Annotated in this window: 197 protein-coding genes, 6 tRNA genes and 1 pseudogene (1 of these 204 only partly in view); 113 read left to right on the forward strand and 91 right to left on the reverse strand. The window is 69.3% G+C overall.

The features are described from left to right. Positions 1–367: 367 nt before the first annotated feature. From B7K23_RS08110 to B7K23_RS08120, 3 genes are all read left to right on the forward strand, one after another. Positions 368–1,360 (forward strand): methionine ABC transporter ATP-binding protein, encoded by a 993-nt coding sequence (locus tag B7K23_RS08110; RefSeq protein ID WP_084125834.1) that lies wholly within the window; start codon positions 368–370, stop codon positions 1,358–1,360. Then, positions 1,357–2,109, forward strand: a complete 753-nt coding sequence (locus B7K23_RS08115; RefSeq protein ID WP_084125835.1) for a methionine ABC transporter permease — start codon at positions 1,357–1,359, stop codon at positions 2,107–2,109. Before B7K23_RS08110 ends, B7K23_RS08115 begins: the two co-directional genes overlap by 4 nt. An 81-nt stretch (positions 2,110–2,190) precedes the next feature. Beyond that, complete coding sequence (locus tag B7K23_RS08120) at positions 2,191–3,024, forward strand: MetQ/NlpA family ABC transporter substrate-binding protein (protein WP_143338159.1); 834 nt, start codon at positions 2,191–2,193, stop codon at positions 3,022–3,024. Between the two features lie 135 nt (positions 3,025–3,159). On the opposite strand, the gene B7K23_RS08125 is transcribed toward B7K23_RS08120, so the two are convergent. Together B7K23_RS08125 and B7K23_RS08130 are read right to left on the reverse strand one after the other, a co-directional pair. Beyond that, on the reverse strand, positions 3,160–4,224 hold the full coding sequence (locus B7K23_RS08125) for an acyl-CoA desaturase (RefSeq protein WP_200809782.1): 1,065 nt from the start codon (positions 4,222–4,224) through the stop codon (positions 3,160–3,162). A gap of 168 nt (positions 4,225–4,392) precedes the next feature. Continuing rightward, the gene (locus tag B7K23_RS08130; protein WP_159451361.1) at positions 4,393–6,120 is read right to left on the reverse strand and encodes an EAL domain-containing protein; all 1,728 of its coding nucleotides are present in this window, start codon (positions 6,118–6,120) and stop codon (positions 4,393–4,395) included. A 104-nt stretch (positions 6,121–6,224) separates the two neighbouring features. Between B7K23_RS08130 and B7K23_RS08135 the strand changes: the two genes are divergently transcribed. From B7K23_RS08135 to rdgB, 10 genes are all read left to right on the forward strand, one after another. Continuing rightward, positions 6,225–7,178, forward strand: coding sequence for a calcium/sodium antiporter (locus B7K23_RS08135; RefSeq protein ID WP_084125839.1), 954 nt, complete (start codon positions 6,225–6,227; stop codon positions 7,176–7,178). A 64-nt stretch (positions 7,179–7,242) separates the two neighbouring features. Beyond that, positions 7,243–7,998 (forward strand): ABC transporter ATP-binding protein, encoded by a 756-nt coding sequence (locus B7K23_RS08140; RefSeq protein ID WP_084125840.1) that lies wholly within the window; start codon positions 7,243–7,245, stop codon positions 7,996–7,998. Then, entirely contained in the window at positions 7,980–9,635 is a 1,656-nt protein-coding gene (locus B7K23_RS08145; protein ID WP_084125841.1) for a hypothetical protein, read from the forward strand. The genes B7K23_RS08140 and B7K23_RS08145 overlap by 19 nt, the downstream gene beginning before the upstream one ends. Positions 9,636–9,747: 112 nt before the next feature. Further along, complete coding sequence (locus B7K23_RS08150; RefSeq protein ID WP_084125842.1) at positions 9,748–10,029, forward strand: DUF3039 domain-containing protein; 282 nt, start codon at positions 9,748–9,750, stop codon at positions 10,027–10,029. 46 nt (positions 10,030–10,075) lie between these two features. Beyond that, positions 10,076–10,363, forward strand: a complete 288-nt coding sequence (gene clpS, locus B7K23_RS08155) for an ATP-dependent Clp protease adapter ClpS (RefSeq protein ID WP_084125843.1) — start codon at positions 10,076–10,078, stop codon at positions 10,361–10,363. Continuing rightward, positions 10,360–10,998, forward strand: coding sequence for a DUF2017 family protein (locus B7K23_RS08160; protein ID WP_084125844.1), 639 nt, complete (start codon positions 10,360–10,362; stop codon positions 10,996–10,998). The genes clpS and B7K23_RS08160 overlap by 4 nt, the downstream gene beginning before the upstream one ends. Continuing rightward, positions 10,991–11,815: a glutamate racemase gene (gene murI, locus B7K23_RS08165; RefSeq protein ID WP_084125845.1), complete on the forward strand. Its 825-nt coding sequence runs from the start codon at positions 10,991–10,993 to the stop codon at positions 11,813–11,815. Before B7K23_RS08160 ends, murI begins: the two co-directional genes overlap by 8 nt. After that, positions 11,812–12,582: an MBL fold metallo-hydrolase gene (locus B7K23_RS08170; RefSeq protein WP_084125846.1), complete on the forward strand. Its 771-nt coding sequence runs from the start codon at positions 11,812–11,814 to the stop codon at positions 12,580–12,582. The genes murI and B7K23_RS08170 overlap by 4 nt, the downstream gene beginning before the upstream one ends. Positions 12,583–12,642: 60 nt before the next feature. After that, a complete protein-coding gene (gene rph / locus B7K23_RS08175) occupies positions 12,643–13,377 on the forward strand; it encodes a ribonuclease PH (protein WP_084125847.1) in 735 nt (244 codons plus the stop codon). Between the two features lie 4 nt (positions 13,378–13,381). Further along, a complete protein-coding gene (rdgB, locus tag B7K23_RS08180; RefSeq protein WP_084125848.1) occupies positions 13,382–14,011 on the forward strand; it encodes an RdgB/HAM1 family non-canonical purine NTP pyrophosphatase in 630 nt (209 codons plus the stop codon). A gap of 118 nt (positions 14,012–14,129) precedes the next feature. On the opposite strand, the gene B7K23_RS08185 is transcribed toward rdgB, so the two are convergent. Beyond that, positions 14,130–14,672 carry an NUDIX hydrolase family protein gene (locus B7K23_RS08185; RefSeq protein WP_084125849.1) on the reverse strand — a complete coding sequence of 181 codons (543 nt, stop codon included), beginning with the start codon at positions 14,670–14,672 and terminating at the stop codon, positions 14,130–14,132. A 136-nt stretch (positions 14,673–14,808) separates the two neighbouring features. Between B7K23_RS08185 and trxA the strand changes: the two genes are divergently transcribed. Beyond that, positions 14,809–15,177: a thioredoxin gene (gene trxA, locus B7K23_RS08190; RefSeq protein WP_084125850.1), complete on the forward strand. Its 369-nt coding sequence runs from the start codon at positions 14,809–14,811 to the stop codon at positions 15,175–15,177. A 137-nt stretch (positions 15,178–15,314) separates the two neighbouring features. Here the strand turns inward: trxA and B7K23_RS08195 are convergent. Beyond that, positions 15,315–15,396 (reverse strand) — tRNA-Leu (locus B7K23_RS08195). A gap of 115 nt (positions 15,397–15,511) precedes the next feature. Between B7K23_RS08195 and B7K23_RS08200 the strand changes: the two genes are divergently transcribed. Further along, entirely contained in the window at positions 15,512–16,291 is a 780-nt protein-coding gene (locus B7K23_RS08200; protein WP_084125851.1) for an EAL domain-containing protein, read from the forward strand. 12 nt (positions 16,292–16,303) lie between these two features. On the opposite strand, the gene B7K23_RS08205 is transcribed toward B7K23_RS08200, so the two are convergent. After that, positions 16,304–16,774, reverse strand: a complete 471-nt coding sequence (locus tag B7K23_RS08205) for a peroxiredoxin (protein ID WP_084125852.1) — start codon at positions 16,772–16,774, stop codon at positions 16,304–16,306. A 151-nt stretch (positions 16,775–16,925) separates the two neighbouring features. Between B7K23_RS08205 and B7K23_RS08210 the strand changes: the two genes are divergently transcribed. Both B7K23_RS08210 and B7K23_RS08215 read left to right on the forward strand, forming a co-directional pair. Further along, entirely contained in the window at positions 16,926–20,708 is a 3,783-nt protein-coding gene (locus tag B7K23_RS08210) for an SCO7613 C-terminal domain-containing membrane protein (protein ID WP_084125853.1), read from the forward strand. Positions 20,709–20,781: 73 nt separating this feature from the next. After that, positions 20,782–20,857, forward strand: a tRNA-Lys gene (locus B7K23_RS08215). Between the two features lie 74 nt (positions 20,858–20,931). Here the strand turns inward: B7K23_RS08215 and B7K23_RS08220 are convergent. From B7K23_RS08220 to B7K23_RS08235, 4 genes are all read right to left on the reverse strand, one after another. Continuing rightward, positions 20,932–21,444: an LURP-one-related/scramblase family protein gene (locus B7K23_RS08220; protein WP_084125854.1), complete on the reverse strand. Its 513-nt coding sequence runs from the start codon at positions 21,442–21,444 to the stop codon at positions 20,932–20,934. Positions 21,445–21,518: 74 nt separating this feature from the next. After that, the gene (locus tag B7K23_RS08225; protein WP_084125855.1) at positions 21,519–22,526 is read right to left on the reverse strand and encodes a glycine betaine ABC transporter substrate-binding protein; all 1,008 of its coding nucleotides are present in this window, start codon (positions 22,524–22,526) and stop codon (positions 21,519–21,521) included. A gap of 73 nt (positions 22,527–22,599) precedes the next feature. Next, a complete protein-coding gene (locus tag B7K23_RS08230; protein ID WP_084125856.1) occupies positions 22,600–23,331 on the reverse strand; it encodes an ABC transporter permease in 732 nt (243 codons plus the stop codon). After that, on the reverse strand, positions 23,328–23,993 hold the full coding sequence (locus B7K23_RS08235) for an ABC transporter permease (protein WP_084126253.1): 666 nt from the start codon (positions 23,991–23,993) through the stop codon (positions 23,328–23,330). Before B7K23_RS08235 ends, B7K23_RS08230 begins: the two co-directional genes overlap by 4 nt. A gap of 44 nt (positions 23,994–24,037) precedes the next feature. Between B7K23_RS08235 and B7K23_RS08240 the strand changes: the two genes are divergently transcribed. Then, positions 24,038–24,802 (forward strand): ATP-binding cassette domain-containing protein, encoded by a 765-nt coding sequence (locus B7K23_RS08240; RefSeq protein WP_084126255.1) that lies wholly within the window; start codon positions 24,038–24,040, stop codon positions 24,800–24,802. On the opposite strand, the gene B7K23_RS08245 is transcribed toward B7K23_RS08240, so the two are convergent. The 3 genes from B7K23_RS08245 to orn all read right to left on the reverse strand — a co-directional run bounded on the left by B7K23_RS08245 (position 24,787) and on the right by orn (position 26,501). Continuing rightward, positions 24,787–25,578, reverse strand: a complete 792-nt coding sequence (locus B7K23_RS08245; RefSeq protein WP_084125857.1) for a DUF4126 domain-containing protein — start codon at positions 25,576–25,578, stop codon at positions 24,787–24,789. The genes B7K23_RS08240 and B7K23_RS08245 overlap by 16 nt on opposite strands. Positions 25,579–25,704: 126 nt before the next feature. Beyond that, positions 25,705–25,780, reverse strand: a tRNA-His gene (locus tag B7K23_RS08250). Positions 25,781–25,850: 70 nt separating this feature from the next. Beyond that, positions 25,851–26,501, reverse strand: a complete 651-nt coding sequence (orn, locus tag B7K23_RS08255; protein ID WP_084125858.1) for an oligoribonuclease — start codon at positions 26,499–26,501, stop codon at positions 25,851–25,853. Positions 26,502–26,595: 94 nt separating this feature from the next. Here orn and B7K23_RS08260 point away from each other — a divergent pair, with 94 nt between their 5' ends. Genes B7K23_RS08260 through B7K23_RS08270 form a run of 3 tightly spaced genes read left to right on the forward strand, consistent with a single transcriptional unit; the run spans position 26,596 to position 28,612 of the window. Then, positions 26,596–26,952 carry a GntR family transcriptional regulator gene (locus B7K23_RS08260; protein WP_084125859.1) on the forward strand — a complete coding sequence of 119 codons (357 nt, stop codon included), beginning with the start codon at positions 26,596–26,598 and terminating at the stop codon, positions 26,950–26,952. Then, positions 26,949–27,836 carry an ABC transporter ATP-binding protein gene (locus tag B7K23_RS08265; RefSeq protein WP_084125860.1) on the forward strand — a complete coding sequence of 296 codons (888 nt, stop codon included), beginning with the start codon at positions 26,949–26,951 and terminating at the stop codon, positions 27,834–27,836. Before B7K23_RS08260 ends, B7K23_RS08265 begins: the two co-directional genes overlap by 4 nt. After that, positions 27,833–28,612 carry a hypothetical protein gene (locus tag B7K23_RS08270; protein WP_084125861.1) on the forward strand — a complete coding sequence of 260 codons (780 nt, stop codon included), beginning with the start codon at positions 27,833–27,835 and terminating at the stop codon, positions 28,610–28,612. The genes B7K23_RS08265 and B7K23_RS08270 overlap by 4 nt, the downstream gene beginning before the upstream one ends. An 84-nt stretch (positions 28,613–28,696) precedes the next feature. Here the strand turns inward: B7K23_RS08270 and B7K23_RS08275 are convergent, their stop codons facing one another. The 4 genes from B7K23_RS08275 to B7K23_RS08290 all read right to left on the reverse strand — a co-directional run bounded on the left by B7K23_RS08275 (position 28,697) and on the right by B7K23_RS08290 (position 33,534). Beyond that, positions 28,697–29,806 carry an NADH:flavin oxidoreductase/NADH oxidase gene (locus tag B7K23_RS08275; RefSeq protein WP_084125862.1) on the reverse strand — a complete coding sequence of 370 codons (1,110 nt, stop codon included), beginning with the start codon at positions 29,804–29,806 and terminating at the stop codon, positions 28,697–28,699. Between the two features lie 70 nt (positions 29,807–29,876). Continuing rightward, a complete protein-coding gene (locus B7K23_RS08280; RefSeq protein WP_084125863.1) occupies positions 29,877–30,482 on the reverse strand; it encodes a TetR/AcrR family transcriptional regulator in 606 nt (201 codons plus the stop codon). Between the two features lie 86 nt (positions 30,483–30,568). Continuing rightward, positions 30,569–31,972, reverse strand: a complete 1,404-nt coding sequence (gene pntB / locus B7K23_RS08285) for a Re/Si-specific NAD(P)(+) transhydrogenase subunit beta (RefSeq protein WP_084125864.1) — start codon at positions 31,970–31,972, stop codon at positions 30,569–30,571. Then, a complete protein-coding gene (locus B7K23_RS08290; protein ID WP_084125865.1) occupies positions 31,972–33,534 on the reverse strand; it encodes a Re/Si-specific NAD(P)(+) transhydrogenase subunit alpha in 1,563 nt (520 codons plus the stop codon). Before B7K23_RS08290 ends, pntB begins: the two co-directional genes overlap by 1 nt. 440 nt (positions 33,535–33,974) lie before the next feature. Between B7K23_RS08290 and B7K23_RS08295 the strand changes: the two genes are divergently transcribed. After that, positions 33,975–37,967 carry a hypothetical protein gene (locus B7K23_RS08295; protein ID WP_084125866.1) on the forward strand — a complete coding sequence of 1,331 codons (3,993 nt, stop codon included), beginning with the start codon at positions 33,975–33,977 and terminating at the stop codon, positions 37,965–37,967. Between the two features lie 42 nt (positions 37,968–38,009). Here B7K23_RS08295 and B7K23_RS08300 read toward each other — a convergent pair. After that, positions 38,010–38,083: transfer RNA gene (locus B7K23_RS08300), tRNA-Arg, on the reverse strand. A 191-nt stretch (positions 38,084–38,274) separates the two neighbouring features. On the opposite strand from B7K23_RS08300, the gene B7K23_RS08305 reads away from it, so the two are divergent. From B7K23_RS08305 to ettA, 13 genes are all read left to right on the forward strand, one after another. After that, positions 38,275–39,792, forward strand: a complete 1,518-nt coding sequence (locus B7K23_RS08305) for a methyl-accepting chemotaxis protein (protein WP_143338160.1) — start codon at positions 38,275–38,277, stop codon at positions 39,790–39,792. A gap of 244 nt (positions 39,793–40,036) precedes the next feature. Then, entirely contained in the window at positions 40,037–41,035 is a 999-nt protein-coding gene (locus B7K23_RS08310; RefSeq protein ID WP_084125868.1) for an ABC transporter substrate-binding protein, read from the forward strand. Between the two features lie 96 nt (positions 41,036–41,131). Then, positions 41,132–42,667 carry a sugar ABC transporter ATP-binding protein gene (locus tag B7K23_RS08315; RefSeq protein WP_084125869.1) on the forward strand — a complete coding sequence of 512 codons (1,536 nt, stop codon included), beginning with the start codon at positions 41,132–41,134 and terminating at the stop codon, positions 42,665–42,667. Then, complete coding sequence (locus B7K23_RS08320; RefSeq protein WP_084125870.1) at positions 42,664–43,716, forward strand: ABC transporter permease; 1,053 nt, start codon at positions 42,664–42,666, stop codon at positions 43,714–43,716. The genes B7K23_RS08315 and B7K23_RS08320 overlap by 4 nt, the downstream gene beginning before the upstream one ends. Further along, positions 43,713–44,735, forward strand: a complete 1,023-nt coding sequence (locus B7K23_RS08325; RefSeq protein ID WP_084125871.1) for a hypothetical protein — start codon at positions 43,713–43,715, stop codon at positions 44,733–44,735. Before B7K23_RS08320 ends, B7K23_RS08325 begins: the two co-directional genes overlap by 4 nt. Positions 44,736–44,782: 47 nt before the next feature. After that, positions 44,783–46,303: a sugar ABC transporter ATP-binding protein gene (locus B7K23_RS08330; RefSeq protein WP_084125872.1), complete on the forward strand. Its 1,521-nt coding sequence runs from the start codon at positions 44,783–44,785 to the stop codon at positions 46,301–46,303. A gap of 3 nt (positions 46,304–46,306) precedes the next feature. Further along, positions 46,307–47,326: a LacI family DNA-binding transcriptional regulator gene (locus B7K23_RS08335; RefSeq protein ID WP_084125873.1), complete on the forward strand. Its 1,020-nt coding sequence runs from the start codon at positions 46,307–46,309 to the stop codon at positions 47,324–47,326. 100 nt (positions 47,327–47,426) lie between these two features. Next, the gene (locus B7K23_RS08340) at positions 47,427–49,016 is read left to right on the forward strand and encodes a dynamin family protein (RefSeq protein ID WP_084125874.1); all 1,590 of its coding nucleotides are present in this window, start codon (positions 47,427–47,429) and stop codon (positions 49,014–49,016) included. Beyond that, positions 49,013–50,326 carry a GTPase gene (locus B7K23_RS08345; protein WP_084125875.1) on the forward strand — a complete coding sequence of 438 codons (1,314 nt, stop codon included), beginning with the start codon at positions 49,013–49,015 and terminating at the stop codon, positions 50,324–50,326. Before B7K23_RS08340 ends, B7K23_RS08345 begins: the two co-directional genes overlap by 4 nt. A 225-nt stretch (positions 50,327–50,551) precedes the next feature. After that, positions 50,552–52,069: an Ig-like domain-containing protein gene (locus B7K23_RS08350; RefSeq protein WP_084125876.1), complete on the forward strand. Its 1,518-nt coding sequence runs from the start codon at positions 50,552–50,554 to the stop codon at positions 52,067–52,069. 37 nt (positions 52,070–52,106) lie between these two features. Beyond that, positions 52,107–54,776, forward strand: a complete 2,670-nt coding sequence (locus B7K23_RS08355; protein WP_084125877.1) for a metallophosphoesterase — start codon at positions 52,107–52,109, stop codon at positions 54,774–54,776. 202 nt (positions 54,777–54,978) lie between these two features. After that, positions 54,979–55,515, forward strand: coding sequence for a single-stranded DNA-binding protein (locus B7K23_RS08360; protein WP_084125878.1), 537 nt, complete (start codon positions 54,979–54,981; stop codon positions 55,513–55,515). A 142-nt stretch (positions 55,516–55,657) separates the two neighbouring features. After that, a complete protein-coding gene (gene ettA, locus B7K23_RS08365; protein ID WP_084125879.1) occupies positions 55,658–57,340 on the forward strand; it encodes an energy-dependent translational throttle protein EttA in 1,683 nt (560 codons plus the stop codon). Positions 57,341–57,496: 156 nt separating this feature from the next. Here the strand turns inward: ettA and B7K23_RS08370 are convergent, their stop codons facing one another. Next, the gene (locus tag B7K23_RS08370; RefSeq protein ID WP_084125880.1) at positions 57,497–57,907 is read right to left on the reverse strand and encodes a glyoxalase/bleomycin resistance/extradiol dioxygenase family protein; all 411 of its coding nucleotides are present in this window, start codon (positions 57,905–57,907) and stop codon (positions 57,497–57,499) included. A gap of 49 nt (positions 57,908–57,956) precedes the next feature. Between B7K23_RS08370 and B7K23_RS08375 the strand changes: the two genes are divergently transcribed. Next, positions 57,957–58,268, forward strand: coding sequence for a hypothetical protein (locus B7K23_RS08375; RefSeq protein ID WP_084125881.1), 312 nt, complete (start codon positions 57,957–57,959; stop codon positions 58,266–58,268). Positions 58,269–58,373: 105 nt separating this feature from the next. Next, a complete protein-coding gene (locus B7K23_RS08380; RefSeq protein ID WP_084125882.1) occupies positions 58,374–59,282 on the forward strand; it encodes a sulfotransferase in 909 nt (302 codons plus the stop codon). Positions 59,283–59,369: 87 nt separating this feature from the next. On the opposite strand, the gene B7K23_RS08385 is transcribed toward B7K23_RS08380, so the two are convergent. The 4 genes from B7K23_RS08385 to B7K23_RS08400 all read right to left on the reverse strand — a co-directional run bounded on the left by B7K23_RS08385 (position 59,370) and on the right by B7K23_RS08400 (position 64,140). After that, the gene (locus B7K23_RS08385; RefSeq protein ID WP_084125883.1) at positions 59,370–60,269 is read right to left on the reverse strand and encodes a glycine betaine ABC transporter substrate-binding protein; all 900 of its coding nucleotides are present in this window, start codon (positions 60,267–60,269) and stop codon (positions 59,370–59,372) included. A 113-nt stretch (positions 60,270–60,382) separates the two neighbouring features. Beyond that, entirely contained in the window at positions 60,383–61,333 is a 951-nt protein-coding gene (locus B7K23_RS08390; RefSeq protein ID WP_084125884.1) for a proline/glycine betaine ABC transporter permease, read from the reverse strand. Beyond that, positions 61,333–62,628, reverse strand: coding sequence for a glycine betaine/L-proline ABC transporter ATP-binding protein (locus tag B7K23_RS08395; RefSeq protein WP_143338161.1), 1,296 nt, complete (start codon positions 62,626–62,628; stop codon positions 61,333–61,335). The genes B7K23_RS08390 and B7K23_RS08395 overlap by 1 nt, the downstream gene beginning before the upstream one ends. Before the next feature lie 489 nt (positions 62,629–63,117). Beyond that, on the reverse strand, positions 63,118–64,140 hold the full coding sequence (locus B7K23_RS08400) for a glycosyltransferase family 2 protein (RefSeq protein ID WP_084125885.1): 1,023 nt from the start codon (positions 64,138–64,140) through the stop codon (positions 63,118–63,120). Positions 64,141–64,304: 164 nt separating this feature from the next. Here B7K23_RS08400 and B7K23_RS08405 point away from each other — a divergent pair, with 164 nt between their 5' ends. Genes B7K23_RS08405 through B7K23_RS08415 form a run of 3 tightly spaced genes read left to right on the forward strand, consistent with a single transcriptional unit; the run spans position 64,305 to position 67,362 of the window. After that, complete coding sequence (locus B7K23_RS08405; RefSeq protein ID WP_084125886.1) at positions 64,305–65,366, forward strand: hypothetical protein; 1,062 nt, start codon at positions 64,305–64,307, stop codon at positions 65,364–65,366. 41 nt (positions 65,367–65,407) lie between these two features. Then, entirely contained in the window at positions 65,408–66,394 is a 987-nt protein-coding gene (locus B7K23_RS08410) for a DUF6473 family protein (protein WP_200809783.1), read from the forward strand. Then, the gene (locus tag B7K23_RS08415; protein ID WP_084125887.1) at positions 66,391–67,362 is read left to right on the forward strand and encodes a sulfotransferase; all 972 of its coding nucleotides are present in this window, start codon (positions 66,391–66,393) and stop codon (positions 67,360–67,362) included. The genes B7K23_RS08410 and B7K23_RS08415 overlap by 4 nt, the downstream gene beginning before the upstream one ends. 65 nt (positions 67,363–67,427) lie before the next feature. Here the strand turns inward: B7K23_RS08415 and B7K23_RS08420 are convergent, their stop codons facing one another. Beyond that, positions 67,428–68,756, reverse strand: coding sequence for a lipopolysaccharide biosynthesis protein (locus B7K23_RS08420; protein WP_084125888.1), 1,329 nt, complete (start codon positions 68,754–68,756; stop codon positions 67,428–67,430). A gap of 182 nt (positions 68,757–68,938) precedes the next feature. Between B7K23_RS08420 and B7K23_RS08425 the strand changes: the two genes are divergently transcribed. Beyond that, entirely contained in the window at positions 68,939–69,958 is a 1,020-nt protein-coding gene (locus B7K23_RS08425; protein ID WP_084125889.1) for a glycosyltransferase family A protein, read from the forward strand. 43 nt (positions 69,959–70,001) lie between these two features. On the opposite strand, the gene B7K23_RS08430 is transcribed toward B7K23_RS08425, so the two are convergent. Both B7K23_RS08430 and B7K23_RS08435 read right to left on the reverse strand, forming a co-directional pair. Continuing rightward, positions 70,002–72,086, reverse strand: coding sequence for a family 16 glycosylhydrolase (locus B7K23_RS08430; RefSeq protein WP_084125890.1), 2,085 nt, complete (start codon positions 72,084–72,086; stop codon positions 70,002–70,004). A gap of 184 nt (positions 72,087–72,270) precedes the next feature. Beyond that, positions 72,271–73,332, reverse strand: coding sequence for a YveK family protein (locus tag B7K23_RS08435; protein WP_084125891.1), 1,062 nt, complete (start codon positions 73,330–73,332; stop codon positions 72,271–72,273). A gap of 69 nt (positions 73,333–73,401) precedes the next feature. On the opposite strand from B7K23_RS08435, the gene B7K23_RS08440 reads away from it, so the two are divergent. Beyond that, a complete protein-coding gene (locus B7K23_RS08440) occupies positions 73,402–74,763 on the forward strand; it encodes a hypothetical protein (RefSeq protein ID WP_084125892.1) in 1,362 nt (453 codons plus the stop codon). Between the two features lie 169 nt (positions 74,764–74,932). After that, positions 74,933–76,138 (forward strand): glycosyltransferase family 4 protein, encoded by a 1,206-nt coding sequence (locus tag B7K23_RS08445; protein WP_159451362.1) that lies wholly within the window; start codon positions 74,933–74,935, stop codon positions 76,136–76,138. Here the strand turns inward: B7K23_RS08445 and B7K23_RS08450 are convergent. The 3 genes from B7K23_RS08450 to B7K23_RS08460 are packed head-to-tail and all read right to left on the reverse strand — an operon-like array spanning position 76,135 to position 78,668. Continuing rightward, positions 76,135–77,007, reverse strand: a complete 873-nt coding sequence (locus tag B7K23_RS08450) for an acyl-CoA thioesterase II (protein ID WP_084125894.1) — start codon at positions 77,005–77,007, stop codon at positions 76,135–76,137. The two genes, B7K23_RS08445 and B7K23_RS08450, sit on opposite strands and share 4 nt — an antisense overlap. A 42-nt stretch (positions 77,008–77,049) precedes the next feature. After that, complete coding sequence (locus tag B7K23_RS08455; RefSeq protein WP_304441564.1) at positions 77,050–77,490, reverse strand: globin; 441 nt, start codon at positions 77,488–77,490, stop codon at positions 77,050–77,052. Further along, positions 77,487–78,668 (reverse strand): mechanosensitive ion channel family protein, encoded by a 1,182-nt coding sequence (locus tag B7K23_RS08460; RefSeq protein WP_084125896.1) that lies wholly within the window; start codon positions 78,666–78,668, stop codon positions 77,487–77,489. The genes B7K23_RS08455 and B7K23_RS08460 overlap by 4 nt, the downstream gene beginning before the upstream one ends. Positions 78,669–78,750: 82 nt before the next feature. Between B7K23_RS08460 and malQ the strand changes: the two genes are divergently transcribed. Next, positions 78,751–80,898, forward strand: coding sequence for a 4-alpha-glucanotransferase (gene malQ, locus B7K23_RS08465; RefSeq protein ID WP_084125897.1), 2,148 nt, complete (start codon positions 78,751–78,753; stop codon positions 80,896–80,898). A gap of 88 nt (positions 80,899–80,986) precedes the next feature. Here the strand turns inward: malQ and pepN (B7K23_RS08470) are convergent, their stop codons facing one another. Together pepN (B7K23_RS08470) and pepN (B7K23_RS08475) are read right to left on the reverse strand one after the other, a co-directional pair. Continuing rightward, complete coding sequence (gene pepN / locus B7K23_RS08470; protein ID WP_084125898.1) at positions 80,987–83,569, reverse strand: aminopeptidase N; 2,583 nt, start codon at positions 83,567–83,569, stop codon at positions 80,987–80,989. 138 nt (positions 83,570–83,707) lie between these two features. Next, positions 83,708–86,314: an aminopeptidase N gene (pepN, locus tag B7K23_RS08475; protein ID WP_084125899.1), complete on the reverse strand. Its 2,607-nt coding sequence runs from the start codon at positions 86,312–86,314 to the stop codon at positions 83,708–83,710. A gap of 155 nt (positions 86,315–86,469) precedes the next feature. Here pepN (B7K23_RS08475) and B7K23_RS08480 point away from each other — a divergent pair, with 155 nt between their 5' ends. Then, positions 86,470–87,795, forward strand: a complete 1,326-nt coding sequence (locus B7K23_RS08480) for a carboxylesterase family protein (RefSeq protein ID WP_084125900.1) — start codon at positions 86,470–86,472, stop codon at positions 87,793–87,795. Positions 87,796–87,858: 63 nt separating this feature from the next. On the opposite strand, the gene B7K23_RS08485 is transcribed toward B7K23_RS08480, so the two are convergent. The 4 genes from B7K23_RS08485 to B7K23_RS08500 form a co-directional block, all read right to left on the reverse strand. Continuing rightward, entirely contained in the window at positions 87,859–89,331 is a 1,473-nt protein-coding gene (locus B7K23_RS08485; RefSeq protein ID WP_084125901.1) for a GGDEF domain-containing protein, read from the reverse strand. A 174-nt stretch (positions 89,332–89,505) separates the two neighbouring features. Beyond that, complete coding sequence (locus B7K23_RS08490) at positions 89,506–90,972, reverse strand: GGDEF domain-containing protein (protein ID WP_159451363.1); 1,467 nt, start codon at positions 90,970–90,972, stop codon at positions 89,506–89,508. Positions 90,973–91,070: 98 nt separating this feature from the next. Continuing rightward, entirely contained in the window at positions 91,071–92,540 is a 1,470-nt protein-coding gene (locus B7K23_RS08495; protein WP_084125903.1) for a GGDEF domain-containing protein, read from the reverse strand. Between the two features lie 43 nt (positions 92,541–92,583). After that, positions 92,584–94,056 carry a GGDEF domain-containing protein gene (locus B7K23_RS08500; protein WP_084125904.1) on the reverse strand — a complete coding sequence of 491 codons (1,473 nt, stop codon included), beginning with the start codon at positions 94,054–94,056 and terminating at the stop codon, positions 92,584–92,586. A gap of 174 nt (positions 94,057–94,230) precedes the next feature. Here B7K23_RS08500 and B7K23_RS08505 point away from each other — a divergent pair, with 174 nt between their 5' ends. The 4 genes from B7K23_RS08505 (at position 94,231) to B7K23_RS08520 (ending at position 98,437) form a co-directional block, all read left to right on the forward strand. Further along, complete coding sequence (locus tag B7K23_RS08505; protein WP_084125905.1) at positions 94,231–95,439, forward strand: SPFH domain-containing protein; 1,209 nt, start codon at positions 94,231–94,233, stop codon at positions 95,437–95,439. A 6-nt stretch (positions 95,440–95,445) separates the two neighbouring features. Then, entirely contained in the window at positions 95,446–96,612 is a 1,167-nt protein-coding gene (locus B7K23_RS08510; RefSeq protein WP_084125906.1) for a hypothetical protein, read from the forward strand. Beyond that, the gene (locus B7K23_RS08515) at positions 96,612–97,016 is read left to right on the forward strand and encodes a hypothetical protein (RefSeq protein ID WP_084125907.1); all 405 of its coding nucleotides are present in this window, start codon (positions 96,612–96,614) and stop codon (positions 97,014–97,016) included. The genes B7K23_RS08510 and B7K23_RS08515 overlap by 1 nt, the downstream gene beginning before the upstream one ends. A gap of 74 nt (positions 97,017–97,090) precedes the next feature. Continuing rightward, positions 97,091–98,437 (forward strand): MFS transporter, encoded by a 1,347-nt coding sequence (locus tag B7K23_RS08520; RefSeq protein WP_200809784.1) that lies wholly within the window; start codon positions 97,091–97,093, stop codon positions 98,435–98,437. Positions 98,438–98,455: 18 nt separating this feature from the next. Here the strand turns inward: B7K23_RS08520 and B7K23_RS08525 are convergent, their stop codons facing one another. Next, positions 98,456–99,037: a hypothetical protein gene (locus B7K23_RS08525; RefSeq protein ID WP_084125908.1), complete on the reverse strand. Its 582-nt coding sequence runs from the start codon at positions 99,035–99,037 to the stop codon at positions 98,456–98,458. 181 nt (positions 99,038–99,218) lie between these two features. On the opposite strand from B7K23_RS08525, the gene B7K23_RS08530 reads away from it, so the two are divergent. Beyond that, positions 99,219–99,791, forward strand: coding sequence for a dihydrofolate reductase family protein (locus B7K23_RS08530; RefSeq protein ID WP_159451364.1), 573 nt, complete (start codon positions 99,219–99,221; stop codon positions 99,789–99,791). Positions 99,792–99,839: 48 nt separating this feature from the next. On the opposite strand, the gene B7K23_RS08535 is transcribed toward B7K23_RS08530, so the two are convergent. Together B7K23_RS08535 and B7K23_RS08540 are read right to left on the reverse strand one after the other, a co-directional pair. Further along, positions 99,840–100,313 (reverse strand): tRNA (cytidine(34)-2'-O)-methyltransferase, encoded by a 474-nt coding sequence (locus tag B7K23_RS08535; protein WP_084125910.1) that lies wholly within the window; start codon positions 100,311–100,313, stop codon positions 99,840–99,842. Positions 100,314–100,658: 345 nt separating this feature from the next. Continuing rightward, complete coding sequence (locus B7K23_RS08540; RefSeq protein ID WP_200809785.1) at positions 100,659–102,413, reverse strand: chloride channel protein; 1,755 nt, start codon at positions 102,411–102,413, stop codon at positions 100,659–100,661. 67 nt (positions 102,414–102,480) lie between these two features. Between B7K23_RS08540 and B7K23_RS08545 the strand changes: the two genes are divergently transcribed. The 3 genes from B7K23_RS08545 (at position 102,481) to B7K23_RS08555 (ending at position 106,728) form a co-directional block, all read left to right on the forward strand. Next, complete coding sequence (locus tag B7K23_RS08545; RefSeq protein ID WP_084125911.1) at positions 102,481–102,960, forward strand: MarR family winged helix-turn-helix transcriptional regulator; 480 nt, start codon at positions 102,481–102,483, stop codon at positions 102,958–102,960. 69 nt (positions 102,961–103,029) lie between these two features. Then, entirely contained in the window at positions 103,030–104,877 is a 1,848-nt protein-coding gene (locus B7K23_RS08550) for an ABC transporter ATP-binding protein (RefSeq protein ID WP_084126263.1), read from the forward strand. A gap of 135 nt (positions 104,878–105,012) precedes the next feature. After that, the gene (locus tag B7K23_RS08555; RefSeq protein ID WP_084125912.1) at positions 105,013–106,728 is read left to right on the forward strand and encodes an alpha-glucosidase; all 1,716 of its coding nucleotides are present in this window, start codon (positions 105,013–105,015) and stop codon (positions 106,726–106,728) included. A 363-nt stretch (positions 106,729–107,091) separates the two neighbouring features. Here the strand turns inward: B7K23_RS08555 and B7K23_RS08560 are convergent, their stop codons facing one another. Continuing rightward, positions 107,092–109,029: a M13 family metallopeptidase gene (locus tag B7K23_RS08560; protein ID WP_084125913.1), complete on the reverse strand. Its 1,938-nt coding sequence runs from the start codon at positions 109,027–109,029 to the stop codon at positions 107,092–107,094. 192 nt (positions 109,030–109,221) lie between these two features. Between B7K23_RS08560 and B7K23_RS08565 the strand changes: the two genes are divergently transcribed. Then, positions 109,222–109,671, forward strand: coding sequence for a ribose-5-phosphate isomerase (locus B7K23_RS08565; protein WP_084125914.1), 450 nt, complete (start codon positions 109,222–109,224; stop codon positions 109,669–109,671). 93 nt (positions 109,672–109,764) lie between these two features. On the opposite strand, the gene B7K23_RS08570 is transcribed toward B7K23_RS08565, so the two are convergent. Next, positions 109,765–110,985 carry an EAL domain-containing protein gene (locus tag B7K23_RS08570; protein ID WP_084125915.1) on the reverse strand — a complete coding sequence of 407 codons (1,221 nt, stop codon included), beginning with the start codon at positions 110,983–110,985 and terminating at the stop codon, positions 109,765–109,767. Beyond that, positions 110,982–113,240 (reverse strand): PAS domain-containing sensor histidine kinase, encoded by a 2,259-nt coding sequence (locus B7K23_RS08575; protein WP_159451365.1) that lies wholly within the window; start codon positions 113,238–113,240, stop codon positions 110,982–110,984. Before B7K23_RS08575 ends, B7K23_RS08570 begins: the two co-directional genes overlap by 4 nt. A 379-nt stretch (positions 113,241–113,619) precedes the next feature. Between B7K23_RS08575 and cimA the strand changes: the two genes are divergently transcribed. Further along, entirely contained in the window at positions 113,620–115,218 is a 1,599-nt protein-coding gene (gene cimA / locus B7K23_RS08580; RefSeq protein ID WP_084125917.1) for a citramalate synthase, read from the forward strand. Positions 115,219–115,287: 69 nt separating this feature from the next. Here the strand turns inward: cimA and B7K23_RS08585 are convergent, their stop codons facing one another. After that, on the reverse strand, positions 115,288–118,014 hold the full coding sequence (locus B7K23_RS08585; protein ID WP_084125918.1) for a PAS domain-containing sensor histidine kinase: 2,727 nt from the start codon (positions 118,012–118,014) through the stop codon (positions 115,288–115,290). A gap of 168 nt (positions 118,015–118,182) precedes the next feature. Between B7K23_RS08585 and B7K23_RS08590 the strand changes: the two genes are divergently transcribed. Further along, positions 118,183–119,253: a biotin/lipoate A/B protein ligase family protein gene (locus B7K23_RS08590; protein WP_084126265.1), complete on the forward strand. Its 1,071-nt coding sequence runs from the start codon at positions 118,183–118,185 to the stop codon at positions 119,251–119,253. Positions 119,254–119,276: 23 nt separating this feature from the next. On the opposite strand, the gene B7K23_RS08595 is transcribed toward B7K23_RS08590, so the two are convergent. The 3 genes from B7K23_RS08595 to ybaK all read right to left on the reverse strand — a co-directional run bounded on the left by B7K23_RS08595 (position 119,277) and on the right by ybaK (position 121,354). Next, positions 119,277–119,999 (reverse strand): VIT family protein, encoded by a 723-nt coding sequence (locus tag B7K23_RS08595; RefSeq protein WP_084125919.1) that lies wholly within the window; start codon positions 119,997–119,999, stop codon positions 119,277–119,279. A 120-nt stretch (positions 120,000–120,119) separates the two neighbouring features. Next, positions 120,120–120,854 (reverse strand): YggS family pyridoxal phosphate-dependent enzyme, encoded by a 735-nt coding sequence (locus B7K23_RS08600; protein WP_084125920.1) that lies wholly within the window; start codon positions 120,852–120,854, stop codon positions 120,120–120,122. Then, positions 120,854–121,354, reverse strand: coding sequence for a Cys-tRNA(Pro) deacylase (ybaK, locus tag B7K23_RS08605; protein ID WP_084125921.1), 501 nt, complete (start codon positions 121,352–121,354; stop codon positions 120,854–120,856). Before ybaK ends, B7K23_RS08600 begins: the two co-directional genes overlap by 1 nt. Before the next feature lie 117 nt (positions 121,355–121,471). Between ybaK and rnhA the strand changes: the two genes are divergently transcribed. Both rnhA and B7K23_RS08615 read left to right on the forward strand, forming a co-directional pair. Next, positions 121,472–121,888 (forward strand): ribonuclease HI, encoded by a 417-nt coding sequence (rnhA, locus tag B7K23_RS08610; RefSeq protein ID WP_143338212.1) that lies wholly within the window; start codon positions 121,472–121,474, stop codon positions 121,886–121,888. An 80-nt stretch (positions 121,889–121,968) separates the two neighbouring features. Continuing rightward, entirely contained in the window at positions 121,969–122,895 is a 927-nt protein-coding gene (locus tag B7K23_RS08615) for a DMT family transporter (protein ID WP_234996446.1), read from the forward strand. A gap of 42 nt (positions 122,896–122,937) precedes the next feature. Here the strand turns inward: B7K23_RS08615 and B7K23_RS08620 are convergent, their stop codons facing one another. Next, on the reverse strand, positions 122,938–123,879 hold the full coding sequence (locus tag B7K23_RS08620) for a hypothetical protein (RefSeq protein ID WP_084125923.1): 942 nt from the start codon (positions 123,877–123,879) through the stop codon (positions 122,938–122,940). A 306-nt stretch (positions 123,880–124,185) separates the two neighbouring features. Between B7K23_RS08620 and B7K23_RS08625 the strand changes: the two genes are divergently transcribed. The 9 genes from B7K23_RS08625 (at position 124,186) to B7K23_RS08665 (ending at position 133,355) form a co-directional block, all read left to right on the forward strand. Further along, positions 124,186–125,391 (forward strand): mechanosensitive ion channel family protein, encoded by a 1,206-nt coding sequence (locus tag B7K23_RS08625; protein ID WP_084125924.1) that lies wholly within the window; start codon positions 124,186–124,188, stop codon positions 125,389–125,391. Between the two features lie 30 nt (positions 125,392–125,421). Next, positions 125,422–126,075, forward strand: coding sequence for a YigZ family protein (locus B7K23_RS08630; RefSeq protein ID WP_084125925.1), 654 nt, complete (start codon positions 125,422–125,424; stop codon positions 126,073–126,075). A gap of 102 nt (positions 126,076–126,177) precedes the next feature. Further along, positions 126,178–127,161, forward strand: a complete 984-nt coding sequence (locus B7K23_RS08635) for a Gfo/Idh/MocA family protein (RefSeq protein WP_084125926.1) — start codon at positions 126,178–126,180, stop codon at positions 127,159–127,161. Between the two features lie 28 nt (positions 127,162–127,189). Then, complete coding sequence (locus B7K23_RS15835; protein WP_084125927.1) at positions 127,190–129,757, forward strand: LuxR C-terminal-related transcriptional regulator; 2,568 nt, start codon at positions 127,190–127,192, stop codon at positions 129,755–129,757. Between the two features lie 108 nt (positions 129,758–129,865). Then, complete coding sequence (locus B7K23_RS08645; RefSeq protein WP_084125928.1) at positions 129,866–130,549, forward strand: hypothetical protein; 684 nt, start codon at positions 129,866–129,868, stop codon at positions 130,547–130,549. After that, on the forward strand, positions 130,546–131,220 hold the full coding sequence (locus tag B7K23_RS08650; protein WP_084125929.1) for a DUF2306 domain-containing protein: 675 nt from the start codon (positions 130,546–130,548) through the stop codon (positions 131,218–131,220). The genes B7K23_RS08645 and B7K23_RS08650 overlap by 4 nt, the downstream gene beginning before the upstream one ends. Next, on the forward strand, positions 131,217–131,435 hold the full coding sequence (locus tag B7K23_RS08655) for a hypothetical protein (protein WP_084125930.1): 219 nt from the start codon (positions 131,217–131,219) through the stop codon (positions 131,433–131,435). Before B7K23_RS08650 ends, B7K23_RS08655 begins: the two co-directional genes overlap by 4 nt. 49 nt (positions 131,436–131,484) lie before the next feature. Then, on the forward strand, positions 131,485–132,378 hold the full coding sequence (locus tag B7K23_RS08660; RefSeq protein ID WP_084125931.1) for a DMT family transporter: 894 nt from the start codon (positions 131,485–131,487) through the stop codon (positions 132,376–132,378). A gap of 179 nt (positions 132,379–132,557) precedes the next feature. Continuing rightward, positions 132,558–133,355 (forward strand): phosphatase PAP2 family protein, encoded by a 798-nt coding sequence (locus B7K23_RS08665; protein WP_084125932.1) that lies wholly within the window; start codon positions 132,558–132,560, stop codon positions 133,353–133,355. Here B7K23_RS08665 and B7K23_RS08670 read toward each other — a convergent pair. From B7K23_RS08670 to B7K23_RS08700, 7 genes are all read right to left on the reverse strand, one after another. Next, on the reverse strand, positions 133,352–134,008 hold the full coding sequence (locus tag B7K23_RS08670) for a TetR/AcrR family transcriptional regulator (protein ID WP_084125933.1): 657 nt from the start codon (positions 134,006–134,008) through the stop codon (positions 133,352–133,354). The genes B7K23_RS08665 and B7K23_RS08670 overlap by 4 nt on opposite strands. Beyond that, the gene (locus tag B7K23_RS08675; protein ID WP_084125934.1) at positions 134,005–134,907 is read right to left on the reverse strand and encodes a CPBP family intramembrane glutamic endopeptidase; all 903 of its coding nucleotides are present in this window, start codon (positions 134,905–134,907) and stop codon (positions 134,005–134,007) included. Before B7K23_RS08675 ends, B7K23_RS08670 begins: the two co-directional genes overlap by 4 nt. A gap of 219 nt (positions 134,908–135,126) precedes the next feature. Further along, on the reverse strand, positions 135,127–135,852 hold the full coding sequence (locus B7K23_RS08680; RefSeq protein WP_084125935.1) for an NYN domain-containing protein: 726 nt from the start codon (positions 135,850–135,852) through the stop codon (positions 135,127–135,129). 30 nt (positions 135,853–135,882) lie between these two features. Next, positions 135,883–136,101, reverse strand: a complete 219-nt coding sequence (locus B7K23_RS08685) for a PLD nuclease N-terminal domain-containing protein (RefSeq protein WP_084125936.1) — start codon at positions 136,099–136,101, stop codon at positions 135,883–135,885. Between the two features lie 164 nt (positions 136,102–136,265). Beyond that, the gene (locus B7K23_RS08690) at positions 136,266–138,959 is read right to left on the reverse strand and encodes an RNA helicase (protein WP_084126269.1); all 2,694 of its coding nucleotides are present in this window, start codon (positions 138,957–138,959) and stop codon (positions 136,266–136,268) included. A gap of 43 nt (positions 138,960–139,002) precedes the next feature. Then, a complete protein-coding gene (locus B7K23_RS08695; protein ID WP_084125937.1) occupies positions 139,003–139,491 on the reverse strand; it encodes a nitroreductase/quinone reductase family protein in 489 nt (162 codons plus the stop codon). A gap of 2 nt (positions 139,492–139,493) precedes the next feature. Beyond that, a complete protein-coding gene (locus B7K23_RS08700; RefSeq protein ID WP_084125938.1) occupies positions 139,494–139,874 on the reverse strand; it encodes a hypothetical protein in 381 nt (126 codons plus the stop codon). Between the two features lie 116 nt (positions 139,875–139,990). Here B7K23_RS08700 and B7K23_RS08705 point away from each other — a divergent pair, with 116 nt between their 5' ends. The 3 genes from B7K23_RS08705 (at position 139,991) to B7K23_RS08715 (ending at position 142,443) form a co-directional block, all read left to right on the forward strand. Further along, positions 139,991–140,584, forward strand: coding sequence for a TetR family transcriptional regulator (locus B7K23_RS08705; RefSeq protein WP_084125939.1), 594 nt, complete (start codon positions 139,991–139,993; stop codon positions 140,582–140,584). A 99-nt stretch (positions 140,585–140,683) separates the two neighbouring features. Next, the gene (locus B7K23_RS08710) at positions 140,684–141,742 is read left to right on the forward strand and encodes an LLM class flavin-dependent oxidoreductase (RefSeq protein WP_084125940.1); all 1,059 of its coding nucleotides are present in this window, start codon (positions 140,684–140,686) and stop codon (positions 141,740–141,742) included. A gap of 17 nt (positions 141,743–141,759) precedes the next feature. Then, positions 141,760–142,443, forward strand: a complete 684-nt coding sequence (locus tag B7K23_RS08715; protein WP_084126271.1) for an NADPH-dependent F420 reductase — start codon at positions 141,760–141,762, stop codon at positions 142,441–142,443. On the opposite strand, the gene B7K23_RS08720 is transcribed toward B7K23_RS08715, so the two are convergent. The 4 genes from B7K23_RS08720 to B7K23_RS08735 are packed head-to-tail and all read right to left on the reverse strand — an operon-like array spanning position 142,406 to position 146,419. After that, positions 142,406–143,314 (reverse strand): 3-methyladenine DNA glycosylase, encoded by a 909-nt coding sequence (locus B7K23_RS08720; protein WP_375730878.1) that lies wholly within the window; start codon positions 143,312–143,314, stop codon positions 142,406–142,408. The genes B7K23_RS08715 and B7K23_RS08720 overlap by 38 nt on opposite strands. 46 nt (positions 143,315–143,360) lie before the next feature. Further along, complete coding sequence (locus B7K23_RS08725) at positions 143,361–144,275, reverse strand: NADP-dependent oxidoreductase (protein WP_084125942.1); 915 nt, start codon at positions 144,273–144,275, stop codon at positions 143,361–143,363. A gap of 13 nt (positions 144,276–144,288) precedes the next feature. Beyond that, the gene (locus tag B7K23_RS08730; RefSeq protein ID WP_084125943.1) at positions 144,289–145,404 is read right to left on the reverse strand and encodes a heparan-alpha-glucosaminide N-acetyltransferase domain-containing protein; all 1,116 of its coding nucleotides are present in this window, start codon (positions 145,402–145,404) and stop codon (positions 144,289–144,291) included. 4 nt (positions 145,405–145,408) lie between these two features. Beyond that, the gene (locus B7K23_RS08735) at positions 145,409–146,419 is read right to left on the reverse strand and encodes an SDR family NAD(P)-dependent oxidoreductase (protein ID WP_084125944.1); all 1,011 of its coding nucleotides are present in this window, start codon (positions 146,417–146,419) and stop codon (positions 145,409–145,411) included. A 78-nt stretch (positions 146,420–146,497) separates the two neighbouring features. Here B7K23_RS08735 and B7K23_RS08740 point away from each other — a divergent pair, with 78 nt between their 5' ends. Both B7K23_RS08740 and gltX read left to right on the forward strand, forming a co-directional pair. Then, the gene (locus B7K23_RS08740) at positions 146,498–147,286 is read left to right on the forward strand and encodes a fumarylacetoacetate hydrolase family protein (RefSeq protein WP_084125945.1); all 789 of its coding nucleotides are present in this window, start codon (positions 146,498–146,500) and stop codon (positions 147,284–147,286) included. A 91-nt stretch (positions 147,287–147,377) separates the two neighbouring features. Then, positions 147,378–148,859 carry a glutamate--tRNA ligase gene (gltX, locus tag B7K23_RS08745; RefSeq protein WP_084125946.1) on the forward strand — a complete coding sequence of 494 codons (1,482 nt, stop codon included), beginning with the start codon at positions 147,378–147,380 and terminating at the stop codon, positions 148,857–148,859. 70 nt (positions 148,860–148,929) lie between these two features. On the opposite strand, the gene B7K23_RS08750 is transcribed toward gltX, so the two are convergent. Next, positions 148,930–150,204, reverse strand: a complete 1,275-nt coding sequence (locus tag B7K23_RS08750; RefSeq protein WP_234996447.1) for a hypothetical protein — start codon at positions 150,202–150,204, stop codon at positions 148,930–148,932. 147 nt (positions 150,205–150,351) lie between these two features. Here B7K23_RS08750 and B7K23_RS08755 point away from each other — a divergent pair, with 147 nt between their 5' ends. Then, positions 150,352–151,086 carry an HAD family hydrolase gene (locus B7K23_RS08755; RefSeq protein WP_084125948.1) on the forward strand — a complete coding sequence of 245 codons (735 nt, stop codon included), beginning with the start codon at positions 150,352–150,354 and terminating at the stop codon, positions 151,084–151,086. A 24-nt stretch (positions 151,087–151,110) separates the two neighbouring features. Here B7K23_RS08755 and B7K23_RS08760 read toward each other — a convergent pair whose 3' ends face one another. After that, positions 151,111–151,527, reverse strand: a complete 417-nt coding sequence (locus B7K23_RS08760) for a hypothetical protein (RefSeq protein ID WP_084125949.1) — start codon at positions 151,525–151,527, stop codon at positions 151,111–151,113. A 291-nt stretch (positions 151,528–151,818) separates the two neighbouring features. On the opposite strand from B7K23_RS08760, the gene B7K23_RS08765 reads away from it, so the two are divergent. Next, positions 151,819–151,890, forward strand: a tRNA-Gln gene (locus B7K23_RS08765). A gap of 226 nt (positions 151,891–152,116) precedes the next feature. Here B7K23_RS08765 and B7K23_RS08770 read toward each other — a convergent pair. The 5 genes from B7K23_RS08770 to B7K23_RS08790 all read right to left on the reverse strand — a co-directional run bounded on the left by B7K23_RS08770 (position 152,117) and on the right by B7K23_RS08790 (position 159,409). Beyond that, entirely contained in the window at positions 152,117–154,282 is a 2,166-nt protein-coding gene (locus B7K23_RS08770; RefSeq protein ID WP_084125950.1) for an ATP-dependent Clp protease ATP-binding subunit, read from the reverse strand. 234 nt (positions 154,283–154,516) lie between these two features. Further along, positions 154,517–156,169 (reverse strand): DUF885 family protein, encoded by a 1,653-nt coding sequence (locus tag B7K23_RS08775; RefSeq protein WP_084125951.1) that lies wholly within the window; start codon positions 156,167–156,169, stop codon positions 154,517–154,519. Then, positions 156,166–157,179, reverse strand: coding sequence for an LLM class flavin-dependent oxidoreductase (locus tag B7K23_RS08780; protein ID WP_084125952.1), 1,014 nt, complete (start codon positions 157,177–157,179; stop codon positions 156,166–156,168). The genes B7K23_RS08775 and B7K23_RS08780 overlap by 4 nt, the downstream gene beginning before the upstream one ends. Next, entirely contained in the window at positions 157,176–158,261 is a 1,086-nt protein-coding gene (locus B7K23_RS08785) for an LLM class flavin-dependent oxidoreductase (RefSeq protein WP_084125953.1), read from the reverse strand. Before B7K23_RS08785 ends, B7K23_RS08780 begins: the two co-directional genes overlap by 4 nt. Beyond that, positions 158,258–159,409, reverse strand: coding sequence for a pyridoxal phosphate-dependent aminotransferase (locus B7K23_RS08790; protein WP_084125954.1), 1,152 nt, complete (start codon positions 159,407–159,409; stop codon positions 158,258–158,260). Before B7K23_RS08790 ends, B7K23_RS08785 begins: the two co-directional genes overlap by 4 nt. A gap of 88 nt (positions 159,410–159,497) precedes the next feature. Between B7K23_RS08790 and B7K23_RS08795 the strand changes: the two genes are divergently transcribed. Further along, positions 159,498–160,253 (forward strand): aldolase/citrate lyase family protein, encoded by a 756-nt coding sequence (locus B7K23_RS08795; protein ID WP_159451366.1) that lies wholly within the window; start codon positions 159,498–159,500, stop codon positions 160,251–160,253. Here B7K23_RS08795 and B7K23_RS08800 read toward each other — a convergent pair. The 12 genes from B7K23_RS08800 to B7K23_RS08855 form a co-directional block, all read right to left on the reverse strand. Continuing rightward, positions 160,250–160,834 (reverse strand): Lrp/AsnC family transcriptional regulator, encoded by a 585-nt coding sequence (locus B7K23_RS08800; RefSeq protein ID WP_159451367.1) that lies wholly within the window; start codon positions 160,832–160,834, stop codon positions 160,250–160,252. The genes B7K23_RS08795 and B7K23_RS08800 overlap by 4 nt on opposite strands. A gap of 39 nt (positions 160,835–160,873) precedes the next feature. Then, positions 160,874–161,272 (reverse strand): PPOX class F420-dependent oxidoreductase, encoded by a 399-nt coding sequence (locus tag B7K23_RS08805; RefSeq protein WP_084126273.1) that lies wholly within the window; start codon positions 161,270–161,272, stop codon positions 160,874–160,876. Next, the gene (locus B7K23_RS08810) at positions 161,269–162,435 is read right to left on the reverse strand and encodes a M24 family metallopeptidase (RefSeq protein WP_084125957.1); all 1,167 of its coding nucleotides are present in this window, start codon (positions 162,433–162,435) and stop codon (positions 161,269–161,271) included. The genes B7K23_RS08805 and B7K23_RS08810 overlap by 4 nt, the downstream gene beginning before the upstream one ends. 13 nt (positions 162,436–162,448) lie before the next feature. Then, complete coding sequence (locus B7K23_RS08815; protein WP_234996448.1) at positions 162,449–163,462, reverse strand: LLM class flavin-dependent oxidoreductase; 1,014 nt, start codon at positions 163,460–163,462, stop codon at positions 162,449–162,451. Continuing rightward, the gene (locus B7K23_RS08820; RefSeq protein WP_084125958.1) at positions 163,459–163,779 is read right to left on the reverse strand and encodes a TIGR04076 family protein; all 321 of its coding nucleotides are present in this window, start codon (positions 163,777–163,779) and stop codon (positions 163,459–163,461) included. Before B7K23_RS08820 ends, B7K23_RS08815 begins: the two co-directional genes overlap by 4 nt. Then, the gene (locus B7K23_RS08825; RefSeq protein ID WP_084125959.1) at positions 163,776–165,014 is read right to left on the reverse strand and encodes an amidohydrolase family protein; all 1,239 of its coding nucleotides are present in this window, start codon (positions 165,012–165,014) and stop codon (positions 163,776–163,778) included. The genes B7K23_RS08820 and B7K23_RS08825 overlap by 4 nt, the downstream gene beginning before the upstream one ends. Beyond that, on the reverse strand, positions 165,011–165,889 hold the full coding sequence (locus B7K23_RS08830) for an ABC transporter ATP-binding protein (RefSeq protein WP_084125960.1): 879 nt from the start codon (positions 165,887–165,889) through the stop codon (positions 165,011–165,013). The genes B7K23_RS08825 and B7K23_RS08830 overlap by 4 nt, the downstream gene beginning before the upstream one ends. Then, entirely contained in the window at positions 165,889–166,665 is a 777-nt protein-coding gene (locus tag B7K23_RS08835; RefSeq protein ID WP_084125961.1) for an ABC transporter ATP-binding protein, read from the reverse strand. The genes B7K23_RS08830 and B7K23_RS08835 overlap by 1 nt, the downstream gene beginning before the upstream one ends. Next, positions 166,662–167,567, reverse strand: coding sequence for an ABC transporter permease (locus B7K23_RS08840; protein ID WP_084125962.1), 906 nt, complete (start codon positions 167,565–167,567; stop codon positions 166,662–166,664). The genes B7K23_RS08835 and B7K23_RS08840 overlap by 4 nt, the downstream gene beginning before the upstream one ends. Then, complete coding sequence (locus B7K23_RS08845; RefSeq protein WP_084126277.1) at positions 167,564–168,580, reverse strand: ABC transporter permease; 1,017 nt, start codon at positions 168,578–168,580, stop codon at positions 167,564–167,566. Before B7K23_RS08845 ends, B7K23_RS08840 begins: the two co-directional genes overlap by 4 nt. Positions 168,581–168,646: 66 nt before the next feature. Beyond that, positions 168,647–170,251, reverse strand: a complete 1,605-nt coding sequence (locus B7K23_RS08850) for an ABC transporter substrate-binding protein (protein WP_143338166.1) — start codon at positions 170,249–170,251, stop codon at positions 168,647–168,649. 40 nt (positions 170,252–170,291) lie between these two features. Further along, the gene (locus B7K23_RS08855; protein WP_159451368.1) at positions 170,292–170,708 is read right to left on the reverse strand and encodes a nuclear transport factor 2 family protein; all 417 of its coding nucleotides are present in this window, start codon (positions 170,706–170,708) and stop codon (positions 170,292–170,294) included. Positions 170,709–171,020: 312 nt separating this feature from the next. Here B7K23_RS08855 and B7K23_RS08860 point away from each other — a divergent pair. Further along, positions 171,021–171,093, forward strand: a tRNA-Glu gene (locus B7K23_RS08860). Positions 171,094–171,343: 250 nt separating this feature from the next. Here B7K23_RS08860 and B7K23_RS08865 read toward each other — a convergent pair. Next, on the reverse strand, positions 171,344–173,386 hold the full coding sequence (locus B7K23_RS08865; protein WP_084125965.1) for a hypothetical protein: 2,043 nt from the start codon (positions 173,384–173,386) through the stop codon (positions 171,344–171,346). Continuing rightward, positions 173,383–174,300, reverse strand: coding sequence for a hypothetical protein (locus B7K23_RS08870; protein WP_084125966.1), 918 nt, complete (start codon positions 174,298–174,300; stop codon positions 173,383–173,385). The genes B7K23_RS08865 and B7K23_RS08870 overlap by 4 nt, the downstream gene beginning before the upstream one ends. 192 nt (positions 174,301–174,492) lie before the next feature. Here B7K23_RS08870 and B7K23_RS08875 point away from each other — a divergent pair, with 192 nt between their 5' ends. Further along, on the forward strand, positions 174,493–174,813 hold the full coding sequence (locus tag B7K23_RS08875) for a helix-turn-helix transcriptional regulator (RefSeq protein ID WP_084125967.1): 321 nt from the start codon (positions 174,493–174,495) through the stop codon (positions 174,811–174,813). A gap of 519 nt (positions 174,814–175,332) precedes the next feature. Here the strand turns inward: B7K23_RS08875 and B7K23_RS08880 are convergent. Next, the gene (locus tag B7K23_RS08880) at positions 175,333–176,046 is read right to left on the reverse strand and encodes a hypothetical protein (protein ID WP_143338167.1); all 714 of its coding nucleotides are present in this window, start codon (positions 176,044–176,046) and stop codon (positions 175,333–175,335) included. An 877-nt stretch (positions 176,047–176,923) separates the two neighbouring features. Between B7K23_RS08880 and B7K23_RS08890 the strand changes: the two genes are divergently transcribed. From B7K23_RS08890 to B7K23_RS08945, 12 genes are all read left to right on the forward strand, one after another. After that, a complete protein-coding gene (locus B7K23_RS08890) occupies positions 176,924–177,346 on the forward strand; it encodes a hypothetical protein (RefSeq protein ID WP_084125970.1) in 423 nt (140 codons plus the stop codon). Next, the gene (locus B7K23_RS08895; protein WP_143338168.1) at positions 177,343–178,488 is read left to right on the forward strand and encodes a hypothetical protein; all 1,146 of its coding nucleotides are present in this window, start codon (positions 177,343–177,345) and stop codon (positions 178,486–178,488) included. The genes B7K23_RS08890 and B7K23_RS08895 overlap by 4 nt, the downstream gene beginning before the upstream one ends. Next, on the forward strand, positions 178,485–178,940 hold the full coding sequence (locus tag B7K23_RS08900) for a hypothetical protein (protein ID WP_084125972.1): 456 nt from the start codon (positions 178,485–178,487) through the stop codon (positions 178,938–178,940). The genes B7K23_RS08895 and B7K23_RS08900 overlap by 4 nt, the downstream gene beginning before the upstream one ends. 8 nt (positions 178,941–178,948) lie before the next feature. Beyond that, positions 178,949–179,494: a hypothetical protein gene (locus B7K23_RS08905; RefSeq protein WP_143338169.1), complete on the forward strand. Its 546-nt coding sequence runs from the start codon at positions 178,949–178,951 to the stop codon at positions 179,492–179,494. 71 nt (positions 179,495–179,565) lie between these two features. Then, on the forward strand, positions 179,566–179,946 hold the full coding sequence (locus B7K23_RS08910) for a hypothetical protein (protein ID WP_084125974.1): 381 nt from the start codon (positions 179,566–179,568) through the stop codon (positions 179,944–179,946). Next, a complete protein-coding gene (locus B7K23_RS08915; RefSeq protein WP_143338170.1) occupies positions 179,876–180,433 on the forward strand; it encodes a hypothetical protein in 558 nt (185 codons plus the stop codon). Before B7K23_RS08910 ends, B7K23_RS08915 begins: the two co-directional genes overlap by 71 nt. A gap of 3 nt (positions 180,434–180,436) precedes the next feature. Beyond that, positions 180,437–180,802, forward strand: a complete 366-nt coding sequence (locus B7K23_RS08920) for a hypothetical protein (RefSeq protein ID WP_084125976.1) — start codon at positions 180,437–180,439, stop codon at positions 180,800–180,802. 1,381 nt (positions 180,803–182,183) lie between these two features. Further along, positions 182,184–184,586, forward strand: coding sequence for a DNRLRE domain-containing protein (locus B7K23_RS08925; RefSeq protein WP_143338171.1), 2,403 nt, complete (start codon positions 182,184–182,186; stop codon positions 184,584–184,586). Between the two features lie 2 nt (positions 184,587–184,588). After that, positions 184,589–191,857, forward strand: coding sequence for an RHS repeat-associated core domain-containing protein (locus B7K23_RS08930; protein WP_084125978.1), 7,269 nt, complete (start codon positions 184,589–184,591; stop codon positions 191,855–191,857). Then, positions 191,854–192,468, forward strand: a complete 615-nt coding sequence (locus B7K23_RS08935; RefSeq protein WP_084125979.1) for a hypothetical protein — start codon at positions 191,854–191,856, stop codon at positions 192,466–192,468. The genes B7K23_RS08930 and B7K23_RS08935 overlap by 4 nt, the downstream gene beginning before the upstream one ends. A 1,168-nt stretch (positions 192,469–193,636) precedes the next feature. Continuing rightward, positions 193,637–193,876, forward strand: a complete 240-nt coding sequence (locus tag B7K23_RS08940) for a hypothetical protein (protein WP_084125980.1) — start codon at positions 193,637–193,639, stop codon at positions 193,874–193,876. Between the two features lie 31 nt (positions 193,877–193,907). After that, positions 193,908–195,152, forward strand: a complete 1,245-nt coding sequence (locus tag B7K23_RS08945; RefSeq protein WP_143338172.1) for a hypothetical protein — start codon at positions 193,908–193,910, stop codon at positions 195,150–195,152. A 119-nt stretch (positions 195,153–195,271) separates the two neighbouring features. Here the strand turns inward: B7K23_RS08945 and B7K23_RS08950 are convergent, their stop codons facing one another. Continuing rightward, positions 195,272–196,693, reverse strand: coding sequence for a DUF4041 domain-containing protein (locus B7K23_RS08950; RefSeq protein ID WP_084125982.1), 1,422 nt, complete (start codon positions 196,691–196,693; stop codon positions 195,272–195,274). Between the two features lie 393 nt (positions 196,694–197,086). On the opposite strand from B7K23_RS08950, the gene B7K23_RS08955 reads away from it, so the two are divergent. Both B7K23_RS08955 and B7K23_RS08960 read left to right on the forward strand, forming a co-directional pair. Next, the gene (locus B7K23_RS08955; protein ID WP_084125983.1) at positions 197,087–199,258 is read left to right on the forward strand and encodes a hypothetical protein; all 2,172 of its coding nucleotides are present in this window, start codon (positions 197,087–197,089) and stop codon (positions 199,256–199,258) included. A 119-nt stretch (positions 199,259–199,377) separates the two neighbouring features. Further along, positions 199,378–200,715 carry a hypothetical protein gene (locus B7K23_RS08960; RefSeq protein ID WP_084125984.1) on the forward strand — a complete coding sequence of 446 codons (1,338 nt, stop codon included), beginning with the start codon at positions 199,378–199,380 and terminating at the stop codon, positions 200,713–200,715. 173 nt (positions 200,716–200,888) lie between these two features. Here B7K23_RS08960 and B7K23_RS08965 read toward each other — a convergent pair whose 3' ends face one another. Genes B7K23_RS08965 through B7K23_RS08980 form a run of 4 tightly spaced genes read right to left on the reverse strand, consistent with a single transcriptional unit; the run spans position 200,889 to position 204,559 of the window. Continuing rightward, complete coding sequence (locus B7K23_RS08965) at positions 200,889–201,656, reverse strand: DUF6602 domain-containing protein (RefSeq protein WP_084125985.1); 768 nt, start codon at positions 201,654–201,656, stop codon at positions 200,889–200,891. Then, positions 201,653–202,138 (reverse strand): Mov34/MPN/PAD-1 family protein, encoded by a 486-nt coding sequence (locus B7K23_RS16145; protein WP_084125986.1) that lies wholly within the window; start codon positions 202,136–202,138, stop codon positions 201,653–201,655. Before B7K23_RS16145 ends, B7K23_RS08965 begins: the two co-directional genes overlap by 4 nt. Next, entirely contained in the window at positions 202,125–203,552 is a 1,428-nt protein-coding gene (locus B7K23_RS08975) for a ThiF family adenylyltransferase (RefSeq protein WP_084125987.1), read from the reverse strand. Before B7K23_RS08975 ends, B7K23_RS16145 begins: the two co-directional genes overlap by 14 nt. Next, a complete protein-coding gene (locus B7K23_RS08980) occupies positions 203,549–204,559 on the reverse strand; it encodes a nucleotidyltransferase (protein ID WP_084125988.1) in 1,011 nt (336 codons plus the stop codon). The genes B7K23_RS08975 and B7K23_RS08980 overlap by 4 nt, the downstream gene beginning before the upstream one ends. A 277-nt stretch (positions 204,560–204,836) precedes the next feature. Here B7K23_RS08980 and B7K23_RS08985 point away from each other — a divergent pair, with 277 nt between their 5' ends. The 5 genes and pseudogenes from B7K23_RS08985 (at position 204,837) to B7K23_RS09000 (ending at position 208,478) form a co-directional block, all read left to right on the forward strand. Next, positions 204,837–205,445, forward strand: coding sequence for a hypothetical protein (locus tag B7K23_RS08985; protein ID WP_143338173.1), 609 nt, complete (start codon positions 204,837–204,839; stop codon positions 205,443–205,445). Continuing rightward, positions 205,445–205,939 (forward strand): annotated as a pseudogene (locus B7K23_RS16150) (glycosyltransferase); the annotation flags it as partial. The gene B7K23_RS08985 and the pseudogene B7K23_RS16150, both read left to right, overlap by 1 nt. 42 nt (positions 205,940–205,981) lie before the next feature. After that, positions 205,982–206,551, forward strand: coding sequence for a glycosyltransferase (locus B7K23_RS15960; protein WP_234996449.1), 570 nt, complete (start codon positions 205,982–205,984; stop codon positions 206,549–206,551). Positions 206,552–207,009: 458 nt separating this feature from the next. Then, on the forward strand, positions 207,010–207,426 hold the full coding sequence (locus tag B7K23_RS08995; RefSeq protein ID WP_234996450.1) for a hypothetical protein: 417 nt from the start codon (positions 207,010–207,012) through the stop codon (positions 207,424–207,426). Between the two features lie 155 nt (positions 207,427–207,581). Further along, the gene (locus B7K23_RS09000) at positions 207,582–208,478 is read left to right on the forward strand and encodes a glycoside hydrolase family 43 protein (RefSeq protein WP_084125992.1); all 897 of its coding nucleotides are present in this window, start codon (positions 207,582–207,584) and stop codon (positions 208,476–208,478) included. Between the two features lie 32 nt (positions 208,479–208,510). On the opposite strand, the gene B7K23_RS09005 is transcribed toward B7K23_RS09000, so the two are convergent. Continuing rightward, positions 208,511–209,752 carry a TIGR03862 family flavoprotein gene (locus B7K23_RS09005; protein WP_084125993.1) on the reverse strand — a complete coding sequence of 414 codons (1,242 nt, stop codon included), beginning with the start codon at positions 209,750–209,752 and terminating at the stop codon, positions 208,511–208,513. 134 nt (positions 209,753–209,886) lie between these two features. Next, positions 209,887–210,309: a thiol-disulfide oxidoreductase DCC family protein gene (locus B7K23_RS09010; protein ID WP_084125994.1), complete on the reverse strand. Its 423-nt coding sequence runs from the start codon at positions 210,307–210,309 to the stop codon at positions 209,887–209,889. 133 nt (positions 210,310–210,442) lie between these two features. Here B7K23_RS09010 and B7K23_RS09015 point away from each other — a divergent pair, with 133 nt between their 5' ends. Both B7K23_RS09015 and B7K23_RS15730 read left to right on the forward strand, forming a co-directional pair. Further along, the gene (locus B7K23_RS09015) at positions 210,443–211,021 is read left to right on the forward strand and encodes an RNA polymerase sigma factor (RefSeq protein WP_084125995.1); all 579 of its coding nucleotides are present in this window, start codon (positions 210,443–210,445) and stop codon (positions 211,019–211,021) included. A gap of 10 nt (positions 211,022–211,031) precedes the next feature. Then, positions 211,032–212,102 (forward strand): hypothetical protein, encoded by a 1,071-nt coding sequence (locus B7K23_RS15730; protein ID WP_084125996.1) that lies wholly within the window; start codon positions 211,032–211,034, stop codon positions 212,100–212,102. 6 nt (positions 212,103–212,108) lie between these two features. Here the strand turns inward: B7K23_RS15730 and B7K23_RS09025 are convergent, their stop codons facing one another. Next, a complete protein-coding gene (locus B7K23_RS09025; protein WP_084125997.1) occupies positions 212,109–212,642 on the reverse strand; it encodes a flavodoxin domain-containing protein in 534 nt (177 codons plus the stop codon). A gap of 101 nt (positions 212,643–212,743) precedes the next feature. After that, positions 212,744–213,784 (reverse strand): adenosine deaminase, encoded by a 1,041-nt coding sequence (add, locus tag B7K23_RS09030; protein WP_084125998.1) that lies wholly within the window; start codon positions 213,782–213,784, stop codon positions 212,744–212,746. Positions 213,785–214,085: 301 nt separating this feature from the next. Here add and B7K23_RS09035 point away from each other — a divergent pair, with 301 nt between their 5' ends. The 4 genes from B7K23_RS09035 to B7K23_RS15495 all read left to right on the forward strand — a co-directional run bounded on the left by B7K23_RS09035 (position 214,086) and on the right by B7K23_RS15495 (position 215,819). Next, positions 214,086–214,451: a hypothetical protein gene (locus B7K23_RS09035; protein ID WP_084125999.1), complete on the forward strand. Its 366-nt coding sequence runs from the start codon at positions 214,086–214,088 to the stop codon at positions 214,449–214,451. Positions 214,452–214,516: 65 nt separating this feature from the next. After that, positions 214,517–215,062: an ATP/GTP-binding protein gene (locus B7K23_RS09040; protein ID WP_084126000.1), complete on the forward strand. Its 546-nt coding sequence runs from the start codon at positions 214,517–214,519 to the stop codon at positions 215,060–215,062. Then, complete coding sequence (locus tag B7K23_RS09045) at positions 215,059–215,442, forward strand: roadblock/LC7 domain-containing protein (RefSeq protein ID WP_084126001.1); 384 nt, start codon at positions 215,059–215,061, stop codon at positions 215,440–215,442. The genes B7K23_RS09040 and B7K23_RS09045 overlap by 4 nt, the downstream gene beginning before the upstream one ends. Further along, a complete protein-coding gene (locus tag B7K23_RS15495; protein WP_159451370.1) occupies positions 215,439–215,819 on the forward strand; it encodes a roadblock/LC7 domain-containing protein in 381 nt (126 codons plus the stop codon). The genes B7K23_RS09045 and B7K23_RS15495 overlap by 4 nt, the downstream gene beginning before the upstream one ends. Positions 215,820–215,853: 34 nt before the next feature. Here the strand turns inward: B7K23_RS15495 and B7K23_RS09055 are convergent, their stop codons facing one another. Beyond that, a complete protein-coding gene (locus tag B7K23_RS09055) occupies positions 215,854–216,573 on the reverse strand; it encodes an IclR family transcriptional regulator (protein WP_084126003.1) in 720 nt (239 codons plus the stop codon). Between the two features lie 58 nt (positions 216,574–216,631). Here B7K23_RS09055 and leuC point away from each other — a divergent pair, with 58 nt between their 5' ends. Both leuC and leuD read left to right on the forward strand, forming a co-directional pair. After that, complete coding sequence (gene leuC, locus B7K23_RS09060; RefSeq protein ID WP_084126004.1) at positions 216,632–218,056, forward strand: 3-isopropylmalate dehydratase large subunit; 1,425 nt, start codon at positions 216,632–216,634, stop codon at positions 218,054–218,056. 12 nt (positions 218,057–218,068) lie between these two features. Next, positions 218,069–218,707: a 3-isopropylmalate dehydratase small subunit gene (leuD, locus tag B7K23_RS09065; protein ID WP_084126005.1), complete on the forward strand. Its 639-nt coding sequence runs from the start codon at positions 218,069–218,071 to the stop codon at positions 218,705–218,707. 14 nt (positions 218,708–218,721) lie between these two features. On the opposite strand, the gene B7K23_RS09070 is transcribed toward leuD, so the two are convergent. After that, positions 218,722–219,405, reverse strand: coding sequence for a CPBP family intramembrane glutamic endopeptidase (locus B7K23_RS09070; protein ID WP_159451371.1), 684 nt, complete (start codon positions 219,403–219,405; stop codon positions 218,722–218,724). A 211-nt stretch (positions 219,406–219,616) separates the two neighbouring features. Here B7K23_RS09070 and B7K23_RS09075 point away from each other — a divergent pair, with 211 nt between their 5' ends. Genes B7K23_RS09075 through B7K23_RS09085 form a run of 3 tightly spaced genes read left to right on the forward strand, consistent with a single transcriptional unit; the run spans position 219,617 to position 221,723 of the window. Further along, positions 219,617–220,216 carry a TetR/AcrR family transcriptional regulator gene (locus B7K23_RS09075; RefSeq protein ID WP_143338177.1) on the forward strand — a complete coding sequence of 200 codons (600 nt, stop codon included), beginning with the start codon at positions 219,617–219,619 and terminating at the stop codon, positions 220,214–220,216. A 5-nt stretch (positions 220,217–220,221) separates the two neighbouring features. Further along, positions 220,222–221,055, forward strand: a complete 834-nt coding sequence (locus B7K23_RS09080) for a CPBP family intramembrane glutamic endopeptidase (RefSeq protein ID WP_143338216.1) — start codon at positions 220,222–220,224, stop codon at positions 221,053–221,055. Beyond that, a complete protein-coding gene (locus B7K23_RS09085) occupies positions 221,052–221,723 on the forward strand; it encodes a hypothetical protein (RefSeq protein ID WP_084126008.1) in 672 nt (223 codons plus the stop codon). The genes B7K23_RS09080 and B7K23_RS09085 overlap by 4 nt, the downstream gene beginning before the upstream one ends. Before the next feature lie 3 nt (positions 221,724–221,726). On the opposite strand, the gene B7K23_RS09090 is transcribed toward B7K23_RS09085, so the two are convergent. Then, positions 221,727–222,635 carry a PfkB family carbohydrate kinase gene (locus B7K23_RS09090; protein WP_084126009.1) on the reverse strand — a complete coding sequence of 303 codons (909 nt, stop codon included), beginning with the start codon at positions 222,633–222,635 and terminating at the stop codon, positions 221,727–221,729. 102 nt (positions 222,636–222,737) lie between these two features. Here B7K23_RS09090 and murA point away from each other — a divergent pair, with 102 nt between their 5' ends. From murA to B7K23_RS09115, 5 genes are all read left to right on the forward strand, one after another. Next, positions 222,738–224,048 (forward strand): UDP-N-acetylglucosamine 1-carboxyvinyltransferase, encoded by a 1,311-nt coding sequence (gene murA, locus B7K23_RS09095; RefSeq protein ID WP_084126010.1) that lies wholly within the window; start codon positions 222,738–222,740, stop codon positions 224,046–224,048. Continuing rightward, positions 224,048–224,770, forward strand: a complete 723-nt coding sequence (locus B7K23_RS09100; RefSeq protein WP_084126011.1) for a 1-acyl-sn-glycerol-3-phosphate acyltransferase — start codon at positions 224,048–224,050, stop codon at positions 224,768–224,770. The genes murA and B7K23_RS09100 overlap by 1 nt, the downstream gene beginning before the upstream one ends. Further along, complete coding sequence (locus B7K23_RS09105; protein ID WP_084126012.1) at positions 224,767–225,768, forward strand: NAD(P)H-dependent glycerol-3-phosphate dehydrogenase; 1,002 nt, start codon at positions 224,767–224,769, stop codon at positions 225,766–225,768. Before B7K23_RS09100 ends, B7K23_RS09105 begins: the two co-directional genes overlap by 4 nt. 31 nt (positions 225,769–225,799) lie before the next feature. After that, positions 225,800–226,891: a D-alanine--D-alanine ligase family protein gene (locus B7K23_RS09110; protein ID WP_084126013.1), complete on the forward strand. Its 1,092-nt coding sequence runs from the start codon at positions 225,800–225,802 to the stop codon at positions 226,889–226,891. Between the two features lie 138 nt (positions 226,892–227,029). Then, the gene (locus B7K23_RS09115) at positions 227,030–227,698 is read left to right on the forward strand and encodes an SDR family NAD(P)-dependent oxidoreductase (protein ID WP_084126014.1); all 669 of its coding nucleotides are present in this window, start codon (positions 227,030–227,032) and stop codon (positions 227,696–227,698) included. 83 nt (positions 227,699–227,781) lie between these two features. Here the strand turns inward: B7K23_RS09115 and B7K23_RS09120 are convergent, their stop codons facing one another. Beyond that, positions 227,782–228,249, reverse strand: coding sequence for a DUF3515 family protein (locus B7K23_RS09120; RefSeq protein ID WP_084126015.1), 468 nt, complete (start codon positions 228,247–228,249; stop codon positions 227,782–227,784). A 47-nt stretch (positions 228,250–228,296) separates the two neighbouring features. On the opposite strand from B7K23_RS09120, the gene B7K23_RS09125 reads away from it, so the two are divergent. Beyond that, positions 228,297–228,447: the start of a hypothetical protein gene (locus tag B7K23_RS09125; RefSeq protein WP_084126016.1), read on the forward strand. The gene runs 353 nt beyond the window's last position; 151 of the gene's 504 nt are visible here — the first part of the coding sequence; it begins with the start codon at positions 228,297–228,299; its stop codon lies beyond the right edge, outside the window.

A 228,447-nucleotide genomic window follows, 5' to 3' on the forward strand; every position in this document is an offset into this window, starting at 1 on the left:
GGTGCTGCTGTCTCTCGATGCCTCGAACCTAGCCCTCGCGAAGCGGCGTTCCCGACAGTACGAACCACTCTCAGCGGCGACACCCCGCAGATCGGTCTCCGGCAACTGGTTGAGCGGCGTGTCGTGGTTCAGATTGGTTCAAAGTGTCGATGGTGCGTGGGCGGTGGAGGGACGACGCGGGACGCGACGGGACCCGGATAGAGCGGCGGCAGGGGCCAGTTGGCACGCGGTGGCGTGTTCCTGGTCACACTTGATGCCCCCGCAGGTATCACATCGTGGACGCGCTGTCTCACGTAGCGGTAAGGTCTCCCCATCCCCGCGCTCGATGCTGTGCGCTTGCCATCATCAGCGCACCCCTGAGGAAGTCATGATCACGCTCGAGCAGGTCTCCAAGACCTTCGCCGCCCGCTCCGGGCCTGTGCGCGCGCTCGACGACGTGAGCCTCCAGGTGGAGCAGGGCGAGATCTACGGCGTCATCGGCCGCTCCGGCGCTGGCAAGTCCACGCTGATCCGCACGGTCAACATGCTCGAGCGCCCCGACTCGGGGACCGTGACAGTCGGCGGCCGCGAGCTCACCGGGCTCGAGGGCGCGGAGCTGCGCAAGGCCCGTCAGCGCATCGGCATGATCTTCCAGCAGTTCAACCTGCTCGAGTCCCGCACGGTCAAGGGCAACGTCGAGCTCGCGCTCGAGATCGCGGGCCACGACCGCGCGGCCAGGCATGCACGCAGCGCCGAGATCCTCGAGCTCGTGGGCCTGAGCGACCGGGCGGGTGCGCGAGTCTTCGAGCTCTCCGGCGGGCAGAAGCAGCGTGTCGGCATCGCCCGCGCGCTCGCGGCCGACCCCCAGGTGCTCCTGTCGGACGAGGCGACGAGCGCGCTCGACCCCGAGACGACCGCCTCGATCCTCGAGCTGCTGCGCGACCTCAACAAGGAGCTCGGCCTCACGATCCTGCTCATCACGCACGAGATGGACGTCGTCAAGACGCTGTGCGACTCCGCCGCGCTCATGCGCGAGGGCCGGATCATCGAGCAGGGACGCCTCGACGACATCGTCGTGCGCACCGAGTCGCAGATGTCGCGCGACCTGTTCCCGCTCGGCGAGCTGCCCGAGCCCCGCGGGACGACGATCATCGAGATCACCTTCGTGGGCCTCGCCTCCGAGGAGCCCGTCATCTCGCGCCTCGCGCGCACCCACGAGCTCGACGTGAGCCTGCTCGGTGCTGCGATCGAGACGATCCACGGCAAGCAGACCGGCCGCACGCGCCTCGAGCTCAGCGGCTCGGGCGCGCAGGTCGACGCCGCCGTCGCGGACCTGCGCGAGCAGGGTCTCACCGTCGACCGGGTGAGGGAGGCGCGATGATCGACAGCACCGATCCCGACTTCTGGCCCGACCTGTTCGCGACCGTGTGGCAGGCCACCGGCGAGACGCTCTACCAGGTGGGCTGGACGCTCCTCCTGACCGCGATCCTCGGCACGATCATCGGTGTCCTGCTCGTCGTCACGGACAAGGGCGGGATGCTCGAGGCGCCGTTGGGCTCGCGCGCATTCGGCAAGGTCCTCAACGTCGTGCTGCAGCTGATCGTGAACCTGGGGCGGTCGATCCCGTTCCTCATCCTCATGATCGCGCTCATCCCGTTCACGAGGCTCATCCTCGGCACCGCATTCGGCGTCACCGCCGCGATCGTGCCGCTCACCGTCGCCGCCGTGCCGTTCTTCTCCCGCATCGTCGAGATGTCGCTGCGCGAGGTTCCCGAGGGGCTCCTCGAGGCAGGCGCCTCGCTCGGCGCGACCCGCTGGCACCTGGTCTCCAAGGTGCTGCTGCCCGAGGCCCTTCCCGGGCTCATCCTCGGCTTCACCACCACCGCTGTCTCGGTGGTCAACTACTCCGCGATCGTCGGCACGATCGGCGGTGGTGGCCTCGGCGACGTCGCCGTCCGCTACGGCTACCAGCGCTACTCGACCGAGTACATCGTCGTCGTCATCATCGTGCTCGTCGCCATCGTGGCCTGTCTCCAGGGCCTCGGCGGCTGGATGTCCATGCGAATGCGCCGGGGCGGCACCCCTTCCGCGCGCTCTGCCGCCGCGGTGCCGCCCGCCCGGGACGCCTGACCGCTCAGGTCCCGGACCCGCAGCCTTCTTCTCGCCGCACCGCGCGGCACACCTTCACCCTTCACGAAAGCAGACATCATCGTGCGCAAGCCCATCCTCTCCACTGCCCTCGTCGCGACCGCGGCCCTGACCCTCGCCGCGTGCTCCGGCTCGACCGACGCCGACACCTCGGAGTCGGCCGCTTCGTCCGGGGAGCTGCAGACCCTCACCGTGGGCGCGACCGCCGTCCCAGCCGGCGAGATCGTGCAGTACGTGATCGACTCCGGACAGGCCGAGGCCGCCGGGCTCGAGATCGAGATCACCGAGTTCTCCGACTACAACACGCCGAACCCGGCGCTGTCCGAGGGCGCGACCGACGTCAACCTGTTCCAGCACCTGCCGTTCCTCGAGGACTACAACGAGAACGCCGGCGACGACCTGATCAGCGTCGGCGAGGTCTACCTGCCGCCGCTCGCGCTGTACTCGAAGACCGTCGACGCGCTCGAGGACCTGCCCGAGGGCGCCTCGATCGCCCTGCCGAACGACGCGTCGAACGAGTCGCGCGCGCTGCTGCTGCTTCAGGATGCGGGCCTGATCGAGGTCGCCGACGGCGCCTCGACCGTGTCCGACATCACCTCGAACCCGAGCGACTTCGAGTTCCTCGAGATCGACGCGGCGAGCCTGCCCGCCGCGCTCGACGATCAGGACGCCGCGATCGTGAACTTCTCGTTCGCATCCGCAGCAGGCCTGTCGTCGGACCTGCAGCTCGTCGCCGAGGGTGACGAGTCGCCGTACTTCAACATCCTCGCGACCCGCGCCGAGCTCGCCGACGACGAGCGCGTCGCCGCCTTCTACGCGGCGCTCACCTCGGAGGAGACTCAGGAGTGGATCCTCGAGACCTACAGCGGTCTCGTGGTCCCCGCGTCGGTCTCGTAAGACCTGTCACGCGAAGCGGCCCCCGTCCTCCTGGTGAGGGCGGGGGCCGCTTCGCGTCCGGGTGAGGGACGATGCAGGTGCCGGGGCGGGCGCGAGGGGTCGTCGGGTGCGCGCGGCGCAGGAACGATGCCGGTGTCAGCGCCCCATCGCGACGCGCTCGGGGCAGTCGAAAGGATCGCGGGCCGCGAGGCCGACGCGGTTGAGGTACGCGATCACGATGCCGTACGACTCGACGAGGCTCGTCTCCGTGTAGGGCATGTCGAGCGAGGCGCAGTGCTCGCGCACGATCTCACGGGCGTGCGCGAGGTGCGGGCGCGCCATGTTCGGGAACAGGTGGTGCTCGATCTGATAGTTGAGCCCGCCCATGAGGATGTTCATGGCCCAGCCACCGCGGATGTTGCGGCTCGTGAGCACCTGCTTGGACAGGAAGTCGAGGCGTGCGTCGGCGGGGACGAGTGCCATGCCCTTGTGGTTCGGGGCGAAGGAGGCGCCCATGTAGACGCCGAACACGGCCATCTGCACGCCGACGAACGCGAAGGCCATGCCGAGCGGCAGGAACCAGAAGACGGGCACCAGGTAGAGGCCGAAGTGCAGGGCGATCGACGGCAGCTCGGTCCAGCGCTGACGGGGGGACCCGTGCGTGATCAGCGACGCGATCGACCGGTAGTGGAGGTTGAGCCCCTCGAGCGTGAGCAGAGGGAAGAACAGCCAGCCCTGGCGCCGCGTGATCCAGCGGATGAGCCCGCGGGACTCAGCGGCGTCCTCCTCGACGAACGAGATGGTGTCCTTCTCGATGTCGGGGTCGGCGCCGCGCTTGTTCGGGTTCGCATGGTGGCGGGTGTGCTTGGTCATCCACCACTGGTGGCTGATGCCGACCACGACGGTGCTGAGCACTCGCCCGAGCCGGTCGTTCGCAGGACCGGTGCGCAGCACGGCACGATGGGAGGCCTCATGGCCGAGGAATGCGACCTGGGTCAGGACGAGGCCGAGGCCCGCCGCGATGAGCAGCTGGAACCACGAGTCGCCGAGGATCACGAAGCCGGTGACGACGCCTCCCAGGGCGAGCGTCAGCGCGAGCCCGTAGACGGCGTAGAAGACAGGTGCCCGGCGCAGGAGGCCGGTCTCTCTGACGGTGGAGGCGAGCTCGGTGAACGAGCGCGTGACGTGATTGACGGGGGGCTTCGGCAGCGAAGCGGCCACGGGATCTCCAGATGACGAGGGGGACGTCGACTTCCCAGCCGAGGACCGGGCGCGGGGCGCCCGCCGTGCGGATGCGGCCACCCTACGTCACCGTAGGTTAGGTGTCACGGGCCTGTGATGTCGGACACGCGGAGTTCATTCTCGGGCCGTCCGCTCGCCGTGCAGGAGTCAGTACGAACGCACGCGCAGCGGGGGAGCCGTCGCGGCCGCGATGCGCGCGCGCAGCAGCGGCTCCGACATCGGCCGGTAGTGCAGGAAGCCCTGCTGGAGGCCGATGCCGGCCTCCCTCACCGCGTCGTACTCGAGGTTCGTCTCGATGCCCTCGGCGATCACCGCGACGTCCAGCTCGCCCGCGATGCGCGAGATCACGGAGAGCACCTCGGCGTCGACGGCGCTGCCGCGGCCCGCGCCGTGGACGATCGTGCGGTCCACCTTGATGACGCTGAACGGCAGCGGCTGCTGGAGGAAGCGCAGGGTGTCGAGGGAGACGCCGACGTCGTCGAGGGCGAGCCGCACTCCCGCGGCGTCCAGGGCGGCGAGCTCGGTCCTGGCGGCGGTGAGGTCGCCGAGCCGCGACAGCTCCGACAGCTCGAGGACGATCCGGTGGGTCGCGATGCCCGCGCCCTTGATCGTGGACAGGAGCGTGTCGGCCAGCCCCGGGACCACGAGCGACTCTGCGGAGAGGTTGACGTGCATGCTGATGTCCGCGGCGGGCTTGAAGCCATCGGCCTCCCAGTGGCGCAGGGCCTTGCAGGCCCGCCCCAGCACCCAGCGGTCGAGCTCGAGCGTCGCGCCGAGCCGAGCCGCCCGCATCTTGATGTCCGCGGGGAAGCGCTCGTCGTCGACGCCGCCATGGATGCGCAGCAGCGCCTCGACGGCCGTGGGCCGGCCCGTCACCGTGTCGATGATCGGCTGATACATGAGATGGAGGGCCTCGGTGAGGATCTGGTCCACGCCCTGAGCCGTGCGACGTCCGAACTGCACCTTGTTGCCGCCGGACAGCTTCGCGGAGTACATCGCGGCGTCGGCCAGCTGGAGGAGCTCCTCGGTGTCCGCGTCCGCGTTGTCGGCGACGACGACGCCGATGCTGGCGTCCGCCTGAGCATTGTCCGGGAGCGCCGGGTCCCGCTGCGAGAGGGCGAGCCGCAGCCTCTCGCCGAAGGCGAGCGCCGCGTCCTCTGCGGTGACCGTCGCGGGGAGCCTCAGTCGGCTGACCACGGCGAACTCGTCGCCGCCGATCCGTCCGACGACGTCAGCGCCCGCCGCGGCGATCAGCATGCGACGCGCGGCGGAGCGCAGCAGCGCATCGCCCTGCTTGTGGCCGAGGGTGTCGTTCGTGACCTTGAGGCGATCGAGCGTGAGGTAGGCGACGATGACGCGTGCGTCGCCGCCGTCGAGCGAGGCCATCGTGTCCTCGAGGACTGTCATGAGCCGTTCGCGCGTGGCGAGGCCCGTCATGCCGTCCGTCTCGGCGCTGCGACCCGCGTGGTCCGCAAGGGCACGCATCACGCGCACGGGCCTGACGACCGCGAACGCCTTGCCCTCTCCGTCCGCCACGGGGAGGTCGTGGAAGTCATCGGCGCTGTCGGCGCCCATCATGTGCGCCGCGGCCGAGGCCAGGGGCGTCTTGGGGCTCAGCAGCGGCAGGCCCCACGAGGCCAGCTCGCCGATGCCCTGGCTCGCGACGACCGCGCGCGCGGTGCCTGCGGAGCCCGCCATGGTGTTCAGGAAGCGCTCGCGGCTGATGACGCCGATCTCGCCGGTCGCACGCTGCACGAGCAGGTTGTGACGGCTGCCGCGGCTGAAGATGTGGGTGGCGACCTCGGAGCAAGGGGTGTCCGCGGGCACGAGCAGGCAGAGCTCGATCAGCGGCTCGATCGTCGGTTCTGTCGTCATATCGAAATGTCCCTCCCGTTCACCTTTCGGCTCGCGCAGGGCTGAGGTGAGCATTCCGGGCGGGGACATCGCGGCCCTCGCAAGCGCGGCGATAGGCTCGCGGCATGCTCATCGCCATCGCCGCCACCGTGGTGGGCCTCGCGGCGCTCGCGTGGAGCGCCGATCACTTCGTCGCCGGAGCATCGGCGGTCGCGCGCTACGCGGGCATGGCGCCTCTGCTCGTTGGCATGCTCGTCATCGGCTTCGGCACCTCGGCCCCCGAGCTCGTCGTCTCGGCCTTCGCGGCGGCCGGCGGCAATCCCGAGCTCGCGATCGGCAATGCGTTCGGCTCGAACGTGGCCAACATCGGACTCATCCTGGGCATCACGGCGATGGTGCTGCCGATCATGGTGCACCGTGGAGTGCTCCGCCGCGAGCTGCCTGTCCTCATCGTCGTCACGCTGATCGCATGGCTGTTGCTCGCGGACGGCACCCTGTCCAGGCTCGACGCTGCGGTGCTCGGCGGCGTGCTCCTTGCGCAGATCACCTGGGCGATCGTCGTCGGCCGACGCAACCCGTCCGACGAGCTCGCCCGCGAGGTCGAGGAGTCGGCCACGATGACGAGGTCGCGCGCGTGGCTGTCGCTCCTGGCCGGACTCGTGCTGCTCGTGCTGTCCTCCCGGGTGCTCGTGTGGGGCGCCGTCGACATCGCCGAGCGACTCGGCTGGTCGGATCTCGTCATCGGTCTCACGGTCGTCGCGATCGGGACGTCGGCTCCCGAGCTCGCCTCCGCGCTCGCGGCTGTCCGACGCGGCGAGAACGACCTCGCGCTCGGCAACGTCATCGGATCCAACCTTTTCAACACCCTCGGCGTGCTCGCCGTCGCAGGCCTGGTCGCGCCCGCGACCGTGGACCCTGCGATCCTCACGCGCGACCTGCCGTTCGTCCTGTCCCTCACGATCCTGCTCGTCGTCTTCGCGCTGTGGCCGTGGCACCGCGGCAGCATCTCCCGCTCCGAGGGCGGCGTCCTGTTCGTTCTGTGGCTGTCGTACACAGGGTTCCTGCTCGTGACCGCGTGAGCGGGCGAGTGGGGTACCCCACGAAGGCCTGTCTCCCGCGAAGCACCAGGGCTAACCTGTCCGCGTGGAACCAGCCCTCGTCCTCACCGGACTGAAGAAGACCTTCGGCGCGACCGTGGCAGTAGCCGGGATCGATCTCGAGATCCCCCAGGGCTCGTTCTACGGGATGGTCGGCCCGAACGGCGCGGGCAAGACGACGACCCTGTCCATGGCGACGGGCCTGCTCACCCCGGACGAGGGCATCGTCCATGTGCATGGGATCGATCTGTGGCGCCGGCCCGACGACGCGAAGCCGTTGCTCGGAGTCCTCCCTGACGGCCTGCACACCTTCGACAGGCTCACCGGCGCCGAGCTGATCTCCTACGCGGGTCTCCTGCGAGGGCTTCCGGCCGAGGAGGCGCGGCGCCGCCGCGACGACCTCCTCGCGGCGCTCGATCTCGAATCCGCCGGCCGCACCCTCGTGACGGACTACTCGGCCGGCATGAAGAAGAAGGTCGCGCTCGCGTGCGCGCTCGTCCACGCGCCCCGGGTGCTCGTGCTCGACGAGCCGTTCGAGGCCGTCGACCCCGTGAGCGCCGGCGCGATCCGGCGCATCCTGCTCACCTTCGTCGACGACGGGGGCACCGTCATCATGTCCTCGCATGTCATGGCGCTCGTCGAGCGGCTGTGCGATCGCGTGGCGATCGTCGGCTCGGGTCGCGTGCTCGCGGAGGGCACGCTCGAGGACGTGCGCGCGGGCCGCGACCTCGAGGACCGCTTCGTGGAGCTCGTCGGCGATGTCGAGGACCAGAGGGACCTGTCGTGGTTGCGGCGATCCTGAGCCTGCGCTGGCGCACGACGCTCCACTCCCTGCGGCGCGACTGGTGGCGCATGCTCGTGGTCGTCGCCGGTGGCGTGTGGTCGATCTCGCTCGTGCCGAGCCTGGTCTGGGCCGAGCACATCCTGTGGTTCCAGCCCGTCGATCTTCGCGCGGACGCGCTGATCGTCGCCGGCTCGGTGCTGATGCTCGGCTGGGTCACGGTGCCGCTCCTGGTCACCGGCCTCGACGACACGCTCGACCCCTCGCGTTTCGCCTCGCTCGGCGTCCCGGTGCGCAGGATCATGCCGGGGCTCGCGATCGCCGCGTTCCTCACCGTGCCCGCGCTGTTCACCCTGCTGGCGATGCTGCTGCTCGTCTTCTCGTGGAGGGACGACGGGGCGACCCTGGCCGTCGCGCTCGTCGGAGCGGCGCTCACCGCCGCCGTGATGGTGCTGTCGGGGAGGGTCGCCGTCGCGTGGGCGGGCCGTGCCCTCGCCGGTCGCCGGTCGCGCATCGCCGCTGCGGCGGCCTCCGTGGCTGGCATCGCGGTCGTGGCGGTCGCGGGGCGCGCGCTGCTGAGCAAGGGCCTCGAGAGCGTGCTCGAGGACGACGTGCCGACGATCATCGCGGCGCTGGGCACGACGCCGATCGCCGCGGGCCTCGCGGCTCCCGAGTTCGCGAGCCGCGGGGACTGGCTGCCCGTGGCCTGGCGCCTGGGCCTCGTGGCGGCGTGGTGCGTGCTGCTCGCGCTGGTGTGGAGGGACAGCGTCGCCCGCGTGCTCGTGACGCCACCCGCCAGATCCGCGGGGGTCTCGCGCCGGGACGACCGCATTCTCGCGCACGCCGACGTCGCGGCGGCCCTGCGGGGGCGGATCGAGGCCGCGACCGACGCTCCTGGTGGGGCGGTCGCGCGCCTCCTGATCCGTGCGCTGCCGAGCCCCCAGGTGCGGGCGGTGAGGAGCAGGATGCTCCGCTCGTGGTCGAGCGACCCGCGCTACCTCGCGGCGGCCGTCGGCGCGCTCGTGGGGCCCGTGCTGCTGTTCGGGATCCTGCTGCCCGCGCTCGGGGCCCCCGGCTGGGTCGCGTTCCTCATGCCCGCGACGGTCGCGACCTCGATCGCGTGGGGTCGCCACAACGATGTCGCCTACGACTCGACGGCGCTGTGGCTCGACGTCGTCTCCGGCAGGATCGGTCGAGCGATCATGCGGGGGAGGGTCGAGGGCCTGCTCGCGTGGGCCGCTCCCGTCGTCGTGATCACGTCGCTCGCGGCGGCTCAGGTGGCCGACCGCTGGGACCTCGCCCTGGCGCTCTGCGCGGCCTCGCTCGGGGTGCTCGGCACGACCATGGGGGTGTCCGCCGTGCTGTCGGTGTGGATGCCGTACCGGGCCCCGCAGCCGGGCTCGAACCCGTTCGGCGCGGAGGTGGGGTCCGTCGGCGCGGGTCTTGCGGCACAGGTGGTGTCCTCGCTCGCCTCGCTCGTGACCGCACCCCTCGTGATGGTGCCGTTCGCGCTCGCGTACCTCGTCCATCCGGGCTGGGCGTGGGTCGCGACGGTCTTCGGCCTCGGCCTCGGCATCGCCGGCATCGCGCTCGGCACGCGGTTCTCGGGCGATCTGTACGACGCGCGCTCCGGGCGGCTGCTCGGCGCCGTCGTATGAATGCAGGCACGTGAGCGCTGTCGCCCGCGCGACGCCTTGTGGGCATCGTTGTCGGCGCGCGAGCGCTGGGGATACGGGGGCGTGGAGCGCGACGGCGACTACCATGGAACGCATGAGCGAGCCGAACATCCCCGTCGAGCAGCCGCAGGGCGGCACCGCGACGATCGAGCGCACCGACACGCAGGAGCTCATCGAGCCCGGCGACGCCGAGCGCTTCGCGCACTACGTGCGCAAGGAGAAGATCCTCGAGTCCGCCATGAGCGGCGAGCCGGTGATCGCGCTGTGCGGCAAGGTGTGGGTGCCCGGCCGTGACCCCAACCGCTTCCCGGTGTGCCCGGCGTGCAAGGAGATCATCGAGGGTCGCTTCGGACCCGAGGACGGCGACGACTCCTGACGCGCGCCTCATGTCCGTTTTCGGGTGATCCCCGTAGGCTGGGCACGTGGAATTCCAGGAGGATCTCTCGCCTGAGGGAAACGTGGCGACCAGGCCGGACGATGCTTGGGTGACGATCGTCTGGAACGATCCGGTCAATCTCATGTCGTACGTGACCTACGTCTTCCAGACCTACTTCGGCTTCACGCGCGCCGTCGCGGAGCAGCGGATGCGCGAGGTCCACGAGCGCGGGCGCTCGGTCGTCAGCTCGGGCAGCCGCGAGCGGATGGAGGTCGACGTGCAGGCGATGCACTCGTACGGACTCTGGGCGACGCTGCAGCGGAGCGGCGAGTGAGGGGCTTCGAGCACGACGGCGACCGCGTCGTCGCGCTCATGGACGAGGAGGAGCGGACCGTCATCGCGCGGATCGTGGCCGACGTCGGCCTGCTCCTCGGCGAGGTCCGCTTCGGTGCGGAGGACGAGGACGACGAGGCACCCGAGGCCGATGCGGAGCGCGAGCTCTTCGAGGGACTCAGGGGCCTCGACGGATCCGCCTCGGCTCCGACCGACCCCGCGGTGCTGAGGCTGCTGCCGAATGCCGCGCCCGACTCTCCCGAGATCTCCGACGAGTTCCGACGCCTCACCGAGGGAGACCTGCGCTCTCTCAAGATCGAGCGCCTTCGCACCATGTGGGAGCAGCTCTCCGAGGACGAGCCCGAGTGGTCGCTGACACTCGAGGAGGCGGGCCCCACCGCCGCGGCCCTCACCGACGTGCGTCTCGTGCTCGCGACGCGCCTCGGGCTCGACTCCGACGCGGATGTGGACCTGCTCCACGCGGAGATCGACGCCGGCGTGCGCGCCCTCGACGAGGACGAGGAGGCCCCCGTCGATCACGAGAGGGTCTGGCTCGGCATGCTCTATCAGGCGCTCAGCTGGCTTCAGGAGACGCTCGTGGCGTGCCTCGCTGACGGGGAGGAAGGCGATGTCTGACGCGCCCATCGGGGTGTTCGACTCGGGCGTCGGCGGGCTCACCGTGGCGCGCGCGATCATGGACATGCTTCCCCATGAGTCGATCCACTACGTCGGAGACACCGAGTTCGGGCCCTACGGTCCGCTGCCGATCCACGAGGTGCGTCAGCACGCGCTCGACATCATGGACACGCTTGTCGAGGACGGCGTGAAGATGCTCGTGATCGCCTGCAACACCGCGTCCGCGGCGGTTCTGCGCGACGCCCGCGAGAGGTTCTCGCGCGAGCGCGGCGTCCCCGTCGTCGAGGTGATCATCCCCGCAGCCAGGCGCGCCGCCGCCCTGACCAAGGAGGGGCGCGTCGGCGTCGTCGGCACCGTGGCGACCGTGACGTCGGGGGCCTACTCCGACGCGCTCGCCGCGGCCCCCTCGATCAAGGTGACGAGCCAGGCCTGCCCCCGGTTCGTCGAGCTCGTGGAGGCTGGCATCACGTCCGGTCCCGAGGTCATCGAGGTGGCGGAGGAGTACCTCGCGCCCCTCAAGGAGGCGCAGGTCGACACCGTGATCCTCGGCTGCACGCACTATCCGATGCTCGCTGGCGCTATCGGCTACGTCATGGGACCCGAGGTGACGCTCGTCGACTCCGCGCGCGAGACGGCGCTCGACGTCTATCGGGGCCTGGTGCAGGCCGGGCTCGAGCGCTCGCCCGACGCGGTGCCCGAGCATCGCTTCTTCGCGACGGGGGAGCGTGACAGGTTTGAGGCTCTCGCGCAGCGCTTCCTGGGGCCGCTGGTCGGTGCGGTGGAGCCGCTGACGGGCTCGGTGGAGCCGCGGCCGTGAGGCTCGTGATCGTCGGCGCGTCGGGCTCGGTTCCGGGCCCGGCCTCGGCGGCGTCCTGCTACCTCGTCGAGGCCGAGGATGAGAACGGCCGCACGTGGCACGTGGTCCTCGACCTGGGATCCGGGGCGGCCGGCTCTCTGCAGCGCTACCTGGATCCGCGCGAGCTCGATGCGATCGCTATCTCGCACGCCCATGCGGACCACTGCGCGGACCTCGCGGTGATGGACGTCTACCTCCGCTACGCGAGCCCCGACGAGCCCGTCTCCGTACCCGTGCACGGCCCGTTCGGCCTTGCGGGCCGCATCGCCGAGATGCGCGGCGTCGCCGAGCACTCCGAGGTGCTGCCGACGATCGCGTGGCAGCCCGGGGTCCCGGTGCGGATCGGGCCGATGACGATCACGTGCGCCGCCGTCGAGCATCCCATCCCGGCCTACGCGATCCGCGTCGAGGGTCCGTCCGAGCGGGGAGGCGACGCCGTCCTCGCCTACTCGGGTGACACGGACGCGTGCGAGGGTCTCGAGGCGATCGCCGAGGGGGCTGACCTGCTGCTGTGCGAGGCGTCGTTCCTGGAGCGCGAGGATCGACCGCTCGGCATGCACCTCACAGGGGCGCGCGCGGGCCAGGTCGCCGAACGGTCGGGCGTCGGTCGGCTGCTGCTGACGCACATTCCGCCGTGGACCGAGCCGTACGAGACCGTCGCGGAGGCGGCCGCGGAGTACTCCGGGCCGCTCGGCGCTGCGCACGCCGGCATGCGGGTGTATCTGTAGCTCGTGGCGGGTGGCGGCGGCATTCCGCGCCGCCGCGCGCGGCGGGTAGTCTCGGGGGTCATGACCTCACGCGCCGATGGCCGCCGCCCAGACCAGCTCCGACCCGTCTCGCTCGAGCGAGGCTTCCAGACGAACGCCGAGGGCTCCTGCATGGTGACCTTCGGGGGCACCCGGGTGCTCTGCTCCGCATCGTTCACCGTCGGTGTTCCGCGCTGGAAGAAGGGCTCGGGCGAGGGGTGGGTGACCGCCGAGTACGCGATGCTTCCGCGCGCGACCAACACCCGCAACGACCGCGAGAGTGTCCGCGGCAAGATCGGCGGCCGGACCATGGAGATCTCGCGCCTGATCGGTCGCTCGCTCCGTGCGGTCGTCGACGTCAAGGAGCTCGGTGAGAACACCATCGTCCTCGACTGCGACGTGATCGACGCCGACGGCGGCACGCGCACCGCGGCGATCACCGGCGCGTACGTCGCTTTGGCCGACGCGATCGCCTGGGGGCGCGCCAACCGGGCGATCGCCCTCGACGCGAAGCCGCTCACCGGCTCGGTGTCCGCGATCTCCGTCGGGATCATCGACGGCACGCCGATGCTCGACCTTCCCTACGTCGAGGACGTCCGCGCCGAGACCGACATGAACGTCGTCATGACCGGTGACGGAGGCTTCGTCGAGGTCCAGGGCACCGCCGAGGGCAAGCCGTTCAGCAAGGCCGAGCTCGACGAGCTGCTGGCTCTCGCGACCGCTGGCAACGCCGAGCTCGCGCGGATCCAGCGCGACGCGCTCGCTGCGGAGGACTGAGCGGATGGCCGAGGACGTCCGCCCGATCGTCGCCTTCGCGACGCACAACGCCCACAAGATCGACGAGGTCTACGACATCCTGCGCGAGCGCGTGCCTGGCCTCGAGCGCGGACATCTGCTCAGCGCGGCCGACGCCGACGCGCCCGCCCCTGTCGAGTGCGGGATCTCGTATCAGGAGAACGCGCTGATCAAGGCGCGCGCGCTCGCCGAGCGCACGGGGCTGCCCGCGATCGCGGACGACTCGGGCCTGAGCGTCGATGTCATGGGCGGAGCGCCCGGGATCTTCTCCGCGCTCTGGAGCGGCCGTCACGGCGACGACCGCGCGAACCTCGAGCTTCTGCTCGCGCAGATGGAGGACATCCCCGACGCGAACCGCCAGGCGGCATTCGTCTGCGCCGCGGTCATGGTCCAGCCCGACGGCCGCGAGATCGTCGAGATGGGCATCATGGGCGGCCGGCTCACGCGCGAGCCCGCGGGCGCGGCAGGGTTCGGCTACGACCCGATCTTCGTCGCGTCGGGCCAGTGCGTCACCAACGCTGAGCTCGAGCCCGACGTCAAGAACGCGATCTCACACCGCGGCGGCGCCTTCCGCGCCCTCGCGCCGCACGTCGCGGCACTCTTGCCGCGCAGATAGGGCGGTGCGGCACTCTTGCCGCGCAGATAGGGCGGTGCGGCACTCTTGCCGCGCAGATAGGGCGGTGCGGCACTCTTGCCGCGCGGGCAGGGCGGTGCGGCAGGACCGCCGCGCCGGCTCAGCGCAGCACGCCGCAGTGGGCGAGCGCCTGCCGCAGCAGCACGTCCTGGCCGCCCATCATGTCCTGCGTGATCTCCTCCGAGGCGGCCTCCTCCGGGGTCAGCCACGCGATGTCGAGCGCGTTCTGGCTCGGCTCGCAGTCGCCGTCCACTGGCACGATGAAGGCGAGCGCGACCGCGTGCTGACGCGAGTCGTGGAAGGCCGTGACGCCCGGGGTCGGGAAGTACTCGGCGACCGCGAACGGCGTGGGGCTGATCGGCAGGCGGGGCAGCGCGACCGGGCCGAGGTCCTTCTCGAGGTTGCGCAGCAGCGCGTCGCGGACGGTCTCGTGGTACATCACGCGGCCCGCGACGATCGCGCGGGAGATCACTCCGTCGTCGGCCCGCAGGAGCAGTCCCACGTGCGTGAGCTCGCCCGTGGGACTGTTTCGCACGGGTACTGCGTTGACGTAGAGCAAAGGGAGCTCGCCTCGGACGTGGTTCAGTTCTCTGTCGCTGAGCCAGCCCGACGGCTCGGGGGGCAGTTCGGCCATGTCCGTCATGAGTCAGTTGTACCCCGGCGCGAGTCTCCCTTCACATATGCGCGCCGGGCGTGACAACCTGAATATTGGGAAATGAAGTCCGAACCAAGTGCGTTATTATACCCCCTAGGGTATATAGAACGCCGAGAGAGGAAACATGGCTACCGTCAACCTGACCACTGACACCTTCGACGAGACCGTCTCCAAGGACGGCATCGTCCTCGTCGACTTCTGGGCCGACTGGTGCGGTCCGTGCAAGCGCTTCGCGCCGATCTTCGAGAAGTCCTCCGAGGAGCACGGCGACGTCGTGCACGCCAAGGTGGACACCGAGGCCCACCAGGAGCTGAGCATCAAGTACGGGATCACCGCGATCCCGACGCTGATGGCCTTCCGCGACGGCATCATGGTCTTCAACCAGGCCGGTGCGCTTCCCGGCCCCGCGCTCGAGCAGCTCGTGGGCGCGGTCGAGGGGCTCGACATGGAAGAGGTCCGTCAGAAGATCGCCGAGCACGAGTCGAACGCCTGACACGAGGCTCGTTCGCACTGACTCCACGCGGGGTCGATCCTTCGGGATCGGCCCCGCGTCGTCGTCTCCGAGCCCTGCCGTCTGTGAAGGCACGGCCATCGCTCTCGCCTGCCGGGCCCGCATCGTCCCGGCCACAGTGCGCGAGGGGGGACTTGAACCCCCACGTCCGAGGACACTGGAACCTAAATCCAGCGCGTCTGCCAATTCCGCCACTCGCGCGCCTCGACAGTGTACGGGCAGTACGGGTACTGGGAATGGCTTTCCGCGTCATCCTCGCTGCCGATGGGGCTCTCATGAGGCGAGCGGCCGAGGGACGGTCGCGAAGGGAGTCAGGATGCTGACGACGTCGGGCTACGACGCGCGCTGGACCACGCTTCTCGACGATGCGATCGCGGGGGTGGGCGTGGGGGTCCACGTCCAGCCCGTCGTGGATCTCACGAACGGAGACGTGGTCGCGTACGAGACGCTCGCGCGCTTCAGCCACGAGGACGCCGGCGGTGTCAGCCCCGATGTGTGGTTCCGTCGCGCGCGCTCGCACGGCCTCGCCGCGCCCCTCCAGGCCACCGTGCTGCGCACCGCGCTCGGCCTGCTCCCGACCCTGCCCGAGGGGGCGCTCCTCGGCCTGAACGTCGAGCCCGACACGATCGCCCACCCAGAGGTGCGAGCGGCGCTCCTCGACCACGCGGACCTGTCGAGCGTGGTGGTCGAGCTCACCGAGCGCGGCTCATGGTCGTGGGAGGAGATCGGGACGACCATCGAGGAGATCAAGGCGCGCGGCGCACGCACCGCCATCGACGACGCGGGGGCCGGCTATGCGGTGATCCACCAGATCGCCAAGCTGCAGCCCCACGCGCTCAAGCTCGACCGCGTGATCGTCGACGGCGTCTCTCAGGATGTGGGTCGGCAGGCGCTCGTGTCGATGATCGTCGGGATGGCGACCCGCGCGGGCGCGAACGTGGTGGCCGAGGGCGTCGAGCACCTGGTCGACGCGCAGCGCCTCATCGCGGCGGGCGTCACCTATGCGCAGGGGTACTTGTTTGCGGCGCCCGGCGAGCCGTGGCCGCAGCCGGACACGGAGAGTCTGCGCGTCCTGGCTGCGGCGGCGGAGCAGTAGCCCGCTCGGCTGTCAGTCGATCTTGAGGTCGCGGCGCAGCTTCGCGACGTGGCCAGTGGCCTTGACGTTGTACTGCGCGAGCTCGACGGCGCCCTCGGGGTCCACGACCACGGTGGAGCGGATGCTGCCGACGACCTTGCGGCCGTAGTTGTTCTTCTCGCCCCAGGCCGCGTACGCCTCCTGGACGGACTTGTCCTCGTCGGACACGAGCGTGAAGGTGAGGCCCTCCTTCTCGCGGAACTCCGCAAGCTTGCCCGGCGAGTCCTTCGAGATGCCGACCACGGTGTAGCCCGCGGCGTTCAGAGCGTCGAGGGAGTCGCGGAAGTCGCAGGCCTCCGTGGTGCAGCCGGGGGTCATCGCGGCGGGGTAGAAGTACAGGATGACGTGCTCGCCGCGGTGGTCGGACAGCGTGAACGTGCCCGTGTCGGTCGCCGCGGTGAAGTCGGGTGCGGCCTGGCCCTTGGTCAGTCGGTTGTCGCTCATGATGTGCGCAACGCTACCCGGGCGTGGGGTGTTCCCTCGCGGGGAGCCCTATCGCAAAGCGCGAGAGCGGCGTGCCATCGCGTGTCGTCCCCAGCCGGCGCGAATCGTCAACGAGTGCCGCTACTGTGACGCCAGGGAACTGGGGGACACGATGACCGAGCCGACGCCCGAGGTGCGCTGCCCGATATGCGGCGCCGTGTGCGCACCTGCGATCACTCCGCGGTGTCGGCGCTGCTATGCCGATCTGACCGATTCGGCGTTCGCGGAGATCGTCGAGGCGGACGCGCGGATCGCGGGTTTCCGCGCCGAGTACGATGCGCTCGCAAGGCGGTGGCAGGACGCCCTCGGGAGGCGCGAGGCCGCGTACGCGGCCCTCAACCGGACGCGGGCTGACTCTGCGCCGGCTCCCGTGGCCGCTCGCGAGGAGTCTGAGCCCGTTCCCACGGCGGGATCTCGGCCGGGCCCCACTGTCGTCGGCGCGCCTCCGTCGGCAGGAGCGCCGACGCCCGAGCCGCGACGCCGAAGCGCGCTGCGGGAGTCGCTCACGGCGCCGATGCTGCTGGGCCTGGGCGGCGCCGCGCTGCTGGTCGCCTCTGCCGTCGTCTTCGTCGCCGTCACGTGGGAGACGTTCTTCCCGCCCGCGCAGGCGCTCCTGCTCGTCGCGCTCTCCGCAGCGACGGGCTGGCTCGGCGTGTGGCTCACCCGCCGCGGGCTCGGGGTCTCCGCCGGGGCCGTCGGCGTGGTGTCGATGGCCTTCGCCGGCACCTCGGTCGTCGCCCTCGCGCGCGCTCTCACGGTGCTCGGCCCGTTCACGATGTCCGCGGCTGCGCTCGCGGCGGCCGCCGCCGGCACGGTGCTGGCCAGGCGCAGCCTCGCCTGGGTCGGGGTCGCCTCGACGGCGGCGCTCGGGTTCGCCGGCGTGGGAGCCGCGGTCGCGGGCGGCGCTGACGCCGGCACGGCCGGGTGGACGCTGTGGGGCACCGGGTCGATCGTGGCGATCTCGGCGCTGTCTCGACGGTGGCTCGGCGCCGTGCTGAGCACCGCGCTGAGATACACCGCGGCGGGCATGGTGGTCCTGGTGTCGCTGGGGGCGATCGCCTGGGGATGGGGAGCAGACGACGTGCTCTGGGCCTGGCTTCCGGTCGCCTCGGGTGTCGGCCTGGCGGCGATCGCGCCGCCGGTCGCGCTCACGGCCACTGTCGCGGTCGCGTCCGCGGCAGCCGCGGCGACCGCAAGCGTGCTGCCCGAGCCCGGCCTTGCGATGCTCCCCGTCGCGGCTGTCGTCGCGGTCGCTCTTGCGGTCGGGCGCCGGTGGTCGCAGCAGCGCCACCGCGTGGTCCGCGGGCTATGGCCCGCAGGACTCGGCGCGCTGCTCGCGGCGCTGGCGGCGCTCGCGGGGGTGCCCGCCCTCGTGGCCGACCCCGACGCGGGAGAAGGGTCCGCATGGCTGCTGGTCGGGCTCGCGGCGACCGCGCTCACCTCACTCGTGGTGCGCCTGTGGACTCATCGGGACGATGCGTCGGTCGCGCTCGCGGATCGCGTCCTGCTCACCGGCGCGGCACTGTTCGTCATGGTCCTGCCGAGCGCTGTCACACTCCTGTGGCCGCGGCCCGAGCCCGCCGCGCTCGCGGTGACCGCGCTCGTCGTCGCGCATCTCGCCGCGGCGTCTTCGCTCGCCTGGCCGTCCGGTCCAGCGCGCCTCACGATCCTCAGCGTCGCCGTCGTGATCGGCGGGATCAGCGCGGTCGGCGGTGCGTTCGCGTGGTCCGACCCCACGTCCCACGTCGCGTGGGCGGCGGTCGCCGGATTCGCGCCTGTCGTGCTCGCGGCGTTGCTCGCGCGTCGTTTCCCCCGCTCCCTAGGGGGGCTCGCGGTGCTGCTTCCGACGCTCGTCGCCGGTGGTTCGGTGCTGAGGCTCGCCGAGGGATCGCTGTGGGCGGCCGCAGCCATGGTGGCGGCCGCAGCGGCAGCCTCGTGGATCCTCGCGCGCGTGCCGGTCGCCATTCGCCTCTGGGCGTCGCCTGGGCTTCTGCCCGCTGCCGTGGTCGTCGTGATGGCAGGACTCGCGACGATCGCCCAGGCCTCCGACACCTTCTTGGGCGACGAGCTCATGCCACGCCTCGGGGGCCACGGGGCGTTCGCCGCGACTCTGCTTGCGGCGGCCGTCGCCGCCGGTGCGGTCCGAGTCCGGGTACAGCCCGGCGAGAGCGGGCTTCCTGAGGGATCCGCGACATGGGTCGAGGCGATCGGGGTGCTCGCGCTGCTGGGCGCGTCGGTGCAGGCGACCCTCACCGTCAGCGTCGGCGGGGGAGGGGCGCTCGGCTCCTCGCTCGTGGGCATCGCCGCGGCCGTCGCGGTCGCCTCCTCGTCCCGGTGGTGGGAGTCGCGCGGGGCGACGCTCACGGCATTCGCGGGCGCGACGGCGTGGACGGCGTGGCTCGCCCTCGTGGCACTGTTCGAGGTCGCCGTACGCGCGATGCCCCTCTGGCCTGGCACCGCCGTCGCGGCAGTGGCCATCGCGGTCCTCGCTCTCGGCGCGCGCTGGCGGGCAACGATCACCATGCCGGCGATCGTCGCGATCGCGACGCTGGTGCCGCCCGCGATCGTCGCAGCCCGGGTGGACGGGGCTCTCGCCTTCTCGCTTACGGCGGCGGCCTCGGTCGCGGCCGCGTGCTGGCTGCTTGCTCCCCTCTCTCCGCGGGTCCGAGGGTGGGCCTCGCTAGGGCTTCTCGTCGCGGTGCTCCCCGCCTTGCCCGCGTTCGCGATCGCCGCATGGCGGTGGTTCGTCAGGCTCGGTGAGGCGTGGGAGGTCGGCGAGGCGGCATCGTCCTCGTTCGCGCCGCTGCTTCTCGTGCTCGCGGTGGCCGCGGCTGCGCTGTCCACCCGGCGCGGCCGCGCGAGCATCGTGTCGCTCGCCGTGGCGGTGGCCATCGCATCGCTCGCAGCTCCCCCGGTGGGGTGGGCGTGGGTGGTCGGAGCCGTCGCGGCGCTCGTTGCTGCCTCGCTTGGAGGGTCGGCGCTCGGCCGCGGGCTCGTCACGCGACCCGCGCATCAGCTCGCGCTCGCGTCGTCGGCGGTCGTCTGGGCAGGACCGCACGCGTGGATGCAGGCGGGGGCGCTCGCCGTGACGGCCATCGTCCTCGGACTGCTAGCGGCGCGCGGGGAAGCGCCGCGGTTCGTCTACGGGCACGCGGCCGTCGTGTCGCTCGCAGCTGCGGGCTGGGCCGCATGCGTCGGTGCGGACGCGTCGACTCTCGCCCCCGCGCTCGCGCTCGGACTGTACGGGGCGGGTCTCTCGGCTCTGCTGCGGCTCGAGCTGATCGCCCGCCGCGATGCTGCGTCAGGGCTCGCCGCCGCGTCGCTCCTCGCCGGTGTCTTCGTGCGAGTCCAGCACGACATGGTCGGGGTTGCGCTCGCCGCGCTCGTGACCTCCGCGGCGTGGCTCGTCCTGCGGCGCGACCTGGGTCGGTGGGCTCGGTGGGCGGCCGCTGCGTATGCGAGCGTCGGCGTCGCACTGCTGATCCACGTCGCGGGAGTCGCCATCCTCGAGGCGTACACGGTGCTTCCCGCGGTGTGGGCGCTGGCTGAGGGCGTCGCGTGGATGCGGCGTGACGCGGAGGTTCCGAGTGTGACCGCGATCGGGGGAGGGCTCGCCCTCGTGCTCGCGCCGAGTATCGTCGCGCTTGCGCTCCAGCCCGGCGCGCTCATCCGCACGCTCGTGCTCACCCTCGCGATCGCAGGACTCGCGTTCGCGACGGTGATGCTGAGGTGGCTCGCGCCCGCCGTCGCGGCGGCGTCGACGGCGATCGCGGTGGCGCTTGCGCAGCTGTTCGTGGACGAGCAGCTCCTGCCGCGGTGGGTGTCTTTCGCCGTGGTGGGAGCCGTGCTGATCGCGCTCGCTGCTACGTATGAGAGGCTCAAGGAGCTCCGCTGAGCGTCCGAGGGCGTGCTTGCGTGCTCGATTTCGCGCATCGTCCAGGGTCTGCTAATGTTGTCTCTCGGCGCAAGCGCCTCTAGCTCAATTGGCAGAGCAGCTGACTCTTAATCAGCGGGTTCGGGGTTCGAGTCCCCGGGGGCGTACCAAGCGCGAAGGCCCGGTCCATCTGGACCGGGCCTTCGTCGTCTCCGCAGTGCTTCCTGCGGACTGCGGGGAGTGCTCAGTCCCGCTCGATCCAGCGGTCGATCGACCACGTGAGCGCGAGGGCGATCGGCACCGCGAAGCCGTCAGCGACATCGAGCGTGTACCTGTCGCGGACCGCCATCCACTTCTGGGTGATCTGTACCATCACGTGCCCGTGCTCGTCCTTGAGGGAGTAGTCCTTCTCGATGAGGTTGCCCTCCATAAGCAGGCTCTTGCCGCCCTCGAGCGTGACCTCGATCTTGTCCTTGACGAACGAGAATGGCTTCGCGTGCAGATATGCGAGCGGGTGGCCGTCGGCGTCGGAGATCTCGATGCGCTTGGGGAAGGCCAGCATCTCCCCACGCGCGGTCGCGACGATCGTGCCGGAAGCATCGAGGATGTCCGCCTTGGGACGTATCCCGATCTTGCCGTCGACGACGTAGACCTCCGCCTCCGTCTCCGGCTCGAGCACCGTGAAGTCGCGGCCCGCGCCGAACCTGCTCTTCATGATCAGGCGCGTGTAGCCGGCCGGTGCGGTGGGAACGTCCATCGTCGGGATCCTTCCGTGATCGTCGTTCCCGACGCTACCGGGTGCGATGCCCGGATGTCAGCGCTGTGGCCGTGTCAGCCAAGCGCTCCATCCGAGGAGAACACGAGACCGAGCGCGATCTCGCCTTCCGTGATCGCAGTCTTGGTCAGGGGGCCGCCCGCATCGAGAGACAGGAAGGAGTCGATCTCGATCCCGTAGACGTCCTCGAGCCCGATCTGGCAGAACGCCCGCTCGGGGCACTCGGCGGGGCCTCCGAGCACGATCGGTCCGCAGATCTCGGCGAGCTCCGACAGCGTCGAGACGCCATAGGCGTCGACGAAGCCCTGGGTGGTCGCGAAGGCGTTCTGGTCCTGGGCCGCCGAGGCCTCGCCGAAGGTCAGCCCGACCTCCTCGGCCAGAGGCTCGAGCGCGGCCACGGTCGCGTCGATGTCGGACTGCGCGACGGTCTCCGCATCGGCTCCGTTGATCTGCAGGTTGAGGTACTCCGTGACGGTCGCGGCGTACTCGGGGACGATGTCGACCTCGCCCGACTGCAGGGCCGGCATGTAGGTCTCGCGGTTGCCGATCGTGCGGACCTCGACGTCGTAGCCCGCGTCGGTGAGCACGTCGCCGTAGATCTCGGCCACGGTGATGTTCTCCGAGAAGTTGGCGGCGCCGATCACGAGGCTGCCCTCGCCGCTCGATGGCGCCGTGAGCCCGTTGTCGTCGACGAACTGCTGGGCGACGTCGGTGGAGGTCTGGCGCTCGACGTCGACGGCCTTGTTGAGCTGGATCAGGGACTCGGTGTCGAGCGCCTCCGACACGACGGCGAGCGCGGCCAGCACCTCGTCGCTCGCGGAGTCCGCGTTGACCGCGGGGATGATGTTGTCGGACAGCTGCAGGCCCATGTCGTCGTCGAGGACCACGAGCGTGTCTCCAGCGACGGCGGTGCACGCCGCGGGCTCCATGGCCTCGGACGATGCAGTGGTCGAGGATCCGGAGGAGGACGAGCCTGATGCCTCCGACTCCTCGTAGGTGGTACAGCCTGCGAGGGCGATCGTCGAGATCGCGGCGGCCGCGAGAATGCCGGAACGGGTGCGCATGGGAGCTCCTCGTCGTCGGGGGTGCTGTCGGGTCAGGAACCCCGAATGACTCGGGATTGTTCCCAGTCAACCGTCACGCGGTGGCCCGCGCACGTTCTCGCAGGGGACGGGGAGTGAGCCGCGTCTGCACGCGGCCGAGGATCCAGTCCACGGCGAGGCACACCACCGCGACGATCAGGCCCCCCGCGAGCACCTGTCCGTAGCGCTGCGTCGCGAGTCCCGTGTTGATGATGACGCCCAGTCCGCCACCCGCGACGAGGGCCGCGAGCGGGACGGTCGCGACCGTCTGCACGGCCGCGGTGCGCAGCCCTGCCGCGATGAGCGGCATCGCGAGCGGCAGCTCCACGCGGGTGGCCACCTGGAACCGCGTGAGCCCCTGGCCGAGCGCCGCCTCGCGCAGGTCGGCGTCGACCGACGCCATGCCGGTGAACGTGTTGGTGAGGATGGGCGGGAACGCGAAGATCGCGGCGGCGAGCACGACGGCGCGGTTGCCGAAGCCGATCGCCGATGCTGCGAACAGAGTGAGGAGGGCGAGCGTGGGCATCGCGCGGGTGACGTTCGAGACGACGACGGTCGCGCCGCCTCCCCGTCGCAGGTGACCGAGCCACAGGCCCACGGGGAAGGCGACCGCGGAGGCGAGGAGCACAGCCCCGAGCGACATCCCGAGGTGCTCGATCGTGAGTGCGAGGATCGAGTCCTGCGGCAGCACCCACTCGCCCGGCGCGACCTCGCGCAGGACGCCGTACTGCCCGAGCCAGCTCGTGGGGTCGGTGAGGTAGTCCCACGCGTCGGAGATCACGCTCATGCGGCGGCCCTCCCGCGGTTCCACGGCATCGCGAGGCGCCCGACGAGCACGAGTGCCAGGTCGAGCACGAGCGCGAGCGCGAGGCACAGCAGCGACGCGGTCATGATCTGCGCGCGATAGTCGGACTGGAAGCCGCGGAACATCAGCTGCCCGAGGCCTCCGTACCCGACGACGACCCCGACCGTCACCATCGCCACGGTGCTCACGGTCGCGATCCGCAGGCCCGCGAGGATCGCGGGCAGCGCGATGGGCAGCTCCACCGCGAACAGCAGGCGGGTGGGGGAGTAGCCGAGCCCGCGCGCGGCGTCGACGACGTCCGCGTCGACGCTCTGCAGCCCGACCAGCGTGTTGCGCACGAGCACGAGCAGCGCGTACATGACGAGGCCGATGAGCACCGTCGTGCGGCCGATGCCCGTGAAGGGTGCGAGCAGAGCGAACAGCGCGAATGACGGGATCGTGTAGAGGACGCCGCTCACGCCCATGATCGGCGCGGCCAGGCGCGGGTACCGGCGGGCGATCACTGCCATCGGAAGCGCGACGAGCGCCGCGATCGCGATCGCCTGGAGCGTCAGCGTCGTGTGGATCGACAGCTGGTGCGCGACCTCGTCCCAGTTCCGCTCGAGGTACTCCCACGAGAACCACGGGTTGGGGACGTCGTCCATCGTGCCAGGGTACACAGGGTGACGTGATCGGCTACGGTGGCCGGATGGAACGCACCGGCATCGTCTTCAGCGACGTGCGCAAGCAGTATGGCGACGGCGCCGTCGCGGTCGGATCGCTCGATCTCGAGGTGCGTGCGGGCGAGATCCTGGCGCTCGTGGGGCCCTCGGGCTGCGGCAAGTCGACGACGCTGCGCATGGTGAACCGGCTCGTGGAGCCGACCTCGGGATCGATCACCGTGGACGGCAGGAACGTCATGGACGCGGACCCCGTCGAGCTGCGCAGGAGCATCGGCTACGTGATCCAGCACGTGGGCCTGTTCCCACATCGGACCGTCGCCCAGAACGTCGGCACCGTCCCGGGGCTGCTCGGCTGGTCGAAGGCCGATACGCAGGCAAGGGTGGACGAGCTGCTCGCGCTCGTAGGGCTGCCTCGCGAGGAGTACGGTGCGCGCTACCCGCACGAGCTGTCGGGAGGCGAGCGTCAGCGCGTCGGTGTGGCCCGCGCGCTCGCGGTCCGGCCTCCGGTGCTGCTCATGGACGAGCCGTTCGGCGCGGTGGACCCGCAGGGCAGGCGCAGGCTCCAGCGCGAGTTCGCGGCGATCCAGGCCGAGCTCGGCACCACCGTGATGATGGTGACGCACGACATCCGCGAGGCCGTGCTCCTCGCCGACCGCATCGCGGTGCTGAGCCGCGGAGGTGTGCTCGAGCAGCTCGGCACTCCGGATGAGGTGACGACGACGCCCGCGAACGCCTTCGTGGAGGACTTCCTCGCCGACTTCGACGTCGAGCCGCGTCAGGCCGGCGACTGATCCTTCGGAGCGGCGGCCTGTGAGGGCATGTCGGGCTCCTCGGCCGGCTCGTCCGGCGTCTCGGCGCTCGCGCCGTTGCCGCGCGAGCCCATGCGCTCGCGGTACTCGGTGGTCCACGTCTTCCAGCGCTCGCGCCGCGAGCCGCGCCCGGCCTCCTGCTCGGCCTCGCGCTCGAGCCGCTTGCTCGTCTGCAGCAGGCCCTTGTGCTTGCGGCGGCGGCGACCGTTGGAGACGATCCGGTACAGCGCGGCGATGAGCACGATGAAAACCACGACGACGAGCGCCGGGATGAAGATCGCGAGGAAGGACAGGCCGACCGCGATCGCGTCCTCGGCGAAGGACGCGAGCGGTGCTCCCGTGCCGCCTGTCGACGCGTTGATCGTGGGCCTGGACGCGGTCTTGGAGACATGGACGATGCCGGCGATGACCGCGCCGACGATGCCAGCGATGAGCGGGTTCTCGGTCCAGAAGACGTGGCCGTCGAACTCTGCGGCGGCCGCGCTGGCGGCGAAGATCACGCCGCCGACGAGCGGGCGCACCGCGGTCTGGATCAGGTCGTTGACGGTGTCGACGCCGGGGATCTTGTCGAGCACGATCTCGGCGGCGAGCAGGATGAGCCCGATGATGATCGCCGGCCAGGACTGGAGCCACATCAGCTGGTCGGGGAGCTCCATCACATCCGTGAAGCGCGCGAAGATGCCCACCATGACGAGGGGGATGAAGGCGTTGAGGCCCGCCGCGGCCGAGAGGCCGGCTCCGGTGAGTGCGGCGAACATGTGAACCTCCTGGATAGGTCGCCCCCGCGGGCGTGCACGGCACCACGATATCGTCCGGTCGGCGCGCGAGGCAGCGCCGGACACACGAGAGGCCCCCGGCCTGAGCCGGGGGCCTCTCGTGATTCCTGGGGTGGCTGACGGGACTTGAACCCGCGGCCCTCGCGACCACAACGCGATGCTCTACCTGCTGAGCTACAGCCACCATCGGCCCCTGCGAACAAGGGCCAGCGAAAAGTGTACCGTGCCTGCGCGGGTGCTGAGGACCGTCCGCCTCAACCGGTGGCTTCTGAGGCCTCCGGCGTCGGCGCCGCGGCGCCCTCCGTGGACGGGTGCACGACCCGCTCCGAGGCGGCGCGCGACTCGTCCGAGTCGGGGCCCGGGAGCGGGACCAGGATGGTCTCCCGGTAGTAGCGCAGCTCCGCGATCGAGTCCTGGATGTCGCCGAGCGCGCGGTGGTTGCCGGTCTTGTCCGGGGCGTGGAAGAACACCCGCGGGTACCAGCGCCGCACGAGCTCCTTGAGGGAGCTGACGTCCACGACGCGGTAGTGCAGGCGCTCCATCAGCTGCGGCATGTCGCGCTCGAGGAATGCCTTGTCCATGCCGACGGTGTTGCCCGCGAGCGGGGGACGGGCTCCCGCCGGGATGTGGGCGTTGATGTAGGCGAGGACCTGCTGCTGCGCGTCCTGCATCGTGGTGCCGTGCTCGAGCTCGGGGAGCAGTCCGGACGTCTCGTGCATCTTCGTCACGAAGTCGTTCATCTGCTCGAGCGCGGCGGCCGGTGGGCGGATCACGACGGAGACGCCTTCGCCGAGCACGTTGAGCTCGGCGTCGGTCACCAGGCACGCGACCTCGACGAGCGCGTCGTTCTCGAGGTCCAGCCCGGTCATCTCGCAGTCGATCCAGACGAGGTGATCAGAAGCCATGCGTTCACTCTAGAGGGTGGGAAGGACATCTCCGGTTGACGCGACGTTGGTTACATGGTTAGTTAGTTGAGTAACTAACCAATGTGGAGGGTCAATGGACGACGGAAGGCCGCTGTTCCTTCAGATCGCCGAGGCGCTCGAGTCGGCGATCCTCGACGGCTCGATGCCGGAGGGCTCCCAGGTGCCCTCGATCAACGAGCTGGCGACCTTCCACCGGATCAACCCGGCGACCGCGCTGAAGGGCGTGAACCGCCTGGTCGACGCGGAGATCCTGCACAAGAGAAGGGGAGTGGGCATGTTCGTCACCGAGGGGGCCAGGGCACGACTGCTCGCGGCGCGACGCGGCGACTTCGTGACCTTGCACGTGGCGCCGCTGGCCGCCCGTGCGAAGGCGCTCGGGATCGACGCGGCGGAGCTTGCCGACATGCTCAAGGAGGAGATGGAGCGATGACGCACACACTCGAGGCGACGGGCCTCACCAAGCGATTCGGGGACGTCACGGCGCTCGGCGATGTGAGCTTCCGGCTCGACGAGCCCGGGATCCACGGCCTGCTGGGCAGGAACGGCGCGGGCAAGACGACCCTGATGAACCTGCTCACGGGACAGGACTTCCCGACCGAGGGCCGCGTCCGGCTGCACGGGCACGACCCCGCCGTCGGTGCCCAGGGCTTCGGCCGCGTCGCGTTCATCAAGGAGTCGCAGGCCTATCCCGAGGGGTTCAAGGGTCGCCACGTCCTCAAGGCCGCGGCCGCGGTGTACTCCCGATGGGACGACGACTACGCGTCGCGCCTTGTCGAGGAGTTCCAGGCCCCGCTCGATCGCTACATGAAGAAGCTCTCGCGAGGACAGCGATCCGCGGTCGGTGCGATCGTCGCGCTCGCGTCGCGCGCCGACGTCACCCTGCTCGACGAGCCCTATGCGGGCCTCGACGCGGTCGCGCGGCAGATGCTCTACGACCGCCTGATCGAGGACTTCGCCGCGCACCCGCGGGTGATCCTCATGTCGACGCACCTCATCGACGAGGCGGCCGATCTCTTCGAGCGCGTGCTCGTGCTCGACAAGGGGGCGCTCCTCATCGACGATGACGCCGATTCCCTCCGTGGCACGGCGGTGCGGATCGTCGGCGCCGTCGAATCCGTCGAGCGCGTCGCCGCGGGTCGCGACGTGCTGCACAGGGAGACGCTCGGCGGCACCGCCGCGCTCACCCTGGACGGCGTGGACGAGGCCTTCCGCGCCGACGCCCTTGCCGCGGGCCTCGAGCTCGCGCCCGTGTCCCTTCAGCAGCTCATCGTGCGCCGCACCGGTGCGCCCACCTCTCAGGAGATGTCGCTATGACCACCATCGACGCCACCGGCGCGCCGCTCGCCGACCGTTCGATCGCCTCGCTGGGCCACCGCCTCGGCGCCGTCCTGCGGATCCACCTCGCGGGCCCGTTCCTCACCCTGATCCAGCCGTGGATCGTGACCGCGGTGATCTTCGCCGTCAACCTCGCCGTGTACGGGATGATCGCCTACGCGGCAGGCGGGGTCTCGGCGATCGACGACGACGCCTTCAAGCACGGAGGCTCGGTGAGCTGGGTCTTCGTCTTCATGATCGTGGTCGCGGTCCAGGCGATGCACTTCACGTTCCGGTTCGCCCTGGGACTCTCGATCGACCGCCGCGACTACTACCTGGGCACCATCGGGTTCTTCGGACTGCTGTCGCTCGTGTACTCGCTCGGACTGACCCTGCTGGTCGTGCTCGAGAGGCTCACCGGAGGCTGGTGGCTCAATGCCGCGTTCTTCGCGCCGATCCCGCTCGACTCCGCGCCGCTGACGACGGTCGCGTACGTGTTCGTGGTCGGGTTCCTGCTCGCCTTCGGTGCGGGCGCGTTCTCTGCATCAGTGTGGGTCCGCTGGGGTGCGCGAGGGCTCTACTGGTACTTCGGCATCCTCGCCTTCGGCGTCGTCGCGTTCCTGTGGAGCGTCACCGCCGCCGAGGCGTGGCCCGACGTGTGGTCCTTCCTCGCGGACACGTCCCTCGCGGGGCTCGCGACCTGGGCGCTGCCGGTCGTGGCGCTGTGCGTCGCGGGCGGGTGGGCCCTGCTGCGAAGGGCGCCGCTCCGGTCCTAGGCCCAGGCGTCGCCGTCGGCGGCATCGGGGCGATCCCGGGTCGTCGGCGAGACGCCGCAGACCCGGGCCGTCGACCCTCCGGCCTCAGCCCTCGAGGTCGGAGGGCACGCGACGCGCGGCGAACGTGCCGCGCAGGAACTGCCGCGGCCAGTAGCCGATCTCGACACCCAGCTCGTGCGCTGCGCGCAGCGGGAAGTGCGGGTCGCGGAGGAACTCGCGTCCCGCGAACACGGCGGACGCCTTCCCCTCGGAGATGATGCTGTCCGCCTGCTTCGCGTCCACGATCTCGCCGACGGCGCCCGTGATGATCCCCGCGCGGTCGTAGACCGCGGCGGCGTGAGGCACCTGGTAGCCGGGGCCGGTGGGGATCTGTGCCCCGGGGACGAGCCCGCCGGTCGAGACGTCGATCATGTCGACGCCCGCCTCGCGCAGCCACGTCGCGACGGTCACGGTGTCCTCGAGGGTCCAGCCCTCCGGCTCCATCCAGTCGGTCGCGGACATGCGGACCAGGACCGGGACGTCGGGACCCGCGATCGCGCGCACCTCCTTGGCGATGTCGAGCAGGAGGCGCGAGCGGTTCACGATCGAGCCGCCGTACTCGTCCTCGCGGTCGTTCGACAGCGGCGAGAGGAACTGGTGGATCAGGTAGCCGTGCGCCGCGTGGATCTCCAGCACGTCGAAGCCCGCGGCGAGCGCCCGTGCGGCCGACTGGCCGAACGCGTAGACGATGTCGTTGATCTCGTCGGAGGACAGCCCGTTGGGCTCGCGGTAGCCCGGGTAGGCGATCGGCGACGGCGCGACGGTGGTCCACCCGCCGTCCTCCTTCGGGACGCTGCCGTTGCCGTCCCACGGGCGCATCGTCGACGCCTTGCGACCCGCGTGCGCGAGCTGGATGCCGGCCTTCGCGCCCTGGGAGTGGATGAAGTCCACGATCCGGGTCCACGACGCCTGCTGCTCATCGCACCACAGGCCCGGGCACCACGGCGTGATGCGTCCCTCGGGAACCACTCCGGTCGCCTCGGCCATCACCAGGCCGGCCCCGCCCTGCGCGTACGAGCCGAGCTCGACGAGGTGCCAGTCGGTCGGCACGCCGTCCTGCGCGTCGCACGAGTACTGGCACATCGGGCTGACCCACAGGCGGTTGCGGAACTCGACTGTGCGGATCGTCAGGGGGGAGAACAGCGTGGAGGTCATGCGCACATCCTGTCGTACATCGCTCGATTTGCGAACAGTCGCGCGCCGATGAGGTGGAAGGGGCGGCCCCTCAGTCCTTCGAGTCCGCGAGCGCGAACCAGTAGCGAGGCGTCGCCTCGATCAGGAAATCCGAGGCCGCGTCGCGATCGCGAGGCTCGGGCGACATCAGCCACGCGCGCAGCGCGCCGACCAGTCCGTGGCTCGTGAAGGCGACCTCCATCTCGAGTCTCAGCCGCTCCTCCGGGTCGTTGACGCGGTGCGGGGCGCTCCTCTCGGCGAACTCGAGCAGGGAGCCCTCGATGTGGCGCGCGAGCATCGCCGACATCGCGGTGCCGCGGTTGGCCTTGGTGGGTGCGAGCGCCATGCGGTAGACGTCCTGGTGCTCCTCGACGTGCGCGAGCAGCGCCGACTCGGAGTTGCGCCATTCGGTCAGGAGGTCACCCTCGACGAAGCTGCCGAGGAAGTTCGCGCGGACCGTGTCCAGTCCGGCGGAGAGCACGCGTCCCAGGAGCTCCTCGGGGGACTCCGCGTGGTTGTAGAAGGTGGCGCGCGAGACATGGGCCGCGCGCGCGATCTCACTCACGGAGAGGTCCTCGATGGGACGCTCGGCGGCGAGCTGGAGCACTGCGGTCTCGAGCGCCGCGGCACTGCGGGCGAAGCGAGGGTCGACGGTCATATTTGACACCCTAGCGCTATCTGTCGCGTGTATGGCAGAGGCCCCCCGCCCGATGTGGACAGGAGGCCTCTGCGAACTGGTTCGCCTCAGGCGTGCGCGCCCTCGTTCGACCGCACCTCGGTGAGGATCTCCTCGACCTTCGCCTTGGCGTCGCCGAAGAGCATCGCCGAGTTCTCGCGGAAGAACAGCGGGTTCTGCACTCCGGCGTACCCGGTGGCCATGGAGCGCTTGAAGACGATGCACTGCTTCGCCTTCCACACCTCCAAGACGGGCATGCCGGCGAGCGGCGAGCCCGGGTCCTCGAGCGCCGAGGGGTTCACCACGTCGTTGGCGCCGATGACGAGGACCACGTCCGTCTCGGGGAAGTCGTCGTTGATCTCGTCCATCTCCAGGACGATGTCGTAGGGCACCTTGGCCTCGGCCAGCAGCACGTTCATGTGGCCGGGCAGGCGACCCGCGACCGGGTGGACGCCGAAGCGGACCTCGATGCCGTGCGCGCGCAGGTTCGACACGAGGTCGGCGACCGGGTACTGCGCCTTCGCGACGGCCATGCCGTAGCCGGGCACGATCACGACGGACTTCGCCTCGGTGAGCATCTCCGCGACGTCGGCCGCCTGGACCTCGGTGTGCTCGCCCTGCTCGACATCGGTCGACGAGCTCGCCTCGGTGCCGAAGCCTCCGAGGATCACGGAGATGAACGCGCGGTTCATCGCCTTGCACATGAGGTAGGAGAGGATCGCACCGGACGAGCCGACGAGCGCGCCCGTGACGATGAGCAGGTCGTTGCTCAGCATGAGGCCGGCCGCTGCCGCCGCCCATCCCGAGTACGAGTTGAGCATCGACACGACGACGGGCATGTCGCCGCCGCCGATCGCGGCCACCAGGTGGAAGCCGAGCAGCAGCGCGATCACGGTCATGAGTAGCACAGGGACGATGCTTCCTGTCGCCATGTAGACGAACATCAGGACCAGGCTGACGACGATCGCGCCGAGGTTCAGCCAGTTGCGTCCGGGCAGCGTCAGGGGGCTGGACTTCATCTTCGCGGACAGCTTGAGGTACGCGACGATCGAGCCGGTGAGAGTCACCGCACCGATGAAGATGCCGAGGAACACCTCGATCTGGTGGACCGCGTCGGCGTGGGTCTCGGTGAGGTGGGAGTTGAAGCCCACGAGCACCGCGGCCGCTCCCACGAAGCTGTGCAGCATCGCGATGAGCTCGGGCATCTGGGTCATCTCGACCGTACGCGCCCGCCAGGTGCCGATCGCCGCGCCGATCGCGAAGACCATGGCGATGAGGAGCGCCGCCTGGAGGGGGCGGTCCGAGGTGTCGAGCGAGAGGATGATCGTCGCGGCGAGGGCGAGCCCCATGCCGACCATGCCGAGCATGTTGCCGCGACGGGCCGTCTCCTGCTTGGACAGGCCCGCGAGAGACAGGACGAAGAGGACGGCGGCGACGAGGTACGTGGCCTGGGCGAGCGAGGTGAGCGTCATCACGCGTCCTTCCTGAACATGCCGAGCATTCGGTAGGTCACGAGGAAGCCACCGAAGATGTTGATGCTCGCGACGGCTGCGGCGATGAACGACAGCGTGGCCACGAGGGGGTCGGCCGAGCCGATCTGGAGCAGCGCGCCTACCAGGATGATCCCGGAGATCGCGTTGGTCTGCGCCATCAGCGGGGTGTGCAGCGAGTGCTTGACGTTGCTGATGACATAGAAGCCGACGATCACCGCGAGCGCGAACACCGTGAGGTGCTGGACCGTCGCGGAGTCGGCGAACGAGAGGAGCAGGAGCGACGCGACGGCGCCGAGGCCGTAGCGCATGTTGCGTCGCTTGGCCTTCGCCTCGGCCTCGGCCGCGGCGACGCGCGCCTGCTCGGCCAGTTCCTCCTCGGTGGGGCCGGCGGGGACCGCGGGCGTGGGCGCCGCGGCGGACACGGACACGGCGGGCGGCGGCCACATGACCTCGCCCTGGTGCGCGACGGTCATGCCGCGCTGGACGACGTCGTCGAGATCCAGGACCATCGCGCCGTCCTTGGCCGGCGTGAGCAGGGCCATGAGGTGCACGATGTTGGTGCCGAACAGCGTGGACGTGTGGCGGGGCATGCGGCTCGTGAGGTCGCTGTAGCCGACCACCACTACGCCGTTGTCCGTCGTGATCGTCTTGCCAGGCACGGTGAGCTCGCAGTTGCCTCCGCCCGAGGCGGCGAGGTCCACGACCACGGAGCCGGGCTTCATCGACGCGACCATCTCGGCGGTGATGGTCGTCGGCGCCGAGCCGCGCACGAGCGCGGTCGTGATCACGACGTCGGCGTTCGCCGCCTCCTTCGCGTAGACGTCCATCGCGGCGGCCTGCTGCTCCTCGGTGAGGGGCTTCGCGTAGCCGTCCGCGCTGATCTCCTGCTGCGCCTCGGGCGCGACGACGAACTCGCCGCCCATCGAGCCGATCTGCTCGGCGACCTCGGGTCGCACGTCGAAGGCGCGCACCTGGGCGCCGAGCGAGCTGGCGGCACCGATCGCCGCGAGTCCGGCTACTCCCGCGCCGATGACGAACACGGTCGCGGGGCGTGTCTTGCCCGCCGCCGTGACCTGGCCGGTGAACATGCCGCCGTAGGCCTCGGCCGCCTCGATCACGGCGCGGTAGCCGGCGACGTTGGACATCGTCGAGAGCACGTCGATCGACTGCGCGCGAGAGATGCGCGGCACCGCGTCGAGCGCGAGCGCGGTCACGCCCTTCTTCGCGAGCGCGGCGAGAAGCTTCTCATTGGACTGCGGCGCCATCGTCGCGACGAGCGTCGCGCCCTCACGGAGCTGCTTGATCTGCGTGGCCGTCGGCGCGTTCACGCACGTGACGATGTCCGCCGCCCATGCGTCGGCCGCGGCGACGAGCGTCGCCCCTGCCTCCACGTACTGCTCGTCAGGGAAGGACGCGCCCTTGCCTGCGCCCTCCTGCACGAGCACCTCGTAGCCGAGCTTGATCAGCTGCGCGACCGAGGCGGGACTGGCCGCGACCAGCCTCTCGCCGCGGCGGGTCTCTGCCGGGACCCCTATCTTCATCGTCGATCCTTGTCCGCCGCCGCGTGACCGACCGCCGATGGCGCGGCGAGGGTCCGGGGCGACCAGTGCGTCGGCCGACCGCCCGCGTGGAGCGGGGGCCGGATGAGTTCCGTCGGTCGCACTCTAGCCAACCATGCACCGGGGGTACGTGGTACCTAGTACCCGGCTCTGGCAGAACCTGCCGCGCACGGTGTCCTCGGCCGGCGCCGGATCGCCGCTCAGGTCCACCGCGGTGCCCGTTTCCGTCCGTCCCTGTGGAGTCCAGTGAGTTCTCGAACCGGTTTTCCTCACGCGCGAGGAACCCCGGTCGATGAGGAGGTTGCTCCCGCGTGGCCGGAGCGGTTGCGTGGGGCACCGGAGCCTCCGGCGCCGGTCCCGAGCGAGCAGCCGTCCTGACAGAACCGTGTGCCATGCCCTGTGGCCGCTGAGGGAGCCGAGCGATGATCGAGCCACGTCGACTGCGTGCGCCTGCGGGCGTCCTGCTCGCCGCCACGATGCTCGGCATGACCGCGCTCCTCGCGGAGGCCGCGGGGTCTGGCGATCTGCTCCTGGACGAGACCTTCGCGGACGGCGTGGTGCACAACCCGCACGCGATCGGGCTCGGGATCGCGTGCCTCACGGCGGCGACCACGGCCCCTTCCTCGGGCGACTCGAACCTCGGCGTGTGCGCCTCGAGCGTGGGTGCGCCGGCGAGCGCGGAAGGCGACGGGTACCTGCAGCTCACGGACGCGCAGGGCAGCCAGGTCGGCTCCGTCGTCTACGACCATGCCTTGCCGTCGTCGGCGGGCCTCGAGGTGGAGTTCGATCAGTATCAGTACGGAGGCAACGGGGCCGACGGCATCGGCTTCTTCCTGTCGGACGGCTCGTATCTGCTCGAGCAGACCGGCGCGACCGGTGGCGCGCTGGGATACGCCCAGCAGACATGGGGCGGCGTCGACGGGGTGGTCGGCGGCTATCTCGGCGTCGGGCTCGACGCCTTCGGCAACTTCGCGGTCGACGGCGACTGGGAGGGCCGGGGCAACGGCTGCGCGACCCCGTCGCCGTACGGCTTCGTGCCCAACGCGGTCACGCTGCGCGGCCCGGGCTCGGGCCAGGACGGCTACTGCGTGCTGACCTCGACCGCGGCGGACGGCGATGGAGACGGGACCTTCACGTCGACCTTGCCGGGAAACCTGCGCGGCAGCACCCTCGCCGACGCGGTGCGCAACGTGCGCGTCTCGGTCACGCCGGAAGTCCACCCCACGGTGACCGTCGAGATCGACTTCGACGGCGGTCGCGACTCGTACGTCACCGTGCTGTCGCACACGATGGCCGACGAGGCCCCCGAGACCTACAAGTTCGGATTCTCGTCCTCGACGGGCGGCTACAACGACGTGCACCTCGTCAGGAATGTCGTGATCGCGACGGTCGATTCTCTGGGGGAGCTCGACCTCGTCGCACAGATCGACAACTCGACCGCGCAGCCGGACGCCTATGGGGAGGGCGAGGTCGTCCCGCTGAAGTTCCTCGTCACGAACACCGGCGTCGACGAGATGACCGACGTCGCCGTGACGGCCCCCGGGGTCGACGGCCTCGTATGCGACGCCACGACGCTCGGCGCCGCGGGCACCCCGACGGCCTCCACCCGGTGCACCGGCACGGTGACGATCACCGATGACGATGTGAAGAGTCCCCGGCTCGTCGTCCACGCGACAGCGACGGGCGTCAACTCGCTGAGCGAGACGCTCACCGACACCGACGATGTCACGATCGACCTGGTGCAGGTGCCCGCCATGGCGGTCGACGGCACCGCGACCCTCGCGACGGACGTCGACGGGGACGGCGTCGCGGAGCCTGGCGACGCCGTGACCTACTCATACCTGGTGACCAACACCGGCGACGTCACCCTCACGGAGGTGGCGCTCGCGGGCTCGCTCGGCGGCGCGGTCGCCTGCACCCCGACGGTCCTCGCGCCTGGGGAGTCGGTGACGTGCACCGCCGCAGACCCGTACACCGTGACGGAGGACGATGCGGCGGCAGGGGCCTTCGACGACGTGGTCACGGGCTCGGCGACCGCGCCCGTCGGCGTCGCCGCGCTCGCGGACGTCGTGGCGACGACGTGGACGACCGCCGAGGGATACGCGGCGCTCGCGGTCGACGTCAGCGCCGCGATCGTGGACGACGACGGAGACGGCAAGGCGAACCCCGGCGAGGAGGTCGAGTTCACCTACACCGTGGGCAACCTCGGCGATGTGTCGCTGAGCGACCTGTCGGTCGGCTCGGGCCTGGGGCTGTCGCTCGCGTGCGCTGCGACGAACCTCCCCGCGCCCCCCGGTCCCGGCGACGTCGTGGTCTGCACCGCGATCCATCCGGTCACCGTGGACGACGCCGTCGCGGGCGCCGTCGACGAGTCCGCGACCGCGGACGCCTCTGCGCCCGGCATGGTCGCCGACCCGGCGCAGGCGACGGATGCCACGTCGGTGGAGTCCGTCTCGGTCCCGGGGATCGTGATCGCGGTCGCGGCGGATCTCGACGATGCGAGCGGCGACGGCATGGCGAATCCCGGCGAGGAGATCACGTACAGGTCCACCGTGACGAACACCGGCGACGTGACGCTCGCGAGCGTCGTCGTTGCCAGTGCGCACGGGCTCGCGGTGACGTGCGAGGCGACCACGTTGGAACCGGGTGGCGTCACGGCGTGCACGAGCGAGGCGTACACGGTGGCGGTGTCGGACGCCGTCGCCGGCAGCGTCGACGAGACCGCGACGGCAGACGGCGCTGCGCCGGCGGGGATCCCGGACCCCGCGCAGGCGTCGGATAGCGCGGCTACCGCCGTGGTCTCCGTGCCCGCCATGTCCGTCGTGGGCTCGGCGGTGCTGACCGACGACGCCGACGGCGACGCGATGGTGTCGCCCGGCGACTCCCTGGCGTACTCGTACCTGGTGACCAACACCGGGGACGTCACGCTCTCCGACGTCGCCATCGCCGGCTCGCTCGGTGGCGATGTGACGTGCGAGCCGTCGGTGCTCGCACCGGGCGAGTCGGTGACCTGCGTCGCGGCCGGTCCCTACGTGGTCACCGAGGACGATGCGGCGGCGGGAGAGGTGAACGACGCGGTCACCGGCTCCGCGACCACCCCTGACGGGATCCCCCCGCTCGCGGATGTGGCTGCGGCGACCGCTACCGAGGCCGACGGCACCGCCGCGCTCGCGATCGCCGTCGCGGCGCAGCTCGAGGACGTGAACGGCGACGGCAAGGCCAACGCCGGCGAGACGATCGCGTACGCGTACACCGTGACGAACAGCGGGGCGGTGACCGTCTCGGGCATCGTCGCCGCGGGTGAGCTCGGAGGAGCGCTCGCGTGTCCCTCGGCGTCGCTGGTCCCAGGCGCCGCGCAGGTCTGCACCGCCGAGGATGCGTACTCGGTGACCCTTGAGGATGCTGCCCACGGCATCGTCCAGGAGACGGCGACCGCCGACGCGACCGCCCCCGGTGCGGTGGAGGACCCCGCACGGGCGACCGGCGGCGCCGCCACGGTCGCGGTGCTGCTCGCGGACCTCGACATCGTCGGAGCGGCGGTGCTCGCTCTTGACGTCAACGGCGACGGCCGTCCCGGTCCGCGGGACCTCCTGACGTACGTGTACTCGGTCTCGAACCCGGGTGAGGCGGCGCTCACGGAGATCGCGCTCGAGGGTTCGCGTGGAGGCGAGGTGGCCTGCCTGTCCCACGCGCTCGCGCCGGGCGAGTCGACGGTCTGCGTCGCCGTCGAGCGGTACGCGGTGACCCAGGACGATGCCGTCGCCGGGCAGATCATCGACGAGATCAGCGGTCTCGCGGAGGTGCCCGCGGGGGTGGCCGCAATCGGACCCGTTCCCGTGGCCACGGTGGTCGACGTCCACGCGAAGGTCTCGATCGCGGTCGTGTCGCGTCCCCGTCTCCTCGACCTCAACGGAGACGGCGTGGCCAACCTAGGAGAGCAGGTCACGTTCTCCTACGTCGTCACGAACACGAGCGACGTCACGCTGTTCGGGGTCGGCGTCGATGGTTCCCTCGGCGGCGAGGTCTCATGCGGCTCTACGACTCTCTTCCCTGGTGAGTCGACCGTGTGCGTCGCGGCCGTGCCGTACACCGTGAGCTCCGCCGACATCCTGGCGGGCAGGATCGAGCACGCGGTCGTGGGAAGCGGGGCGGCCCCTGGCGCCCTCGGCGAGGCCCTCGCGGAGGCCGTCGAGCTCCAGGCGACGCTTGCAGAGATCGAGGCCGACGACGAGCCCGAGCCCCCGGACGGAGATGGCTCGACCACCGGCGACACGACGACCGCCGACGACGCGACCTCGCTCGCGGTCACGGGGGCGGGGGCCGCTTGGCTTGCGTGGATGGCCGCGGCGACCGCGGCGATGGGCGTCGGATTGGTCCTCTTCGTGCGCGAGCGCGTCCGCCGACGCATCGTCTGAGCTCGCGCTGCCCGCCACGCGGGTCAGAGGCCTGGCAGAGGGTGCCCCCGGCAGGATTCGAACCTGCGACCTGCGGATTAGAAGTCCGATGCTCTATCCAGCTGAGCTACGAGGGCCTGGCGCTGATCGCGCATGTACAAGGGTAGCCGTGCCGAGCACAGCGCAGATTCGTTCACGTAAGCCAAAACATCGGGACCATCGTCCCGTCCCATTGCGAGGTGCCCGGCCGACTGGGGGAGCGACCACGGACGGTCGCCACGCGGAAAAAGGGGCCGCGGGCCGCCGGGTCGAGAGGAGCCTCACGCCCATGCTCAGCTTCCGGGGACAGATGATCCTTGGCGCCGCGGTCACGGCCGCGATCGCCGCCGCGTGCGCCATCTCCGCGCTCGTCGCGCTCGGCTCGGTCGACTCCGCCCCTGCATGGGCGCCGCCGACGATCGTGGCGCTCGGCTCGGCCGCGGTGCTCATGTCGATCGGCTGGGTCGCGTGGCTCGGCGTGCAGCTTGGCGCGCCGTGGGAGGAGCTCGCGGGGCTGCTCGGCGCTGCGGCGGACGGCGACCTCAGTGGACGCGCCGCGGCATCCGCCCGGGGCCCCCTCGCACCTCTCGCGCGTGACTACGACCGCATGGCCGACAGTGTCGGCGCGAGCCTCGACACGATCGGCGACGACGTGCTCGCCCTGTCGGCGGCGATGGAGGAGCTCTCCGCCGCGACCAGGGAGATCTCCACCGGCGTGGCCGAGTCGTCGTCCGAGGCGACCTCGGTCGCCGCAGCGGCAGAACAGGTGTCGACGAGCTCGCAGACCGTCGCGACAGCGACCGAGGAGATGACCGCGTCGATCCGAGAGATCGCGTCGAGCACGAATGCAGGCGCGGCCGTTGCGGCGCAGGCGGTCGAGGCCGTGGAGACGGCGAGCAGCACCGTCGCGCAGCTCGGGGATTCGTCAGCACAGATCGGCGACGTCGTGAAGCTCATCACGCAGATCGCGGAGCAGACGAACCTGCTCGCCCTCAACGCCACGATCGAGGCCGCTCGCGCTGGCGAGGCGGGCAAGGGCTTCGCCGTGGTCGCTTCCGAGGTGAAGGACCTCGCGCAGGCCACCGCGAGGGCGACAGGGGAGATCGGCGACCGCATCGAGGCGATCCAGTCCGGCGTGGGAGCCGCGGCCTCGGCCATCGGCCGCATCACCGGCGTGATCGAGGAGGTCAGCGAGAGCCAGGGCGCGGTCGCCACCGCGCTCGAGGAGCAGACCTCCGTCACCGAGGAGATGAGCCGCTCCATCACGGAGGCCGCCGCCGGCGCGGAGGCCATCGCGGAGTCGATCCACCGCATCGCCCAGGCGTCGGCGTTGTCGAGCGAGGCGGTGTCCGACACGACCGCGGCGCAGGGTGACGCGGCGCGGATGACCGATCACCTCACGGCGCTGCTCGCGCGATTCACGAGCGCGGAGTCGAACGCGGCGGAGACGTCGACCGAGCGTCAGATCACGCGGGCGATCGGCGCGCACGGCCTGTGGAAGAAGCGAGTCCGTGAGGCGATCTCGGCGGGCCGCCACAGCGAGGACCTGACGAAGGTCGGTCGCGACGACGCGTGCGCCTTCGGCCGCTGGCTCGCGACCGATGGCAGCCGCGACTCGAACGGGTTCCACGAGACGAGCCGGGCGCAGCACGCGACCTTCCACCGGGAGGCGGCGGCCGTGCTCCGCATGCTGGACTCGGGACGCCGCGCCGAGGCGGCCGCCGCGCTCGAGCCCGGGGGTGCGCTCGCCGAGGCGTCCCGACTGCTCACCGCGACGATGCTGCAGTGGCGGCGTCAGGTGGCCTGACGCGGGTGCGACCGAACCGGGTGCGCGGGTAGCGACTCCCCAATTGTGAACACTCACATTTCGGGACCTTGGAGCCATTGAAGGATCTTTCCCACAGTGGGACTTTATTCAATCGTGACCTTCCTCGGGTTGAGAACATCAGAATTGTGAGCGCTAATATGCAGTAAGCGGCGTCATAGGGGACGCCGTGAGGCAATGCGCTCTACCCGGCAAAGGAGCCGGACAGAACGAGGAGGTTCTGACTATGAGGAAGCGTTTTCTGTCAACACTTGCACTGGCGGGGGTCGCCGCATTCGCGCTGACCGCCTGCTCAAGCGATGGAGGGGAGACCGAGTCGTCGGAGATGGCTGCCGGCGACACCGCTGGCGACGTCGTCACCGTCGGATTCGCACAGACCGGATCGGAGAGCGGCTGGCGTTCGGCGAACACCGAGTCCATGAAGGCGGCGTTCTCCGAGGAGAACGGGTTCGAGCTCGTGTTCAACGCCGCCGACAACGACACGGCGGCGCAGATCCAGGCGGTGCGTTCGTTCATCAACCAGGGCGTCGACGCGATCGTGATCGCGCCGATCGTCGAGGACGGCTGGGACGATGTGCTCCAGGAGGCCGCGGACGCGAACATCCCGGTGATCCTCGAGGACCGCACGGTCTCGGCGTCGGATGACCTGTATGCCGCGTGGGTCGGTCTGGACTTCGAGCTCGAGGGCGTCAAGGCGGGCGAGTGGGCCGCCGCGGAGTACGGCGACACCGAGACCAAGATGGTGGTGCTCGAGGGCACGACCGGATCGGCCCCGGCCAACGACCGCGCCACGGGCTTCGACTCGGCGATCGAGGGCACGATGATCGAGAAGATCGACTCGCAGACCGGCGACTTCACCCGAGACGGCGGCAAGACCGTGATGGAGGGCTTCCTCCAGAAGTACGGGGTCGACGGCATCGACCTGGTCTACGCGCACAACGACGACATGGCGCTCGGCGCGATCGAGGCCATCGAGGCTGCGGGCGCGGTCCCCGGCGAGGACATCAAGATCATCTCGATCGACGCGGTCCACGACGGCATGCAGGCGCTCGTGGACGGCAAGATCAACTACATCGTCGAGTGCAACCCGCTGCTCGGCGACCTCGCGGCCGGTCTCGTCACGGACGTGCTCGCCGGCAACGACGTCGAGAAGACCGTCTACGTCGAGGACCAGGCGTTCGACCAGGCGGCGGCCGAGGCCGCGCTGCCCGATCGCGCGTACTGATCCAGCACACAGTCAGGATCCACGGAGCCCTGTCGGGGGTCGGCGCAGGCCGGCCCCCGACCGGGCAGCCCCCTCGACCAGAAAGCTGCACACGACATGACAGCGGACAACGTCGTCCCCCCCATCGTCGAGATGACGGGGATCACCATCCGATTCCCCGGCGTCCTCGCGCTCGACCGCGTCGACTTCGCGCTGCGCCCCGGTGAGGTGCACTCGCTCATGGGCGAGAACGGCGCGGGCAAGTCGACCCTCATCAAGGCACTCACCGGCGTGTATGCGATCGACGCGGGATCGATCGTCGTCGCGGGGGAGCGCCAGACCTTCTCGTCCGCGGCCGACGCGCAGGCCGCCGGCATCTCCACGGTGTACCAGGAGGTCAATCTCTGCACGAACCTCACCGTCGGCGAGAACGTGATGCTCGGCCACGAGCTCCGCCGCGGCAGCGCGATCGACTGGAAGGCCACGCACCGCGCCGCGACCGCGCACCTCGAGGGGCTCGGGCTCGCGGTCGACCCGCGCACGATGCTCTCGAGCCACTCGATCGCGATCCAGCAGCTGGTCGCCATCAGCCGTGCGATGGTCCTCGACGCGAAGGTGCTGATCCTCGACGAGCCGACCTCGAGCCTCGACCGCGGAGAGGTCGACCAGCTCTTCGGCGTGATCCGCGACCTGCGTGACAAGGGCGTGGCGATCCTCTTCGTTTCCCACTTCCTCGACCAGGTCTACGAGATCTCAGACCGCATCACGGTACTGCGCAACGGCGCGCTCGTGGGCGAGTACCCGGTGGCCGAGCTGCCCAGGGATCTCCTCGTCACCAAGATGATCGGGCGCGAGCTCGACGACCTCGCCGCGATCGCGACCTCGTCGCATCGCGTGATCGATCGCTCGGGCACCCCGGTGGTCCGCGCCGAGGCGCTCGGCAAGCGAGGTGTGCTCGAACCCGCCGACCTCGAGGTCTACGAGGGTGAGGTCGTCGGCATCGCGGGGCTCCTCGGCTCGGGGCGCACCGAGCTCGTGAGGCTGCTCTACGGTGCCGACCGCCCGGACTCGGGCGCGATCCAGGTCCACGGCGAGCACGCGAAGGTGCACCAGCCGCGGCACGCGATCGAGAAGCGCATCTCGTTCTCGTCCGAGAACAGGCGCGAGGAGGGAGTCGTCGCCGACCTCACGGTCGCCGAGAACATCGTCCTGGGGATGCAGGCAAGGCTCGGATGGCTGCGCAAGGTGCCGAAGAAGGACCAGGACGCGGTCGTCCAGGAGTACATCGAGGCGCTCGGGGTGCGCCCCGCGAACCCGAACGCGCTCGTCGGCAACCTCTCGGGGGGCAACCAGCAGAAGGTGCTCCTCGCCCGCTGGCTCGCCACGGCGCCCGAGCTGCTCGTCCTCGACGAGCCCACGCGCGGCATCGACGTGGGCGCGAAGGCTGACATCCAGCGGAAGGTCGCCGAGCTCTCGGCTCAGGGACTCTCCGTCATCTTCATCTCCTCGGAGCTCGAGGAGGTGCTTCGATTGGCGCAAAGGGTGGTGGTCCTGCGGGATCGACGGAAGATCGGAGAGCTCGACTCGTCTGCGACCGATCTCGACGGGCTGATCGACTACATCGCCAACGCTGGCGAAGGGAGCGCGGCATGAACGCGATCATGAAGAGCAGGCTCGTGTGGCCCGCATCGGCGCTGATCCTGCTGATCCTGGTCAACACGATCGCCCGGCCTCAGTTCATCAAGGTCACGGTCCGCGACGGGGAGCTCTACGGCGCGCTGATCGACATCCTGCGCAACTCCGCGCCGCTCATGCTCGTGGCGCTCGGAATGACGATTGTCATCGCCACGCGAGGCATCGACCTCTCGGTCGGGGCCATCATGGCGGTGTCCGGCGCGGTGGCCCTCACCATCATCGATGGATCGGGCGACCCGGGGAACCTGGCGACCGTGCTGATAGCGGTCGTGGTGGCGCTGCTTGTCTCGCTCGTCCTCGGCGCCTGGAACGGACTGCTCGTCTCGGTGCTCGGCATCCAACCGATCATCGCGACGCTCGTGCTCATGCTCGCCGGCAGGGGAGTCGCGCTGCTCATCACGGGGGGCTTCATCACCACCGTGAACTCGGAGCCGTTCTCCTTCATCGCGACGGGCTACCTGGTCGCGCTGCCCTTCGCGTTCCTGATCTCCGTGGCCGCGATCGCGGTCGTCGCGCTGATCGAGCGCCGCACCGCGCTCGGGGTGCTCACGGAGTCCGTGGGCATCAACCCCGAGGCCAGCCGGCTCGCGGGCGTGCGGTCCCGCGGGATCATCTGGAGTGCCTACGCGGTCAGCGGCGTCCTCGCGGGGCTCGCGGGCATCGTCTACGCCTCGAACATCCGCGCGGCCGACGCGAACGCCGCGGGTCTCTTCATCGAGCTGTACGCGATCCTCGCGGTGGTCCTCGGCGGCACGTCTCTCAACGGCGGCAAGTTCTCCCTCGCGGGCACCGTGATCGGCGTGCTGATCATCCAGACGCTCGAGTCGACGATCCTCTTCCTCGGAGTCCCGTCGGCGCAGAGCCCGGTGTTCTTCGCGATCGTGGTCGTGGTCGTCGTCGTGGCGCAGTCGTCGCGGCTCAGGAGCGACCTCGCCAGGCTGTTCAGACGTTCCGGGGCCGCAGCGGTCCCGGACCAGGACCGTGAGAAGGCGGAGGTGGCGTCATGACCGCGACCATCGAACGCCCTGCGCTGACCCAGGAGAAGCCGTCGATGCTCAAGACCTTCCTCAGCCGCAACGGCAGCATGATGCCGACCTTCGCGGCGATCCTCATCCTGATCCTGCTGTTCGTGGGCGCCGAGGCGTTCCTGCGGGGCGACTTCATCACCCCGCGCAACATCTCGGCGCTCCTCCTCGACAACGCGTACCTGCTGGTGCTCGCTGTCGGCATGACGTTCGTCATCCTCACCGGAGGGATCGACCTGTCCGTCGGCTCGGTGATGGCTTTCACCGGCATCCTCGGCGCGAGGATGCTCGCCGAAGGTTCGCCCGTGATGGTCGCGGTGCCCGCGATGCTGCTCGGCGGCGCCGCGATCGGCCTGCTGATCGGCATCCTCGTCCAGTACTTCGGGGTGCAGCCGTTCATCGCGTCGCTCGCGGGGCTGTTCCTCGGCCGCGGCCTCGCGTACATCGTGAGCCTGTCGTCGATCAAGGTCGAGGAGCCCGCGATCCTGTGGCTCCAGTCGACCAGGATGAGCGTCGCCGGCTGGTACATCACCCCGACGGGGATCATCGCGCTCACGACGGTCGCGATCGCGGCGTTCGTGCTGCACCTCACGCGCTTCGGCCGCACGATCTACGCGGTCGGAGGCAACGAGCAGTCCGCGCGCCTCATGGGCCTCAAGGTCGGGCGGGTGAAGATCGCGGCCTACACGATCTCGGGGCTGTGCGCCGGGCTCGCGGGCCTGATCCTCACCGCCTACTCGGGCGCGGGCTACCCCCGCAACGGCATCGGCACGGAGCTGGACGCCATTGCGGCGGTCGTCATCGGCGGCACGCTACTCACCGGCGGCAGGGGCTACGTGCTCGGGTCGATGGTCGGCGTGTTCGTGTACGGCACCATCAAGACGATCATCTCCTTCATGGGCGCCGAGCAGTCCTGGATGCAGATCATCGTCGGCGCGCTGCTGCTGCTGTTCATCGTCATCCAGCGCGCGATCGTCGCCCGCTCGGACGGCCGACGATAGGGCGTCGGTTGCACGGAGTTCCTGGTCCGCACCCCGATAATGGGGATGTGGACCAGGAACGTCCCCTTCTCGAGCTCCGAGGCGCGACGGTGCGCTTCGGAGCCGACGTCGTGCTCGACGAGGTTGACCTGACGCTGCGTCCCGGCGAGGTCCACTCGCTCATGGGGGAGAACGGCGCGGGGAAGTCGACGCTCATCAAGGCGATCACGGGCGTCATCCCGATGGATGCAGGGCAGCTGCGCGTCGAGGGTCGGCCGGTGCGGTTCTCGAGCCCCGCCGAGGCGCAGCGCGCGGGCATCAGCACCGTGTACCAGGAGATCGACCTCCTGCCGAACCTCTCGATCGCGGAGAACATCGGGCTCGGGCGCGAGCGCCGCCGCGCGGGCATGCTCGACAGACGCGAGCTGGCCCGGCGTGCCAGGGAGGTGCTGGGCGACCTCGGCCTCGACATCGATCCCGGGCTGATCCTCGGCGCGCAGCCCGTGTCGGTCCAGCAGCTCGTCGCGATCGCGCGTGCGATCTCGGCCGACGTCAAGGTGCTCGTGCTCGACGAGCCGACCTCGAGCCTCGACCTCGACGAGGTCGGGGAGCTGTTCAGGGTGATCCGCGAGCTCAAGTCCCGGGGCGTCGCGATCCTGTTCGTGTCGCACTTCCTCGATCAGGTCTACGAGATCTGCGACCGGATCACGGTGCTTCGCGACGGCATCCACGTCGGCGAGTACCGCACCGATCAGCTGCTTCGCGTCGACCTCGTCCAGAAGATGCTGGGGCAGGAGGGTGCGTCGCTGCGTGAGCGCGATCCCGCGCCGGCGGCGAAGCCGCCCGGGGACACGGTGCTGAGCGCTCGCGGTCTCACGGTCGGTCGCGGCGTCGAGGCGGCCGATGTCGAGCTCGGCGCGGGCGAGGTGCTGGGCGTGGCAGGGCTCAGGGGGTCGGGCAGGACGCTCCTGGCGCGAGCGCTGACGGGAGTCACGCGGATCGACGCAGGAGTGATCCGCATCGAGCAGACCGAGGAGACCCTCGACTCGCCTCGTCGCGCGATGCAGCTCGGGGTGGTCTACGCATCCGAGGACCGCCGCCGCGACGGGATCGTCGCCGAGATGTCGGTGCTCGACAACATCACGCTCGGGCTCCAGGCCGAGCGGGGCAGCTTCCGGCGGATCTCCCCCGAGCGTCGCCGCGAGCTCGCCGCGAGCTGGATCGACGCCCTGGGGATCAGGCCGCCCGACCTCGACCGTCCCGCCGGCACCCTCTCGGGAGGCAACCAGCAGAAGGTGCTGCTCGCGCGCCTGCTCGCGCTCGCGCCGAGAGTCCTCGTGCTCGACGAGCCGACGCGCGGCATCGACGTCGGCTCCAAGGTCGAGGTCCAGCACCTCGTGCGCAGCATGGCCGACAACGGGGTGTCCGTGATGTTCATCTCCGCAGAGCTCGAGGAGGTGCTCAACGTGGGCGACCGCGTTGCCGTCATCCGTGACGGTCGCATCGTCGAGACGGTCGACGCCGGGGCGACGACGATCGACGGGCTGCTCGCGCTCGTCGCGCGGCCGGACGACGAGACGGAGGCGTGACCCTTGGCTGAGGACCAGTCCGCGCGCGCCGCGACGATCTTCGATGTCGCGCGCCTCGCCGGAGTCTCGCACCAGACCGTGTCGCGCGTCCTCAACGACCTGCCGAACGTGCGCCCCGCGACGCAGCAGCGCGTGCGCGAGGCGATCGCGCAGCTGAACTACAGTCCGTCGCCCGCGGCCCGCGCGCTCGTCACCCGACGCACGCGCACGATCGGCCTCATCACCCCTGACAACGTCGACTATGGCCCGTCCTCGATCGCGATGCACGTCAACAAGGCCGCGCGCGAGGCGAGGTACAGCGTCGACGCGGTGAGCACGCAGGGATCGAGCGAGGCTGCGGTCCGCGCGAGCATCGAGGGCCTGCTGAGGCAGCGGGTCGACGCCGTCGTCGTGATCGTCGCGGAGCGTGCGGCCCTCGAGGTCGTGCGCGCGCTCGACATGTCGGTGCCGCTCGTCGCCTCGGCGGCGAGCCCCCGGCCCAGCACGCGGACGGTGTCGATCGACCAGTACCGGGGAGCCCGCGCCGCGGTCGCCCACCTCGCGGAGCTCGGGCACACGCGGATCCGGCATATCGCGGGACCCGTCGACGCGCCCGACGCTGCCGAGCGCGGGCGCGGTTGGCGCGACGAGCTCGCGGCGCGGCAGCTCGAGACCGTCGAGCCCGAGCACGGTGACTGGAGTGCGGCGAGCGGCTTCGCGCTGGGTCAGCAGCTCGACATCGTGCCTGGCACGGCAGTGTTCGTCGGCAACGATCAGATGTCGATCGGCCTCATGTCCGCACTGCGCCAGCGCGGCCTGTCCGTGCCGCGCGACGTCAGCATCGTCGGTTTCGACGACGTGCCCGAGGCGGGGTTCCTGTTCCCCCCGCTCACCACCGTGAGGCAGGACTTCGCCGCGCTCGGGCGCGCGATCGTCCAGAAGGTGCTCTTCGCGCTCGAGGACGATGCGGAGGAGACGACGGACACGCCCCTTCCCGCGCAGCTCATCGTCAGGGAGTCGACCGGGCCTGTCGACGGCGCGTGAGGTCGCCTCCGCCGGGTGCTGCGGCGAGGGGGTGTGCGCGCGGCATCGACGTTCCGGACAGGTAGCCTTGTGGCATGGAGCTTAGGCGGGGATACCAGGCATGAGCATCCGGCCGATCAAGACCTGGTCGTACCCGGGTGCGCTGCTCGACGCCCTTGTCGACACGCGCAGGGTCGTGGCCGCCACTGAGCTCCCGCTTCCCACCGGGCACGAGGGCGAGTCCGACCAGCTCATGGAGCAGATGCTCGATCAGCTCGATCACCACCTGATCCCGCGCGTGCGCGAGGAGGCCTCTCCCGCCATCGTCGTGGTCGCCGGCTCCACCGGTGCTGGAAAGTCGACCGTCGTCAACGCGCTGATGGGCGAGGAGCTCACGCCCTCGGGAGTGCTGCGGCCGACCACGAAGCGCCCCTACCTGTTCCACCACCCGCTCGACACGCAGCTGCTGAGCGAGGTGGAGCAGCGCGCGAACGTGTACGCGACCGAGGAGATGCCGCGCGGCCTCGCTCTCGTCGACAGCCCCGACCTCGACTCGGTGTCGGGTGAGAACCGGGAGGTCGCGCACGAGCTGCTCGAGACCGCGGACCTGTGGCTGTTCGTCACGACCGCGGCGCGCTACGGCGACGCGGTGCCGTGGGAGGCGCTGCGCACCGGAGCCGAGCGAGGCGCTTCGATCGCGATCGTCCTCAACCGCGTGACCGTCGACGTCGCCGCCCAGGTGCGTCGCGACCTCGTGGAGCGCCTCCAGCAGGAGGGGCTCGAGGGGCTGCCGCTGTTCGTCATCCCCGAGGACCCGGAGGGTCGCGGCAAGGTGCCGCGCGACGTCGTCGGCTCGCTCGCGCGCTGGCTCGAGTCCGTCGCGGCCGCCTCCGCCGAGGCGATCGTCGAGCGCACCCTCCACGGCGCCGCCGAGTCCCTCAAGGAGTGGCTCGAGCGTCTCGCCGAGATCATGGACGACCAGGCCGCCGCGGCGAAGGAGGTCCGCTCCGAGGTGCGACGCTGCGCCGCCCAGGCCGACGCCAAGGGTGGCGACACCTGGTACCTGGGGATCCCCACATCGTCCCTGTCCTCCCGCTGGGAGCAGGCGGCGAGCGAGGGCGGTGACCTGTTCCGGCTGCGCCGCTCGGCGTGGTCCAAGCGCAGGGTCGCGCGCGAGCGTCGCGACGCGGTGCTGACGCCGATGCGGCGCGAGATCACGGAGGCAGTCGAGGCCTTCCTGGTGCTCGCCGCCTCGGATGCGTCCGACGCGATGGTGGCCGCCCTCACCGACGTGGGCGAGGGGCCCGGTCCGTGGCTTGCCGCACAGCGTGACCCGCGCGACGCGCGCGCGACCCGCGAGCGTCACGCCGCGGATGCCACCCGCGCCTGGCTCGACCGCGTGGACGAGCTCGCTTCCTCGCTACCGGGAGCGCAGCGCGCGGGCGACCTCATCGGCACCCAGGGCCTGTCGACCGCGCTCGCGTCCGCCGCGCTCGGCGTCGAGGGCGCGCGCACTTTCCTCACGGTCGCGTGCTCCGGCTCGATCAACGAGCAGTCCGAGGAGGCCCGCGCCGAGCTCACCGCGGCGCGCAAGTTCGTCATCAACAAGGAGGCTCTCGACATGATGAAGCCGACCGACGTGACGGCGCTCCTGCCCGAGGCCTCCTCGAAGGTGCGGCTGCGCCGGGCGGAGCTGCGAGGCCTGCTATGAGCCCCACGTTCAAGGACGTGCCGGTGCGCACCGAGACCCGCGCGCTCAAGGAGCGCGTCGACCGGCTGCGCGCCTCGATGGAGTGGGCGGCCGACGCCATCCCACGCGATGTCCGCGACGAGGTGCGCGAGACGATCGGGCGCTGCGACGAGCGGCTCGACCTCGGGGTCGACTGGACGATCGTGGCCCTCGCTGGGGGCACGGGGTCCGGCAAGTCGACGCTGTTCAACGCGCTCGTCGGCTCCGACTTCGCGGTGCCCGGGGTGACCAGGCCGACCACCTCCCACGCGTCCGCGGCCGTGTTCTCCCACGGTGCGCACCCCCTCCTCGACTGGCTCGGCGTGCGCGAGGAGCATCGCTACCACGTGCCGCAGCCGCCCGAGGAGCTGCATGGACTCGTCCTGCTCGACCTACCCGACCACGACTCGATCAATGGCTCGAACAGGGATGTCGTGGACCTCGTGGTGCCCCTGGCCGACCTGATCATCTGGGTAGTCGATCCGCAGAAGTATGCGGACCACGCGATCCACTCGGCGTACATCCAGACCGCGTCCGTGCACGGGCAGCCCTCGCTCATGGTGCTCAACCAGACCGATCGGCTCGCCGAGGGCGACGACTGGAAGATCATCGAGGACCTCCAGCGACTGCTCGGGGACGAGGGCCTGCCCGACGTGCCCGTGATGCCGCTGAGCGCGCGCACCGGTCGCGGCGTCGAGCACCTCAAGGCCGAGCTCGCCGGAGCCGTCGAGTCGGGCTCGATCGCGGCCGAGGCCGTGCGCGCTGACCTGGTCGCCGCGGGCAAGGCGCTCGCGCGGGCGCTCGCCCAGGACGCCGAGCCCGCGCTGCCGGACAAGCGCGAGGTGACTGACGCGCTCGCGCGCCTGTCGGGCGTGGACGCCCGCGCTCACGCCGCCGGGGCCGTCGCCTCCGGCAGGGCCAAGCATGTGCCCGAGCTCGTGCCGCTGGGACTCGCCTCTGTGGAGCGGGAGCGGCTCGACTGGATCGACGCGGCCTCCAATGGCCTCCCGCTCACGTGGCGCCACGTCATCGCCGACACGGTCGCGAGCGGCGAGGAGCTCGCGGAGGCGCTCAACCGCGAGCTTGCGGAGGCCGAGTGGCCCGAGGTCGAGGGGCCGTCGGGATTCGGCGGGTGGATGTCTCGCCCGGTGCGCGGCGCGTCCGCGTCGAAGGCCGCGATGGCAGTCGGGCACGACGCGGTCGCGCGCGTGGTGCGCGACTCGCTCGTCGAGCCGACGATCAGGATCCACCAGGCGTATCGCAACCTCGACGAGCTGACGCGGCTCGAGTAGGTCTGTCGCGCGCGCTAGTTGGACACTTGCTCAATTGAGGACGTGTGTCTGTCATCCTCGCTCTGACAACTGTTCATCTTTCGCTTAGTTCCTCGTCATCTGGCTTCCCTAACTTCCTTGCTGTCTGCGTCGATGCGGCGGCTCGCGGCCACGACGCATGCCGTCGCGTGAGCCTGGCGCGGGCTTGGCACGGAGCCGGTCTCGGCTCCGCAGGAAGGAAACACGATGGCACTCAGCAAGGCCGGCGCGCGCGTCGGCGGCGCGGCGGCGATCGCCGCCGTCGCTCTCACCCTCGGTGCGAGCGCGATGGTGCGAGCCGAGGCGGGGGGCATCCTGCTCCCCTCCGGCGAGCAGCTCACAGGCGACCTCATCGGTGCGCCGACCCCGGTGCTCCTCGAGAGCAACTGGTCCAACGCGTCGGGCAAGGTCGCGGTGATCACGGGGGCCGACCCCGCGATCGAGAGCCGCACGATCGCGACCGAGGCGGACGACCTCGTCGACCAGATCATCTGGATGTACCCGCTCGTGGACGCCGAGGGCACCTACGTGCTCGCCAACGGGGACGGCGACGTGGTCTCCCGCATCGACGGCTCGCGCTACCTTGAGACCCTGGACGTCACCGGCGACGAGGCTGCCGCATCGGGCCTGTCCACGTGGGTGCCGAGCACCACAGGCGACGTCACGACCATGCAGAACGTCGAGCAGCTCGACGGCGAGACCCAGGTGTTCGACCTCTACGACTGGGACACGTCGGAGAACGCCGACATCCAGTCCTACTCGTCGACCGGCGCCGCCGTGCAGCAGTGGGTCATGCACGACCTCGTCGCGTCCACTGGCTTGGTCGGAGAGCTGGTCGCGCCCGGCGCTGCGCCCGACGTGCCCACGACCGCGACCGGCACCTACAGCTGGGGGCTCACCACCGAGCTCACCGACATCGAGTGGGACATGCCTGAGCAGTCCGTGTGGGACGCCGATGGCACCGTCGAGTTCACGGGCACCGCGGCCGGTGCCTTCGGCGAGACGGTGACCCTCGCGGCCTCCTACACCGTGGGCACCGTCGGCGACGCTGAGCCCGAGACGCTCAGCAGCTACGCGGGCGTGCTGCTGTCGCAGCTCAAGAAGCTCGCGCCGAGCACCGTCGAGCGCACCGTCTCGGGGACCACGACGACCGTGACGGCCGACGTCGAATGGGACTGGGACGCCATCTCGCAGGACGACCTCGATGAGGTCGGAACCATCACCGTCAACGGCGCGGAGGACCTCGGCTTCGCTGCCACGCTCGAGATCACCCTCGGCGAGCCCGCCTCGGTGAACGTGCTGCGCACCGCCGACTGGCGCGCGTGGCAGTTCTACTACAACACCGTCAGCTACTCGGGACTCACCGATGGCGACACCTCGACCAGCGTCTTCGGTGACTGGCGATCCGGCGGCGCATCCAACCGCGTCGAGGAGAACTGGGTCGCCTTCTACTTCGATGAGCCGCAGCAGATCGACGCAGCCGCGCTCTACGAGGCCTCAGGCGTCAACAACATCGGGTCCGTGACGTTCCAGTATCGCGACATGCACGGCGGCTGGGTCGACACGTCGGCGGGCGCCGTCGCCAACGGCGATTCCACGGCTGCGATCGAGGTCGACTTCGACTCGGTCCTCGCCACCGGCTTCCGCGCCGTGTTCACGCACAAGGGCACCTCCACGTGGATGCAGCTCGCCGAGATCGAGGCGTGGGGTCCGTCGGCCGCCTGAGCGGCTGACGAGACGCCACAGAGATGTGAGAAGAGAGATGACGAAGACCACCATGCCCGCGCGCGCGTGGGCCGCCTCGACCGCGGCCGCGGTCATCGCTGGCACAGCGATCGCGATGCCAGCGGTCGCGGCCAGCGCCGAGACGGCCATCGACGCGTCGGCCGTCGACACCTCCTCGGTCGCCACTGCGACCGAGGGCTCCGTCGAGGACACCGGCTCGCGCTTCACCGTCGCGGTCCTCCCTGACACGCAGTTCTACTCCCGCTACTCGGAGGAGCAGTTCTACCCGACCTACGGCACGAACCCCTTCGAGGCGCAGGCGCAGTTCATCGTCGACAACGACGAGACCCTCAACACGGCCTTCACGCTCCACCTGGGCGACGTGGTCGACCAGCAGGGCGAGTCGGACCAGTGGGAGGCGGCCGACAAGGCGATCTCGATCCTCGAGGACGGCGGTGCGGAGTACTCGATCCTTCCGGGCAACCATGACGTGTCCGACATGGGCGTGCGCAGCTCCGAGAGCAACGCCGCGAACTACCTCAGCAACTTCCCTGCGAGCCGGCTCGCCGAGCAGGACTCGTATGTCGGCTCGTACCAGAACGGCTATTCGAGCGCCTACACGTTCGAGGCCGAGGGCCAGGAGTTCCTGGTGCTCGCCATCGGGTGGAACGCCTCGGCAGACACGTTCGACTGGGCGCAGGGCATCCTCGATGCGAACCCGACGCTGCCGACCATCCTCACGAGCCACGCGATCATCGACATCGACGAGGAGACGAACGAGGCCACCGACTTCTGGTTCGGCGAGGAGATGTGGGACTCGCTCATCACGTCCAACGATCAGATCTTCGTCACGCTCAACGGCCACTTCCACGGCCAGACGTACCGCACGATCACGAACGACTACGGCAACGAGGTCACCGAGATCCTGCTCGACTCGCAGATGGCCGCCGACGGCGGCAACGGCATCATGGCGATGATGGAGTTCGACCTGGACGAGGGCACGATCGACTACACGACGATCTCGCCCTGGGTGACCCAGAAGCTCGAGGACCGCATCACGTCATCCGACACGCCCGTGATCTCGGGCGACGGAGCGCAGTTCACGTTGGACGTGGACTTCGAGGAGCGGTTCGCGTCGTTCAACCCGGACTTCACCGCCGGCGACGGCGAGTGGACGGATCTGTCCGCTCTGGCCGAGGAGATCGTCTCCGAAGGCTGGGACGGCGGTGACGGCTCGGAGGAGCTCGAGGCCGCAGGGAACGAGGACGACTACATCGAGGTCGAGGGCACGCTCGCCCACTGGCGCTTCGGGGACCAGGAGGACGGCGTCGTCCAGGAGAACCAGGTCATCACGGACCTCACGGGCGACAACGATATGCATCGCCTGCCGCTTGATCAGATCAACGCCTACAGCGAGCTCGACGACATGACGATCGAGTCTGACAACCTCGACTACCTGTCGGCGGACACGGCTGCCGTCTGCTTCGACGACGCCGACAACACGACGGGACAGCTCTCGTACCTCACGACGGACTACGGCACCCCCGTGACGGAGGCGGACCTCTCCGAGGGCTACACGATCGAGTCCTTCGTCTATCTCGCTGAGGACTGGAGTGCCGACACGAACGACTGGTCTGGCTGGCTGACGCGCACGGGACGCCGCTCCGCGCTGCCGGTCCTGTGGGAGCAGTACGACTACGAGATGGGTCCGGCGTTCCTGTCGATCTCCAACCTGCGCGAGTTCCAGTGGGGCACGACGCAGGGGTCTTCCTGGGCCTACACCAACTCGATCTGGTCCGGCGAGATCATGACGGGGAAGTGGCACCACGTCGCGGTCGTCAACGACCCCGACGCCAACTCCCTGGTGATGTACGTCGACGGCGTCGCCGTGCTTCGCAACGCGACCGACCACAACGGCATGACGTACAGCGACGGCTACCCGTGGGCACTGGGCACCAACTGGAACTACGACGAGGCCGACAACGGCTGGAACGGCTGTGTGGGGGAGACCCGCATCGTCGACCACGCGCTCGAGCCGAGCGAGTTCCTCATCCAGCGCGTGGACATCGACGCCGACGGCGAGAACTTCTCGATCGACGACGAGCCCACCGGTGGTCTTCCTGCCGGCACCGAGATCGCCGAGTTCACAGGAACGGGCTACCCGGGCGCCGAGGTGCGAGTCGAGGCCGCGGCAGCGGTCACCGGGGGAGGCGGCGTCGCGACTGCGGCCTCCGCCGGCACGGTGCTCGGGTCGGCCACGGTCGGCTCGGACGGGACCTGGACAATCGTGCTTGACGAGGCGATCAGCGAGTCCGGCGCCCACCTCCTGAGCTTCGTGCAGAGCATGGGCACGCGCGATGGTGACGCGGCCTCCGTCGTGTTCACGATCGGTGCCTCCACGGAGACCGACGCGGGTGACTCGGACGGCACGGACGATGCGGCAGGCTCCGGGTCCTCGGACGACACGGGGACGTCGGGCTCTTCCGAGGAAGCGGACGGCACGGCTGGCGCGAGCGACGAGCTCGCGGGGTCCTCTGATGACGACGCGGCCGATGGCGGCGAGACGGACGCCTCCGCGGAGGACGACCTCGCGTCCACAGGTGCCGGCGATTCGCTCTGGGTCATGCTCCTCGGGGCGCTCGGGCTGATCGGTGTCGGAGGAGCGTCTCTCCTGTGGCTGAGGAAGGCGCAGGGAGGGCTCGAGTAGTCGCCCCTGACTGAGCGGCGGCCCCGGGGAGTGTGGACCCCCGGGGCCGCCTCGCGTCCACGGCGGGCCTGGCGTGCGTCGTCCCCAGGCCGGTCGCGGTCCGCGCCTGTCCACCGAGTCCGTGGCTCTCACCCCGTCTGCGGCGCGCCCTGTCCGACCCTGGGATCGCGGCCGCACCGTGCGGCCCGGCGAGGAGGACCAGATGAACGACCTGACCATGACCGCGTCCGGCTGGGTGGCGACTGAGCCCAAGCTGCACATCGGGCCCAGCGGCACCACCCTGTGCACGTTTCGGCTCGCGACCACGCCGCGGCGGTACGACCGCACCGCCAACGCCTGGGTGGATAGCGAGACCCAGTGGTTCACCGTGCGCACCTTCCGGGGCGCGGCGGTCACGGTGAAGCAGTCGGTCAAGAAGGGACAGCCCATCGTCGTGACGGGGCGGCTGCGCACCAACACGTGGGAGGCGAACGACGGCCCGCGCACCGACCTGCAGATCGACGCGACCTCGCTTGGGCATGACCTCACCCTGGGCATCGCGACCTTCAACCGCGCGGTCGGGGACCCGGCGCTTGGTGCGGATGAGCCATCGACCACCGCCGCGGCCTCGGAAGCCGAGGCGGCAGCCGCGCAGTCGATCGACGACGATGCCCCGCCTGCGGAAAGCGACCCGGCCGACTCCGACGCGTGGGAGGTGGAGCCGCAGGACGACGACGAGGAGCTCGCTGTGGCGCGGTGATCGGCCCGTCCCGAGCGGCATCGCAGGTGGGACTCGCTGTCGACGCTCGTGGTCGGCCCCTCGGGACCGGGCATCCCGCGTAGGCTAGGGGCGTCGACAGCGGGCCCCTCGGGGTCCGGAACCCACAAGTCTCGGAGCATCAGTGGCTGAGTTCATCTACACCATGCAGAAGGCGCGCAAGGCGCACGGCGACAAGGTCATCCTCGATGACGTCACCATGGCCTTCTACCCGGGCGCCAAGATTGGCGTCGTCGGACCCAACGGCGCAGGTAAGTCCACCATCCTCAAGATCATGGCCGGCCTCGAGCAGCCCTCGAACGGCGAGGCGCGGCTGAGCCCCGGCTACAGTGTCGGTATCCTTCTCCAGGAGCCGCCGCTGAACGAGGAGAAGGACGTCATCGGCAACGTGCGGGAGGGTATGGGCGAGCTGTACGCCAAGCTCGAGCGCTTCAACGCGATCTCCGAGGAGATGGCGAACCCGGACGCGGACTACGACAAGCTGCTCGCGGAGATGGGCTCGCTCCAGGAGGACCTGGACAACGCCGACGCGTGGGACCTCGACTCGCAGATCGAGCAGGCGATGGACGCGCTTCAGTGCCCCCCGGGTGACGCGGACGTCACGGTCCTCTCCGGTGGTGAGCGCCGCCGCGTCGCGCTGTGCAAGCTGCTGCTCGAGAAGCCCGACCTGCTGCTGCTCGACGAGCCGACCAACCACCTCGACGCCGAGTCCGTGCTGTGGCTCGAGCAGCACCTCGCCCAGTACCCGGGCGCCGTGCTCGCCGTCACTCACGACCGCTACTTCCTCGACCACGTCGCACAGTGGATCTGTGAGGTCGACCGCGGCCGCCTCTACCCGTACGAGGGCAACTACTCGACCTACCTCGAGAAGAAGCAGGAGCGACTGCAGGTCCAGGGCAAGAAGGATGCGAAGCTCGCGAAGCGACTCAAGGACGAGCTCGAGTGGGTCCGCCAGAACGCGAAGGGCCGCCAGACCAAGTCGAAGGCCCGCCTGAACCGCTACGAGGAGATGGCCGCCGAGGCCGAGCGCACCAAGAAGCTCGACTTCGAGGAGATCCAGATCCCGCCGGGCCCCCGACTGGGCAACATCGTGCTCGAGGCCAAGGACCTCGAGAAGGGCTTCGGCGACCGCAAGCTCATCGATGGCCTCTCGTTCACGCTGCCGCGCAATGGCATCGTCGGCGTCATCGGCCCCAACGGCGTCGGAAAGACGACGCTGTTCAAGACCATCGTCGGCCTCGAGCCGCTCGACGCGGGAGACCTCAAGGTCGGCGAGACCGTGAAGATCTCGTACGTCGACCAGTCGCGCGGCGGCATCGACCCCGACAAGACGCTGTGGGAGGTCGTCTCCGACGGTCTCGACTACATCCAGGTCGGCAAGGTCGAGATGCCCTCGCGCGCGTACGTCAGCGCGTTCGGCTTCAAGGGCCCGGACCAGCAGAAGCCCGCGGGCGTGCTGTCGGGTGGTGAGCGCAACCGCCTCAACCTGGCGCTCACGCTCAAGGAGGGCGGCAACGTCCTGCTCCTTGACGAGCCGACCAACGACCTCGACGTCGAGACCCTGGGCTCGCTCGAGAACGCGCTTCTCGAGTTCCCCGGCTGCGCCGTGGTCGTCAGCCACGACCGCTGGTTCCTGGACCGCGTCGCGACCCACATCCTCGCCTACGAGGGCACCGATGAGAACCCGTCGAACTGGTTCTGGTTCGAGGGCAACTTCGAGTCCTACGAGAAGAACAAGGTCGAGCGCCTCGGCGCCGAGGCGGCGCGCCCGCACCGCGTGACCTACCGCAAGCTCACGCGCGACTGACCCGTCGCGCGGTCTCGGCCGCGCAAGGGTGAGTGGCAGTGAATGTGAGGAGCCCCTCGGCAGTGATGCCGGGGGGCTCCTTAGCGTCTGGGCGCACCATTCCCGTCGGGGTGGCTGAGTGCCGCTGTGGAGAGGTCAGCGCCTCTGGCGGGTACGTCAGTGCCGCTCGCCCGCGCCCTCGGCCTCGGCCATGCGCTGGACCAGCTGGACAGGATGGCCGTCGGGGTCGGTCACGAACGCGACCAGGAGCGTCTCGCGGAACGTGTGCCGCGCGCGTCGCGACGTCCCGCCCGAGGCGACCGCATGCGCGAACGCGGCCTCGACATCGTCCGTCCAGAGCGTGATGCATGCACGATCGCCCTCGGTGACGGGGGTCAGCCCGTGGCTCTCCGCCGCCGGACCGGGCAGTGCGAGCCCCAGCACGAACCCGCCGAGCGTCATCTCGACCTTGACCGGCTCGGTGGGGGAGGAGCGGAAGGTCTCGCGGAAACCGAGTGCGGTGTAGAACCTCGAAGCGCGCTCGCAGTCGCCGACGAAGAGGATCACCTGCGGCTCGGAGAACTCCATCCGGCCACTGTAGGTGTCGCGTCACGGGGCCGCGCGTTAGCGTGGGCGGATGGTGGATGCGTCGTTGTCCCTCACGATCGGGGATCTCGCTGTGCGTGTGATGGCGGAGGTCGAGGATGCCTCGGATCCCGGCCTGCTCCCGCTCGTCGCCGCGATCGCGATCGCGCTGCCCATGGCGGGGGTGCTCGCTTTCTTCCTTTGGGTGAAGGTCCGCGATCGGGACGATCCCGCGGGTCCAGTCCTGCGTCCCGGGCACGAGGATGACGGCCCCGAGGGATCCGACGACCGCGGTTCGTCCGACCATCGCGAGGGTCGCGACACGCGTGAATCGCCCCGTGATGCCGACGAGTCCGAGGAGTAGGTCTCGCGTCACTCGATGACGGTTCCCTCTCGCATTGCGGCGCCGGCGCCGTTACTCTAGGGACAAATGGGGCATATGGCGCATATGTGAACGGGAGGGCACCGCATGCCGACCCAGCAGATGTTGTTCATCGGAGGACTGCACCGATCGGGAACCACCCTGGTCGAGCGCATCATCGGCGAGGACCCCGACGTCGCCGCGCTGCGCGACACCGGCGTGCTGATGAACGAGGGGCAGTTCCTTCAGGACGTGTATCCCACCGATGAGGAGCTGGGTGGCGGCACGGAGAAGAGAGGCTCGGTCGTGGGATGGGCCTTCAACCCTCGCTCCCACATGACGGAGCACGATGTGCCGGACCCGCAGCGCACCGCCGACGAGTTGCGCGCCGCATGGACCCCCTACGCGTCGGCTCCCGGCGCCCGCCACCTGGTCGAGAAGTCCCCGGCCAACATCATGCGCATGAGGTATCTGCAGGAGGTCTTTCCTGACTGCCGCCTGATCGCGGTCAGGCGGCACCCCATCGTCTATGCGCTCGCGGTGCGCAAGTGGGCGCCGCGCCACATCAAGATCGGATTCGGCTTCGGCGAGCTGGTCCGGCACTGGCTCGCGGCGATGGACACGTTCGAGGAGGACCTCGAGCACCTGCGCAACGTCCGCGTCATCTCCTTCGAGGAGCTGACTCACGAGCCGGAGAGCGTGAGGGCGGAGCTCGAGGAGCACCTCGAGTTGACCGAGCTCAGCCTGCCGGAGGAGCTGGTCCCGTCTCCGCCCCGGCGCTACGTCGACTACTGGAAGGAGCTGGCGTCAGCCTCGCCATGGCGTCCGGTCCGCCCCCTCAACAGCAGCGCCCGACCGAAGCCGATCGCTCCGGAGACCCTCGAGGCGGTGGTTGCCTCGGCGTTCGGCAAACAGACGGTCAGGCGCACCATCGATCGATACGGGGACGCCATGAAGCGGCACGGCTACGACCCGGAGGTCCTCGACCGCTCCTTCCGTCCGCAGTATCTGAACTAGGCCGGTCCGACACTCGCCTGCCCGGAACGCGACGAGGCCCCGGGCGGATACCCGGGGCCTCGTGCGATTCGACGTCAGTCGAGAGTCTTACGCGGTGATCGAGTCGACCCACTCCTGGTTGTCCGCGATGAACTCGGCGACGATGTCGCCGTACTCGTCCTCGGACTCCGCCGCATTGATGCGGTTCTCAAGGTCGTACAGCAGGTCCGACTCCATAGTGAAGTTCGCGGCCCACTCGTTCACCTCGGGGAACTCGTCCGCGAAGGTCGAGCTCGAGTAGGTGTAGATGGACTCGGCGTCGCCGAGGATGCCCTCGGGGTCCTCAAGGTTCTTGAGGTCGTAGGCGCCGTAGGCCCAGTGCGGCTCCCACAGCGTGACGACGATGTTCTCGCCATCGGACATCGCGGAGTCGAGCTCGGCGAGCATGGCCGGGGTCGAGGAGGTCACGAAGTCCATGTCCTCGAGGCCGTAGGTCGGGATGCCGGCCTCGACGGCGGCGGTGAGGCCCGCGCCCGGCTCGATGCCCACGATGGTGTTGTTGAACTCGTCGGCGGCGTCGGCCAGCTCGGCGAGCGAGTCGATCGGCGCGTCGGCGTTCACGGCGACGGTGAGGGCCGCGCCCTCGAACCAGGCGCCGACCTCGACGATGTCATCACCGAACTCCTCGATGTACGCGGCGTGGGTGGCGGGCAGCCACACGTCGGTCACGAGGTCGTAGTCGCCGTCGGCGAGGGCCTGGAAGGTCGGGGCGGGGTCGGAGTACGCGAGGGTGACGTCGTAGCCCTGCTCCTCGAGGATGGCCTCCCACAGCAGCGACGAGGCAACCGACTCGTCCCAGCCGTTGAAGACTCCGAGGGTGATCTCGCCGCCGCCGGTCGAACCGGAGTCAGCCGAGGTGTCCGCGGCCTCGTCCGAGGACGAGCAGCCCGCGAGGACGAGTCCTGCGGCAGCGGTCAGCGCGATTGGCGCGAAAGAGCGCATCTTCATGAGGTGTGTTCCTTTCCCGACGAGGAGTGTCTCTCCACGCCGTGAGCACCCGCCGCCCATCCGTCGGGGCGGGGTGCGCGCAGCTCCCTCAGAAGCTGCGAGGTCTTGAGGGGTCAGCCGAGCGCGGTCTGCTTGGTGGAGCGCTGCTCGACTGCGATCTGCTCGGTGGTCTTGCCTTCGGTGTCGTCGACCGAGCTGCCGCCGGACAGGCGGCCACGCCACTTGTTGATCAGCTGGAGTCCACGCTTCTGACCGAACGCGCCGGTGAAGCGGTCCAGGATGATCGCGAGGATCACGACGGACACGCCGGCCTCGAAGCCGAGCGCGGTGTCGAGTGCGGACAGCGACTTGCTGACGTCTCCGCCCAGGCCGCCGGCGCCGACCATTCCGGCGATCACGACCATGGATAGCGAGAGCATGATGACCTGGTTGACGCCGGCCATGATGGAGGGCATCGCGAGGGGCAGCTGGATCTGACGCAGGATGCGGCCGGGTGCGGCGCCGAACGCCTGGCCAGCCTCGACGACCTCCTTGTCCACGCCCTTGATGCCGAGCTCGGTGAGTCGCACCGCGGGAGCGATCGCGAACAGCACGGTCGCGAACATCGCGGGGGCCACCCCGATGCCGAAGAATGCGATCGCGGGGATCAGGTAGACGAACGCGGGCATGGTCTGGAGGAAGTCCATGACCGGCTTCACGACCGCCGAGACTGTCTTGTTGCGGGCCGCCCAGATGCCGAGCGGAATGCCCGCCACGAGCGAGAGCGTCGCCGCGACGATGACGAGCGCGAGAGTGTTCATCGCGTTGTCCCACTGGTCGACGCCGATGATGAACACCAGGCCGAGCGCGGTGCCGAGCGCGAACCTCCAGCCGCGGGCGAAGAGCGCCGCGACTGCGAGGACGATGATGACCGCGATCGCGGGGGGCGTGCTGAAGACCCAGTCGACGGTGTCGTACAGCCAGCTCCAGAACGTGCCCAGAGCGTCGAGCAGCCAGGTGAGGTTGTCACCGATCCACTCGATGCCATCCTCGATCCACTGACCGAAGTTGATGCGGAACTCCATCACTGCACCTCCTCAGCGTCGATGGCACCCGAGTCGACGGCGGCCTCCAAGGCCTGGTCGACCACCTCGGTGGGCAGCGGGTCGGGACGGGCTCCGGCCTGCACCGCGCCGTCCGACTCGCCGCCGAGGGCGGAGAGCAGGGTGACGCGGGGGATCACGCCGGTCAGACGGCCCTTGTCGTCGGTGACGGCGAGCGGGAGCTGGGCCTCGACGACGGGGATGAAGAGATCGGCGAGCGCGGTGTCCTTGGATACCGCGCCGTGGTTCTCGCGGATGATGCCCTCGAGGCTCGTGGCGCCCTTGCGGACCAGGTCCAGCGCGTCTCGGTCCGTGACCCATCCGACCAGGCTGCGGTCGCGCTTGGTGACGTACACGGCGCTGAGCTGCTCGTCGCGCATGATCTTGAGCGCGACGTGCGGGCCGGCGGTCGGGTGCACGGAGGCGCGCGGCTTGCGCATGACGGACTCAGCTGTGAGGACGCGGGTGCGGTCCACGTCCGCCACGAACTGCTCGACGTACTCGTTGGCCGGGTCGGTGAGGATGTCCTCGGGGGAGCCGATCTGGACGATGCGGCCGTCGCGCATGACGGCGATGCGGTCGCCCAGGAACATGGCTTCGTTGAGGTCGTGGGTGATGAAGATGATGGTCTTGCCGAGCGAGGCCTGGAGCTCGAGGAGCTGCTCCTGCATCTCGCGGCGGATCAGCGGGTCGAGCGCGGAGAACGCCTCATCCATGAGCAGGACGTCGGTGTCTGCAGCGAGCGCGCGGGCGAGGCCGACGCGCTGCTGCATGCCGCCCGAGAGCTGGCTGGGGAGCTTCTCCTCCCAGCCGGCGAGGCCGACGATCTGCGTGACCTCGCGAGCCTTGGCCTCGCGGGTCGCCTTGTCCATGCCCTGGATCTCGAGGCCGTAGGCCACGTTGTCGAGCACGGTGCGGTGGGGGAGAAGCGCGAAGTGCTGGAACACCATGGAGACGCGCTTGCGGCGGATCTCGCGCAGCTTCTTGGCGGGGATGTCGGTGATGACGTCGCCGCCGATCTCGACGGTGCCGGCGGTCACGTCGTGCAGCCCGTTGAGCATGCGGATGAGGGTCGACTTGCCGGAGCCGGAGAGGCCCATGACGACGAAGATCTCGCCGCGCTGCACCTCGAACGAGGCGTCGATGACTGCTGCGGTGGTTCCAGAGCCGAGCTGGTCGCGGCTGGTGCCGCTCTCGAGCTTGGATACTGCCTGGTCGGCGTGCTTTCCGAAGACCTTGTAGAGGCCCTCAGCACGCAAGGCGATGCTGTCGCTCACGAATGCGTCCTCTGATCGTTCGCGCACGAAGACGCGGACTCGTTCAGATCACGGTCCGGGCTGCGGTGACTGGATCGGGACGCAAGAAGCGCCCGCACGATCCCTTGCGGCACTCGCCGGGAGGCGGCGCCGGACACACGCGGCCGTACGCACGCCGAGAGAAAGCTCGGTGTCCGCGGACCTGGGTTTCGTTGACCTTCGCGAGCACCGACAAGAAGTGGCGCCCAGGCGAAGGGCCTCATCGACCGTAACAACCGTGAAACGCGATCTTCAACCTGGAGTCAGGAACGTAACCGTTCTGTGACCTTCAGTCACTCGTCTATCATCCCTGGTAAAGACTCTGAGGGCCGGCCAATACCCCAGGTAGGTCGCTGTACGGCCAAGTCTCTGCGGGCCGTGGCGAGGGTGAGATGCCCCCTTGTCGAGAGCTCCGACCGGTTCGCGGCGGTCCTCCTGTGGCGGCGCTGTGGCGGCTCGGCGGCGTCGGCGCTACGACGGCTCGGGGGCGTCGAATCGTCCGATCATGCCGTGGTCGACGAGATCCTCGACTGCGGTGAACCGGGTCGTCGGCTCCCCGCGGAAGTCGACGCTGTCGACGTCGCTGTACGCCTCGTACTCCGCGGTGTGCTGTGCCACGGTCTCCTCGTCGTCGAACTTCGCGGCGTTGATCGACGTGAACTTGAAGTGGAGGAGCGCCGCCTGCGCCGACGGGGCCTGCCGATTGAGTCCCCGCGGCACCAGTCGGTGCGCGACCTGCGCGAACGCATCCCACCTTCGCCAGTGCACGAGCGGTGTCTTGTTGAGCGCGGGCCCCGCGAGGATGTCGTCGAAGAACAGCCGCCCGCGGACGCCGCCCTTGATCCAGGTCGCCGTCGAGAGCGGGTCGTAGAGGCGCTCGTACCCGCTCTGGTCATAGAGCGCGCAGGTCTCCAGGGGGTTCTCGCCGGGTGCGACCACGTTGGCGGACGCGGGTCGCTCGCTGTACATGTCCAGCAGGAGCGCGTGGAGCGACCGCCTGCCCGCCCGCTCAAGACGATCACACACCTCCGCGAGGCCCCCGTTCGCGCCGGGAACCATGAGGAGCTCGTCGGCGTCGATGAAGAGCACCCAGCGCCCGACGCAGTGCCGCCACGCCACGTGGTTGATCCAGTCGGTGCCGTACCTGGCCTCGCTGAAGACCCCGTGTGCGACATAGACCGATACGTCCGGCTGCTCCATGAGGTAGTCCTGGAGATCGTCCGACGACTCGTTGTCGACGACGATGAAGTGGTCGACGCCCGCGCGGCGATAGAAGTCGAGCAGGAACGGGAACCGCGGTCGCTCGTCCTTCACGACGAGCAGCGCGACGATCCGTGCATCCGCGAGCCCCGTGCCGATCCTCACCGGCGTGACCTCGCGCGACTTCCAGATGCGCCTGACGTGCGCCGCCGCGGACTCCAATGCGGAGTAGCGCGCGGTCCGCCATCGTGGCGCCACGGTGATCTTGACGTCAGCAGTGTCTGTTGCCCCCATAAGGTACAAACTAGGGCTGGATCGGGCGCCTTGTGTAGCCCCAAGAGTGACAAACCTCACAACTCGCCCTTCACGGACGTCGCGCGGGTCGCTATCGTGGGGACCACGGGCCCGCCAGACGTGCCCGGTGCAACGCCACAGGGGGGACCGAAAGGTAGGCGCGGATGCACGCAATCGCGTACCTGAGCCCGTTCTCTAATACGGAGAACCCGTACATCGCGCGCCAACACGCGCTTCTGGGCCAGTTGGGATACGAGGTCAGACCCCTGTCGATCGGGTCGATCCTTCGGGGACGATGCGCGGGTCTCGGGCGCACGGGCAACGTCGTGATGGTCCACTGGCTGGAGAACCGTCTCTTCCGCAAGGGTCGGAGCGAGCGCGGACTGAGCGCACGCGGCCTCGCCGAGTTCGCGCTGTACTCGATCGCGCTGGGCGTCTCCCGGGCCCGCGTCGTGTACTTCGTTCACGACCACGCGGTTCACGACGTCGCCCCGAGGCTGCGGCGATTCTCCGTCGCGGCGATCCGCTGGCTCCGCTGGCTCTCCGACGCCCGCGTCGTGCACGACCCCACCTTCGCGGAACGCTATGACGCGGCCTATCTGCCGCACCCGCTCTACGACGAGCCCGTGCCCGCGCTCGCGGACACCTGTCACGAGAGCCCTGCCTTCACTGCGATGGGCGCGATCCGCCCCTACAAGGCGCTCCATGAGCTGCTCGAGTCCTGGCCCACGGGCGTGAGGCTCTCGATCGCGGGCAAGGGCGACCCCGCATACGTGGAGCTTCTGCGCGGGATCGTCCGGGACCGGGGACTCGAGGGTTCCGTGTCCATCGACGCACGCTTCCTGTCGGACGAGGAGTTCGCGGAGCAGTTGAGCGCGCACGACGTGCTGGTGCTTCCGCATCTCGAAGGGGCGAACCTCGTGAGCGGCGCGTTCTTCGCCGGCGTCGGGCGCGCGCGACTCGTCCTCGCGCGGGACACCCCGTTCATCGGGTGGGCCCGGCAGCGGATCCCCGGGGTCTTCGGCTTCTCCGCCGGCTCCGCGCTCACGACGCAGGTCGAGGACCTGGTGCGCCGATGGCCGGAGCTGTCCAAGATCGACGGCACCTCCGAGGCCGTGGCCGAGTTCGGCGAGGCGGCATGCCTCGATGCCTACGGACGCTTCCTCGGTGTCCACGGCCGCGCTCCATCGGTCGCGGCTCGACGCGAGCCCTCCGTCGAGGGCTGAGGCCCGTTCCCACCATTCACATTGACCATAGCGAGGCAGAAATGGCAGACCATCTCTCCGGATACCAGGAGCGCGACCGCGAGGTCGTGGACTACGAGATGTATCAGGAGCAGGACTCCGGGCTGTGGTTCCGCGGTCCCGAGCCGACGGAGCTTCGCCAGGGCGAGTACATCGTCTGCCTCGGCGCGGCGCAGACCTTCGGGTGCTTCTGCGATCAGCCGTATCCGGCCCTGCTCGAGGACCGGCTCGGCCTGCCCGTGGTCAACCTCGGATATGGGGGAGCGGGACCGAGGTTCTTCCTCCGCCACCCCGAGCTGCTGCCGCTCATCAACGGCGCCGCGCTCGTGATCGTCCAGGTGATGTCGGCGCGCAGCGAGGACAACTCGCGCTTCGACAGCGGTGGTCTGGAGTACATGACGGATCGCGAGACGGGCGAGCGGATCTCCGCCTCGCAGGCCTATGCGGACCTCCTTGCCCAGCACGACGACGGGTTGCAGCACCTCCCGAGCGGGCTTCGCAAGGTCGTGCGGTCGGTCAAGGGGCACTCGGAGGTGCGCGCGGTGCTCGCAGAGACCCGTGCCAACTGGGTGGAGAGCTACCGCGAGCTCTTGGCGGCGATCACGGCGCCCACGCGCCTGCTGTGGTTCTCGAAGCGCTCGCCCGGGCTCCACCGGTCGCGGCGGGCCCTGTGGTGGTGGCAGCGGTACGACGATGTGAACGCGATGTTCGGCGACTACCCCCAGCTGGTGAACCGGTCGATGGTCGCCGAGATCGAGCCGCTCGCAGAGGGCTTCGTCGAGTGCACCACCCGGCGCGGCTCGCCCCAGCGCCTGGTGAGCAGGTTCACGGGAGAGCCGGTGATGGTCGACTTCGGCAGGGATCGACCGGATCTCGCCGAGGTGCTGCCGGTCAACGAGTACTACCCGTCTCCCGAGATGCAGATCGACGCGGCCGACGCGCTCGAGCCCGAGGTGACGCGGGCGCTCGCGGCCGCTGCGGCGCTCGGCGCGACCCGGAGCGCTCGATGACGGAGGCCCGGTGCACCCGCCCGATCGTGGTGACGGGCTGCCCGCGCTCGGGCACGACGTGGGTCGGCTCGACGGTGGGCGCCAGCCCGGACGTGCTGTACCTGTACGAGCCTTTCAACGACGAGGCACCGCATCCGATCGACGTGCCGGAACGGTACCTCTACGTGGATCCGGAGGCCCCCGCCGACGCGGTCCCTGACGTCGCTGAGCTCGTCGCGATGGGGCGGACGCGGAGGCGGGTGAGGGCCGCGGCGCGGGCCGCGCGGCTGGGCACGGGCTTCCGCGCCGAGCTCCCCGCGCACCTCGCCGCGCGCGAGGTCTCGAAGGCGCCGCGACGATTCGTGAGCGCCAGGAGGACCCTCTTCAAGGATCCCCTCGCGTTCTTCGCCGCCGAGTGGCTCGAGCAGCAGCACGACGCGATGGTCGTGATGATGGTGCGCCATCCCGCGGGCATGATCAGCAGCTACATCAAGCTCGGCTGGTCGTGCGAGGTCGACAGCCTGCTCCGCCAGCCCGGCATCGTCGAGCGGTTCACCGGGAGCCTCGGCGACGAGATCGACCGCTACCGCGACCAGCCAGACGACCGCCTGGGCGGGCTCATCCTGCAGTGGAAGATCTTCGCTCATGCGGCGCTGATCCTGCGCGACGAGCACCCTCAGTGGCGCTACATGTCGCACGAGAACGTGTGTGACGAGCCGGAGGTCCAGTTCGAGGGCCTCTTCGCGCAGCTGGAGCTGCCCTGGACCGAGCGGCTCAGGGCCAAGGTGGTCGCCGACAGCACCGCGAGCCAGGTCGACCCCGCCCAGCATCGGCAGCATGCGCTCCAGCGCGACAGCAGGGCGTTGTCCGGGGCGTGGCGTGAGCGGCTCAGCGACGAGGATCGGGCCCGCATCGAGGCGGAGACGGGGCCGCTCTGGGACTCGTTGCGGTCGCTGGCGTGGTCCGCGCCCGACCGCGTCGCCTCGTGAGGGAGCGCCGCGAGGCGTCAGCAACGAGGCGCGGCGAGGCGTCAGCAACGAGGCGCGGCAAGCGCTCAGCGGCGACGTGCGGGCCTGCGCACGAGCGCGAGCAGCTCCTTCCAGAGCAGCACGAAGTCGGCGCGCCGCGGGATCAGGAAGTCCGTCCAGCGCACCTTCATCACGCGCGCGGCCGCTGCCACGGTGAAGACGCTGAACGCAGTGGTGCCCGCCGACCCCGCCCACGCGGCACCGTAGATGCCGAGGATCGGCACGAGGGTGAGGAACACGGTGAGGTTCATGCCGAGCGCGAGGAACTGCGCGGCGGACCGCAGCCCCGGACGTCCCCACGCGCTCAGCCCGCTCGACGCCATCAGCCCCGGCACCATGATGATCACGCCGGCCAGGAGCATGAGGGTCGGGACCGTGGCGGCCGTGAACTCGTCGCCGAACACGGGTCCGATCCACCACGGCAGCGTGGCTCCGATCGCGACGCATCCGAGCGTGCCGACGATGATCGTCAGTCGCGAGGTCGACGTGACGCGCGCGGGATCGCGGGTGTGGCTGCTGACGCCGAACAGGGTCCCCTGGATCGCGAACGTCACCACGCGGGGAACGTCGGCGATCGTCACCGCGACCACGAACAGGCCGAGGGACTGCGCATCCGACAGGGGCAGCATGAGGAGGTCCGCGAGCCTCGCGATCGCCATGCTGGCGATGCTTCCGTGCCAGGTCGCGACGCCGTAGCGGAACAGGGGAGCGACGATGCGCGGGTCGTCGAAGGGCTGGTCCGCGTCCTTCGGCGGTCGTGTGAGGAGCGTCATGTAGACGAGCCCGGACACCACGGGGAGCACGACGCTCACGAGCACCGCGAGCTCGACCGTGAGCCGGCCCGCGAGCAGCAGCGCGGCGAGGATGACGACGCGCAGCACCGTCAGCGCGATCCGCTCCCAGGCGATCACCGCCCACATCTGTCTGCCGGTCGCGGCGCCACGCAGCACGCCGACCACGAGCGCGGGGACGTTCCACAGGCTCGCGATCATGACGAGGCGGCCGAGCTCGGGGTCTCCCGCCGTGAGGAACGGCAGTGCGAACCAGACCGCGACCACGCTGAGCAGGCCCGCTCCGGCCGTCGCGAGCGCAGTCCAGCCGAGCGCGCGACGCGTGATGCTCGGACGCTTGGCGACGAAGTACGTCAGCGCCTCCGGGAGCCCGAGGGTCGCGATCCCGAGGATCAGCGTGGCCGGTGCGAGCGCGGCAGCCATCTCTCCGCGTCCCTCGGCCCCGAGCCCGTGTGCGAGCACCGGCGCCGTCACCAGGCCACCGAGCGGGACGAGCATGCTCGTCGCCGTCATCATGAGCGCCGCGCGCCGATAGCTCGGCGCTGCGGTCGTCGAAGCCGTCACGGTTCCCCCCACCACGTCGGTCCGTCACACCGGGGCCCTGGGCGCCCCCAGGACGGCTGCAGTGTCCCGATCCTCGAGGCGGCCCTCGAGCGGATCGTCGACTCCCCTATAGTGCACCTATACCGGTTTGTGCACCAGCACCGATTTTCCAGGCATGTTTCGGCCACGCCTCAGGAGGTGCCGTGAAGCGGCTCACCGTCATCATCTGCAACTACAACTACGCGGACTTCGTCGGGCCCGCGATCGAGAGCGCGCTCGCGATCCGGTGGCCCGACCTCGAGGTGATCGTCGTCGACGACGGGTCCACCGACGGGTCGCGCGAGGTCATCCGCTCCTTCGGCGATTCTGTCACCGCGATCTTCCAGCCGAACGGCGGGCAGCACGCCGCGACCAACGTCGGATTCGCCGCATCGTCCGGGGACGTAGTGGTCTTCCTCGACTCGGATGACCTGCTCGAGCCGGGTCTCGCGGAGGAGGTCGCGGCGGTGTGGCGCCCCGGGGTCAGCAAGGTGCAGTTCCCGATGATCCGGATCGACCGCGAGGGTAGGCCGAAGGGCGGGGTGTTCCCGGACTTCGACTCCGCCCCCACGCCGGAGGAGGTGCGTCGGTGGATGCGGGCGACGGCCGCGTACCCGACTCCTCCCGGCACGGGGAACGCGTACGATCGCGGCTTCCTCGAGCGGCTCTTCCCGATAGACGACCGCCTCGGCGACGCGCCCGATTCGCTCACGCTCGCCGCGGCGCCCTTCCTGGGCGACGTGCTGACGGTCACCACGCCGCTCGCGAGATACCGGATCCATGGGGCCAATGACAGCAACCTGCTCGCGCATGACGGCAGGTTCGCGATCGAGTTGGACAAGGCGTACCGCAGGCACCTGTTCGCGCAGGAGATCTCGGGTACCGAGGGAGACGGCATCGGACCCCTGTTCCGCGGCCGCCACCTGCTGCAGCTGCGGGTCGCGCACCGGAGGCTGCGCCCCGACGAGCATCCGATCCCCGGAGACTCTGCGCTGCGCATGGCGCGCGACGCCCTCACCTCGCCCTTCGCGCCCGGACCCGAGACCCTCGTGCAGAGGGTGCTGATCGCGGGGTGGTCATGCGCCGTGCTCGTGGTGCCCCGCTCGCTCGCGCGGCGCCTGGTGAGGGCTCGCTTCGCGCCGAGCGCGGGCACGGCGAGCCCTGATGCGGTCGCCGCGGTCTAGCATCGACCGCCGTGGCACCGCGCCGCCCTGCGAGGCTCAAGGATCAGGAGTAGACGCGGATCCAGTCGACGTACATGTCGACCACGCCACCCGTGGGATCGAGCGCCACCGGCCAGCCCCCGTCGAGCGCGAGGTTGACCATGAAGAAGTAGGGCGCCGAGTCCAGCTCGAGGTCCTCCTGCGAGGTGATCGGCACGCCGTCGATCGTGTAGTCGACGCCGCCGGGCCGTACGCGCACCCCGTAGGTGTGCCACGCGAGCGCCCAGTCGGCATGCCCGTTGAGGTGGAAGCAGTAGGGGTTGTCCTCGGTGCTCCCGGTCCCCTCGGGCCAGTTGTGCAGCACGTGGCAGCTGCCATAGGGGTTGTGTCCGTACAGCTCCACGGCGTCGACCTCACCGACGGTGCCACCTGGGGTGACGGTGCTCTCGGTGTCGAGCATCCAGAACGCGGGCCACGTGCCGCGCCCCGCTGGCGCGAGGATGCGCGCCTCGAAGTACCCGTACTGGGCGGAGACGCCGGAGCCGTCGAATCGTGCGGAGGACAGGAGCCCGCCCGCGTAGGTCCGCTCGTAGCCGGAAGGGTCGGCGCCTTCCAGAGGCTCCACCCGGATCCTGAGCATGCCGTCGACCGTCGCCAGCAGATCCTCGCCCAGGCTCGGGTCGAGGAACACCGCCGCGCCGAACTCGGTGGCTCCGTCGGCGGAGGGCTTGGATGCGGCGTAGGTGGCGCCTGCCCCCGTGCGGGAGATCGACAGCGGCGTGTCGAAGGTCTCCTCGTACTGCAGTGTCATCCCGTCGGGCGCACTGGACTCGTCGCTCCGCCCTTCGCCGACGCTGTTGTACAGCTGGACGTACAGCGGCACCTCCTCGTGAGGGGTGGTGATCCGCACCGCAAGGGGTCCCTCCAGGAGATCGGAGGTGTCGAACGTCAGCTCGGCGCGGCCGTCGTCGCCCGCCACCGCGGTCGCGACCGTCTCGACCAGGCCGGAATCCCCATCCGGCACCCACGCGGACGCGGACACCTCGCGGCCAGCAGGGGCGGAGACCACGACTGTCGCCATCGGGCCGACGATGGCTCCGACCTCCGGGCAGACGAGCGCGAGGGCCGAATCCTGCGTCGCGCCGATCGCGGGGCTTGCGGTCGTGCATGCCTCGGCCGCTGCGGGCTCCACCGTGTAGCCGTCCTCGACGGGCCAGGCCGGGGGAGTGATCCCGGGGCCGTACACGCGCAACTCGCCGATGCGCGCCGTCGCCTCGTCCGCCTCGAACCGCACCCAGGTGGCCGTGCGCGGCGCGAACGCGACCGTGGTGAGCTCTCCGGGCTCGTCGGACACCGCGCTGACGCGTATGGAGCTGCCGTCGCTGAAGATCAGGTCCCCGCCCACGGCCTCACCGCCGTCGCCGCTGCCCGCGAGCTGCACGCTCGCGAGCGCGACCGGGTGATCCCATGCCTGCTCGAGCCACGCCTCGTCACCCGCGCCGGCCCACACCTCGCCCAGATCGCCGGCGGCGATGTCGCCATCGACGACGGCCCCCGCATCGGACCCGCCGGCCGAGCCGGTCACCTCGGGATCGTCGGGCGACCCGACCTCCTCGCCCGAGTCGTCGAGCAGCAGGCCGCGCAGGGCGATCGAGGTCACGCCTTCCTCGCCGTCCTCGAACCGCACGCGCGCCGAGGAGACGGTCCGCGCCGGGATGTCCACCGTCACGTTGCCCTCCAGGTCGGGCGTGACCAGCACCGCGCTGCCATCGTCGAACGTCACGAGCGCGCCTGTGAAGCCGCCGTCGGCGTCGGCAGCGCCGTCGAGCCGGATCCGGCTGACGTCGACGGGGGACTCCCACTCGATCTCGACCCAGGCTCCCGTGGTCTCGTCGTTGCTGCGCCACAGGGGCGGGTCGTCCTCGGCGTCGACGTCGGTGCCCACCTCGGACGATGCGGTCGCGGGCTCGGGTGCGGGGGTGGCGAGCGCTCTCGCCACGAGCCGGTCAGCGTCGAAGCCCTGCATGGTGGAGGAGGCAGTCACGGTCGACGGCACCGGCTCGGAGTCCAGCCAGACCTTCCATGCGACGAAGCCCGCGAGGGCCGCGATGCACACCACCACCGCGACGATCAGGAGGTGAGACCTCATCGGCCGACCCACGCGATCCACCCGGGGGCGCGCGCGCCCGCGGTCGTCGGCTCCCTCATGCACCGACCCTTGACCCGTTGCGCCGTACGATCATCCGCCCCCCAAGCGACAGTCGCGCCGCTCAAGTGCGCGGCCGCGATCGTGCTGCTACGTGGGACCTTACCTCAGAGGCTTTTCTGAAATGTTACGAAGATCCCCTTCGCCGCCGCTGCGTCTTGCGGGGGTTCGAGGCGCGACGCGCCTTCGTCGCCGTCCTGGCGGGCCGGGGAGGACGAGCGGGCTCTTCCTTCGCCGATGGGGTCGGATCGTCGGGGGAACCAGGTTCAGCGGGAGCGACAGGCTTGAGGGACTCCGGGGACTCGGCACCCTCGCCCGATTCGGCCTCCTCCGGCTCCTCATGCTCGTCTGAAGCGCCTGCGGCGTCCGGGGTGTCGTCAGCGTCAGCGTCGTCGTCCGGCTCGGCCCCGTCGCCCGACTCTCCGCCCGCCTCGTCCGCGACCTCGTCGCCAGGAGGCGCCGCATCGTCCATGGGCTCAGGCGCGTCGGCCGCGTCGCCGTCCGTCTCACCTTCGTCGTCCGTGTCAGCCTCGTCCGCGGCAAGGTCGACAGTGGCAGCGTCGTCCGCACCGTCGTCCTCGCCCTCCCTGCGCGAGCGCCATGCGTACAGGGCCACCGCGACCGCGACGCCCGCGCACAGCCCGAGGCCGAGCCCCATGACGAGCACGCCCTTCGCATTCGGCGAGACCGGGGACCCGGGCACGCTCGCGGGGCGGATGACCTCGAGCGCGAGCGGCAGGTTGCCGGCGTCGTCCTCGTTGCCGAGGAGCTCCGGGATCACCTCGTGGGCGCTCTCGGCCGCGGCGTTCGCGACCGACGCGGCCAGCTCTGGGTCGCTCGACCACACGGTGATGTCGATGGTCGAGGTGAGGGAGCGTGCGGTGGCCGTGAGCATGTCCGTGACGTCGGCGGTGCTGAGGTCGTCGTCCTCCGAGACGGAGGCGAGCACGGCGGGCGAGTCGATGATCGCGGCCACCGTGTCCGCGAGCTGCACGCTCATGGACACGCCCTGCTGCGCCTCGGAGATCGAGGCGGGGCCGTTCGCGATGAGCACGACCTCCGCGGAGGCGGAGTAGAGGGGCGGCGTGATCGCGATGTAGGCGACGGCGGCGCCGCCTCCCACCACGATGGCCGCGGCGATCCACATCCAGCCTCGGATCACGGCGACCCGGATGTCGTTGAAGTCCATATCCCCCCTCAAGCGATCGGTCGCCCTCCGCCCGACTACCGATCTCGCACGCACGCTAGCGTACACACCATGACGATCCTCACCCTGAGCACGGCGATCGCCGTGATCTACGGCCTCGTCAGCCGCAGGTACGAGCGCGCGCTCGCGATCGGCGCCATCACTCCGGCAGGCGCAGCGGTGGTGGCCGGGGGCGAGGCGGTCCCGACCTTCTACGCGGTCGCCCTGGGAGGGCTCGGCCTGCTCAGTTGGCAGTGGTTCGCGCGCAGGGGAGCTCCCGCGAACCCGCGGCTCACTCAGATTCCAGGCATCCCGCTGCTCCTCCTGCTGTTCGCGTGGTCGGTGATCGTCGTGGTGGTCTCGCCGATGCTGTTCCCCGGGCTCTACACCGTCACCGAGAACCAGACCCTGGTGGTCGCGGGGGACCTCGCGCCGTCCAACTTCGCGCAGCTCATCTACCTCGCGCTCAGCATCGTCGTCGTCGTGCTGGTCGCCCGGTCGGCGACGACCGGGCCAGGGCTGCTCGCGATCCCGCTCGGCGTCGGGATCGGCCTGACGTTCTGGCGCTATCTGTCGGTGACGTACGGCGTGCCGTTCCCCGAGGGGGTCCTCGACAACTCGCCGGGGTTCAAGTACATCGAGACGGCACCCGGCGGGGGGCTTCGCTTCCGGGGCATCACCACGGAGCCCGCCGCGCTGGCGATGTCCGCAGCCGCGGCGGCCGCCTACTTCCTGTCGTATGCCGCGGCCCTGCGCGGATGGCGGCGCGCGGCCAGCATCGCCATCGCCGCGATCGCGATCCAGCTGGGGCTCGTCTCGACCTCGGCCACCTTCCTCGTGGTCGGCGCCGCGCTCGCGGCGCTCGCGGTGGGGGCGTTCGTCTGGCGGGTGCTGAGCCCCCGTTTCACGGTGTCGCCGCGCGCGCTGCTCATCGCCCTCGGGGCCGTGGGAGTCGGTCTGATCGCGTTGCCGGCGCTCGTGGCGCAGTTCACCTCGCTGGTCGACGAGAAGGTCAGCTCGTCGTCCTTCACGGATCGTTCCTGGGCGGACACCGAGTCGTTCAAGGTGTTCGTGGAGACATGGGGGATTGGCCTCGGGCTCGGCAACGTCCGTGCGTCGTCCCTGGTCTACACCCTTCTCGGCGCGGTGGGGGTGGTTGGTGCGATCCTCTTCGTCGGCGCGGTCCTGTCGATCGCGCTGCCCGCCCTGGGGCTGACCGGCTACGCGCCGGTGATGTGGGCCCTGACCGCGACGTTCATCGGCAAGGCGATCTCGAGCCCCGGGCTGTCCGACTCGTCCGGAGTGCTGTGGCTCGGCCTTGGGATCCTCGCCCACGGGCTCCTGGCCGCAGGGCACGGGACAGGGACGATGCTGCCTCGGCGGGCGGCGGCCTCCGCCTCCGGTGTGCCTGACGAGGCGGCGTCCTCGACCTGACCGGACGGCCCCCTCGACGCCCGATCGGGCGGCACCGTGTGTCGTATTTCTTCCCTTTTGTTCTTTTTCCGGTTATGTTCGACGCGAGGGTTGACCGACGGAGAGGGGTCGGGAGTCGGCGCTGCGCATGATCTCCCGGGTCCGTGGATCGGCTGGGGTGGAGGCCTGGATGACCAGGAGCACACGAACGGTACCGGTGGACGTCTCGGTGTCCGCGCGCCCGGAGCCTGCGCGCGAGCGCACGCGACCTCTCAGGGTCCTGCACCTTCTCAAGCACGCGCGCCGCGGCAACGGCAGCGTGCACGTCGCGGTGGACCTCGCCTGCGCGCAGGCCGACGCGGGGATGGACGTGCGGTTCGCCTCGGGGCCGGGCTCGTACGACGAGCTCCTCGCGGCCCACGGCGTGGACGTGATCGAGCTTGAGGAGCCTTCGGGTGTGCCCGGCCTGATCCGCGGTGCCGGCAGGGTGGGCGCGCTCGTGCGCCGCCTCGACCCCGACATCGTCCACGCCCACATGATGTCCTCGGCCGTGGCCGCCTGGCCCGTGTCGAAGGCCTCGAGCACGACTCTCGTCACGACCATGCACAACTCGTTCGACCGGCACTCATGGATGATGCGCGCGGGCAGCCGCGTGGTCGCGGTGAGCGAGGCGGAGGCGCGGCTCCTGCGGTCCCGGGGGTACCCGGCGAAGAAGCTGCGCGTGGTCCTGAACGGTGCGGTGGGTTCGGCGCGTGAGGTCCTGACCGACATGACCGTGCCGGACCTGCAACTCCCCGCTGTCGCCACCTTGTCCGGGCTTCACCCTCGCAAGGGCATCGACGACGTCATCGCGGCGTTCGAGCTGCTCGCGCAGGACTTCCCCGAGTGGCATCTCAACGTGATCGGGTGGGGACCTGCGCAGGCCGACCTCGAGGCTCAGGTCGCCGAGGCGGGTCTGACCGAGGCTGTCCACTTCCTCGGGCCCACCATGACCCCGTGGCGCCAGCTTGCGCAGGCCCAGATCTTCGTCACCGCGTCGCTCGCGGAGCCGTTCGGGCTCAACGTCGCCGAGGCCCGCGCCGCCGGTTGCGCCGTGGTGGCGACCGACGTCGGCGGCATCCCCGAGGTGCTCGATGGCGGCGAGGCCGGACAGCTGGTCCCGGCACGGGACCCACGGGCCCTCGCGGATGCGCTCCGCCCACTGATGGCGGATCCGGCCGAGCTCCGGCGCTGGCGTGCGCGCGCGCTGGCCGGGTCCGAGCGATTCTCCGTCGCCGAGGCGGAGAGGGGCTACGCGGCCGTCTACCTCGAGGCGATGCCGCGGCGACGGCGCCGCCGCGTCGGCGCCGGCACTCGCGATCGCTCGGCCGAGGCGCGAGAGCGCACGGGCGCCTAGATCCGGATCATGCCCTCCTGCGCGGCAGTGGCGACAAGGGAACCGTCCTCCGAGAACACCCACGCGCCCGCGAGGCCACGCCCGCCCTGCGCGGTCGGCGCGTCCTGGACGTAGAGCAGCCACTCATCGGCGCGTGCCGGGCGGTGCCACCACATCGCGTGGTCGAGGCTCGCGAAGGAGATGTCCGGGGTCGCCCACGAGACGCCGTGGCGGCGCAGGATCGGCTCGAGGATGATCTGGTCCGACGCGAAGGCAAGGAGCGCGCGGTGCGTGAGGTCCGGTACGTCGACCTTCGTCCGCGCACGGACCCACGTGGTCTGGTACGGCCGGGCCTGGGAATCTGGCCTGAGGTAGATGGGCCCCTCGACCTGGCGCGCGTCGAACGGCGCGCGCCCCAGCCAGAAGTCCGCCGTCGGGTGACCCGCGAGCGGCGCGAACACGTCGACTCCGGAGACGAGCTCGTCGGGCCCAGGCACCTCGGGCATCGTCACCTGGTGGTCGACGCCCTCCTGCGCCTCCTGGAAGGAGGCGATCATCGACAGGATCGGCTGCCCTTCCTGAAGGGCATGCGTGCGGCGCGCGGAGAACGAACGGCCGTCGCGCAGGATCTCGACCTCGAAGTCGATCGGCTTCGACGCGTCGCCGGCCCGGAGGAAGTAGCCGTGCATCGAGTGGACGGGACGCTCGTCGTCGACCGTGAGTCCCGCCGCGACGATCGCCTGACCCAGCACCTGCCCGCCGAACACGCGCCCGCCGGGCATCGGAAGGGACTGGCCCGTGAAGCTCGTGTCGCCGTCGCGGTGAAGGTTCAGTGCTGCGAGGCCGGAGGCGACTGCCTGCTCGGCCCACGTGTCGGGGGTGTGCTCCATGAGGTCGAGGGTAGCCCGCGTGATCCCTTCATGGACGCGGACTCAGCGCCCCGGGGTCTCCTCGAAGGTGTTGATCATCGAGTGCGCCGCGCGCTCGAGGTAGTCCATGAGGGTCGCGGAGTGCAGAGGCGAAAGGCCCGCGTCGGCGACCGCGGCGCGCATGTGCGTGAGCCAGCGGTCGCGCGCGTCGGGGTTCACGTGGAAGGGCTGATGGCGCATGCGCAGCCGCGGGTGACCGCGCTGCTCGGAGTACGTGGTCGGCCCGCCCCAGTACTGCTCGAGGAAGGCGGTGAGGCGCCAGACCGCGCCCTCCATGTCGTCCTCCGGGTACATGGGCCGAAGCACGTCGTCGTCCTTCACGCCCTCGTAGAAGCGGCGGACGATGCCTTCGAAGACGGTGTGCCCGCCGACGGCGTCGAAGAAGCTCGGGGCCGCCTCGGTCAACGGGTCCGGGGACGATGCGGGGGGTACCGGCTCGCTCACTCGTCGCCGTCCGTGCCGTCGCCCTGGTCGCCGCGCACTACTGATCCGCTGCGCGTCGCCTCGTCCTTGCCGGGCGTCGAGTGGTGCGTGGTCTCGGTGGACGAGGAGCTCGTGGACGATGCTGTCGTCTCCTCCTCGCGCGCTCCGGCGGGGGCCGGCGCCGACAGGCGGTACGCCTGGTGCGGGATCGCCATCTCGATGCCCCTCTCGGTGAACTCGCGGCGGACCTCGCGGCGCACGGCACGCATGACGTCCCACTGCGTCGCGGGCTGCACCTGGATCAGCAGGCGGATCGTCACAGAATCGACGTCGAAGCCCTCGATGCCCGGCACGTCGGGCTCGGACAGGATCGCGTTGTCGACGACCTCGTCGGCCTTGCGCGCGGCCTCGACCGCGCTGAGCATCGCCTCGCGTGCCTCCTCGAGGTCGGTGTCGTAGCCGACACGGATCTCGAGGAGCGCGCGCGACCACAGGCGGGTCATGTTGCCGACCCGCGTGACGTTGCCGTTGGGGACGTACCACATCGTCCCGTCGATCGACCTGAGTCGCACGGACCGCAGGCCGATCTCCTCGACGACTCCCGAGGCCTCACCCACGTCGATGATGTCTCCGACTCCGTACTGGTCCTCGACGAGCATGAACACGCCCGCGATGAGGTCCTTCACGAGCGACTGCGCGCCGAAGCCGAGCGCCACGCCGACGATTCCGGCGGAGGCGAGGAGCGGTGCGATGTTGATGCCGATCTCGCCGAGCACGATCAGCGCGATGGTCGTGACCACGAGCACGGTCAGGGTCGCGTTGAGGACCAGGCGGATGGTGCGGGCCCGCTGCTTCCTGCGCTCGCGCTCGAGGCGCGCGTCGAGCGTGTCCTCCGTGGCGATCGTGATGCGTGCCTTCTTGAGGGCAGAGCGCGCCTTGTGCTCGGTGAGCGGGAGGCCCTCCTCGATCGATCGGGTCACGATCTTGATGACCCAGCGGCCGACCGCCCACATGAGGACGCCGAACAGGATGATCGCGCCGATGAAGGCGAGCTGGCCCCAGCCGTCGCCGAGCGAGCGGTTGAAGTAGTCGGACCAGTTCTCGACCGTGCGGGCCACGTCCGTGTCGGCGAGCGGCGACGCCTCCGGCGAGGGGTCCGTCTCCGTGGGAATGAGCGTCAGCAGCGATCCAGGGTTCATCACGCGCTCTACAGTAACCGGCGCGCCCGACACGGTGTCCACTTTCGGCTTCACCCGTACAAGAACCACGGACGATGGCAGGATGGAACGCGTGAGCGAATCCCCTGACACCACCCACGAGGCCCCGTCCCCTGCGCTGCAGGAGCTCGCGCGTGCGTGCGGAGTGGCGCTCGACTACACCGCGGCCTCCGGCGAGCACAAGACGAGCTCCGCAGCCGCGATCCGCGCCGTCCTCGCCGCCATGGGCGTCGACGGCTCCGACGATGACCGCTGCCTGGCGGCGCTCACGCGGCTCGAGGACCTTCGCTGGGAGCGGATGGTCCCCGCGGTGACGGTGCTGCGCGAGGGCGCGGAGACCGTGATCCCGGTCCACGTCCCCCACGGCGAGCCAGCGACCGCGCAGCTCGTGCTCGAGACGGGCGAGCGCTGGGACCTCGAGCAGGTCGACATCTACATCCCGCCGCGCTCGGTGGGGGAGCGCGAGATCGGCCGCGCCTCGTTCAAGATCCCGGGCAGCCTGCCCCTCGGCTGGCATCGGGTCGAGGGCACCACGACCGGGATCAAGGGCAAGGGCTGGGTCGTCGTGACGCCGCAGCGCGTCGAGATCCGAGACGACGTGCGGGAGGCTCGTCCCTACGGTCTCCACACGCAGCTGTACTCGATCCGGTCGTCGCGCTCATGGGGACTCGGCGACTTCGCCGATCTCGGGGACCTGTGCGCGCTCGCCAAGGTGCGGGCCGGCGCCGACTTCGTGCTGGTCAACCCGCTTCACGCGTGCGAGCCAGTGCCTCCGATCTCGAACTCCCCGTACAGCCCGTCGTCCAGGCGCTACCTCAACCCCACCTACATCCGGGTCGAGGACATCCCCGAGGTCGCGTATCTGCCCAGTCAGCGCCGCGCGGTGCTCGAGTGGGAGTCGGAGAAGCCGCGCCGCGCGAACGCCACGGACGAGCTGCTCGACCGCGACGGCGCGTGGACAGCGAAGAAGGCCGCCTTGGAGCAGGTGTTCGAGGCGTCACGCTCGGTGGGGCGCGACGCGCAGTTCGAGGCCTACTGCCTGCGCGAGGGACGGGCGCTCGAGGACTTCGCGACGTGGTGCGCGATCGCGGAGGAGTACAGCGGTCAGGCGTGGCCCGAGGCGCTGTCCCACCCGCGCGCCCCCGAGGTCGCCCAGTGGCGCGAGGAGCACCCCGACCGCATCATGTTCTACGCGTGGCTCCAGTGGATCGCGCAGGAGCAGCTCGCCGGTGCTCAGGCCCGCGCCCTCGAGTCCGGCATGCGGATCGGGATCATGATGGACCTCGCCGTCGGCGTCCACCCAGAGGGCGCCGACTCATGGGCGCTCCAGACGGTGCTCGCTCGCGGCGTCGGCATCGGTGCGCCACCTGACGCGTTCAACCAGCTCGGGCAGAACTGGGCGCTGCCGCCGTGGAACCCGCGCGCGATGGAGTCCGCCGCGTACCTCCCGTTCCGCGACCTGGTCCGGGCCGCCGTCGCGAATGCCGGCGCGCTCCGCATCGACCACGTGCTCGGGCTGTTCCGCCAGTGGTGGGTGCCGGACGGCCACCGCGCGGACGACGGGGCCTACGTCTATGTCGACCACGAGGCGCTCATCGGCATCGTCGCGCTCGAGGCGCAGCGCGCGGGCGCGATCGTCATCGGCGAGGACCTCGGCACCGTCGAGCCGTGGGTCATGGAGTACCTCAACGAGCGAGGCCTGCTGGGCACCGTCGTGCAGCGCTTCGAGTGGCGCGACGGGCATCCGCTCGCGCCCGAGGACTACCGCTCGGACGTGCTCGTCGCCGTGACGACGCACGACCATCCGCCGACGGCCGCGTACCTCGCGGGCACCGACCTGGACGTTCCCGAGGAGCTCGGCCTGCTGGTGGGCGACGTAGAGGAGATGCGGGCGCAGGGACGTCGCGAGGTCGAGGGCCTCACGAGGTACCTCGACGAGCGGGGCTGGCTGCCGATCGAGCCTGAGGACGAGGACATCCTCGCGGGCATGCACGCGCTCGTGCTCAACTCGCCTGCGCTGCTCAGCGCGATCGCCGTGACCGACCTGGTGGGCGAGATGAAGACGCAGAACCAGCCGGGCACGTTCCTCGAGTACCCGAACTGGTGCGTGCCGCTGACCGACTCCAACGGTGAGCCCGTGCTGCTCGACGACCTGTTCGATCACCCGCGCGTGCGCAGGCTCGTCGCGAAGCTCAAGCACGCGCGCGACTGAGCCTCCGCGCACGCGCTGCCCGATCGGGCCGAGGCCGGGGCGCGCCCCGGGGCGGTGACGGCCAGGCGCGCCTCTCGGAGATCGAAGCTCAGACCGCCTGGGCCGCCGCCGCGCGCCTCATCTCGTCGAGGCACTCGACCACCACCTTGCGCAGCACGGACGGCGCGTCGGCGTGGGCCGTGAGCCATGCCTCGACCTTCGCGTCGATCCCAGGAACGCGGCCGATGGTCGCGATCGGGAACACATACCGGGCCACGCGCGCGCCGACGAATCCCTCATTCGGCACGTAGTAGTCCAGCAGGTCGTCGAGGATCTTCTCCGCGAGAGGCGCGATCAGCGCAGGGTCGGTGACCCTCGCGAGACCGAGCCCGACCTCGTACTGCGTCGCGTTGTTGAGGGTCGGGCCGTTGGGGCGGACGAGCGATTCCCACGCGGCGCGCTTGGCCTCGCGGGTGCCGATCGCGGCCTTGGCCCCGGCGGCGCGACGGCGGCCGGCGGCGGTGTCGTCCGACGCGAGGTGGGCATCGATCCCGGCCGCGTCGACGGCTCCCGCTGCGGCGAGCGACTGGAGCAGCAGCCACGACAGGTCGGTGTCGATCGTGAGCTCGGGCAGGCGCGACTCGCCGTGCACGAGTGCGTCGAGCCGCGCGGCCTGCGCCGGTGTGCGCGCGACCTGCGCGTAGGCCTTCAGCAGCTGCAGCTGGATGTCCGACGCGGGCGTCGCGCCGAGCAGCGACGCCCACAGCCGCTCGGCGGCCTCCTCGCCGACGGCGTCCAGCCGGGTGGGTGGGAGGTAGCGCGTGAGCGCCACGACGAGCGTGCGGACGTGCGACTCGGCGGCGGTGGAGTTCGCCATCACCGGGAGCGCGGTGAGCGCGGCATCGATGTACTTCTCGGCGGGCAGCTGCGCGTCGCGGCACATGTGCCACAGGGCGTCGAGGACCAGCGCCTGCGGCTTGGCCTCGGTGAGGTCTCCGATGTGGGCGACCGCTGTCGCGACGGAGGCCTCGGTGAGGCGGAGCTTCGCGTAGCTGCGGTCGCCGTCGTTGACGAGCAGCAGGTCAGGCAGCGGCTTCCCGGCGGCCTCGGGCACGGCGACCGAGCCCGCCTCGAGCGCGACGTCCGCCTCCCACTCGCGAGAGAACGCCTCGTCGCCGTGCGAGTAGCCCGCGACGGTGAGCCGGTGCGGGTGGGCCACGGGGAAGTCTGCGGCGGGGGTCTCGACGACGGCGAGCGAGGCGATCGTCGCATCGTCCTTCTCGACGAGGTCGGCGCTCAGCGTCGGGACCCCGGGTGTCTCGAGCCAGGCCTGGGCCCATGCGGACAGGTCGTGCCCCGCGGAGGCCTCCACCTCGGCAAGGAACTCTGCGAGGGTCGCGTTGCCGTACGCGTACCTGCTCACGTACGACGCCACGCCGCCGAAGAAGGCCTCCTCGCCCACGTACGCGGCGAGCTGCTTGAGCGCCGAGGCGCCCTTCGCATACGTGATCATGTCGAACGCCGACACGGTCGCCTCGGTGTCGGGAACCTCTGTCACGATCGCGTGGGTCGTCGGGAGCTGGTCCTGCACGTAGGCGACCGACTTGCGGTTCGCGCCGAACGTGACCCACGAGTCCGCGAACTCGGTGACCTTCTCGGTGGCCCACGTGCCGATGAACTCGGCGAAGGACTCGTTGAGCCACAGGTCGTCCCACCAGCGCATCGTCACGAGGTTGCCGAACCACATGTGCGCGAGCTCGTGCAGCACGACGTTCTGGCGCGCCTCGCGCTCGCCGTCGGACGGGCGTCCCCGGAACAGCAGGCGGTCCTCGGAGATCGTGACCGCGCCGACGTTCTCCATCGCGCCGAGGTTGTACTCGGGGACGAAGAGCTGGTCGTACTTCTCGTAGGGGTAGGGGGTGCCGAAGACACGCTCGTACAGCTCGAGCCCCGCCTGGACCGTGCCGAGCAGCTCCTCGGCATCGAGGTGCGCCTCGAGCTGCGCACGCCCATAGACGCGCGCCGAGATCTCGCCCTTGCTCGAGGTCAGCGCGCCCTCGGCGTACGCATACGGGCCGGCCATGACGGCAGCGACGTAGCACGGGAGGGGGTCGGTCTCGCCGAAGGTCCAGCGACTCACCCCGACGCTCCCGCTCGGGGCGACGCCCGTCATCGCGCCCTCGACGGTCGCGGGCGCGGGCGTGGTCGAGTTGGAGACGACGACCCAGTGCGCGGGAGCGTCGACAGTGAACGTGAACCGTCCCTTGATGTCGGGCTGGTCGAAGCACGCGAAGGCGCTGCGGGCGTCGTTCGCGGCGAACTGCGTGTACAGGTACGTCTCGCTCGTCTCGGGGTCCACGAAGCGATGCACCCCCTGTCCGTCCGTGCGGTAGGGCATGAGGGCGTCGACGACGACCCGGGTGCTCCCGGAGAGCGAGTGCAGCCTCAGTCGGCCGTCGGTCGTGACGGAGGCGGGAGCGACCTCCTCACCGTCGATCTCCACGCGCGTGACCTCGTGCGCGACGAGGTCGAGGAAGGTCGTCGTCCCGCGCTCGGCGTCGAAGGTGAGGACGGTGCGCGACCGGAAGACGTCTCCGGGCAGGGTGAAGTCGAGGGCGACGTCGTACGCGACGTCGGACACCACGGCGGCGCGCGCCGCGGCCTCGATCTTGGTGAGGTTCAGTCCAGGCATGAGCAGAAGTCTTCCACGCCGCCAGGCGTGCTGCGCGCGACCTCGGACCCCGTCCGACGCATGACGAGAGGGGGTAGACGTCGCGGGGCCGGGATCGTGACGATCCCGGCCCCGCGCACAGGTGTGGTGCGAGTGGCGTCAGCCCTCGTACGCGGCGTCCGCCGCCTGGTTCTGGAGTGCACGACGCACGCCGTCATCGCCCTCGCGCACCAGACGCTTGAGCGCGTCGTGCGCATCGGCGTTGTCGGCGAGCCACGCGGCCGCCTTGTCCTGGAGGTCGGGAACGCGGCCCGCGAGCTCGACCGGGTACAGGCCCTCGATGAGGTTGGTCGCCATCTCGTTGGTCTTGTCCGCGTAGATGCGGCGGAGCATCGCGAAGTACGGGTCCACGAACGGCTCAAGGAGGGCCGTGTCGTGCGTCCTCGAGAAGCCGCCGGTCGCCGCGAACTGCAGCGCGTTCGGCATGTCCTCGCCCTCGGGGGCGTTCACGAGCGCGTCCCACGTGGCCTGCTTCGACTCGGGAGTCGCGATCGCGGCGCGTGCGGTCGCGGCGCGACGCTGACCCGAGGCGGTCGCGTCCTTCGTGAGCTGCAGCTCGATCGCGACCTCTCCCACGCGACCGCCAGCGGCGAGCGCGATGAGCAGGTCCCACGTGAGGTCGGCGTCGAGGGGCAGGCCCTCGAGCTGGACCTTGCCGTCGATGATCGCCTGCAGTGTGTCGAGCTGCACGCCCGTCGAGGCGAGAGACGCGAACGCGCGGACGAACTGGAGCTGGTTGTCGGAGCCGGGCTCGGCTGCGAGCGCGAGCGACCACAGCGTGCCCGCGGCGCTCGCGGTCGCCGCCTCCGACTCGGACGGCGTCGTGTAGAGCGACAGCGCGGTGTCGAGCTGGCGCAGGAGCGACAGGACGACGGTCGACTGGTCCTCGGTCGCGATGCACCCGAGGACCAGGTCCACGAACTGGCGCGCGGGCATCTCTCCGTCGCGGGTCATGTCCCACGCGGCGGAGAGCACCATCGAGCGAGGCATCGCGTCGGCGAACGCTCCCACGTGCTGCACGGCGGTCGCGAGCGAGACCTCGTCGAGCCGCACCTTCGCGTAGGCGAGGTCGCCGTCGTTGACGAGCACGAGCGCGGGCCGCCTGACGCCGACCATCTCGGGGATCTCGGTGCGGGCGCCGTCGATGTCGACCTCGGCCTGCACCGAGCGCTTGAGCGCGGTCCGTCCGTCGTCCCCGACGACGACGTCGTACCCGGCGATGCCGATCCGGTGCGGACGCTGGGTGGGCCACTCGGCCGGCACCTCCTGGACGATCGAGAACGCGGCGATGTCGCCGTTGCTGTCCTCCTCGATCACGGGGCGCAGCGTCGTGACGCCGGCCTTCTGGAGCCACACGTCGGACCACGCCGCGAGGTCGCGGCCCGAGGCGGCCTCGAGCTCGACGAGCAGGTCCATGAGCACCGCGTTGGAGTGGTGGTGCTTGCGGAAGTACTCCTGGACGCCCGCGAAGAACTCGTCCTGGCCCACGTACGCGACCAGCTGGCGCAGCACCGAGGCGCCCTTCGCGTACGTGATGCCGTCGAAGTTGACCTCGACGTCCTCGAGGTCCTTGATCTCGGCCATGATCGGGTGCGTCGACGGCAGCTGGTCCTGGCGGTACGCCCAGGACTTCTCAAGCGAGTTGAAGGTCACCCACGCGTCGGAGTACTGGGTCGCCTCGGCGGCGCACAGCGTCGACATGAACTCGGCGAACGACTCGTTGAGCCACAGGTCGTTCCACCACTTCATGGTGACGAGGTCGCCGAACCACATGTGCGCGAGCTCGTGCAGCACCGTGATCGTGCGGCGCTCGATGCGCGCCTGCGCGGTCTTGGAGCGGAACACGTAGTCCTCGAGGAACGTGACGCAGCCCGCGTTCTCCATCGCGCCCGCGTTGAACTCGGGCACGAAGATCTGGTCGTACTTCTCGAACGGGTAGTCCATCTGGAACTTCTCCTCGTAGAACGAGAAGCCCTTCTGGGTGTCGTCCAGGATCACGTCGGCGTCCAGGAACTCCGCGAGAGCCTTGCGGCAGTACACGTTCGCGCTGAGGGTGCCCTTGTTCGACTCCACCGAGCCCTGGACCTCGTGGTACGGGCCGGCGACGATCGCGGTGACGTAGCAGGGGATGCGCGTGGTGGGGGAGAACGACCAGCGCGCGACGCCGCGCTCGACGCCCGCGTTCAGGACGGTGCCCTCGACGGGCTTCTTCGTGGACGGCGAGTTCGACAGCACGTGCCAGTGGTCGGGCGCGGTCACCGTGAAGGTGAACGAGGCCTTGAGGTCGGGCTGCTCGAACACCGCGAAGACGCGGCGTGTGTCGGCGACCTCGAACTGCGAGTACAGGTAGACCTCGCCGTCCTCGGGATCGACGAAGCGGTGCAGGCCCTCGCCGGTGTTCATGTAGGCGCAGTCGGCGACGACGGTGAGCTCGTTCTCGGCCGCGAGGTCCGGAAGCGCGATGCGGCTGTCGGCGAAGTGCTCGGCGGGGTCCAGCTGCTGGCCGTTGAGCGTGATGCTCAGCACGGCGGGCGCGATGAGATCGATGAAGGTGGACTCTCCGGGGGTCGCGGCGAAGCGGACGGTCGACGTCGACCGGAACGTGCGCTCGCTCGTCGTCAGATCGAGCTCGACCTCGTAGCTGTCGGAGGTGATGATGGCGGCGCGGGCCTCGGCCTCGGCGCGCGTGAGGTTGGTACCTGGCATAGGCGGATTCTGTCACGCCCGGGTGACGTGCGAGTGATCGCTCGTCCACCTTGCTCGACTACCTCGCGAGGTGGGCCCGCGCGAGGGGCGGGCGTAGGGTGGCGAGAGGGGATGTCGCGGGGGACATCATCGAAGATCTGCCTGGAGGTTCCGTCATGTCCGATGCCGCGGCCTGGCGTGTCGACACGCCGGTCGGACCGGTGCTCGCGCACCGCGAAGGGGACGTGTGGCGCGCGCGGGGCATCCCGTACGCCGCGGCCGAGCGGTTCGAGCGGCCCGGCCCCGTGAGGCCGTGGAGGAAGCCTCTGGACGCCTCGTCCCCGTGCCCGGTGAGCCCTCAGCCCCCCGACGGCGTGACCGTGGCCATCAGCCCCGACTACACGGAGCGGCTCGGCATCGACGAGCGCTGCCAGCGCGTGTCGGTGACGTGGCCGGACGATGCGGGGGACGAGCAGCTGCCCGTCGTCGTGTGGGTCCACGGCGGCAGCTTCCTGTCGGGCGGCGGAGATCTCGACGGCTACGACCCCGCGCTGCTGGTGCGCGAGCAGCGGGTCGTGTTCGTCGCCGTCACGTATCGGCTCGGGATCCTCGGCTGGTTCGGCGACGGCACCGTCGCGCCGCCGAACCTCGGTCTGCTGGACGTCCTCGAGGCGCTCCGCTGGGTGCGTGCATGCGCGAGCAGCTTCGGCGGCGACCCGACCCGCGTCACGGTGATGGGGCAGTCCGCGGGCGGAGACGCGATCGCCGCGCTCATGGCGGTGCCCGAGGCGAGGGGGCTCTTCCGGCGCGCGATCATCCAGTCGGCGCCGCTCGGCATCGACGGCGGACGCGAGGGCCTCCAGCGCACGATGCTCGCGGCCGCGCAAGGGGTGGGCCGCGAGACGGGCCTCGACGAGATCTACTCCGCGCAGGCCGACGTCTACCGGGCCTCCAAGCGACACGGGCTCAAGGGGTTGATGCCCTTCGCTCCGCGGTGGGGCAGTCACCCCCTGCCGCCCGAGTCCGACCGCGCGGCGGAGACGGCCAGATCGAGCGACATCGACCTGCTCGTGGGCCACCTTTCGGCGGAGGGCATCGTGGTCGGGGCCGCGGTCCCGCAGCTCGGCCGCGCCTTCCGGTCACGGGTCGTCGGCGGCGCCGCGCAGCGCGCGATCGCCGGACCGCTGCAGGCGGTCGTGTACGAGCGTCCTGCGCGCCGCTTGGTCGACGCCCACCGCGACGCCGGCGGCAGGGCCGTGCGCTACGTGCTCGGGTGGAATGCCACGGGCTCGCCCATCGCCGACGGCCACGGCATGGACATCCCGGTGCTCCTCGGCGACCCTGAGGCGTGGACGCGGGCGCCTGCGCTCAAGGGGGAGAGTCCCGACAGGATCCGGCGCGTGGGCGCTGCGGTGAGGCAGGTGTGGGGCGACTTCGTGCGCACCGGTGAGGTCGCGCCGGCCTCGGCGGCGGCCGCCTCGGAGTGGCTTCGACTGAGCTGAGAAGCCCGCGAGTGGCACCGCTTCGGTCGGTGGGGTCGAGCCGCGATGCGTGAGCCCCGGGTGTCAGTCGGTGGGGTCGAGTCGGCGGGCGTGCTTCTCGGCGTACATCTCGTGGTCGGCGTGGGTGAGCATGTCGTCGAGGGTGTGCGGGTCGTGCGGGGAGGCGGTGTCGAGGCCGATGCTGGCGGAGACCTGGGCGGGGCCGTCGCTGAGGGTGAAGTCGTCGTCGAACGCGGAGCGGATGCGTGCGGTGAGCGTCGTGGCGGTGGCCTGGGGGTCTCCTTCGACGACGACGATGAACTCGTCGCCTCCGAGTCTGCCGACGAGGTCGCCGCGGTCCTCGCGGACCAGGCCTGCCAGGCGGTGCGCGACGGCGGTGAGGAGCTCGTCGCCGATCGCGTGGCCGCGGGTGTCGTTGATGGGCTTGAAGTCGTCGAGGTCGATGAACCACACCGTGGCGCCGGCGGCGGTGCTGCGGGCGACGCGGTCGAGCAGTGACTCGAGGTGGCGCTCGACGGCGCGGCGGTTCGGAAGCCCGGTGAGGGTGTCGTGGTCGGCGAGGACGCGCAGCTGCGACTCCGCGGCACGATGCGCCCCGGCCAGCTGGCTCACGCGCGCGAGAACCATGGCGATGAGGACGATCGTCGTGACCGCTCCTGCGAGCCAGCTCACGTAGCCGCCCGCGAGATGCCGCACCACCGCGATCAGCGGGGTGAGGATCATCGCGGCCCCGAGCACCACGATGCGCCTCGATGTGAGACGGCTGGGATGTGGGGGAGCGAGGACGAACGCGTCGGGCCCTGCGGGGTGGGCCATCGCCCCCCACGCGAAGGAGAAGGCGAGCGGCCACAGCGCGCCCGTCCACCACGGGCCGACGCCGGTGATGGGATCGGCGAACATCGCGCCGAGGGCGTTGCCTCCGACGGTGACGATCAGCGCCGCCGCCATGTAGCGGAACACCGGACGTGCGTGGCGCGGCAGTCCTCCGTTGACCTCGAGACCGATCAGCACCCCGATGGATCCGCTCAGCATGATGACGACGACAAAGATGTAAGCGTGCTGGGCGACGTCAGCACCAAGCGCGTGCAGTGCGGGGGCGAGCACGGACTGCCACAGCACCGACGCCGCCGCGATCGCGAGTGTGCTCGCGTCGAGCATGCCGCCGCTGTCGTTGCGGGCCGACCTGCCGACTACCGTGAACGCGGCGATCAGCAGGAACACGTAGGCGATCCCGAGCAGAGCCTGCCAGACCGCGTGGGTCGAGGACTCCTCCAGCCCCAGCGCGAAGGTCGTGAGCCACAGCGTCGCGGCGCTGTTGAGCGTCAGGAATCCCACGAGCAGGAGGCCATAGACGAGGCGGACGAAGCCGGTGGTGCGGCTGACCTGGTGGAGCGCGGTTGCGGTGACCAGGAGGCTCAGGGCCAGGACCGTGCTCGACCGCACCACGGCGCTGCCCAGGCAGTAGGTGACGAAGGAACCCGTCGCGAGCACAGCGACGATCGCCGCGATGCGGCTGCGCGTGCCGTTGAGATCCATGTCCTCACCATCGGTCGCGGCGTCGTCGGGTGAGGATTTCGCGCCTCCGCGACCCTGCCCTGTGCGCGACCCCACACGAGCGGGTCTGCGTCGTTTCGCTGCACCCGGTGTCGCGACGCTATCACGGGCCCCGTGCGGCGGTGTCGTCGAGCTTCTGTGCGTGGGGCACGCGCCTCAGTCGGTGGGGTCGAGTCGGCGGGCGTGCTTCTCGGCGTACATCTCGTGGTCGGCGTGGGTGAGCATGTCGTCGAGGGTGTGCGGGTCGTGCGGGGAGGCGGTGTCGAGGCCGATGCTGGCGGAGACCTGGGCGGGGCCGTCGCTGAGGGTGAAGTCGTCGTCGAACGCGGAGCGGATGCGTGCGGTGAGCGTCGTGGCGGTGGCCTGGGGGTCTCCTTCGACGACGACGATGAACTCGTCGCCTCCGAGTCTGCCGACGAGGTCGCCGCGGTCCTCGCGGACCAGGCCTGCCAGGCGGTGCGCGACGGCGGTGAGGAGCTCGTCGCCGATCGCGTGGCCGCGGGTGTCGTTGATGGGCTTGAAGTCGTCGAGGTCGATGAACCACACCGTGGCGCCGGCGGCGGTGCTGCGGGCGACGCGGTCGAGCAGTGACTCGAGGTGGCGCTCGACGGCGCGGCGGTTCGGAAGCCCGGTGAGGGTGTCGTGGTCGGCGAGGACGCGCAGCTGCGACTCCGCGGCACGATGCGCCCCGGCCAGCTGGCTCACGCGCGCGAGAACCATGAGCACCAGTGCCGTCGTCGCGGCCGCCGAGGTCGGCCAACCGACGAAGCCCCCGGAGAGGTCGCGGGCGATCGCGATCGCAGGTGACGCGATCAGCGCGATGCCGAGCACCAGGATCCGTCGCGAGGTGAGGCGGCTCGGATGGGGGCGGCCCACCGCGAAGGCGTCGGGCCCAGCAGGGTGCGTGATCGCCCCCCACGCGGCGGAATAGGCGAGCACCCACATCGCTCCCGCCCACCAGGGGGCGGCATCGGTGACCGGGTCGGCGAGGGTCGCGCCCGCGACGTTGCCCGCCACAGTGAACAGGAGCGCGACCGTCATGTAGCCGTACACCGGCCGCGCAGCCTGCGGCATGCCACCGTTGAGCTTGAGGCCGATCACCGCGCCGACAGATCCGCTCAGCGCGATCACCACGAGGAAGAGATATCCGCGCTGCAGGTAGGTCGCGTCGACGCGCTCCATCGCCGGCGCGATGAGGGACTGCCACAGCGCGGAGGCTGCCGCGACCGCAAGGGTCGAGGCGTCGAGGATCTCGCCGAGATCCTGCTTCGCCGAGCGCCCGATCATGAGGAGGGCCGCGGTCAGGATGAGCAGGTACGAGATTCCGAGCAGCGCCTGCCACGCGCCGCGTATCGAGGACTCCTCCATGCCGAGCACGACCGTCGTCAGCCTGAGCGACACTGCGGCGTTCAATACGATGAAGCCGGCGAGCATGAAGCCGTAGACGCGGCGCGCGTGGCCGTGGACGCGCCCTACACGGCGCATGCCGGTCGCGGTGACCGCGAGGCTCATGGCCACGACGATGCCTGCACGGACGACCTCGCCGCCGAGCATGTACACGGTGAGGGAGACGGCGGACAGGGCGAGCACACCGAGGAGCACCTGCGCCCGCGTCCAGTCCATCGTCATACCCTCACCATCGGCCACGACTCTCCAGAATGAGAAACGTGAGCCGCGAGGTGTCCACCATCACACCGGTGCGCGCGGGTCCATCCCGCCGCTCACCTCGCGTCGGTCGCGTGTCGCCGCTTGTCGACGTACATCGCATGGTCCGCACGGGTGAGCAGCTCGTCCACCGTGTGCAGCTCGCTCGGAGACGCGCTGGCCATCCCGACGCTGGCCGAGACGGCCACGGAGTCGCCGTTGAGCGTGAACGGGTCGGCGAACGCGTCGGCGATGCGTGCGCTCATCGGTGCCGAGACGTGGGAGGGATCACCTTCGGCGAGGATGAGGAACTCGTCGCCTCCGAGCCGTCCGACCATGTCGTCGGTGCCCGCGCGGGCGAGGCCCTCGAGCCTGCGGGCGACGGCGATAAGAAGGTCGTCGCCAGCGGCGTGGCCTCTGGTGTCGTTGACCCCTTTGAAGTCGTCCAGGTCGACGAAGCAGACGACCGCCCCGAGCGAGTCACCGGTGGCGACCCGTGAGGCGAGCCAGGCGAGGCGCCGCTCGACGGCACGGCGATTCGGAAGCGCGGTGAGCACGTCGCGTTCCGCGAGCATCCGCAACTGGTGCTCTGTGTCGCGGTGCGCCGCGGCGAGCTGGTTCACGCGTGCCAGCACCATCACGGTGATCGCGAGGCTCGCGGTCGCGCCCGTCACCCAGTCGACGAACCCGCCGGTCGCGGCGCGGGCCATGGCGATCACGGGCGTGACCAGCATCGCGCCCCCGATGGCCAGGAGCCGTCGCGGGGTGAGCCTGCTCGCGCGGGGTCGTCCGACGGCGAACACGGCGGCGCCCTTGGGGTGGACGAGCGCCGCCCACGCGGCGACATAGGCGACGGGCCAGAGGACGTCGGTCCACCACACCTCCCCGTCGGTGACGGGGTCAGTGACGATCGCGTTGAGCCCGTTGCCTGCGACCGCGATGAGCAGCGCCGCGAGGAAGTAGCCGAGTGCCGGCCATGCTGAGCGGTCGACGGCTCCGCTGAGGCCCACCCCGACCACCACGCCCAGCGAGCCGCTGAGGACGATCGTCGCGGCGAAGGTCCAGTTGATCGCCGCGTCCGAGGCCGCGACGGAGTGCAGCGCAGGCGCGAGGAAGACCATCCAGAGCACTGAGGCCGAGGCGACGGCGACGGTCGCGGCGTCGATCATCCCGCCGATGTCGTGTCTCACTGCGGGCGCCATCGCGAGCGCAGAGGCGGCGAGCACGAAGAGGTAGGAGACTCCGATAGTCGGCGTGCTGAGCGCGTCCACGGCGGACTGCGGTACGCCCACGGTGAGGACGGCGAGGTACGAGGCCTCGTTGGCGACCATGAGCACGAAGCCCGTGAGCAGGAGCATGTAGATGCGGCGCGTGGTCCCGCGCGACCGGAGCACGTGCGGCACCACCGCACCCGTCGCGAGGATGCTTGTGAGGAGCACGATGACGCCTGCGCGCACGGGCGATCCGGTGAGGTAGAGGGCGACGGCGGAGGCGGTGATCGTCAGCGCACAGAGGGCGACGCGCGCCGGTGTCCTCGTGCAGCTCATCGGCTTCTCCTCGGCGGCTGCCCAGCGCGGCTTCTCGCCGGTCTCACGTCGCCTGGACCTGGTGCAGCGCGCGCTTGTTGGCGTACATGTGGCAGTCAGCGCCGCTCAGGAGCGAGTCGGCGGAGCGCCTCTGTCCACGTCGAGCGGTGGCGACCCCGACGCTCGCGGATGCGTTCGCGTGCCCGTCGGTCAGCGCGAACGGGGCGTCGAGCGCGTCGTGCACGCGCGCGACGATCGACGCGGAGGTCGTGGCAGGCTCGCCCTCGGTCACCACCACGAACTCGTCGCCGCCGATCCGGCCGATCAGGTCGCCGGTGCCGGATCGGGCGAGGCGCGTGAGCCTGCCGGCGATCGCGACCAGCAGCTCGTCGCCGATGGCGTGACCTCGCGTGTCGTTGATCTCCTTGAAGCCGTTGAGGTCGATGAAGCACACCACGACGCCGGATGCCTGGCCCTCCGCGGTGCGGGAGGCAAGGTCTCCCAGCCGATGCTCGACGACGCGTCGGTTCGCGAGGCCCGTCAGGGCGTCCTCGTCGGCGAGGGATCGCAGGCGCGCCTCGGCGCCGCGGTGGGCTGCCGCGAGCTGGCTGACGCGGCGCAGCACCATGACGATGATCGCGATGCTCGCCACGGCCTCGCCGGCCCAGTCGACGTAGCCCCCAGCGAGATCCCGGACGACGGCGATGGTCGGCGTAGCCATCATCGCAAGGCCGAGCAGGAGGAGTCGGCGAGGTGTGAGGCGTTTGGATCGTGGGGGCGTCGTCACGAGGATGTGCGATCCCGCCGGGTGCACGAGGGCCGCCCACGCCGCGACGTACGCGGCCGGCCAGACGACTCCGACCCAGCGGGGGTACGCGTGCGTGATGGGGTCCATGGTGGCGGTGCCGACCACGTTGCCAGCGAGTGCGAGGACGAGGGCGAGCAGGAGATAGGCGAGCGCGGGGCGAGCGGTCGGCGGTGCGGAGCGGTTGAGCGTGATGCCCACCACGATCCCGGCGGCGCCGCTGAGGATGACCAGGACCGCGAAGCTGTACGCGCGCGCGCCGGAAGGTGCTCCCGTCGCATGCAGGGAAGGCGCGAGGATCGCCTGCCACAGTGCGGCGGCGCCGGCGACGGCGAGGGTCGCCGCGTCGAGGACCCCTCCGGGGTCGCGGCGCGCCGTGGGTACGAGTGCGACTGCTGCCGCGCACAGGATGAGCAGGTATCCGCTGCCCACGAGGACCTGCATGGGCAGCGCGACCGCGGACTCGGAGACGCCGTGGATGAGGGTCGCGACCCACAGCGACTCGGAGGTGATCAGCAGCACGAGCCCCCCGAGCAGGAGGCCGTAGACCAGGCGGGCGCCGCCCCGCTCGCGCCGCAGGTGGGGAAGGACGAAGGCCGCGGGCAGGAGACCCGCGGCGGGAACCACGATCGCGCTGACCAGGGGAGTGCCCAGGAGGTACAGCGCGCTGAAGCCGACGGTGAGGGTCGCCGCGAGCGCGGCCACGCGCGCGGGGGTGCCGACGATCCTCATGCGAGTCCTATCGGCCGCGACGAGCCCGGATCAAGCAGTGCCGGAACCCTGTTGCCACGTTTCGCGTTCGCCGGATAGGTTCTCTGTGCGGGTCTTTTCGGTCCGTTTCAGGGGAGGGCCTGTGACGCGGGTCCGACGTGCGGCACCACGCCGCGCGTGACGAGAGGAGTCGTCATGGGGTTCATCCAGATCGCGCTCGGCGCCGGTTGGGACGCGCTGAAGTCCTCGTTCGGGGACCAGTTCCTCGACTTCCTGGTACCTCCGGCGGGGATCGGCGACACCGTCGTGCTGTTCCCGGCGGTCACGCAGGGGACCAACGCCGGCCGCGGGCAGAACACGCGCGGCTCCGACAACATCATCACCAACGGCTCGGTCATCGTCGTCCCCGAGGGCTACGGCCTGCTCACGTTCCAGGACGGCGCGGTCACCTCGATCGTCGCGGAGTCCGGTGCCTACCGCTGGGACAGCGAGTCCCAGGACTCCAAGTCGGTGTTCTCCGGCGGCGGCCTCCTCAACTCGACCTTCACGACGTCGTGGGAGCGCTTCAAGTTCGGCGGCCGGCCGATGGGCCAGCAGCTCGCGTTCTACGTGAACCTCAAGGAGATCCCGAACAACAAGTTCGGCACCCAGAGCCCGATCTACTGGGACGACCGCTACCTCAACACCCAGGCGGGCGCGATCACGCGCGGCACCTACGTGCTCGAGGTCTGTGACCCGGTCCTCTTCGTGAAGACCCTGGTACCCGCGTCCTACATCTCGGCTGGCGCCCAGCCCTTCGACATCACCGAGGCCACCAACCCCGTGTCGGAGCAACTGTTCAACGAGGTCGTCGGATCGCTCGCCGGCGCCTTCTCGCGCTACGTCAACGACCCTGACAAGGACCACCGGATCACCCGCATCCAGGGCGACTCGGTCGGCTTCGCGAAGTCGCTGTCGGAGGAGGTCGAGAAGAACTACCAGTGGACCACCGAGCGGGGTCTCGAGATCAGCTCGGCCACGCTCGTCGCGATCGAGTACGACGCCGACACGCAGACCCTGCTGTCCGACGTGCGCAAGGCGGACGCGCTGTCCGGCGGACGCGCCGACACGTTCCTCAAGCAGTCGATGGCGCGCGGCATCGAGAACGCCGGCGAGTCCGGCGGCGGCACGGGCCTCGCGATGATGGGCATGGGGATGGGCGCGATCGGCGGCATGGTGCCCCAGACGCCCGGGGCGCCCGCGGGCATGGCGGCAGCGGCTGCGGCCCAGCAGCCCGAGGCCCCCGCGGCGCCCGCCGCACCGGACCCCTACGCCCAGCTCGCCTCCGCGAAGAAGATGCTCGACGACGGGCTCATCAGCCAGGAGGACTACGACTCGCTGAAGAAGAAGGCCCTCGGCCTCTAGGCGCGCATGGCTGAGGAGATCACCACCCCGGAGGGTCGGGGAGACGGCATCACGAGGTGTCCCAAGTGCGGCGCGTCGGACGTGGTCCAGCTGAAGGACCAGCACCAGTTCATGTGCGAGTTCTGCCGCCACAAGTGGGGCTTCGAGCGCCTCGACGAGGCGATGGGGCTGTCCGAGGGGATCGCCGACCTCGCGGGCGTGAGCTACTCGACGGCCGCCTCGGACATCGTCTCCGACGAGGCACTCGTGACGCTCAAGTGCGATGGCTGCGGCTCCGAGGTCGTGGTCGACACCGACCGCACCCTCCAGGCGCGCTGTCATTGGTGCAAGCACGTCCTGTCGCTCAACAACAAGATCCCCAACGGCGCGGTGCCGGACGGGATCCTGCCGTTCTCGGTCACCCGCGAGCAGGCGATGGGCCACATCCAGAGGTTCGTCGACGAGCGCAAGTCGTTCGCGCTCCCCGCGTTCTCCTCGACCTTCGCCCCCGAGAACATCATGGGCGTCTACCTGCCGTACATGACGGTCGATGGCAACATCTCTGCGCGTCTCGACGGCGTGGGCGAGATCCTCCGGCGCCGCATCTCGAGCAAGAACTCGGCCACCCGCTACCAGTTCGACCGGTACGGGGTCCGGCGTGAGATGGACATCGAGATCGACGACCTGATCGTCGAGTCGAACTTCGAGAAGGCCGACATCCGCTCCGCCACGAGCACGAACAACGTCATCAATGCGATCCTGCCCTTCGACGTGAAGAACATCGTGCGCTTCGACGCCCACTTCCTGGGCGACCAGTACACGTCGCAGCGTCGCGACATGGACATCGCCGAGGCCGAGAGCGTCGCCGCGAGCCACTTCCTCACGGTCGCGCGCGGAGTCGCCACGCCTACGGTGAGCCAGTACGGGCGCGGCGTGCGGTGGGACTCGGAGCAGTGCCGCATCGACGGAGTGCGGTGGACGTCGGTGCTGCTCCCGGTCTGGCTGTACGGCTTCGTCTCGGACCAGAAGGGGTATCCGGTGACCCACTACATCGCGGTCAATGGGCGCACCGGCGCCACGATGGGCTCCGTGCCGATCAACACCCGCAAGGCGGCGCTCGCCGCCTCGAGCGTGGCCGTCGCGATCTCCGTCGTCACGTGGCCCCTTGCCGGCGCGATCCTGGCGGCCTCCTGATGGGCGGCGAGGGCGACGGCGGCTCGCTCTTCATCGCGCTGCTCCTCATCGCGTCCGGACCCGCCGCGGGCTGGTGGACGTGGCGGTCGATCCACAAGCGCTACCGCAACCGCGAGGCGCGCTACCGGCCCGACCGCTCCGTCGCGCACACCGTGTCCAGCCTCACGGGTCACGACGAGCCGCGCGGCCGCTTCACGACCACCGAGAGCTCGACGCGGGACCGCAACGAGTCAGAGCCGGACCGGCGCGCGCGTGACTCGCGCTATTTCCACGGTGCGATCCCGAGCCCGCCGTCCCCGGAGGACGCCGGGGACACGGGCCAGCGCGAGGGGGAGGCCGAACCGCCCCCTCCGCCCGGGACCGAGCCCCCTCCCGCATCGTCCCCGCCCCCTCCCACGAGGTAGGGGCGGGTCGTCCGCAAGCCCGAGGCGCATCGTCCCCGGGCCTGTGCCGCATCGTCCCGTCCTAGACTCGTGTGGTGACCGAAACCCCAGGTGAGACGGCGGAGCCGCGCCGTCGCCTCGTCGACCTGGCGCCGCTGAAGGCGAGCCCCGCGTTCGCGAGGCTGTTCGTCGGCGGCACGATCCAGAACATCGGCGCCCAGATGTCGGTGCTTGCCGTCGGTCTGCAGATCTACGACATCACCGAGTCGACCTTCATGGTCGGCCTCGTGGGCGGTGTCGCGCTCGTGCCGATGATCGTCGCCGGGCTCTGGGGCGGCATGCTCGCCGACGTCTTCGACCGGCGCAGGCTGCTGATCGTCGCCTCGCTCGTCAGCTGGGCCTCGACGCTCGCGCTCCTCGCGCTCGCGCTGTGGGACGTCGCCGAGATCCGGCACGGTGGACGCGCGGACGTGTGGCCGTTCCTCCTCGTGACGACGATCAACTCGGTCGCCGCGACGATCGCCGGCGCCACTCGATCGGCGCTCGTGGGCAGGATCATGCCCGCGCACCTGCTGTCGCGGGCTAGCGCGCTGAACGGCATCGCGATCGGGGTCGCGGTCACCATCGGCCCGGCGCTCGCTGGCGTGCTCGTCGCGAGCGTCGGCTTCGCGTGGACCTTCGCGGTCGATGCAGTGCTCTTCTCTGCGGGCTTCCTCGGCGTGTGGATGCTGCCGTCGCTGCCGCGGCTGGGGGAGAGGGCTGAGGCCGGCTGGGGGATGCTGCGCGAGGGCGCGCACTTCCTGCGCCACGCCCCGAACCTGCGCATGAGCTTCCTCGTGGACATCATCGCGATGACGTTCTTCCGCCCCTACGTGCTGCTTCCCGCGATCGGCGCCACCGTGGTCGGCGGCGGTTCGCTGTCGGTCGGCTTCCTCACCGCGGCGGGTGCGATAGGGACGATGCTCGCGTCGGTGTTCTCGGGGCCCGTCGCCCGGATCCATCGGCACGGCCTCGCGGTGTCGCGCGCGATCACGGTGTTCGGCATCTTCGGCATCGTCTTCGGCCTCGCGACGCTGCTCCTGAGCCTCGGGGAGCACGAGGCCGCGGCGGGCTGGAGCGGCGTGCACTGGGGCGCGCTCGCGGTGCTCGCGTTCGCGATGCTCGGGATGGGAGCGTCGGACGAGGTCAGCGCGATCTTCCGGTCGACGATGATGATCCAGGCGGCGCCGGACGAGATGCGCGGCCGCATGCAGGGCGTCTTCGTGGTGGTCGTCACGGGCGGGCCGCGGCTCGGCGACATGTATGCGGGCATCCTCGCGACCGCGGTCGCGGTGTGGTTCCCCCCGCTGCTCGGCGGCTTCGCGATCGTCGCGCTCGTCGGGGTGCTCACGCGCGTCGGCTCGTCGTTCCGCGAGTACGACGCGCGGAACCCGACGCCGTAGGCCGCTTGCGGAGCGCGTCTAGAGGGCGGCTGCGACCGCCGCGGCGAGCGGGGTCGTGACGTCGGTGAGGTCGATCCACTCGTCCACGTAGTGGAGCACCGTGACCGCGTAGCCATCGAGGGCGAACTCGACGACGGTGCCGTTCTGGGCGACGAACGCCGCGTCGACGCCGTCGATCGTGATGTCGGACGCGTCGCCGTAGTCCGCGTCGGCCTGCGTGCGACGGTCGGCGAAGTCGCCGTCGAGCATCGTGACCTGGACCTGCACGGTCGAGTACGACTCGCCCGAGGCGTACCAGTCGCACACCGCGAGGTCCTCGCCGGACAGGATCGCGTTGAACTCGCCCGCCGCGAACGCCTGACCCGCGATCGACTCGAGCGAGGCCTCATCGAGAAGCTCGCACGCATCGGGGAGGTCGGGCGAGATGGCGCCCTGGTCCGCCGCGGCCTGCTCGGAGGCGGCGTCCTCGACCACGTAGAGCGTCGCGTCCCCTCCGGCCGCAGGCTCCGCCTCGGCCGACTCGCATGCCGACAGCCCAGTCGCCGCGAGCATGGCGCCGGTGGTGAGGATGGCGAGGCGGATGGGCGTGCGGAAGCGCATTCGAATCCTGTCGGGAGGGTGCCGCTGCGCCGCGGCGGAACGGGGTGCTGTCGCCGGCTCGCTTGCCGACGCCGTCATGGTAAGGCAAAAGGCCGGCAAAAGTGAACAGCCACGCGGGATGTCACCTCCGACGACCCTCGGTGCAACGAGCCGTTCACAAGAGTGGGCTACCGTGAGGGCCATGTCGACCGAACCTGGACGCGTCCGCGGCTACCTCGCCACCTCGGCTGACGGGTGCATCGCCGGGCCCGACGACGAGATCGGCTGGCTTCAGGAGCCCCGGAACTCCGGCGTGCCGATGGCCGTCGAGCCGTGGTCCGAGCGTGTCCCTGACGGCACGACCTACGACGAGTTCGCGGCGGGCGTCGGCTGCATGCTGATGGGCCGCAGGACGTTCGACGTCGCGTGCGGGTTCGGCACCTGGCCCTACGGCGACACGCCCGTCCTGGTCGCCACGAACCGCCCGCTTCCCGAGTCCAGCACCGTCACCGCGGTGTCGGGGGACATCGAGGAGCTCATTGACACCGCGCACGAGGTCGCGAAGGGCGGCGACGTCTACGTCGACGGCGGCTCGCTCATCAGGCAGACGCTCGTGGCCGGCCTGCTCGACGAGCTCATCGTCACGATGATCCCCACGGTCCTCGGCGACGGGGTGCGCCTGTTCGAGGCGCCCATGCCGCGCATCGACCTCGCCGTGGCCGACGTGCGTCGCTACGGCGACGGCTACGTGCAGATCCACTACCGCTGCGACTAGGCCCGGGCCAGGCGGGAGGCGCCGATCGCACGGCCTCGCGCGTCGCCGCTAGACATGGCCGTCGAAGTCGGCCTGGCGCGCCGCCTCATACGCCGCGATGGCCGCCGAGTTCGACAGGTTCAGCGAGCGGCGTCCTGGAAGCATCGGGATGCGCACCCATTCGGTGATCCGCGGGTGGTCCAGGACCTCCTCGGGCAGGCCGGTCGGCTCGGGGCCGAACAGCAGGAGGTCGTCCGGGCGGTACTCGACGTCCGTGTAGCGCGTCGTGCCCTTGCCGGTGAAGGCGTAGACGCGCGCGTCTGGGTGCTCGTCGAGCAGCGCGTCGAGGTTCGGGTGGATCGAGACGGTCGCGAGGTCGTGATAGTCGAGGCCAGCGCGCTTGAGCCGCGGCTCGTCCATCTCGAAGCCGAGCGGCTCGATCAGCCGCAGCGGGCACCCGGTCACCGCGGAGAGCCGGATGGCGTTGCCCGTGTTGTTCGGGATCCGAGGCTCGAAGAACACGATCGAGGGCAGCGCGGTCATGCCCGACAGTCTCCCACGGGCGGGTCGCCGCGGCCTCCGCCGCCGCTGGTGCCTGCGCGACGGGGCTCGACGGTACGGAAACGTCCACTGGGGCGCGGAGACGCTCGGAAACCGACAATGAGCGTCCACTCGGAGACCTCCGTCGGATCGTGCGCGCCAGTGGACATTCTCGTACCGCCGCCGGTGCCGCCTGACGGGCGGCGCCGCCCGGACGATGCAGGAGTGGTGCCGACGGGGAGACAGGGACGATGCGGGGGCAGGGACGATGCGGGGGCAGGGACGATGCGGGTGTCCGGACGGTGTGCGCGCCGGGAGGGCACGGCGCAGGTCCCGTTCCGGTCGGGCCTAGGCCTTCGCCGCCATCCGCTTGAGCACCGCCTCCTGGCGCAGCCAGCCCACGAGCGCGCCGTCGTCGTCGAGCACGGGCAGTCCGTCGTTCGTGTCGCCCTCGAGGAGATCGTCGAGCACGTCCTCGACCGGGGTGTCGGGGCCGACGAAGTCGCGCCACTCGATCAGCTGCGAGACGGTGACCTCCTCGGCGTCGTCGTCGCTCGACATCGCGGAGGCGGCCGCGGTGAGCGTGACGACTCCCACGTACTCGCCGTGCTCGGTGACGACCGGGAGCGACTTGCGGGGGATCGCGAGCATCTTGTCCATCGCCTCCGCCGCGGTGAGCCGCGGGGTGACCGTGCGCGGAGCGGTGCGCATGAGCGTCTTCACGGAGATGCCCGCGAGCGTGGTCGCCCCCGGCCTGCGGGTGAGGTCGACGCCGCGCCTGCGCAGCTTGGCGGTGTAGATCGAGTCCTTGGCCACGTGCGAGGTGATCATGGTCGAGACGACGACCGCGAGCAGCAGGGGCAGGATGATCGTGTACTCGCCCGTGAGCTCGAAGAGGATGATGACCGCGGTGATCGGGGCGCGCGAGGCGCCTCCGAACACGGCCGCCATGCCCACGAGGGCGTATGCCCCTGGCGTGATCCCTGCGTCGGGCATGAGCCATGCGGCCGCCTGCCCGAAGGCCGCGCCCAGCATCGCGCCCAGGAACAGCGATGGCGCGAAGACGCCGCCCGAGCCGCCGATGGCGATGGTCAGCGACGTGGCGACGACCTTCGCGAGCAGCAGGACCAGGAGGAAGCCGACGACGTACTCCCCGGTCACGGCGTTCTCGAGCACGGGATACCCGACGCCGTACATCTGCGGGATGAAGAACAGCAGCACGCCGAGCAGCAGGCCGCCCACGCTCGGGCGGAGCCACTCGGGGCCCTTCCAGATCCGGTCGGCCATGTCCTCGAACCAGTACAGGGCCTTCGTGAAGCCCATCGCGACGAGCGCGGCGAGCACGCCAAGGACCACGTAGAGCCCGTACTCGCCGACGTGGGAGACGTGGAACTCGGGCAGCACGAGGAACGCCTCGTCGCCCAGCACGGCGCGGGCGATCACCGAGGCGGTCACCGAGGACAGCACGACCGCGGCGAAGGTGCGTGCCGCGAAGCTCACGAGGAGCAGCTCCATCGCGAAGAACACGCCCGCGATCGGGGCGTTGAAGGTGGCCGCGATACCGCCGGCCGCGCCGCACGCGACGAGCAGCCGCACCTGGGACTCGTTGAGCTTCACGGCACGCGCGAGCGAGGAGCCGAGCGCAGAGCCGATCTGCACGATCGGGCCCTCGCGACCGACCGAGCCTCCCGAGCCGATCGTGATCGCCGAGGCGAGTGCCTTGACGAGCGCGACCTTCACGGGGATGCGTCCTCCGCGCTTCGAGATCGCGTACATGACCTCGGGGACTCCGTGGCCGCGCGCCTCGCGCGCCCATCGGTGGATGATCGGCCCGTAGATCAGGCCTCCGACGGCGGGCGCCAGGATCACGAAGAAACCCCCGAGCCAGGGGACCCAGGGGTTCGGTGCGTGATCGGTGATCGCGGAGTAGTCGGCGTGGCCAGAGAAGATCATCGTGAACGTCTCGATGAGCCAGCGGAAGGCGATCGCGCCGAAGCCGGCGGCGGCGCCGACGACGAGGGCGAGCGCGATGAGCGCGGAGTTCTCGGACCGGCGCAGCCAGGCGAGCGCGCGCTGCGGCAGGGAGGCGGGGGCGGGTGGCACGGATGCTTCCTCACGTGTATTTATGCAACAGTTGCACGGTAGCACGCATAGGGATTAGCGTCGACGCATGGACACGGACCCTCGCGCCCCGTCGCTCGACCCGACCTCTGAGGCGACGATCCTCGCATCGCGGTCGCTGCTCGGCTTCGTGGTGCGCTCGCTCGCGCCGGTGCTCGAGGAGCTCACGCTCGTCCAGTTCCGCGTGCTCGTGGTCATCGACGCCGCCGCCCCCGTACGGATGGCGGACCTCGCCGAGCGCGTCGGGGTGCATCCGTCGACGCTGAGCCGCACTGTCGACCGCCTCGAGTCGGGCGGCTGGGCGCGACGTGCGCCGGTCGAGGGGAACCGGCGAGAGGTGCACGTGGAGCCGACCGACAAGGGGAGCGGGCTGGTCGCAGACGTGACGCGTCGGCGCCGCGCGGACATCGCGGCCGCGCTCGAAGGCCTCGACAGGGACGACCGCGAGGCGGTGAGACGCGGGATGGAGCTCTTCGCCGCCGCGGCCGGCGAGGCCGACCCGGGGGAGCTGCTCGAGCTCGGGCTCTGAGTGTCCGCCCCTGGCCGTACCCTGGCCCTCTAGGTGAAGCGAGGTGGGATGGGTCCAGGCGGCCGCGGCATGGTCCGCAACGAGGACGAGGCACGACGGCTCATCGCCGAGGCGCCCATCGTGCCCGATCTGTGGAAGCGGATCGGCGCGCTGTTCGTGCCGTACCGCGGTCACCTGGCGCTGACCGCCGCGCTCGTCATCGCGGCCTCGGGCGCCGCCGTCGTGCCGCCCCTGCTCGTCCAGCGGATCTTCGACCAGGCGCTGTTCCCCACGAGCGCCGACGGCGTCGTGGGGTCCCCGGACGTCGCCCTGCTGCTCGAGCTCGTCGGCGCGATGATCGCCATCTTCATCGCTGCCGCCGCGCTCGGCGTGTGGCAGACGTACGTGACGTCGACGGTCGGCAACCGCGTCACGGGTGACCTGCGCGTGAGGCTGTTCACCAGGCTTCAGGCGATGGAGCTCGGCTTCTTCACCCGGACGCGCACGGGAGTGATCCAGTCGCGGCTCCAGAACGATGTGGGCGCGGTGGCAGGCGTCCTCACCACCTTCGTGCAGTCCATCGTGGGCAACATCGTCACCGTGGCCGCGAGCCTGATCGCGATGATGCTGCTCGACTGGCGCCTGACCCTGCTCGCGGTGATCCTCATGCCCGCGCTCGTGGTCGTGCAGCGCCGCGTCGGCCTCGTCCGGCAGCGGATCGCCGCGAGGACGCAGGAGAGCCTTTCAGAGATGACCGCGATCACGCAGGAGACTCTCTCCGTGAGCGGCATCCTGCTGTCGAAGACCTACAACCGGCAGCGCTTCGAGACCGCGCGCTACTCGCAGGAGAACGCCAACCAGATCCGGCTGCAGGTCCAGCAGGCGATGTCGGGGCAGTGGTTCTTCGGGCTCGTCAACATCGTGATGTCCTCGGTGCCCGCGATCGTCTACCTCGCGGCGGGGCTGCTGCTGTCCTCGGGCTCGGCCGATGCCGCTGGCGGCACGCTGTCGGCCGGCACCATCGTCGCATTCACGACCCTGCAGGCGAGGCTGCTGTTCCCGCTCATGGCTCTCATGCGCGTCGCTCTTGAGGTGCAGACCTCGAAGGCGGTGTTCGCGCGCATCTTCGAGTACCTCGATCTCGAGCCCGCGATCACCGACGCGCCCGACGCCGTCGACGCCGCGGACGCTCCCGGGCCCATGGGCAGGATCGAGTTCCGGGGCGTCGGTTTCCGCTACCCGGGGTCCAGGGACGATGCGCCGCCGACCCTGGACGACGTGTCCTTCGTGGTCGAGCCGGGCACGACCCATGCCTTCGTGGGGCCGTCGGGGGCGGGCAAGACGACGGTCGTGTATCTCGCCGCGCGGCTCTACGAGGCAAGCGAGGGCGCGGTGCTCTTCGCGGGCGCGGACGTCCGCTCACTCACCCAGGAGTCGGTCGTCTCCCGCATCGGCGTGGTCACGCAGGAGACGTATCTGTTCCACGACACGATCGCCGCCAACCTCCGCTACGCGCGCCCCGACGCGACCGATGCCGAGCTCGAGGAGGCGTGCCGGTCCGCGAACATCCACGACACGATCGTGAGCTTCGCCGACGGCTACGACACGATCGTCGGCGAACGGGGTTATCGACTGTCCGGCGGCGAGAAGCAGCGCATCGCGATCGCGCGCGTCCTGCTCAAGGATCCGCCGGTGCTGCTGCTCGACGAGGCGACGAGCGCTCTCGACACGGTGAGCGAACGAGTCGTGCAGACCGCGCTCGACACGGCGGCGAAGGGGCGCACGACCCTCGTGGTCGCCCATCGGCTGTCGACCGTCGCCGACGCGGACGTGATCCACGTGGTCGAGGGAGGGCGGATCGTCGAGTCCGGCCCCCACGGCGAGCTCGTGCAGCGCGGCGGCCTGTACGCCGAGCTCACGGCCGCGCAGCGCCGCTGAGGCGAGGCGTAGGGCCGGAGTCCAGGCGGGTTCCGGGGCCGGCTCGGGCGTCTTCGTCGCCCGCGCGTCCCGTGTCCGGGCGGCTCGTCGGATCGGCCTAAGGTGGAGGCGACGGCGTCGTCGAGAGGAGCATAGGTGAGCAGCGACTGGTGGAAGTCCGCGGTGGTCTATCAGATCTACCCGCGCAGCTTCCAGGACTCGAACGGCGACGGCATCGGCGACCTCAACGGGATCCGGTCCCGGCTCGGGTATCTCCAGGACCTCGGCGTGGACGTGCTGTGGCTGTCGCCCATCTACGCGTCGCCGCACGCCGACAACGGCTACGACATCTCCGACTACCAGGCGATCGACCCGGCCTTCGGGACCATGCACGACTTCGATGCGCTGCTCGCCGAGGTCCACGAGCGGGGCATGAGGCTCGTGATGGACCTGGTCGTCAACCACACTTCGGACGAGCACCCCTGGTTCCTGGAGTCCCGTGCGTCGGTGCGCAGCCCCAAGCGCGACTGGTACTGGTGGCGGCCGCCGCGCCCCGGCTTCGAGCTCGGGACGCCAGGCGCCGAGCCGACGAACTGGAGGGCGTTCTTCTCCGGTCCCACCTGGGAGCCCGACGAGGAGTCAGGAGAGTACTTCCTGCATCTGTTCCACCCCAAGCAGCCCGACCTCAACTGGGAGAACCCCGAGGTTCGCCAGGCCGTCTACGCGATGATGCGGTGGTGGCTCGACAAGGGCGTCGACGGCTTCCGGATGGACGTCATCAACCTCATCTCCAAGGTGCTCCCGCTCGAGGACGGCGAGGTGGGCGAGGGAGGCCTCGGCAACGGCTTCCCGCTCTATGCGTGCGGTCCGCGCATGCACGAGTTCCTTCAGGAGATGCACCGCGAGGTCTTCGACGGACGCGACGCGGAGCTGCTCACCGTGGGCGAGATGCCCGGCGTCACGCCGGAGGACGCGCTGCTCACGACCGACCCGGACCGCCGCGAGCTCGACATGGTGTTCCAGTTCGACCACGTCGACGTCGATCACGGCCCGGGCGGCAAGTTCGACCCGCGGCCGCTGGACCTGGTCCGCCTCAAGGCGATCCTCGGCCGCTGGCAGGACGAGCTCGGCGAGCGCGGCTGGAACAGCCTGTACTGGGACAACCACGACCAGCCCCGCGTCGTCTCCCGCTTCGGCGACGACGGGGAGCATCGGGCGCGGTCCGCCAAGGCTCTCGGGGCTGTCCTGCATCTCATGCGCGGCACGCCGTACATCTACCAGGGTGAAGAGCTCGGCATGACGAACGCCGGGCTCGACTCGATCGACGACTACCGCGACGTCGAGTCGCTCAACGCGTACGACGAGCTCCTCGCACAGGGGTGGGAGGCCGGCCGCATCATGGCCGGCCTGCGCGCGATGAGCCGGGACAACGCGCGCACGCCCGTTCAGTGGGACGCGACCGAGCACGCGGGCTTCACGACGGGATCGCCCTGGATCAAGGTGACGGCGAACCACACGTGGCTCAACGCCGAGGCGCAGGTCGAGGACCTCGATTCCGTGTGGCACTTCCACCGCGCGCTCATCCAGCTGCGCCACGCGGATCCCGTGATCGCGCATGGCTCGTTCGAGATGCTGCTGCCGGAGGACCCGCGGGTCTTCGCCTACCGTCGTGAGCTCGACGACGCTGCCGTGATGGTCGTGGCGAACCTGTCCGGGGAGCCGGTCACCGCGGCGATCGACGTCTCCGACTCGGAGTGCCTGCTGCACAACGGCGCCTTCGACGCGCCCCGTCCCGGGGCCGGCACGGAGGTCGAGCTGGAGCCCTGGGAGGCACGCATCTACCGCACCGAGTTCGCGCGGGGATCCGACTAGGGCCCGTTCTCGCGCGGGCGCGCGCCCCTGAGCCGCGCGGTGCGGGTGGCATGACGGCGCGGGCACCCATCGCGCGGACACGCAAAGGCGGGACCGGGCCGAAGCCCGATCCCGCCGTCGCGTGAGAAGTTCTAGGGTCGAGTCACTCGCCGCAGCCGCAGCCGCCGCATGCGCAGCCTCCGGAGGTCTCCTCGGCAGCAGCCGTGTCGGCCGTGACCTCGATCAGATCGATGCTCGTCTTCTCTGCCATAGGGCTCTCCTCTCGTCGGGGATGCGGGTCCTTCTGGGCCCGTCCCGCCACGATACGCCCGCAGGCGCCGCGTGGGAACTGAATGTGGTGAACTCTGCGCGGACGCCGAGCCGCTACCAGATGCTGACTCGCTCCTCGGGGTCGAGCCACATGTCGTCGCCCGCACCGACCTCGAACGCCTCGTACCAGGCGTCCATGTTGCGCACGATGCCGTTGACGCGGAACTCGCTGGGCGAGTGCGGGTCGGTGTTGAGGCGCGTGATGAGGGCCTCGTCGCGCACCTTCATGCGCTCGGTGAGCGCATATCCGACGAAGAATCGCTGCAGCGCCGTGAGGCCGTTCAGCTCGGCGGCCTCCTCGATCGGATGCCCGAGGGCGATCTCGTAGGCCTTGAGGGCGATCTCGACACCCGCGAGGTCGCCGATGTTCTCGCCGATCGTGAGCGCGCCGTTGACGTGGTGATCGTCGGACAGCTGGGCGGGGGAGTAGGCGTCGTACTGCGAGATGAGCATGCCGGTGCGCTTCGAGAACGCCTCACGGTCGGCCTCGGTCCACCAGTCGTCGAGCTTGCCGGTGCCGTCGTACTTGGAGCCCTGGTCGTCGAAGCCGTGCCCGATCTCGTGGCCGATCACGGAGCCGATGCCGCCGTAGTTGACCGCGTCGTCCGCGCTCGGGTGGAAGAACGGGGGCTGCAGGATCGCGGCGGGGAAGACGATCTCGTTCGCGACCGGGAGGTAGTACGCGTTGACGGTCTGCGGGGTCATGAGCCACTCGGTGCGGTCGACCGGCTTGCCGATCTTGGACCACTCCCAGTCCTCCTCGAAGGACGAGGCCGCGCGCACGTTGCCCACGAGGTCGTCGGCCGACAGCTCGAGGCCCGTGTAGTCGCGCCACTTGTCGGGGTATCCGATCTTGGGCGTGAACTGGTCGAGCTTCTCGAGCGCACGCTTCTTGGTGTCCTCGGTCATCCACGTCAGGGACGTGATCGAGGCTCGATACGCCTCGATGAGGTTCGCGACGAGGGCGTCCATGTGCCGCTTGTGGTCGGGCGGGAAGTGCGCCTCGACGTACTCCTGGCCGACGAGCTCGCCGATGACGGCCTCGACCAGCCCGACGCCGCGCTTCCAGCGCTCGCGCTGCTGAGGCGCGCCGGACAGCACGGTCCCGTAGAAGTCGAAGTTCGCCTTCGACAGCTCCTCGGTGAGGTAGGGCGCGCGCGAGTTCACGACCTTCCAGCGCAGAAAGGTCTTCCAGTCCTCGAGGGCGGTGTCGGCCCAGTGCGCGGCCACGCCGGCGAAGAAGTCGGGCTCGCTCACGATGAGCAGCTCGTGGGCCGCCTCGGGCAGGTGGATCGCGTCGGCCCAGCTCGCCCAGTCGAGTCCGGGCGCCTCTGCCGCGAGCGAGGACAGCGTCATCGGGTTGTAGGTGAGCTCGGCCTCGCGCGTCTTCACGACGTCCCAGTGGTGGGACGCGATCGCGGTCTCGATCCGCATGATGTCGGCGCCGGAGAACGCCACCCCGGTGAGCGACGACATGCGGTCCACGTGCGCGGTGTACTTCTCGCGAGTCTCGGCGTGGGCGTCCTCGCGGTAGTAGGCCTCGTCCGGAAGCCCGAGGCCGCTCTGGGACATGTAGACGACGTTGCGATCGGGGTCGGCCTTGTCCGCGAAGACGTAGTAGCCCACGAGCCCGCTGATGCCGCCGCGCTCGAGCGATCCCATCGCGTGGGCGAGCTCGGCGTGGTCGCCCGCGGCGTCGATGAGCGCGAGGTCCTCCTCGAGGGGCGCCACGCCCAGGTCGGCGGCTCGATCCACGTCCATGAAGCTCGCGTACAGCGCGCCGATCTGCGAGTCCGCGGGCGCGTTCTCGATGATCTTGCGCACCTGCTTCTCCGCCTCGTCGCGCAGCGTGTAGAACGAGCCGTCGGCCGAGCGGTCGTCGGGGATGACGTGCTCGGTCTCCCAGATCCCGTTCACGTGGCGGAAGAAGTCGTCCTGCGGGCGGACCTCTCTGGAGAACTCGTCGGTATCGATCCCTGAGCGCTTCGTCATGCCACACACCCTAGGGCGAGGGTCCGACGCGCGGCGGGTGGTTTCGCTGTGGGCGTGGCACACGGACGATGCGGCACATGGGCGGGCCCGCGCGTGCGTCTGCGGGGAAGAGGGACGGACCCAAGGACGATACGGCGCGCGCCAGGGCGCCGCGCGCGCGGGAGAGCGGCCGTCGGGTGGCATGATGGCGGCATGCGCCTCCACATCGCCGCCGACCACGCCGGGTTCGAGCTCAAGCAGCACCTGATCGCCCACTTCACCGACGCCGGGGTCGAGGTCGTCGACCACGGCGCGTTCGAGTACGACGCGCTCGACGATTACCCGCCGTTCTGCATCGACGCGGCCGAGGCCGTGGTGGCGACACCGGGGGATCTCGGCATCGTCATCGGTGGCTCGGGCAACGGCGAGCAGCTCGCGGCCAACCGCGTCAAGGGCATCCGCGCGGCGCTCATCTGGTCCGAGGAGACCGCGAGGCTCGCGCGCCAGCACAACGACGCGCAGATCGGGTCGATCGGCGCGCGCATGCACTCGCTCGAGGAGGCTACGGCGATCGCCGACGCCTTCGTTGCGGAGCCCTTCAGCGGCGACGAGCGCCACCAGCGCCGCATCGACCTGATGCTCGACTACGAGGCCGGTCGCTGACCTCTCGACTCTGAGTCGACGCTGCCGACCCGCGGGTCGGCAGCGGCACTGCTCGGCCGCCGACGTCTCGCGTGCGGCGGACCGGACCCCGCGTCAGTCCGTCTGCGCCGCGAAGAGGTGCTCGGGCGGCGACCACCTCGCGAGGTCCTCGGGCCACATGGGACGGCCCAGGTAGAAGCCCTGCAGGTTGTCGCAGCCCATCGAGACCAGCAGGTCCAGGTCGGCGCCGCTCTCGACGCCCTCGGCGGTGCACGTCATCCCGAGCGCGTGGCCGAGGTCGATGATCGACCTCACGACGGTGCGGGACTCCTCCGAGGTGGTGGCGGTCGCGACGAAGCTCCTGTCGACCTTGAGCTCGGAGAACGGGAGCCTCGCGAGCTCGAGCATCGAGGAGTAGCCGGTGCCGAAGTCGTCGAGTGAGACCTGGAAGCCCTCGAGGCGCAGTCGCGTGAGGCGCTTCAGAGAGGTCACGGGATCGGACATCGCGGCCGTCTCGGTGACCTCGACGATCACCCTCGAGGGGTCGACGCCACACGAGTGCGCGAGCCCCATCAGGCGCTGGTCCAGTCGGCTCTCGCCGACCTCCGACGCGGAGATGTTGATCGAGATCGTCTGATGTGTCGGGAGATCCGACGCCGCGAACCACTGGAGGGCGCTCGTCATGACCGAGTTCGTGAGGTCCGAGGCGAGGCCGTTCGCCTCGGCCACGGGCACGAAGACTCCAGGAGGGATCAGGCGTCCCTCGGGCGTCACGCATCGGGCGAGGGCTTCGTAGCCGACCACCTTCCCGCTCGTGCACGACACCTTGGGTTGGAGCGCGACCGTGATCTGACCTGCGCCGAGTGCCTCGCGCAGGGAGTCCGCGGTGATGACCGGCGCGTCGCCGGTGGTGTTCGGTGCGGGCGCTGGCGGCCTTGGGGTCTCCTGCTCGGCCTGTGCCTCGAGGATCTCGGTCAGCCGCGCTCGCGAGTACGGCTTCCCGAGCGCTCCCGCGATCGCGAGCCCGTGCGCCTTGGCATAGCGGAGCGCCGACTCGAGCACGCGCGTGTCCTGGCCGCTCGAGACGATCACCGCCGCGCCGCTGCCGCGCTTCGCGAGCTCCTCGAGCACCATCAGGCCATCGTCCTGGCCGAGCACCAGGTCGACCATCACGTGAGTGGGAAGCCAGGCGTCGTGCGCTGTGAGGAACGAGTCGACGCTCGACTCGAGCCGCGCCTCGGCGCCGGTCGCCGTCACCATCGCCCGTGCCATGCGGCCGACGAGGTCGTCGTCGTCCACGATCAGAACGCGAAGGCCCTGTGTCGCGTCGGTCATGCGTCGGCGCTCCTTCCCTCAGACACGAGCCGCGAGACCCGCGTCGCGAGCTCGTGGACCGTGTACGGCTTGGTGAGGAGCTCCGCTTCCGGATCGAGCCGACCGTCGGCCGCGAGCACCTGCTCGGTGTATCCCGATACGCACAGTACAGGCAGGCCGGGACGGGCCTCCCTGGCGGCACGCGCAAGATCGGTCCCCGACATCCCACCAGGCATGATGATGTCCGTGAGCAGGAGATCGATCCGCTGGGCGCCGCCGAGCTCGTCGAGCGCGGCCTTGCCGTCCGAAGCCTCGAGCACGCTGTACCCGAGCTCCGCCAAGCGGCGTGCGGTGTAGCCCCGCACGAGCGGGTCGTCCTCGACGAGCAGCACGGTTCCCGTGCCTGTCGCGGGAATCGTCGGAGCCTCGGTCTCCCGCGTCTCCACCGCGAGCTCCGTGACCGGCAGGTAGATCGCGAACACCGAGCCGGCGCCCACCTCGGAAGCCACGTTGAGCGTGCCCCCCGATTGGTTCGCGAATCCCCAGACCATCGCGAGCCCCAGTCCTGAGCCGCTGCCGAGCGGCTTGGTCGTGTAGAAGGGCTCGAAGAGCCGGGGAAGGGCCTCGGGCTCGATTCCCGTGCCCGAGTCGCGCACCGCGAGGCGGACGTAGTCTCCCGGCGGAAGCTCGAGAGCGGAGGTCGCCGCAGGGACGAGATGACGGTGGAGGCTCGCTTCGAGGACCACGGTCCCGCCTGCGGGCATCGCGTCTCGCGCGTTGATGGCGAGGTTGAGGAGGCTGTTGTCGAGCTTGCCGCGGTCGACCATGACGGGAGGAAGGTCCTCCTCGAGGTCGTACGTCACCTCGACTGCCCCTCCGAGCGTCCGCTCGAGCAGCGGCGCGAGCGCGGACACTGCATCGCCGATCGACGTGGGCTCGGGGCTCAGGGTCTGTCGGCGTGCGAAGGCGAGCAGCGCGCCGATGAGGCTCGAGCCGCGGTCGGCGGCCTCGGCGATCATGGAGCGCATCGATTCATCGTCCGGCGTGAGGTCTGCGTAGGAGAGCGCCTCCGCTCCGCCCGAGATCACCGTGAGCAGGTTGTTGAAGTCGTGGGCGATGCCGCCCGTGAGGCTTCCGACGGACTCCATGCGGTTCGCGCGCTCGAGCCTCCTGTTGAGGTCCCGCAGCTCCGTGACGTCCTTGACGTAGACGGTGAAGCCGCTCGCCTGGGCCGAGATCGTCATCTCGAACCACTTGTCGAGGGTCGTGGCGTAGTGCGTGTAGTGGACCGTGCGTCCCGTGGCGTGCACGGCTTCGAACGCCTGCGCCAGCGGCGAGTCCTCGAGGTGCGGATAGGCCTCCCAGATGTGTCGGCCAAGCAGCTCTCCTGGCTCCCGGAGGAACATCTGGTCGGCAGCGGGGTTCAGGTAGGAGAAGCGCAGGTCCTCGGTATACGTGATGACGCCGTCCGTGATCGAGTCGAGCGTCTCCTCGAGCCTGTGCGCAAGCGCTGCGGCCTCGCGCTGACTCTGATGAAGCGCCTGGACATCCGACGCCGTCGCCCACCACTGCATCGGCTCTCCTGCCGACGCAGCGATCGTCGGCTCGATCGGTATCGCGCGCACCGTCTGCGCGCGGTAGATGCCGTCGTGCCTGAGGACCCTCATCTCCACCTGGTAGCGCTGCTTCGTCGCGAGCGCCGGCAGGATGACCTCCAGGGCGTGCTCGCGGTCGTCGGGATGGATCACCTCGAGCCAACTGTCCCGGTCATCGAGGTCCCGGCCAAGGAAGTCGCGGGTGCCCTGGGAGGTGTACGTGATGACGCCCCGCTCGTCCGTCAGCCACACGGGGACGGGCATGGCCTCCGCGAGCGCGATGATCCGCTCCTGCTCGGCGCGCAGCTCCTCGGTCGTGTCCTCGAGCTCCTGGACCGAGGTCGAGAGCTCGCGCTCCGCCGCGGCGAGCCGCTCGCGGCGCCGCACCCCGAGCACCGCGAGGACGGCGACGAGGATGATGCCGCCCACCTGCATCGCACGGTTGAAGGTGAGATCCGCGGTCTCGTAGTGGAAGTCCGCGCGAGGCGGGTCGGTGAGCCCCGCGATCACGATGGCTGCGATGGCGACGCCTGCGACGATCAGGATCAGCCGGGTGCGCTCGGCGAGCATCGCGATGAGGACGAAGAGGGCGTAGCCGGCGGCGACGCCGATCGGCACCTCCACCAGCAGATCGGTGACGAAGACCGCGAGCAGGCCGACGGACACGGTGGCGACATCCACCGCGATCGATCGTCTCGCTTGCGTTCGCTCCCGCATGCGGCTCCCCCTCAGAACCCGGGGGCGTGAGCGGCACGGCCCCGTAGCGATGAGCCTAGCGTCGGGTGCGCGAGTCGTGCATGTGTGAAATGTCACTGGGCGGCGCCTTCTCCGCGCCGCTGAGGCCGCCTGCGACACCACGGTGCTCCAGGGACGATGCCGCCGCGACGCGCGTCGTCGCACGGTGCGGGACGGAGGACGTGTGCCATACTGACGTCGATGCACACCGCGATCATCATTCCGTAGCGCGTCGGCGAATCACTCCCGACGCGCAGCCTCCCGCACCCAGGGGGGCTTTTTTGTTGGGGAGATGAGCCGGCGGCACGAGCCGAGGAGCGACAAGATGACGGATCTCACCGTCGAGGTCTACGACACCACCCTGCGCGATGGCGCTCAGCAGGAGGGCATGAACCTGTCCGTCGCGGACAAGATGACCATCGCCCCGCTGCTGGACCAGCTGGGAGTCGGCGTGATCGAGGGCGGCTGGCCTGGCGCCGTGCCCAAGGACACCGAGTTCTTCCAGCTGGTCGCGAAGGAGCTCAGCTTCACGAATGCCAAGTTCGCCGCCTTCGGGATGACGCGCCGCGCGGGATCGACCGCCGCGGCGGACCCGCAGGTCCGCGCGCTGCTCGACTCCGAGGCGCCTATCGTCACCCTGGTCGCCAAGACGGACATCCGTCACGCCGAGCGGGCGCTCCGGGTGAGCCCCGACGAGAATCTGCGCATGATCGAGGAGACCGTCGCGTTCCTCGTCGACGAGGGCCGTCGCGTGGTCCTGGACGCCGAGCACTTCTTCGACGGCTACCGCTTCGACGCCGACTACTCCCTGAGGTGCCTCCTGGCGGCCGAGGCCGCGGGCGCATCGTCCCTGGTGCTGTGTGACACCAACGGAGGGATGCTTCCCGACGACATCACCCGCATCGTCACCGACATCCGCGCTCGGACCACCGCCGCGCTCGGCATCCACGCCCACAACGACTCCGGCTGCGCGGTAGCGAACTCGCTCGCCGCGGTCGACGCGGGTGCCACGCACGTGCAGGGCTGCGTGAACGGCTATGGCGAGCGCACCGGCAACGCCGACCTCATCGCCGTCGCGGCGAACCTCGAGCTCAAGCGGGGCGCGACCGCGCTCGCGCCCGGCTCACTCGCCGAGTCCACCCGCATCGCCCACGCGATCGCGGAGGTCACCAACATCGCTCCGTTCGCACGGCAGCCGTACGTCGGCGCCTCTGCATTCGCCCATAAGGCGGGGCTGCACGCCTCGGCGATCAAGGTGGACCCCGACCTGTATCAGCACACCGATCCCGCGCACGTGGGCAACGACATGAGGATGCTCGTCTCGGAGATGGCGGGAAGGGCGTCGATCGAGCTCAAGGGCAAGGAGCTCGGCTACGACCTGTCGGGCCAGAGCGACCTGCTCCGGCGCGTCACCGAGCGCGTCAAGCACGCCGAGGCGGCCGGATACACGTACGACGCCGCCGACGCCTCGTTCGACCTGCTGCTCAGGTCCGAGCTCGGCACGCTCGACCGCTACTGGTCCGTCGAGGAGTGGCGCGTGCGGGTGTCCTCCGATCCGGGGGACCCGACCGAGGCGGGGGCCGAGGCCGTGCTCAAGCTCAGGGCAGGCGGCGACCGCCACCTGGTCGTGGGCGAGGGCAACGGCCCGGTCAACGCGCTCGACCACGCCTTGCGCACCGCGCTCGCGAAGGTGTATCCCGAGATCGCGCGGTTCGAGCTCACCGACTTCAAGGTGCGCATCATGGACGCGAGCCACGGCACCGACGCGATCACGCGCGTGCTCGTGACGACGATCGACACCGAGACGGGTCGCTCGTGGGTCACGGTCGGCGTCGGGCCGAACGTCATCGAGGCGTCGTGGGAGGCGCTCACCGACGCGTTCTACTACGGGCTCGCGACGCTCGAGGTCGCGCCGACTCCCTGATGCTGCGGCGCAACCTCGCGGGGCGGCAGAAGGGGTGTTCCGCCCGGGGCGGTGACGGTCCGCTTGTGGCTAGCGCTCGAACGACGTGCGCTCCATCGCCTCGGAGACGCGCTCGGTGAGCTGCTGCGCCGTGTAGGGCTTCGACAGCAGCAGCACGCCCTCGTCGAGGCGGCCGTCATGCAGGACGACGTTCTCGGTGTACCCGGAGGTGAACAGGACGGGAACCTCGGGACGACGCTGGTGCACCTCGTCTGCGAGATCCCTGCCCGTCATCCCGTCGGGCATGATCACGTCGGTGAACAGCAGATCGACCTGGTCGAGAGTCTCCATCAGAGCGAGCGCCTCCGGTCCGGAGGCCGCGGCGTGGACCGTATGGCCGAGCCCGCGGAGCCGCTCGCTCGCGAACGCGCGCACGAGGTCGTCGTCCTCGGCGAGCAGGATCACCCCTGGGCGGATGGGACGGATCGGCGGCAGCTCATGCGGCGCGCGAGTCGCGGCGTCGGTGCGGGACAGCGGGAGATAGAGCTTGAACGTCGTGCCGACGCCCGGCTCGGAGTAGACGGCGATGTGCCCGCCCGTCTGCTTGACGAAGCCCCACACCATCGCGAGGCCGAGGCCCGAGCCCTTGCCCTTCGCCTTGGTCGTGAAGAACGGCTCGAACAGCCGGTCGACGTCCTCGGGGTCGATCCCTTCCCCCGAGTCGGAGACGTCGACGAGCACGTAGCGGCCCGGACGCACGTCCGCGTGGCTCTCCGCGTAGTCGTCGTCGAGGACGGTCTCGGTCGCGCCGATCGCGACCTTGCCGCCGTCGGGCATCGAGTCCCGCGCGTTGAGCACGAGGTTGATCAGCGCGTTCTCGAACTGGCCCACGTCGAGCATGACGGCCGGCAGGTCGAGATCGGGGGAGACAGCGAGATCGACCCGCTCGCCCACGGTCCGCTTGAGCATGGGCGCGAGAGTGTCGAGGCAGTCCGCGAGGTCCACGGCGTGCGGCTCGAGGGGCTGCTTGCGCGCGAAGGCGAGGAGCCGCGAGGTCAGGTCGGCCCCGCGCTTGGCGGACTCGACCACGAGCTCGGCCATCTCGCGGGCCTCGTGGCCCACCTGCGGGTCCTCGGCGACCGCTTCCGCGCCTCCGAGCACCACCGTGAGCACGTTGTTGAAGTCGTGCGCGATCCCGCCGGTGAGGCGGCCGACCGACTCGAGCCGTTGGGCCTGTGCGAGCTGCTCCGACAGCCGGCGTACCTCGGTCACGTCGCGGTGGAACACCGACAGGCCGCGGGGCGTGGGGGTGGCGGTCACCGTGAACCACTTCTTCAGCCCCTTGCTGAAGTAGGTGAAGGTGTGGGGCGTCCCGGTCGCCATCGCGATCTGAAGCCCCTCCATCGCCTGGGGATCGGGTGTGAAGGGGAACACATCCCACAGCTTCTCGCCGACCAGGTCATCGGAGAGGCGCCCGATCTCGGCGCGGGCCGACGAGTTGGAGTACGCGATCCGCCAGTCGTGGTCGACCGCGTAGACCCCGTCGGTGGTGGACTCGAGGATCGTGGCGACCTCGGCCGCGAGGTCCTCCGCGTGCTGCTTGAGCCTCACCGCGGAGTCGACGTTGACGGTCGCACCCCACCACCGCACGACGTTGCCGTCGTCGTCGCGCTCGGCGGTCGCGCTCACGTGGAACCACTCGTAGTGCCCGTCCGTCGCGCGCATCCGAATCTCATTCTCGAACGCCTCGCCGGTCTGAACCGCGGAGGCCCAACCGGCGACGGAATCGTCCACGTCATCGGGATGGATCAGGTCGGGCCAGGCGTCGGGCTGCGCGGGGTCGTTGCCGCGTCCCCAGAAGTCGTGCAGCACGCTGTTCGCGAAGTTGATGCTGCCCTGGGCGTCTGCGCCCCAGACGGCGAAGGGGAGCGATTCCGCGAACGACGCGAAGCGGCGGGCCTCCTCCTCGGCGGCGGACTCGGCCTCGGCCCAGCGGGTGATGTCCTGCATCGAGCCGTGCACCATCATCCTGCCCTGCTCGTCCGTCGAGACGGGGTCTCCCATGATGAGCAGATGCTTGCGGGCGCCGCTCGCGGTCACAGCGTCGAACTCCGAGCGGAAGGGCGAGCGGGTCTGGAACGCGTGGAGGAACGAGCCGAGGAACCGCTCCTGATCGTGGGGGGCGAGGAAGTGGATCGCCTGCCCGACGTCGATCGGCGTGTCGGGCTCGACCTCGATGATCGCCGCGGCGCGCGGGCCCCAGATCACCGCCTGCTGCTCCGGGTCGAAGTACCACGTGCCGATCGGCGCGATCTCCGACGCCGCCGCGATCATCTTGGTGGTCTGCGCGCGCGAGGACTCCGCGACCCTCAGGTCCGCCTCGAGGCGGCGCGCCCGTGCGGTGCGGTTCAGCGCGATCAGCACCGCCATGCAGCTCGCGGCGATCAGGCCGATCGCGGTGATGTGGGAGAATAGCATCGGGCCAAGGTCGTCCTGGGCGCCCGGGACCTTGGCGATCGTGACGACGGCGACGATCGTGCCTGTCGTCAGCGCCGTCCCGATCACGTAGCGCCTGTCCCGGGTGAATCCCGAGGCGAGCACGACGATCGCATAGAGCGAGCTGACGTCGTATCCCCGTGGAAGCAGGACGTTCACGGTGGCGACGGCGACGACTCCGAGAGCCACCAGCAGCCAGGCGGGAAGGTCGCCGCGGCGCGACCCGGTGCGGATCGGCACCTCGGAGGAGACGGTAGTCTCCAGCCGGCGCAGATCCTCCACGCTGGGGCCGTTGGCCCCGCCCTCAGCGGAAGACGCCATGCGGTCATGCTAGCCGCGCTGGCCAGGGTGTCCAGGGGAGTGCCCGAGGATGTGACGGACCGCGCACGCCAGGGCACGAGGCACATGATGCCGGGAGGAGAGCGTCACGCGGCCTCGAACGCACGCGCCGAGGTGAGCGAAGCCGCCGCGACAGGGCAGGATGGACACATGCATGGCGAGTACAAGGTTCCCGGCGGCAAGCTCGTCGTCGCGGACGTCGAGACGACCACCGACACGACCACCGACAGCGACCACCCTCGGCTGAGCAGCGTCGTCATCTCGGGTGACTTCTTCATGGAGCCCGCAGAGACCATCCTCGAGATCAACAGGGCTCTCACCGGGCTGCCGGCCTCGACGCCGGTCGGCCCCCTTGCGGAGGCGGTCGAACGCGCCGCCGCGGGTGCCACCATGATCGGCTTCACCCCCGAGTCGGTCGCGATCGCGGTGCGTCGCGCGCTCGGTCATGCGACGAGCTGGCATGACCACACGTTCGACGTCATCCACGACGAGCCGCGTGCGCCGCACGTGCAGATGGCGCTCGACGAGGTGCTCACGCAGGAGGTCGCCGCAGGTCGCCGCGGCCCCACGCTGCGCGTCTGGGAGTGGGAGAGGCCGACCGTCGTGATCGGCTCCTTCCAGTCGCTGCGCAACGAGGTGGACCCCGAGGGCGCGGAGCGTCACGGCATCACGGTGACCCGCCGCGTGTCCGGCGGCGGCGCGATGTTCATCCAGCCGGGCAACACGATCACCTACTCGCTGTCTGTCCCGTCGTCCCTGGTCGAGGGCCTCAGCTTCGAGCAGTCGTACGCGTTCCTGGACGACTGGGTCCTGGGCGCTCTGCGCGACGTGGGTGTCGAGGCGACGTACGTGCCGCTCAACGACATCGCGTCCCCCGCGGGCAAGATCGCGGGCGCGGCGCAGAAGCGCTACGCCGCGGGGGCCGTCCTTCACCACGTGACGATGGCCTACGACATCGACGCCGACGCGATGCTCGACGTGCTGCGCATCGGCCGCGAGAAGCTCTCGGACAAGGGCACGAAGAGCGCGAACAAGCGCGTGGACCCCGTGCGCAGCCAGACGGGGATGGCGCGGGGCGACGTGATCGACGCGTTCCTCGCACACTTCGCGGGCCGCTTCTCGACCCAGGCCGGCGCGGTCTCACCCGACGAGGTGCGGCAGGCCGAGCGACTCGTCGAGTCGAAGTTCGGCACCGAGGAGTGGATCCACCTGGTCCCGTAGCGGACGACGTGGGACCAGCCCGCCTAGACGGCGACGCCGACCAGGGAGCCGACCCCGAAGGTGATCGCCATCGCGAGCGAACCGCCCAGGACGTTGCGCAGGACCGCCTTGCGGGCCGGCGACTTCGCGATGACCGCGGAGATGTAGCCCGTGATGCCGAGCGCGATCGCGACGAGCACGAACGTCAGGGGGATGCGCCAGCCCGCGGGCGGAAGCGTCGTCGTGAGCAGCGGGGTGAGGCCGCCGACCGTGAAGGCGATGATCGAGGCGAAGCCCGCGGCCCACGGGTTCGTGAGGTCGTCGGGGTCGATCCCCAGGTGCATGCGCGCGTGCACGTTGAGCGGGTCCTTCTCCATCTGCTCCTGGGCCGCGGCGCGCGCGGTGGCCTCGCTCATGCCGGTGTCCATGTGGAGCCGCACGAGCTGCTCGAGCTCCCACTTGGGGCGCGCCTTCTGCCAGATGCGCTCGCGGTCGAGCAGCGCCTCCTCGGCGTCGCGCTGGGCGGAGACCGAGACGAACTCGCCGACGCCCATCGAGAGGGCGCCGGCCACGACGCTCGCGATCGCGGTGAGGATGATGATGGACAGGTCGGTGGTGGCCGCGGCGACGCCGACCAGCAGCGCGGCGATCGAGACGATGCCGTCGTTCGCGCCCAGCACGCCCGCACGCAGCCAGTTGAGGCGCGACGACATGGCCTCCTCGTCGGGGCCCGCGAAGATGTTCGGCCGATGCGTGTCGCTGCTCATGCCGTCAGGCTAGGGCCGCGCGGGGCAGTTCGGCTAGGCAGATGAGGCTTGCCTCACCGCGTGAACCTTCGTGCGCCAGAGCGGGCTCCGGCGCGCGGGGAACGCGCGCTGCGCCGCGTCTCAGACAGCCGGACGCGCGCCCATGATCGCGGTGCCGACGCGCACCATCGTCGCGCCCTCGGCGATCGCCCACTCGAGGTCGCCCGACATCCCCATCGACAGCTCCCACGCGTCGCGAAGGGAGTACTTTCCGCGCTCCGACTCGATCAGCGCCGTGTCGCGGATCTCGCGCAGCCGTCGGTAGCCCGCGCGGACCGCGCCCTCGTCCGAGGAGTTCAGGCCGATCGTCATGAAGCCCGTCACCGTGAGCGAGGGGAGCGCCTGCACGTCGGCGGCGAGCGCGAGCGCGTCGTCCGGGTCGACGCCTGCCTTCGAGTCCTCGCCCGAGACGTTCACCTGGATCATCACTGAGAGCTCCTTCTCCCGCTCGGACGCGAGCCGGGACAGCCGCTCGGCGAGCCTCAGCGAGTCCACGGTCTGGATGCAGCTCGCGAAGTCCACGGCAGTCGCCGCCTTGTTGCGCTGGAGCTGGCCGATCACATGCACCTCGGCGCCCGTCTCCGCGAGCGCGGGGCCCTTCACCGCGAGCTCCTGCATGCGCGACTCGCCCACGAGCGTGCCCCCGGCGGCGACCACGGCGCGCGCCGCATCGGCGTCCCACGTCTTGGTCGCGACCAGCAGCCGTACTCCCGCGCCCGCGCGCCCGCACGACGCCTCGGCGACGTGGATGCGCGCCTTGGCCTCGGCGATCGCGGCGGCGGGGTCCCAGTCGGCCAGCGGGGGGTTGAGCTCCATCAGTTCTCCTTCGCGATGTCCGCCACGACCGCGTCGGTCAGCCGGATGAGATCGGCGGGGGCGAGCGAGATGTCCATCCCGCGTCGGCCTCCCGAGACGTAGATGACGTCGAACAGCTCGGCGGTCTCGTCGAGCGCCGTAGGATGCGCGTGGCGCTGGCCGAGCGGCGAGATACCGCCCACGACGTAGCCCGTGGCGCGCTCGGCGTGCTTCGGGTCGGCCATCTCGGCGCGCTTGGCGCCGAACGCCTTGGCGAGCGCCTTGAGGTCGAGCAGGCCGTCCACGGGGACGATGCCGACGGTCAGGTGGCCGTCGACCTCGGCGCACAGCGTCTTGAAGACCTGCTCGGGCTCGATGCCGAGCGCGGTCGCCGCCTCCATCCCGAAGCTGAGGTCCGTCGAGGGGTCGTGCTCGTACTCGTGCACGCCGTGCGCGACGCCCGCCTCGATCAGGGCGTGGATCGCGGGCGTGCTGCCGCCGGCGGCGTGCTTGCGGGACATGGGTCCATTGTGTCGCGTCTCGAGCGCAGGGTCGTCGCATGAGCCGTGCGCGACGCCGAGCCCGCCGAGTCCGGCTACCGTATGCGGGTGGCTGACGAGACTCTGACCAAGGTCGACATGTGGACCGACGGCGCATGCAAGGGCAACCCCGGACCCGGAGGCTGGGGCGTGCTGATGCGCTCCGCGGGCCGCGAGAAGGAGCTCTTCGGCGGCGAGAAGGTCACGACCAACAACCGCATGGAGCTCATGGCGGTCATCGAGGGCCTCAAGACCCTCAACCGGCGCTGCGACGTCACCCTCCACGTGGACTCCCAGTACGTGAAGAACGGCGCCCAGTCGTGGATGAAGGGCTGGAAGCGCAACGGCTGGAAGACCTCGAACAAGCAGCCCGTGAAGAACGTGGAGCTGTGGAAGGCGCTCGACGAGCAGCTCGGTCGTCACGACATCACCTGGGTGTGGGTCAAGGGCCACGCGGGCGACCCCGGCAACGAGAAGGCCGACGAGCTCGCCAACCGGGGCACCCCGAAGGCGTAGATTTCTGCTCGGACCCAGGGACGATGCTGGGGTGGCCGCGGGAACAGGACGGGGACGATGCTCGGATCGGGTGGGTGCGCGTGAGCGGCCGCTTCGCAGCCGTCGGCGCGCTTGTTCTCACGTCGATCCTGTGGGGCACGACGGGCACCGCAGCGACCTTCGCGCCCGACGCGGGCCCGCTCGCGATCGGCGCCGCGGCGCTCGGCATCGGTGGCGTCCTGCAGGCGGTCATCGCGATCCCGGCCCTGCGCCGGGACGCCGGCACCCTCAAGGCCGAGTGGAGCATCGTCCTGATCGGCGCCGTGGCCGTCGCGATCTACCCGCTCGCGTTCTACTCGTCGATGCACCTCGCGGGCGTGGCCATCGGGACGACGGTGTCGCTCGCGTCGGCGCCGCTCGCCGCCGGCGTCCTGGAGCGCGTGGTCGACGGGACGCGGTTGAGCAGGACGTGGGCCGTCGCCGCGGGGCTCGGCGTCGTCGGCGCGGCCCTGCTGAGCGCGTCCGATCTCTCGGGTCATGCGGGTGCCGACGGCGGGACAGCGTGGGGCGTGCTGCTCGGCCTGGTCGCGGGCGCAACCTATGCGACGTACTCGTGGGCCGCGCGGCGGCTCATGCAGGCTGGCGCGTCTCGCGGCGCGTCGATGGGGGCCGTGTTCGGCCTGGGTGGCGCGCTGCTCATGCCCGTGCTGCTCGCGACGGGCGCACCCCTCGTCGCGACCCCCGAGGCCGTCGCCGTCGCGGCGTACATGGCGCTGGTGCCGATGTTCGCGGGCTACGTGCTGTTCGGTTTCGGGCTCGCGACGGTTGGCGCGTCCACGGCGACGACGATCACGCTGCTTGAGCCAGCCGTCGCCGCGGTGCTCGCCTTCGTCGTGGTGGGGGAGCGGCTCGGGACGCTCGGCTGGGTGGGCCTCGCGCTCATCGGCGTCGTGCTGGTGCTGCTCGCGCTCGCGCCGAGCGCGGCGGACGACGCCACGGGCGAGCCGGAGCTCGAGTCTCGGCTCTAGGCCCGCCCGCAGTGCGTCGCCACGTCCCGGAGATCGGGGTCGTCAGGACTTCTTCCCTCCTGGTGTCACCGCGAGATAGATGCTCACGGAGTGCCCGTCCTCGCTGATCTCCATGTCGTTCACTCCGGGCTCGGACTCGGTCGTGAGCTCGTCGTCGGCGACCTGGTCGAGGATCTCGTCGGCCGTCACGGTCGTCGGCAGCGTCACCGTCAGGCGGTAGGTGCCGACCGCGGGCAGGTCCTCGTACTGACCCCAGTTGTAGCCGTAGACGATCGCGCCCATCGAGTTGAGCTCCGCCGACATCGTCACGTGGTCGAGCAGCGTCGCGACGTTCTCGTGAGAATCGTCGACCAGGGCGATCGTGAGTGTCACGCCTGGCGCCCAGACGCGCATCGCTGTGGCGTTGTCGGTGCCGTCCGTCGTGTCGATCGCGTAGGCGGTGCCATCGGTGCCGAAGCCGAGGAAGCGGTCCGTGCCCTTCTTCTGGCTCGGCAGTGGCGCGTTGAGCGACTGCATCTCGTAGCCGGTCATGACTGCGCCGGACACGGTGCCGTCGGTGAAGTCGAGCAGGCCCGCCTCGACGCGGATCTGCTTGCCGGCCTTGAGCGCCGTGGTGCCGACAAGGTTGTCGCCCCAGTCGAAGGTCACGGTCGCGTCCGAGGCCACCGTGCACGAGGCCATCCACTGCGCGAGCGTCTGCTGCTCCCACAGGGTCGTGGCGCTCCCGCCGTCGGCATCGGCCGCGATGCCGTCATCGCCGGGAGCCTGCGGCGACAGGCCGCAGTCGCCCGGAAGGTCGTATCCAGGCGTCTCGAGCGTGCGGAACGATCCGCCGATGAAGACGGTCGGCACGGAGAGGTTGTTCACGTACTCCTCCCCGCCTCCCTTCGGTCCCTGCGCCTTGTCGCTCTTGGCCTGCGCGGGCGCCGCGATCGCGATTGCGGCGAGCGCGAGTGCCGCGACCGCCAGTGTTCCCCTCTGCATTTCCCCTCTCCTCCCGTGGGGGCGGTGGGGCATCCGGAAGTGTGTGCCACACCGTCCGGGACGCGGCGCCTTTGCCGCGACCCATACCTTCCGTGCTACGCCTCGGGCGCGCGGACGCAAGGGACGAAGGTCCCTCTCGAGTCGGCGTGGGTGGCTGGGCAAGTCGGTGTGGCGGGGCGCCCCGGTATGGCGCGGCTGGGCGCGTCGGGAGACTGCGCGGCGCCTGCGCGCCGCATTCTGAGGAATAGGCGTGCCACGGGCCGCGGTTGGACCCGATGACGACTCACGAAGACAGCAGGGAGACGCATGCTTGAGGACGGGTTGCAGGTACTGATCGCTGTGGGGATCAGCGTCGGCGGGGCTCTCGTCGCGCTGATCGTGGTCGAGGCCCTCATGAGGCTCATCGCGCGCCGCAGCGAGTGGGCGCGTGGCCTCAAGGCCCAGGTGCGCCGCCCGTTCCGGGTGCTCGCGATCGTGCTGGGCCTGTGGATCGGGCTGCGTGCGGCGCTCATCGGCGCCGACTGGTGGCACGGCTTCACACGCATCTTCACGATCGCGGCCGTCGTCATCGTCGCGTGGCTGCTGATCGCGCTCGTGCAGTTCTTCTCCGACATCGCGCTCGGCTACAGCAAGATCGACGTGCCGGACAACGGCCTCGCCCGGCGCCTGCGCACGCAGACGCTCATCGTGAAGCGGCTCGCGATCGCGCTCATCGTCGTGATCGCGGTGGGCGGCATCCTGTTCACCTTCGACGAGGTGCGCGCGGTCGGGGCGAGCGTGCTCGCCTCGGCGGGCATCGCCTCGATCGTCGCGGGCCTCGCGGCGCAGTCGGTGCTCGGCAACATGTTCGCGGGCGTGCAGCTCGTCTTCTCCGATGCGCTGCGCGTCGACGACGTGATCGTCGCCCGCGGCGAGTGGGGCCGGGTCGGCGAGATCACGCTGAGCTACGTGGTTCTCGACCTGTGGGACGACCGGCGCCTGGTGCTGCCGTGCACCTACTTCACGACGACTCCGTACGAGAACTGGACGCGGCAGGGCTCGGAGCTGCTCGGCTCGGTCGAGTTCGACCTCGACTGGCGGGTCTCCCCGCAGAAGATGCGCGAGCACCTTGAGACGGTCCTCACCCAGACGCCGCTGTACGACGGCCGCGCGAACGTGCTCCAGGTGACCGAGGCGACCGGGGGCTACGTGCGGGTCCGCATCCTCGTCACGGCCAAGGACGCCCCGACGCTGTACGACCTGCGCTGCTTCGTGCGCGAGGCGATGGTGCTGTGGATCCAGTCCGTGCTCCCGGACGCCGCGCCCGCCCAGCGCATCCTGCTGTCGGAGCAGAAGGCGAACCCGACGCGCCGGTCGCTCAAGCCCGAGGTCGCGGGCGAGACCGGGCTGTTCCATGGGTCCCCGGAGGCCGAGGAGCGCGCGAGCGCCTTCACCCAGGCGATTCCGCGCGACCAGCTCGAGCAGGAGATCGGCGAGATCTCCCCGGCGCCCGAGGAGCCGCGCCGCGACTGACGCGGACCCCGGCGGCGCTACCCTGCGTGGGTGACCTCCACGCCGCTCCCGTCCACGATCGCGGCACCGGTCGAGCACACTCTCGAGGTCAAGCGATCGGTATTCCTCACCCACCTCGAGCCCGTGCGCTCGATGGAGGAGGCCGACGCGATCATCGCCGCGATCCGCAAGGAGCACTGGGACGCGCGCCACCACTGCACCGCGCTCATCATCGGGCCGAACGCCGACCGCCAGCGCTCGAACGACGACGGCGAGCCCGCCGGCACCGCGGGCGTGCCGATGCTCGAGGTCCTGCGGCATCGTCACGTGACGGACCTGGTCGCGATAGTCACGCGCTGGTTCGGCGGCACTCTTCTGGGTGCGGGCGGCCTGGTGCGCGCGTACGGCTCCGCGGTCTCCGAGACGCTCGACGCGGCGACGGTCGTCGAGCGCGTGCACCTCACCCAGGTCACCGCGGACGTGCCGCACGCCGACGCCGGCCGCGTCCTCGCCTTCCTCCACCAGTGGGCCGATGCGCACGCCGCGGTCCTCGACGACCCCGAGTACGCCGCCGAGGCGCGCTTGTCTGTCCGCGTCGCCCCGGCCGACGTCCCCACCCTCGAGGCCGACCTCGCTGCCCTCACCGCGGGAAGCATCGTCCCCGTGCGGGGAGAGACTCGCGTCGTCGACCGCCCGCGCGGCTGAGACGGCGAGTCGGGGCGCTTGGACCGGGCGCTCCGCTTTCGCGAAGGCGCGCCGAGGGGCAGGCTGGGTGCCATACGGACGATGCTGCGATGAAGGAGCGTCATGGAGGACAGGCTGAGGGTCGCGGTGGTCGGCACGGGCTGGTGGGGCGGCGAGCATGCGCGCATCTTCGCGAGGCGGCGCGACACCGAGCTCGTCGCGATGGTGGGGCGCACGCCGGCCAAGACCGAGCGGGTGGCCGCAGAGTGGAACACTCGCCCGTACACGGATCTGGACACGATGCTCGACGTCGAGCGGCCCGACATCGTGACGCTCGCGCTGCCCAACGAGGCACACTTCGAGCCCACGATGCACCTCATCGGGCGCGGCGTGCCGTTGTTGCTCGAGAAGCCCCTGGTGTTCCGCAGGGAGCAGGCCGACGCGATCATCGCCGCCGCCGAGGAGAAGCACCTCTTCCTCGCCTTCAACCTCAACCATCGCTATGCCGAGCCCGTGCAGAGAGCCAAGGCCGCGATCGACGCGGGTGAGCTCGGGGACATCGTCTTCGCGACGTGGCGCTTCGGAGGCGAGCCGAACTTCGGCGAGGAGCCCTGGGGCAACCTCGTGGAGACGCAGGTGCACGGCCTCGACATGCTCGAGCACCTTGCCGGCCCGATCCGCTCCGTCATGGCGCAGGCGACGGACAGCACGCGCGCGGGCTTCTACACGACGCTCGCCGTCGCGCTCGAGTTCGCGAGCGGGGCGGTCGGCTCGCTCGTCGGGTCGTACGACTCCTCGTACGCGTACCCCGACACCCAGTACATCGAGGTCAACGGCACGGAAGGACGCGCGCTGATCCAGGACACGGTCAAGCGCGTGACGCTGCAGAAGGTCGGTGACGAGGCCAGGCAGGTGTGGGAGCCGGGCTATTTCAACGACGAGGCCCGCACGTTCGTCTACACCTTCGACCGCCACGTCGAGGCGATCCTCGCCGCGTTCCGCGCGGGGGAGGAGCCGCCGATCCACGCGAGGGAGGGTCTGCGCGCGCTGCGGCTCGCGGACGCGATCATCGAATCGTTCGAGAAGGGGGTGCGCGTCCAGGTGTAGCCGAGGCGCGGCCCCCTACGCTGGGCCCATGGCCGTTCCCGGTACCCGCCTCACCGCACCGGTGTCGCGGCGACCCCTCGTCCCGCGACCGCGCCTCGCCGAGCAGCTCGTCGACCCTGCCTTCGCTCCCCGCCTCATGCTCGTGGCGGCGCCTGCGGGATTCGGCAAGACGACGCTGCTGGTCCAGTCGCTCGCCTCGGACCAGGGACGATGCGTCGCGTGGCTCTCGCTCGACGCCACCGACGCGGACGCCGGGCAGTTCCTCGCCCACCTCCTCGCTGCGGTGGAGAAGGCGATCCCCTTGGCAGGCACGGGCGCTCGGACGATGCTCGAGCACCCCGAGACGCCGGCCGAGGACGTGATCGCCGCCCTGCTCGAGGATCTGGAGGGCGCGGGGCCGACGACGCTGGTGCTCGACGACTATCACGCGGTCGACTCGCCTGCGGTCCACGAGGTGGTGACCTTCCTGATCGACAACGTCCCGCCGCACGTCACCGTCGCGATGACGACGCGCGTCGACCCGCCCTTCCCGCTCGCGCGCTGGCGGGCCCGCGGCGAGCTGCTCGAGATCCGCGCGGCGGACCTGCAGTTCACTCCCGAGGAGGCGGCCGTCTTCCTCAACGACGTGATGGGGCTGGGGCTGGGCGCGAGCGCGGTCGAGGCCCTCGAGGGCCGCACGGAGGGGTGGGCCGCGGGGCTGCAGCTCGCGGCGCTGACCGCGCGCGGCAAGCGGGACCACGAGGTGGCCCGCTTCGTCGAGGCGTTCGCGGGCTCGAGCAGGTTCGTCCTCGACTATCTGCTCGAGGAGGTGCTGCGCGATCTCGATGAGGACTCACGCGCCTTCCTGCTCGACACGTCGATCCTGGGAGAGTTGTCGGGACCGCTGTGCGACGCGGTCACGGGAAGGGACGACGGTCAGGCGATGCTCGCGAGGCTCGAGCGCGAGAACCTCTTCCTGATCGGCCTGGACGACGAACGGCGCTGGTTCCGCTTCCATCAGCTCTTCGCCGACGCGCTGCTGGCGCAGCTCGGCGCTGTCCGCCCCGAGCGGGTCGCGCCCCTGCACGAGGCCGCCGCGCGGTGGTATGAGGCGGAGGGGCTGCCGATCGAGGCGGTCCCGCACGCGCTCGCGGCCGGTTCCCACGACCATGCCGCCGCGCTGTTCCAGCGCGCGCTCCCGCACCTCAAGAAGACCCGCCAGGACCACAGGGTCCGCGAGTGGCTCGGCGCCCTGCCCGAGAGCGCGGTACGAGGTCACGCGCTGCTTGCCGCCTACATGGCGTGGGCCAGGATGGCCGAGGGGGACATCCCGGGCGCGACCGGCTGGGTGCATGCGGCCGAGTCCGCTCTTGCCACTTCCGGCCCCGCGGTCGCCGACGCCGACTCCGACGCCGACTCCGATGCCGACCTCGCCGAGGAGCTGCGCGAGCTGCCCGCGACCCTCGAGAGCTATCGCGCGGTGATCGCGCAGGCCACGGGCGACGTCGGCGGCACCGCGGAGCACGCGCGTCGAGCGCTCGAGCTCACGCCTGCCGACAATCACTACGCGCGAGGCGCCGCCGGCGGCATGCTCGCGGCCGCGGAGTGGGCCTCCGGCGACATCGACGCGGCGATCCTCGACTTCGCGGTCGCGATCGATGACCTGCGCGCGGGCGGCTCCGTCACGAACGCGCTCGGCTCCGTCACGGTGCTCGCGACCATGCAGCTCGCGCGCGGCCGCATCGAAGCCGCCCGGCGCCTGTATGAGGAGGCGCTTGCGGAGGCCGAGCGCACGCCGGCGGGAGCCTCGATCCTGGGCGATCTCCACGTCGGTCTCGCGCAGATGCTGCTCGAGCAGGGGGACGCGGCGGGCGCGGAGGCCCACCTCGCCACGGCCGCGGACCTCGGGGACTCCGCATCGCTGCCCGAGAACCGCTGCCGGGCGCTCGCGGTGCGCGCGGACCTCGCGCGCGTGCAGGGGCGCGTCGACGAGGCCCTCGAGCTGCTCGCGCTCGCGTCCGACGCGTATCTGCCGGGGTTCCTGCCCGATGTGGAGCCCGTCGGCTCGGTGCGGGCCCGGTTGCTCGTCGAGGAGGGGCGTCTGGCGGAGGCCGCTGCGTGGGCGGAGCGGTCCGGTGCGTCCGAGGCGCTCACTCGGCTCGTTGCGCAGGCGGCCGTGCCTGCGTACCTCGAGGAGCACGCGGCGCTGACCGCGACGCGGATCGCGATCGCCCGCGACGGGCTGACGGAGGCGCTCGCTCACTGGCTGCGGCTGGTCGTCGACGCGCTGGAGCAGACCTCTCGCCGTCGCGGGCTTGCCGACGCGCTCTCCCTGCTCGGGTCCACATCCCTTCGGGTCCGTGAGGGTCGCTCTGAGGAGGTCGCCGCACCCGGCGGGCACGCGAGCGTCGCTGGGCCGCTCGTCGATCCCCTGAGCGACCGCGAACGCGACGTGCTCCGCCTTCTCGCCTCCGACCTGTCCGGTCCCGACATCGCGCGCGAGCTCTACATCTCGATCAACACGTTCCGCACCCACACCAAGGCGGTCTTCGCGAAGCTCGGGGTGACCTCCCGGCGTGCGGCCGTGACCCGGGCGCGAGAGCTGAGCCTGCTCTGACCCACGCTCGCCAGGCGAACCACATCATGTGGTGATCCGCTCTCACCACGTCCGCTCCTACCGTCGTGGCGTGGTCGGCGAGGGTCCGGCCAGGACACGGAGAGCATCATGGCGATCACCGCCGCAGGGATCTACAAGGCAGCAGGCGTCGCGGTCGCGGCCGCAGGCGCGATCTTCGTCGCCGTGCAGATCAACCATCCGCCGATGACGGCTGAGACGACGATGACGGCCGACTGGGCGATCCGCAGCCTCGCGAAGACCGCGATGGGCGTGCTCGCGGTGCTCGGGCTGAGCGGCCTCTACGCCCGCCAGCGCCGCGAGCTCGGGGTGCTCGGGCTCGTCGGATACCTCGTCTTCGTGCTCGGCTACATGACCCTCATGGCGACCGAGGTGATCGCGTTCGCGGTGCTTCCCACCCTCGCCGAGTCCGACCCCGAGTACGTCACCGAGGTGCTGGTCGCGGCCGGCGGTGGTGCCCCCGCGACCGACATCGGCGCACTCGAGGCGTGGCTCGCCGTCTCAGGCATCCTCTACCTCGTGGGCGGCCTGGTCTTCGCGATCGCCCTCACGCGCACCGGGGTGCTGTGGCGCTGGGCGTCGATCCTTCTCGGAGTCGGCGTGCTTGGCACGGGCGCTCTCGCGGTGCTGCCCGAGTCCTTCAACCGGCCCATGGCGGTGCCGATCGGCCTCGCGCTGATCGCGCTCGGCGTCTCGCAGTGGCGCGCCTCCGGGGTCGACGACGCCTCCGCCGCCGGTTCCTCCGTGCCCGAGGACGCGAAGGTCGCGGCATGAAGACCAGGCGCGGCGCAGGCACTGCGGCGGCGCTTCTCGCGCTCGGGCTCGTCCCGATCGCGGGCGGCGTCCTGCGCCTCCTCCAGCTCTCGGGCGGACCCGCGCTGATCGAGGCGGATGCGAGGTTCGACTCCGTGCCCGGTCCGATCGCGGTCCATGTCGTCGCCTCGCTCATCTTCGCCGCGCTGGGACCCGCGCAGTTCGTGCCGGCCCTGCGTCGTCGATCGTGGCACCGCCGGGCGGGCCGGGTGGTCGCAGGCGCCGGTCTGCTCGCGGCCATCACGGCCCTGTGGCTCACGCTCGCCTACGAGAGGGCCGACGGTACCGGCGACCTGCTGTACGTGGTTCGTCTGGTGTTCGGCGCGGCCATGGGCGCGGCGCTCGTGCTCGGCGTCCGGGCGATTCTGCGGCGCGACGTGACCGCGCATCGTGCCTGGATGATCCGCGCCTACGCGCTCGGCCTCGGCGCCGGAACCCAGGCCGTCACGCAGGGCGTCGGACCCGCGCTGATCGGCGAGGGGGTGCTGCAGACGGACCTCGAGTACGCGGCGGGCTGGCTCGTCAACCTCGTGGTCGCTGAGGTCGTGATCCGGTATCCCGGGTGGAACGCGCGTCGGCGACGCCGGGCGGCAGTGCCGCGCACTGGCGCGACCGTGGGTGCGGCGCGATGACCGCCACGGCGACGGCGGTCTACACGATCCGTCTCGACGGCCACCTGGGGGACCACTGGGCGTGGCGGCTCGGGGGGCTCGATCTGCGCCGCGAGCCGGACGGCACCACCACGCTGAGCGGGGCGGTTTCGGATCAGAGCCACCTCCACGCGGTGCTTGCGGCGGTGCGCGACATCGGCGCGACCCTGCTCGAGGTGCGCCGGGAACCGCAGTAGGTGCCAGTCGGTGCTTGGCCTGTCGGCGTCGGGCGGCCACGATTGACTCGTGCCGAACCGTCCCGCAGCCGCCACCGCCGCGCCCTTCCTCGTGCTGCTCGGCCTCGTGTGCCAGGAGGCGGGCGCGTCCGTCGCGGTGCTCGTCTTCCCGACCGCCGGGCCCGTCGGCATGGTGGCGCTGCGGCTGCTGTTCTCGGCCGTCGTCCTGATCCCGCTCGCCTGGCGGAGCCTGAACCGCGGTCTCCTCGCGCACTGGCGCGTCCTGGTCGGCTACGGCGGCGCCCTCGCGGCGATGAACGTCGTGTTCTACCTGGCCATCGATCGCATTCCGCTCGGCATCGCCGTGACGATCGAGGTGCTGGGCCCGCTGGTCCTGAGCGTGGTCGCGAGCCGCAGCCGCCAGGGACTCCTGTGGGCGGGCACGGCCGCGGCCGGCGTCGCGCTGCTCGGCGGGACGGCGCACGACCTCGACCTCCTCGGCGTCGCGTTCGCCGCCGCCGCCGCGGTCCTGTGGGCGGTGTACATCCTCATGGCGCGGTCGGCGGGGGCGGCCCTGCCCGGAGTGTCGGGGCTCGCCGTCGCCATGTCGCTCGGCGCGGTGCTCACCATGCCCGCGGCGCTCGCGATCAACGGGACGACGCTGCTGCAGCCCCAGGTCCTCGCGCTCGGGTTCGCGGTGGCGGTCTTGTCCTCGGCGATCCCGTACGGCATCGAGATCTCCGCGCTGCGGCACATGAAGGCGGCGACCTTCGGCGTTCTCATGGCGCTCGCTCCGGCCGTCGCCGCGCTCGCCGGCCTGGTGTTCCTGGATCAGACGCTCACGTGGGGTGTCGCGATGGGGATCGTGCTGGTCAGCGCCGCCGGGGTCGGTGCCGTGCGCTCGGCGAGGCCGTCAGCGTCGGAGCGCACCGAGGGCGCCGACTTCCCGCTGGCGCCCGCCTGATCCGCTCCCCGTCTCGTCTCTGAGCTGCCCCCCCCCCGCATCGTCCCTGAACTTGCCGCCCCCGCAGCGTCCCGAAGCCGCGGGAACTCCACAGCCTGCTCATTCGTGACACCGAGTGCGTCCTGAGGCATTAGCGTTGTCTCGTTCACTTGTCGTTCAGATTCTGGAGGCCACCCGCGTTGACAGAGCCCGCCTCGACGACGGTCGCCGCCGCGCACCTCGACACTGCGCCCGCTGGCGCCGCGCCGGAGACCTCCTCGCGCCCGGCCTCGCGCCGCCCGTGGCGAGAGCTGCTGATCGTCCTGGGGCTCTACGCCGTGTACTCGCTCGCGCGGTTCGCCGCGACAGGGGACCTCGGGGCGGCGCGCGTCGTCGCGCACGACATCCAGATGGTCGAGCGCTGGTTCGGCATCAACATCGAGCGTTCGTGGAACGCGTGGTTCGCGCAGCATCCGACGCTGATGGTCGCCGCCTCGCTCTGGTACGCGAGCCTGCACTGGGTCGTGACGGCGGGCGCGCTCGTGTTCCTGTGGCTGCGCCGGCCCGCGCTGTATCGGCCGCTGTTATCCGTGCTCGTGGCGACGACCATGAGCGCGCTCGCGTTCTTCGTGCTTCTGCCCACCGCGCCGCCGCGGCTCATGTCGGGCTTTGTCGACGTGCTCGAGTCCGCGGGGAACTTCGGCTACTGGGATCGCGGCGCGACGGGTGAGGACGGGCTGTCGGCGAGCACGAACGAGCTCGCGGCCTTCCCATCGCTGCACGCGGGCTGGTCGCTGTGGGTGTGCCTGGTCGCCTTCGCCGCCACGCGCCGTCTGTGGGTGCGCCTGGTCGGCGTTGCCTACGCGCTGACCACGGCCGCCGTCGTCATCCTCACCGCGAACCACTGGGTGCTGGACGTCCTCGCGGGCTGGGCGCTCGTCGCGCTGAGCGCGTGGCTCGTGCGGCGGTGGGCGCGCAGGCGTGGGGCTCCCGCCTAGCGGACCTTCGCGACGATGAGCCCTCGCACGAGGGCTCTCAGCCCGCGGTCGTACATCTCCTCCCACCCGAGGTACTCGGCCTCGCCGATCGCCCTCGCGAGGTGGGGGAAGTCCTCGGGGACGATGCCGGTGTCGCCCCCGGTCTCGGGAACGTCGGGGCCCCTTTCCTCCTGGGCGAGGTGGTTGACGTACGCGAGCGTCGTGCCGAACGTGTACTGGCCGATCACGTCCACGGCGGCGATCGCGTCGGTCGGCGCGAGCCCCATGCGGTACAGCAGGCTAAGCATGTCGTCCACCGGGCGCAGCTGTCCGGGGGTGCGCGCCGACCGGTTCAGCGTGAGAGGGACCGCGTGCGGATGCCTCAGCAGCGCGGAGCGAAGCGCGCGGCCCATGCGGACCGCGCGCTCCTCGAGGTCGAGCTCGGGATCGTCCCCCGACAGGTCGACCTCACCCATCACGGCATCGAAGATCAGGTCCTCGAGGGCCGCCTTGTCGGGCACGTGATAGTAGAGCGTCATGGGGCCGACGCCCAGGTCTCGTGCGACGCCGCGCATCGACAGCGACGCGAGGCCGTCCCGGTCGACCAGGGAGATCGCCGCGTCCACGATCCTCTCCCTGGTCAGCACCGGGGTGTTCGGCTTGCGAGGGGTCATGCGGGGCGTCCCGCAGGAACGGGCTCCGTGCCGGTCGCGCCTGCCTTCGCGGCTTCGTGCGTGGACGTGCGAATCATGTCCTCATCCTCCGTCATGAGCACCGACGTGACGCCAGCGCCTCGCGAGAACATCGCCTTCCGGTTGACGATGACGGCCGCGACAGCGATCCCGGCGAAGATCAGCGAGTCGTAGGGCTGCGCGTCGGGCCAGATCGGGTTGTTCATCTGGAAGTGGTAGATCGCGGCGATCAGGATGCTTCCGCCCGCGGCATTGAACAGCGGTGTGAGGATGAAGGAGATCGACACGACCCCGATGAAGAAGGCCGGGAAAGACCACTCGCTCTGAGGCGTGCCGCTCAGCAGGAACGCGGGCACGTGCCAGATCGCCCACAGGCTGGAAAGGATGAGGTCGGCGACGATCGGGCGGAACCTGCGCTGCAGCAGCGGCAGCGCGACGCCGCGCCAGCCGAGCTCCTCGATCGGGCCGAGCACCGCCATGAGCAGCAGTGCGGGGATGACTCCGTACCAGGGTTCGAACGGGAAGCTCAGGTCGCTGCCCTTGATCCACGCGCCGACGTAGAAGGCCACGGGGACGCCGAGCGCGACGTAGGCCGCCCACCCGAGCGGCATGCGCCACAGGGTCAGCCGGCGCAGGTAGCTCACGAGCCCCTTGAGGCCGTAGTGCCGGATCACGAGGCCTACGCCTGAGAAGGCGGGCGCGTAGACCGCGATGAAGAACAGGGGATTGGTGAGGCCGATCGGGCCGAGCAGCGGTTCGAGCTGGTCGGCGAAGATGATGGCGAGTGCTGCGAGGCCCCACGACAGCCCGAAGGCCATCGAGAAGAACGGGATGACGGTCCTGATGGTCATCGGACGGGTGGTGCGGATCGAGTCGAGCATGATGGCGGTCCTCTCGTGAGCGGCGGCCGGCCCTTCAGGTCGTTTCGTACGCCGTACTAAAAACGTAGCCCGGGGCGATCGCCAGGCCTATCGGGGAGAGCCCTGATCTTTGGCTAAGGGGGCGTCAGGGTGTGAAGAAGCCTCTGCGCGCCCAAGTGATGGCGCGACTCGAGTGGGGATGCGCGGCGCGCGGCGAGGGCGTGCGGCCCGTCCGCTCCGCTACTTGTGGCGCACGTAGATGTTGACGGCCTTGCCCTCACTCGCCGAACGTTGCTCGGTGCGGTAGTCAGGATGCGCCTTCATGAGGTCGCTCAGTTTCGGGTAGCCCCACGTGCGCGAGTCGAAGTCAGAGGCGAGGCGGGACAGGTTGCTGCCAACGGCGCCGAGGTGGGCCCAGCCGTCGTCACCTGACGCGGTGTCGACCGCCTCGGAGAGAAGCTTGGTGAGTTTCTGGTCTTTCTTGAGGGACGAAGAGGCGCTCTCCTTGGGCGGGGCTGCGGGCGTCTCGAGGTTCTCGACGTAGATGAAGGTGTCGCACGCGGCGACGAACGGCTTGGGCGTCTTGCGCTCGCCGAAGCCGTAGACCGTCAGGCCCTGCTCGCGGATGCGTGCGGCGAGGCGGGTGAAGTCGCTGTCGCTCGAGACGATGCAGAACCCGTCGACGTTGCCCGAGTGGAGCAGGTCCATCGCGTCGATGATGAGGGCGCTGTCGGTCGCGTTCTTCCCGGTCGTGTAGCTGAACTGCTGGATCGGCTGGACGGAGTGCTCGAGCAGCACCGACTTCCACGAGCCGAGCTGCGTCGAGGTCCAGTCGCCGTAGGCGCGGCGCACTCCGGCCGTGCCGTACTTCGCGATCTCCGCGAGCAGGCGCTCGAGGTGCTTGGCTCCCGCGTTGTCCGCGTCGATCAGGACCGCGAGTCGCGCGCTGCCGTTCGGCTCCGCCATGAGGGCTCCTTCCGGGGGTCTACCTCGACCTTAGCCCTCGGCGGGTCGGCCCACTCGCCCCCACAGCAGGTAGAGCAGCGGCCCGAGGGGGAAGAGGAGGATCGTCGCGGCGATCCAGACCGGCTTCGGGACCACCTTGACCTCGCTGCGCACGATGTCTGCGATGACGAGTGCCATCGCGAGCGCTGCGGCGAACCACCACGGGGACAGGCCCAGCGTGCCGATGCTGCCGACGATCTCCATGTGCATGCTTCCCCCGTTGCCCTTGCCGCTCACCCTAGGGCAGGACCGGGGCGAGAGGGGCGGTCAAGCCGGCCTGAGTCGGGCCGGAGCGACACTGAGTCACCTGTCAGATGCAGCGGACTCCGAGAACCGACACTGACTTACCCGGATGGGTCGGGGATGGGGTGGGGCTACTGCGGCCCCACGTGCAGCAGCCGCAGCACCGGCGCGCCCGCCTCGTCCGACGCGTCGAGGTCGACGGCCGCGGTGATCGCCCAGTCGTGGTCGCCCGCGGGGTCGTCGAGCACCTGCCGCACGAGCCACGTGCCGTCGGGCAGGGTTGCGTCCGGAGTCGCCGCGAGCGCGGCCGCCGCGCGGCCCTCCGAGTGATCCCCGCCCGGCTCCACGAAGGTGAGCAGCGCCGCAGCCCGCGCGTTCGGTCCGATGCCGATCGCATCGTCCCCCTGGTCCTCGAACAGCGGATCGAGCGCATCGCGCCAGGTCTCCGCCTTCCAGCCGGAGGCGCCGTCAAGCGCGCCGAGCGCCGTGTAGTCCTCGCGCGCCGCGAGCTCGACCCGTCGGAACATCGCGTTGCGCACCAGTCGACGCAGCACGCGCGGGTTGCCGGACATCGGCCTGGCCGGCCCCGAGTCCGACCCGAGCGCGGGGACCGACGCGGGGTCCGCATCGTCCGCGATCACGGCGTCGGGGTTCATGAGGCGCTCCCACTCGTCGAGCAGCGACGAGTCCGTCGACCGCACGATCCCGCCGAGCCACTCCGTGATCGCGACGACGTCCTCGGTCCGATGCTCCTCGGGCACGGTCTGGCGCATCGCCCGGTAGGCCTCGGCCAGATAGCGCAGCACGACGCCCTCGGTGCGCTCGAGTCCATAGGCGGAGATGAGGTCGCCGAACGACATCGCCTTCTCGAGCATGTCGCGCACGATCGACTTGGGCGACAGCTCGGCGTCGAGGATCCACGGGTTGGAGCGGCGGAACGTGACGAACGCGGGCTCGAGCAGGTCGGCGAGCGGCTTGGGCCACGTCACGTCCTCGAGCAGCTCCATGCGCTCCTCGTACTCGATCCCGTCGGCCTTCATCGCGGCGACGGCCTCGCCGCGCGCGGCGTTCTGCTGCGCGATGAGCAGCTGCCGCGGGTCGGACAGCGTGGACTCGATGACCGAGACGACGTCGAGCGCATGATCCGGAGCCTCGACGTTGATGAGGTCCATCGCGGCGAGCGCGAAGGGAGAGAGCGGCTGGTTGAGGGCGAAGCCCTTCGGCACATCGACCGTGAGCCTCACGGAGGGGCGGAAGCCGCGCGGGTGCGACGGGTCCGGGACCCGCACCTTCTCCACGACGCCCGCGATCCGCAGCGAGCGGTAGATCCTCAGCGCCTGCCTCACGTGCGCGGACCGCTGAGCCTCCGTCTCATGAACCGCGTTCAGCAGGTCGCGCATCGCGAGCACCGGGTCCTCCGCCTCGCGGTCGAGCCACGGGTTCGGGATCCCGCGCGACAGGATGTTGAGCACCATCGCGTGGGTGACGTGGAAGCGGCTCACGAGGGCCTCGGGCTCGGCGTCGCGCAGGCGCTCGAAGGTCGCGTCGGTCCAGTTGACGGAGCCGGACGGTGCGCTCTTGCGGACGATCTTCTTGCGCTTCTTGGGGTCGTCGCCGGCCTTGAGCAGCGCCTTGCGGTTCTCGATGACGTGCTCGGGGGCCATCGCGATGACGTCGCCCTCGGTGTCGAATCCCGCGCGGCCCGCGCGGCCCGCGATCTGGTGGAACTCTCGCGCGGTGAGGTGACGCATCCGCTCGCCGTCGTACTTGACCAGTGACGTGAGCAGCACGGTGCGGATCGGCACGTTGATGCCGACGCCCAGGGTGTCGGTGCCGCACACGACCTTGAGCAGTCCCTGCTGCGTGAGGCGCTCGACGATGCGGCGGTACTTGGGGAGCATCCCCGCGTGGTGGACGCCGATGCCGGCGCGCAGGAACTTGCTCAGCGTCTTGCCGAAGCCGGTCCCGAAGCGCACCCCGTCGAGCGCGTCGGCGATGCGCGCCTTCTCCTCCTTGGAGGAGATCTTCATGCTCAGCAGCGCCTGCGCGCGCTCGACCGCGTCCTTCTGGGTGAAGTGGACGATGTACACGGGCGCCTTGCCGGTCTCCACCACCTTCTCGACCATGTCGGGGAGCGGCTCGACGCTGTACTCGAAGCTCAGTGGCACCGGGCGCTCGGCGCTCGTGACCTCGGCGACGTCGCGGTCGGAGCGCGACTCGAGGTCCTCGACCAGCCACGAGGTGTCGCCGAGCGTCGCGGACATCAGCACGAACTGCGTGTCCGGCAGTTCGAGCAGCGGCACCTGCCAGGCCCACCCGCGCTGCGGGTCGGAGTAGAAGTGGAACTCGTCCATGACCACGAGCGACGCGTCCGTGGCGTTGCCGTCGCGCAGGGCGAGGTTCGCGAGGATCTCCGCCGTGCAGCAGATGATCGGCGCCTCGGCGTTGACGGCGGAGTCGCCGGTCATGAGGCCGACGTTCTCCGAGCCGAACATGTCGATGAGGTCGAAGAACTTCTCGCTCACGAGCGCCTTGAGCGGAGCGGTGTAGTAGGTCCGCCCGCCGACACCGGCCCTGAAGTCCGCGAGTGCCGCGAAGTGCGCCCCGGCCGCGACCAGCGACTTTCCCGAGCCCGTGGGGGTCGCCAGGATCACGTGACTGCCGGAGACGATCTCCATGAGCGCCTCGTCCTGGTGCGGGTAGAGCGGTCGGCCCTGGTCCGCGGCCCACTCGGAGAACGCCTCGTACAGGGCGTCGGGGTCAGGTTCGACGCCCTTCACGAAGTCGGGCATGCGGGCGATGAGGGGCGCGTCGGTGGAAGTCATCGGTGCCATTGTCCCGTGTCGGGGCGCCGACGACGACGCGGGCTCACGCGGGATCGATGCGGAACACCGGGTAGTGCGTCGCGATCTCCGCGAGCTCCGGCAGCGTCGCGTCGAGGTCCACGCCGAAGTAGAACTCGGCCTGTTGGGCGGCCGACTTCTCGCCGCCCAGGCCCTTGGCGAAGTCGAGGTAGGCCCGCAGGACCGGCGCGCGCTCCTCGACCGGCAGCTCCACGAGCGTGACGTCGCTCCGACGGCCGCGCCTCATGCTCACGCGACCGCCCGCGGCGCGGACGTTGCGCACCCACTGCGACTCGCCCGCGAGGGCGACCAGGTAGCGCGCGCCGCCGTGGGGGATCGCGAGGATCGGCAGCCTGCGGATCTTGCCGGTCTTGCGCCCGCGGATCGCGATCGTCACGGCGCCGCGCGGGGCGAGGCCGATCGACGTGAGCGCGACCCCGAGCCAGTTGAGACGGAGGTACCAGGCCGCGGGGCGGCGGTAGCGGGTGCGGGCCGAGTATGACTGCGGGTCCATGATCAGCGCACCGCCGTCGGGACGAGCGCGAGCGTGCCCACGGTCGTGCCGAGCACCGCGACGGGAAGCAGACGATGCGCCCACAGGATCGCGCCCGGGGGATCGTTGAGCCCGCTCACCAGGCCGCCCGTGACGACGGTGAGCAGGGCGACCGCTCCCGCCACGGCGAGCATCGTCCAGGTCTGCGACGGGAGGCCCCCGTCCTGGTGAGCAGCGCGGGCGCGCAGGACGACCGCGAGGATCAGCACGGCCATCCCGAGCTTGTGGGTGTTGATGAGGAGCGTGCCGTACTGAGGCCCGGTGAGGGCGAGCGCGGCGCCGGAGGCGGCGATGACGAGCGCCGCGACGATGAGGGCGGGTGTCGAGGAGAGGTGGTTCATCATGGTGGGCTCCTTTGCTCTGCCTCCAAAGTAAGTCTGCTCATGCCAACTGTCAATCGCTGACAAAAAACATGAACCAACGTATGTCACTTGACGCCGCAAAACGCTAGGATGAGGACATGGATACCCCGGCGTCGCTACGAGACCGCAAGAAGCTCCGCACGCGAGAGCAGCTCATCGAGTCCGCCTCGGAGCTGTTCGCTGAGCGAGGCTTCGATGCCGTCACCGTGAGCGAGATCGCGGAGCGGGCATGGGTGTCGGAGCGCACCTTCTTCCGCTACTTCGCCTCCAAGGAGGACGTGCTGTGGCCCGACAGTGAGGAGCAGCTCGCCCAGTTCGCGGCCGTCATCGAGTCACGCCCCGCCGACGAGCACCCGCTCGCGGCCGTGCACGGCGCGATGACGATGCTCGCCCAGGCGATCGGCATGGACGCGGGACCCGCGCTCGCGCGGGCCGAGCTCGTGGCCGAGACGCCCTCTCTCGTGGCGCGCGACATGGTCGAGCACTCCAAGTGGGAGGCCGCCGTGGCCGGGGCGATCCGCAGTCGGACCGGGGCGGAGGAGTCCTCGGTGGCGCCCGAGATGGTCGCAGTCGTCGCGGGAGGCGCGCTCAAGGTCTCCTTCGAGCGCTGGGTGCAGGCCGGTGCGAAGTCGGACCTCTCCGAGCTGATCGACGGTGCGTTCGCCGCGATCCAGGAGGCCATCCGCGACTGAGGCCGGGTCGCCGGCGGTCGCAAGGAATAACGACGCCCTCCGCGGCGCTCATTACATGAGAAATCAAGTAATGCCCCACCCCCGGAGGTTCCCGTCACCATGAGCACGCCCGCGACCGACGTCCAGTTCGGCATCGAGACCTTCGGCGACCTCGCGCTGCACGACACCGGCGAGCCCATGTCGCACGCCGCGGCGATCCGCCAGGTGGTCGACGAGGCCGCGCTCGCGGACCAGATCGGCATCGACGCGATCGGGCTCGGCGAGCACCACCGCGCCGACTTCGCGATCTCCTCGCCCGAGATGGTCCTTGCGGCGATCGCGTCCCGCACCGAGCGCATCAGCCTCGGCTCGGCCGTCACCGTGCTGTCCTCGGACGATCCGGTCCGCGTCTTCCAGCGCTTCGCGACGCTCGACGCCGTCTCGAACGGTCGCGCGGAGGTCATCCTCGGACGCGGCTCCTTCACCGAGTCCTTCCCGCTGTTCGGCTACGACCTCAAGGACTACGAGGTGCTGTTCGAGGAGAAGCTCGAGCTGTTCTCGCAGCTGCTCACCGAGGAGCCCGTGACCTGGGAAGGGACGACGCGGCCCTCGCTCAGCGACGCAGACGTGTACCCCAAGACCGACTCGGGCTCCCTGAGGACCTGGGTCGGCGTGGGTGGCTCTCCCGAGTCCGTGGTCCGCACCGCCCGCTACGGCTTCCGCCTCGCGCTCGCGATCATCGGCGGCGACCCCGGCCGCTTCGCTCCCTACATCGACCTCTACCGCCGAGCCGCCGAGCAGTTCGGCACGACCGCGCACCCCGTCGCGATGCACAGCCACGGCTTCATCGCCGAGACCGACGAGGAGGCGCGCGAGGCGTTCTTCCCCGGCTACAAGGCGATGATGGACCGCGTCGGCGGCTCCCGCGGCTGGCCCCCGATGCGTCGCGAGCAGTTCGACGCCGAGGTCGAGTACGGCTCGCTGTACGTCGGCTCGCCCGAGACCGTCGCGACGAAGATGGCCGCCGCGATCGGCGGCCTCGGCGTGGGCCGCATGGACCTCGTCTATACGGGCGGCGGCGCGATGCCCGCGTCGCAGCGCATGCGCGCGGTCGAGCTTCTCGGCACGCAGGTCATCCCGCGCGTGCGCGAGCTGCTCGCGGACGGCGCGCAGTCGTGACCGTGGGCGAGACCCGCATGGCGGGGAACGAGGCGACGCAGATCCGCAGCGTCGGGATCCTCGGCGCGGGCAAGCTCGGCACCGTGCTGGCAAGGCTCGCGGTCGCGGCCGGCTACGACGTGATCGTCGCGGGTTCGGGCGACCCGCAGCGCATCGCGCTGACGATCGAGGTGCTCGTCCCCGGTGCGCGCGTGGGCACGGCGGCCGACTCGGCCGCGGCGGATGTCGTGATCCTCGCGCTGCCGCTCGGCAAGCACGCCGCGCTCGACCCCGCGCTGCTCGACGGCCGCCTCGTGGTCGACGCGATGAACTACTGGTGGGAGGTCGACGGCATCCGCGACGACCTCACCGACCCCTCGACCACGTCCTCGGAGATCGTGGCCCGCCACCTCCCGGGCGCACGCGTCGTGAAGGCGTTCAACCACATGGGCTATCACGACCTCGACGAGGGGCCGCGGCCTCCCGCCGCTCCCGGCCGTCGTGCGATCGCGCTCGCGGGGGACGAGGACGATGCGGTCGCGGCGGTCGAGCGCCTCATCGATCACCTGGGCTTCGACCCCGTCCCGCTCGGCGGCCTCGCGGAGGGGCGTCACCTTCAGCCGGGCACGCCCGCTTTCGGTGCGAACGAGAGTGCGCGCGAGCTGCTCGCGCTCGTCGACGCCGCTAGGCGGGAGCCGGTGTCGACGCAGCCTCGCGGATGAGGCCGATCGCGTCGAGCAGCCGCCCGCGCAGCACCGCGCCTCGCGCAGCGAACTCGCGCTGACGGTCGACGTACTCGCGCTTGCCCGCGGGCGTCTCGATGGCGATCGCGTCGAGGCCGTAGGACGAAACGTCGTAGGGCGAGGCCTGCATGTCGACCTGCCGCACGTCGAGCGCGAGCTCGAACGCATCCAGCGTCAGGGACGACGGGACGGCCGGCGCGAGCTTGAACGCCCACTTATAGAGGTCCATGTTCCCGTGCAGGCAGCCGGGCTGCTCCATCGCGGGAGTGGTCTCGCGTGTGGGCTGGAGCTCGTTCAGCGGGCGTGCCTCCGGGGTGAAGAACCGGAAGGCGTCGAAGTGTGAGCATCGGATCGGGTGGTTCTCGACGACCTCGTCGGTGCCGGCCGCGCCGAGCCTGAGCGGCAGGGGATGGCGCCGGTCGTCCTCGTCCATCCGATAGACCATCGCCCACTCGTGCAGCCCGAAGCAGCCGAACGATGCGGGACGCTCGGCGGTGCGAGACATCAGCCCCTCGATCCACCCGACCGTCGTGCCTCGATCCGCGAGGAAGGCGTCGATATCGACCGAGGCCGCGCCCGCATCGTCCGTGTAGAAGCGCCAGCCCGCGTGCTCGGGGGCGCCCTCGAGGACGATGCCGGGGCCGGGATGCCAGCGTCGCAGCTGGGCGGGCTTGGCCGGGTAGTACTCGTAGAGGAAGTCCTCGATCGCGTGCCGCTCGCCGCGGCTCGCGCGCAAGCGCCGCCCCGCGGTGAGCGCGTCGGCCCGCTCGGCATGCGCGGCGGCGAGAGGCTCCCACTCGGCGCGCGCGAGCACGCGCACGGCAAGCGGGGAGACGGTCATGGGCACCATTGTCGCAAGCCGCGGGCGGGCGCCGGCGACGCGGTCCGCGGGAGGCCTACGCGGTCACCACGATCTTGCCGGGCGCGTGGGACGCCTCGAGCGCCGTGAACGCCTCGGCCACCTGGTCCAGCGGGTACGTGGCCGCGACGGGGAGGACGAGCCGGCCCTCGACGATGCCGTCGGCGAGCTTCGCGAGGTTCTCCGCGGTGCGGGCGGCGCGCTCCGCGTTGTGTGCGGGGATCTCCTGAAGCGCCGCGTAGGCCGCGATCGCGACCATCCGATCGGTATCCACCCCGAGCGCGACGCCCGCGTCGAGCGCGTCGCGGCCGTGGCAATCCATCACCGCGGTGACGGTTCCGAGGCCGGCAACCCGATCCGCGAGACCGGGACCGTACTCGACGGCCTCGACCCCGAGCGAGCGCACGAACTCGAGCCGCGCCGGGGAGGCGGTGCCGATCACCGTCGCGCCGGCGTCACGCGCGAGCTGTGCGGCGACGATGCCGACGGCACCCGACGCGCCGCCGATCAGCACGGTGTCGCCCGCGCCGACGGGCACGGTCGCGAGGCACGACACTGCGGTGAGGCCCGCGACCCACAGGCCGCCCGCGACCTCGACCGGCAGCTCCGCGGGGCGCCGCGTAAGGGAGGAGCCCTTGGCGAGCACGCGCTCGGCGACCGAGCCCGCGGCGCTGCCGAGCACCTCGTCGCCCACCGCGACGGCGGTGCCGTCCCAGTACGCCGCGCCCTCGCCGACGGCCTCGACGGTGCCCGCCACGTCCGAGCCGATGCGGCGCGGGAACGGCGCATCGCTCGGGATGAAGCCCCGGCGCACCTTGCCGTCGTACGGGTTGATGCCCGCCGCACGCACCCTGACGAGCACCTCGCCGGGGCCCGGGGAGGGGTCCTGCACCTCGGTGAGGTGGAGGACGTCGGGCGTCCCGATCTCGTCGTAGACGGCGGCAAGGGTCATCGTGCTCTCTCCTTCAGGTCGTGGGCGGTCCTCCTGCGACCGTAGTGGCCGCGGCGTTCGACGCGCGCGTCATGAGCGACTCGAGCGGCCCCTGGGCGAAGCGCAGGCGCCACGCCCAGGCCGCGGCAGTGAAGGTCGCGAGGAGGACGACGAGCGCGACGTTGCTCGGCTCGTAGACGATCTCGTCGCCCACGACCGCGATCACGATGACATGGGCGACGTAGGCCGTGAAGGCCATCGCGCCGAGCGCGCGCAGCGGCGCGAGCCAGCGACCGGTCGCATCCGACAGCCACAGGCACAGCGCGATCGTCGCCATCGCGATCCCCGCGTTGGAGACGAGCTCGACGGGGGAGTACGAGTGCGCCTCCATCGACGCCCACGCCGGGCCCCACCCGAACGTCGCCCCGGAGGCCGGCCACGGCATCGTCCCGCCGAAGCCGATGCCGAGCATCGCGGCGCCGACCCCGATCCCGAGGCCGCCCTGGAGTAGCCCCCGGCGCACCGCCCGCGCGCGCAGGTCCATGCGCGAGATCGCGAGTCCGACGAGCAGGTAGCCCGCCCACACGAGCGCGGGGTAGTGGTGCCACCAGAGCCTGTCGACCACGGGGAACGTTCCGAGCCAGGACGATGCGGCCCAGCCCTGGATCGTGGGCAGCGCCAGTCCTCCTCCGACGAGCAGCACGACCGCCCCGCCCCACAGCCAGGGCGTGCGCCAGCGCAGCGCAGGGAGGACCAGCAGCATCATCACGCCGAGGTTCGCGAGGATCACGTACACGGGCGTGCCGAGCGCGGTGACGAGTGCGCCCACGAGGATGAGCCCGACCGCGCGCGTCGCGACCTTCGCGCGGGTCTGGGCGAGAGAGGCGCCTCGCGCGGTCATGATGCCGATCGACACCCCGGCAAGCACGGCGAACAGCGCGGACGGCCGCCCGTGCGCGATCCACAGCCACGTCCAGCCGTCGGCGTCGGAGCCGCCCTGGCCGTCGTCCCCGATATGCGCGGCCACCATGCCCATGAATGCGATCGCTCGCGCGAGGTCGAGCCCTCCGATGCGACCGGCCTGCGTCAGGGACGATGCGGGGGAGCGGCGGCCGACCTCGACCGGTCGGTCTGCGGCGGGCTCCGTCATGGGGTCAGGCTACGCGGCTGCCCGTCCCGACGGACTGCCGGATGAACTCGGCCGACGCGAGTAGCGCTGCGGACGAGGAGATGTACTCGAAGCCGAACTGGCGCGGCGCGTCGGAGCCGTCGACCTCGGCGTTCATCGCGAGTCCCATGGCCGCGGTCCTCATCGGCGGCATGACGAGCGCCGCCGCACGGATCAGCCAGTCAGGGGCGATCCGGGTGGTCACCTTGGCATCCGGGTAGGAGGCGCGGAGGATCTGCGCCATCTCGGGGAGGGTCATCGCGCCGGCGTTCGCGGGGAAGCGCTGACCAACCGCTGCCTCCTCCGTCATGGCCCGCACATGGATGCGCGCGACGTCGCGGACGTCCACCACGGGCATGCCCATCGTCGGCAGCGCGGGGTACTCGCCCGTGACGAGCTGCTCGACCGTGCGCAGCGAGGCTCCGTAGTCGGCGTCCATCGCGGGCCCGAACACCATGCCGGGGTTGATCGTCGTGAGGCGCATCTCCGGGTGCTCCGCGACGAAGTCCCACGCCGCCCGCTCGGCGAGGGTCTTCGACGCCTCGTACGGAGTGGTCCTCGGCCCCTCGGGGTCGGTCCAGTCCTCGCGGGTCTTCGGGCGGTCCCACTGGTCGCCCGCGGGCTTGTAGATCGCGCCGCACGTGGACGTGAGGATCACGCGCGTCACGCCGGCGGCCTGCGCGGCCGCGAGGGCGCGGAGCGTGCCGCCGACCGCGGGTCGGATGAGCTCCTGCGGATCCTTCGGAGGCGCGGTCGGGAACGGCGACGCGGTGTGCATGAGCACGTCGACGCCCTCCATCGCTTCCGTCCAGCCCTCATCGGACGTGAGGTCGAGGGACACGAAGGTGAGGGAGGCGCCGGGGAACAGCGCCTCGACCTGCGCGCGGCGGCGCTCGGAGCGCACGGCGGCCCTGACGGCGTGCCCGTTCTCGAGCAGCTCGCGGACGATGTGCTTGGCGATGAAGCCCGAGGCTCCGGTGACGAGGACGGTCGACATGGCACCCAGCGTACGCATCGTCCCTGGTGGCGCGACGCCCCCACGGAGGGCCCCTCGCCACGCACTAGGCTGGAGCCCATGCGTATCGCACGATTCACCACCGGCGAGGACCCCCGTTTCGCGATCGTCGACGGGGAGGCGGGCTCCGAGGAGCTCATCGTCCTCACCGGCGACCCGATGTATGTCCCCGGCCAGCCGACCGGCGAGCGGATCCCGCTCGACCAGGACGACGTCCGCCTACTTGCCCCCGTGATCCCGCGCTCCAAGGCAGTGTGCCTGGGCCGCAACTACGCGGAGCACGCCAAGGAGATGGGCAACGTGGTCCCCGAGCCCGAGATGCCGATCCTGTTCCTCAAGCCGAACACCACCGTGATCGGCCCCGACGACCCGATCGTCCTGCCCGACTACAGCCAGGACGTGCAGATCGAGGCCGAGCTCGCGATCGTCATCGGCCGGATCTGCAAGGAGGTCTCGGCCGAGAACGCGGATCAGTACATCTACGGCTACACGTGCGCCAACGACCTCACGGCGCGCGACCTGCAGCGCCAGGAGAACCAGTGGTTCCGCGCCAAGGCCTTCGACACGTCGCTGCCGCTCGGCCCGTGGATCGAGACCGAGCTCATGCACGACGACGTCCTCGTGTCCTCGCGCGTCAACGGCGAGACCAAGCAGCACGCGTCGACCCAGGAGATGATGCTCGGAGTCCTCGAGGCCGTCGCGGCCGTCTCCGAGGTCACCACGCTGCTGCCCGGCGACGTCATCCTCACGGGCACCCCGGCGGGCGTCACCAAGGTCGACCACGGCGACGTCGTCGAGGTCGAGATCGAGGACATCGGAGTCCTGCGCAACCCCGTCATCCGCCGCTAGCCGTCCTCCGCGACGGCCGGCACCCCGGCCCGGACCGCATCGTCCGGGAACCCCAGACCCATTCACCCCGACACCCCAAGCAAAGAGAGCAATGAGCAAGGTTCGCGTTCGCTTCTGTCCCTCGCCCACCGGCCTGCCGCACGTCGGCATGGTCCGCACGGCGCTGTTCAACTGGGCCTATGCCCGCCACACCGGCGGCGACATGGTCTTCCGCATCGAGGACACCGACGCCGAGCGCGACTCGCAGGAGAGCTACGACATGCTCCTCGACGCGATGGACTGGCTCGGCATCACGTACGACGAGGGCCCCGACATCGGCGGCCCCTACGGCCCCTACCGCCAGAGCGAGCGCCACGACCTGCACCGCGACGTCGTCGAGAAGCTGGTCGAGGGCGGCTACGCCTACGAGTCCTTCTCCACGCCCGCCGAGGTCGAGGAGCGTCACAGGGCCGCCGGCCGCGACCCCAAGCTCGGCTACGACGGCTTCGACCGCGACCTCACCGACGAGCAGAAGGCCGCCTTCCGCGCCGAGGGCCGCGAGCCCGTCCTGCGCATGCGCATGCCCGACGAGGACATCACGGTCAACGACCTGATCCGCGGCGAGGTCACGTTCCCGGCCGGCACCGTGCCTGACTACGTGATCGTGCGCGCCAACGGCGTGCCGCTGTACACGCTCGTCAACCCCGTGGACGACGCGCTCATGAAGATCACGCACGTGCTGCGCGGCGAGGACCTGCTGGCCTCGACGCCGCGTCAGATCGTGCTGTGGCGCGCGATGGTCGAGCTCGGCATCGCCGACGCCGTCCCCGAGTACGCACACATGCCGATGGTGCTCGGCGAGGGCACCAAGAAGCTGTCCAAGCGCGACCCCGAGTCGAACCTCTTCCACCACCGCGAGCGTGGCTTCCTTCCCGAGGGACTGCTCAACTACCTCGCGCTGCTGGGCTGGAGCATCGCGCCCGACCGCGACATCTTCACCCCGGCCGAGCTCATCGAGGCCTTCGACATCGCGGACTGCACGCCCAACGCGGCGCGCTTCGACCTCAAGAAGGCCGAGGCGATCAACGCGGACCACATGCGCATGCTCTCTGAGGAGGACTTCGCCGGGCGCCTCGTGCCGTACCTGCACGCCGTGGGCGATGTGAGCGCCGCCTCCTATGCGGACCTGACTTCCGCCGAGCGCGACGTGCTCGACGCCGCCGCGCCGCTCGTGCAGACGCGCATGCAGCTGCTCGGCGAGGCCTCCGGGATGCTCGGCTTCCTCTTCGCTGCCGACGAGGCGATCGAGTTCGACGAGGCCGCGGTCAAGAAGCTGCCCGACAACGCCGCCGAGATCCTCGACGCCGCGCTCGTCGTGCTCGAGGGGCTATCCGACTTCGGGCCCGAGGCCCAGCAGGACGCGCTGCGCGCGAAGCTCGTCGACGAGATGGGCATCAAGCCGCGATTCGCGTTCGGCCCGCTGCGCGTGGCCGTGACCGGTCGCCAGGTCTCGCCGCCGCTGTTCGAGTCGATGGAGATCCTCGGCAAGGACGCGTCGCTGAACCGCCTGCGCCGCCTGCGCGCGACGCTCTGATCGCCCGCTGACGCACCGAGGGCCCGCCGCGATCTCGCGGCGGGCCCTCGTGCTTCCGGGCTGGGAGGGGTCAGTCCTCGTCGTGGTCGTGGTCGTGCGCCTCGGCGTCGTCCGCCGCGGTGCCCGCGATGACGACGCCCGTGGGCTGGCCGTCGAGCTCGTAGGTCCCGACGACCTCGCCGTCGGTCGCGTCGACGAGCACGATCTGCTCGCCCGCGTAGTCGGTGACCACCACGGTGTCGCCCGTGACGGCGATCGCGGGACCGGCCGTCGAGTGGCCCTCGGGCAGCTCGTAGGCCTCGATCGCCTGGACCTCGGTCTCGAGCTCGCCCTCGGGGGAGAACACGCGGATCAGGCCGTCGGTCGTGAGGACGATGATGTCGTCACCCATGCGGGCGATCTTGCCGACGGTGCCGCCGACGTTGAGCGTCTCGCTGGTGCCGCCCTCGGCGTCGACGAGCAGGATCTCCTCGCCGGTCCAGTTCCCGACCAGGGGGTCGCCCTCGTAGAAGGTGCCGACGCGGACGTCCTCGATGAGCTCGGGGTACGCGATGGTCGACGACGTGTTGTCGTGCATGTCGATCACGAGGATCTCGGTGTAGCAGCCGAACAGAGCGAGGTCGCCGTCGACGGCCTCGCCGTGCAGGCCCGCGCACTCGCCGTCGTACCGCGCGACCTCGTTGCCGTCGGAGTCGATCTGGACGACGGTGTCGGGCAGGCCGCCGTCGGGGGTCTCGGTGTAGAGCAGGCCGCCCTCGACGGGGACCGCGACGCCGTGGTGGGGCTCGTTGGTCTCGACGACGCTCGTGGACAGGGTGCCCTCGGCGAGCGAGACCTCGTCCACGAGGGTCACCTGTCCGTCGCCGTCCTGGAAGACCGCGACGATGCCGTCGTGGCCGATGACGTGGGTCGGGGCAGCGCCGAGGATCTGGTCCTCGAGCAGCTCGACGTCGCCGGTGAAGTAGTGGTAGTGGTCGCCGTGGGCCTCGGCCCAGGTGCCGGCGTCGAGGATCGAGACGACACCGTTCGTGTAGTCGACGAAGTAGACGAAGCGGCCGTCGGCGCCGAGCGCCGCGAAGGCGCCCGCGGTCATATCGACCTCGGCGAGCGGCTCGATCTCACTCCCGTCGAGAGACAGCACCTCGGCGCCCTCGGCGTACGTGACGACGAGGCGTGGCTGGGCCTCCTCGTACTCGGTCGAGCCGTCGGCGACCACGGCCTCGGCCGAGGCTGACGCCTCGCTCGATGCGCTCGTCGAGGACGACGCGCCGTCGGCCTCCGAGGTCGCGCACGCGGCGAGCAGGGGTAGCAGGGACAGGGACGCAATTGTGGGAATCATTCTCATCTGCATGGTTGAGGAACATAGTGCAAGTGACAATCGTTATCAAATGTTTGCTGCGAGGAGGGTGGCGACTAGCGTGGGGGAGGCGGGCCCGGGCTGCCCGCTCAAGCTGTCTGGTCGGCCAGGGGTGCCGTCGAGAAGGAGTGTGGAGTGGCTGAGATCAAGGCCGTGCTGTTCGACGTCGACGACACGCTCGTCGACACGCGTGGGGCCTTCAGGCATGCCCTCGCCTCCGTCGCGGTTGACTACCTGGACGAGGGCATCGACCACGAGGAGCTCGTGCGGTTCTGGCGCGAGGACGTCAACGGCTGGTACCGCGCCCACACGCGAGGCGAGATGACGCATCGCGAGCAGCGGCATCGTCGCGCCAACGACCTGCACGTCGAGTTCGGTGGGCCGTTCCTGGACGATGCGGCGTATCAGCGCTGGGACGATGCGTTCGAGCGCAACTTCCGCGAGGGATGGGCCGCTCATCCGGACGCATCGGTCGCGCTCGATGCGCTCGACCGGCTCGGCGTGCCCTATGGCGGGCTGTCCAACGCCGACAGCGCGTATCAGGTCCTCAAGCTCGGCGCGTGCGGGCTCTCGCGGGTGCCGATGCTCGTCGGGGTCGACACGCTCGGCTTCGGCAAGCCCGATCCTCGGGTGTACGCCCTCGCGTGCGAGAAGCTCGGCTTCGCGCCGTCCGAGGTCGCCTACGTGGGCGACGAGTTCGACGTGGACCCCCTCGGCGCGCGGGACGCGGGCCTGGGGCTCGGCGTGTGGATCGAGCGTCCGGGCGCGCACTCGCGCGACGTGGACGGCCTGGCTGGCGACGGCGAGCCGCGAGACGGCCTGGTGCGGATCGGCACCCTGGCTGCGCTGCCGGGCGCGCTCGGGCTGTAGCCGCGAGCGCGCCCGTCGCGCGGTTCAGGAGGTCCTGATGATGCGGGTCTTCGCGATGTCGGTGCCGACCTTCCTGACCTTCACCTTGAAGTTGTCGGAGCCCGGCGTGTTCGTGCGGTAGCGCTTGATCTTGATCTCGCCGTCGCTGTCTGCGCTCAGGGTGTTGCTGTAGTAGCGCTTGCCGTTGTGCCACAGCGTGACGCGGAACTTCTCGCCCTTGTGGGCGTGCTCGATCTCGACCTCGACCTCGAAGCGGCTGCTGCTGCTTCGGTGCACATCGAACGAGACGTCGGCGCCCGCGACGACGAAGTACTTCGTCCTCGCATCGGCGGGTGCCGGGGTGAGCATGGTCGCAGCCGCGCCGAGCAGTGCGATCGCGATCAGCATCGCGAGTGCTCGTCGGGCGCTCCATCGGCGGGTGGTGAGGTCTGTGGTGTTCATCGCGGTCTCCTCGGCTCGGGGCAGCGTGGCTGCGGGGTGCGATACCGCCACTGTGCAGGGTCAGGGGTGGGCCGGCGGTGAGGTCGGCATGAGAGCCTTCTCATCTCGTGCGTCGCGAGGGCGAGCGGGGAGTGCTCACCATGGCCCGCGCGGGTCGGACCCGGGCCGTCCAAGTCGAGTGGCGTGCGGCACGGCGCCCGAAGTGTGATCAGCGACACGGCCGGGGCCACCGGGTTTGGGCGATCGCCGATCATCCGGTACAGTTAATCCCCGGTTCGGTTCCCGAATCATTGGCCTATGGTGTAATTGGCAGCACGTCGGTTTCTGGTACCGCCAGTCGAGGTTCGAGTCCTTGTAGGCCAGCTTCAAGCCCCTCCTTCGGGAGGGGCTTTTCGCTTTCCCGGGTGGCTTTCGCGTCCGCTGCGGCTTTTCGCGCGAGTTCCTGCCGCATCGTCCCTGTGCCCCGAGCCCACTCCTCCCGACAGTCTGAACCAATCTGAACGCCGACACCCCGGCAAGGCCGGGTAATCGGCCTCGGCTGCCGGGGTGTCGGATGTGAAATTGGTTCAAGGTGTCTGGACGACGGCGACTACTCCGCCTGCGCGGTGTGCGTCACCTCGAGGCGCTCGCCGTCCCAGCCGACCGTGACCGCGTCGCCCTCGCGCAGGCGGCCGTCCACGATCTCCTTGGCGAGCTCGTTCAGGACTCGCGTCGTGATGAGCCGCTTGAGCGGGCGCGCGCCGAACTGCGGGTCGAAGCCGTCGCGCGCGAGCGAGTCCCGCAGCGCGGGCTCGACCGTGAGCGCGATCTCCTTCGCCTCGGCGAGGCGCGCGATCGCCTTGGCGAGCTCGGTCTCGACGATGCCCTTCATGGCCTCGGGGTCGATGCGGTCGAAGACCACGACGTCGTCCAGGCGGTTGAGGAACTCGGGGCGGAAGGACCGCTTGAGCACCTCCGTGAGCTGGCCTTCCAACTCCTCGCGGGACTGGCCGTCCCACGCGAGCACCAGGTCGGAGCCGAGGTTCGAGGTCATCACGATGATCGTGTTCGTGAAGTTCACCGTGCGGCCGCGGCCGTCGGTGAGGCGTCCGTCGTCCAGCACCTGCAGGAGCACGTTCCAGACGTCCGGGTGCGCCTTCTCGACCTCGTCGAACAGGACGATGCTGTACGGACGACGCCGCACGGCCTCGGTCAGCTGGCCGCCCTGGTCGTAGCCGACGTAGCCCGGGGGAGAGCCGATGAGGCGCGAGACCGCGTGGGACTCCATGTACTCGGACATGTCGATGCGGATCATCGCCCGCTCGTCGTCGAACAGCTGCTCGGCGAGCGCGCGTGCGAGCTCGGTCTTTCCCACTCCGGTGGGGCCGAGGAACAGGAACGAGCCGATCGGCCGGTTGGCGTCCGCGAGCCCGGCGCGGGCGCGACGGATCGCGTCCGAGACCGAGGTGATGGCCCGGTCCTGGCCGACCACGCGCTCGTGCAGGCGGTCCTCGAGGTGCCCGAGCTTCGCGGACTCCTCGGTGAGCAGCTTCTCGACGGGCACACCCGTCCACTTGGCCACGACTCCCGCGATGTCCTCGCCGGTGACCTCCTCGCGCAGCATGCGCTCGTCCGACGGGATCGCGTCCAGCTGGGCACGCGCGTCGGCGATCTCCTGCTCGGCGCTCGGGATCTCGCCGTAGCGGATCCGCCCGGCCTTCTCGAGCTCGCCCATGCGCTCGGCGCGCTCCAGGTCGCCTCGCAGCGACTCGAGCCGCTCAGTCGCGCCCGAGACGCGGACGATGAGGTCCTTCTCGCGGGCCCACCGCATGTTGAGCTCCTCGGACTCGGCCTTGAGGCGGCCGATCTCCGCGTCGATCTCCTCGCGGCGCGCCTTGGCGTGCTCGGACTTGTCCTTGGCGACCTGCGTGCGCTCGATCTCGAGCTGCATGATGCGGCGGCGCGAGCGGTCGAGCTCGATCGGCATGGAGTCGAGCTGCATCTTGAGCGCCGACGTGGCCTCGTCGATCAGATCGACGGCCTTGTCGGGCAGGAAGCGGTCGGTGATGTAGCGGTCGGACAGGTGTGCCGCGGACACGATCGCCTCGTCGGTGATCTTCACGCCGTGGTGGACCTCGTACTTCTCCTGGAGGCCGCGCAGGATCGCGACGGTGTCGTCGAGGCCGGGCTCGCCCACGTACACGGGCTGGAAGCGGCGCTCGAGCGCGGAGTCGGTCTCGATGTGCTCGCGGTACTCGTTCAGGGTCGTGGCGCCGATCATGCGCAGCTTGCCGCGCGCGAGCATCGGCTTGAGGATGTTGCCCGCGTCGACGGAGCCGTCGGCCTTGCCCGCGCCGACGATCGTGTGCAGCTCGTCGACGAACAGGATGATCCTGCCCTCGGCCTCCTCGACCTCGGCGAGGATCGCCTTGAGGCGCTCCTCGAACTGGCCGCGGTAGGCGGCGCCGGCGACGACGGAGCTCATGGCGATCTCGACCACGCGGCGGTCCTTGAGGGACGACGGCACGTCGCCGGCGACGATGCGCTGGGCGAGGCCCTCGACGATCGCGGTCTTGCCGACGCCGGGCTCTCCGATCAGCACCGCGTTGTTCTTGGTACGGCGCGTGAGCACCTGCATCACGCGGCGGATCTCCTCGTCGCGGCCGATGACGGGGTCGAGCGCGCCGTCCTCGGCGAGCGCGGTGAAGTCCTGCCCGAACTGCTCGAGCGCGGACTGCTGCTCCTGGGACTGAGGAGCCTGGGACGGGTTCGTCATGATGTTCCTCCTGGGGTGTCGACGTCCGTGGTTGCTAAGTTGAGTCTTGCGGGCTCAACTTTACATAAGCGATCTCGAATCGACAAGAGGTGACGTGCTCGGGGGAGTGCCGGGTGCCCGTCGGCGCACGAATGCGTCGCGCCAGAGGCCGCGTCGCGTCCCGGAGGGACCGACGGAGGTGTCCGCGGCGCGCAGGAGGAGGGCCGCCTGTGGCCCTCCTCCTGGCAGTGACTCTCAGGCGAGTGGTGGAAGTGCCGCCGCCTTCGCTTCCACGAGGTCGATCGTCGAACGGTCGCCCAGGATCTCCCAACGCTGCAGCGAGAACGGCGCGTTGCCGTTGGCCCAGACCCGGTCGTGGACGTCCTGGAACCTGAAGTCCTGGCCCTGTGCGACGATCGCGTCGGTGACGAGCTCGAGCATCTGCTGCTTGCCCACGTGATAGGACATCGCCAGCCCCGGCGTCGCGAGATACATCGCGCACTCCTCGCTCGCGGTCTGGTGATCCATCGGCACGAGCCGCACGAAGAACTCGATCGCCTCATCGAGCGTGAACACACCCGTGGCGAGGTTCACGTCGACCACGACGCGGAGCGCGCGCAGCCTCGCGAAGTTGTGGATCACGTCCCGCGAGTGAGGCGCGTCATCGAACAGGCCCGCCCACAGCATGAACTCCTCGTTGTAGTGCGCGATGCCCTCGTTCGCGACCGAGTCGATGTAGCGGCGACGCAGGGGGTTCGGATGGCGCCAGGTCGACGCGAGCTGCTTGTGGTGGGCGCCTTCGTGGATGATGCCGAGCCGCGGGTCGCGCGCGTTCGCGGCGTAGAAGTACGGCATCGACGCAGCCGGTTCGGGAGCGTATGCGACCGCGTCGTCGTCGACGCGGTGCTCGTCGGTGAGGTCGTCCGGCACGCCGAGGAATCGAAGCGGAGCAAGACGGTCCGGGAACGGCTGCACCAGGTACCGGTGCAGCGTGTCGGGGTGGCTGAGGATCTCCTCCGCGACGGAGAAGCTCCGGATCTCCTCCTCCATGCGCGCCTGGGCGCGCTGCTGGTCCTCGATCGTCGCCGCGAGCGGCGGCAGCGACTGACGGCGGTGATGAAGGGTGCCTGCGGTCTCGGCGACCACCGCGCGTCGATAGTCCTGCATCGCTGACCTGGACAGGTTCTCGGGGTCATTCGCGATCAGCGCGACGTTGCGGAGGAACCACACGAAGCGGTCGCGTCCCACGGCCTCGACGGGAGGGAGGGTCGGCGCCAGCTCACCGAGCCATGCCTCGAACTCGTCGAGAGCCGACGCTGCGGCGTCGGCGACCTCGTTGAGCGCCGGTGCGAGATCGCTGTCCAGCAGCGCCTCGGCGGCGGCGGCAGATGCCCGGAAGCGCGCGCCGATGCCCTCGATCTCGTGCAGGCACGCGCGTGCCGTGTCCTGGCGTCCCGCGCGCGACAGATGAGTGCGCGCGATCTGGAGCTGCGAGGGGATGTGGGTGGCCACATGGAGCAGGTCGAGCTGCCTCTCGCGAGCGAGCGGCGGCAGCGGCAGGAGGAGGTCGTACCAGGGGCCAAGCGCCTGGCCGAAGACGAAGACGGCGTCGTTCTCCCAGCTGCGCAGGATCTCAAGGTCCCAGCGGCAGCGCGCGAGGATCGAGCCGATCAGCCGGGCGTCGATCTGGTCGGCGACGTCGTGGTCGGCGACCTCGAGGGAGGCCAGTCGTCTCGCGAACGCCTCACGCTCCGCGAGCGTCTCCGCGACGGCCTCCTCGGTGAAGTCGGGTAGCCAGCGCGGCGGACGCGGGATGCGCGGGATGTCATCTCCCGACCGCATCGTGCGGCGTGCCATCCACTCCGCGATCTCTGCGGCGAGCGTGGCGAGCGAGTCGTCGGGGTTCACGGTAGGTCCTTTCGCAGGCGGGGGAGCACCTCGGAGCCGAGCAGCGAGACGGCCTCGAGCAGGTCGGGGCCGATCGGTGGCCCGAAGGACAGGTGTGATGTCCCCGCCGCGATCAGCGAACGGCATCGGGCGAGCACGGCGTCGACGTCGCCGGATATCCCCAGGGAGAGCATGCGGTTGTCGATCGCCGACACTGCGGCGTCCTCCTCGCCTCTCGCGAGCGCCGCCGCAGCAGGGTCGAAGTCGGATTGGGCCAGGCCGGCCTGCCCGAGCAGGTGCGGGGAGAACGCGTTCCCGTAGTACGCGAGCTTGAGCGCAAGCGCGCGATCGCCGTCTGCGCGCGAGTCGGACAGCGAGAGCCACACGCAGGCAGGGATGTCGAGGTCGGCGGCCGAGCGTCCCGCGCGGTGCGCGCCCGCGAGGATGCGCGCGCGGGCCGAGGAGAACTCCTCTGGCGGGAACAGGAGCGCGAGCACGCCATCTGCCTCGGCACCCGCGAACTCCAGCATCTTGGGGCTCATCGCGCCGACGTAGATCGGGACGTCCGAGGCTGCGAACCTCAGTCGCGCGTCCTCCTGCCATCCGACGCCCGCGCCCTCGACGGCCCCGGGTGATCCGCCGGACGTCAGCGCGCGAATCGCGCGAAGCGCCTCGCGTGTGCGCGACAGCGGCTTGGTCTGGTCGATGCCGATCCACTCGAGGAACCTGCCGGAGCCGGCCCCCAGCCCGAGGAGGAACCGCCCGTCGCTGAGCTCCTGCATCGTCGCGGCGAGCATCGCCAGCTCTGCAGGGTGCACGGAGTACGGGTTCATGAGCCCGATGCCGAGCTTGAGGCGCGAGGTCGTGGCGGCGGCGGCGCCGACGAGCGCCGGCGCGAAGCGGTAGGTCAGGTCGTTGGAGACCCACAGCTGGTCGATCCCGGCGTCCTCAGCGGCCCTCGCGAGGGCGAGGTACTGCGCGGAGTCCAGGTCGTTGTTGACCCGCAGGCTGAATGTCAGCGGCGTGCTCATGCTTCCTCCTCCAGCAGCGCCCGGCGAAGCTCGCCGAGCTGCTCGATCGATCGTGCCGTGTCGTCGTGTCCCACCCACGGGTACACCGAGCGGAACATCACGTGGAGCTGCCCGCCAACGATGTCACGGACCTCGGCCAGGGTGGGCAGGACCTCATCGACCGTTCCGAGGAGGAGCTCGCCCTGTCGGGATCTCACCTGCTCGGGGGTCATCGTCTCCGGATGCCACTCGGGGCCATCGGGTTCGGCGAGTCCATACCAGTCCGCGTAGACCCGGCGCGTCTGCATGTAGCCCTCGGCGACCGCCTGCCACGCCGCGTCACGGCCCTCAGCGTGGAGAAAGCCCCCCACGTTGAGGGAGAACGGGGGATCGGCGTCCGGGTGGCCGTGGCGTCGCAGTGCGGCACGGTAGCCGTCGACGGCGAGCTTGACCCTCTCGACGAGCCCGCGGTTGACGCCGCTGCCTGCTTCGAAGGTCTGCGAGTCCGTACCGGCGTCCATGCAGTACCTGTCGGCGAGACGTGCGGCGCGGTCGACGGCCCGCGGGTGATGGCCCCCGAGCATGATCGGGGGCCCTCCGGCGGTGTCTGGGCGCGGGCTCACGAGCATGTGCCCGCCGTCCGTGCCGACGCTCTGACCCGACCATGCGGCGCGGCAGACGGCGATCGCCTGCTCGGTGAGCACGGCGCGTCGCCCACGTGCGACGCCCATGCCTTGGAACTCGACGTCGCGGTAGCCAAGGCCCAGCCCCAGAGTGAAGCGCCCTCCCGAGAGGGCGTCCAGGAAGGCCGCGTCCTCGGCGAGCCTGACGGGGTGATGGAGCGGGGCGATCGCAAGTCCGTAGCCGATCCCGATGCGCGTGGTCGCCTGAACGAGGGCTCCGCAGTAGGCAGCGAGAGATCCCGCGTAGCGCGATTCGTGGAAGTGGTGCTCGCTGACCCAGACGCTGTCCAGGCCGTGCGTCTCCGCAGCACGGGCGAGGTCGATCGACCTCGCGAGCTCGTCCCCGTGCGAGGCGGCAGCGTGTCGCTGCCCCGGGTGCCATTCGCCCGTCAGTACGCCGAGCCCGAGCTGTACCGTCATGCTCGCGCGATCTGCTCCTCGCGCCACGCGAGGAATCTCTCGATGCCGATGGTGATCGTGTCGTCGGATGCCGCGAGCGAGGCCCGAAGGTGGTGGGGCGCCTCGTCGCCGAACGCGGTGCCGGGCGCGAAGGCGACGCCTCGTGCGACCAGCTCGAGCGCGGCGTCACGCGCGGGCGTGCCGTCGGGCAGCGGCATCATCAGGTAGAAGGTTCCACGCGGCGCTACCGCGTCGACACCGCGCTCACGGAGCAGCGACAGCGCGAGGTCTCGACGCTCACGGTAGGTCGTGCGCATCACGGCGACAGCGTCCTGGGGTCCGGTGAGGGCCGCGAGAGCAGCGGCCTGCGTGACGGACGACGTGCATGAGATCGAGGTCTCGAGCAGACGGGTCACGGGATCCGCAAGGTGCGCCGGCACCACCGCGTAGCCGACGCGCCACCCCGTCATGGCGTAGGTCTTCGACATGCTGAACACCGAGGCGACCCGCTCTGGGGCGAGCGCGGCGAGGTGGACATGAGGCGCGTCGTACACGATCTCGTCGTAGACCTCGTCGCTGATCACCGTGAGGTCGTGCGTCTCGGCGATCGACAGCAGCTCCTCGATGAGCTCGCGGGGGAAGACCGCCCCGGTCGGGTTGGACGGTGAGTTGACCACCAGCGCGCGCGTGCGGGGCGTGATCAGGCTCCGCACCTGCTCGGGATCCGGCATGAAGCCGGCCTCGGGTCGCAGCGCGTAGCGGATCGGCGACGCTCCCGCCATGATCGCCTGCATGGCGTAGTTCGGCCATCCCGGGTCAGGGACGAGGACCTCGTCGCCGGGGCCCACGACGGCGCGCATGACTGCGTCGAGGCCCTGGACCGCGCCATGGGTGATCAGGACGCGCTCGACCGCGGGGCAGGTGCCGTACGCACGCTGCAGGCGGCCGGCCGCGGCCTCCCTGAGCTCCGGAACGCCCGGCGTCGCGACGTAGGACGATCCGGCCCGGGCGGAGCGTGCGGCGGCCTCCACGATGTGGTCAGGCGTCGCGAAGTCGGGCTCTCCGAGCTCCATTCGTGCGATGTCGGCGGAGGAACGGAGCACCAGTTCCATGATCTCGCGGATGCCCGAGTGGGGCAGCAGCGTGGTGGCGAAGCTGGGGGTCGGCATGAATTCACCCTAGAGTTGCTGATTGTAAGTTACAGACGTGTTACGGCTTCTCTTGTAACAAGTGGAAATGCCAATATACTATTCGATTGTGAAGTCGAATAGGAATCTCCCTGTGCGGATCGGCAGCTGGTCGATGTTCGCTTCCGTCGAGTCCGCAGCGCTGATGGCGTCCTCGGGTGCCGACTGGCTCGTGCTCGACGCACAGCACGGCCGGTGGGAGACCGCCGCGCTCGATGGCGCGATCCCGTTGCTCGTCGCGGCGTTCCCCGAGGTGTCCATCCAGGTGCGGGTCCCGAGCGGGGACCCGGCCGTGATCAATCGTGTGCTCGATGCGGGAGCCGCAGGAGTCGTTGTGCCCGTGGTCAACGATGCCGCGACCGCGTCGGCGGTCGCCGCCGCGTGCCGCTACCCGCCGCTCGGTACGCGCTCGTGGGGCCCCCACGCCTCACTGCGGGGTGCCGAGGTGCGTCCGCCCGGGCGCGCCAACGCCGAGGTCTCGTGCACGGTGATGATCGAGACCCGCGAGGCCGTCGCCCACGTGGCGAGCATCGCTACGACGCCGGGTGTCGACATGGTCTTCGTCGGCCCCATGGATCTTGCGCTCGCGTACGGCACCACGCCTGACGAGCTGGTGGCCGATCGGTCCGAGGGCAACGCCCTCGACGCCATCGTGGCGGCGTGCGAGGCTGCCGGCGTGGTCGCGGGGGCGTTCGCGGGGCGGCTGAGCCTTGCGGAGGCCCTCCGCGAGCGGGGCTTCACCGCGCTGAGCGTGACGGTCGACAGCATGCTGCTCGCCGCTCACGGTCCGGCGGACGTCGCGGCGGCACGGGACGCGCTGCGCTAGCCTTCCTCGGCTTCGATGGCTGAGGGCTCGACGCCGAGGAGGTCCGCGAGCGAATGCTCGGTCAGGACCTCTCCGAGGGTGAGGAACGTCTCGATCCGCTGAAGCCCCTTGATGGGCCAGATGCGGTCGAGCAGAAGCGTCTGCAGGTGCCCGTGGTCACGGATGCGGAATCGCGCGATCAGGTCATAGCTGCCGGTCACCACGACGAGGTCGACGAGCTCGGGGAGCGATCGCAGGTCCGCGAGCAGCGCGCCGAGATCGGCGTCAGGCGTCAGCGTCATCGGCAGATGCACGAGCCCGGAGAACCCGAGCTTCGACCAGTCGAGGACCGTGGTGTAGCCACGGATCACTCCCTGACGTTCAAGCCTGTTGACGCGTTCGCCGACGGCGGGCGCGGACATGCCCACGGCGCGCGCGAGCTGGCGCTGGGACAGCCGCGGGTCCTCGGACAGAAGCACCAGGAGGCGGCGATCCATGTCGTCGAGCTCCACGGGAGCGCTCGGCTTGCGGATCTCGCTCGTCATCTTCGACATGAGCGAGCGGTCGTCCCTGCCCTCCGCTCCTGACTGCGTCGTCGCCATCGAACGTCTCCCGGTTCCCTTGCGTGTCATCCCGTGGTCCTAACGTCCCGCGGGGTGGATGGAGGTCGGCGCGATTCTGACCAGGACGCGCTCGGAGGCGATGATCCCTCGGTCGTACGGTCGGCCGAAATACCTGTGCGACAGGCTATCGATATGGTCGAGCGCGCGCTCCCCGAGAATGAACTCCTCCGCGATGCCGCGCACCTCGACGTAGCGGTACGGGTCGGCGCTGTCGACGAGGACGATCGCCACGCGAGGGTCGGCGCGCATGTGCCGGTACTTGGCCCGATGGGTCTCCGTGTTGATGAGGAGGTGGTCTTCGTCGCAGTCGATCCACATGACCTGTGCTGTGGGAGATCCATCAGATCGCAGGGTCGTGAGCGTCGCGAAGGTGCGACCCTTCGCGAGTGTGCGCGCGAGGGGCGTGAGCGCGCTCATCGGCACACCATCTCGTGGGACGTCTGGTTGATGCTCTCTGCGCCGTCCTCCGTCATGAGGAAGACGTCCTCGACACGCACTCCGACGCGTCCTGGCAGGAACACCGAGGGCTCGATGGTGAACAGCATGCCCGGCTCGAGCTCGGTGGTGTCCTCCTCGGAGATGTACGGGTGCTCGTGCACGTCCAGTCCGATGCAGTGACCGGTGCGATGCCGGAACCCGTCGCCGTAGCCCGCGTCGTCGATCACCTTCCGTGCGGCGAGATGGACGTCGCGCGCGGCGACGCCGGGTCGCGCGCGCTCCCGCGCCGCCTCCTGTGCATCCATGACCACGCGGTGCACCTCGACGTACTCGGCGGACGGGTTTCCGAGGTGAAGGGTGCGTCCGAAGTCGTTGCAGTAGCCGCGGAAGATCGCGCCGAAGTCGAAGCTCACCGCGGATCCCTCCGGAAGAGGCGCGGTCGACACCCGCTCGGACGCGTCCCTCGCGATCCCCGGGCCCATCGCCCACACGCCGGTGTCGAACGAGGGGCCGGGCGAGCCCTGCAGCCTCATCGACAGGTCGACGGCCGCCGCGATGTCGACCTCTGTGGCGCCCGTCTGGACCAGAGTCGTGACCTCGGCCAGTGCGCGATCCGAGATCGCGGCGGCGCGCCGCATGAGCGCGATCTCCTGGGCGTCCTTGACGCGTCGGAGACCTTCGAGCAGGGGGTCAGCGACCACCACCTTCGCTGAGGGGAGCAGGCCGCCGAGCGCCAGCGTCGTCTCTGCCCATGCCCGCCCGCTGACTCCCACCATCCTCGCGCCGGGCGCCACCGACTCGACCGCGTCCTTGAAGAGTGCGGCGCCGTCGTCGCTGTCGCGCGCGGTCACCACCTCGCCAGCTACGGGCTCAGTGAGGTCGAAGTCCTGAAAGTGCTTCGTGAGGACGAACAGCGGCTCGGCGCCGGGGGTGATGAGGGCGCCGGAGATCCAGTGGTTCGCGTATCCGATCTCTCCGAACGACGGCGCGCGGCGTGGAAGCCCCGTGAGGTGCTCGAGATCGCTCGCACCCGCAGGAAGGAAGAGGAGGTCCATGCCGTCGGCGTCGAGCGCCGCCCAGAGCCGCTCGAGGCGGGCGCGGTGATCCAAGGGCTGGTCCGCGAGGATGAGATCGGACTCCATGCGTGCTCCTGTGTCAGGGGGTGAGATGGGCGCGGAGGGCCGGCAGCACCGCGTCGCCGAGCAAGGCGATGCCTTCCTCCTCGTCGATGCCGTGCGGGGTGCCGAACTCGATCCGGTCGACGCCCGCGTCGATCAAGGAGACAGCGTGGCCCGCGATGTCGTCGGGTGTGCCGGCGAAGGCGAAGCGGTCGAGCAGCGCGTCGTCGACCAGATCGCCCGCACCTGCCTCGTCGCGGCGAGACAGCCGGACTCGAATCTCCTCCAGCAGATCCGCGGAGACATCGACCGTCGGGTCCAGCTCGGCGACGACGTCGAGATACATCGCGACCTCGCGCCGTGCGTGGGCGCGTGCGCGAGCCCGGTCGGTGTCGACGACGGTGACCGCGCCGAACACCAGGCCTACCTCCGACGGGTCGCGCGACGTGCGCGCGGCTCCGACGGCGAGCCGCTCGCGCATGACGGGGACGAGGTCCGGGTTGGCCGTGCCACCGACCTTCAGCTCGTCCGCCAGCTCGCCGGCGAGCGCGACCCCCCGTGGTCCCCACGAGCCGATCAGCAGCGGAAGCTCGACGGGTCCCTCGGGTGAGCGGAGCGCCGTGCCTGGCGCGAGCCTGAGCTGGTTGCCCTCATAGCCCTCGCCCGTGCCTGCGAGAAGCGCGCGGATGAAGCCCACCGATTCCCGCAGGCGCTCCAAGGGCCGTTCCGGAGTCACGCCGATGCTGTCCAGCCAGGAGCCTCGGGCGAGTCCCAGGTAGGCGCGCCCGGGTGCCCTGTCGGCGAGGGCGGCGGCATGTGTGGCGATCTCGTACGGGTGCTGGGTGAAGGGGTTCCAACACGCGCAGCCGAGCCGGAGGGACCGCGTCGTCGTCGCCATCTCGCTGAGGGCGACGATCGCCGGCTGGAACAGAAGATCGGAGAAGACACTCACGCCGTCGAACCCGGCCGCCTCCGCTTGAGCGGCCAGGCGCGCATAGGTGCCAGGGCGCTTGTCCGTCTGCAATCCGAGGGACACGGTGGCCGTTGTCACGTGAGCTCCTCCGAATCGTGCCTCGACGTTCCCGTACGCTCGATCCGCATGATGAGGCGCTCCTCCGGATCTGGGCACGCGACCTCGGAGTCACGCTCGAGCCAGTCGGATCCAGGCAGGCGGCGCTGCTTCGCAGGGATCAGCGGCAGTGCCGCCGACAGCGCGTACAGGCAGAACCTGCGCCCGTCGGGAATCGCGAGCCCGCTGCTGTGCGTCACGGTGCAGTAGTCGCCCACCTCCATTCCGCACACGGATCGACCCTCGATCCGATCGACGACCAGGCGGAGGTCGTACAGCTCCATGTCGCCCTCGGTCATGCCACGGCGCCTGCCCCGCGCCACACGACGCCGTCCTTCATCACGAGGCTGAGGTCGCGGAGCGCGCTCGGGGACTCGGTGGGGTCTGCCTCCATCGCGATGATGTCGGCCGAGAACCCGGGGGCGATCCTGCCGACCGAGTCCTCGACGCCGAGCCAGCGCGCGGGTGCCGTGGTCGAGGCGCGGAGCACCTCGATCGCGCTCATGCCGGCCGCGTGCATGTGCTCGATCTCTCGCACCGTCGCCGACGTCCCTTCGAACGGCCAGAAAGGAGGCATGTCGGAGCCCAGCAGGATGTCGACGCCGGACTTCAGCGCGTATCGGAACGACTCGTCGTGTCGATCCGCGGCGCCGAGCGAGCGCGCCTGCATCCACGCGGGGACACCGAGCTCGTCGAAGAACGGCTTCGCGCGGGTCACGATGAGGGTCGGTGTGAGCGCGGTGCCGTGCTGAGCCATGAGGTCGGTGACCTCCGGAGTCAGCTGGTAGCCGTGCTCCACGCAGTCGAGGCCCTCCTCGACCGCCATCCGGATGGCGTCGGCGGGACCGGCGTGCGCCGTGACCTTGCGGCCCCACGCGTGTGCCGTGGAGATCGCGGAGGCGGTCTCCTCACGGGTCATCTGCGCGGTGCCGATCTGCTCGTGCTCGCCCGCGATCCCGCCGGTGAGCATGATCTTGATGTGGTCGGCGCCGTGCTTGATCTGCGAGCGGACGCCGTGCGCGAACCCGACCGGTCCGTCGCATTCCTGCGTGTCGGACGCATCGTGCCCATGCCCGCCCGTGCAGCACAGCGCCTTGCCGCCGGTGAACATCCGCGGCCCAGGGACGTGGCCGGAATCGATCGCGTCACGGAGCGCGAAGTCGGCGAAGTCCTTCTCTGCGACGGAACGGGTCGTGGTGACTCCGTTGAGGAGCGTCCGCCTCGCCCCGTCCGCCATGTACAGCGCCATTCCCGCTGGGTCGAGCGCGGCGATACGCTCTCCGGCCACGCCCGGCAGCGTGAGCGAGAAGTGCGTGTGCATGTTGATGAGACCGCTCATCGCGAAGTGCCCGGCGAGGTCGATCGTCGGCAGCTCGGGCAGGTGGTCCGCACGGTCGGGGATGAGCCGCTCGATGACCCCGTCGCGCACGACGATCGCGAGGCCTTCGGTGGGCGTGAGGGTCTGGGCGTCGAGGATCCGTCCTCCTCGCAGGACCGCTGACCCCCGGAGGGGAAGGCTTCCGACGACGCTCACATCGCCTCCTTTGCGACGAAGTGGCCATCGCCGAGCGGCACCAGTCGAGCCGCCTCCGGCTCTGCGTGCTTCGGGACGACCCTCCGCGGGGGCTCGGTGGGGAGGGAGGCGTCGCGCCCCAGCTGGGGGATCGCTCCGATGAGCGCCTTCGTGTACGGGTGACGCGAGTGGGTCCACACCTGCTCGGTGGGCCCCATCTCGACGATGCGGCCGAAGTACATCACCGCGACCCGGTCTGCCAGCGGGCGCAGGCCGGAGAGGTCGTGCGAGATCATCAGCAGTCCCGAGCCGTCCTTGCGGGCCTGGTCGGACAGCAGCGAGGCGACCTGCAGGCGCGTCGAGGCATCGAGCGCCGAGACGGGTTCGTCGGCCACGATCACGCGAGGGCGGCCCACGAGGGCGCGTGCGATCGCGATGCGCTGCCGCTGACCTCCGGAGAACTGGTGCGGGTACCGTCGCGCGAAGGCGGGGTCGAGGCCCACCGACTCCAGTGCCTCGGCCACGCGCTGCGCGGCCTCCCGCCGCGGTACATCCCTCAGCGCGTCGCGAATCTGCGAGCCGATGCGGCGGCGAGGATTGAGCGAGGCGTAGGGGTCCTGGAAGACCATCTGCACCTCACGGTCCGCGGCGTTGCGGGCGCGGCGGCCGAGCGGGGACATCCGGTGGTCCCCGATCGAGATGTCGCCGGACGTGAGCCGGTTCAGGCCCACGATCGCCTTCCCGAGCGAGGACTTGCCGCACCCGGACTCGCCGACGAGGCCGACGATCTCACCTGCCCCGACCTCGAGCGAGACGCCGTCGACGGCCCTGAAGGGGTCACGTCCCGGGCTGGCGTAGTCGACGACGGCATCGTTGACGGTGAGCACGTTCGCCATCAGTCCTCCTTGACCTGGGGAAGCGCCTCGACGAGGGCTCGCGAGTAGTCGTCCTGGGGATCTGCGAGGAGGTCGCGCGTCGGGCCTGACTCGACCACCCGGCCCTCCTTCATCACGTAGAGCCTGTCCGCCAGCACGTTCATCACAGCAAGGTCGTGCGTGATGAACAGGATCGCCATGGAGAACTCCTCCCGCACGCGGGCGAGCAGATGGAGGATGCCCGCCTGGACGGTCACGTCCAGCGCCGTGGTGACCTCGTCCGCCACGAGCACCTGGGGCTCGCACGCGAGAGCCGAGGCGATCGCGATGCGCTGTCGCATCCCTCCCGAGAACTGGTGCGGGTACTGCGAGATCGCCTTGTGCGGGTCGGGGATCCGCACAAGGTCCATGAGCTCGATCGCGTGCTCACGAGCCTGCTTGCGGGTGACGCTGCGATGGGTGCGCTGGTGCTCCGTCAGCTGGGTCTCGATCGACAGCATGGGGTGAAGGGAGGTCATCGGGTCCTGGAAGACTGCCGCGACGCGATCCCCGCGCAGACGCCTGAGGGCGCGGGGGCTCATCGTGAGCGTGCTCTCGCCGAAGACCTCGACGGAGCCGCTTGCCGTCGCGCCCGCAGGCAGGAATCCGAGGGTCGTCATGGCGGACAGCGTCTTCCCGCTGCCGCTCTCGCCTGCAAGCCCGACGATCTCGCCGGCCTCGGCCTCAAGGGAGACGCCGTCGACGAGCGGGCGTCCGCCGAGCGAGATCCGCAGGTCCTCGATCTTGACCAGGCTCATGACATCTCTCCGGTCCCGACGGCCCTGGCGCTGCGCGGGTCGAGCGCATCGCGCAGCGAGTCTCCGATGAAGTTGAAGGCGAGCACCACGGAGAAGATCGCGATGCCGGGGTAGAGGGCTACCCAGTAGTTGTAGAAGACGCGGGACCCGTCGGAGACCATGGCTCCCCACTCGGGCGTGGGGGGCACCGCGCCGAGTCCGAGGTAGCTGAGCCCGCTCAGCAGCAGGATGGCGTTGCCGAGCTCGAGCGTGGCGATCACCATGATCGGACCGATGACGTTCGGGGCGATCTCGCGAAGCAGGGTGCGGGCCGAACCGGCTCCGAGCAGCCGTGAGGCGGAGACGAACTCGCTGTCGCGCAGGCCGAGCACGAGTGAGCGCATGACACGGGCGTAGGCCGGCCAGGACACCACGACGATCGCGAGGACCGCGTTGACAAGCGACGGGCCGAGCGCGGCCGAGATCGCCATGGCGAGGATGATCGCGGGGAAGGCGAAGAACAGGTCGACGATGCGCATGAGCAGCCCGTCGACCTTCCCGCCGAAGTAGCCGGCGATCGCGCCGACCGTCGAGCCGACGATGAGTGACAGCGCGACGAGCAGCACCGCGACCGGAAGGCTCACCCGAGCGCCGTAGACGACGCGCGAGAAGACGTCTCGGCCGACGCCGTCTGTGCCGAACCAGTGCTCGGCCGACGGAGCGAGGAAGCGGGCCGAGTCCTGCGCGAGCGGGTCGTAGGGAGCGATGAGGGGCGCGAAGATCACGATCACGATCCAGAACAGGACGATCGCGATGCCGATCACCGCGAGCGGTCGCCGCCAGGCGGCGGGCGCTCGCCAGCGGGGGACGGCGAGCCGCAGACGCGGAGGGGTGGAACGGGCCGTGTCGGTTGAGGTGCTCATGAGGCGTACCTGATCCGGGGGTCGATGATGCCGTAGAGGATGTCGGTGACCAGGTTCACCGTGATGTAGATGACGGACACGAAGAGCGTCACGCCGACGATGGCGGTGAGGTCGAGGTTCGAGGCCGCCCGGTAGGCGTAGGACCCGATGCCTGGCCATACGAAGATCTGCTCGACGAGCACGGTGCCCGCGAGCAGGCTCGCGAATGCGGTGCCGATGACGGTGATGAGCGGCACGAGCGCGCCCCTGAGCACGTGCCCCCCGATCACTCGCGAGCGGCGCAGGCCCTTGGCCTCGGCCGCGCGGACGTACTCCTGGGAGAGCACCTCAAGCACGGTCGTCCGCGTGAAGCGCAGGAGCAGCCCGATCATCGGAGCGGCGAGCACGATCGCGGGCAGCACCAGGTGCCGGATCGCCTCGCCGAACATCGCGATGTCGCCGGCCAGCAAGGAGTCGATCGTGTAGAAGCCGGTGACCGTGTCTGGTGCATACGCGCCAGCGTCCAGACGACCGGAGGAGGGGAACCATCGCAGCTGCGTGGCGAATACCGAGGTGGCGATCAGCGCGAGCCAGAACAGCGGGACGGAGACCCCGCCGAGGCTGAGGGCGCGCAGAACGTTGTCGATGACGCCGTTGGCGCGCAGCGCCGAGAGCACTCCCAGGCCGCCGCCGACGATGAGGGCGATGATCATGGCGGTGAGAGCGAGCTCGGCGGAGGCCGGGCCGAACTGGCCGAGATCCTCGAGCACGGGGTTGCCGCTCTGCACCGAGTCGCCGAGGTCTCCCTGGACGAGGTTGCCGAGGTAGATCAGGAACTGCTTGTACAGCGGCTGATCGAGGCCGAGCTCGGCGCGCATCGCGGCGACGATCTCGGGGTCGGACGCGGCCTGCTCGCTGAGGCGCGCGGTCGCGGCGTCCCCAGGCAGGATCGCCGTCAGTCCGAAGGTGACGAGGACCGAGCCCACCAGCAGCAGCAGGGCTGCGCCGATGCGTCGGGTGATGAATCTGGTCATGACGTCCACTCTGAGGGAGCCGGGGCGCGGGCCCCGGCTCCCTCGGTCGAGCGTGATTTGCTGGCGTTACTTGCCGATTGCGGCGATGTCCAGCGAGAACACCGGGTCGTAGTCCACCGCACCGACGGTGGACGTCGAGACGACGGTCGCCGACGGCTGGAACAGCGGCACGATGACGCCGTACTCGTTCATGAGCTCCTGGTACTCGACGTAGAGCTCCTCGCGGGTGTCAGCGTCGGTCTCGGCGGCGACCTCGGTCATGATCGACTCAAGGTCGGCAGCGGTGCCCTCGGCCCAGCCGGCGCGCAGACCGACCGTGCGTCCCGGGCCGAATGCCAGGTAGTCGGCCGAGTCCGGGTAGTCCGGGTTCCAGAGCCACAGGCCCATCTCCTCGGTGCCCGCGCGGTAGTTCTCGAGCGCGGTGGCGACGGGGCTGGGCACCAGCTCGACGGTGATGCCGATCTCGGACAGCTGAGCCGCGATGCGCTCGGCGAACGGGCCGAAGTCGAGGCCGTTGCTCGAGATGTCGCTCGGGTACTCGAGGCTGACCGTGATGTCGCCGCCGAGCGCCTCCACCGCAGCGGTCGCCTTGTCGAGGTCCTGCTCGACCGCGGAGTCGGAGCCGAGGGCTCCAAGGAAGGTGTTCGGGACCACGCCGTACGCGTGCTCGGCACCCTCGCCCGCGAGCTCGAGGATCGCGTCAAGGTCGAGGCCGTACTTCACGGCGTCGCGGAACTCCTGGGTCGAGGTGACGTCGGAGACTCCCGAATCGGCGTTGAGGATCAGGAAGAAGAACGTCGGCGAGGCGGACGTCGAGACCACGATCGAGTCGTTGCCCTCGAGGCTGGCCGTCTGGTCCGAGCCAAGGTCGAGCGCGACGTCGGCGGTGCCGCTCTGGATGTCCATCAGCTGGGCATCGGCCGTGGCGTTGCGCAGCACGACGCGGTCGTACTCGGGTGCGTCGCCCCAGTAGTCGGGGTTGGCGACGAGCACGGTCTCGGTCGTCGTGTCGAACGACTCGATCATGTAGGGCCCGGAGCCGGCGGACTCGGAGTTGAGGTACTCCTCTGCGGCGTCGGTGTCGGCGGCGTCCTCCGCGTCCGTTCCACCGTTCGCCTCCACTGCGTCCTCGCTGACGATTCCGAGCGTGGGGCTCGTGACGATCGCGGGCACGGCGGTGTTGGACGTCTCCGAGGTGATCTCGACGGTCATGTCGTCCACCTTGGAGACGGAGAGACCCTCCATCAGGAAGGAACCGTTGCCCTGGATGTTCTTCACGCGGTTGAGCGAGAAGACGACGTCGTCAGCGGTCAGGTCCGTGCCGTCCGAGAACGTGATCCCCTCGCGGATGGTGAAGGTGTAGACGGTGGCGTCGTCGTTGCTGGTCCACGACTCCGCGACGCTCGGCAGCGGGGTGGTCGAGTCGCCGTCCGCGAAGGTGAGGAGGCTGTCGTACACCGCGTGCAGCACGATGCCTCCGGTGGTCTCGAACATGCGCGCTGGGTCCGCGGTGACGAGGTCGAACGACTTGTCGATCACGAGCGTCGAGGTCTCGTCGTCCGACGAGGCGGCTGCACTCGAATCGCTCGCGGTCGAGCTGCTGCAGGCAGCCAGCGTGACCGCTGCGATGCCAGCGACGGCCGCTGCCGCCATAGATGTACGAATTCTCACTGCTTGCTCCTCTTGCCGGGGTGTGGGTGGTGGGGTCGGGCTACTGCGGTGTGATGCTGGGCAGGACGTCCTCGTGGTTGTGGATGACTCGCCAGCGTCCGTCGTCGCGTCGCCACACGGCGGTGTTGCGCACGCGCTCGGTCGGCTCGGCGGTGTCGTGGAACACGACCTCGAAGGTGTGGCGCGCCAGCGCGATGTCGCCCCAGACGTCGATGACCGGCTCGGTGACCTCGATCGCCTTGACGAGCGTGTTGCTCTCCGAGTCCGGGCGCGCGTCGCGCAGGGCGTCGAGCCCGGCGCGGCCGCGGATAAGGTCCTCGTGGACGCTGTCCCAGAGAGTGACGTCCGCGGCGATGTGACCGTTCGAGCGCTCGCGGTCGCCCGCGAGATACGCGTCGTACATGTCGCGGATGGCGGCGGTGATCTGAGCCGCGGGGCTCGTCTCGTCGTGAGACATCGTGCTCCTTGTGTCAGGGCTGCTGGAGGCCGTTGATCGGCAACTGTAGGGCAACCATGTCACATGAAAAGCAATCCCCTGTTTCGGGAAAGTAAACACGCGCTCACGGAGCGATAACCTTTTCATATGACCCGTGTCTTGGGTCTGTCGCTTGGCGTTCTCTGTCTCGCAACCCCGCGATCAGGGGGCATATGGCGGCGTATGAGCGGCGTGAACCCCGGTGGGGGGTCCGCCGATTGGCGTTCACCCCCATTCATGGTCTATAGTCTTATCTCGCGCCAGTCGCCCGGGAGGGTGACGGAATGCAGCTAGGGCCCCGTTGTGTAGCGGCCTAGCACGCCGCCCTCTCAAGGCGGTAGCGCGGGTTCGAATCCCGTCGGGGCTACGACTGGGTAGTACGGAAAACGTACTGCTCCAGATGGGTTTACTCGGTTGAGTAAGACCCCAGAGGGTTCTTCGGAGCGTTCTGGACAACAGAAGGGCCGCCAGCGACTGATGTCGCAGGCGGCCTTTGCTGTTTCTCGGGTGTTGTCAGGAGGTCCGGTGGGTCCTCACCTGTTTTCGGGCGTGCTGCCGCCTCCGGCCCTGTCGGGTTCGGAGGCGGAAGGTGCTGTTCGGTTCCGGGGCGGGCCGCGTTACGCGGCGAGCTGGTCGGGCGGTGGGAGGTCCTCGTCGGCGAGAGCCGTCACGTCGGCGTCGGGGCCCTGTGGGGTGTCGGGGCCCGGGCTTGTCGGTTCGTCCCTCCAGAGCAGATCGTAGGCCTCGATGAAGACGCTGATCGCGCGGACGTTGGCGGAGAACACCATGATGGCGGCGAGCAGGGCCTGCTTGGCGTAGCCGCGGACACGCCGGCGGGCTCCGTCGTTGAGGTTCTCGTGGTCCTTTTCCTTGAGGGTTGCGTTGAACCCCTCGACAACGTTGCGCTGGCGCATCATGAAGTCGTGCTCGCCACTGCGCCAGTAGACGTCGGAGGCGAAGTGGCCGAAGTGGTCGTCCAGGGTGAGCTGGAGTGACTTCTGGTGGGCGGTGCAAGCCTCGCCAGCGGCATCCTTGGACGGCGGGTTCTCGACCTCAGTGCGGGGCTTGTCCCGGGGCTCGCGTTCGAAGATGGGGCAAGTGAGCTTGCCTCCGGGGTTGAGCGCCGGGCACCCGAAGCGGCCCTTGCTCTCCGCGTTCCACGTCTCATGCCGGACAGCCCTGTAGTCCGCCCGTTCGTCGAGCATTTCCTCGCGGGTGGCCTTGTCGATCTTATTGTCGTTGAACAGCGACTCGGCGTTGATGAGGTGATCGGGGGTTCCGGGGCACAGGATGTCGCCGTCGACCATCTTGAAGCCGCGCATCGGGTCGCCAGTGCTGGTCTGGTCGGCGACGGTGCCTCGCTGACCGGCGGACTTGCTCGAGTTCCTCTTCGTTGTCACATTCTTGGACGTGACCTGTCCGGTCTGGTGCTTGCCGTATCGCATCGCCAGCTTGAAGCCCATGGCGCGCGATGGCTTCTGCAGTTTGACGAACAGCGAGTTGGGCAGGATCGCTCCGTCGGCGACGACGGTGCCGGGCTTGACCTTGAGGTCCTTGCGGACCTCGTTGGCGGCGACGAGGCTCGCTAGAGAGTTCTCGCCGATGTTCTTGGCGGGGGCGTCCCAGGCCATGCCCAGGGCAATGCGCGGCACCGGGCCCTTGGGTGCCTCGGAACTCTTGGGTGTGAAGCTCTCGCACGTCACGCTCAGGTGCAGTTCATAGGCCCAGATCGAGTGGCCGAGCAACTCCTTCTTCAGCGGCGTGACACCGTCATCCTCGAAGCCGCCGTGGTTGCCGTCACGGACGTGCCACCCTGCCATCGGCTCGCAGTGGTGGATCCAGTCGGGATGGGTCTTGGCGTTCTTGGGCGAGACGCCGCCTCTCTTGCCCGCGGTGTAGACCGGCACCTTGGTGCCGTCGATCGCGAGGGAGCCGCGCCAGTACTCCTTCATGTACCGCCTGAATGCACGGCGGCTCTCACGGTTCTCGCGGTATAGCGAGGCGTGAACGATCGCGTTGGTGAGCTGCCGCAAGCGCTCGAGCATCTTGTCCCTGTAGGCGCGCTTCGCCGGGTCGTCTTCGATCTCCTTGAGGTCAGCAACGACCTCGCCCACCGGGCGCGGCGCGCGGGTGGCGATGCCGGGGTAGGGCTCGAACAGGTCCGTGAGGCGGTCGTCGGCCGACTGGACGCGGTCGTAGATCCTTGAGGGGCTGACGGCGAACCTGGCCGTCTTGCGCTTGCTCTTGGGCAGCTCCCACAGTGCGCTGCCTCGCGGATCGTCCTTGAGTTCGTAGACGTCGTCGGGGATGCCGAGCAGTTGCGCGGACTCCTCCGACAGGCGGAATCGGATCGCCTCGGCGACGTTGCTCAGCAGGGGTGCCTCGCCATTCTCGACTAGCGCGATCAGGACCACCAGGAACACCGCGAACGAGACCTTCGCCGGCCTGCCGCCAGCGCCCGATGTCATGCGCTTGGCCTCGGCGTCCCATCCGGCGAGGAGGTCCAGTGCGCCTCCCTTGCCGCGTAACACGCGGTAGATCGCCTTGATCTGCTCGTCGTCAAAGGCCCCTCGGCCGCTGTGCACGCCGGTAAGGTGCTTGGTGCTCCTCCGGCCATGGCGGTTGTCGTTCTTGCGCTTGCGCGGCGTGTAGTTGCTCACGCAGCCCCTTGCTCGCCGCGTAGCGTTGCGCGGTATTCTCCGTCCGAGACGTCATCTACGTACGCAAGGAGGCGTTGGATCGACGAGAAGTCTCCGATGCCCATCGCCCGCATCAGAACATCGATACGAACGCCATCGTTGAGTTGCTGGACGATCCAGGTGTTGCCGGCTCGGTTGGCAGAGACCGTGGTGCTGGAGGCCGCGCTCTTGGCGACGAAGTCGGAGTAACTGTTCTTCTTAGTCATGGTGCGGCGCGGACGAAAGACGAAGCCATCCGCGTCGGTTCTGGCCGCGGCCTCGATGAACTCCTGCTCGTACTCCCACGTCACGGGCACTCGTCGAGGGCGGTGTCCGGTCACGTTGAGCACCACGCCATCGGCGTCAACCGCGATGTCGCCGCCGCGCAGGTCACACACCTCCCGACCTGACAGTCCGGCACCGAGGCACCCGGCCAGGAGGATGCGCGCGTCATGGCAGCGTTCCTCATCGGCCTGGCTGGCTGCCCACACTCGCAAGTCGTGGAGTTCCTGCGCGCTGTAGGGGGCCGCTGCAGGCGAGGCAGAGAACGCTTTCGCTACGGGCTTGGCATTCTTGGGGCTGAGCGGCCCCGTCATCTTGATCAGGCGCGTCTGATAGGTCCGCACCGTCGTGGGCTCGAGTTCAGGATGGGGTCGCTCAACCCAGGCTGCGATGCGCGAGGGCGTGAAGATCAGGTCGCGATCCAGCGCGAGGCCGCGCACGCGGTGGCACCAGTCGACGAACGGGGTTGTTGCCGTCAGTAAGTACCTCGCCTCGAAGAGGGTCCCGGGGTCGCTGTCGCGCACTGCGTCTCGTACGAAGCCGGCGATGGCCTCCCACCGCTCGGGGTGCTCGGCTGCCAGCCTTGGCTGATATGCCTCAATCGCATCGTCCACGACTTCGGGCCTCCTCGAATCACCCGGCCGTTGGTATATACCAACGCTTGCAGGATTCGAGGTTAAGTCGATCTTGGGCGTGTCGCACCCGGAATTGGGCGACCCTGGGCTGCAGGGGTCTACTTCGGCCTCCGGCGAAGGTTCGACGTTGTCGGCATGAGGTGTGGTGGTATCGGGGACTAGGCTCAGGCCATGCCGCCCAGGAGGACGCGCCCCAGGGACCTCGGGTCCGACTGGCCCGATCGCGTCGTCGACGACCCCGCCGGTGAGGTCGCTCGCCGCATCGCCGTCGCGCTGCGCACCGCCACCGCCGGACTGAGTCTGCGCCAGGTCGCAGAGGCCACCGGCGTCAACTACACCACCGTCCGGGATGTGCTCCTGGGCAACACCTTCGGCGACTCCATCACCATCTCCCGACTGGAGATCGGCCTTGGGGTCGCGCTTTGGCCGGCCGACTTCACCGCTGCCGCCGCGCGTCGCAGGGGCGTCGCCGACGACGCTGAGGCCCCGTAGGGCGGCGCGTTCCCGCGCGCTCAGCGCCGGCTCGCCATCGTTCGATGGCGTCGGTGACGGATGCTGGCTCTGCATGAACTCTCCTGTGGTCTGAGTGGTCGTTCGGCGCGGTGCCGCTGGCGTCAGCGGGCTCGAAGTCGCCTTCTGGGGCCCGATCGTGCCGCATGAAATCCAAATTTCGGCCGGAAGCTTGGGGAAAACCCAAACAGAACCTAAAAACCCCAGGCAAATGTGCTTGAAGGGAAGTCTCAGAATTCAGCCATGACTCGATGGCAAACTGGTCGACCAGGGCTTGTCGGTCCGCGTTTCGCCCTGAGCGGCCTGATATTTGCGCGCGAGCCGCCGGTGGGTCGCGCGGCGGAGAGGCCGGTCCAGAAGGCGGCTGCCGGCTACCTAGAAGGCTCTCTAGGGAGCGTGCTTGCTGGAGAGTTGACTCGCTAGATGGCTGCCTAGCGAGACTCGTGCGAAGGTGAGCAGTCGCGGTGCTGTCGCGCGGCGCGCCAGTGGCGCGGTGTCGCGCTAGCCGGACGTGTCGCGGCGCTTGACTTCGAGGGCGGCGATGCGGTCCTCGGCGGCCAGACGGCGTCCGCGTTCTTCCGCGAATTTCACTTCAGCGCGATGTGCTGCCTCCACAGCGGACGCGTGCGCGCTTGAGAGTTCCGCGCGTGCGTTCTCGGAAGCGGCGACGGCGACGCGTGCGTCGGCGACCGCCTCGTCGCGCTGCAAGATCGCGGCGTCGCGCTCGTGCAGTGCGGTGTCTCTTTGGGTGGCAAGCGCCGCCGCCTCCTCGCGCAACAGTGCGACCTGGCTCTCAAGGAGCTGGCGTTCAGCGGTTCGCAGTGCGATCTGCTCGTCGAGTTCTGACCGTGCCGCGTCGCGCTCTGCGATAGCGGCGGCGACCACTTCGTCTGATGCGGCCTTGGCGGGCGCGATCAAGTGCTCCACCAGGACAGTGGTCTGCTCGTCGAGAACTCTTTGGGCGGCGTCGGCCATCGCATGGCCGACCTTAGTGATCGCCTCTGCTGCCTCGGGGCTGGTCGCGTCGAGCGCGCGCTCGCGTGCGGCGGCAGCGCGTGCCCGTCGCAGCACGGCGGCGATGGTTGCCGTGCGGGCGCGCACGCCCCCGCCGCGAATCTCGTCGATGGTGGGGAAGCGCTCGTGCTCGGCCACGTATGCGGTGATGTAGGACTCCACCTTGGACGCGCTCGTACCACCCGGATCGCTCAAGCCCATATCTGAACTGTACTAGGGGAATGACGTCCGGGAATGAATTCCCTTCATCGCCATTCCGAATCTTGCCCCACGTCGCGTGAGCCTCGGTGGTGGTGACAGGCGCTTTTGAGCGCGAGCTCGCTCGCGGCCTGCCGCTGACAACTGTGGAGTTTGGCTTCCCGGGCGGGACTTGTCCGTTCAAGTGGACTGAGCGGCGCGATGGGCCACCCGTTCCCATCGGGGCGAGGTGTAGCGCGGTTGTTGATGTGAACAGATTAGAGCATTATTACCAGGCACTTTACAGAGTTCGCTCGCTTGCGCAGGGCGTCAAGGGCGTGTCAGTGTGAGCCCAGGAGCGGCCTGCGAAGGCCGCGGCGGCGAGCGAGTGAGTGGTTCGGGCTGGAGGGTGGATCATGGGTGTTGCGGTGTCACAGGTGGACCTCGGGGGCGACCCTGTGCTGTGTCGGGTGCTGACGGACAGTTCGACTGTGTACTACGTCTCCACTTTGGGTGAGCACCCGGCGGTCTTGAGGGCACCTGGTGCGGGGCGGACGCACCGCGACAGTTTCGACTCCCGGTGGATTCGGCTGCGTGGCGTGGTGAGTTTCCCGGTAGGTGCGGAGACGCCGCGTTTCGGTGTCGACGCTGAGGGGCGTGCGCCCGTGGCGGCGCTATTGCGTCGGGGTTCGCGGCACGCCTATTACTGGGATACCGAACCCCCGCGACGGTCGGCGGAGTCACTCGCCGAGTTCTGGCCGCGCATCTCGGATTCTCGGTGGTGGATCCAGAGGCTCGCGCGTCGCGTTGAGGTGCTGGAGGCTATGCCTTCGGTCTTGACCCGTGGGTCTGACGAGGTTGACTTCACCGACGGTCCCGAGCCTGGGGAGGGTTGGTAGCGGTGGCCGCGATTGCTCGGGTGCATGTGCTGGACGAGCCGGACCTGTACGTCCTGCGCGGCGTCACCTCGGCGACTCGCTACGTCATCGACACGAGGGAGAGTTCGGGCACGCCGTGGTATCTGCGTGTGCCTGCGGGCCCTGGCACGATCAGCGGCCGATACGACCGGATCTGGAATCCGCTCGAATGCCTGATCGCGTACCCGGCAACGGGGGATGGAGACGAGTTTCTCGATCCTCGTGAATCGGTGGCTCGCCTGGCGGCGTGGACGATTCAGGTTGGCGCACAGCATCAGTTCGTCACGCCGGAACTGGATCCGGTGCGGCGGGCACAGAGCCCTTACTACTGGGTCATGTCGAGCGTGACTGCTCACATCGAAGCTGGCATCGATGATGCTGATCTGGCGACGGGGGCCCTGCCGTGACCGGGCCGGGTCACATCGAGGTGCTCGATACTGTCGCGGACGCGAAAGGTGGCGTGTACCGCCTGGATGCGACAGGTTTCGATGTGTTTCTGGACCTCTCAGCGCCCGGTCGCCAGCGGATCGCGGTTCCACGAGGGCAGCGCACGCCGCTTGCCGACGGAGTGTGGCGGCCGCTGAGGGCGGTGACTGCTCGAAGGCTGTCCGGGAATTGGCCGGGGGTGGGCGTTCCAGAGGCGTCGACCGAGGAGCCCGAGCGCTCGATCGCTGCAACTGACGGACCGACGGGACGCGTGACGCGGTGGGAGCCCGCTGTGCTTGTGGTCGATGCCGCCCCTGTCGGGGTCTCGCCGATGATCGATGTGGGTGTCGTGGTCGGGATCTCCCGCGTCGGTTCCGACGCAGCGGCCGGGCCCATGCCGCCGCTTGAGGACAGGGGGTCCGTGGTGGCCGATCGAGTGAACCTCGTCAGGCACCACCAAGGCATGATCATGTGGGCCGATGCCACCTCCGACCGGGAGTGGAGCTTGCGCAGCTCGGCGGACCATCGGTGGCTGTTCAACCCCGATGGGCGCGACAGCGACGAGTGCGACATCGTGTACTCGATCGGCTCGGCCGCGACCGACGCCGACATCGCGCTCAAGGATCGCAGCGTGTTCCACGATCCCTTCGCTCGGGAGGGCATGATTCGGGTGGGGTACCGGACGGCGTTCCACGGCGTGTCGGATGGGTTCTGGCAGCCGCGGCCCGCACCGACGCGGCTGCGCGCCATGGCCATCTATGGCAACTGGCGCGAGGCGAACGAGGTCCTCATCCGCCAACAGGACATCAGCTATGTGATCGAGTGCGAGGACGGCACCGTCGCGATCATCGACATCCCCGCCTGCGGGCGGGCCGTCATCCGCGTCAGCCCACCACGAGGCACGGCAGCGCAGCCATGGCACGGCACGCCCTTGCCTCTCGCGGCATGGCTGTCGGTGCCGCAGTGCGACGACGATGAGTTTGCCGACGACGCACCCGATGTGCTGCGTGTCGGCACACGCCATCGTGCGTGGGTCAGCGTCAACGGCACCGAACGCACCATTGGCCTTCCCCGGGCGTTCTCGATCTTCTCTGTCATCGACCGTGAAAAGAGGCCGGTGTGAACACGATGCGGGGTCTGTTCGGACGTGACCGCCTGCCCTACCTGTTGCCGAAGGTCGACGAGGGCGTCTTCCTCGTGACGGCCGTCGCGGCGGACATCGTGCTTGACCTGCGCGACCATGAGAACCATGGCACTGGCATCTTCCCCGACCCAGCACTGGGCCCGACACCCTTGGACTGGCAGTGGCTCCCGCTCGTCAGCATCCTGTCGACGCCCACGCCCCGGATGGAGGATACCGCGCTGCTGAGATCAACCGCGCAGCCGAACGTCGGTGCGGTCGAAGGAGTGATTCGTGTCGGCAGTCCGCACACCTACACCGTGCTCTTCGAGGAGACGCATCACTACATCTCGCAGCTGCCGTGTGTCGAGATCCTGCGCCTGCCCGACCCCGACTCCATCGACTGGGACAGCCTCGCGCTTCTCGACCCTGACGAGCAGGAAGGTCGACTGTGAGGGCGATCGTGTTCGTCGACATCGACGGAACCATCCGCATCAACGAGCCCGATAGGGACTTGCTCTCCGCTTGGCCTGCTTCGTCGTGGCGGACCACTCCGGTTGCGCCCGTCATCAAGGGCCTGACGCATCGAGGCAAGGCGACATGGTCGATTGACGTCATCGAAGGCCTTCGCACGATCGGAACCCTGCCTGGTGTGCGAATGTGCTTTCTGACCACGTGGCTCGAGGCAACCACGACCACGTTCGCTCCCGTCGTCGAACTCGGGGCATGGTGGGCGGTAGGCGAGGACACGCCTCCCGACGAGTCCTCAGGGTTTGGCTCGTGGCAGTGGAAGCCGGCACGTGTGTTGGAAGCGGTCCAGAGCGGAGCATATGACCGTGTGGTGTGGATGGACGACGACGCCATGGACCTGCGAAGCGAGCTCTTCTTCCAAGATCGCGAGAAGGAGATCGATCAGCTCGACGCAACGCTGCTCACCATTGCGCCCGACTACCGGTGTGGCCTCACCCGCGAGGACCTCGACGCCGCCATGGATTGGCTCACCCCATGAACCGCTTTTCGCGCCTCCGCGACAGCGGTGGCCCGCGCAGCGGTCGACACACGAGGCGAGCGAGGCGCATCGTGAACGACGACGACACCCGGGAGACCATGGATCAGATCGCGACGTTGCGCGCGCTGCTGGGCCGCAATGCATCGGCCGTAGTCCTAGCCAGAGACGGGACCGCGGTCGCACTCAACAGGCGTGCATGCGGGCAACTGACCGATCTGATCCCCGACGCGCCCGCCGACGCCGTCGTGAAGGACGTCGGCTACGACCGGCAGGACCTCCGGCGGATGCTCATCGGAGTCGCACGGATCAACGTCGAAGTGAACCGCCGGCTAGGGAGCAGGCCTTCGACGCAGATACTCATGTGGGCACAGCAGCCCATCGATGACCTCGACGACTACCAGCTCCCTGGTCAACAGCAACGGCGGAAGTGGTGGCGACGTGGCCAACCGTGATCAACCGGCGGGCCACCCGGGCGACAAGCCCAAAGCCGAACCGCCAAGCACCTTCGGGGACGGCTCCCCACTGGCCATGCTCGTCGGCCCGTTCTACACCGCACCGACAGCGGCAACGCTTGTCGGGGTCGACGTCAAAGACCTGCCTCTGGATGGCATGCTGCGCACCGTCACCTCCGACAGCGTCGACCTCTACCCGACGATGCAGTTCAACGACGGCGGCCTGGACCCCCTCATCGCGCAGCTCGTCACGCTCCTGACGGCGACCGAAGCCGACATGTCGGCGTGGGCCGTGGCCCTGTGGCTCGCTTCGCCGCTGGCGGACCTCGACGGCAGCAGCGTCGTCGCCTGGCTCCGCGACAGGTGCGACCCCGACATCGTGTTCGCGCTCGCCCGCCAAGTTGCGTGGGTCTGGCGCGACGGTCGGCAACATCTCGAGCAGCAAGACCCCGCATCAGCAAGGCAGCAGCCTGGCAACGAGGACTGAGCGATGGAGGACAGAGACGCGCCGACGCCCGGAACGGCAAGTGACCGTGAACGTCAGATCAACGACGAGATCGAGGCTCTCTACCGGCAACGATTCGGCGACGACGAGCCTCTAGGCGTCGAAGCCGTGCAGGCAAGAAAGAGCGCGATGGTCGACGGCATCTTGGCACTCGGCAACAACGCAACACCTTGTCTCTCCGAAGCTGCGACCGGCGACGAGGACCTGGTCAGACTGGCGCGGGCGCTGAAGCGTGCCAGATGTGGCGCGATCGTGCTGACCGGAGGCAGGACCATGCTCCTGAGCCGAGACGCTTGCAGTCGCCTGCTCGGCCAATTGGAGGACCGGTCCGAGCCCGAGCGGAAACCGTGAACTGCCGGCAAGCGGACGGGACAAGCCCGCACGATGAGCCTGGCCGATGCACAGGTCGGGGCACACATCGAAGCGTTCGCACGGCGTCAGCAGACAGTTGGATCCGTGTTCCCCTTCTGTCGGTGGACGCTATCGACAGCACAGCACGGCTAGTCATCAGGACTCCAGGCGGCGTCACGTGGTGGCGAAGGGACCGGTGTCGTCGGCAGAACTTGAGTGGGATGCGGGTACCGCACATGATCAGAGGGTCGTACTGGCTTGCGTGCAGCGCACGAGGGCGAGCAGGAGGGCAAGGCGTCGACGCACATTCCCTGTTGGCCTTGCGCGCCGAACGTTCGTCATGGGGCGGTTCGAGTCTTTCGTGCCGACACCGTGACGCGGACGATCGGACGCCAGCGACTACCACACGAAACGATGAGGTGCGGTAGCCCATGCTTTTGGCATGCCTCGATTTACATGGGACGATGTAGTGACCGGTTCGTCTCCGAGGCTCGATGAGTGAGCCTCGGCACAGATGCCGACGTGCAGGGGCCGCAACCCGGCCGTCGCCACCTCCCGGGCCTCGCGCCTGCGGTGCCAAGTTTGCGTCGATCGTACGCGGAAAGCCCCTCCGGGGCCGCTCCAAAGTGTCGGCAGGGCAGCGACGGATGTGCGCGCCACGCACCCAGCCTCCCCGGAGGACGCGATTCCGGCGTCACAGTGATGTCACGCCATCCTTCATTGAGCGCTGGGCAGCGCCGCCGCATCTTCCTCGACAGGAGCCACCATGACTATCCCGCAGCCCAACCCTGCCGATCCTGGCGACATGAGGGAAGCATCTAGCGCGGCGGTGTCACCAGCGACCGCGAGGCCCCACGGCGACGAGACGGCGCTACCTCCGCACGACCTCGATACGCGCCGCGTGCGCGCGTCTGACGTCAACCATCCGGAGGTCACCGCTGGGTGGCATGCACGCAACCCGTTGGGCCGAGACACTGCCGGGGAGAATCCCAAGTCTGCGCCTCCGGCGCTTCACGTGAGCGGCAAGCACCAGCAGCGATCGATCCATCTCGTCGCAACCGCCGAGAAGCACGGCCACTAGAACTCGCGCCTCTGGTCGGCCCTCACTGAAGAGACGAGCCGACAAACCGAGCCGTCGCGGGCCCATCGACGACGTAGTGCTGATTGAACTTGGCGAGCGCGCGACCGGCACCATCGAGAAACTGGCCGAGCCCCATCGTGCGGCGCTTGTCGTGCCTCGGCCATTCAGGAGTCCCCGGCCTACGAAGAACTTCGTCTGTCACGAAACTGTAACGGTGGACGTCGAAGCATAGTCACGCGGCAGAGCGCGTCGCTACAGTCGCGCCCAGGCGCTGGGGTGGCGCTATAGGAGGGGCTTTCTGTGCGTACGACGATGAGGGCGTCACTTTCCGCCGGCTTGGCAGCTGTTCTAGTGGCGTCAACTGCCCTGACTGGGGTTGCCGCTGACAGGTCCCTAAACTCCACTTCGGTCCCCCTGGATGCGACCGAAGGCGAGGGCTTCTTCGAGTTGGGGGAGCCCGCGGAGTCGCCATACTGGGCGTCAACGTCCAGCGAAGCGCAGGAGCTCGCAGCGTCCCTAGATGCATATGTCGAGGACATGTCGCAGCGCACCGAAAGTGAGCGCGTGTACGCCGCGCCCGATGGGTCGTGGCTTGCAGAGGACTATCTGGGCACCGAGTGGGTGCAGGTGGCCGGCGACGGAGATGAGCCCAACGACTGGGCTGCTATCGATACCACCCTCGTGGTGGACGATGACGGCACGGTTCGGCCAGCAGTGTATGCAACGGCCTTCGTACTCTCAGGAGGCGGTGACACCGACACAGTTCTCACACGGGGGTTCGAGGGCTCCGATACAGCGCTGGAGATCGCGTGGCACGGCGGCGAGCTTCCGGTGCCGGAACTGGACGGGGCGCGGGCGACCTATGAGGACATCGCTCCAGGCGTGGACTACGTGGTGGACCTCTTTTCCTCCGGATTCGAGCAGTACTTCGTGTTCGACGACCGCGACGCGCTCGCCGCCTTCGACGGGCTGACACTCGACATTGAGGTGGACAACGGTGGCATCGAGATCAGCGACGACTCGACGTTGACGATCGTGGACGAGTCGGGCGAGACGCTGGCGTCCTTGCCGGCCGCCTACGCGTGGGATGCGAACGAGGATGCGAAGCAGTCCACGCCCGTGCTTCAGCCATGGTCTGACGAGCCGAACCTGTCGCCGGGGATCCGGGTCCTCGAGGGAGTGCTGCCGGAAGCTGCGGTGGACGACATCGAGCAGATGACCGAGGGGCTCTTGCTTCCCGATGAGGTTGAGGTCGCTATGGATGTCACCGGGACCCACACGGGTGCCACTGTCGCGCTTGACCTTGACATGGCATGGGTCGCGGACGAGGACACTGAATTCCCGCTCGTGATCGACCCGGTCGTGGTCGAGGGTCGGGACGCGTACGTCAACAGCAAGTACCCCAACGCGTCCTACGCGACCGAGACCGAGTTGATGATCGGCTACACAAGTAGCTCCTACGGCGTGTTTGCGAGCCTTGTCGGCTTCGACGCGGATGACTTCACGGGCGATGGCAAGGACCAGATCACCTCTGCCTATCTCAAGCTCTACAACCACTATTCGTGGTCGTGCACCGCTTCCGCGTGGACAACCATTCTGGGCGAGCAGGTTCCCGCGGCAGTGACGTGGAACACCGCGCCCGAGGCTGTCTCGGGGTCGGTCACGTCGACGGAGACGAAGGGGTACAGCTCGTCGTGTGCAGATGGCTGGGTGTCATCGCCTGACATTGCCGGTTGGATCTCGTACTCGATCGACCAGTCCGCACAGAACTGGTCGTTGATTGTGCAGGCGGACGATCTGTCTACGCCCTACTCGTGGAAGCGCTTCTACTCTCGCGATTACGGCTCCGATACCTCCAAGCATCCGCGGATCTCCTACACCTACAACACCCGTCCTGAAGCGCCAACGAATGTCCAAGTCAACGGTGAGACATCGGCCAGTCATGTGGTCGTCGACGCGACATATCCAACTCTCTCAGCCGAGGTAACCGATGCCGGTGACGAGTCGCGTGCGTGGTTCGCGATCTTTGCCGATGGCGAGCTGATGGAGGACCTGGGAACGGATGGGATCGTGAAGGGAACCTGGGTCGCATCGGGCGACCGCTCCGTGTGGGAGCCTCCCGCCAGCAAGCAAGACCTGTTCGAGCAAGGCGTCACGTATTCATTTGTCTACCTCGGATTCGACGGCGCGCTTTTCTCTGGAGACGACCCTGCCACAAGCGCCGAGAAGAAGGACTGGACGCAGGCAGAATTCACGTTCTCCCTCACCAACCACGCACCTGTGAAGCCGACCGACGTGACCATGAACCAAGTCCCGCTGCCGCTGACAGCATCCGGCGTCCACACGGAGACCAACCGCCGACCCTCGTTCTCTGCGACCGTGGCCGACAGCGACGGCACGGGCAAGGCGGCAATCGAGGTGTGGGTCTACCGCGACGGGCACTTGATAGACAAGATCAGTCCCAGCGGCAAGGTGGCAGCCGGAGGCACATCGCAGGTGAGGTTGCCGTTCCGGATGCAGCCGGGCTTCGAGTATGAGTTTGAGGTGCACTCCACCGACGGCGTGAATTCCTCGACCGGGAGCGTGTCGGCAGGCGCAGTCTTCGTCGTTTCGGACCCGTCGATGCCGACGGGCGTGCCGACGGATTGCGATGGGGAAGTCGGCGTGATCGCCGGTGGCGCTACCGAGTGTGTGGGGAGCTGACGGTGGATCTCAACGACACGAAGCGGGCCGGGCGCGCAATGGCGACTGTCGCGGCGACTAGCGCCTTCATGCTGGCCCTTTCCGGGCCGGTGGTTGCCGTCGAAGTCCCGGCCCAAGCAATCATGGCGGACGTAGTCTCGACCCAGGTGGCATCGCCAGAGACAGACTCCGAAGCTGGTGACGTCTACACGATTGATGTGACCGACGAGGTTCACACGGACTCTGTTGACACGGCTGAGGCGCAGACCCCTGCCACAGTCGACGCCGAGGCCGCAGCATCCGCGGTCGAACTTGCCTCCGCCGATCCGGCACCAGGTTTCGACACGTTCAAGGTGGCCGCTCCGGACCAGTTCGCGGCGCGGGCCTCCCGGCAGAACACCTGGGAGGACAAGCCGACAAGTGAGTCCTACGACGTGGTCGCCGGCGTGGGCAGGCCCAGCCTCGAGAACGCGTTCGAAGGAACGTTCGGGTCCGAGATGGCCACCACTGTCGCCGTCAGCGGCCGACCTGACCTGCTTATCGAAGAAGTAGTCCGGGCCGACGAAGGTGCGAGCGTTGAAGTTGAGACCATCGACGCCTCAGCCGCTATCCCTGGCTCGGCTTTCGCGCTGAGCGTCACGCTTGATGACGGTGAGGCTGATGCCGCGTGGGTTGACCTTGCCTTGGACCTGACCGGTGTGTCGAACCTCTACGGCGCGAACTACGGCGACCGACTGCAACTGCTCGCGTTCCCCGCATGTGCGCTCACGGATCCCGACAACGCTGATTGTCTGATCGGTGTGGAGCTACCGCGCTCCGACGACCTGGGTGGACTGACGCGCGTGACAGCGCCGGCGGACTCCGGACACGTGCTTGAGATCGACGGTGCACAGTTCGGGATGTCACGCGGAGCCGCGATCACGTCCGCCACGCGCTCCAGCGACCTGCTTGCGGGTCTTGCACACTCCCAGGGCGTGACGATGGAAGCCTCGGTTGCAGGCCCGACCATCGTGGTGGCGGTTGCTGGCGCGGCGAGCCAGGCCGGTGACTTCGCCGCGTCCACCTTGCCGTCAGCGGGCACGTGGGCTGTCGGCGAGCAGTCCGGTGCGTTCTCGTACAGCATCGGTGTGGACGTGCCTCCGGTGACCGGAGGCCCCACGCCGGATCTGAGCCTCAACTACTCGTCGTCGGCAGTGGACGGGCAGAACCTTGCGACGAATAACCAGTCGGGTCTTGTCGGAGACGGATGGAGCCTGTCCACCGCGTACATAGAACGCAATTTCAAGAACTGCGAAGATGACATCGACGATGGTGCTGACCGCAATTTCGAAGCCGCCGACTACGACGGTGACCTGTGCTGGCAGTCGCCTTACAGCGACGCCCCAGCGTCGATGTCGCTTACTCTCGTCCTCGACGGCAGCGCCTACGACGTCGTGCGTGACAGCGGCAACCTCTTCTACGTTGAGGACAACCCGGACTGGCGTCTCACCCGCGTCACCCGCAGCGGTGACAGCTTCAACGGCGACAACAACTCTGAGTACTTCGTGCTGCGCACACCTGATGGCTCGGTCTACTACTTTGGGCTCGGAGACGTCGACGGCATGACGACGAACTCGGTGGCCACCGTGCCTGTCTATGGAGACGACGATGAGGAACCTCACGGCGACTCGGGCACCGACCCGACCGTACAGGGCTACCGTTTCATGCTCGACCACGAAGAGGACTCCACCGGTTTCGGTGCCACCTACGAGTATGCGCAGTCGACCAACCACTACCGTTCCGGCTCTGGAAGCACTCTGGAGTACGTGCGCGACATTCGTCTGCTGAATGTCTTCTACGGTGCCCGTTTCGATGAGGCCGACGCGGACGCTCCAGGTTCTCGACTGTCGAGCTACCAGGCGAAGGCCAACCTCGGCTACTCCATGCGCTGCGTCGAGACCACCACCTACAACGACCCGTTGAGCGCGGCCGCGGAGGACGATTGCGCGCAAAGTGCCCTCAAGGCCGTCACCGATCCCGACGGCCTGGACTCTGACGGCAAGACCTCGACCTATGTCGACACACCTATCGACTTGCTGTGCACGGGCTCGTGCACGAGCGTGCAGGATGCGCCGGTGTTCTTCGCCACGCACCGTCTGGACAACATCACGACACTCGTCTACGCCAGTGGCGATTGGGGCAAGGTGCAGCGCACCCAACTGGTGCAGAGCATGCCCGCCACCTCAGATCAGAACACTCGGGCGTTGTGGCTCGACTCGGTGTACACCGTCGCGTACAACGACTACGACACCGACGACTACCTGCGCACCTACGCGGTCACCTTTGATGGCACGGAGATGAACAACCGTGTCGACTGGGACCCCTCTGACCCGACCCGCACCGCGCTGCCCAAGAGACGCATCACCCGCGTGACTGAAGGCACCGGCGAGCGCATCCGCGTCGACTACGCCGACTACGGTGAGGTCGACGTCTGCCCCACCGAGGGATTCGACCTCGACGACGAGGACGACTCACAGTGGGTGACGGACTTCGTAGCGTCAAAGAACACCGACTCGTGCTACACGTCCGTACGCAAGAAGAGCGCCGGGATCTACCACCACTACTTGGTCAAGGAGATCAAGCTTGTCGACACGGTGGGTGGCCAGCCTGAGCAGACCTATACGTACGCCTACATCGGTAACGGCGCGTGGAACTATGCCGAGAATGAGTTGTACGACAACGACGACAGCCACTCGGGCTTCTCGGACTGGCGTGGTTACGAGGTCGTCAGGGTCACCACCGGCACCGGAGACAACGCACTGACCGTGCGCAACCAGTACTTCCGAGGTATCAGCAAGCGCTACATGGCATCCAGCGGCGAAGAAGGCCCGGTAGTCGACCTTGAGACGATCGTGGGCGGCTTCATCCGGGAAGACGTGCCTCGCATGGCTGGCTATCTGGCATCCTCCACGACTCGCGATGCCGAGGGAACTCTCATTGCGGCCACCGCCTACCAATACTCACTGACGCAACCCTCCACGGGAAACGCCTTGCAGCAGGCGAGCATCGCCAGGCTGAGGACCACGGTCGACTACGCGTACGAGCCCGGCACCACCTGGTCGAGCACCTCAACGACGACGTCGACATACAACGACAACGGATACCTCGACCACGAGAAGACGACAGTCGCGACGACGAACGACGGTAGCGAGGTGGACTCTGCCACCACATGCGTCGAATACGGCTACGCACAGAACACCACTAACGCCGATGGTGCCGCAGTGAGCTACTGGAATGAGGCCACGTGGCACGCCACCGAATACCTGATGCTCCAGGCCAGCACCACCACCTACGAAGGCACCTGCGCAAGCGGTACTGAGACGTCCTACAGCTACGTGCTGTACGACGGATCGGAGACGCTGTCGGACAACACGCCCACCCGTGGTCTTGCGACAGCAGAGGTGCAGAAGATCGACGGTGACACCTACTCTCGCGCAGAAGCCACGTACGACGACGAAGCGCGCATCATCACTGCCACGATGCCTGAGGAAGTGAAGAAGGCGCAGGGCAACTCCTCGTACGAGCCTGCGATGACGACCTGGACATACTGGCGCAACGCGGCGGGAGTGACCAAGACGGCGGTGACAGACGCTGCAGGCAACACCTCTGCAACCTGGGCAGAGCCGAACTACGGCAACGTCTACCGGCAGAAGTCCGCCAACGGTGACTTCACCTACTACGGTTACGACGCGTTCGGGATGCTCACCCAGGTGTGGGCACCGACGGAATACGGCCAGAGCAGTGCCCCGTCACTGGATGTCGTGCCGACCGCATACTACGAGTACGACCTCTACACGACCGAGCTCAGCGCTCGAACCCGCCCTGTGGCCGTGATGAGTGCCTCGTACATGGGCAAGAACGCCAGCGGAAACTACATCTGTATCGAAGACGGCTGCTTCGTCAACCGCTCCTACACCTTTTACGATGGCTTCGGACGCGAGATCCAGACGCACACCGTGGCAGCAGACGGCTCCGAAGGTCGTACTGTGTCAGCCACCCAATATGACCAGTACGGTCAGGTCATCCTCACCTCGGGAGCGTTCTACGACTCCAAGTCTGCCCAGTTCTCCTCGGGCTTGGTAGACCTCGTCGCCGACGACTATGAGACCGACGTCGACACCTACACCGAAATCGTCTACGACGCGTTGGGCCGCACGATCTCGTCGACGTCCATGGTGAAGGAAGCCGACGAGTTGACGGCGGTCGCACAGCAGGAGGTCACTACCACCTACCTCGGATCAAAGCAGGCGACGCAGACACTCGCCTACGACGACGACGGTGCAAACCCCGAGGTCGTCGCCACCACTGAGGCGACCTATGACGCACGCAACCGCCTCGTCACGCAGACGCAGTTGCCGGCCGACGACGACACGACGTCGACCGCGATCACCACCAACTATGCATACGAGACCTTCGCCAGCGGGTCGCGAACCACGGTGACCGACTCCGGCAACAAAAAGACCGAATACACCTGGGACCTTGCAGGCCGCCAGACATCCTTGAAGGACCCCAACGCGGGCTTGACCTCGTACACCTACGACGCCGACGGCAACGCTACGGAGACGACGAGCCCCGCAGGTACCGTGACGATGGAGTACGACGTGCTAGGGCGGCTCGTGGGTCGTACTTCGAAGGAGCCCGATGGTTCCGACGAGGACGAGTCGAGTTCTGCTACCTGGACGTACGCCAACGCCGAGAACCTCGCCGATCTTGAGCTGGACACTGGCGATCTCGGGCTACTTGTCAAGGAGACTGCGACCACTGTCGTCGGCGACGATTCGTATGAGGTTGCCACGACATACACCTACGACGAAGACCACCGCCTTGCCGAGTCGACCGTCACGCTGCCAGACTCGGAGCTTCTGGGCGATCTGTCGGGCTACGTGTACACGCAATCGTTCGACTACGACGACGTTGGACAACTCACCGACGTCGACCTGCCCGCCGCGGGATCACTGGAAGCGGAGACCGTCACGACCGGCTACAACCGCTTCGGCCAGGCTGTGACGCTCTCGACGCTCAGTGCCGGCAACGCCGAACAACTCGTCACCGGCGTGACATACGACGCCATCGGCCGACTGACCTCGCGTTCCTACGTCAACGGAGGCACCCGCACGGTCAGTTGGAACGCCGACTCGTCGATTGCCCAGGTTGCGTTTGGTGCCGCAGACGGCACGGACCCGGTGCAGGACGACGAATACGTGTACGACGACGCAGGTCGGGTCACGGCGATCATCGACCAAGTCGTCCGAAGCGACGAAACGGATACGTACGACTACATCCAGGGCCAGTGCTTCGTGTACGACGGACTCAACCGCCTGCAATCCGCCTGGACCTACGACGCAACCGGAACAACCGAGGGCGAAACAGCGGAGTGTGGCACCGCAGTCGACACAGACGACACTTCATGGACCTACGACGCGTCGTCGTACGCCCAATCCTGGACCTACGACAAGGTCGGAGAGATCCTCACCCAGTCCACCACGCTTCCCTCGACATCAACACTCGACGACGGGGACACCCTCGACGCCACAGAGCAGCTCGCGACGGCAAGCGCCGATCCGGTCGCGAGTGCTGAAGCCACCACGAGCGCACAGCCCTCGACTTCCGCTTCCGCCAGCACGGCGGCAACGGCGACCCCGAGCACCACCGTCGATCCGACAGCTTCAGCCGAGGACACAGAGACGGAAGAGACTGCTCCCGCAGCGTCTGCCGCCTCCGTCGACGAGGGCGCTGTCGGAGCCGCCTCCACGGTCAACGAGAACTTCGACTCAGAAGACTCTGCGCACCCGGCTGCAGTGACCAAGGTGACAGCAACCAGCAGCGAGGGCGAGACCACCAAGAGTTACCAATACGATGCCGCTGGCCGGCTGACGACACGAACCGCCAATGGCGAAACCCTCACCGCCAGCTGGGACGTGATGTCGAACCTGGTCTCCACGACCAATAACTCAGGCACCCAGCTGTACCTGTACGACGCCTCGGGGCAACGCGTCGCACGCATCAGCGACACCGCTGTGACGGCGTACTTCGGCGCAACCGAGGTGACGGACACGGCCGTGAACACAGCGGGCGACGGCGTGACCGCAACTCGCTACTACACCCTCGGAAGCACCACGATCGGGTATCTCACCGACGAAGGCGAACTGTGGTGGCTACTCGCAGACGTCCAGGGCTCCGCCACCGTTGCAGTCGAGGGCGACGAGCCGATCGCAGACGCCAACGTCCAGCGCGTCGCCTACACGCCCTACGGCCAGGTGCGCGGCACCAGCGAACTGACAGACACCGACCGTGGCTGGCTTGGACAGGTTGAGGACAGCAGCACCGAACTGTCGTATCTCAACGCGAGATACTACGACGCGACCATCGGGCGCTTCCTCTCGCCCGACCCCCTGCTCGATGCGTCCGACCCACGGTCACTCGACGCGTACATGTACGCCAACAACAACCCGGTCGAATACGCCGATCCGACGGGCCTGGATCCGAAACTGTGGGATGACGGCCGAGCCGTCGGCGTCCCTGGTAGCGGCAGCGTTCAATCAAGCAGTTCGGGATCGTCTACCAGCACCGCGCCGAGTGCCGGAAACACACAGTCGAATAGCAGCGGAAGCGTCTTCGAAGGCGACGACCTCGTTTCACTCTTCGTCAACCTGGCCAAAGAGGGCAACGACACTGCGTACCTGGACCTGTACAACAGCCTTACCAAGGAGATCAGAGACGGTATCTCGCCCGAGGGTTTGTATTTGATCGATACCGAGGCCCAGAATCGACTCCTCCACCAGCAGGTGTGTGAGGCAAACCCCGGCGAATGCTGGGCACCCTGCCCTTCCGACAGTTATACGAGCTGCCAGCTTGAACGGGGCGCAGTGGGCGTCGTTGTCTACGTGGTGGTCCCCGCGCTCGTAGGTTTCGGCGGCTCCTACCTCGCCAGAGCGGCCGCCACCGATATGGCGGCTGCTTCCTCAAACGCCGTACGTGTGGAGTCGTACACGTACGTAGATATGACGTTGGGCAGGTCGATCCGTAACGTGGGTACGAACGCGACGTACACCGAAGTTGCCGAGACCTTGTCCCGAACCGGGTGGAGTTCCTGGTCCGCAAAGAACGGTACAGTCCAAATCTTCGAGAAGGATGGAGCGAAGTTCGTCCTCCGCGAGCCGAACTCAAGCGGCTATCCGGGATGGACGCTGGACTACACGCCGCAGGGCGCAGCCGAAAAGGTGATCGAGATTCGATTGGGTTACGAGCAATGACCGACAGCCGCTTCTACCCCGTGGACGCTCAGTCCTTCGCGCGGATTCTTGGCGAACTCGCGCAAGTCCTCCATCCCGACACCCGGCTGCCGAATTGGCCTTTCGAAGTCCCGGAAGGACACGCCGACGTCTGTCAGTTCGATCACGCTATCTCGGGACCATTCGGCGCGGTCTTGCAGGATCTCGTCGACACCTACGGGGATGCCACCGTCAGCGTTGCGGTCTTCGACCCAACGCCGGACTACTACCGCGAGTCCTACGGTTCGTACCCCGCTTTCACCACGGCTGGGCGGACCGTCTCTGAGACATTCTGGGGAGCGGTCTCATACGAACCGGGCGGCGATCCCAGCGGCTCGGTCGCCTACACAGCCAATGTCGTGGGCATCGCCGGAAGCTCAGGCGAATGGGCGGTCTGGGCCGAGCGATCCTGGGACATTGCGATCGTCTTGTCGCGACACTCTGGAGGCCGGTGGCTGTCAGCGGGCGTGGAATTCGTATCGGTCGAAGCGGCGCTCGCTGACTTCACCGAGCCGGACTTCAAGGTTCCGTTGTCCGACCGGGCGCGCAGCACCTTCCTCCACAACATCCGAATGCGCGGGTCGCTGACGTGATTCGCCGGCTGCTGCTAGTTGCTAGTCGTTCTGGTCGCGTCCCTCGCCCCGTTCGTGGGCACCTCGTCGACATCGGCAACCACCGGGAATCTGAGCAGCAGTAGGTCCGACACCGACGACGGCCTGCGCCGTCCACCGGCGCGGACATGACTAGCTGATTCCTAGATTGCGCGCCGTGGCTGCCACAGGTTCTTCCTGGCCGACCAGATCAATGCTCCTTGCCGGAACTCCGGCGACTTCGGTGCAGGCATCTGTGGAACTCCCCTCCAAGACGATCATCGCCTCGGATCAGGTGTCCACAAGAGCGGGGCAGGCTCCGACGCCAGCCAGCGCTGCAGTTGTGGGCAGCCGCGTTCGCGGTGTCCTGCTCGGCCTGTGGTCCCGGCGAATCGCACGGTGCGGCGCGTCCGTCTTGAGGCGTACCGCCGACGCGGCGCGTGAGAGCATCGCGAACGGCTGGTCGGCCCCGTCATCCCTTCAATTGAACGCAGTGCGAATCCGGATGCGAGACGCAGCAGGCGTTTCGGATACAGGTTGCCTTCGATCATTGGCGGCGGTCGGCAGGTGGCCGGGGCAGAGAATCTCGGTGACTTCCTAGGGCGATCTGTCGCCCACGGCCCTCAGCAGGATTCGCGTGTGCGGCTTGGTTCTGACGGCTTGGCCGCGCTGGGGAGAGCAGTCATTCGTGGGTGTTTCGAGCATGGTTCGCGGAGTCTCAGATGGCGCGGTCAACTACCACAACTCAGTGCCTTGGCTCTAGGTCTCGGAAGTGCGCGTTCCTCTTGCAAACAGGGGTTTTGCGGGCCACGATGGCACTACCGGTCAAGCGTGACGTCCGGGCTGACGGCCGTCGGCCCACGGGGTGGCAGGGGCGTGGAAGTGCCTCACGCGGCCACATGGCTGAGCTGTTGCTCGCGCCTCTCGATCTTTGGAAGTCCGCGCGCCTTCACGCCCCGAGGGAGTGTCTGAGGCCGCAATGCGCTCATTGGTGAGCCGTGCTGGCGCGCGCCTGTGAATGGGGGTCCGCTCTCGTCGGGCGAGCAGGCGAATGTCGCGACGCGCACCCCAGCCTCCATGACAACCGACTTCCGACGCTCATAGTTATGTCAAGCCGGGTGGTCGTCTGACGGAGGTCACTCTCTTCCCCCATCCTGAATGGAGCAGTCTCATGGACCCCTGGTACGCCCATCTCGATCGCCGAGATGGCCATCTGCATGCGCAGGCTTTGCCCAACCCGATGTGGGCCTACGAATTCGCAAAAGTAGATCGCGCCAAGCGCCGTCACTGTGGCGACGCCAAGCATGCACTCGCCGCCGCCATTGAGGCCGCCGCCACGGAAACCGACGCCATCAGCGGCTGGCACGTCAGGCAGGCCAAGCCCACCGGCCGCGACGCCGCCGGCATCTGAGGCCGCCTTCGAGCGGCCCCTCGGCCTGTGGATGCGGGCGGCTCCGCTGTCGCACGGTTCGCACTTGCTTTCTCTCGATCTATCGCTCTACGGAGAATTCATGACTACTTTCGACCACACGACCGACGGCGACGACGCTGTCGCGCTGTTCGCCGACGACCTTTACACACTTCGCACCCTCTTCGACGATGGCCGCGCTCCGGACTCGGCCGAGGTGCGGGCTGCAGCCGCTGCCGTGGCACGGGGCTACGTCGACGCAGGCGACATCCCGGCGCTGCTGACCGGCTACGTGCAAGAGGGCGCGTCGGGCGCGGCATGCGGCGGCGTTAGCGTCGCGATCCCGCCCGCCGCCTTCGTGACCGCCGCACTTGCCTGCGCGGTCACCGGTGTCGCCCCGACCATGACAGCAATCCACGACTTCGTCACCGACTCGGCCATGACCGCGAACACCCGCTCCACGCTCGGTCTGCCCGTCTCGGATGACGCCGAGAAGGACGAGGCGCTCGACGCGCAGCGTGTCGGCCTCGCGATCGAGACCGTGCGGCGTGCGTTGACTCGCGTGGCCGAGCTCATCGATCCGCGCCCTGACTTCGCGGGGCGCATCGCGATCGACGCCACGCTCATCCCCGTCTACCCCACGGGTCCCGTTCGTATCGAGCGCCTCCACGACCGAGGAGCACAGCTCTATGGACGGCTCACGGCCGCCGCGCTGCATCTGCTGCCGACGCGCGCAACGCAGTCGATGAACGTAGACGTCACCTTCGAGACGGCAGTCACGTACGTCCTAGGTATCGGCGGCGTAGTCGTGGTTGCGGGCTTGTCGCCGATGCAGTTCGGCGACGCGCCTCGCCTTGTCGGCGGCATCGCCCTCACCAGGCCAGACACGCACATCGACGGGCCTGCCGAAACGATCCTGCAGGGCCTGAACGACGCCGGATCGAAACCGGGGGCCCTCACCGTCGACCATGGCTACCAGGGTGTCTCAACGGACTTCCCGGCCTGGGCTCGTCGCCTCGGCTGCATCCTGACTATGACCTCTATGAGCGGTGAAGGAACCGACGCACCGCAGAGCATGGCACCGACCCGCAAGGAGGCGGATGCGGCACCGTTGCGCGTGGGGCCCGGGTCGCGCGAGATCAGTGGCCTGCCTGCCACAGGGCACATCCGAGGTGGGGGCAAGCAGGCGCTCATGCTCGCCATCAGGGCCGCTGCCGCCAACATCAACGCGATCAGCAACTGGTACGCCAGGCAGGACCGCAAGGGGGCAACTAGGTAGGCCGCAAGACGACGAAGAGGTGGGACGGAGTCGAAAGACTCCGTCCCACCTCTTCGCATATGGGTCGCGTCGCACCCGGTGGGACCCACCCGACGCCGCGACGCGCCTGGCTGCACTCGCTACGCGGACACCTGGCTGGCCCGGTACTCCTCGGCGGCGGGTTCGAGCGTGAACTCGAGGACCTCGACGTGCTGTTCCTTGAGGGCGTCGAGGACTTCCTGGGGTGTGGCGCGGAAGTACTCGCGGCGCAGGTTGATCTTGTTCAGCCGCCTGTCGGCGAAGCGCTGGTGGAGGCTGGACTCGAGCGTGACGGCGTCGTCGGCGAAGAACAGGGCATGGACGTCGAATCTGAACGGCACGGAGGCGTCGCCGAGCTCGTTGACGCGGTCCATCGGATCCAGACGCCGGGTCAGGCCGATCTTCACCACATCAGGCCCGAACGCTCCGATGTTCGAGATCACGTACACATAGCCCGCACGTGCGTTCGCGGCACGGTAGTCGACATCCGCGATGGCCTTGTCGGTATCGGCGAGCTTCTCCCGCAGCCTCGCCGCACCCTCCTCATCGCCCTTCTCCACCAGGGCTGCGATCGCGTTCTCGTAGTGCGAGCGTTCCTTCTCCAGCTTGTCCTTCGCGGCCTTCAGCTCAGCCTCGACGCGCTTCTGCTCCCGCAGCTCCTCACGATGCGCCCGCTCCGCTTCCTTCTCAGCCTGGAGAGCCTGCATGTGCCTTGCGGCCAGCTCCAGTTCTTTCAGGCGCAGCCTGTGGTACGGGACGGTGATGGACAGGCTGATCATCTTGCCCAGCCGTTCGACCTGCTCCATTGACTTCGTCAGGCGCTTCTGTGCCGATTCCAGGTTGCCGGCCTTGACCGTCTTGACGCAGTTCTCGGCCTCAGCATTGTACGAGCGCAACATCAGCTTCGACATGTCCGCCACGAACCGCTCGCCCTGCTTGGCGGAGTTGTTGAACATGAAGCCCGACGTCGCATCGGTCGCCTTCTTCGATGCGACCAGCTGCTTGATCTGAGAGCGCACCGACTCCAACTCCATCGCCAACGCGACAGACGACTCGGCCGGGTGCTCGTAGTCGTAGATCCCGAACTCCTGCATCCCCGCCGTCGCTCGCAGGTTCACCACGTCCCGCTCAGCCTCACGCTTGCTCGACTCCACCGACTGCAGCGCCTTCTGTACCGACGCGAGATCAGCCTGTGCGCGTGTGATCTGGTCTTGGATCTCGATCCGCGTCGCATCCAACTTTGCGACTTCCTTCAGCCCGTGCTGCTCGATCAGCGCCTGCAGGCGGTCGTTCTCGTCCTGAAGCTTTCCCGCATGCTTGCGAGCACCGAACAGAGGCACCTTCCGATCCCCACCCTGACCCCCGCCAGTGGGGGAGGCTACCTGGAGCGGCTCGGTCACGTACGGGTCCACGCTCTGCGTGCCCTTGGTGAACACATGCTCGGTCCACGCGCTGCCACTCCAGTAGCGCTGCTCGTGCCTCTTGGTGGGGTCGGCGTACCAACCCTCCTGCGTCTGCGTCATTCTCAATCCCCTCAACGTCATCATTGACGCTTCGCATCGTATGACGGCAGAGTGACATTCGTATGGCGAACGTGAACTTCGAGCGCGGGCGCAGTGAGACGACTTCTTGCCGGGTGAGTCCATCGAGATGTCAAGCTACGCTCCCGCCGCACGCCGAGTGCATCCTCCGGGGGGTCGACAACAATGTTTGAGTTGCTTGATGAGAGCACCTTGAGTGGGCCGCATGAAGCGATCTCTACAGTGCGACCGCAGCGCGTCGCGTACCCGGTTGATCTGACCAGACCGGCGTCGGTTGCCGAGGCAGCGGGGTTTCTTTGTCAGGCTTGGGGCGGTGCAGGAGGAGCGCTGCTGCCCGTCGACCCCTCAGGCGTCGTGGACTCAGCTTTTCGCCGAATGATGGCGGGAGACGCGGTTGACTACCTCCTCGGCAACGGGGGCGGCGAAAGAAACCTGTCGAAGGACGTTGTCAAGTTGCCTGACACGGATGCAATCCGTTACTCGCAGCTCCAGTTCGCTCCTGCGCTACTTAAGTACCGAGAGCAGGCTGCCTTCAAGCCGCTACAGATCGTGGAACTCGACCCTGAGGACCCGTGGCGTGGTGTCTATGCCGCGTGCCTCGGTACGTTGCCAGCGGAGCCGTCTCCCCAGTTGCTAGCGGAGGGGCGCTTGATCCCAGATCTTCGATTCGAGGACTTCCTCAACGTTGAGCGAGTTCAGCCCACGGGCTCGTTCACGGACCTATTGGCGAGGGTCGGTGACTCGACGTGCCTTACGCCGAAACAGATCGCTATGTACAACTTGCCGAACCGGAACCCGCATGGCCGACACTTCTCGGCCGGAGACCACCTTCTCCCTCCTCGATTTCCGGCACGTGACGAGGTCGGTCCGTATGTGCTCGTGGTGTGTTCTGCTGGAGATGTGCGAGACCTCGCTCTCCTGTGGAACCTCAGGAGCAAGTTCGGAGACTTTGAAACCCTTCCGATCGGTGTGCTCGTCGGAGAGGTGGACGAGGACGCGCTTCTGCGAGTTGTCGATGATGCTCGGTACCGTCAATCGTCGCCACAAGGCCCGTCTGTGCACCTTACGAGCATCAGCCTAAGCCGCGCCGAGCTCGAGACTTGGAGAGCGGGGCTCGGAGAACGAATCCGAGCGTACGCGACTGGGATTGTGGACGCCGAGGAGATACTTCACCTGGGAAGGCCTGCAGGGTGGGATCGGCGTGATGTCGTCACGTGGCAGGACGGCAAGGCAAAGATCCCGATGGTTCCCGCTCAGGAGATGAACGAGATACTGCAGCACGAAGGCTTCGGACACCTGACTGCGCTAAGCACGGATATTGAGGTGCCAGTCCAGCCATTTCCTTGCCTTTCTCAGGGTCACGTGAACGGGGTCAACGCAGACTTCGCTGCGGGCCTACACACGAAGTGGCGCGCGGGCCGCCCGGGCGGGCGCGCCCAGGAGATCCATTGGCCAAGCAGGATGCTCATGGCCCGCGCTGTGGCGAGAAAACAAGGCCTGGACCTACGTGAGTCAACGCCTGGATTGTCCAGCCGCCTTCTCATCGAAGGCCTTGGAGGGCTCGACTGGGTCACATATCTGCTCCACAAGCCGCTTCTGCAGTTGCTCCAAGACATGGCCGCGCGCGAGGGAATGAGCTGGCAGCGTCGACGCAATCGCGAGCGTGGGGCGGACCCCATCCATCCGCGCGACGCGATTGCGCCGAGCCCGGATCAACTAACAGAGGTTCACTCCGACCGCTTCCGGGAAGCCCTTGGCCGCAACACCGATGCCACCGTGAAGTGGCTCGACTGGGCCGAACGGGCGGGACTTATCGTCAAAGGTATGCGGGCTGAGTGCAGGTACTGCCACGCCACGCAGTGGCTCCCAGTCAACGCATTCGCGCCGCCACTAACCTGCAGGGGATGCGGGCGCACCATCGATCAGCCTTTCCCTCACCACGCCTCGGCCCAGTTCTGGTACCGGATATCCGAGCGGCTCCGGCGAGTCTACGAACATGATGCGATGGGACACATACTCGCGTGCCATTGGTTCGCGATGGCGTTCAGCAGTGGCGGACCGGAGACACTGCTTGGAGTCCATCCAGGCCTGGAAGTCGTCGACGTCAAGACCCAACGCGTCGTGGGCGAGGTCGACGTCATGCTCATGGCAGCGGACGGCAAACTCATCCCTATCGAGGTCAAGAGCAGCGTTGCTGGGGTGACCGACGAAGAGCTCGCCAAGCTGAATGCGGTCGCGGGGCGGCTTCAATCGCCGTGGACGGGAACAGTCGTCGCTGCGTACGGCGCGCAGGGCGGCTTTGACTCAAGATCCTTTGAACGGTGCCGCACGTCAGATCAGAGATATGAACACATCAATCTTGCGTACGACCACCTTCTCAATCGACACCCGCTACTCAGGCTCGGCGGCGATCCTTTCGAAGCGGAGCCTCTTTCGTACGAGGCAATTCAAGATCGGGAGGCGAAGTACGTTCAGACTCTTTCTGGAGAAGGCGCGCTCGGCACCTTCAATTGGATCGAGCACGAGCTTCTCGACTTCGAGTCCTAGGCCGTCGGCGTGCGCGGAGAAATCGGCGTTGTGGGTAGGACTATGGGATCGCTCTGCAAAATGCGGAGCCGGATGGAAACTAGACGAGTTCATTGCGCCGCGCCCGCTAGGGTCGGCCCATGACCCCTCAAGAAGAGGCTGCGATCGCCACCTATGTTGAGCTCGTACCGCATCTCTATCGGTACTTGGACGCGGCCAACGAGATCCAGACGCTCGCGCATCGGATCGATGAAGGCGACCTCAAAGCGGTGTCCTTCGTCGACAGGTTCATCGCAGAGGCAACTAGGCTCTTCCCCCAGTGGACGACCGAGCATCACCGCGAAGTTGGTGAGCTTCTCGAACGTGAACTACGGAGCCGCAAAGCCGATATCGAAGCTCTGAGTAGCGGTCTTGCACCTCTAGGACTCGAAGACCTCGACTGGGCCTGGCTCCAGGGCTTGAACGACGCGATTCAGACGATCACTGGTGACGCAACCGCGTCAATAATCTATCTGCAGGTGTGGCCCAGAGTGGCACGCAGTAGGTGGGGCTCAGACGTGCTTCTGCCTGCGCTACTGACTACCGCCATCGGTGACTTCGAAGTCCTCGTAGCTCGTTACGTTCGATCGATCCTGACTCTGCGACCCCAGATTCTCAACCTGTACGAACGCACGTACACGGTTTCCGACATCAGAGCCTTCGACACCATTGAGGCGCTCGAAGCCGAGGCGATTGACGACCGCGCGGACCGGATCATGACGGGAGGGTATGAGTCCTGGGCGCAGTGGCTTCTAGACCGCGGCATCGTTATCGACGGCACCACTCGAAACCCGGACCCCGTGCTGCTTGAGGCGTTCCAGAGACGACACCTCTTCGTGCACAAGGGAGGTGAGGTCGACAGCGCCTACGTTCGAAAGGTGCCAGGGACGGAGTTCATCGTCGGCGACGAACCCGATGTAACGGCCCAGTACTTGGTCGACGTGGTCGACGCCGCGACGATTGCCGCGTTGAAGATCAGTTCCGCCGCGTTCAAGCACTTCACAAAGGGATCGCCTGCGGAACTCGATGCCTTGTTCGATTACATCGCGGGCCACTCCTCCTACACGCTCTTGAGCAACTGTCGTTTCGGAGTGGTTGCCAACTACGAAGAGTGGGCCGCACAGCATCGGAGCGGCCCTGTGGCCCAACAGATCGCGGTCGTTAACGGGTGGCTGGCGCGGAAGAGACTGGGACAGTTCGAGGACATCCGGGCCGAAGTTGAGGGCTGGGACCCGACCGAACTTGGGCCCAAGTTCTCGCTCGCCAAACACGCGTTGCTCGATGCGGTTCCCGAGGCGCACGCGCTCGCCCGACGCCTCATCGAAGACGGGGACCTAGAATTGCGTGAGTATCTGGAATGGCCGTTGCTCGCGGAAGCTCGCGCCTACGACGGTGAAATCCAGGACCCGTCGGAACAGATAGCGCCGCACGGATCCTAGTGGCCTGAGCGCGCGCTGACGACGTGGGGCAATCCAAGGCGCGCGAGAACCGTGCAGCGATGACGCATCGATGCCTGGAGTGGAGAGTTCCGACCGACCGTTCGGAGGCCCCGCGGCCCCGACTTCAGGAACTGGTGCCTGGGCGCGCCGGAGGATCGGCCGGTATCGACAGGCTACTCAGGCTGGTGCCCGAATAGGGTTGCCTCGTATTTCGTCATCTCGACGGCGGGAACGGTGCCGATCGCCTGGAGTTGCTGAAACAGTCGGATGCAGAAGTGGATGAGGGCGTCTTCCCCCTCGCGTGTTTGCAGTTGGAACTGCACGTCGTCGTCCACGATCTTTGGCGTGTAGTCGAACGCGACCTGGTTGAGGCAGATGCCGATATTCAGGAATTTGCTGTCGCCATGTCCCGGTTGGGTCTCAATCAACTTGTCGATCGGATTGGCCAGATCCTTTCGTGTGGTGAGAATGCCTCCGACGATTGGCTTCACGCTGATCTGCTCCGGCTTGTAGACGCCGCCCTTGTGGGCAATCGACTGCGAGGTGCGGTCCAGCGCGCGCACGCTGGCGACTTTCTTTCGTGCGTATTCGAGGTACTCGGTGCTGAACTCTGGCTTGACCTCAAACGCGGCGTAGACACTCTCGACGGGGACGAAGCGGGTTCCGCTGGCGGCACCGAACCACTGCGGCGAGTAGTGGGTGTCGTAGACGGCGACATCGATCTGTTCGCTCATGTTGCCGTGATGGTCGACGGCGAAGATGGGGCCCACCGCATACCGGGTAGGGAGGAACTCTCGAATCAGTCCCACCCAGTCCGCTTCGCTTTGATCGCCGCGTTCGGTGGGATGCGACGTGACGTCGCGGATCGCGAGGAACGAGGCGCGTAACGCGATGGCCTTGTTCCGGAACGCGGCGGCAATATCAAACGACCAATCGCTCACGGCTCGGTCCTTTCTATCCTTGCGTGGTCTATCGCAGCCTGCCGGGGCCACCGTGGCCGGCCGACGAGTCCGTGGGCTTGGGCTACGCCGCCACGATCGAGTGCGACAACTACGAGCGCCGTACGCTCGCGCGTCTGCTTCACAATGGCGTTTAATTCCCGACGGTCTGTGGAACTCGGTGGCAGGGGAGCGGGGTGGCTGTGCCACTCGCCGATGTATCCGGAGTTCGCATCGGTTTGGGTCCGTCGGTACTCCTCAAGTTTCGCTTGCGCGATCGAGTGCCGTCGTGAGTAGTGGAACCGCCCGACGTCATGATCTTGGACGGGCAGGAGCGCCCGTACGATTGCGACGTTCGGAGGCTCCCACCACCCGACCAAGATCCCACCAGATTCGTTGGGTGCTGCGGTCCTGGCCAGGTCCTCGGCATCAGCGAGGGCCTCCCCATCGATGCGTATGGCTGCTTCGCCCCTATCGGTAGTCACGTATGGTCCCGGCGTTCGAGACCGGCAGGCCGGTCAGCAGTCCGACGGCGTGTCGCGCGGCGAGTGCTGCTGCCTCGTAGACCGCGAAGGCAGGCGTTTGCGACACGGGGTCTCCGCACCCGGCTTCGAACCGAAGACTTTCGCGGTCCGGCAGTGAGCCGAACTGTGTTGCCTTGAGTGGCTCGCCTTGGAGCGGCGGAGCAACGTCGACGCGCACCACGTCGCCCTCTTCTTGGAGACATACAGACAACAAGTGGTGTCCACCCGACTTGGCCGCAGCGATAAGCGCCGGCGTCACGTCACCCGACGCTGAGGCATCGATGACAAGATCATGCTCGGCGAACATGGTTGCGAGTTCTTTCAGTTCAGGCATGCCCGTCGGTACGCTGCTGACGTCGGTCACGTTAAAGGGGCGCGATTCGAGGGCCTTCTTGACGGCCTCGGTCTTGGGGAGTCCCTCCGAGGCGGCGTCTGCGAGGTGACGGATGAGATTTCCCGGTCGCACAATGTCTGGGTCGTAGACAGTGATGCGACCTACTCCCGAGCGCGCTAGAAGGTCGCAGAGGAACGATCCGATCGCCCCCACACCGACGACAGCGACACGTGCGTCAGCAAGAGTCTGCGCGTGAACGCCGGCACGAAGCGTGAGGGTCGAATGAGTCTCGCCAGCACTCGTCAGTGCCGACAAGGCAACAGCGCCGTCTTGATTCTTGCGGATCGCGAACACGACCGCCGCACCGACACCGTCTCGCGCGTACCTGACAACCAGCCGAGTGAGGCGGCCCTTCTCGACAGAGCTTTCGACGAGTGCAGCGTCTTCCTCGGGGACTGAGGCCTTCAGGTCCTCCCAGTTCAGCGGCGGCACCTCAGGAGCGCCGATGTCGATGATGTAGCCGAATGTCCGGTCCTTGGCTGCGCTCTTCTTCTTCGGGAGTGTGTGAGCGCCCTTGATCCGCACGACATCGCCCTGTGTCCGAAACTGAACGACGCTTCCGAGCCTGTCGAGGTCACCGTAGACAATGAGCGGTGCATCAACCTGAGGGAAGTACCTCTCCAAGTCGAGGTCCGGAAAGTCCTGTTGCCAGCCCGCTTTGGACTCGTAGATCCAGCGCTCGACGAGGGCGAGGAAGTCGTCCACGTCCAGCCACGGGAGGTTCTGTCGGTCGTCAGCGGAGTAGAGGCACATCGCTCCGCTGAGTTCGCGATGCCACGAGCGGGGGAAGTCTGATGGTGGCCATGCAGCAGGCGGTGCGAATGGGAACGAGTCCGTGACGAGGATCTCCACGCGGACTGCGTCAGCTCCCTCACCTACGGTTCCAGTCAGCGTGCGCTCGTCGGCCCGGAAGCCCTTCTGCTCCATGCTCTCGATGAACTCGAAGGTGGTGGCTGCGATCGCCTCGTCCCAGCTGGTCATCCGAAGCGGCGGTCCCCTGCCGGAACGCTCGGAGATCCGGGGGTGATGATCGCCGAGGCGGCCGCACTCTTGGTGCCGTCCTCCGTATATCCGTCGGGCATCGGGAATACGACGTCACCGTCTCCGTTCACGCCGAGCAGTTCGCGGAAGGCCACGGCTGCCTTGCCTGAATCTTCCTCGTTGTACGCCTCGCGCGCCAAGGCTGCCGCCGACGCGAAGTTGTCGCGGGCTGTCTCCCACTGGTTGTCGGTAGCTCGGAACTCCAGTGAGTGTCCAGGCATCGTGTGGTCAGGTAGTCCCTTGCCCCAGTTCACCTTGTCGTCTAGATATGCGGCGATTGCCTCAAGCGCCGTGACGTAGGAGAGGGTCAGTGAGCTCTTGCTCACCTTGCCGTTGCTGCATGCGTCATACAGCGCGAGCTCGGCGAACAGCCCGCCTGGGTGCTTGCCGATGATGGTGCGCCGTGTCTGGCGAATCAGCTTCACGAGGGGCACGTAGTCGTCGGCGAACGCGTCGTTCATTGCCGTCTTGAGTTCGGTCTGTCGCTCGGGGTTGGTGGTCTGCCAGCCGCCTTCACGGGTCGGAATCTCCCAGTGGCCGTCGGTCCTCCTACGAGCCGGGACTGCGTCGACGTGGAGGCCGTCGTACTCCGGAAAGTCGACAGTGATAGATCGAGCCTGGCGACGTGTGCGCTTCTTGCCATTGGCGTCGGTGCCGAACTCGGCGTCGAGCACAGTGAAGAACCTGTCGAGGACAGTGTCGCCCGCCACGTCGTCGCCGATGTCCTCCATGCGGCAGAAGACATCCACGTCGGTCACGCGACGGATTGAGACGTCACGCTTGTAGGAGCCGATGAGAACGGGGTCGATGCCCCATTCCTTCAACTCGTCCGCGCCCGTGAGCGCTGCGCGAAGCTCCTTGTGCGCTTCCGGTGCGTTCTTCTTGTCGTCAGCCGAAGGCTCGATTGATACCAGTGCCGCGCTGAACTGACTGCTGAGGATTGCCATCGTGCGTCCCCCTCCGGGACTCGCGGGTTCATTGGGAACTACAGCTTTGTAACGAGGTTACCCCGCACCACTGACAGCGTTGAGAAGGTTTCGGCGCATGAGAACGTGACGGTCGGACTGCGTTGTCGATCCGCAGGCTGGGCGAATGAAAAGAAAACTAGCCAGCTCAGCCCCTGGTGCTGTAGAGAGAAACAAAGTGCCAAGCGACTGCGCAGTGAGAACTTTGTCCTGTGCTGGTAGAACAGGCTCGAATCTGTCAGGCTCGATGAGAAATACCGTGGCACATGATGATTTGGGGGAGGCAGTGTTCTTTCGGAAGAGATTCACTTCTGCCGGAAGCCGAGATACAGGAGCTGATGTTGCGGAACTTCACCTTCGTGAGTTTGGCGTTCTCCGTGAAGAGATCCTGTTTCGTATGCGGGTTATGGAGACCTCAGGCGCGGCTGCGATTTCTTCTACCTTGACGCTCTCGGCGATTGCTCTGACTGACTCCGCCACGCTCGCGCCAATCATCCTCGTCGCGCCCTTCTTGGGGACATTCTTCATGCTCGTGTACACGTCGCAGGCGCGGGCGGTGCGAACGCTCGGTAGCTACATTCGCGACGTACTTGCGCCCGCACTCGATTCGATTGGTGGTGGAGAGCAGCGGGTGCTCGGCTGGGAACAGTACCTTGCTGGTGCGCAACGCTGGCACACCGTCAAGAGGCTGGACGAGCCCACTGGTCTCGCGATCGTGCTTGCCCAAGTCCTCTCGATCGTTGTTGGCTTCCAGAACCGAGCAGATGAGCCTATGAATACCGCGATCTGGTGGTTTGGCGTGGTCGCGACCTGTCTGTCGCTCTACTGGTGGGTGCAACTGTCCCGCTCGTCACGACGGGCGTCGTGATGCACGTCCTTCACGTTCTCCCTCACTACGGGTCGAAGGCTGCCGGAGGCGCAGAGCGCATCGTCGAGACGTTGCAGCGGACCGCCCATAGATGCGGAGACACGCTTGAGATTGCCACGCTCTCTCCACTAGACGGTCGCTTGAATGGAGCCCAGGCCGAACGGGTCGGCCGGTACCCCCAGTCGTTGTGGCCGAAGCGTCCGCCGATTCCGATTGCCGTACCCACAGGCGAATGGGACGTCGTGCATGCGCATACCCCGTACCCGAGTATCGCCTGGTGGGGAGTGGCGATTGCGGGTCGCTCGGGTACGCCCCTGGTGATTACGCATCACAACGACTACTTCGCGCGACACCGAGTTGCTCAGCGTTTTGCTACCAGAGTCGCGCGCGGGGCTTTGAACCGTGCCAACATCGTCTATGCCCATTCGAACGCGATGGTCGCATCGTCACGAGACCTAGATCGTGGCACTGCGCGAGTGGAAGTGATTCCTGCCCCGATCGAGTGCACATCCTGTGGGCTCGAGGGTCGAGCAGACGTGGACCGGGACCCTTTCACGATTCTCTTCGTCGGTCGGTTGGTCTGGTACAAGGGTGTGCACTTGTTGGTGGAGGCACTTCGGAAGGTCGAGAGGTTCCGCCTCCTGGTTGCGGGGACCGGACCGTTTCGTGAGGAACTGGAGCGTCAAGCACGCGACAGCGGAGTCGAGGATCGGGTGGACTTCCTGGGCAGGGTTTCTGATCAGGAGCTGTGCCAGTTGTATGCAAGCGCGGGCGTGCTTGCTCTTCCCGCGCTTACCGAGCGAGAGACTCTAGGGATGGTCCAGCTCGAAGCGATGGCCCACGGTGCATACGTCCTCGCGTCAGATCTACCCGGCGTCACCACGCCGGTCGAGACGTGTGGCGGAGGAGCGGTGGTACCGCGGGCCAGCGCGGAAGAGTGGACGGCAGCCCTTCGACGGCTTGCCCTGGAAATCGAACTCGGTGTGATCGATGCGCGTCGAACTGAAGCTCGGCTGGAGGTGCTTCGACGCCACGACCCCGGGGCGGTGTACGGGCGGTTCCGCGCATCGTGGCGGCGCGTTGCGGGCCTTGCGAGAGAGCGCTAGGCGCAGGCCTGGCTACCGTGCCAGATGGTCGTACCGTGGGAAATGACCCCTCTGGCCGTGGGAAACGCTCTGGGAAGCCCTCGATCGTCCCTCGTACCAGGGTTTTCCGTACTACCCACGACTGAAAGCTCCTTGCCGAAAGGCAAGGAGCTTTTGTCGTTTCCAGGGACGATTCCCGGTTGACTCGACTTTCCCCGTCTATCCCGGCACGCAGTGCCGTGGTCGTCTACGGTGAGACGAAGAGTGGGGTGGAAGAGGCCCGCGACCGAGGGGATGGGGCGCATCAACGTGTGCCTGAACTCGGACCCCTCGAGGCCCGCCACCTCGTTCAGACGACTGGGGGTGGAACTGTGAAGGTGCCGGAGCGTCGCGGGCGCGGGGAGCCGTTGACGGGTCGAGTCGGTGTTGCGGTGGCTGCCGTCGCTATGGCATCGACGCTGGCGGGCTGCTCCCCAACGGTGACCCGCTCCATCGATCTCGACCCGGACAACGTCGCTGAGGTCGAGTTGTACTTCTACGACGTCTCGTCCACCCTCCCGGACGAGATTACCCGCACCACGATTGTGACGCCCGGGCTCATCGCCGAACTCGTCGACACCTTCACCGAGATCCCGGGGGCCTCGATTGATGACCCTGAAGAAGAGATCCAGGGCGCGCGGGCCACGGGCATCCGCTTCGTCCTGGACGACTGCTCCACGGTGGACATGACCCAGTACTACATCGACCACGTCGACGGAGTCATCGCATGGCCGGACGGTGAGGTCCTCTACACCGAGTGGGGGCTGCCCTTCGAGGACTACTACGTGGACTCCGGCGACAAGGTGACGGTAGACACAACTGAGCGCCCCGTGTCGCCGCTCGAGACCTCCGACTAGAGACGGTGCGGCGGGCGCACTGTGGGGAGATCGGCCCGCAGGGCGGCGGAACAGCGGCTCCGCGCACGAGTGCGCCAGCGACGAGTGTCTCCGACCGACGTCACGCAGAGGCTGCGGTAGACATGCAGGAGACGCACCACTGAAGGACGGCCCTCATGACCACCCACAGCCTCGCTGAGATCCAGATTCGCGACCCCTACCTCGTCACCGTGCCGGAGAGGGGCGAGTACCTCCTGTTCGGCAGCACCGACAAGGACGTCTGGAATCCGCCCGCGACCGGGTTCGACTGCTACCGCAGCAGCGACCTGGAGCGATGGGAGGGGCCGATCGAAGCCTTCCGCCCGCCCCGGGGCTTCTGGAGCGACAGGGACTACTGGGCTCCCGAGGTGCACGCGTACCGAGGCCACTACTACATGTTCGCCACGTTCACGTCGGAGTCCGAACGCCGCGGCACCCAGATCCTGGCGGCGGATGCGCCCGAGGGCCCCTACGCGCCGTGGAGCGATGGCCCGGTGACCCCTCGCGACTGGGAGTGCCTCGACGGCACGCTTCACGTGGACGACGCGGGCGATCCGTGGATGGTCTACTGCCACGAGTGGGTCCAGGCGATCGACGGAGAGATGATCGCGCAACGGCTGAGCGCCGACCTCAAGTCCACGGTGGGCGAGCCCATGCTGCTGTTCAGGGCATCCGAGCCGGAGTGGTCACGGCCGATGGCTCACCCGCAGCTCGACGGAGAGGACAGGGCGTACGTCACCGATGGCCCCTTCCTGCATCGGCTGGCCTCGGGCGCGCTGATCATGCTGTGGTCGAGCTACGGCGAGCAGGGGTACGCGATGGGGATCGCGCACTCGACGAGCGGAACCGTGGAGGGGCCGTGGGTCCAGGAGGACGAGCCGATCTGGGCGGCCGATGGCGGCCACGGCATGATCGCGCGCACGCTCGACGGCGACCTGCTGCTGACCCTGCACCAGCCGAACGACACCCCGCACGAGCGGGCCGTGCTTCGCCGACTGCGCGAGACCGACACGTCCGTCGTCCTCGCCGACTGACAGGCACGAGGGACGCGTCCTCACTCGGGGCGCTACGGCGCGGCGTCGCTCCCGAGCCACGCCAGCGCGCCGTCAGCGGCCCAGGCGCCCATGCTGAACGAGGCCTGCAGCAGATAGCCTCCCGTCGGCGCCTCCCAGTCGAGCATCTCGCCGGCCACGAAGGTGCCCGGCATGCGGCGCAGCATGAGGTGCTCGTCCACCTCGGACCATGCGATGCCTCCCGCGGTGGAGATGGCGCGGTCGATCGGCATGGTGTCCGTGATCGTGACCGGCACCGCCTTGATGAGCGCCGCCATCTCGGTGGCCTCTGTCGGCAGTGCTCCGCCGTCCGCCTCACGCAGCAGCCCGATCGATGTGGGGTCGAGCCCGACCGCGCGGCGCAGCCACGTCGATGCCGAGTCCTTGGGCCGTCGACGCTCGAGGCGCCGCCTGAGCTGGTCCGCATCGAGGTCGGGCCGGAGATCCACCTCCAGGACGCAAGGAGCGCCCTCGGACGCGGCAGCGTCGAGCGCGGCGCGGACGGCGGCGCCGCTCGCATACACGGGCCCGCCCTCGATGCCCGTGCGCGTGAGCATGGCGTCGCCGCGCTGAGGCGCCGCGCCGCTGCCGCGCACCGAGAGCGACACGTTCTTGAGCGGCGCCCCCGCGAAGCGCTCGACGAAGACGTCCGACCACGCGACGCGCAGGCCGACGTTCGCGGGCCTGAGCTCCGTCACCCCCACGCCGCGCTCTCGGAAAGGTCCCACCCACGCGCCGTCCGCACCGAGGTGGGGCCACGAGGCCCCGCCCAGCGCGAACACCGTGACGTCGGTCTCGACCGCCCTGGTGTTGCCGGTGGCATCGGCGATCAGCACCCTGCCCTCCGGATCCCATTCGCACCATTGGGAGCGTCGCTCGAGGCGCACGCCCAGCTCGCCTAGGCGCGAGAGCCACGCGCGGAACAGTGGAGTCGCGCGGAACGCCTGCGGGAAGACCCGTCCGCTGGATCCCACGAAGGTGGGCTCGCCCAGCTCGGCGCACCAGGCACGCAGATCGTCGGGGCCGAACCGCTCGAGCATCGGCGCGATCCTGTCCGCTGAGCTGCCGTAGCGGGTGAGGAACGGCGCGCGGGGCTCGGAGTGCGTGATGTTCAGCCCGCCGTGCCCCGCAAGCAGGAACCGTCGGCCGGGCGAGGGCTTGCGCTCGTGCACGGTGACATCGACGCCCGCTCTCGCGAGCGTCTCGGCGGCGAAGAGGCCGGCGGGGCCGCCGCCGATGACGGTCGCGGTGCTCATGGGCGCCGCCGGGCAGCCGTCATCGCGCAGGTGGGCATGGGGCCAACGTAGTCCACGCGTAGATAGTGGGCTGGTTCACGGAGCGGGGCGGTTCTCGGAGCCGCGCTCGCGCCGGTTCATCGCGCGCGCCGCCGTCACAGATCTGCCGGCGCGGCCAGCCGCGACCTCCACAGTGCAACGAGATCAGCAGGCGGGACCCCGCACGCGGCGTCGCCGTCGATGCGCGGCCTGCGCACGGCCACCGCGTCGTAGACGCGATTGCGGAGTCCACGGGGAACCAGGCGCCCCGCGCCGAGCGCGCGCCAAGGCCAGGGGAGCGCTCCAAGGATGGCGAGGACCGCATCGGACCTGAGCAGCACCTCGCCGTCAGCCCACAGCAGGAGAGTCGACTTGGAGATGTCGGTGGGCAGTCCGGCTCGAGCGACGATGGCCGCCCCGACGTCGCTTCCGCTTCCCGTGATGAGGTGCCGGCCCTCGGGATCGTGACGCAGCAGCCATGCGACGAAGCCGTTGCACAGCCCGCAGTCGCCGTCGAAGACCACGATGCGGGAGCCCATGCCGCTGCAACGGTGGCAGCCTCAGTGGGATTCCCCACGGCGTGCGCAGCGGGCCAGATCACGCGCCCGCTGAGAGGTAGGGTCTGGCCAGGCCAATGGGTCGATGCAGGACAGCGACAGGTGAGGGGGCGGTGTGGCGCTGGGGACGGGTTTCGACTCGGTGCTCGAGGCCGCGCGGACCGGTGCCGCATGGGCATGGGAGAACCTCTACCGTGACCTCGCGGGGCCCGTGGGTGGGTACCTGCGAAGCAGGGGTGCCCCGGATCCCGAGGACGTCCTTTCCGAGACCTTCCTTTCGGTCGCTCAGGACATCCACCGCTTCGAGGGCGACGAGGCCGACTTCCGCGCATGGGTCTTCACGATCGCGCACCGGCGCATGCAGGACGCCTTCCGCAAGCAGGGCCGACGGGTGCCCACCTTCGACGGCGAGGCCGCGCTCGAGCACGCCGAGTCCGGCTGGCTCGGCAACGTCGAGGAGGAGGCGATGGGCCGCCTGTCGGTGGACCAGGTGGAGAGCCTCACCGCGGGCCTCTCCGTGGCGCAGCGAGACGTGCTCATGCTGCGCGTCATCGGCGACCTCTCCGTCGCGGAGACCGCCCGCGTGTTGGATCGCTCCGAGGGTGCGGTCAAGGCGATGCAGAGCCGCGCGCTCAAGACGCTGCGACAGAATCTTTCCGACGGTGCGTCACCTTTCGGCGCCGGCCAGCGATAACAAGGACGCCATGACGAATCACCCCGCTCGTGACGACGAGTTCGATTCCGCGCTCAAGGGCCTCGACCCCGAGGGCGCGGACATGGCCGTCCTCTCGGAGGCGTTCGACGCGTTGCGTCGGACCTACGTCTCCGAGCCGGACGCAGTGCACACGGCCGCCTTCGCAGGCAGGCTTGCCGCCGCGGTCGCCGTCGCCCCCCTTGGCGGCGACCCGGTCGGCGTGCACCCCCGCAGACGCGTGCGCCTCCAGCGCCGCGCCGCCGCGGCCATCGCTGTGGCCGCCGCCGTGGCCCTGTCGTTCGGAGGCGTCGCCGCCGCGAACGAGGCCGCGCCTGGCGACGCGCTGTACGGGCTGGACCGTGCGCTCGAGCGTCTCGGCATCAACGCGGGCGGCGCCGAGGAGCGCCTCCTCGAGGTGCGAGCGCTCGTCGCCGACGATCAGATCGCCGAGGCGCTCGACCTGTCCGTCGAGGCAGTCGAGGAGATGGACGACCTCGACCAGGAGCAGGCGGACGAGCTCGCCGGCCTGCTCAGCGCTGCGGAGTCGGTGATGAGCGACAGCTCCGAGACCTCGGCGGAGCGACGCGCTCAAGTGTCAGCGATGCTCACCTTCATGGCCGAGACCGACCTCACCGGACGCGAGTTCGGACGGGCTGTCTCCGAGCGTGCGCGCGGGATCGTCAGCGACGACGACGCCGAAGCGGCGGAGGACCCGAGCACGACGGACGAGTCCACGACAGGCAGCGCCACGACGGACGATGCTCCCGGCAACTCGGGAGACGCGCCCGGACAGACCAAGGACTCCGGCGACGCCGCGACGGCCAAGGACAAGGGCGCGAGCGCGGACGATGCGGTCGACGAGGAAGAGGCCGACGGAGACGAGGCGACGAGTTCTGACGAGTCCGCGGAGAGCGGCTCAGGCAACGGCAACGGCAACGGCAACGCGAATGCGGGAGGCGCGAGCGAGTCGCACTCGAACGCCGGTGGGAACTCGGACACCGCGAAGCAGTCGCAGTCGAAGGCGGGTGGCAAAGCCGCCGACTCCGACGATGGCGACGCCGAGGAGCCCGAGACGGACTGACGTCGGTCAGGCCGCGGCGGCCGCGAGTGAGGTCGCGAGCTGCTGACCCCAGGCGCGAGCCTTGGCCAACTCACCGTCCTTGAGCAGGTCGGCCTCGTCGGGGCCGGCGTTGCGGAAGTCCACCCGGAAGCCCTTCGGCTGCGCCAGCAGGGTGCATCCCTTGGCCGACTCGGCGCGGATGATGGCCGTCGCGGCGCCTCGGCCCAAGGGGCCGCGCACGCGGGTGTCGAAGGCCGTCGCGGGGATGTCGAGCTGGGGCAGACCCTCGAGCCAGGTCCTCATCAGCGGCTCGTCGACGCGCGGCGCGGCGTGCGACTCGTCGGCCTTCTTGCCCGCGGCCGACAGCAGCGACTGCGAGGTCGGCAGGCTCATCCCGTGAACTGGAGCTCCCGCGATCAGGGCGCGGATCGACGTCGCGTCCGCCGGGTCGGTGTCGGCCGTCGACACCGCGACGGCCTCGTCTCCGATGCCCTCAGCGATGGCGCGGGCGATGGCGGCCGTGTTGCCCCACAGCGACTCGTACACCACCCAGATAGCCATGTCTCAAGGGTGACCGGTCGCCTTCGGTGGCGCGTCGGACGAAGGTCCCGAAACGGGGCATGCCGGTCCGCAACAGGGGCGATGGCCCGGCCGCGGAGCTGTCAGCTCGCGCTCAACGCGGTGTCGAGCGCGAGGATCTCCGCGCCGAACTGCGCGCGCAGCGAGGCCTTGGTGTCCTCGTCGCAGAACGCCCCGTCGATCCCGGCGAGCGCGATGCGCTTCGCGTCGTCGACCCCGAGGCCCATGAGAGGCAGCGCCTCCCTGAACTCGCGCGCGACCGAGGTGCGGAAGAACACCGCGTCGTCGGAGGAGAAGCTCACGGACAGCCCCGCGTCGATCATCCTTCGGATGCGATGCTCGGGATCGATCGTCCAGCCGGAGCAGATGGTCGTGGACCACGGCGTCGTGGCGAAGTGCATGCCCGCCTCGCGGGCGCGCTCGGTGAGCTCGGGGTCGTCGACGATCCGGTAGCCGTGATCGATCCGGTCCACCCGGAGGTCCTCGAGCGCGACCCGCACATTCTCGGGGGTATCGACGGGCCGCTCGCCGACGTGTGCGGTCGTCTTGAGGCCTGCGCTTCGTGCGAGCCCGTAGGCCTCCGCGAAGCGAGCGGGGTCCTCGGTGAGCTCGGGGGTGAGGTCGTCCATGCCGATCCCCACCACCTCGGCGATCGGGTCGGCGATCACCCGTTCGACGAGTTCGAGAGCCGAGGCGGGGGAGTCCTGGCGGTTGATCGCGACGACGAGGCGGAAGCGGGCTCCGAGGTCGCGCTCCGCGGCGCGCAGGCCGTCGATCACCGGATCGAGGAGGTCGCGGTAGCCGAGTCCCTTCGGTGCGAAGTACTGCGGGTTGACGTAGTACTCGCGGTAGCGCAGCGACCCTTCGGCGACGTCCGCGCGCACCCCGTCGTACGCGACTTGGGCGAGGTCGTCGGCCGACCGCAGGACGTCCGTCGCGGCGCGGAAGGCGACCAGGAAGTCCGCGAGGTCGTCGTAGTCGAAGAGCCGGTCCGGATCGGTGGTCGGCAACTCGACGCCGTAGCGCTCGGCGAGCTGGATCAGCCGTCCGGCGGACATGGTCGAGACGAAGTGGCAGTGCAGCTCGGTCTTGGGCAGGAGCCTCAGGTAGTCGTCGACACGCATGAGGCCAGTGAATAGCACCGATGTTTCGTTCGTGATTCTCGGTCAGCGACGATACCGCCCCCGGTATGTCTCGGTTGGTCCCTTCCCGATTTCGATATTGGTGACATGTCATCCAAGTCTGGTGTCGACACGGGTGATCATCTGCTTATCATCGCCTGGCATCTAGTGACGCGACGGCTCGGTTGCTGAGGGAAAGACGAGCCGTGAACCTGGGCGTGCCATCTGTGCCTGCCCGGACGCGCCGGTCCCTCGTGTACGTACCAACAGGGGCCTGCGGGCCCGGGAGAGGGAGAGAATCACCATGGCTACCCCGAATGAGGCCGTCCAGGCCGCGATGACCATCGACGGCGCGAAGGCCGCCGCGCTCGTCGATCTCGAGACCGGGATGACGCTCGCGACCGCGGGCTCGGGCATCGATCTCGAGGTTGCGGGCGCCGGCAACACGGAGGTCGTGCGCGCGAAGCTACGCGTCATGGACTCCACCGGCATCGAGGGCCCGATCGAGGACATCATGATCGTGCTCAAGGATCAGTTCCACATCATCCACCCGCTCACCGCGGCGACGGGTCAGGGTCTGTTCCTCTATCTCGCGCTGGTCAAGGACAAGGCGAACCTCGCCATGGCGCGCCGCCAGCTTGCGAACATCGAGAAGTCCATCCAGATCTGACCGCGATCGCGGGGCGGCATCCTCGCCGCCCCGCATTCTCGGGTCGAGCCCGGGGAGGGAGCCACATGTCGAGCGAGGTGACGAAGATCGTCATCGCTGGGCCCTTCGGGGCGGGCAAGACGACGCTCGTGAAGACGCTGAGCGCGGATGCGGTCGGCGCCGAGCGGGGCGTCTCCGACGCGACGTCGGCGCTTAAGAGCCGCACCACGGTCGCGATGGACCACGGCACCGTCCGTCTTCGCGACGAGCAGGTCATCACGCTCTTCGGGATGCCGGGCCAGGAGCGGTTCAGCTTCATGTGGCCGACCCTGTCGAAGGGCATGCGCGCGTACGCGCTGCTCGTCGACGCGAGCCGGCTGCAGGCGCAGGCGCAGCTCAAGTCGATCCTGCGGCAGTTCCAGGCGTTCGCGCCGCACGTGCCGTTCCTGGTCGCCGCGAACCGCTGGGACCCGGCGGCCCTGTCCGCTGAGGAGCTCGGGCGCTTCCTCGGCGTGGACCCGGGCCTCATCGTGGCGTGCGACCCCCGCGAGAAGGCACAGGGGTTGGATCTCCTTGGCGCCCTCATGAGCCAGGTCGACCTCGCCGAGGCGCTGCGGACGGCGCGCGCATGATCGTCCCCAAGCATGGGCTGCTGTGCGCGGCCCGCCTGCGCCGGCAGGTCCCCGGCGTGACGCGCGTGATCATCGCGAGGACGGACGGGATCGCGCTGTACGACGACGTCCCGCTCGAGCAGCGCGACGGAGGCGCGGCGCTGACCGCCGCTGTGCTCGGCCTTGGCGAGACCGCATCGTCCTCGCTCGACCTGGGGACGCTGCAGTTCGGCATCACCATGAGCGCAGAGCGCTGCCTCGTCGTGTATCCGATCGATGGCTCGCATCTGCTCGCGATCATCGCGGAGGTGAACGTGGACCTTGGCGCGCTCGGCGCCGCGGGCCACCACGAGGTGGAGACCCTGCGATCGCTGTCGGGCGTCTCGATGGCTTCCCTGTGATCTCACGCGGCGAGTGTGCGGCGGTCGCCGAGGAGCTCCGCGGGGCGCCAGGGGTGCGCCGCGTGCTCTTCTGTCGGCACGACGGCGTCCCCCACCACGACGATGCGGCGCTCGAGCAGCGCGCGGCGGGCGCGGCCCTCGTGTCTGGCCTCGTGGGAGCCGCGACGGTCGTGGCTCAGCAGTTCGCGGTCGGTGAGACGCAGGGCGTGATCGTCTATGGCGCGGACGCGCAGCTGATCGCGCGTGCTATTGACGCCGACCTGATCATGGTCGTCGTCGCGGACGTGGGCGGACCTGGGCAGGAGATCTACCGCCGGGTGCGCGCGGTCGCCCGTCGGATGGGTGCAGCAGCGGCGCACCAGGGTTCGCACGGCTGACCGTGAGCGGGCCGCGTGTGTGCGGCGCGGAGTCTCAGCCTGCGGTGCGGCGCAGGACCTCGCTGAGCTGCTGTGCCGCCTCGACGACCGCGGTGGAGTGCATCGTCCCGGGGTGGGCAGTCATGCGCTCGGCAGGGCCGGAGATCGACACCGCGGCGATCACGGTGCCGGCGGTTCCCCACACGGGCGCGGACACGGAGCTGACGCCTGGCTCGCGCTCGCCGGAGGACTCGGCGTAGCCGCGCTCGCGGACCACGGAGAGGTCGCGCGCGGTGTAGCGGGCCGAGGCGAGCGTGCGGTGGATCCGCTCGGTCTCCTCCCACGCGGTGAGCACCTGCGCAGCGGATCCGGCGGACATCGTCATCGTCGTCCCGACAGGGATCGAGTCGCGCAGGCCCATCGCGCGGTCGGCAGAGGCGATGCAGATGCGCTGATCGCCGTGCGGGCGGTACAGCTGCGAGGACTCGCCGGTGCGGTCCCGCAGGACGGTCAGGACGGGCTGCGCGGCGGACACGAGCCGGTCCTCGCCGACGGCCGCGGCGAGCTGCGCGAAGCGCGGACCCAGGATGAACGCCCCGGTCGTGTCACGGCCCACGAGGCGGTGGTGCTCGAGCGCGAGCAGCAGCCGGTGTGCGGTGGGACGCGCGAGGTGCGTCGTGGTGACGATCTGTCCGAGGGTGGCGGGGCCCTCCTCCAAGGCGGCCAGCAGAGCCGCTGCCTTGTCAATCACGCCGACGCCGCTATGATTGTCCATAGAGCGATACTAGCGTCTCAAAATATGAGATGTCTAGGCTGAGATCGAGGAGGAGAGCATGGGTACCACCCTCGCCGAGAAGCTGTGGGCCGACCACCTGGTCAAGAAGGGTGAGGACGGCGCGCCCGACCTCATCTACATCGACCTTCACATGTGTCACGAGGTCACGAGCCCCCAGGCGTTCGAGGGCCTGCGCCTCGCTGGCCGCCCCGTGCGTCGTCCCGAGCTCACGATCGCGACCGAGGACCACAACACCCCGACGCTCGACATCGACCTCCCGATCGCGGACGAGACCAGCCGCAAGCAGGTCGACAAGCTGCGCGAGAACGTCAACGAGTTCGGCGTCCGCATCCACTCGCTCGGCGACGCCGACCAGGGCATCGTCCACGTCGTCGGTCCCCAGCTCGGCCTGACCATGCCCGGCATGACGGTCGTGTGCGGCGACTCGCACACCTCGACCCACGGCGCCTTCGGCTCGCTGGCCTTCGGCATCGGCACCTCCGAGGTCGAGCACGTGCTCGCGACCCAGACCCTGCCGCTCAAGCCGTTCAAGACCATGGCGATCAACGTCGACGGCGAGCTGCCCAAGGGCGCGACCGCGAAGGACATCATCCTCGCGATCATCGCGAAGATCGGTACCGGAGGCGGCGCGGGCTACGTGCTCGAGTACCGCGGAGAGGCCATCCGCAACCTCTCGATGGAGGGCCGGATGACCATCTGCAACATGTCGATCGAGGCCGGTGCCCGCGCGGGCATGATCGCGCCGGACGAGACCACCTTCGAGTACGTCAAGGGCCGCCCGCATGCTCCCGAGGGCGCCGACTGGGACGCCGCGGTCGAGTACTGGAAGACGCTCAAGACGGACGACGACGCGGTGTTCGACACAGAGGTCAACCTCAATGCCGCCGACCTCGAGCCCTTCGTCACCTGGGGCACGAACCCCGGTCAGGGCCTGCCGCTGTCGGCGAACGTGCCGGACCCCGAGGACTTCGCCGAGGAGTCGGACCGCGAGGCCGCGGTCAACGCGCTCGAGTACATGGGCCTCACTCCCGGCACCCCGCTGCGCGACATCGAGATCGACACTGTCTTCCTCGGCTCGTGCACCAACGGCCGCATCGAGGACCTGCGCGCCGCCGCCGCGATCCTGCAGGGCCGCAAGAAGGCGGACAACATCCGCCTGCTCGTGGTCCCCGGCTCGGCGCGCGTGCGCCTCCAGGCCGAGCGCGAGGGCCTGGACAAGGTGTTCCTCGACTTCGGCGGCGAGTGGCGCAACGCGGGCTGCTCGATGTGCCTGGGCATGAACCCCGACCAGCTCAAGCCGCAGGAGCGCTCGGCGTCGACCTCGAACCGCAACTTCGAGGGACGTCAGGGCAAGGGCGGTCGCACCCACCTCGTGTCCCCGCTCGTCGCCGCCGCCACGGCGGTGCGCGGAACCCTGTCCAGCCCCGACGACCTCGCCGACGCGCCCTCGGCGCTCGCGTAAAGGAGACGAGCCATGGAGAAGTTCACCACCCACACCGGCGTCGGCGTCCCGCTGCGTCGCTCCAACGTCGACACCGACCAGATCATCCCCGCGGTGTACCTCAAGCGCATCACGCGCACGGGCTTCGAGGACGCGCTGTTCGCCGCGTGGCGCGGCGACCCCGAGTTCATTCTCAACCAGCCCGAGTACTCGTCCGGCTCGGTCCTCGTGGCCGGCCCCGACTTCGGCACGGGCTCGTCGCGCGAGCACGCCGTGTGGGCGCTCAAGGACTACGGCTTCAAGGTGGTCCTCGCGCCGCGCTTCGCCGACATCTTCCGCGGCAACTCGGGCAAGCAGGGCCTGGTCGCCGGCATCGTCAGCCAGGAGAACATCGAGCTGCTGTGGAAGCTGCTCGAGACCGAGCCGGGCAAGGAGATCACCGTCTCCCTCGAGGACCGCACCGTCACGTGCGGCGAGCTCACCGTGCCGTTCGAGATCGACGACTACGTCCGCTGGCGCCTCATGGAGGGCCTGGACGACATCGGCCTGACGCTGCGCGACGAGGAGGCCATCACGGCCTTCGAGCAGACGCGCGACTCGTGGCGCCCCAAGACGCTTCCCGCGAAGACCCTCCCCAAGGAGGAGATCGTCGCGGCGCGTCCCGTCGACTGACCCGCGTGCTCAGCTCAGGCTCGGTCGCCCTCGGACACGGGGGCGACCGAGCCTGTCTGCTTCGGCGCGACCTTGCGCCACAGCGCCAGGATCGCGACGACGCCGACGATGTTGACGAGCGCGAGCGCGAACGAGGCGTCCGAGCCCTCGGCCGGGTCCGTCGTGAGGAACGACGTGAACACGCTCAGGTCCCACAGCAGGTGCACGGCGATGGGCAGGATCAATCCGCCGGAGACGCGCCTGGCGGTGTACAGCACGATGCCCAGCAGGAACGAGAAGACGATCTGGACGGGGCCCGCAAGAAAGTGCGCGAGACCGAAGACCGCCGAGCTCACGAGCATCACCGTCAGCTCTCCCCAGCGCGCACGCAGGAAGTGCACGAGCACGCCGCGGAACATCAGCTCCTCTCCGAACGCGATGAAGAGGGTGCCGAGCGCGAGAGCCGCGAAGGCCGAGAGGCCCGCCTCGGAGATCCTGCCGTAGTCCGCGAGGGCGATCGCGACGACGACGATCGCGAGGCTCGGCGCCCACAGCCAGCGCCGCGCCGGAACGTCGTCCACGAAGACTGGACGCCACCAGCGCAGTGCCCAGATCGCGAGCAGCACGATCGCCGTGCCGAACGCGTGGACCTGCGCCAGGTGGAGGCCCGCATGGGTGTCGGGGAAGAGTCGTTCGGACTCGCTTCCGAGCACGAACACGCTGAAGAAGGACGGTCCGAGCAGGAACGCGACGATCAGGCCGATCAGTCCCGCCCATCCGAGCCTGCGCTCGCCCGTGCGGGCGCTCGTCGAGTCGTCAACCGTGCGACCTCCCTTGGTCGGAACGTGTCTGTGAACGAACGTAGCAACATCGGCGCCCTCGCGGAAAGAGGGCCTGGAGCGGTGGCAATGCGGAGAATAGGATGCGGAAATGGACTCTGAGGGAGCCATCAAGCGCCGACGTCGGGGCGATGTGCTCGAGGACGCGATCCTCGACGCGGCCTGGGATGTGCTGAGCGAGGGCGGCCACGGGGCCTTCACCCTCGACGCGGTCGCGCGCCGCGCCCACACGAGCCGCACCGTGCTCGCGCGCCGCTGGGACGACCGCGCCGCGCTCATGAAGGCCGCGCTGTGGAAGCGCGGCCGCGAGGAGGACGAGGGCGCGCTCGACACGGGCTCACTGCGCAACGACGTCCTCGTGCTGCTCGGCAACGCGTCTCTGCGTCCCGACCGCTACGAGGCGCTCCTGTACGCCTCGGCCTCGGGGGACGCTCTCGCCGACGGCGCCGAGCGCGCGCGCCTGCGCGAGATCTTCCTCTCCGACTCCGTGACGCGCATGGAGGACGTCTGGTTCCGCGCGGTCGAGCGCGGCGAGGCTCCCGAGGGTGGGATCGACCCGTGGCTGCTCGCACTGCCCTTCGACCTGTTCAGCGCCGAGGTGCTCATGACGCGGCAGGCCCCCGGCGCGCTGCGGCTCGCGTGGATCGTCGACGAGGTCTTCATGCCGCTTGTCCGCGCGAGGATGACGTGAGCGCCGTGGCAACGGGGCAGACGCGCGCACCCGCCGACGCATGGTCGATCCGCGCCGCGCGGCTCGCGGCCGCCGCGCTCGTGTCCGGCTCCGCAGTCCTGCTGTTCGCCGTCCACGTGCGCCCGCTCGGCTACGTGCCGCTCGTCGTGGGCGTGCTGCTCGGGCTCGTGGTCGACCGCGCCCTCGGCAAGGACCTCGCCCTGATCGCCGCGGGGCAGGCGATCATCTCCACGATCTCCCTCAAGGCCGATCTCTCGGACGCCGGCATCGTGCGTTTCGCGGTCGTGCTGTCGCTTGCCGTCCTCGTGCCGTGGGCGGTCTCGCGCTGGGTCTACAGGGACGATGCGGTGCACTTCCCGGTGCGCACCGGACGACGCTGGACCCCCGCCATGTGGGCATACCTCGGAGCTGTCGTGGTGATCGGCTACCTCCTCCTTCCCTGGTACTTCCTCGGCTCGGGCGCGTACCTCAACTGGCCGCCCCTGGACGGCGGGCAGGACATCGCGCGGCTCTTCTTCGGCGTCAACGCTGTGGGCCTGTGGGACGAGCTGTTCTTCATCTGCGTCGTGTTCGGGCTGCTGAGCCGGCACTTCTCCGTCCCCGTGGCGAACGTGCTCCAGGCCATCGTCTTCGTCTCCTTCCTGTGGGAGCTCGGCTACCGCGAATGGGGGCCGCTGCTGACCATCCCCTTCGCGCTCGTCCAGGGGTGGCTGTTCTCCAAGGTCCGCTCGCTGTCCTACGTGGTCGCGGTCCACCTGCTGTTCGACGCGGTGGTGTTCGCGGTGCTCGTGCACGGCCACCACCCGGACCTGTTCGACATCTTCGTGACGGCGCCATGACGGACCCCACGATTCCTGCCGCGACGCTCGACCTCGCGGGCGCGCTCGCCGCGAAGGCCATCGAGGAGGCCGACTCCTCCGCGGGCACCCGCATCCTCGGCATCGCAGGCGGGCCCGGCTCCGGGAAGTCGACGCTCGCGGCGGCGCTCGCGGCGGCGATCGGCCAGCGTCGACCCGATCTCGCGCCCGCCGTCGTCCCGATGGATGGCTTCCACCTCGCGCAGGCCGAGCTCGTCGCGCGCGGGCTGGCGGGCCGCAAGGGCTCGCCCGAGACCTTCGATCCCGACGCGCTAGCGATCCTCCTCGACGCCCTGCGAGGCGAGCGCGAGGCACCCGTGCCGGTACCGGACTACGACCGCGCCCTCCACGAGCCCGTGGAGGGGAGGCTGTCCATCCCCGTCGACTGCCGCATCGTCCTCGTGGAGGGGAACTGGCTCGCGCTGGACACGCTCGCGTGGCGGCGCGTGCGCGACCGGATCGACGCGCTGTGGTTCCTGGACGTGCCGTGGGAGGTGTGCCGCGAGCGGCTCATCGCGAGGCGCGTCGCGACGGGGCGCGAGCCTGGCCCCGCGCGTGTCTGGGTCGACACGGTGGACGCCGAGAACTTCTGGCTCGCGCACGACTCGTCGCGCGCGGCGGATCTGAGGCTCACGCCGGGGAGCTGCTGAGGGTCAGCGCTCGTGGGGAAGTCGGCCGCGCAGCCATGCGCGGGTACCGAACGAGCCAAGAGAGGTCCCCGCGACCGCCGAGGCCCAGACCGCGTCGTCGTGGATCCTCTCGTCCTCGAGGCCCAGCTCGGCGATCCGATGCGCGAACGCACCGTGGAAGAAGTCGCCCGCTCCCAGGGTGTCGACCACGGGCACCGGCCGCACATCGGCCTCGCCGGAGCCCACGGGGGTGCGGTAGAGGACCGAGCCTCCGCCCCTCGTGATGAGGATCCGCTGCGTGCCGAGCGCGAGGAGCGTGTCGATGACCGCTGCGGGATCTCCCTCGGTGCCCGGGGGAGCGAAGTCGTCGGAGACCACCGCGATGTCGACGTGGTCGAGCACGTCGGGCGTGTACGGCTTCCAGCTGCCGGCGTCGAGGATCACGGGCACGCCGGCCTCGCGGGCCGCGCGCGCGATCGGGATGCCGAGGTGCCGGTGGTAGCCGTCCAGGAGCACGGCATCGAGCCCGTGCACGAGCGCCGCGGCGTCGAGGCTCGGGGGAGTGTCCCTCTCCGACGCGGCGGTACCCGTCGGCGACACCACGGCGCGGTCGCCGGTCGTGCGCGTGATCATGATCGCGGCGGTCGCCGGAGGGCCCTCCCCGGTCGAGTCCTCCACGTGCACGGTGACGTCGCATGCGCGCAGGTCCGCGAGCACCAGGTCGGTCAGCGGATGCGGCGGGAGCGCGGTGACGAGCGCGGTCTCGGAGCCGCATCGAGCGGACGCGACCGCGGCATTCGCGGCGGGACCACCGCCCGCGATCAGGAAGTCGAGCGCAGCGACCTTCTCATTGGGGAGCGGCAGCCGCTCGACGAGCTGCACGACGTCGAGCGTGGCAAGGCCCACGCACAGGACGCGGGGCGGGTCGGTCACCTCTCCACCTTAGAGCCGAAGGCCCTGGTGTTTCGTGATTCCGCGGCATCTCTCTGTGGAGTCGAGGCCGGTCGTACAGCCGAGATGGGGCACCATAGGACCATGACCGATTCCATCCGCGTCACCGGCGGGCGGCCGCTCGAGGGCGAGATCACCGTCCGAGGCGCCAAGAACTTCGTCTCCAAGGCCATGGTCGCAGCACTGCTCGGCTCCACCACGTCGACGCTGCGCAACGTTCCCGACATCCGCGACGTGAAGGTCGTGTCGTCCCTCCTGCGCCTCCACGGCGTCGAGGTCGACTACGACGTCGAGTCCGGCGTCCTCAGCATGGACACGTCGGAGCTCCAGTTCGCCGACGCGATGCAGATCGCGACGCACGCGGGCTCGTCGCGCATCCCGATCCTGCTGTGCGGCCCGCTCCTGCACCGCCTCGGCGAGGCGGTCATCCCCGACCTCGGCGGCTGCCGCATCGGCGACCGGCCCATCGACTTCCACCTCGAGATCCTGCGCAAGTTCGGCGCCGTGGTGACGGAGGCCGGAGACGGCCTGCACCTCACCGCCCCGAACGGGCTCAAGGGGATCCACCACGAGCTCGCCTACCCGTCCGTCGGCGCGACCGAGCAGCTGCTGCTCACCGCGGTCATGGCCGAGGGCATCACGACGCTGCACAACATGGCGGTCGAGCCCGAGATCAAGGACCTGATCGACACGCTGCAGAAGATGGGCGCGATCATCTCGGTCGACACCGACCGCTCGGTCACGATCGAGGGCGTGCCGCAGCTGTTCGGCTACGACCACGTCTCGCTCACGGACCGCATCGAGGTCGGCTCGTGGGCCTGCGCGGCCCTCGCCACGGGCGGCGACATCATGGTCAAGGGCGCCCAGCAGCGCCACATGGGCATGTTCCTTAACGTGTTCCGCAAGGCGGGCGGCGAGTTCACCGTCACCCCCGACGGCATCCGCTTCCGCCACCCGGGCGGCGACCTCAACCCGATCGCGATCCAGACCGACGTGCACCCGGGCTTCATGACCGACTGGCAGCAGCCGCTCGTCGTCGCGCTGACCCAGGCCACCGGCCTCAGCATCGTCCACGAGACCGTCTACGAGAACCGCTTCGGCTTCACCGAGGCGCTCGTCCAGATGGGCGCGCACGTGCAGCTGTACCGCGAGTGCCTCGGCGACAAGAAGTGCCGCTTCGGGCAGCGCAACTTCACCCACTCCGCGGTCATCTCCGGCCCGACGCCCCTCAAGGCGGCCGACATCGAGGTCCCCGACCTCCGCGGCGGCTTCTCGCACCTCATCGCCGCGCTCGCGGCCGAGGGCACCTCGACCGTGCGCGGCATCGGCATCATCGACCGCGGCTACGAGAGCTTCCGCGACAAGCTCGCCGCGCTCGGCGCGAGCGTGGAGTGATGGCGACCCCCGAGACTCGCGGCTACAAGGCCGCGGCCTACTTCCTGCGCTCGATCTTCGGTCCCGCGACCCGCAAGGACTGGCACGGCGCCGAGAACCTGCCGAAGGACTCCGGCTTCATCGCCGTGTCCAACCACGTGAGCTACGCGGACCCGATCACGCTCGGGCACTTCCTGTACCTCAATGGGCATCCGCCCAGGTTCCTGGCCAAGTCGTCGCTGTTCGAGCTGCCGGTGATCGGCAAGGCGCTGCACGGCGTGGACCAGATCCCCGTCTACCGCGGCACGTCGCGCGCGAAGGACGCCGTCGACAAGGGCATCGAGGTCCTGCAGCGCGGCGACATGATCGCGATGTTCCCCGAGGGCACGCTGACCCGTGACCCCGACCTGTGGCCGATGGTCGCCCGCCCAGGCGCGGTGCGCATGGCCCTCGACGCGGGGGTGCCGATCATCCCCGTCGCCCAGTGGGGCGCGCATCGCCTGCTCGCCCCGTACGGCAAGGTCTTCAAGCCGATCCCGCCCAAGACCATCACCGTGGTCGCCGGCCCGCCGATCGACCTGAGCGACATCGGCGACAAGCGCGACGCGGAGACGCTGCGCGCGGCGACCGACCGCGTCACCGCGACGCTCACCGCGATGCTCGCCGACATCCGCGGCGAGGAGCCGCCCGCGATGCCGTGGGACATGCGCAAGGGCGGCCGCGTGTCGGGAGCCGACTCGTGACGCGCGCCGCAGTGCTCGGCGCAGGCGCCTGGGGCACGACCTTCGCCGCGGTGCTCGCGGACGCGGGCACCGACGTCACCCTGTGGGGCAGGGACGATGCGGCGGTCGCCCAGGTGCGGGACGAGCGTCGCAACGATCGTGCCCTCGCGGGGCTGCACCTGCCCGAGGGGATCCACGCGACGACGGACGCCGAGGAGGCGCTCGCGGACGCCGACATCGTCGCCGTCGCGCTGCCCTCGCAGCACGTGCGCGGCGTGATCTCTCCGTGGGCGTCCCTGCTGCCTTCCGGCGCGGTCGTGACCTCGCTCATGAAGGGCATCGAGCTCGGCACCCACCAGCGCATGACCCAGGTGCTCGCCGAGGCGTGGAGCCTTCCGGACGAGCGGATCACCGTCGTCTCGGGGCCGAACCTCGCGCGCGAGATCGCCGAGCGCCAGCCGACCGCCACGGTCGTCGCGGGCGCCGACTCCGCCGCCGCCGAGCTGGTCGCGGCCTCGACCGCATCGTCCTACTTCCGTCCCTACACGAACTCCGACGTCATCGGCGTCGAGCTCTCGGGCGCCTACAAGAACGTCATCGCGGTGAGCGTCGGCATCGCCGACGGCATGGGCTTCGGCCACAACACCACGGCGACCGTGATCACCCGCGGCCTCGCGGAGATCACGCGGCTGGGGCTCGCGCTCGGCGCGTCGCCCGAGACATTCTCGGGGCTCGCGGGCATGGGCGACCTCATCGCGACGTGCGCGTCGCCGCTGTCCCGCAACCACACGCTGGGATCCGCGATCGGCAAGGGCGCGACGCTCGACGAGGCGATCGCGACCACCGGAGGCACCGCCGAGGGCGTGAAGACCTCCCTGTCGATCCAGGAGCTCGCGCGCGAGAAGGGCGTCGATGTGCCGATCTGCGACGCGGTCGTCGCGATGATCCACGAGGGCGCCCCCAAGGAGGCCGTGCTCCAGGCGCTCGTGTCGCGGCCGCGCAAGGCCGAAGGGCAGTAGTGTCGGACCTGATCCTGACCGAAGGGACACGATGAACCCCAAGCCGACCGTGGCCGTGCTGTTCGGCGGCCGTTCGTCCGAGCATGGGGTCTCGTGCGTGACCGCCGGCGGCGTGCTCGGCGCGATCGACCGCGACACCTACGACGTGGTCGCCATCGGGATCACCCGCGACGGACGCTGGACGCTCGCCTCGACCGACGCCGCCGACTGGCGCATCGCCGACGGCGCGATGCCCTCGGTCGCGGATGAGGGTCCCACAGTGCTGCCTCCCGTCCGCGTCGGCTCGACCGAGTGGAGGCTCGACGACGGCGCGTCCGTGACGCCGCTCGGCACGATCGACGTGGTGTTCCCCGTGCTGCACGGGCCGTATGGCGAGGACGGCACGATCCAGGGCGCGCTCGAGCTCGTCGACGCGCGCTTCGTCGGCTCCGGCGTGCTCGCCTCCGCGGTCGGCATGGACAAGCAGTTCATGAAGGCCTCGTTTGTCGACGCGGGCCTGCCCGTCGCGCCCGGCATCGTGCTGCGGCCGGGGGAGCCCGTCGCGCCCCGCATGCCCGAGCTAGAGAAGCTCGGCCTGCCGGTGTTCGTCAAGCCCGCGCGCGCCGGCTCCTCGATGGGCATCTCCAAGGTGACGTCGTGGGACGAGCTCGAGGCGGCGGTCGCGGACGCGGCCAAGCACGATCCGAAGGTGCTCGTCGAGGCCGGGATCGTGGGTCGCGAGATCGAGACCGCGGTGCTCGCCACGGGGACCGAGGTGAGGACGTCGCCCCAAGGCGAGATCGTCACCAAGGGAGACCACGCCTTCTACGACTTCGAGGCGAAGTACCTGGACGAGGGCAACGTGGAGCTGCTGTGCCCCACCGCGCTCGACCCGGGCGTGGCGGCGACGGTCGCGGACTTCGCGCGTCGCGCCTTCGTCGCGGTCGGTGCCGAGGGCCTCGCCCGCGTGGACTGCTTCGTCGGTCCCGACGGCTACGTGACGGTCAACGAGATCAACACCATGCCGGGCTTCACCACGACGAGCATGTACCCGCGCATGTGGGCCGCCGCGGGGATCGCGTACCCGGCGCTCGTCGAGGCGCTGATCCAGGAGGCGCTCGCGAGGCCGCTCGGCCTGCGCTGACGTCCGCGCCTGCACCCGTGGTGCCCCCTCTGCGGTGGCGCTGCGGCCGCAGTGCGCCGCACCGCTCGCGTCCATCGGCCCGCGCGCACCGAGCGCTAGGGTCGGAAGCGGAACCGCCACGACGTCGAAGGAGACCTCATGCCCACGCTCGCCATCATCGGAGCCGGACCCAACCTCGGCGCCGCGGTCGCGCGCCGCTTCGGGCGAGAGGGCTTCTCCGTCGCCCTGATCTCCCGCGATCAGGAGAAGCTCGACGGCATCGCCGCCGAGCTGTCCAAGGACGGCACCACGGCCCGCGGCTACGCGGCCGACGTCCTCCAGCCGGCGCAGCTCGTGGGGGCCCTCGAGATGGCGGCCGCCGAGCTCGGGACCATCACCGCGCTCCAGTACAGCCCGCTGCCGTTCCGCAGCTTCCTCAACCCGGTGCTCGACCTCACCCCGGAGCTCGCGACGCAGGCCTTCCAGTTCTCCGCGCTCGGTCTGATCCACGCGGCGCGCACCGTGCTGCCGGCGATGCGCGAGGCGGGGGAGGGATCGATCATCCTCATCAACGGCGGCACGTCGGTCAAGGCGCGCCACGGCTTCTCGGGCACCTCGGTCGCCTTCCCCGCGGAGAGCGCGTACGGCGAGATGCTGCATGACGCGCTCGGCGTCGAGGGCATCGGCGTCCACCAGCTCGTGATCCCCGGCGCGATTCCGAAGCTCCGCTACACGATCGACGAGGTCGCGGAGAAGATCTGGCAGATCCACGCCGAGGGCGGGGACTACAGGACGATGCTGATCCCGCTCGATGAGGGCCGCGAGTAGCGCTCGGGTCCGATTCGGCGCGGGTTCGGTTCAGCGCGGGTCGGCGCCTCTCTCGCCGGGAGTGCGACTCCCAGCGCCGCCCGTCAGGAGCAGGCGAGGCCGTTCGACGGCGCGAGCGCCGCGGGACCCGACAGCTCCGCGAGCAGATCCCCGAGGGCCTCGTCGGCGCGCACCTTCGGGACGGTGACCTCGAGCGCGGGGGAGCGGCCGAAGGTCGTGGCGACCCATGCATCGTCCGTCTCCGTGAGGATCCAGTCCTGCGAGACGGTCGAGGTCTCGACCGCGAGGCACTCGTCGGTCGTGGGCCCGGGAGGCTCGACGCCGCAGCGCGCGACGATGACGCCCTCGTCGCCGCCCCAGGCCGCGGTCGCCTGCGAGGTGGTCGTGCGCTTGGCAAGGCCGCCGAGCTCGTCCGGGACCGCGAGCATCACGCGCGCGCAGTCGGGGTCGCCTGCGTACTCCGCGGGATCCACGGGGTACGGGGACGCGCAGCCCGCGAGGGCCGGCGCGAGGAGCGCAGCGAGGCCGAGCGCGGTCAGTCTCCGAGGCATGCCCACAGCCTAGGCGTCGCTAGGGTGGAGTCCTGACGAGGAGGAGCATGCCGCACACCGAGAACCTGCTGTCTCCGCCCGCATGGGCCGAGCCCTTCGCCGAGTGGTACCGCCACTGGGCGGTCGCGGTCGTGCTCGGCGTCGCCACGATCGCCGTCTTCGGCTCCGTGTTCCGGGACGCCCCGCTGCTCATCGGTC

This window comes from Demequina sp. NBRC 110054, assembly GCF_002090115.1.
In the GTDB taxonomy this organism is placed as follows: domain Bacteria; phylum Actinomycetota; class Actinomycetes; order Actinomycetales; family Demequinaceae; genus Demequina.

Coding starts and splice junctions, on each gene's coding strand:
- B7K23_RS08110 (WP_084125834.1), top strand. CDS start 368: ATGATCACGCTCGAGCAGGTCTCCAAGACCTTCGCCGCCCGCTCCGGG.
- B7K23_RS08115 (WP_084125835.1), top strand. CDS start 1,357: ATGATCGACAGCACCGATCCCGACTTCTGGCCCGACCTGTTCGCGACC.
- B7K23_RS08130 (WP_159451361.1), bottom strand. CDS start 6,120: ATGACGACAGAACCGACGATCGAGCCGCTGATCGAGCTCTGCCTGCTC.
- B7K23_RS08135 (WP_084125839.1), top strand. CDS start 6,225: ATGCTCATCGCCATCGCCGCCACCGTGGTGGGCCTCGCGGCGCTCGCG.
- B7K23_RS08150 (WP_084125842.1), top strand. CDS start 9,748: ATGAGCGAGCCGAACATCCCCGTCGAGCAGCCGCAGGGCGGCACCGCG.
- murI (WP_084125845.1), top strand. CDS start 10,991: ATGTCTGACGCGCCCATCGGGGTGTTCGACTCGGGCGTCGGCGGGCTC.
- rph (WP_084125847.1), top strand. CDS start 12,643: ATGACCTCACGCGCCGATGGCCGCCGCCCAGACCAGCTCCGACCCGTC.
- rdgB (WP_084125848.1), top strand. CDS start 13,382: ATGGCCGAGGACGTCCGCCCGATCGTCGCCTTCGCGACGCACAACGCC.
- B7K23_RS08185 (WP_084125849.1), bottom strand. CDS start 14,672: ATGACGGACATGGCCGAACTGCCCCCCGAGCCGTCGGGCTGGCTCAGC.
- trxA (WP_084125850.1), top strand. CDS start 14,809: ATGGCTACCGTCAACCTGACCACTGACACCTTCGACGAGACCGTCTCC.
- B7K23_RS08200 (WP_084125851.1), top strand. CDS start 15,512: ATGCTGACGACGTCGGGCTACGACGCGCGCTGGACCACGCTTCTCGAC.
- B7K23_RS08205 (WP_084125852.1), bottom strand. CDS start 16,774: ATGAGCGACAACCGACTGACCAAGGGCCAGGCCGCACCCGACTTCACC.
- B7K23_RS08210 (WP_084125853.1), top strand. CDS start 16,926: ATGACCGAGCCGACGCCCGAGGTGCGCTGCCCGATATGCGGCGCCGTG.
- B7K23_RS08220 (WP_084125854.1), bottom strand. CDS start 21,444: ATGGACGTTCCCACCGCACCGGCCGGCTACACGCGCCTGATCATGAAG.
- B7K23_RS08225 (WP_084125855.1), bottom strand. CDS start 22,526: ATGCGCACCCGTTCCGGCATTCTCGCGGCCGCCGCGATCTCGACGATC.
- B7K23_RS08230 (WP_084125856.1), bottom strand. CDS start 23,331: ATGAGCGTGATCTCCGACGCGTGGGACTACCTCACCGACCCCACGAGC.
- B7K23_RS08235 (WP_084126253.1), bottom strand. CDS start 23,993: ATGGACGACGTCCCCAACCCGTGGTTCTCGTGGGAGTACCTCGAGCGG.
- B7K23_RS08240 (WP_084126255.1), top strand. CDS start 24,038: ATGGAACGCACCGGCATCGTCTTCAGCGACGTGCGCAAGCAGTATGGC.
- B7K23_RS08245 (WP_084125857.1), bottom strand. CDS start 25,578: ATGTTCGCCGCACTCACCGGAGCCGGCCTCTCGGCCGCGGCGGGCCTC.
- orn (WP_084125858.1), bottom strand. CDS start 26,501: ATGGCTTCTGATCACCTCGTCTGGATCGACTGCGAGATGACCGGGCTG.
- B7K23_RS08260 (WP_084125859.1), top strand. CDS start 26,596: ATGGACGACGGAAGGCCGCTGTTCCTTCAGATCGCCGAGGCGCTCGAG.
- B7K23_RS08265 (WP_084125860.1), top strand. CDS start 26,949: ATGACGCACACACTCGAGGCGACGGGCCTCACCAAGCGATTCGGGGAC.
- B7K23_RS08270 (WP_084125861.1), top strand. CDS start 27,833: ATGACCACCATCGACGCCACCGGCGCGCCGCTCGCCGACCGTTCGATC.
- B7K23_RS08275 (WP_084125862.1), bottom strand. CDS start 29,806: ATGACCTCCACGCTGTTCTCCCCCCTGACGATCCGCACAGTCGAGTTC.
- B7K23_RS08280 (WP_084125863.1), bottom strand. CDS start 30,482: ATGACCGTCGACCCTCGCTTCGCCCGCAGTGCCGCGGCGCTCGAGACC.
- pntB (WP_084125864.1), bottom strand. CDS start 31,972: ATGACGCTCACCTCGCTCGCCCAGGCCACGTACCTCGTCGCCGCCGTC.
- B7K23_RS08290 (WP_084125865.1), bottom strand. CDS start 33,534: ATGAAGATAGGGGTCCCGGCAGAGACCCGCCGCGGCGAGAGGCTGGTC.
- B7K23_RS08295 (WP_084125866.1), top strand. CDS start 33,975: ATGATCGAGCCACGTCGACTGCGTGCGCCTGCGGGCGTCCTGCTCGCC.
- B7K23_RS08305 (WP_143338160.1), top strand. CDS start 38,275: ATGCTCAGCTTCCGGGGACAGATGATCCTTGGCGCCGCGGTCACGGCC.
- B7K23_RS08310 (WP_084125868.1), top strand. CDS start 40,037: ATGAGGAAGCGTTTTCTGTCAACACTTGCACTGGCGGGGGTCGCCGCA.
- B7K23_RS08315 (WP_084125869.1), top strand. CDS start 41,132: ATGACAGCGGACAACGTCGTCCCCCCCATCGTCGAGATGACGGGGATC.
- B7K23_RS08320 (WP_084125870.1), top strand. CDS start 42,664: ATGAACGCGATCATGAAGAGCAGGCTCGTGTGGCCCGCATCGGCGCTG.
- B7K23_RS08325 (WP_084125871.1), top strand. CDS start 43,713: ATGACCGCGACCATCGAACGCCCTGCGCTGACCCAGGAGAAGCCGTCG.
- B7K23_RS08340 (WP_084125874.1), top strand. CDS start 47,427: ATGAGCATCCGGCCGATCAAGACCTGGTCGTACCCGGGTGCGCTGCTC.
- B7K23_RS08345 (WP_084125875.1), top strand. CDS start 49,013: ATGAGCCCCACGTTCAAGGACGTGCCGGTGCGCACCGAGACCCGCGCG.
- B7K23_RS08350 (WP_084125876.1), top strand. CDS start 50,552: ATGGCACTCAGCAAGGCCGGCGCGCGCGTCGGCGGCGCGGCGGCGATC.
- B7K23_RS08355 (WP_084125877.1), top strand. CDS start 52,107: ATGACGAAGACCACCATGCCCGCGCGCGCGTGGGCCGCCTCGACCGCG.
- B7K23_RS08360 (WP_084125878.1), top strand. CDS start 54,979: ATGAACGACCTGACCATGACCGCGTCCGGCTGGGTGGCGACTGAGCCC.
- B7K23_RS08370 (WP_084125880.1), bottom strand. CDS start 57,907: ATGGAGTTCTCCGAGCCGCAGGTGATCCTCTTCGTCGGCGACTGCGAG.
- B7K23_RS08375 (WP_084125881.1), top strand. CDS start 57,957: ATGGTGGATGCGTCGTTGTCCCTCACGATCGGGGATCTCGCTGTGCGT.
- B7K23_RS08380 (WP_084125882.1), top strand. CDS start 58,374: ATGCCGACCCAGCAGATGTTGTTCATCGGAGGACTGCACCGATCGGGA.
- B7K23_RS08385 (WP_084125883.1), bottom strand. CDS start 60,269: ATGAAGATGCGCTCTTTCGCGCCAATCGCGCTGACCGCTGCCGCAGGA.
- B7K23_RS08390 (WP_084125884.1), bottom strand. CDS start 61,333: ATGGAGTTCCGCATCAACTTCGGTCAGTGGATCGAGGATGGCATCGAG.
- B7K23_RS08400 (WP_084125885.1), bottom strand. CDS start 64,140: ATGGGGGCAACAGACACTGCTGACGTCAAGATCACCGTGGCGCCACGA.
- B7K23_RS08405 (WP_084125886.1), top strand. CDS start 64,305: ATGCACGCAATCGCGTACCTGAGCCCGTTCTCTAATACGGAGAACCCG.
- B7K23_RS08410 (WP_200809783.1), top strand. CDS start 65,408: ATGGCAGACCATCTCTCCGGATACCAGGAGCGCGACCGCGAGGTCGTG.
- B7K23_RS08415 (WP_084125887.1), top strand. CDS start 66,391: ATGACGGAGGCCCGGTGCACCCGCCCGATCGTGGTGACGGGCTGCCCG.
- B7K23_RS08430 (WP_084125890.1), bottom strand. CDS start 72,086: ATGAGGTCTCACCTCCTGATCGTCGCGGTGGTGGTGTGCATCGCGGCC.
- B7K23_RS08435 (WP_084125891.1), bottom strand. CDS start 73,332: ATGGACTTCAACGACATCCGGGTCGCCGTGATCCGAGGCTGGATGTGG.
- B7K23_RS08440 (WP_084125892.1), top strand. CDS start 73,402: ATGACGATCCTCACCCTGAGCACGGCGATCGCCGTGATCTACGGCCTC.
- B7K23_RS08445 (WP_159451362.1), top strand. CDS start 74,933: ATGACCAGGAGCACACGAACGGTACCGGTGGACGTCTCGGTGTCCGCG.
- B7K23_RS08450 (WP_084125894.1), bottom strand. CDS start 77,007: ATGGAGCACACCCCCGACACGTGGGCCGAGCAGGCAGTCGCCTCCGGC.
- B7K23_RS08460 (WP_084125896.1), bottom strand. CDS start 78,668: ATGAACCCTGGATCGCTGCTGACGCTCATTCCCACGGAGACGGACCCC.
- malQ (WP_084125897.1), top strand. CDS start 78,751: ATGGAACGCGTGAGCGAATCCCCTGACACCACCCACGAGGCCCCGTCC.
- pepN (WP_084125898.1), bottom strand. CDS start 83,569: ATGCCTGGACTGAACCTCACCAAGATCGAGGCCGCGGCGCGCGCCGCC.
- pepN (WP_084125899.1), bottom strand. CDS start 86,314: ATGCCAGGTACCAACCTCACGCGCGCCGAGGCCGAGGCCCGCGCCGCC.
- B7K23_RS08480 (WP_084125900.1), top strand. CDS start 86,470: ATGTCCGATGCCGCGGCCTGGCGTGTCGACACGCCGGTCGGACCGGTG.
- B7K23_RS08485 (WP_084125901.1), bottom strand. CDS start 89,331: ATGGATCTCAACGGCACGCGCAGCCGCATCGCGGCGATCGTCGCTGTG.
- B7K23_RS08490 (WP_159451363.1), bottom strand. CDS start 90,972: ATGGACTGGACGCGGGCGCAGGTGCTCCTCGGTGTGCTCGCCCTGTCC.
- B7K23_RS08495 (WP_084125903.1), bottom strand. CDS start 92,540: ATGAGCTGCACGAGGACACCGGCGCGCGTCGCCCTCTGTGCGCTGACG.
- B7K23_RS08500 (WP_084125904.1), bottom strand. CDS start 94,056: ATGAGGATCGTCGGCACCCCCGCGCGCGTGGCCGCGCTCGCGGCGACC.
- B7K23_RS08505 (WP_084125905.1), top strand. CDS start 94,231: ATGGGGTTCATCCAGATCGCGCTCGGCGCCGGTTGGGACGCGCTGAAG.
- B7K23_RS08510 (WP_084125906.1), top strand. CDS start 95,446: ATGGCTGAGGAGATCACCACCCCGGAGGGTCGGGGAGACGGCATCACG.
- B7K23_RS08515 (WP_084125907.1), top strand. CDS start 96,612: ATGGGCGGCGAGGGCGACGGCGGCTCGCTCTTCATCGCGCTGCTCCTC.
- B7K23_RS08525 (WP_084125908.1), bottom strand. CDS start 99,037: ATGCGCTTCCGCACGCCCATCCGCCTCGCCATCCTCACCACCGGCGCC.
- B7K23_RS08530 (WP_159451364.1), top strand. CDS start 99,219: ATGTCGACCGAACCTGGACGCGTCCGCGGCTACCTCGCCACCTCGGCT.
- B7K23_RS08535 (WP_084125910.1), bottom strand. CDS start 100,313: ATGACCGCGCTGCCCTCGATCGTGTTCTTCGAGCCTCGGATCCCGAAC.
- B7K23_RS08545 (WP_084125911.1), top strand. CDS start 102,481: ATGGACACGGACCCTCGCGCCCCGTCGCTCGACCCGACCTCTGAGGCG.
- B7K23_RS08550 (WP_084126263.1), top strand. CDS start 103,030: ATGGTCCGCAACGAGGACGAGGCACGACGGCTCATCGCCGAGGCGCCC.
- B7K23_RS08560 (WP_084125913.1), bottom strand. CDS start 109,029: ATGACGAAGCGCTCAGGGATCGATACCGACGAGTTCTCCAGAGAGGTC.
- B7K23_RS08565 (WP_084125914.1), top strand. CDS start 109,222: ATGCGCCTCCACATCGCCGCCGACCACGCCGGGTTCGAGCTCAAGCAG.
- B7K23_RS08570 (WP_084125915.1), bottom strand. CDS start 110,985: ATGACCGACGCGACACAGGGCCTTCGCGTTCTGATCGTGGACGACGAC.
- cimA (WP_084125917.1), top strand. CDS start 113,620: ATGACGGATCTCACCGTCGAGGTCTACGACACCACCCTGCGCGATGGC.
- B7K23_RS08585 (WP_084125918.1), bottom strand. CDS start 118,014: ATGGCGTCTTCCGCTGAGGGCGGGGCCAACGGCCCCAGCGTGGAGGAT.
- B7K23_RS08590 (WP_084126265.1), top strand. CDS start 118,183: ATGCATGGCGAGTACAAGGTTCCCGGCGGCAAGCTCGTCGTCGCGGAC.
- B7K23_RS08595 (WP_084125919.1), bottom strand. CDS start 119,999: ATGAGCAGCGACACGCATCGGCCGAACATCTTCGCGGGCCCCGACGAG.
- B7K23_RS08600 (WP_084125920.1), bottom strand. CDS start 120,854: ATGGAGCTCAACCCCCCGCTGGCCGACTGGGACCCCGCCGCCGCGATC.
- ybaK (WP_084125921.1), bottom strand. CDS start 121,354: ATGTCCCGCAAGCACGCCGCCGGCGGCAGCACGCCCGCGATCCACGCC.
- rnhA (WP_143338212.1), top strand. CDS start 121,472: ATGTGGACCGACGGCGCATGCAAGGGCAACCCCGGACCCGGAGGCTGG.
- B7K23_RS08620 (WP_084125923.1), bottom strand. CDS start 123,879: ATGCAGAGGGGAACACTGGCGGTCGCGGCACTCGCGCTCGCCGCAATC.
- B7K23_RS08625 (WP_084125924.1), top strand. CDS start 124,186: ATGCTTGAGGACGGGTTGCAGGTACTGATCGCTGTGGGGATCAGCGTC.
- B7K23_RS08635 (WP_084125926.1), top strand. CDS start 126,178: ATGGAGGACAGGCTGAGGGTCGCGGTGGTCGGCACGGGCTGGTGGGGC.
- B7K23_RS15835 (WP_084125927.1), top strand. CDS start 127,190: ATGGCCGTTCCCGGTACCCGCCTCACCGCACCGGTGTCGCGGCGACCC.
- B7K23_RS08645 (WP_084125928.1), top strand. CDS start 129,866: ATGGCGATCACCGCCGCAGGGATCTACAAGGCAGCAGGCGTCGCGGTC.
- B7K23_RS08650 (WP_084125929.1), top strand. CDS start 130,546: ATGAAGACCAGGCGCGGCGCAGGCACTGCGGCGGCGCTTCTCGCGCTC.
- B7K23_RS08655 (WP_084125930.1), top strand. CDS start 131,217: ATGACCGCCACGGCGACGGCGGTCTACACGATCCGTCTCGACGGCCAC.
- B7K23_RS08670 (WP_084125933.1), bottom strand. CDS start 134,008: ATGACCCCTCGCAAGCCGAACACCCCGGTGCTGACCAGGGAGAGGATC.
- B7K23_RS08675 (WP_084125934.1), bottom strand. CDS start 134,907: ATGCTCGACTCGATCCGCACCACCCGTCCGATGACCATCAGGACCGTC.
- B7K23_RS08680 (WP_084125935.1), bottom strand. CDS start 135,852: ATGGCGGAGCCGAACGGCAGCGCGCGACTCGCGGTCCTGATCGACGCG.
- B7K23_RS08685 (WP_084125936.1), bottom strand. CDS start 136,101: ATGCACATGGAGATCGTCGGCAGCATCGGCACGCTGGGCCTGTCCCCG.
- B7K23_RS08690 (WP_084126269.1), bottom strand. CDS start 138,959: ATGACTTCCACCGACGCGCCCCTCATCGCCCGCATGCCCGACTTCGTG.
- B7K23_RS08695 (WP_084125937.1), bottom strand. CDS start 139,491: ATGGACCCGCAGTCATACTCGGCCCGCACCCGCTACCGCCGCCCCGCG.
- B7K23_RS08700 (WP_084125938.1), bottom strand. CDS start 139,874: ATGATGAACCACCTCTCCTCGACACCCGCCCTCATCGTCGCGGCGCTC.
- B7K23_RS08705 (WP_084125939.1), top strand. CDS start 139,991: ATGGATACCCCGGCGTCGCTACGAGACCGCAAGAAGCTCCGCACGCGA.
- B7K23_RS08710 (WP_084125940.1), top strand. CDS start 140,684: ATGAGCACGCCCGCGACCGACGTCCAGTTCGGCATCGAGACCTTCGGC.
- B7K23_RS08715 (WP_084126271.1), top strand. CDS start 141,760: ATGGCGGGGAACGAGGCGACGCAGATCCGCAGCGTCGGGATCCTCGGC.
- B7K23_RS08720 (WP_375730878.1), bottom strand. CDS start 143,314: ATGGTGCCCATGACCGTCTCCCCGCTTGCCGTGCGCGTGCTCGCGCGC.
- B7K23_RS08725 (WP_084125942.1), bottom strand. CDS start 144,275: ATGACCCTTGCCGCCGTCTACGACGAGATCGGGACGCCCGACGTCCTC.
- B7K23_RS08730 (WP_084125943.1), bottom strand. CDS start 145,404: ATGACGGAGCCCGCCGCAGACCGACCGGTCGAGGTCGGCCGCCGCTCC.
- B7K23_RS08735 (WP_084125944.1), bottom strand. CDS start 146,419: ATGTCGACCGTCCTCGTCACCGGAGCCTCGGGCTTCATCGCCAAGCAC.
- B7K23_RS08740 (WP_084125945.1), top strand. CDS start 146,498: ATGCGTATCGCACGATTCACCACCGGCGAGGACCCCCGTTTCGCGATC.
- gltX (WP_084125946.1), top strand. CDS start 147,378: ATGAGCAAGGTTCGCGTTCGCTTCTGTCCCTCGCCCACCGGCCTGCCG.
- B7K23_RS08750 (WP_234996447.1), bottom strand. CDS start 150,204: ATGAGAATGATTCCCACAATTGCGTCCCTGTCCCTGCTACCCCTGCTC.
- B7K23_RS08760 (WP_084125949.1), bottom strand. CDS start 151,527: ATGAACACCACAGACCTCACCACCCGCCGATGGAGCGCCCGACGAGCA.
- B7K23_RS08770 (WP_084125950.1), bottom strand. CDS start 154,282: ATGACGAACCCGTCCCAGGCTCCTCAGTCCCAGGAGCAGCAGTCCGCG.
- B7K23_RS08780 (WP_084125952.1), bottom strand. CDS start 157,179: ATGAGCACGCCGCTGACATTCAGCCTGCGGGTCAACAACGACCTGGAC.
- B7K23_RS08785 (WP_084125953.1), bottom strand. CDS start 158,261: ATGACGGTACAGCTCGGGCTCGGCGTACTGACGGGCGAATGGCACCCG.
- B7K23_RS08790 (WP_084125954.1), bottom strand. CDS start 159,409: ATGCCGACCCCCAGCTTCGCCACCACGCTGCTGCCCCACTCGGGCATC.
- B7K23_RS08800 (WP_159451367.1), bottom strand. CDS start 160,834: ATGGCGACGACGCAGTCAGGAGCGGAGGGCAGGGACGACCGCTCGCTC.
- B7K23_RS08805 (WP_084126273.1), bottom strand. CDS start 161,272: ATGAGCGCGCTCACGCCCCTCGCGCGCACACTCGCGAAGGGTCGCACC.
- B7K23_RS08810 (WP_084125957.1), bottom strand. CDS start 162,435: ATGGAGTCCGATCTCATCCTCGCGGACCAGCCCTTGGATCACCGCGCC.
- B7K23_RS08820 (WP_084125958.1), bottom strand. CDS start 163,779: ATGACCGAGGGCGACATGGAGCTGTACGACCTCCGCCTGGTCGTCGAT.
- B7K23_RS08830 (WP_084125960.1), bottom strand. CDS start 165,889: ATGGCGAACGTGCTCACCGTCAACGATGCCGTCGTCGACTACGCCAGC.
- B7K23_RS08835 (WP_084125961.1), bottom strand. CDS start 166,665: ATGAGCCTGGTCAAGATCGAGGACCTGCGGATCTCGCTCGGCGGACGC.
- B7K23_RS08840 (WP_084125962.1), bottom strand. CDS start 167,567: ATGAGCACCTCAACCGACACGGCCCGTTCCACCCCTCCGCGTCTGCGG.
- B7K23_RS08845 (WP_084126277.1), bottom strand. CDS start 168,580: ATGACCAGATTCATCACCCGACGCATCGGCGCAGCCCTGCTGCTGCTG.
- B7K23_RS08855 (WP_159451368.1), bottom strand. CDS start 170,708: ATGTCTCACGACGAGACGAGCCCCGCGGCTCAGATCACCGCCGCCATC.
- B7K23_RS08875 (WP_084125967.1), top strand. CDS start 174,493: ATGCCGCCCAGGAGGACGCGCCCCAGGGACCTCGGGTCCGACTGGCCC.
- B7K23_RS08880 (WP_143338167.1), bottom strand. CDS start 176,046: ATGGGCTTGAGCGATCCGGGTGGTACGAGCGCGTCCAAGGTGGAGTCC.
- B7K23_RS08915 (WP_143338170.1), top strand. CDS start 179,876: ATGACCTCGACGACTACCAGCTCCCTGGTCAACAGCAACGGCGGAAGT.
- B7K23_RS08920 (WP_084125976.1), top strand. CDS start 180,437: ATGGAGGACAGAGACGCGCCGACGCCCGGAACGGCAAGTGACCGTGAA.
- B7K23_RS08935 (WP_084125979.1), top strand. CDS start 191,854: ATGACCGACAGCCGCTTCTACCCCGTGGACGCTCAGTCCTTCGCGCGG.
- B7K23_RS08940 (WP_084125980.1), top strand. CDS start 193,637: ATGGACCCCTGGTACGCCCATCTCGATCGCCGAGATGGCCATCTGCAT.
- B7K23_RS08945 (WP_143338172.1), top strand. CDS start 193,908: ATGCGGGCGGCTCCGCTGTCGCACGGTTCGCACTTGCTTTCTCTCGAT.
- B7K23_RS08950 (WP_084125982.1), bottom strand. CDS start 196,693: ATGACGCAGACGCAGGAGGGTTGGTACGCCGACCCCACCAAGAGGCAC.
- B7K23_RS08955 (WP_084125983.1), top strand. CDS start 197,087: ATGATGGCGGGAGACGCGGTTGACTACCTCCTCGGCAACGGGGGCGGC.
- B7K23_RS08960 (WP_084125984.1), top strand. CDS start 199,378: ATGACCCCTCAAGAAGAGGCTGCGATCGCCACCTATGTTGAGCTCGTA.
- B7K23_RS08975 (WP_084125987.1), bottom strand. CDS start 203,552: ATGACCAGCTGGGACGAGGCGATCGCAGCCACCACCTTCGAGTTCATC.
- B7K23_RS08980 (WP_084125988.1), bottom strand. CDS start 204,559: ATGGCAATCCTCAGCAGTCAGTTCAGCGCGGCACTGGTATCAATCGAG.
- B7K23_RS09000 (WP_084125992.1), top strand. CDS start 207,582: ATGACCACCCACAGCCTCGCTGAGATCCAGATTCGCGACCCCTACCTC.
- B7K23_RS09005 (WP_084125993.1), bottom strand. CDS start 209,752: ATGAGCACCGCGACCGTCATCGGCGGCGGCCCCGCCGGCCTCTTCGCC.
- B7K23_RS09010 (WP_084125994.1), bottom strand. CDS start 210,309: ATGGGCTCCCGCATCGTGGTCTTCGACGGCGACTGCGGGCTGTGCAAC.
- B7K23_RS15730 (WP_084125996.1), top strand. CDS start 211,032: ATGACGAATCACCCCGCTCGTGACGACGAGTTCGATTCCGCGCTCAAG.
- B7K23_RS09025 (WP_084125997.1), bottom strand. CDS start 212,642: ATGGCTATCTGGGTGGTGTACGAGTCGCTGTGGGGCAACACGGCCGCC.
- add (WP_084125998.1), bottom strand. CDS start 213,784: ATGCGTGTCGACGACTACCTGAGGCTCCTGCCCAAGACCGAGCTGCAC.
- B7K23_RS09035 (WP_084125999.1), top strand. CDS start 214,086: ATGGCTACCCCGAATGAGGCCGTCCAGGCCGCGATGACCATCGACGGC.
- B7K23_RS09040 (WP_084126000.1), top strand. CDS start 214,517: ATGTCGAGCGAGGTGACGAAGATCGTCATCGCTGGGCCCTTCGGGGCG.
- B7K23_RS09045 (WP_084126001.1), top strand. CDS start 215,059: ATGATCGTCCCCAAGCATGGGCTGCTGTGCGCGGCCCGCCTGCGCCGG.
- B7K23_RS09055 (WP_084126003.1), bottom strand. CDS start 216,573: ATGGACAATCATAGCGGCGTCGGCGTGATTGACAAGGCAGCGGCTCTG.
- leuC (WP_084126004.1), top strand. CDS start 216,632: ATGGGTACCACCCTCGCCGAGAAGCTGTGGGCCGACCACCTGGTCAAG.
- leuD (WP_084126005.1), top strand. CDS start 218,069: ATGGAGAAGTTCACCACCCACACCGGCGTCGGCGTCCCGCTGCGTCGC.
- B7K23_RS09075 (WP_143338177.1), top strand. CDS start 219,617: ATGGACTCTGAGGGAGCCATCAAGCGCCGACGTCGGGGCGATGTGCTC.
- B7K23_RS09085 (WP_084126008.1), top strand. CDS start 221,052: ATGACGGACCCCACGATTCCTGCCGCGACGCTCGACCTCGCGGGCGCG.
- murA (WP_084126010.1), top strand. CDS start 222,738: ATGACCGATTCCATCCGCGTCACCGGCGGGCGGCCGCTCGAGGGCGAG.
- B7K23_RS09100 (WP_084126011.1), top strand. CDS start 224,048: ATGGCGACCCCCGAGACTCGCGGCTACAAGGCCGCGGCCTACTTCCTG.
- B7K23_RS09110 (WP_084126013.1), top strand. CDS start 225,800: ATGAACCCCAAGCCGACCGTGGCCGTGCTGTTCGGCGGCCGTTCGTCC.
- B7K23_RS09115 (WP_084126014.1), top strand. CDS start 227,030: ATGCCCACGCTCGCCATCATCGGAGCCGGACCCAACCTCGGCGCCGCG.
- B7K23_RS09120 (WP_084126015.1), bottom strand. CDS start 228,249: ATGCCTCGGAGACTGACCGCGCTCGGCCTCGCTGCGCTCCTCGCGCCG.